A 230,686-nucleotide genomic window follows, 5' to 3' on the forward strand; every position below is an offset into this window, starting at 1 on the left:
CAGGCGGCTGGATTCGAGGACATTGGCCTTGTCCACCGAGCACAGCTTCTTACCGCGCAGGCGCGCCATGTCGAAGCCGACACGGGCGATGCGGCGGATCTCGCCTTCGCTGTACGGCAGGGTATCGAAGGCCTGGCGTTCGCCGTTCTCCAGCACCCGGGTCTCGCGCGGCGAGCCGAAGTAGATGCCGCCGGTCAGCTCGCGGACGATGAGAATGTCAAGGCCGGAGACCACTTCCGGCTTGAGGGTCGAGGCCTCGGCCAGCTGCGGGTAGAGGATCGCCGGACGCAGGTTGCCGAACAGACCCAGGGCGGAACGGATCTTCAGCAGACCGCGCTCGGGGCGGATGTCACGCTCGAGCTTGTCCCACTTGGGGCCACCCACGGCGCCCAGCAGCACGGCAGCGGCGGCGCGGGCGCGCTCCAGGGTCTCATCGGCCAGGGGGACGCCGTAGCGATCGATGGCCGCGCCGCCCAGGTCGTCGTGGACCAGCTCGAAGCCCAACTCATGATCGCGGTTGACCGTTTCCAGCACCTTGACCGCTTCGGCCATGATTTCCGGACCGATGCCGTCGCCCGGCAGGATGAGGATCTGCTTGCTCATTGTCTTTTCCTGTCTCACATCAGATGGGCTGGGCCCAGAGAACCATGACGTCGACGCTGAAGGAGCCGTCGCGGTCGATTTCGAAATATTGGCGCACTTCCTGGCCGATCTTGCTCTGCAGGCTGCGGATGGCCTGGCACTGCGGCTCGGGGGTACGCATGCGCTCGGTCCAGCTGGCGAAGTCCAGGCGCAGGCGCTGGCGGCGGCAGCGGGTCACGCCCAGGCGCGCCATGTCCAGCAGGCGATGCCACTCGGCGAAGGAGTAGTCACGCACGTGACTGATGTCGCGCAGGATCTCCACCGTCTGCAGATAGGTATCCAGGCGCGGGTTGGCCGGCGAGATCACGTCGATGATGGCCATCTCGCCGCCATGCCGCAGCACCCGGCGCACTTCGCGCAGGGCGGCGCCGATGTCGCGCCAATGGTGCGCCGAATAGCGGCTGAAGACGAAGTCGAAGCTGGCATCGCCGAAGGGCAGATGCTCAGCCATGCCGGGTTGGACGCTGATGTTGTCCAGGCCCTGCTCGGCCGCGGTGCGCTTGACCACCGACAGCATTTCCTCGGCCAGATCCAGGGCGACCACCTGCCCGGCCACCGGCGCCACGTTGTAGCTCACGTGACCGCCACCGCACCCGAGATCCAGCACCTTGGCGCCTTCTCGCTGCGCTACGGCGTCGCGCAACTCGGCGAGTTCGGCGCCCTGGGCATGGACGGCGCTGGTCAGGTAGGCCTCGGCGGTGGCGCCGAATTGCTGCTGTACGTGTTGCTCGTGTTCACCGCTCATGGAGCCTCCGGAAAGAGCGCCGACCCCGAGGGCCGGCGACTGGGTTCAGGCGCTGGGGAACATCCAGGGACTGCTCTGGCGATAGCGGGCTTCGAAACTCCCGATGGCGTCGGCATCCTGCAGGGTCAGGCCGATGTCGTCCAGGCCGTTGAGCAGGCAGTGCTTGCGGAAAGCATCGATCTCGAAGGGCAGCGCCACACCATCGGGGCGGCGCACGGTCTGGCTTTCGAGATCGACCACCAGCTGGTAGCCCTCATGGGCTTCGACCTGGCGGAACAACTCGTCCACCTCGGCGTCGGGGAGGATGATCGGCAAGAGGCCGTTCTTGAAGCTGTTGTTGAAGAAGATGTCGGCGAAGCTCGGCGCGATCACCGAGCGGAAGCCGTAGCCATCCAGCGCCCAGGGCGCGTGCTCGCGACTGGAACCGCAACCGAAGTTCTCCCGTGCCAGCAGGATGCTGGCGCCCTGGTAGCGTGGCTGGTTGAGCACGAAGTCAGGGTTGAGCGGGCGCTTGCTGTTGTCCTGGCCGGGCTGGCCGACGTCCAGGTAACGCCACTCGTCGAACAGGTTCGGGCCGAAGCCGGTGCGCTTGATCGACTTCAGGAATTGCTTGGGAATGATCTGGTCGGTGTCGACGTTGGCGCGATCCAGGGGAGCGACCAAACCGGTGTGCTGGGTAAAGGCTTGCATGGTCAGGCTCCTCAGGCGTTGGCGAAGTCGCGGACGTCGACGAAACGACCGGCGATGGCAGCGGCGGCGGCCATGGCCGGGCTCACCAGGTGGGTACGGCCACCGGCGCCTTGCCGGCCTTCGAAGTTGCGGTTGGAGGTGGAGGCGCAGTGCTCGCCACTCTCCAGGCGGTCGGCGTTCATCGCCAGGCACATGGAGCAGCCCGGCTCGCGCCACTCGAAGCCGGCTTCGATGAACACCTTGTCCAGGCCTTCGCGCTCGGCCTGGGCCTTGACCAGACCGGAGCCCGGCACCACCAGCGCCTGCTTGAGGGTCGCCGCGACCTTGCGGCCCTTGGCCACGGCGGCTGCGGCGCGCAGGTCCTCAATACGGGAATTGGTGCAGGAGCCGATGAAGACGCGATCCAGCACGATGTCGGTGATCGGCTGGTTGGCCTTGAGCCCCATGTATTTCAGGGCGCGTTCGATGGAACCGCGCTTGACCGGATCGGCTTCGCGGGTCGGATCCGGCACCTGCTGGTCGACGGCCAGGACCATCTCGGGCGAGGTGCCCCAGCTGACCTGCGGCTTGATCTGGGTGGCGTCGAGCTCGACCACGGTATCGAAGTGGGCATCGGCATCGGATACCAGGCCACGCCACTCGGCCACGGCGGCTTCCCAGACGGCACCAGTGGGCGCGAAGGGACGACCCTCGACGTAGTCGATGGTGGTCTGGTCCACCGCCACCATGCCAACCCGGGCACCGGCCTCGATGGACATGTTGCAGATGGTCATGCGGCCTTCCATGGACAGGGCGCGGATGGCGCTGCCGGCGAATTCGATGGCATGGCCGTTACCGCCGGCGGTGCCGATCTTGCCGATGACGGCGAGGACGATGTCCTTGGCGGTGACGCCGAAGGGCAAGTCGCCTTCCACCTTTACCAGCATGTTCTTCATCTTCTTGGCTACCAGGCACTGGGTGGCGAGCACGTGCTCGACCTCGGAGGTGCCGATGCCATGGGCCAGGGCGCCGAAGGCGCCATTGGTGGAGGTGTGGGAGTCACCGCAGACCACGGTCATGCCGGGCAGCACGGCGCCCTGCTCCGGGCCGATCACGTGGACGATGCCTTGGCGGACGTCGTTCATCTTGAATTGGGTGACGCCGAAGTCGTCGCAGTTCTCGTCCAGGGTGCGGACCTGGATGCGCGAGATCTCGTCCTTGATGGAGTCGAGGCCTTCCTTGCGATCGGGAGTCGTCGGCACGTTGTGGTCGGGGGTCGCCAGGTTGGCGTCCAGACGCCAGGGCTTGCGGCCGGCCAGACGCAGGCCTTCGAAAGCCTGGGGCGAGGTCACTTCGTGGATGATGTGGCGGTCGATGTAGAGCAGCGCGGAACCGTCGTCGCGCTGCTTGACCAGGTGCATATCCCAGAGTTTGTCGTAGAGCGTCTTGCCAGCCATGGGTGGATTCCTCATCAGGCGTGGAACGGCACGGGCCTTTGCATGCCCTTGGTGCTTGTGGGGTCAAAGATACCGCGCTAGGCTCGCATGAAACAAATTCATCTTTTTCATGAAGCGCATAACCAACAGGAATTCGAAGTCGTGGACCTCGCCAATCTCAATGCCTTCGTGGCCGTCGCGGAACTGGGCGGCTTTTCCGACGCCGGCGAGCGTCTGCACCTGACCCAACCTGCGGTCAGCAAACGCATCGCCGCGCTGGAGCAGCAACTGGGGCTGCGATTGTTCGACCGCATCGGGCGCGAGGTCAGCCTGACCGAGGCCGGACGCGCCCTGCTCCCCCGCGCCTATCAGATTCTAGGCGTGATCGATGACACCCGACGCGCTCTGACCAATCTCAATGGTGCCATCGGCGGCCGGCTGACGCTGGCGACCAGTCACCACATCGGCCTGCACCGGCTGCCGCCGATCCTTAGACGGTTCACTCGGGAGTATCCCGAGGTCGCCCTGGATATCCGCTTTCTCGATTCGGAAGCGGCCTACGACGAGATCCTGCATGGGCGGGTGGAGCTGGCCATCATCACCCTGGCGCCCCAGACCGCGGCGCCGATCAAGGCGGTGCCGGTGTGGAACGATCCCCTGGATTTCGTGGCGGCGCCCGAGCATGCGCTGGCAAACCAGAAGGAGGTCAGCCTGGCCGATGTGGCGCGGCACCCGGCGGTGTTTCCCGGCGGCAATACCTTTACCCGCCTGATCGTCCATGGTCTGTTCGATGCCCAGGGACTGACACCCAACATCGCCATGAGCACCAACTACCTGGAGACGATCAAGATGCTGGTCTCCATTGGCCTGGCCTGGAGCGTCCTGCCGCGTACCCTGCTGGACGATCAGGTCCGCCGGCTGCCGCTACCGGGGATTCAGCTGGAGCGGCGGCTGGGCTACATCCTGCATACCGAGCGTACCCATTCGAATGCGGCTCAGGCGTTCATGGGGTTGCTGGATGAGGTGGAGCGGGCGTAGCGAGAGCTGTTCGATGTCCGGTTAACCGTAGCGTGGAGAACGGCGCAGCCTTTTCCACCCGGGTGTTCGTTGGCAAGTAGCGCCCTCACCCCAACCCTCTCCCATGGGGAGAAGGGGCCTAGCCGAGCAGGCGTTCAGCTCCATCAGGCGTAGGTTGGGCTGAGACGGCTTTATCGTTGAAGCACAACAGCAGGGAACTGGCTTGGCATTGTTGGGCTTCGCTGCGCTCAGCCCAACCTACGGAAAGTGCCAACCAGGACGCTCGGTGTTCTGTGGCAAGGAGCGCCCTCACCCCAACCCTCTCCCATGGGGAGAGGGGGCCTAGCCGAGCAGGCGTTCAGCTCCATCAGGCGTAGGTTGGGCTGAGACGGCTTTATCGTTGAAGCCCAACAGGGGGAGCTGGATTGGCATTGTTGGGCTTTGCTGCGCTCAGCCCAACCTACGGGAAGTGCCGACCACGGCGCTCGGTGTTAGGTGGCGAGGAGCGCCCTTACCCAACCTTCTCCCGCGGGGAGAGGGGGCTGGCCGAGTGGGCGCTCGACTCCATCAGGTGTAGGCGCGCTGAGACGGCTTTATCGTCGAAGCCCAACAATGCGGCGGTGACATGGCCAACGTTGGACTTCGCTGCACTCAGCCCAACCTACAATACGACTCCGAGCGAAGAGCGCTCAGCCCTTTTTGAGCTTCTTCAGGCGCTTCTTCGACTTGTCGATGACTTCCTTGCGCTCCTTGTCCTTCAGCTCTTTCCATCCCTTGATCTCTGAGCGTTTGCGGCCACATCCCTGGCAGACGTCGTCTTTGATCTTGCACTGGCTGATGCAGGGACTTTCGACCTTACCCACGGCAACCTCGGAAATGAAAAAGGCCCTGCAGTATAACCACTGCAGGGCCCTGTCCAGCGCCATCGGGCAGGATGGCGGGCTATGGGAGCGATTTAGAAAACCGCTTGAACCTTCAGGCCACCCACCACGGCATTGTCGACCTCACGCACACCACCCGGATTCTTGATGTACTGGAGGTTGGGGCGCACGGTGAGCCAGTTGGTCACGTGCACGCCATAGTAGATCTCGGCGTCGTACTCGTTGTGCTGCAGCGGCGTGAAGGCCGGATCGTTGTAGTCGGTGGCACCGGCGGCCTGGTTGAGGGCGCGCTGGTTGTCGCGGAAGTCACCGTTGGTGGTGATGCGTGCGACGCCGAAGCCGATGTCATCCTTGGGACGGCCATCGAAGGGGCCCTTGTAGACCAGGCCGGCCTGGACGTAGCTGCTGACCTTGTTGACGTCCTTGGCATGGGCGGTGAAGTTGGCGAACACCGACAGGCCACGGCTCGGGTCATCATTGTGAGCGGTGATCTGCTGACGGGCGACGACCCAGTAGCCGTGCTTGCTGGAGTGCTCCTTGTAGTCCAGACCGGTAAGGGCCGCGGAGTTGCCGTTGACGTCCTCGTAGACGTCGTTGGCATCGGCGGTGCTGTAGTAGTAGCCGACGCGGTATTCGCCCGGCAGGCCGTTGACCTTGGGCGACCAGACCATTTCCACCGGCAGGACCGCACCCTTGGTGCCGCTGCCGTTGAGCTTGAAGCCGTTGCCGGTTTCCAGCAGCGACGGATTCTGCTCGTAGGCACCGACCTGGACGAACAGCTCGGGGGTCAGGTTGTACTTGACGCGCAGGGCCCACTGGCTGACGGGCCAGTTGTACCAGACGCCTTCCCAGTTGCCGACCTGGGAGCCGCAGAACGCCAGGTTCTGGAAGTCGCACTCGAAGGAGTTGAAGTCCTCGCCTTCACCGAAGCGACCGGCCTTGATGTCCAGGCGACCGTCGAAGAAGCCCTTGGACAGCCACAGCTGGGTCAGACGCCAGGTCTGGCCACGGCCATAGACTTCCTGTACCGAGGAGTAGCCGCCCACGCGCGGATCGGTGATGCGGTCGTCGGTGAGGTTGCGGCCGTCACGGGAGGTGATGGCCAGCTTGAACACCGAGTTTTCCCAGCCGGCGATCTTGTTCATGTCGCCCCACAGGCCGAACATGTACTGCGAGCTCCAGCGCCCGGTGCGATCGTCGTCGTAGCCGCCACGCAGGTTGGTCGCGCCTTCGCCCACGTATTCGAGCTTGATGTCCCAGCCCTTGTCGCGCAGGTCCTTGCGCACGCCACCCCAGTCACCGGTCATGGTGTTGCCCAGGGGCTCGAAGGCGGCCTCGGTGTTGTTGACGCCGCTGAAGTTGCCACCCGGATTGGCCTGGGGGGCCGCCTGGACACCGGCGGAGACCGCCAGGGCGAGCAGCGACACCAGGGGCAGTGCGAGCCCCGAACGATTCTTGTGATTCTGACTATTCATTACTGAGATCCCTTTTTATTGAAGTGATGACACCCAGGGCCCGAAACCCGCGTCTCTAATACTTACGGCAGGACGTTGAGGACTTCGTAACAGGCACCCATGGTGTGGTAGTCGACCTTGCCGGCCGGACTCTTGTCGTCGGAGTACTTGTGGTTCCGACGGTCGAGCAGGCGCCACCACGCGCCGTGCTCGTGATCGATGAAATGCGTCCAGCTGTAGCGCCAGAGCGCCTCATAGTGTTCCCAATAGCGGGCCTCGCCACTGCGCTCCGCCAGCAGCGCCGCGGCGGCCAGGGCCTCGGCCTGCACCCAGAAATACTTGTCCGGATCGCAGGGCGAACCATCCGGGGCGAAGCCGTAGTAGAGGCCGCCGTGCTCGCCATCCCAGCTCAGGCGCCAGGACACGTCGAACAGCTCTCTCGCACGCGGCAGCAGCCAGGGCTGGGGGCGATGGCGTTCAAGGATCAGCAGCAGCTTGGCCCATTCGATCTGGTGCCCGGGCTGGAAGCCCCAGGGCCGGAACAGATTCGCCGGATCGTCGCGGTTGTAGTCCCAGTCGATGGACCAGTCGCTGTGGTAGTGCTCCCAGATCAGGCCGCCGGGGACCTGGTCGGCTACGCCGCCCTGCCCCTTGGTCAAGGCCGCTTGACGTTGGGTCATGTTGCGGGCCAGCGTCTCGGCGCGATCCAGATAGCGCGTCTCGCCGCTGGCTTCGAAGGCGGCCAGCAGGGCTTCGCAGGCGTGCATGTTGGCGTTCTGGCCGCGATAGGATGAAACGGTCTGCCAGTCGGCGCTGATCTCGTCGACGTAGAGGCCGTCGGCTTCACGCCAGAAATGGGTTTCCAGGGATTCCCAGGCTTCGCTCAGCCAGCCACGGGCTTCCTCGATTCCGGCGAGCAGGCCATGGGCATAGGCCAGCACCACGAAGGCCAGGCCATAGCAATGGTTGGTACCATCCACCACGGTGTCGCCGTCGAGCAGCCAGGCATAGCCCCCATTGGCCTGGCGATGCCGCTCGCGCAGGTACCTCAGGCCGTGACGGGTCGCGTCCAGATAGGCCGGGTCGCCGAAGTGTCGATAGGCCATGGCGAAATCGAAGACGAAACGGGTGCTGGAGACCAGGTGACGGGTCTGGCGGTCATAGACCGTCCCGTCGTCCTTGAAGAAATGATAGAAGCCGCCTTGCGGATCAACACAGCGGGGATGGTAGAACGCCAGGGTCTGGCGTACGTGCTCCAGCAGGGTGTCGCGACGACGAAAATCGGGGAAGTCCATCGGGTTTCCTTGGCGGCTATTATTGTTGTGGGAAAACGTCTCAGTGGGGACTCACCTGCAGCAGCGCTTCCACGTCGGCGCGAGTCGGCGCATAGGCGCCGGCGTGACGGCAGGACACCGAGGCACTGGCGGCGGCAAATCTCAGGCGCTGCTGCAGATCGGTCAGGCCCAGCAGGCCCGAGGCCAGCCAGCCGGCCATGCAGGCGTCACCGGCACCCACGGTGTCGGCCACGTCCACGGCGATGGCGGCCTGCTGCCACTCGCCTTCCGGCGTATAGAGCACCAGACCGTGCTCGCCGCGGGTGAAAAGAATACGGGCGTGGGGATTGAGGGTGCGCAACTCGTCCAGCGCGGCACGCTCGTCCAGCCCGGGGTAGATCTGGCGGATGTCTTCGTCGGACAGCTTGATGTCGTCGGCTAGGCGCACCAGTTCGGGGAAGGTCTGCTGGCGATAGCGGTCACCCATCAGGTTGCGCCAGTTGGGGTCGTAGCTCAGGCGCTTGCCGGCGGCTTTGGCGTTGCGCGCCAGGTCCAGCAAGGTGTCGGCCAGCGGATAGCGAGCCAGGCTGATGCAGCTGAAATGGCAGACTTCGGCAGCGTCGAGCCAGCCTTCAGGCAGCAGCGCCGGATCGAACTGCAGATCGGCTTCGCCCGCGAAGAAATAGCGCGGTGGGCGGCTCGACGGCACGATGGCCACCAGGGGATCGGCGGCGACGCGCTGCAGGAAGCGGGTATCAAGGCCGGCGGTTTCCGATTGCCAGGCGATCTCGTCACCCAGGCCGTCCTGACTGATGGCGCCGCCGAAGGCGCTGTCCACACCCAGCCGGGCCAGGCCGCGCGCCACGTTCCAGGGGGCGCCACCCGGGTAACCCCGCCATTCGCCAGGATTGCCCTGGACGATGTCGGTGAGGGCTTCGCCAAAGACCACGACTCGGGGTAGTGCCATTCCTGTTCTCCTGTCTGTCACGGCAGCCGGGGGTCAATCCCGGGCCTCTGGTAAGGCCGCAACCCGACCTCAGGCGCGGCGGCGGGCGGACCTTACCATTGCTGTAACGTTTCAGCCATGAGCTAGGTTCAAGAAAGTCGGCGACCGCTGGCCGGATCGAACAGTACCGCCCGTCGCGGATCGATCCGCCACAAGACCTGATCGCCCGCCCGAGGCGCCTCACCCGGGGCGACCCGGCAGCACACCTTGGTGCCGTTCCACTCGGCATATAGCAGGGTATCCGGACCTGTGGGCTCGACCACCTGGACGCGTGTCAGGATGCCTGGGACGGCGCTATCCGCCGGATGCGCCGACTGGATCTGCTCCGGACGCACCCCAAGGATAGCCTCTCTGCCGGCCAGCGCCGGATCCAGTTCCGGCAACTCCACCTGGCTGTCGCCGGTGTCGCCGGTGACTCGCGCGACTACCCTGCCCTCACGGGCTTCGAGACGCACCGGCACGAAGTTCATCGGCGGTGAGCCGATGAAGCTGGCGACGAAGAGGTTGGCCGGATCGTTGTAGATCTCTTCAGGGGTGCCGAACTGCTGCACCTCGCCATCCTTCATCACCGCGACCCGATCTCCCAGGGTCATGGCTTCGATCTGGTCATGGGTGACGTAGACGGTAGTGGTCTGCAGGCGCTGGTGCATCAGCTTGATCTCGGTACGCATCTCCACCCGTAGCTTGGCGTCGAGGTTGGACAGCGGCTCGTCGAACAGATAGAGCTTGGGCCGGCGCGCCAGGGCGCGGCCCATGGCCACCCGCTGCTGCTGGCCACCGGAGAGTTGTGCCGGCTTGCGTTCGAGCAGGTGCTCGATCTGCAGCAGTTTGGCCACTCGCGCCACCTCGGCGTCGATCTGCTCCTTGGGCGTCTTGCGGATCTTCAGGCCGAAGGCGATGTTCTCGCGCACGGTCATGGTCGGATAGAGGGCGTAGGACTGGAACACCATGGCGATGTCCCGGTCCTTGGGCTCGACCTGGGTGACATCCTCGCCATCCAGGCAGATGGCGCCACTGCTGATGTCCTCGAGGCCGGCGATCGCGTTCATGAGGGTGGACTTACCGCAGCCGGAGGGCCCGACCAGGATGAGGAACTGACCGGTATCGATGCGGATATCGATGCCCTTGAGGGCTTCCTGGGCGGCGTTGCCGTAGGTCTTGCGTACGCTTTTGAGTTCGAGAGCTGCCATGGTGGCCTTCCTTATCCTTTGACCACGCCCGAGGTCAGGCCCCGGACGAAATACTTGCCAGCGAAGATGTAGACCAGCAGGGTCGGAAGCGCGGCGATCATGGCGGCGGCCATGTCGACGTTGTATTCCTTGGCACCGGTGCTGGTGTTGACCAGGTTGTTCAAGGCCACGGTGATGGGCTGTGACGAGCCGCTGGCGAACACCACGCCAAACAGGAAGTCGTTCCACACCTGGGTGAACTGCCAGATCAGGCTGACCATGACGATGGGCGTGGACAGCGGCAGCAGGATCTTGAAGAAGATGGTGAAGAAGCCGGCCCCATCCAGCCGCGCCGCCTTGATCAGGGCGTCGGGAATGCCCACGTAGTAGTTGCGGAAGAACAGCGTGGTGAAGGCCAGGCCGTAGATCACGTGCACCAGCACCAGGCCGGCGGTGGTGTTGGCCAGGCCTAGCTGGCCGAGGGTGAAGGACATCGGCAGCAGGATCACCTGGAAGGGAATGAAGCAGCCGAACAGCAACAGGCTGAACAGCAGGTTCGAGCCACGGAACTGCCACTTCGACAGGGCGTAGCCGTTGAGCGCGCCGATGAAGGTGGAGATGAGCACCGCTGGGACGGTGATCATGAAGGAGTTCCAGAAGTAGCTGTGCACCACGTCCCAGGCCTTGAGCCAGCCGATCACCGTCCAGTCCAGAGGCAGGCTCAGCAGGTTGCCGGTACGGACATCGTCCGGGGTCTTGAAGCTGGTCAGCAGCATCACCAGCAGCGGCACCAGATAGACCGCGCAGGCGATGATCAGGGTGGCGTGGATGGCTACGCGATTGACGTTCAGAGCCTTAGCCATTTCGCTTGCTCCGCAATTCCGAGTAGAGGTAGGGCACCAGCACCGCCAGCACCGCGCCAAGCATCAGCACCGCACTGGCCGAACCCAGGCCCATCTGGCCGCGGGTGAAGGTGTGCTGGTACATGAATACCGCCGGCAGGTCCGAGGCATAGCCGGGGCCGCCCGCGGTCATGGCCATGACCAGGTCGAAGCTCTTGATGGCGATGTGGGCGAGGATCATCACCGCACTGAAGAACACCGGCCGCAGGCTCGGCAGGACGATGCGCAGGTAGATGGTGGGCAGCCCTGCCCCGTCGACCTGGGCGGCGCGCAGGATGGAGGAATCCACACCACGCAGACCAGCGAGAAACATCGCCATGACGAAACCCGAGGCCTGCCAGAGGGCAGCGATCAGCAGGCAGTAGATGACCCGGTCGGGGTCCACCAGCCAGTCGAAGCGAAAGCCTTCCCAGCCCCAGTCGCGCAGTAGCTTGTCCAAGCCCATGCCGGGGTTGAGCAGCCATTTCCAGGCGGTACCGGTGACGATCATCGACAGCGCCATGGGGTAGAGATAGATGGTGCGGATGAAGCCTTCGCGGCGGATGCGCTGGTCCAGCAGGATGGCGAAGAAGACGCCGATGGCCAGGCTCAACAGGATGAACAGGCCGCCAAAGATCGCCAGGTTCTTGCAGGCCACCAGCCAGCGGTCGTTCTCCAGCAGCCGCGCGTATTGGGCGAAACCGGCGAAATTGTAGCTGGGCAGGAAGCGCGAATTGGTAAAGGAGATCACCGCCGTCCACAGCATGTAGCCATAGAGGCAGACGACCATGGCGATGGCCGTGGGCGCCAGCACCAGCTTGGGCAGCAGGCGCTGCAGCCGGTCCGGACGCCGGGTGACTGCCGTCGCGGGAAGAGTTTCGGTAAGAGCCATGGAGGCATTCTCGGGGGTGGTATTATCTTGGCGTCAGGCAGTTAGATGATCGCGGCCATGGGCCGCTCCTACAGCCGATGGTTGGCCTGTAGGAGCGGCCTACGGCCGCGATAAACAATCCTCAGCGATGGCTGTTTGCGCTTACTTCGCGGCCTGGATGGCGGCGACCAGTTGCTCGGTGGCCTTCTTCGGATCGGCGTTGGCGTCGTTGAAGAAGTTGGTCACCACGTCGAAGATCGCGCCCTGCACGTAGCTGGTGTTGGCCATGCTGTGCGCCATGCTCGGCTCGGCCTTGCCATCGGCGTTGGCCGCCTGGAAGTCCTTGGCGGACTGCTGGGCGCAGCTGTCGAACTTGGACAGGTCGATGTCGTTACGCACCGGGATGGAGCCCTTGTTGAGGTTGAAGACCTCCTGGAAGGGCTTGTCGATGACGGTGCGCACCAGATCGTCCTGGGCCTTCTGGTTGTCCTTGTTCTTGATCTTGAACATGGCCAGGGAGTCGATGTTGTAGATGAAGTCGCCCTGGGTGCCTGGCATGACCACGCATTCGTAGTCGACGCCCGGCTTCTTGCCAGCAGCGGTGAATTCCGCCTTGGCCCAGTCGCCCATGATCTGCATGCCTGCCTTGCCCTCGATGACCATGGCGGTGGCCAGGTTCCAGTCGCGACCGGCGGCGTTGGGATCGACGTAGCCCTTGATGCGCTTGAAGGTCTTGAAGACCTCGACCATCTTGTCGCTGCGGATGGTGTCGGCATCGGTCTGCACGAAGACCTTGTCGTAGCCTTCCGGGCCCATGATGGCCATGACCAGGGATTCGAAGATGGTGCCGTCCTGCCAGTTCTGGCCACCGTGGGCCAGGGGTACGACGCCAGCGGCCTTCAGTTTGTCGGCGGCTTCGAAGAATTCGTCCAGGGTGGTGGGGACCTTGGCGCCGGCCTTCTTGAAAACGGCGGGGTTGATCCACAGCCAGTTGATGCGGTGGATGCCGGCCGGCACGGCGACGTACTCGCCGTCATGCTGCATGGTCTGGGCCACGCGCTTGGGCAGGATGGTGTCCCAGTTACCCTGTTTGGCGATGTCGCTGATGTTGGCCAGGAAGCCCATGCTGGCCCATTCCTGGATGTCGGGGCCTTTCAGCTGGGCAGCGGACGGCGGGTTGCCGGATACGGCGCGGGTCTTGAGCACGGTCATGGCGGCTTCACCAGCGCCACCGGCCACGGCGAAGTCCTTCCAGGTATCGCCCTGCTTCTGCATCAGCTGCTTGAGGACATCGACAGCGCGAGCCTCGCCACCGGAGGTCCACCAGTGCAGCACCTCGACCTCACCGGCATGGGCGGTCAGGGGGGCGACGACGGCGGCGCAGGAAAGGGAAACGGCGAGAGCGAGACGATTCAACGCATTCATGAGGGGTCGTTCCTTGTTGTTTTTTTATTGGAGCTGGGCCGAGTCTAGTCAGACGACTGCGGCCGTGGGTAACGAAGGGAAGGAGTTTTGTCACGGACTGGTGACATAGCGGCCGACCAGTGTCTAGCGTGGTGTTTTAGAGTTCGAGCAAGAATTGGCAGGTGATTCTTTTGCTCAGGCCAGGCGCCGCGACGAGTCCTAACAGCGCCATGGCAAGTAGTGGCAACGCCACCTGGGCAAAAAAAGCGCCACCAGATTGTGCGGTCGGCTTCTGGACCACCACACTAGCTACGAGGTAGCGTCAGGGTCACCCGCAGACCACCCTCGCGGCGATTGCGCAGCTCTACCTCGCCGCCATGGGCGTGGGCCAGATTGCGGGCGATGCCCAGGCCGAGGCCGTAACCATGGCGATCGGTAGCCAGTCTTACATGGGGCTGAAAGACCTGCTCCAGCTCCTGCTCCGGCACGCCAGGCCCCTCGTCGTCGACATGCAGGACGAAGACATGGCCGTCGTCTTCCACCTGCAGGTGGGCGCGATGGCCATACTTGAGGGCATTGTCCAGCAGGTTGCCGATGCAGCGCTTGAGCGCCAGGGGCTTGCCCAACAGAGTGCCCTGGGCCTCACCGGTGAGACGGACCCGCGGCGGCTGCTCCTGGGTGAAGGGCTCCACCAGTTGCAGCAGCAGTGCCTGGAGATCGACCGGCTCCAGATTCTCGTGGATGTCGGTGTCCTTGACGCACTGCAGGGCGCCCTTGACCAGCAGGTCCAGCTCATCCAGGTCACGCACCAGCTTGGCTTGCATCACCTCGTCGTCCACCAACTCGGCACGTAGCCGCAGCCGCGTGATAGGGGTGCGCAGGTCGTGAGAGATGGCGCTGAACAGCTGGGCGCGCTCGTCCAGGTAGCGGGCGATGCGTTCACGCATGGCATTGAAGGCGCGGGTGACCTCGCGGATCTCCTGGGCGCCCTCTTCCCGCACCGGCGGCGTATGGACCTCCAGCGACAGCTCCCGTGCGGCGCGCGACAGGCGTTTGAGCGGGCGACTCTGCCAGCGGATCAGCAGGCCGATGAACAGCAGCAGGAAGGCGCTGCTGAAGACCATGAACAGCAGCTGCTGCAGGGGCAGCCAGGATTCGTCCAGGCTGTAGTAAGGCGCCGGCATCAGGGTCGCCAGGTACACCCACTCCCCTTCACCGATGCGGATCTGGGTCACCAGCACCGGTGGCTCCAGCGGTTCCAGGCTTAGCGCATAGTGCGCCCAGGAGCGCGGCAGGTCGTCGAGCGCCACCGCGCCGTTGAACAGGCGCAGCTGTTGCGGGCCGATGAATTCCACGTACATGGGCATAGTGGCGCCCAGGCGCTCACGCAGCACCGTTTCGACCTCCTGCAGCACCGCGCGACGCCCCGGGGTCGCCGGCAACGCCTGCATGGTCAGCGGCTTTTCGTTCAGGGAGACGAAGAAGCGCGTGCCGCCCATGTTGCGCAGTTGTTCCAGCACCAGCGGGCGATAGGCCGGTGGCAGCAGACTGAAATAGCGCACGCTGGCGGCGATGGAGTAGCCCAGGCTGCGAGCGGCGGTCTGCAGGCCCTGGTTGCGATCGCTGCGCAGGGCGGCCGACCAGAACAATGCCGAGGCGCCCTGGGCCAGGAGTACGGCCAGCAGGGTCAGGAGCAGCATGCGCGCCAGCAGGGAACGTGGCACCAACCGAGTGAGTGAACCGCTACACCGCATCGGCGACCAGCCCGCTGACCTCGGCGGCGAGCAAATACCCGGAACCCCGCACGGTGCGGATCAGCCGCGGCGACTTGCCGGTATCCCGCAGACGCTGGCGCAGGCGACTCACCGCCATGTCGACGATGCGCTCCAGCGGCAGCACCTCGCGCCCACGGGTGGCATTGGCGATGGTGTCGCGGTCGAGGATCTGCTGGGGATGATCGAGAAACAGCTTGAGCAGGGTGAAATCGGCGCCGGACAGGATGACCTCCTCGCCGTCGCGGTGAAACAGCCGATGGCTGACCGGATCCAGGCGCCAGTCGTCGAAGGTCAGCAGACCCGTAGCCACCGGACGCGTTTCGCCAAAGCCGGCGCGGCGCAGCAGCGCCTTGATGCGCGCCAGCAGTTCGCGAGGGCTGAAGGGCTTGCCCAGGTAGTCGTCGGCGCCCAGTTCCAGGCCGATGACCCGGTCGGCTTCATCGGAGCTGGCGGTGAGCATGATGATGGGCACCTGGCGGCAGCTCGATTGCTCGCGCATCCAGCGGCAGAGGGCGAAGCCGTCTTCGCCGGGAAGCATGACGTCGAGGATCAGCAGGTCGGGGACGAAGTCACCCAGCGCCCGGCGCAGCTCCCGGCCGTCGCCAACGGTACGCACCAGATAGCCGGCACGGGTGAGATAGGTGTCGAGAAGCTCACGGATTTCCCCGTCGTCGTCGACGATCAGGAGAGATTTGCCCAGGGTGGACATGGCGATGTTCGCTCTTGTTGTTCTGGCCAGAGGCCAGCTACCGGTAGTGCCGGCAGCATACCGGGGCCGGGCGACCTTGAGTAGTCGCCTGACCCCGGGGTGGATCAGGCCTGCCGCGCTTCGGCGATGGTCTGATCCAGGGCGACGCCGGCACCGAACAGTCCCGGATATTCGGCTGTCACCAGCCAGGCCGGGATGTCCTTGAGGTAGGCACTGCTAGTCTTGCCCTTGTCAGCGAAGGCATGGGCGAAGGCCCCGCTCTGGAAGCGCTCGACGAAGCGCGGCAGGATGCCACCGGCGATATAGACGCCACCCAGGGCGCCCAGGGTCAGGGCCGCGTTTCCGGCCACCCGTGCCAGCCAGATGAAGAACTGCTCCAGTACGGCGTCGGCATAGGGATCACCCTTGAGCGCCAGCTCGCAGATGTCCGCCGCGCTGTGCAGGGCGGCGGTACGGCCGTCCAGCTCGCAGCTTGCATGATAGAGGTTGACCAGGCCGCTGCCGGACACCACGCGCTCAGCGGAGACGTGATTGCCGAACTGGCGCTTGAGGATCTTCCAGATATCGAATTCACGCTGGGTGTTGATCGGCAGATCGACGTGACCGCCCTCGCTCGGCAGCACGATCCAGCGATCCTTGCCACTGGGCACCAGGCTGGCGAGACCCAGGCCGGTGCCGGGACCGATCACCAGGCGCGGACGGGTCGGCAAGGCGATGCCGTCACGGACCTGTACGGAGTCAGCCGGATCCAGGCGGGCGATGGCCCAGGCCATGGACGTGAAGTCGTTGATCAACAGCAGATGGGTCAGACCCAGCTCGCGGCAGAACTGCTCGCGCTTGATCACCCAGTGATTGTTGGTGAAGCGGAAGTCACCCTCGCCGACCGGGCCCGCGCAGGCGAGGCACACGGCGGTGATGTCATCCAGCGCCACGCCGGTCTGCGCCAGGTACTTGCGTACCGCGTCTTCCGGACAGGCGTAATCCGCACAGGCGAAGACCTCGATGGCCTCCAGGCGACCGTCGCGCCACAGGGCGAAGCGGGCATTGGTGCCCCCGATGTCGCCAACCAAAGCCAAACTCATTTCAGCGCCTCCAGGCTGGAAGTGAATGCACTGGCACCCGATTCAGCCGTGCTCATGGCGCCGCGCATGAAGGCGAACAACTCACGACCACAGCCTACCCCGGTGCCCTGGGGCGCTTCGACCGCCTGACGGGCCATCCATTCGTCCGCCGGGACCAGAATCTTCAGTTCCCCGGTACGCCCATCGACACGGATGAGATCACCGTCACAGACCTTGGCCAGCGGACCGCCATCGATGGCTTCCGGACAGACGTGAATCGCCGCCGGAACCTTGCCCGAGGCGCCGGACATGCGGCCGTCGGTGACCAGAGCCACCTTGTAACCACGGTCCTGCAACACACCAAGATAGGGAGTGAGCTTGTGCAGCTCGGGCATGCCCAGGGCCTTGGGTCCCTGGAAGCGTACCACCGCGACGAAATCCTGCTCCAGTTGGCCGGCCTTGAAGGCCTCTGCCAATTCGCTCTGGTCGTGGAAGACGCGCGCCGGCGCTTCCACCAGCTGGTGCTTGGGCGCCACGGCCGACACCTTCATCACCCCGCGGCCGAGGTTGCCCTGCATGACGCGCAGGCCACCCTCTTCGTTGAACGGCCGACTGGCCGGACGCAGGATGTCTTCGTCCAGGCTCTCGGCGCGCCCGGTGCGCCACTCCAGCTTGCCCTCCACCAGGAAGGGCTCCTGCAGGTAGCGCGACAAGCCGCGGCCCATGATGGTGTTGACGTCTTCATGCAGCAGCCCGGCTTCGAGCAGGGTGTGCACCATGAAGTTGACGCCACCCGCGGCATGGAAATGGTTCACATCGGCCTTGCCGTTGGGATAGACCTGCGCCAGGGTCGGGGTGACCGCCGAGATCTCGGCCATGTCGTCCCAGGTCAGCTGGATGCCGGCGGCCTGGGCGATGGCCGGGATGTGCAGGGTATGGTTGGTCGAGCCACCGGTGGCGCTCAGGGCGACCACGGAGTTGACGATGGACTTCTCATCGACGATCTCGCCCAGCGGCATGAAGTTGCCGCCCTGGTGAGTGATGCGGGTCACCTGGCGCGCCGCCTCGCGGGTGAGTTCGTCACGCAGCGGGGTGTAGGGGTTGACGAAGGAAGAACCCGGCAGGTGCAGGCCCATCACTTCCATCACCACTTGATTGGTGTTGGCGGTGCCATAGAAGGTGCAGGTACCGGGGCTGTGGTAGGACTTCATCTCCGATTCCAGCAGCTCTTCGCGGGTGGCCTTGCCCTCGGCGAAGGCCTGGCGCACGCGTGCCTTCTCCTTGTTGGAGATGCCCGACGGCATGGGGCCGCCCGGCACGAAGATCATCGGCAGATGGCCGAAGCGCAGCGCGCCGATCATCAGGCCGGGGATGATCTTGTCGCAGATGCCCAGCAGCAGCGCCGCGTCGAACATGTTGTGCGACAGGGCCACCGCAGTGGACATGGCGATGACTTCACGACTCGCCAGGCTCAGCTCCATGCCGGCCTCGCCCTGGGTCACGCCGTCGCACATGGCCGGCACGCCACCGGCGAACTGACCGACGGAGCCGATCTCGCGCAGGGCCTGTTTGATCAGCTCCGGGTAGTGCTCGTAGGGCTGATGAGCCGACAACATGTCGTTGTAGCTGGAAACGATGGCGACGTTGGCCTGGTCCATCAAACGGAGGCGCTGCTTATCCGTCGAGGATCCACACCCGGCGACGCCATGGGCGAAATTGGCGCATTGCAGCTTGCCGCGCTGCGGACCGTCGCTGGCGGCGGCCCGGATCATGGCGAGGTAACGCTCACGGGTCGGACGACTGCGTTCCACCAACCGCTGTGTGACTTCGAGGACGCGAGGATGCATGGTTTCGATTCTCCACCGGGCTAAATTTGTTGTTATTTAAAACATTCACAGCCAAATTGGCGCTATTATTCCGCTTAGCACGCGTCATGTGTAATGTTTTTTACAACAAAACCCAGCTATCGCGAGGTTTCTCTCAATGAGTATTCGTATTGCCATCAATGGTTTTGGACGCATCGGCCGCAACGTGCTGCGGGCGCTGTATACCGAAGGCTATCGCCAGGACCTGGAGGTCGTTGCGATCAACGACCTGGGCGACGCCGCCATCAATGCGCATCTCCTACAGTATGACAGCGTTCATGACCGCTTCCCTGCCGAGGTGTCCGTCGAGGGCGACAAGCTAGTGGTCAATGGCGATCGCATCGCCGTGACGGCCATCCGCAACCCGGCCGAGCTGCCGTGGAAGGACCTGAAGGTCGACGTGGTGTTCGAGTGCACCGGTCTCTTCACCAGCCGCGACAAGGCCGCCGCCCATCTGGAAGCAGGCGCCTCCAAGGTGATCATCTCGGCACCGGGCAAAGAGGTGGACGCCACCATCGTCTATGGCGTCAACGACAACATCCTGCGTCAGTCGCACCAGATCATTTCCAACGCCTCCTGCACCACCAACTGCCTGGCGCCCGTCGCCCAGGTGCTGCAGCGCGAGTTGGGCATCGAGAATGGTCTGATGACCACCATCCATGCCTACACCAACGACCAGAACCTGTCGGACGTCTACCATTCCGACCCCTTCCGGGCGCGTTCGGCCACCCAGTCGATGATTCCGACCAAGACCGGTGCCGCCGAGGCTGTGGGCCTGGTATTGCCGGAGCTGCAAGGCAAGTTTAGCGGCATGGCGGTGCGCGTACCGACCATCAACGTGTCGCTGGTCGATTTGACCATCCTGACCGCCAAGGAAACCGACGCCAAGACCATCAACGCCTTCATGAAGGCGGCGGCCGAAGCTTCGCCGGTGCTGGGCTACAACGACAAGCCGCTGGTCTCCATCGACTTCAACCACAACCGCCTGTCGTCGATCTTCGACGCCAACCACACCAAGGTGAGCGGCAAGCTGGTGAAGATCATGGCCTGGTACGACAACGAGTGGGGCTTTTCCAACCGTATGCTCGATACCTGCAAGGCGCTGGTCAACGCACCGGCCTGAGGTCTGTAGGACCTGATGGAAAAAAGCGCCTTCGGGCGCTTTTTTCGTTTTCAGTTGTGGCAAGGTCGGTCCACAGATGTGGCGGCTCCTTCGGGGAGTTCCGAAGATAAGGGCAACTGTCTTTATCGCGGCCATGGGCCGCTCCTACAGAAGATCCGGCTGCTGTAGGAGCGGTGGCTACGGCGCAACGCCATGCCCGCGATACGCATCAGATAACTGGAAAACCGTAGCGTGGAAAACGGCGCAGCCTTTTCCGCCTGGGCATTCACCCTGAGCGTGCCCTCACCCCGGCCCTCTCCCCGAGGGAGAGGGGGTTATTCGAGCGAGGGGTGATCTTCCGCAGTCAGGGGAGCACCGTAGCGTGGAAAACGGCGCAGCCTTTTCCGCTTGGCATTCATCGTGAAGCGTGCCCTCATCCCAACCCTCTCCCTGAGGGAGAGGGAGCTGTTCGAGCGAGGGCGTCCTTCCGCGGAAAGGGGCAGTTCAGCGCGTAGGTCGGGTTTAGCAACGCGAAGCCCAACAGGCCTGACTCAACCCTCATCCTCCTCGTCCGCCGCCTGGCGCAGGTCGTCGAAATCGGTCTTGAGACCGGTTTCCATGGCGTCCAGCTCGGTAAGCAGGGTGCGAAAGCTGGTGCGCTCGGGAATCACCAGGCTGTCCTCTTCTTCCTCCGGCTCCCCTACCCCCAGCGCCGCCAGGCTCAGCTCGGGGTCTTCCAGCACCGAGGCCGGCTCGGGTTCCAGCTGGCGGACCTCGGCCAGGGGCGGCAGCTGATCGAGGCTGCGCAGGTCGAAGTAGTCGAGAAAGGTCCTGGTGGTGGCGAACATGGCCGGGCGGCCGGGCACGTCGCGATAGCCCACCACACGGATCCAGTCGCGCTCCAGCAGCGTCTTGACGATCTGGCTGTTGACCGCCACGCCGCGCACTTCCTCGATCTCGCCGCGGGTGATGGGTTGGCGATAGGCGATCAGCGCCAGGGTCTCCAGCATGGCGCGGGAATAGCGCGGCGGGCGCTCCTCCCAGAGGCGTCCGACCCAGAGCGCGTACTTCTCGCGCACCTGCAGGCGGTAGCCGGAGGCCACTTCCTTGAGTTCGAAGCCGCGCTTGCGACAGGAGCCGCCGAGCACGGCGAGGCCGGCGCGCAGATGCGCGGGCTCGGGACGTTCGTACTCTTCGAAGAGTTCGGCCAGGCGCTCCAGGGTCAGGGGTCGGCCGGCAGCGAGCAGGATGGCTTCCAGCAGGGGCGCCAGTTGCTTGGGATCGGTGTAGTTCATGGGCGGCGATGATAAGGCCGGGCGCGGGTCACGCCAAATCCATCCTGCCACCGGATGGCGAGATCCGTGGGGTCCTTGACCTTGTCGCCTACATGGACGCCAAGGCATGCTTGCCAAATCGCTACGGAGAGCCATCCATGCCGCTGATCGCTGCGCTGCTCTACCCCGACGTCATGAGCCTGGACGTCACCGGCCCGCTGCAGGTATTTGCCTCGGCCAACCTGGAACGGGAACGCCAGGGCCTGCCCGCCTACTATCAGCTGCGCCTGCTGGGCGCTGCCGAGGGCTTGGTGAGGACGTCGGCCGGCATCGGCATCCAGGCCGAACAGGGCTGGTATGACCTAGAGGTGAGCGAGGTGGATACCCTGCTGATCCCCGGTGGCATAGGCATCGAGGCGCTGCGTCTGGATGCCGGCCTGCAGGCCTGGCTGCGCGACCTGGAACCCCGGGTGCGGCGTCTTGGCTCGGTATGCTCTGGCGCCCTGCTGCTGGCTACTGCGGGGCTGCTGGACGGCCGCCGTGCCACCACCCACTGGGCCTATGTCGACGAGCTCGCGGCCTTTCCTGCCATCGAGGTCCAGGGCGACCGGTTGCACACCTATGACCCGCTGGGGCGTGATGGCGACCCCCATGTCTTCACCTCGGCGGGCGTCACCGCCGGCATCGACCTGGCCCTGGCGCTAGTGGAAGCCGATCTCGGGCGTCCCCTGGCCCTGGCAGTGGCGCGCCGGTTGGTGATGTTTCTGCGGCGCCCCGGCGGCCAGGCGCAATTCAGTGCCTGCCTGGCGCCCGATCCGGGGCGGACGCCGCGCCTGGCGGCCCTGCTCGACTGGATTCCTGGGCACCTGGGTGAAGACCTCGGGCTGGAACGCCTGGCCGAACGCGCCCATATGGCGCCCCGCACCCTGTCGCGGCTGTTCAGTCGCGAGGTGGGCATGGGCCCGGGCCGCTATGTCGAGCAGGTCCGGCTGGAGACCGCGCGAGTACTGCTGCAGGACGGCCAGGCCTCCATCGCCACGGTCTCGCGCCTGTGTGGCTTCGGCCATCCGGAAAATCTCCGGCGCACCTTTCACAAACACCTGGCGGTCAGCCCCCAGCACTACGCGGCGCGCTTCGGCGCCTGAACCGGGAGAGACAGCCATGCTGGAAATGCGGACGTCATGTGAACACTGCGCCAAGGCCCTGTCGATGGAAAGCGAGGGCGCGGTGATCTGCTCCTATGAATGCACCTTTTGCGTGGCGTGCGCGACTGGACCGCTGCAGGAGCAGTGTCCGAATTGTCGCGGGGAGTTGGTCAGGCGTCCGCGGCGGAGAGCGAAAGAAGCTCAAGACACCTGACAGCAAGGCAAGGCGCGGCCATGGCCAGGGTGATCCGCCGATGCGGCCACCCTGATGCAGACTCTGATCGCGGCCATGGGCCGCTCCTACAGATACACCTCTGCTGTAGGAGCGGCCCATGGCCGCGATCGCATCAACGCGAATCGTCGCGCCTTACCGCAACAACCCCTCCTCCGCCCGGATCGGCTCGGGGGTGGGCTCGCCCAGCAGATCCAGCACGGCGATTTCCAGACCACGACTCAAGGCGTCCAGCGGCAAATGGTTGGGCTGGGTGCCGAAAGGGTCGGCGATCTGGTCGCCCAGGGCGTCCAGGCCGAAGAAGGTATAGGCCAGCACCAGCACCGCCAGGGGCGTGAACCAGCCCAGGCTGTCCACCAGGCAGAACGGCAGCAGGAAACAATAGACGTGCACCACCCGGTGCAGCATCAGGATGTAGGGATAAGGAATGGGTGTCTGGCGGATGCGCTCGCAGCCGCTGAGCACCGTGGTCAGCCGGTCCAGCTGGTTATCGACGTTGGCGATCAGAGGGTCACCGAGCCCTTCCTGTCGCGCGCGGGCAACCAGCGTCGTGCCAAGTCGGCGGATCAGCGCACTGGGTCGGTGAGGGGCCGCGAGCAGGGTTTGCTCCCCCGCCAGCAAGCGCTGCAGATCGGCAGACGGTGCTTCCCGGCGCAGGTGATCACGCAGCGCATAACCGAAGGCCAACAGTGGAGCCAGCAGCTGGCGGCGCTCGGCCGCGTTCAGGCCGGGTAGCAGGGTTTCGACCTGGCGCGCCAGATTGCGTCCGGCGATCAGCAGCTCTCCCCACAGGCCGCGCGCCTCCCAGAAGCGCTGGTAGGCCGTGGTGTTGCGAAAGCCGAGGAAGATCGCCAGGGTCAGACCCCAGAGGGTCAGCGGCGTGGTGGTCAGGCCGAAGTCGAAGCGGAGGATGACGCCATGGCTGAGGGTCACCGCCAGGCTCAGCAGCACCACGTAGAGGAGCTTGCGCCAGATGGCCTGGACGATGGACCCGCGTACCGTGAACAGCAGTTCGCGCAGCGAGGGATTCTGGGGACGGGTGATCACCGGCGAGGCCGTGGCAGTCTGAGATGAATCAGCGCCACCCGCTCATCGGCGACCGAACGTCGCTCTTCGATGGCATAGGGGGTGAAGCCCAAGGTTTGGTAGAGCAGTAGCCCCGCCACGTTTGCGTTGAAACAGGAAAGGACCACTTCACGAGCGCCGTGCGTCTCGAACGCGCGCTCTATCATCATTTTCAGCAGGTAACGTCCGACCCCTTGCCCCCGGTAGGCGGGATCAACGACGGCATGGCCAATCGCATACACCTCATCCGCCCACCTGCAGAAGTTGGAAAATCCCACCACTCGCCCACCCGCCACCACGACGCGGCTGTCGCGACGCTCCGCGATGGCGGTCTGCAACTGAACCGGGGTGAGCGGGAAGTGGGCACGGGGAAACCAGAACATCAGCTCCGTGGGGTTTTTGGAAAATTCGCATAGGGCGGGCAGGTCACTGTCCTGGACCGGCCGATGGCTTAGCTGCAAGGTGATGTCCTCGGGTCGATGGCTAGACGATCTTGCCCAGCTTTTTTGGCTTAGCTACCAAACACTATCCCGACCAGTGTCCCACCGGCCAGCAGCCACAGCGGATGCCAGCGGGTAAATAGCGACCCCAGAGCACCCGCCGCCAGGATCAGCACCCACAGCGGCGTAGTGGCCACGCTCACGCCCACCAGCCAGGCACTGGCGGCTACCAGGCCGACGGTGACCGGCACCAGTCCGGCCTGCAGATGGCGACGCCAGGGGCGGTCGGCGAAGCGCTGCCAGAGGTGCAGCACGCCCAACGTCAGCAGCGAGGACGGCACGAACTTGGCCAGGGAGGTCACCAGCAGACCTGGCCAGCCGGCTACGTGCCAGCCGATCAGCGGCACGATCATCAGGTTGGGACCGGGCGCCGCCTGGGCCAGGGCAAACAGGGCGGCAAAGTCGGCGGCGCTCATCCAGCCGTGCACCGTCACCACCTGGCGCTGCATCTCCGGCAACACCGAGTTGCCACCGCCGAAGGCCAGCAGCGAGAGCTGGGTAAAGATCAACGCCAGCGCCAGCAGGGTCGCGCTCATAGGCCCTGCCGATAGCTGAGCAGGACGCTGATCGGGGTGAGCACCAGCATGGTCCAGAGCAGCGGCAACTTGAGTAGCGCCAGGGCGAGGAAGGCCAGGCAGGCGATGCCCAGGGCCAGCCAGCGACCGCGCAAGGGTTGAATGAGCTTGACCGCCATGGCTACCAGCAGGCCGGCGGCCGCGGCCGCGAGACCGGCGAAGGCGCGGCCCACCAGGGGGTCGTCATGGTAGCGGTCGTAGAGCACGCCCAGGCCGACCACCACCAGCGTCGGCCCCACCAGCAACCCGGCGGCAGCGGCCAGGGCGCCGCTCCAGCCGGCGAATCTCATGCCCACCGCCACCGAAAGGTTGATGATGTTACCGCCTGGCAGGAACTGGCAGAGGCCGAGCAATTCGGTGAACTCCTCCCCCGACAGCCAGCGCCGCTTCTCCACCAGGTAGCGCCGCGCCAGCGGCAGCACCCCACCGAAGGCCGTGATGCCCAGGCCGAAGAAGCCGAGGAAGAGATCGCGGCGCCGCGGCCGGTTCGAGGTGGAGACGTCATGCATGGGCAGGTGTTCGTCAGATCCAGAGTGACAACAATAGCGTACCCGCAAGGCCGGTGACGGAAACCAGGGTCTGCAGCACCGACCAGACCCACAGCGTCTGCTTGAGCTCCAGACCGAAGTATTCACGCACCATCCAGAAACCGGCATCGTTGACGTGGCAGAAGAACACCGAGCCGGCGCCGATGGCCAGGGCGATCAGCGAGGCCTGGGGACCGGCGAGCCCTGCCACTACCGGCGCCAGGATACCGGCCGTGGTGGTGGTGGCGACCGTTGCCGAGCCGGTCGCCTGGCGCAGGGCCACGGCGATCAGCCAGGCGAGCAGGATGTAGGGCAGATGGGCGCCCTCGGCCACCTTGGCCACCGTATGGCTGACGCCGGCGTCGAGCAGGGTCTGCTTGAGGCCGCCGCCGGCGCCGATGGTGAGCAGCAAGGCCGCGATGGGCGCCAGGCTCTTGCGCAGTACCCCGCCGACCCGCTCGCGGGGCATGCCGCTGCCCCAACCGAGCAGCACGGTGGCGGCCAGTACCGCGAGACCGAGGGCGATCAAGGGTTCGCCGAGAAACTTCAGGCCTTCCGCCAGACCGCTGTGCGGGTCGAGGGCGACCTTGGCGAAGGTACTGCCCAGCATCAGCAGCACTGGCAGCAGGATCACCAGCAGTGACAGACCAAAGCCCGGCTGGTGCGCGCTCTGGTCACGGGCGCTGAATAGCTCGCCCAGCGCGGCTGGCGGTTCGATCACCATGCGTCGCGACAGCCAGCCGCCATACAGCGGCCCGGCCAGGATCACCGCCGGGATGGCGATCACCAGCCCCAGCAGCATGGTCAGGCCGAGATCCGCATGCAGCGCCCCCACCGCGATCAGCGGACCGGGGTGCGGCGGCAACAGAGCATGCAGGGTGGTCATGCCCGCCAGCGCCGGAATGGCGATGCGCAACAGCGGCTGGCTTGAGCGCTGCGCCATGACGAAGATGATGGGCACCATCAGCACCAGGCCGACTTCGAAGAACAGCGGCAAGCCGATCACCATGGCCACCAGGGCCATCACCCAGGGCAGGCTGCGGCCCTTGCCCAGCCCCAGCAGGGTGCTGGCGATGCGATCGGCGGCGCCCGATTCGGCCATCACGGCACCCAGCATCGAGCCCAGGGCGATGATGATACCGGCCTCGCCCAGGATGCTGCCCGCGCCCTTGCTGAAGGCCTTGGTGACGGCCTCGGCCGGCAGCCCAGCGCCCAGGCCGGCGATGAAGGTGCCGATGAGAATGGACAGAAAGGGCGGCAGCCGGGTGACGGCGATGAGGAGGACAATGGCCAGGATGGCGGCCAGGCAACAGAAGATCAGCCGGGTGTCATGGGCGACCCAGGCGAGCGCAGCAGGATCCACATCAAGCTCCTTGTAACTTATTGTTTCAAGCCCACCATACCTGAAGGTCCCTCGCCAGTACGACAGGAATCGAACGATGGCGGCCCGGGGACCGGTCGCTTATTGCACTTAGTCAGCGAACCTCGGCCGTTTCGGACGATCCTATTAGCGGTCGGTCATGACCGATTCCCTTACCCTTTGCTTGCAGGCGGTTGGCATGAACGAAACCTCTACTCTCTGGCAGCAGACCCTCGCCCAATTCCGCGACGGTACCGGCTCTACCCTGCCAACCCCTGGTAGCGGCGCGGTGGCCGGTGTGGCGGCGTCCCTGGGTGTGGCGCTGATTCTCAAGGGCCTCAAGCTCAGCCAGCAGCGCCAGCCCGTGACCCGCCATGCCGAATTGATCGCCCTGGGCGAGCGGCTGCAGGAAGCCCTGAGCACCTGCGCCGACGCCGATGTCCAGGCCTTCGCCAACTACCTGGAAGCCGATCGCCAGGCCAGCGGTGCCACCGAAGAAGGCGAGCGCCGCAAGCAGGCGCTCAACCTGGCAGCGGCCAATGCCGTGCAGATTCCCATCGCTACCGCCCAGTTGTGCCTGGAAGCGCTGGACCTCGCGGTCACTGCCACGCCCCTCACCATCGAACCGCTGCGCAGCGATGCCCTGGCCGGTGGCCGGTTGCTGCACGGCGCCCTCGGTGCGGTGTTGACCACCGTCGATGCCGATCGCAATGGGCTGAAATCCGGTGACGCCCGCGAAGCCGCCCGGCAGATGCGCGACAAACTCCAGCAACAGGCTGACCAGCGCCTCGCTCAGCTGCGCGCCACTCCCGTTCCCCAGACCATGGGCTGAGGCAGGTGCTAGCTCGACTGGGCTGGGTCCTGCGCGGCCTGCAGCGCCGCCTGTGGTTTCGCGCCACGCTCTTCTCGGTCGCCGGCGTGGCGACCGCCCTCCTCGCCCTGCTGCTGCGCGACCACATTCCGGCCGGCCTGCCGACCAAGGTCGGTGCCGATGCCGTCGACAAGATCCTCACCATCATCGCCAGCAGCATGCTAGCGGTGACCACCTTCTCGCTGAGCACCATGGTGACGGCCTACAACGCCGCCGCCAGCAGCGTGACGCCCCGCGCCTATCCACTGCTGCTCGAAGACAGCACCACGCAAAACGCCCTGGCTACCTTTCTCGGTTCCTTCCTGTTCAGCCTGGTGGGCATCATCGCCCTGAGTACCGGGCTCTATGGCGACAACGGCCGCGTGGTGCTTTTCACCGTGACCCTGGTGGTGATCCTGCTGATCGTCTTCACGCTCCTGCGCTGGATCGATCATCTCTCGCGGCTGGGCCAGCTGGATGCCACCAGCGACAGTATCGAAGCCGCCGCCCAGCACAGCCTGAAGCGCTGGCTGGCGAATCCCTATCTCGGCGGGCGTGCGGCGCCGGTCGACGAACCGCCGCCCGGCCGACCGGTAATGGCCGATCGCACGGGTTACTTGCAACGGGTGGACATGTCTCTGCTGGCCGACCTCTGCGGCAAGAAGGGCCGCCTGCGCCTGGCCGCCCTGCCAGGCGCCTTTCTCGATCCGGCGCAGCCGCTGCTCTGGATCGAAGGCCTGCCGCCCGACAAGGACGACCAGCTACGGACGGCCTTCAGCCTGGATGCGCGGCGTGTACATGACCAGGATCCGCGCTTCGGGCTCACGGTCCTGGGCGAGATCGCCACCGGGGCCCTGGTGCCGTCGCGCAGCGACTCGGGTACCGCCATCGCCATCCTGGGCCGTGCCCAACGGTTGCTGACCGAACTCACCGTCGCCCGCGACCCGGTCGAGCCTCGCTATCCGCAGATCGAGGTGCCGGAACTGTCGCTGGACGACCTGTTCGACGATTTCTTCCTGCCCGTGGGCCGCGACGCCGCACCCCTGGTGGAAGTGGGCATGCGCCTGCAGAAGTCACTCGCCCGCCTGGCGGTTCAGGGCGATGCGCGCATCAGGCGCGAGTGCCTGCGGCATTCCCGCCTGGCCCTCTCCCGGGCGGAGGCCAGTCTCGGCCAGGCCGAGGACCGCGTCGTCCTCCAGCAGCTTGCGGCGGACGTCGAGCGCCTGTGCACCCCGCGATAGCCAGGCGGCGCTAGCGCGACCAGGCCGGATCGGTGGTGAAGGCGATGGTCAGCCAGCGATCCGGGCCTTCGCCACCGATGGCCTCGCCAATCTGGTCACGGATGGCGTCCCACTCGTCCAGGGTCTTGGCCGGCCAGCCAACCGGCACGATGAAGTACAGCTCGATCTGCCGCGCCCGTCCGACCTTGGCCACATAGGCACGGTAGTCGAGGAAACCGAACTGCGCGACCATCCCGCGAGCCACCTCATCGACCTGCTGCTTGAGCTGCGGCGGAGTCACCATGAGGATCTCGGCAAAGGCCTGCCAGACGGTCTTGAAGGGAACGGGGATGATCAGCACGCAGATGATCGACAGCACCATGGGGTCGATATAGGGCGTGATCCAGGCATAGGCCGTCCCCTGGGCCAGGGCGCCAACCAGGAAGGCCAGCACCAGCGCCGCGGAGATACTGCCCGACATGATCCAGCTCTTGATGTCGAGCTTGAGGAAGTCGGACTGGATCTGCCGATTCATACGCAGCTCAACCGCCGCCACGCCGTAGCAGACCAGCGCGGCCACCAGCGCATAGAGCAGTGCCACGCCGAATTCCAGCTCCTTGCCGCCACTCATCAGGCTGATGATCGAATTGACCAGCGCATAGCAGGCGACGATGCACAGCACGCTGCCGTTCAGGGCCAGCACCATGGGCTCCAGGTGCCAGAAGCCCATGTTGAAACGCTCGGCGAGCTTGCGATCACCCTCCAGCTCCAGGCCGTGTCGATGGATGAGCATGGCCACCAGCAGGGCCATGCCGCTCATGAGCGCATCGATCAGCGAGTAGAAGCCATCGAAGACGATGGCGTAGGAGCCGGAATGCACCCCGAAGGCGATGCCCACCAGCGCGACGAGCACCGTGGCGAAGATGGAGCAGCGCAGGACCGTCCGCTCGTTGTATAGGCGTTGCAGCATCATTGACTCCAAGGAAAGGGATCGGCCCGGCAGTGGCGAACCCCGGCAATCCTCCCATGATAGAGCTCGACCGGCCGCCCCGCATGGGCGGTCCGGCAAGGCGTCCATGCGTGTACGCAATCAGAACCCCGCAAGCTTCGGGTGTACACTGCACCGGTGCTTTTTTCTTCCGGGATGGCTGTCAGCAGCCGTTCCCGTATAGCGGAATCCTCAACGGCGACCCCACCATGATCGAAGTTACCGAACGCTCCATCGCCGAGTTGCGTCGCGCACTCGAAACCGGCCAGACCACTGCGGTGCAGCTGGTCGAGGCCTACCTGGCCCGTATCGATGCCTACGACCCCCCCACCAGCGCCACCGCGCTCAATGCCGTGGTGGTGCGCAATCCCGACGCCCTGGCCGAAGCCGCCGAGTCCGACCGCCGCCGCGCCCGGGGTGAGACCCTGGGGCCGCTGGATGGCATCCCCTACACCGCCAAGGACAGCTATCTGGTGAAGGGGCTGACCGCCGCCTCCGGCAGTCCGGCGTTCAAGGAGCTGGTCGCCCAGCGCGACGCCTTCACCATCGAACGGCTGCGCGCCGCTGGCGCCATCTGCCTGGGCAAGACCAACATGCCGCCCATGGCCAACGGCGGCATGCAGCGTGGCGTCTACGGGCGCGCCGAAAGCCCCTACAACGCCGGCTACCTCACCGCGCCGTTCGCCTCCGGCTCGTCCAACGGCGCCGGTACCGCCACCGCGGCCAGCTTCGCCGCCTTCGGCCTGGCCGAGGAAACCTGGTCCAGCGGACGCGGGCCAGCCTCCAACAATGGTCTCTGCGCCTACACCCCCTCGCGCGGGGTCATCTCGGTGCGCGGCAACTGGCCGCTGACGCCGACCATGGACGTGGTGGTGCCCTATGCCCGCACCATGGCCGATCTGCTGGAAGTGCTCGACGTGGTGGTGGCGGACGATCCCGATACCTCCGGCGACCTCTGGCGCCTGCAGCCCTGGGTGCCACTGCCCAAGGCCTCGGAGGTCCGCCCGGCCCGCTATGGCGACCTCGCCGTCGATGCGAGCGCCCTGGCCGGCAAACGCCTTGGCGTGCCGCGCATGTTCATCAACCGTGATCCGGACGCCGGCACCAGCGAGAATCCAGGCATCGGCGGCCCAACCGGTCAGCGCATCCATACCCGCGATTCGGTCATCGCGCTCTGGGAACAGGCGCGCGCGGTCCTGGAAGCGGCCGGGGCCACGGTGGTCGAGGTGGATTTCCCCCTGGTCTCCAACTGCGAAGGCGACCGTCCCGGCGCGCCGACGGTGTTCAACCGCGGCATCGTCTCCCAGGCGTTTCTCCATGATGAACTCTGGGATCTCTCCGCCTGGGGGTTCGACACCTTCCTGCGCGACAACAACGATCCCAACCTGAACCGGCTGGTGGACGTCGAAGGCGAGCTGATCTTCCCTCACGAACCCGGCACCCTGCCCAATCGCGAGGGCGACCTGGCCGCCGGGATGGCCGAGTACGTGCGCATGGCCGAGCGGGGTCTGAAAGCCTGGGACGAGATCGGCACCCTTGCCGACGGCCTGCGCGGCCTGGAACACACGCGCAGGATCGACCTGGAGGACTGGTTGCAGGCCCAGGGCCTGGACGCCGTGCTCTTCCCCACCGTGGCCGACGTGGCGCCCGCCGATGCCGAGATCAATCCCGTCTCCGCCGACATCGCCTGGAGCAACGGCGTCTGGGTCGCCAATGGCAACCTCGCCATTCGCCACCTGGGCGTACCGACCGTCACCGTGCCCATGGGCGTGATGAGCGACATCGGCATGCCGGTGGGCCTGACCTTTGCCGGGCGGGCCTATGACGACTCGAATCTCCTCAGGCTCGCCGTCGCCTACGAGGCCACCGGTTCGAAGCGAGTGGTGCCGCCACGGACGCCGCCGCTGGTGGGATAAGGGGGCGGGTGTCGACTCTCCCAGGGGCGACACGAGGCATCGATGACATTGACCAGGAGCGCCTAAGCCAGTCGACCAGAGGCATCCGCCTGATCCGCAACGGCCATCAGGCGTCTGGTCGAGCTATTGCGGTCGAGCGCGCGTTGCCATCCCATAGCGTCATCACCTGGGCGATGGCGCCCTCGATGACGGCCAACGCCACCCCATCCCGCGCCATGGGTGAGATGCCCAGAAGCAAGCCTTCGAACACTGTCGCCAGGGCGCGAGCGTCGGTGCCTTCCGCGAGGTCGCCACGGGCGATACCGCGGCTGACGCACGCTAACAGGCCCGTGCGGATCCGGGCGCGGGCTTCGCGCAGCGGCAGTGGAATGCTGGAGTCTTCTTCCGCATAGGAGCCCAGGGTGCCGAGCGCCACCAGGCAGCCCTTGGGCAACTGCTCGTCACACTGCATCCGCGCGGAACGCCCGAGGGCCGAGGCGATCGCCTCCCGGGGCGCCAGGGCCTCGTCGAACAGGGGATCGTTCACCCGGCCATGGGTTTCCATGTAGCGGGCGACCACCTCCTTGAACAGCGCCTCTTTCGAACCGAAGGCGGCGTAGAAGCTGGGCGCCGTGATACCGCCTCCAATCGCCGCCTTCAGCCGATTCAGCGAGGTGGCCTCATAGCCGTAGCGCCAGAACAGCAGCATGGCCTCGTCAATGGCCTGAGTACGATCGAACGACCGCGGACGTCCCAGTTCAGCCATAGCGAATCTCCTCTCTTGTTTGCTTTATATACTAACCGATACAAAAATCATTGACCACGCGAAGCCGCGGCTGCTTAGATATGTACCGACCGATACATATCTAAGGAATCTTTCCGTGACCTCGACACCCGATCCCGAACGCCTACCCGTGGCGGCGCTACTGGCGCTGGCGATGACCGGTTTCATCTGCATCATGACCGAGACCCTGCCCGCTGGGCTGCTCCCCGAGGTAGCCCAGGGGCTCGGGGTATCGAACGCCCTGGCCGGACAATCGGTGACCGCCTATGCCGCCGGCTCGCTGGTGGCCGCGATTCCCCTCACAATGGCGACGGCTCACTGGCGGCGACGGCACGTGCTGCTCGCCACCATCCTGGGATTCCTGCTGTTCAATACCCTCACCGCGCTCTCGACCCACTATCTCCTGACATTGGTCGCGCGCTTCGCGGCGGGGGCCGCGGCCGGGCTCGCCTGGAGCCTGCTGGCCGGCTATGCCCGGCGCATGGTGGCGCCGCGCTTGCAGGGAAAGGCGATGGCCATGGCGATGATCGGCACGCCCATTGCCCTGTCCCTGGGCGTCCCCCTGGGCACCTGGCTGGGCGGTCTGCTGGGATGGCGACTGGCTTTCGCCACCATGTCCGCACTCACGCTGGGCCTGATCGTCTGGGTCGTGGCGAAGGTGCCCGACTATCCCGGGCAAACGGAAGGCCAGCGGCTACCGCTTCGCCAAGTGCTCGCCACGCCCGGTATCCGCGCCATTCTCGCCGTGGTCTTTACCTGGATGCTGGCCCACAACGTTCTCTACACCTACATCGCCCCCTTCGTCGCCCAGGCGGGGCTCGGTGACCGAGTCGATCTGGTACTGCTGACGTTTGGTGCTGCCTCGCTGCTCGGCATCTGGATCACCGGTCGCATCGTCGATCACAGTCTGCGTCGGGCCGTCCTGATCAGTCTGGCCACCTTCGCCTCGATCGCCGTGATCCTTGGCCTGAGCCACGACTCCGCGACGGCGCAGTACCTGGGTATCTTCGTCTGGGGCCTGACGTTTGGCGGCGCCGCCACCCTGCTACAGACCGCCCTGGCCGACACGGCGGGCGCAGGCGCGGACGCGGCGCTGGCGATGAACGTGGTGACCTGGAACAGTGCCATCGCCGGTGCCGGCGTTCTGGGCGGCGTGCTGCTGGAAACGGCGGGCCCACAGGCCCTGATCTGGGCCGTGCTGGTGCTGTCGCTGGCCGCCCTCGCCATCGCGACGGCGGCGCGTCACCACGGCTTTCCCGCTGGTGCACGCGCGACCGGCGCGCCGGTTCTGGGCCACTAGCCACCCTTCCCCGCCGCAAGAGGCAGTAGCGTCCAACCTGACAATTCCGTCTGCTGAATAGGAACGTCGCGGACGGGAGGCAGCAGGCCCGGCTCAGCCCTGATGCGGCAGCGCTTCCAGCGTGGCGCCCTGAAAGAACGCCGGGGCGCGCCAGCGGGTGAACAGCATCAGCACCAGGCCCAGCAGCAGGATCACCACGGCGATGATGAACACCAGACCGATACCGCCCAGGTGCGAGCCGCTACCGAAGTCCGGTGACAGGCTGGCGACAGCGGTCTGCCAGAAGATCACCGAGAGGATGAGCGCGCCGAGCAGCGGGCACAGGCCGCGCAGCAAGGCGTGGCGCAGACTTCCGAACAGACTGCGGCGGAAGTACCAGACGCAGGCATAGGCCGTCAGCGAGTAGTAGAAGCAGATCATCATGCCCAGGGCGGTGATGGTGTCTGCCAGGACGTTGTCGCTGAGGGTGCGCATCACCACATAGAAGGTGGCGGTGGCGATGCCGGCGGCGATGGTGGCGTAGCGCGGCGTACGCGAGCGCGGGCAGATGTGGGCGAAGCGGCGCGAGACCGCACCGTAGTGCCCCATCGCCAACAGGGTGCGAGCTGGCGAGATGAAGGTGGATTGCAGGGAGGCCGCGGTGCTGGCCAGCACGGCGATGGACATCAGGATCGCCAGCGGTCCCATCACCGGTCCGGCCAGATGGGCAAAGACGTTTTCCTGGATCTCCGGATTGCCCAATCCCAGACCCGAATCGCTGATACCGGCGAACTGTAGGGTCGCCGCCGCAGTGAACAGGTACAGCATCAGGATCAGCAGCACCGTGACGGTCGCTGCGCGCCCCGGCACCTTCTGGCTGCCCACGGATTCTTCGCTCACCGTCAGGCAGACATCCCAGCCCCAGAAGATGAAGATCGACAGCGACAGGCCCGCGGCGAAGGCGGAAAAGGACTCGACGTTGAAGGGGTTGAACCATTCGGGGTGGAAGACTACCGGCGTTACCTGCGGCGCGGCGTTGAAGGCCGCCAGCGAAAAGCCGACCAGCACTAGCAGTTGCAGGGCGACCAGACCGTACTGGATGCTCATGGTCATGCCGATGCCACGGCAGCTGATCCAGACCGCGATGGCGATGAACACGCAGCAGGTGACGATGTTCACCAGCAGGTTCTGCGACAGCGCGGCCAGCTCCGCCCGGCCACTGAGCTGGGCGAGGAAAAGATAGAAGAAGTCCACCGCCACCCCGGCGAGATTGGAGAGGACGATGGTGGTGGCCGTCACCAGCCCCCAGCCGCCGATCCAGCCGATCATGGGGCCGAAGGCGCGGGTCGACCAGGTGAAGGAGGTGCCGCTGTCCGGGTCGACGGCATTCAGTTCGCGGTATCCCAGGGCCACCAGCAGCATCGGCAGGAAGCCGACGATAAAGACCGCGGGCAGATAGACACCCACTTCGCGCACGGTCGGCCCCAGGGCCCCGGTCAGGGTGTAGACGGGGGCGATGGTGGAAATGCCCAGTACCACGCAGGCGAGCAGGCCCAGGGACCCCGCCGCCAGACCCTTGGCGGAGGGGTCGGCCAGGGCTTCCGGTCCGGTGTTGCCCGGGGCGCCTGCAGGTGCGCCCTTGCTCTGTTCAGTCATGCGTCTCTGCCCTGCTGTTGGAATTGTTATTCAGAGTCCGGCGTGCGCGGCAAGGTGCCTAACGCGACGCGGCATGGCGCTGGCAGGCGTCGCGGAACGCGTCCAGCAGCGTCAGGGATTCGGGGTTCTCGCGGAAATTCCACTCGGGATGCCACTGCACCCCGACGACGAAGCCGGGGGCGTCCGCCAGCGACACACCCTCCACCAGACCATCCGGCGCCCGGGCCTCGACGCGCAGCCCACTGGCCAGCCGATCGAGGCCCTGGCTGTGCAGCGAATTCACCTGGAAGCTCGCCGGCAGCCCCAGGCGTTCGAACACCCCGCCCGGCGGCACCTGGACCGGATGCTTGGATGCGTATTGCTCGGCCAGCAACTCGCTCTGGGGCTCACGGTGATCGTCATGGCCGGGCAACTCCTGCACGCGTTGATGCAGGCTGCCGCCGAGGGCCACGTTGAGCTCCTGAAAGCCCCGGCAGATGCAGAACACCGGAATGCCGCGATCGATGGCCAGCCGCAGCAGCGGCAGGGTATAGGCGTCCCGGGAGGCATCGTGGTGGGTGCCGGCCAGACTGGCGGGCCCGTGGTAGTGATGGGGCTCGACATTCGACGGCGAGCCGGTGAACAGCAGGCCGTCCAGGTGCTCCAGCAGCGCCTGCGGATCGCTCGGCACGCTGCGCGCCGGCAGTACCACCGGCAGCCCGGCGTGGCCTGCCGCCTCGACGTACTTGTCGCCGACGGTATGGGAATCGTATTTGCCGAGCGTCTGCCGGCAAGCCGTCACGCCGATCAGGGGCATAGTGGACATGGCTATTCTCCAGAGTGCCCGCCTGGATCAGGCGGGCGGACAGGGTCAGATACCGAGGCGATCGCGCAACTGGTAGTAGGTCGCGCCTAGCGCGGTGAAGGGCACGCGCAGCAGCTGCCCGCCCGGGAAGGGATAGTGCGGCAGGCCGGCGAAGGCATCGAAGCGCTCCGCCTGCCCGCGCAGGGCTTCAGCCAGCACCTTGCCCGCCAGGTGGGTATAGGTGACGCCGTGGCCACTGCAGCCCTGGGAGTAGTAAATGTTGTCGCCGAGGCGGCCGACCTGCGGTAGCCGCGACAGCGTCAGCAGGAAGTTGCCGGTCCAGGTGAAGTCGATCTTGACGTCCTTGAGCTGCGGGAAGGTCTGCAGCATCTTTGGCCGGATGATGGCCTCGATATCCGCCGGATCCCGCGCGCCATAGACCACACCGCCGCCATAGATCAGCCGCCGATCGGCGCTCAGGCGGAAGTAGTCGAGCAGGTAGTTGCAGTCCTCCACGCAGTAATCCTGGGGCAACAAGCTGCGCGCCAGCTCCTCGGACAGCGGCTCGGTGGCGAGCACCTGGGTACCGCAGGGCATGGACTTGGCGGCCAGTTCCGGCACCAGCCCGCCCAGGTAGGCGTTGCCGGCCACCACCACGAAGCGCGCCTTCACCTGACCCTGGGCGGTATGCACCACGGGGTTGGCGCCGCGGTCGATACGGATGGCCGCACTCTGCTCATAGAGTTTGCCGCCCAGAGAGGCCACTGCCGCCGCCTCGCCCAGGGCCAGGTTGAGCGGGTGGATGTGACCGCCGCTCATGTCCAGCATGCCGCCGATATAGCGATCGGTGCCGACCACCTCGCGAATGCCACGCGCGTCGAGCAGCTCCAGCTGGGTATGGCCATAGCGCTCCCAGAGCTTTTTCTGGGCTTCCAGATGGCCCAGCTGCTTGCCCGTCAGTGCGGCGAACACACCGCCATCCTTGAGATCGCACTGGATGTTGTAGCGGGCGATACGGTCGCGAATGATCCGTCCGCCCTCGAAGGCCATCTCCCCCAGCAGTTGCGCCTGCTTGGCGGGCAACTGTCGCTCGATGGCATCGATGTCGCGGCTGTAGCTGTTGACGATCTGGCCGCCGTTGCGCCCGGAGGCGCCGAAGCCGACCCGTGCCGCTTCCAGCACCGTCACGCTGAAGCCGTGCTCCAGCAGGAAAAGCGCGGTGGAAAGCCCGGTGTAACCGGCGCCGATGATGCAGACGTCGCTTTCGACACTGCCTTCGAGCCTGGGATAGGGAGCCGGCTGATTGCTGGAGGCTGCGTAGTAGCTACCGACGTGTTGTTGCATGGTGTGATTCCTCTGCCTGCGCCCGACGTCGTCGCCTGGGTCGCCGCGCCTGTTCAGAGCTTGATCCAGGTCGCCTTGAGTTCGGTGTATTTGTCGAAGGCATGGAGCGACTTGTCGCGACCATTGCCAGACTGCTTGAAGCCGCCGAAAGGCGCCGTCATGTCGCCGCCATCATACTGGTTGACCCAGACGCTGCCGGCGCGCAAGGCCCTCGCCACGCGGTGGGCACGGGAGATGTCGCGCGTCCAGACGGCAGCGGCCAGGCCATAGGGGGTATCGTTGGCGATGCGCACCGCTTCTTCTTCGCTGTCGAATTCGATCACGGCGAGCACCGGGCCAAAGATTTCCTCCCGGGCGATACGCATGGCGTTGTCCACGCCCTCGAAAATGGTCGGGGTCACGTAGCTGCCGCCGGTCTCCGCCAGGGCCTGGCCGCCACCGCTTACCAGTCGGGCGCCCTCGGCGCGGCCCGCCTCGATGAAGCCCAGCACGGTACGCAGATGGCCTGCGTCCACCAGGGCACCGACGCGGGTGTTGGGGTCCAGCGCATGGCCAGGCGCCCAGCCCCGCAGGGCTTCCACCACCATCTCCAGGAAGCGCTCCTTGATCGAGCGCTCGACCAGCAGTCGGGAGCCAGCCACGCAGACCTCACCCTGGTTGAAGGCGATGGCCGCCGCGGCCGCTTCGGCGGCGGCGGCCAGATCCGGGGCATCGGCGAAGACGAGGTTGGGACTCTTGCCGCCCGCCTCCAGCCACACCCGCTTCATGTTCGACTCCCCCGCATAGACCAGCAGCTGCTTGGCGATACGGGTGGAGCCGGTAAAGACCAGGGTGTCGACGTCCGGGTGCAGCGCCAGTGCCTGGCCGACGGTATGACCGTAGCCGGGCAGCACGTTGAACACCCCTGCGGGGATGCCCGCCTCCAGCGACAGACCGGCGATGCGGATGGCGGTCAGCGGCGACTTCTCGGACGGCTTGAGGATCACCGAGTTGCCGGTGGCGAGCGCCGGACCCAGCTTCCAGCAGGCCATCATCAGGGGAAAATTCCAAGGCACGATGGCGGCCACCACACCCACGGGTTCGCGGGTCACCAGGCCGAGCTGATCGCGCGGAGTCGGCGCCACCTCGTCATAGACCTTGTCGATGGCCTCGGCGCTCCAGCGGATGGCATTGGCCGCCGCCGGAACATCGATACCCAGGGAATCGCTGATGGGCTTGCCCATGTCCAGGGTTTCCAGCAGCGCCAGTTCCTCGGCGTGCGCCAGCAACAGATCGGCGAAGGCGATGAGTACCCGCTTGCGCTGCGCCGGTGCCTGGTGCGCCCAGTCGCCTCGGGCGAAGCTGGCCCGCGCCGCCTGTACAGCGGCCTCGGCATCCTCGGCCATGCAACTGGCCACCTGGGCCAGATGGCGACCATCCACGGGGCTCGAATCCTCGAAGGTCGCGCCACCCAGGGCATCGCGGTAGGTCCCGTCGATGAAGGCACGGGACTCGACGGTCAACCCCTGGTAGCGCTGCTCCCAGTCCTGCTGCGTCAGCATTGTCATGGTCACGCTCCTCAGACGGTATGCAGATACCAGTTGTATTCGAGATCGGAAATGGTGGTTTCGAACTCCTCCAGCTCGGCTTCCTTGCAGGCGACGAAGATGTCGATGTACTCGGGGCTGATGTACTGGTTCATCACCGCGCTGTCGTCCAGGCAGCGCAGGGCGTCGCGCAGGTTGTTGGGCAGGCTCTGTTCGAGCTGTTCGTAGGAATTGCCGCTGACGGGCGCGCAGGGTTCCAGGTGCTGGGTCATGCCGTGATGAATGCCGGCGAGGATCGAGGCCATCATCAGATAGGGATTGGCGTCGGCACCGGCGACCCGGTGTTCGATGCGGATCGCCTCGCTGCTGCCAGTGGGCACGCGTACCGCCACGGTACGGTTATCCAGGCCCCAGCTCGGCGCGTTAGGCACATAGAACTGGGCGCCGAAGCGGCGATAGGAATTGACGTTCGGGCAAAGGAAGGCCATCGACGCCGGCAGGGTTTCGAGGATGCCGGCGATGGCGTGACGCAGCGGCGCGTGGTGCTCCGGATCGTCGGTGGCGAAGATGTTCTGCCCGGTCTGCTTGTCCAGCAGCGAGATGTGCACGTGCAGGCCGTTGCCGGCCTGACCGGGATAGGGCTTGGCCATGAAGGTGGAATCCATCTCATGGTCATAGGCGATGTTCTTGATCAGGCGCTTGAGCAACACCGCGTAGTCGCAGGCCTTGATGGCGTCCTCGACGTGATGCAGGTTGACCTCGAATTGCGCCGGCGCGGATTCCTTGACGATGGCATCCGCCGGCAGCCCCTGCTCCTTGGCACCTTCGAGCATGTCCTGCAGACAATCCACGTATTCGTCCAGGTCGTCGATCAGATAGACCTGGGTGGAGACCGGCCGCTTGCCGGAGATCGGCGAGCGCGGCGGCTGTGGCCGGCCGTTCACGTTCTCCTGGTCGATCAGGTAGAACTCCAGTTCGAAGGCGGCGCAAATGGTCAGGCCCAGGTCATCGAATTTCTTCACCACCCGCCGCAGCACTTCGCGCGGATCGGCGAAGAACGGCGAGCCGTCCTGTTCGTGCATGGTCATCAGCAGCTGCGCGGTCGGGCGCTTCTGCCAGGGCTCGTAGCTCAGGGTGCCGGGGATGGGAAAGCAGGTGCGGTCGGCATCGCCGATGTGCAGCCCCAGGCCGGTGCTTTCCACCGTGGAGCCGTTGATGTCCAGGGCGAACAGCGAGGCCGGCAGGTTGATGCCGCGCTCATAGACCTTGGACAGACTGGCCCGCTCGACACGCTTACCCCGGATGACGCCGTTCATGTCGGTGATCAACAGATCGACGTACTGGATCTCGGGGTGCTCCTTGAGAAAGCCGTTGGCTTCGGTGAGCTGGACGACGCGGGGGGATATCGAATTCATGAGGGGCATCCTTGACGCTGGCCCGCTTCGTTGTGCTTGCTCGTGCGGGTCTGGCAGCGTGGCTGTGGGTGGTGGTTGCTGCAGGCGCCGACCCTGTCTGCCAAGGTCCGCCCTTCCACCTGATTGCCCTTGCGGGCTGGGCCAGTATAAATTGGCATAAGCGCAACCCATATCGGCGAATCGGCAAAGGAACAATGCACCGATGCAATATCAGATAGGCCATGCCGATCTCAAGCTGATTCTCGCCCTGGTGCGCGGCAGGACCCTGGCCAGAGCGGCAGAGCAGTTGCAGGTGGACGTCTCCACGGTGTTTCGCGCCATCCGCAAGCTCGAAGCCAATCTCCAGGTCGCGCTGTTCGACAAGAACCGTCGTGGCTACACCCCCACCCAGAGCGCCAAGGCCCTCGCCGAACAGGCCGAGCGCGCCGAACAGGCGCTCGACGCGGCGCGGATCGCCCTGGCCCAGGGTGAGAACGTCATCAGTGGTACCGTGCGCCTGACCTGCACCGATGCGGTGCTGCGCAGCCTGCTCCTGCCGGGGCTCGCCGAACTCATGCCACGCTATCCCGCGGTCGCCCTGGAAGTCGCCACCTCCAACACCTTCGCCAGCCTGAGCAGACGGGATGCGGACATCGCCCTCCGGTTGTCGAACGCGCCGCCTGAGCACCTGATCGGGCGGCGCCTCGGTCGCAGCTCCTATTTCGTCTGTGGGCATGAGCGCTATCGCGCCGGCTATGGCCGGGCCGCCACCGAACTGCCCTGGATCAACCCCGATGACTCCCTGGCCGATCATGTATCGGTCACCTGGCTGCGCCAGGCCTATCCCAGTCTCACGCCCCGCTATCGCTGCAGCAGCATGTCTTCGGTGGGCAGCCTGGTCGGCGCCGGGCTCGGCGTGGGTGCCCTCCCCGACTTCATGATCAGCAGCCTGGACGGCGTCGAGCGCCTGAGCGCCGCGCTCGACAACTGCGACACCGACATCTGGCTGCTGACCCGCCCGGACAACCTGTCGCTGCGCTCGGTGCAGATCCTCTTCGACCAGCTGGCAGAGCTGCTCAGGGCGCGGATAGAGGCGGCCTGCCACACCTGAATCTCGACCGGTCGCAGCCCTGACTGTCGTTGCAAGGGCGCAACGCCGATCCGGCCTGCCGGTCAGGCGCACATCGAGGTCGCTCGCGAGTCCGCAACGGGAGATCCGTGTTCAGACCGCGAGGGCGACCGGCAACAGGACCGCCGTGGCTATTCCCAGGAGAATCATGCCGAGTGCCGAAAAGGCGGCCGTTTCCTGGCCTTCGCGCAGTGCATGCGCCGTGCCTATGGCGTGTCCGTTCATGCCCAGGGTCAGGCCTCGGGCCGCTGGATCTTCAACCTTGAACAACTTGAGCAGCGGCAGGGCCAGCGTCGTGCTGATGACGCCGGTCAGCATGACGATCACGGCGGTCAAGGACACCAGTCCGCCAAAATGTCCGGACAGGGGCAAGGCGATAGGCATGGTCACCGATTTCGGCGCCAGGCTCATCACCAGGGTCGGGGACAAACCGAACAGCCAACCCAAGGCCAGGGTCAAGGTCACCCCCACGACGCCACCCACGGACAGCGTGATCAAAAGCGGCCCGGATAGGGAGATCACGCGCTGGATATTCCGGTAGAGGGGCACGGCCAGCCCTACGGTCGTAGGCCCCAGCAATAGCGAAAGCGTGCCACTCGCGCTGCGATAGTGCTCATAGGGCACGCTGGCGGCCCAGAGCAGGCTCGCGACGAGCGCCGTGGTGATCAGCACCGGTTGCAGCATCACCAGACGCAGGCGCTGCTGCAGCAGCAACGCTACCTGGTAGGCAGCAAGCGTCACGGACAACGCCAGTAACGGCGCCAGATAGGGATCAGCCATCGGTCTTTCTTCTTATCAGGTATTGCAGCAGCAAGCTGCACAGCGGAACAGTCACCACCAGGGACAGCGCGATCACCAGCAGCAGACGCAGCCAGACCGTCAATTCCAGCGTATCGACATCGATGATTCCAACAGCCGGCACCACGAGCATCAACGGAAGGTAGCGAAGCAGACTGCCAGCCATGGCATCCACCCCTTCGGGCACTCTTCGCAGCAGCAATAACATGCCGAACAGAATGAATATCCCGATGACACTGGCCGGGATGCCACTCACATAGCCGGCAATACAGGACCCCAACAGGTAGCAGCCTGCAAGTACCAGCATGCCCGTTATGTTCATGCCCCCTCCTCGTTGTTGTTCGTTTTACCGTGGCACCACAGCGTACTGGATTTCAGTTGACTGACTACAGGCTTCCGCAATGAGGCGTGTCCTGGGCAGCCGCTGCCTGAAGATCGAGATCGCTACTGATATGGTTTTTTTAGGCCTGCCTGCTCCGAATGCTCCATTCGGAGCGGTGCTACCCTTCGCGTCGATAAAGGCAACGTCCATGTCTTCCAGCGACTTGGCATGTGACGAGCGAAGGCCGCCGCTCGGCGTGGCGCCAGGTACTGGCGGCGGCGAGACCGGAAATCTCATTGATCAGGTAATGGATAACGATGTTCGAACACCTGACCGAGTACCAGGGCGATCCCATCCTCTCCCTGATCAGGACCTACCAGCAGGACCGCCGACCTGAGAAGGTGAATCTGAGTGTCGGGGTCTACACGGACGCATCCGGGCAGTTACCGGTCTTGCGGGCCGTGGCGGCAGCCGACCAGCATCTGCGAAAAACAGCGCTGGCCCCGTCGATGTACCTGCCCATGGAGGGCCACGAAGGTTTTCGACTGAATGCTCAGCGCCTGCAGTTCGGCGATGCCAGCCCGGCACTGGCGGATGGCCGCGTGGCTACCATCCAGACCGTCGGCGGATCGGGCGCGCTCAAGATAGGCGCGGACTTCCTGCGGCGGTGGTTTCCGGGGTCCGGCGTCTGGGTGAGCGATCCCACCTGGGACAATCACGTCGCCCTCTTCGAAGGCGCTGGCTTCGCGGTCAGCAGATACCCCTATTACTGCCCGTCCTCCGCCGAGCTTGCCTTCCAGGACATGCTCGACACCCTCAGCGGTCTCGCTGCCAGGAGCATCATCCTGCTCCACCCCTGCTGCCACAATCCCACGGGCCTGGATCTCACCACCGCCCAATGGCGGAAGGTCATCCAGGTGCTGGCCGAGCGCGAGCTCATCGCCTTCGTCGACTGCGCCTATCAGGGTTTCGGCACTGGGCTGGAAGAAGATGCCTTCGTCATCAGGGAAATGGAGCGCGCGGGCCTGACCTTTCTCGTGAGCTATTCCTGCTCGAAAAACTTTTCGCTGTACGGCGAGCGGGTCGGCACCCTGTCCGTGGTCTGCGCCTCGGCGGGAATGGCAGCCCGGGCGCTGGGCCAGCTGCAAGCCACGGTGAGACGAAACTACTCGAGCCCCCCGCAGCATGGCGCGCAACTGGTGGACCTGGTGTTGGGCAGCGAGCTCGCCGATCTCTGGCGAGCCGACGTGGATGACATGCGCCAGCGCACCTCCGCCATGCGCGAGCTGCTCGCGACCGCCCTCGGTCACGCGGACCGGTCACTCGGTGAGCGGATTCGTAGCCACCGCGGGCTATTTTCCTATACAGGTCTGGGCAGGACCGAGGTGCAACGCCTGCGGCAGGATTTCGGCATCTATCTGGTCGATAATGGCCGGCTTTGTGTGGCGGGGTTGACCGCCGAACGGGTTGATCATGTCGCCTCGGCTATCGCGGAGGTGCTGCGGCATCCGGAGTGATCCCGCCTAGGCATGGCGAGCCCTGCGGACGGCCTTCACTGCTCCGGTCGGCCCAGGACTGTTCCGCGACGGCGCCCGCCTTCGCTCACGCCTGCTGCTGGCAAGCGCCCAATGGGTGGAGAGCTGCGCTCACCTACATACACCGGTGCTCCCCCGCACCTTCAGTTCGAAGGGCAACACCACCTCTCGCGCAGCCGGCGTACCCCCGTTGAGCACCTCCAGCAGCATGGCCACCGCGCGCTGGCCGAAGGCCTCCGCCGGCTGGGCAATGGTGGTCAGTGGCGGCTCGGTGTAGGCAGCGAAGGCGATGTCATCGAACCCCGCCAGGGAGATGTCTTCCGGGACACGCACCCCGGAGCGCCGCAGGATCTGCAGCGCTCCGATCGCCATCTCGTCGCTGCAACAGAACAGCGCGGTCGGGCGCTCGGGTAGCGTCAGCAGTGCCTTGGCCGCGGCGGCGCCAGCGGCCAGGGTGAAGTCGCCTTCGTGCAGCAGACCAGGATCCAGGGCAATGCCCGCCTGCGTCAGCGCCTCCTGGTAGCCGGCCAGCCGTTCCAGGGTCAGCGGGCTGTCTTCCGGCCCCTTGATCAGGGCAATGCGCCTGTGTCCGAGCGCCAGCAGATGCTCGGTCAGGCAGCGCGCGGCGGCGCGATTGTCCAGCCGGACCTTGGGCCAGGTGTGCTCGGCGAGCACTTCGCAGGCATTCACTACCGGCGGTATGTCGCCCTGGCCGGCAAAGGGATCGAAAGCGCGGAGCTGGATCACCCCATCGGCCTGACGTGCATAGACCAGTTCGGCGTATTCGCGCTCGCGGCGTTCGTCGCCAGCGGTATCGCACAGCAGCACCCGATAACCGGCCGCCTGCGCCGCCTGCTGGATGCCGGCGATGACCCGGGCGAAGAAGCTGTTGGCGATCAGCGGAACTAGCACCACCAGGTTGCCGGTGCGACGGGAGCGAAACTGCACGGCCATCCCGTTGGGCCGATAGTTGGCAGCGGCCACGGCGGCCTGCACGCGCTCGCGGGTAGCAGGCGCCACGACGTCGGGATTCTTCAGGGTGCGCGACACGGTCGCCACTGATACCCCGGCCAATTCGGCAACCCGGCGAATATTGGACATGCAGCCTCGGTAAGCGATGGAAAGGTTGCCACTGTGCGCAAAGGCAATCCGCCAGGCAAGCCATACGCCTGAGCGGCACTTGACTAAATCTGCCAACGGCCGCCAAATGCCGAAAAAATGTAACCGGTTACACCTAGTGCGATAGCAGCCAGAGGATCAGGGGATGCAGGCTCATAACAGCCACAGGATTCGCTACGGCATGATCGGCGGCGGCCAGGGCGCTTTCATTGGCGCCGCCCATCGTCGCGCGGCGGCGCTGGATGGCACGCTGGAGCTGGTCTGCGGCACCTTCAGCCGCGATGCCGGCAACAATGGCGCCTCGGGTCGCGAGCTGGGCCTGGCACCTGAGCGGGTCTATGCGTCCTGGGAGGCGCTGTTGGCTGGAGAACGCCAGCTGCCAGCCGAGCAGCGCGTCGAGTTGCTGGTGATCGTCACGCCCAACGACCTGCACGTCCCCATCGCCGAGGCCGCCCTGGCCGCGGGCTTCCACGTCTTTTCCGAAAAGCCCGCCGGCACCTCGCTGGCGCAGGTGCAGCACCTGGCGGAGACCCTGGCCGCGCTCCCCCTGCGCTACGCCCTGGCCCACACCTATTTGGGCTATCCCCTGGTATGGGAAGCCCGCGAGCGGGTCGCCCGCGGCGAGCTGGGCGCCCTGCGCAAGATCCATGTGGAATATCCGCAGGGCTGGCTCGCCCAGGACCTTGCCGCCACCGGCAACAAGCAGGCGACCTGGCGCGACGATCCGGCCGCGTCCGGCCCGGGCGGTTGCCTGGGCGACATCGGCACCCACGCCTTCAGTCTCGCCGAGTTCATCAGCGGCCAGCGCATCTCCCGGCTCAGCGCCCACCTGCGCAGCCACCTGCCCGGCCGGCGCCTGGACGACGATGTCATGGTGCTGTTCGAGACCACCGAGGGTGCCAGCGGCAGTCTGCTGGCCAGCCAGGTCTGTGTAGGCGAGGAAAACGGCCTGCGCATCCGGCTCTATGGTGAGCAGGGCAGCCTGGAATGGCATCAGCAGGAGCCCAACAGCCTCCTACAGCGCAGTCTCGACCAGCCGCCCCGCACGCTGCGCGCGGGTCTCGGCCAGCCCTGGCTGAGCGCCAGTGCCCAGCAGCGGCTGCGGTTGCCGGCCGGCCATCCGGAGGGGTACCTGGAAGCCCTGGCCAATCTCTACCGCGACCTGGCCGCCGCCATCCGCGATCCGGCTGATCCCGCCGCGGGACTGCCCGGCATCACCACCGGCTGGCGCGGCCTGGCCTTTATCGAAACCGCCTTGGCCAGCCATCAGCGCCAGGGTGCCTGGACGCCACTACCGACCCTAGGAGCCTGACCATGGCCGTTACCTCTCGCCCAGGGCTCAAGGGCCCGGCAATCTTTCTCGCCCAGTTCCTCGATGACCAGCCGCCCTTCGACACCCTGCCCCATCTCGCGCGCTGGGCGGCGGACCTGGGCTACCGGGGCATCCAGCTGCCGACGCTGGGCCATCAATGCCCGAACCTCGAACGCGCGGCCGCCAGCCAGGACTACTGCGACGAGCTACTTGGCCAGTGCGCCGCGGCAGGCGTGGCTATCAGCGAGCTGTCCACCCATTTGCAGGGGCAGCTGGTGGCGGTGCATCCGGCGTTCAACGAGGCTTTCGACGGCTTCGCCCCGCCGGCCCTGCGCGGCCGGCCGGATGAACGCCAGGCCTGGGCGGTCAAGCAGCTCAAGCTGGCCGCAAAGGCCAGCCGGCGACTCGGCCTCAAGGCCGTGGCGACCTTTTCCGGTGCCCTGCTCTGGCCCTATGTCTATCCCTGGCCTCAGCGTCCGGCCGGTCTGGTGGACGAAGGCTTCGCCGAGCTGGCACAGCGCTGGCGGCCGATCCTGGACGTCTACGGCGAAGAAGGCGTGGACCTGTGCTTCGAACTGCATCCGGGCGAGGACCTGCACGACGGCGCCACCTTCGAGCGCTTTCTGGCGGCGGTCGACGACCATCCCCGGGCGCGAATCCTCTATGACCCCAGCCACCTGTTGCTGCAGCAGCTGGACTACCTGGGGTTCATCGACCGTTATCACGCGCGCATCGGCATGTTCCACGTCAAGGACGCGGAATTCCGTCCCGACGCCCGCAGCGGAGTCTATGGCGGCTACCAGGACTGGGCCGAGCGCCCGGGTCGCTTCCGCTCCCTGGGGGATGGCCAGATCGATTTCGGCGCCATCTTCAGCAAGCTCACCCAGTACGGGTTCGACGGCTGGGCGGTGCTGGAGTGGGAGTGCTGCCTGAAGGATGCGGCCCAGGGCGCTGCCGAAGGCGCACCCTTCATCGAGCGTCATCTGATCCAGCCGGCCACCCGCGCCTTCGACGACTTCGCCGGCAGCGACGCCGATCCGGCGCGCAATCGGCGGATGCTTGGCCTGCAGTAGCAGCCCCACCTCGTTTTTTCGTCACATAACCCACAACAAGGAATCGACGATGAACGCACTTTCGCTACGCCTGAGCACCCTGATGTTCCTGCAGTTCTTTATCTGGGGCAGCTGGTTCGTCACCCTCGCCACCTTTCTTGGCAACACCCTCGGCGCCAATGGCGGCCAGATCGGCCAGGCCTTCGCCACCCAGTCGTGGGGGGCGATCCTGGCGCCCTTCGTGGTGGGCCTGATCGCCGATCGCTATTTCAATGCCGAGCGCATCCTCGGCCTGCTGCACCTGGTCGGTGCGGTCCTGCTCTACCAGCTCTATACGGCCGCCGACTTCGCCACCTTCTATCCGCTGGTGCTGGCCTACATGCTCTGCTACATGCCGACCCTGGCACTGGCCAACTCGGTGGCCTTCCGTCATCTGGCCGATCCGGCCCGCCAGTTCGCCAAGATTCGCGTCTGGGGCACCCTGGGCTGGATCGCCGCGGGGTTGGCCATCAGTTTCGTCTTCGCCTGGGACAGCCGCACCGGCATCGCCGCCGGTGCCCTGCGCAACACCTTCCTGCTCGGTGCTGGCGCCTCCCTCATCCTCGGGCTCTACAGCTTCAGCCTGCCGCGGACCGCCCCGCTGCCGTCCGCCAGCCAGGGCCTGGGCGCAGCGCTCGGCCTGGACGCCCTGCGCCTGCTCAAGGACCGCAGCTTCGCCGTCTTCTTTGCCGCCTCGGTGCTGATCTGTATCCCGCTGGCCTTCTATTACCAGAACGCCAACCTCTTCCTGGCCGAACTGGGGGTCGCCAATCCCACCGGCATGATGACCCTGGGCCAGGTGTCCGAGGTCGGCTTCATGCTGCTGCTGCCGCTGTTCATCCGCCGCTTCGGCCTCAAGCGGACCCTGCTGGTGGGGATGCTCGCCTGGGCCGTACGCTATGGCTGCTTCGCCCTAGGCGCCCAGGGTGACGCCCTCGCCTACCTGCTGCTGGGCATCGCCCTGCACGGCGTCTGCTACGACTTCTTCTTCGTCTCCGGCCAGATCTACACCGATGCCAAGGCCGGCGAGGCGAACAAGAGCGCCGCCCAGGGCCTGATCACCCTGGCCACCTATGGCGTGGGCATGCTGGTCGGCTTCTGGGTCGCCGGGATGGTCTCGGATCACTATGCCAGCGGCACCGGCCATGACTGGCAAGGCATCTGGCTGTTCCCGGCGGTGTTCTCCCTGGGTGTATTGCTGGCCTTTCTGGTCACCTTCCGCGACGCCCGCCCGGGGCGCGCCGCGGCGGCTGCGCCGGTGCGCTAGGACATCTCGGTCGGTGGCCCGGCCTGAATAACGCGGGCCACCCAAAGCGCCTTTCTCCAGACACTTCAGATGGACCAGACGCTACGCCTGCTGGTCTACCCTTTCCGTCTCCCTCCCGCGCCAGTCCCTCCACCAAGCCGCGCCGTCCTGAACGCCTGGTCCATCCGTCACCCATCGCCTGCCCTGCGCAACAAGGCTTTCACCAACCAAGCCGTAATCTGGCAAGACCAATTTGAAAAAATCCAATTGGTCTTGCCAGATATCCGAACGGGGGTGTAGCTTCCCTGCCATGGATCTCACATAGGGCAACGACCCTAAAACAACAACAAGAGAGAGCACCATGCTGGATACCCCATCGCCCCGCGGCGAAGGTGGCGGCCCCGTACCGCCCGCGCCCTCGCCCTGCCTGACGCTCGAAAACATTTCCAAGCGCTTTCCCGGCGTCGTGGCCCTCGACGACGTCAGCCTCAGCCTCTACCCGGGCGAAGTCCACGCCATCTGCGGCGAGAACGGCGCCGGCAAGTCCACCCTGATGAAGATCGTCAGCGGCCAGCAGCCGCCGGACGAGGGTCGGATCCGCTACCTCGGCGAAGAGCGGCACTTCAAGTCCGTGTCGGAAGCGGAGCATGTCGGCATCGCCATCATTCACCAGGAACTCAACCTGGTGCCCCACCTCACGGTGGCGGAAAACATCTTCCTGGCCCGCGAGCCGGTGCGCTTCGGTCTGATCGACAGACGCAAGATGCAGGCGGACACCGAAGCCTGCCTAGCGCGCCTGGGCGTGGCCATCAGCCCCCGCGCCCCGGTGGCCAAGCTGTCGGTGGCCCAGCAGCAGATGGTGGAGATCGCCAAGGCGCTGTCCTTGGACGCCCGGGTGCTCATCCTCGACGAACCGACCTCCTCGCTGACCGAAAGCGAGACCCAGGCGCTGTTCAAGGTCATCCAGGACCTCAAGGCGCGCGGCGTCGGCATGCTCTACATCTCCCACCGGCTGGACGAGATGCGCCACATCGTCGACCGGGTGACCATACTGCGCGACGGCCGCTACGTCTCCACCCAGCGCTTTGCCGACACCAGTGTCGACGCCATCGTGGCGGGCATGGTCGGGCGCTCCCTCGACGAGAAATTCCCGCCGCGCACCTCGGTGCCTACCGGCGAGGTACTGCTGCGGGCGCAAGGCCTGACCCGCAAGGGGGTCTTCCAGGACATCAGCTTCGAATTGCGCCGCGGCGAGATCCTCGGCTTCGCCGGTCTCATGGGCGCCGGGCGCACCGAGATCGCCCGGGCGATCTTTGGCGCCGACCGGCTGGATGCCGGCGAGGTGGAGATCAACGGCCGCGCGGTCACTATCCGCACGCCGCGCGACGGCATCGATGAAGGCATCGCCTACCTGTCCGAAGACCGCAAGAAGGACGGCCTGGCGGTCAAGATGACCCTGGCGCACAACCTGACCCTGGCCAATCTGGATGCTCTCTGCGGGCCGCTGGGCTTCATCCGCTTCGGCGAGGAGGCGCGGGTCGCCCAGGACTACGTGCGGCGGCTGGACATTCGCACGCCCTCGATCGACAAGGTCACCCGCTACCTCTCGGGCGGCAACCAGCAAAAGATCATCATCGGCAAATGGCTGTTCCGGGATGCCAGGATCATGTTCTTCGACGAGCCCACCCGGGGCATCGACGTCGGCGCCAAGTACGCCATCTACGAAATGATGGACCAGCTGGCCGCCCAGGGTATTGGCGTCGTCCTGATCAGTTCGGAGCTGCCCGAACTGCTGGGCATGAGTGATCGGATCCTGGTCTTCCACGAAGGCCGCCTGACCGGTGACGTCGAGACCCGGGCCACGTCCCAGGACCAGATCATGCACTACGCCTCTGGCTGCACGTCGCACTGACGGCAGGTCGCCCACGCGTGTCGAGCGAGACAAAGAAATGACCGAAAAACAAAAAGAATTTCTGCAGAAGTTTGGCGCCCTGGTCAGCCTGCTGGCCCTGATCGCGGTGTTTTCCTCCATGAGCAGTGCCTTCCTCACCATGGGCAACGGCATGAGCGTGGCCTTGCAAGTCACCTCCATCGCCTTTCTCGGCCTCGGTGCGACGGCGGTGATCATCACCGGCGGCATCGACCTCTCGGTGGGCTCGGTGCTGGCCCTGGCCGGCGTGGCCAACGCCATGGCAGTCAAGGCCGGCGCGTCCATCGAGGTGGGCATCCTGGTCGGTCTGATCGTCGGCGGGATCTGCGGCGCGATCAACGGTCTGTTCGTGACCCTGGTCAAGCTGCCGCCCTTCATCGCCACCCTGGGCATGATGCTGGTGGCCCGCGGCCTGGCGCTGCGACTGACCGATGCCCAGCCCATTTCCGGACTCGGCGCGGCCTTTGGCGTGCTCGGCAACGGCACCCTGGGCCGCATCGAGCGCATCGGCGACGACGGCTTTCCCAACGTGATCTTTCCGGGCATCCCCTACCCGGTGATCATCATGATCGTCCTGGCCATCGCCCTGTGGCTGGTGCTCAGCCGTACCCGCCTGGGCCGCCACATCTATGCCGTGGGCTCGAACGCCGAAGCGGCCCGGCTCTCCGGGGTCAAGGTGCGCGCGGTCACGCTCTTCACCTATGTGCTGTCCGGCGTGCTGGCCGGCCTGACCGGCGCGGTGCTGATGTCGCGCCTGGTCACCGCCCAGCCGAACGAAGGGGTGATGTACGAACTGGACGCCATCGCCAGCGCGGTGATCGGCGGCACCTCCCTCTCCGGTGGCATCGGCAGCGTGTCGGGCACCCTGATCGGCGCCTTCACCATCGGCGTGCTGCGCAACGGCCTCAACATGCTCGGCGTCTCCAGTTTCACCCAGCAGATCATCATCGGCCTGGTGATCCTGCTGACCGTCTGTATCGACCAGCTCCGCAACCGCAAGAAGTGAACCCTCGATAACAACAACAAGGAACGACCGATGAAAAACTTCAAGAAAGTGGTCCTGGGTGTCGCCCTCTCCGCCGCGACCTCCCTGGCGCTGGCCGGTAACGGCGAGATCGCCGTCATCGTCAAGAGTGCCAACTCCAATTACTGGCAGAACGTGCAGAAGGGCGTGCAGGAAACGGCCAAGCAGCACACCAGCTACAAGGTCACCTTCCAGGGACCGGCCTCGGAATCGGCGATCGCCGACGAGGTGAACATGGTGGTCAATGCCGTCAACCGCGGCGTCTCGGGCATCGTGCTGGCGCCGTCCGACCCGGACGCCCTGGTCCCGGCCATCAAGCAGGCCTGGGAAGCCCATATCCCGGTGGTGCTGATCGACTCCTCGGTGGCGGAAAGCGGCGCGCCCTACTACCAGTCCTTTCTCTCCACCGACAACAACAAGGCCGGCGAGCTTTCCGCCCAGCGCATGATCGAGAAGGTCGGCAAGACCGGCAAGATCGCCATCATGTCCTATGTGCCGGGCACCGGCTCGGAAGTGGGCCGGGTCGGCGGCTTCCGCAAATACCTGGAGCAGCATTCGCAGCTGACCGTGGTGGGCCCCTTCTATTCCCAGTCGCAGATGGCCAACGCCCTCAACCAGACCACCGACGTCCTGGCCTCCAATCCCGACCTCAAGGGCATCTACGGCGCCAACGAACCCACCGCGGTTGGCATGGCGCGGGCCATCGCCCAGTCCGGCAAGGCCGGCAAGCTGCAGGCCATCGGCTTCGACGGCAACGAGGACCTGCAGGGCTTCGTGCGCGACGGCACCCTGGACGCCATCGTGGTGCAGAGTTCCTATCGCATGGGCCTGGAATCGGTCGCCACGGTGATCAAGGTGATCGAGAAGCAGAAGGTGCCCAAGTTCATCGACACCGGCGTCCTGCTCATCGACAAGGCCAACCTGGATAGCGCCGACGCCCGCAACGTGCTGTATTGAACGGAGGCCTGGCGATGAACCTCTCTGAGCGGCGACACCTGGCCGGAAGCCCCCTGACGCTCCCGGTACTCGGGCTCGGCTGTTCCCAGCTGGGCGGGCTGCACCAGGAGATGCCGGCGCAGCAGGCCGTCGATACCTTGGCGAACGCCTGGCAGCAGGGTATCCGCTACTTCGATACGGCGCCCTTCTACGGCCATGGCCGCTCGGAGCATCGCCTCGGGACCGTTCTCGACGAACAGGAGCGCGATGAGTTCGTGCTCAGCAGCAAGGTGGGCCGGCTGCTCGCCCCCAACGGCAGCGAGCGCGCGAACGACGACGGCTGGGCCCGTCCATTGCCCTTCAAGCCGGTCTACGACTACAGCTACGACGCCATCCTGAGATCCCATGAAGACAGCCTGCAGCGGCTGGGGCTGTCACGCATCGACATCCTCTATGTGCACGACATCGGTCGCCGCACCCATGGCGAGCGCCATGACCTGCACTGGCAGGCCCTGACCCAGGGCGGGGGTTTTCGGGCACTGGAGCAGTTGCGCAGCAGTGGCCAGGTCCGGGCGATCGGACTGGGCGTAAACGAATGGGAAATCGTCGTCGAAAGCATGGGTGAATGCCAGCTGGACTGTACCCTGCTGGCGGGCCGCTACACCCTGCTGGAGCAGCAGAGCCTGCGCCCACTGCTCGACCGCTGCGTTGCCGGCGGCAATGCCATCGTCGCCGGTGGCGTCTTCAATTCTGGGATTCTCGCCGGTGGCCAGCATTTCGACTATGGCGTCGCGCCGGCGGCGGTGGTGGCCAAGGTCGGAGCGTTGCAGGAGGTCTGCACCGAATTCGCGATACCCCTAGCAGCGGCGGCCCTGCAGTTTCCGCTGGCGCACCCAGCGGTGGTGTCCTGCGTCATCGGCGCCCGCAGCGCCGAGCAGGTCAGCACCAACGTTGCCTGGCTGCAGACGCCGATCCCGGTGGCTTTCTGGAACACCCTCAAGCAACGCGGCTTGCTGGACGATGCTGCCCCCGTGCTAGGAAACCCGGCATGAGACTGCCCTGCCAGGTTTATCTCCCGGTCGGCGCCACCGCCGTCCTCTACCGACGAAGCCGACCGCTCGCGGTCATTCCCGGCGAAAGCATCGCCACGAATCCAACGTGCATCCCGAGCGATGCGGAGTTTCATCATGCTGACCGTCATCTGTGAAAAACCCGGCCTGCTGGTCTCCCGCGATACTCCCAAGCCCGCGCGTGGCAAAGGCGAAACCCTGATCCGCATCCGGCGGGTCGGCGTCTGCGGGACCGACCTGCACATCTACGAAGGTAACCAGCCCTATCTGGAATACCCGCGGGTGATGGGCCACGAGATTTCCGGCATCGTCGAGGAAACCGACGACAGCGGGCGCCTGCAGGCGGGGGATATTGTCTATGTGGTGCCCTACCTGTCCTGCGGCCAGTGCATCGCCTGCCGCCAGGGCAAGACCAACTGCTGCACCAGGATCGCGGTCCTGGGCGTGCATCGTGACGGCGCCTTGACCGAGTACCTCAGTCTGCCCGACCGCTTCGTCTTCAAGGCCGAGGGCCTCACCCTCGACCAGGCGGCGATGGTGGAATTTCTCGCCATCGGCGCCCATGCCGTGCGCCGTTCGGGGCTGGGCCAGGCCCAGCGCGTGCTGGTGGTGGGCGCCGGCCCCATCGGCATGGCGGCGGCGATCTTCGCCGGCATCGCCGGGGCCCAGGTCACCGTCCTCGACACCCGCACCGATCGCCTGGAATTCTGTCGCCAGCACCTGCAGGTCGCGGCCACGGTGACCGTCGGTGACGGCGACAAGGACGAACTGGCGCGGCTGACCGATGGCGACTTCTTCGACGTGGTGTTCGACGCCACCGGCAACGCCCGCGCCATCGAGCGCGGTTTCGAATTCGTCGCCCATGCCGGCAGCTATGTGCTGATCTCGGTGGTCAAGGACCACATCCGCTTCGCCGATCCCGAGTTCCACAAGCGCGAGACCACCCTGCTGGGCAGTCGCAACGCCACCGCCGAGGATTTCCAGCACGTCGAGCGCTGCCTGCGCGAGGGACTGATCCCGGACGCGGCACTCAACACCCATCGCCTGCAACTGGCCGAGCTGCCCACCCGTTTCGCGGAGCTGCTGGACCCGGCCCGTGGCGTCGTCAAAGCCATCGTCGAAATCTGAACGGGTCTGATCGGCCGCCACCGGCCGAGGAGCGAGAACATGACACGCTACTGTCTGCTGCTGGACCTGCGGGACGACCCCGCGCTCATCGCCGAATACGAACGCCAGCACGCGGCGGTCTGGCCCGAGGTCATCGCCCATCTGCGCGAGGCCGGCGTCGTCAACATGACCATCTGGCGCCTCGGTTGCCGCCTGACCATGCTGCTCGAAGCCGGGCCGGACTTCTCCTTTGCGCGGATGCAGGCGCTGGAGCAGCGCAATCCCAGGATCCAGGAATGGGAAACCCTGATGGCGCGCTATCAGCTGTCCTCACCCGAGGCGGGATCGGAGAAGTGGCAGCTGGCGACGCCGCTGTTCGAGCTGGCCGCCCTGCCCTGAGCCGCTGGCGCCGAACCGGGTAGCCCATGAGATACTGAAGCCCTTGAAGATGCAGGTTTCATCAATGACGCTGCCCACTGCCACCACCGAAAGAAAGCTCTACCAGAAGATCGCGGATCGCCTGCGCCAGCACATCCGCGAGGGCGCCATCGAAGCCGGTACCCGTCTGCCGCCGGAGCGCGATCTGGCCCAGCTGCTGGGCGTCTCCCGGCCATCGCTGCGCGAAGCCCTGATCGCCCTGGAAATCGAAGGCAACATCGAGGTCCGCCAGGGCTCCGGGATCTATGTGAACGCGGCCCTGCTGAACACCGGAGCACGTACCTCCACCCTCGGCGAGAGTCCTTCGGAGCTGATGCACGCCCGGGCCATGATCGAGGGCGCGACCATCGTGCTGGCCTGTTCCCTGGGCGGCAAGGCCGATTACCGCTACCTGGCGAAGTGCATCCAGAACATGAGCGACAAGATCGCCCAGGGACTTTCGCCCATGGAGGACGATCGCAAGTTCCACTGCCGCCTGGCCCGGATGAGCGGCAACTCCACGCTGGTACGCATCATCACCTCGCTGTTCGACGAGCGCCATAGCCCCCTCTCCACCCACGTCGCCGAGCAGACCGAAAGCCAGAAGACCTGGGGCGTCGCCGTGGCCGAACACGAAGCCATCCTGCGCGCGGTGGAAGCCCGCGACCTGATCGGTGCCCAGACCGCCATGCGCCACCACCTGCTCTGTTCGGAAGCGCGCTGGCTCGAGGGCTTCGCCTCCAGCGAGGATTGAGGACGGCAGCGTCGCACCCGTGACCGGCGGATCTGCCGTCTGAGCCAACTCTTGACGATGAGAGAAAACCGGTTCTTTTCAGCAGGCGCCGCGCCAGCCTTTTCGCCGGCCATCGTCCGCTGATACTCAGCGCGGATCGCTACCCCCGCATCCAGCAAGACTTGGCAAGGACCTCGACCCGGCCATCAGCGGCTGAGCAATGACACCCTTTTCGCCCCTCAGGGCCATACTCAAAAAGTATTCACCCACGACTTTTCATATATTTTTAATCTTTCAGCAAAGTCCTTAAGGTTCCCGTCGTGAGCGGCTATCGCCTCACGATGAAACGCGCCCAATAACAATAATGCGTCAAGGAACCCACCATGCGCCTGTCACCGCTAGCACTCGGGGTTGGTACCGCCGCCCTCGCCTCCTTCCTTCCCCTCGATGCCTCCGCCGAGCTGTTCGCCGACAGCAAGGCCGACCTAGAGCTGCGCAACTTCTACTTCAACGGCGACTATCGCCAATCCGGCGCTCGGCAATCCAAGCGGGAGGAATGGGCCCAGGGCTTCATTCTCAACTACGAATCCGGCTTCACCGAGGGCCCGGTAGGCTTCGGTATCGACGCCCTGGGCATGCTCGGCCTCAAGCTGGATTCGGGGCCGGACCGGCAGAACACCGGTCTGCTGCCGGTGGGCGATGAGCGAGCACCCGACGACTACAGCAAGCTCGGGCTGACCGGCAAGGTCCGGGTGTCCAAGAGCACCCTGAAGGTCGGCACCCTGATTCCCCGGCTGCAAACCATCCGCAGCAGCAATTCGCGCCTGCTGCCGCAGACCTTCCAGGGCGCCCAGCTGGTGTCCAAGGAACTGGACAACCTCACCTTCAACGCCGGGCGCCTGACCCAGAACCGGGTCCGCAACGACAGCGCGAACGAGGACATGACCGTGTCGGGCAGCGGCATTCGCGGCGGCCGACCGAGTGACCAGTTCGACTTCGCCGGGCTGAGCTACAAATGGACCAAGCAGCTCACCACCGTCTACGACTACGGTCATCTCGACCAGAACTATGAACAGCATATGTTCAACGTGCTGCACGTCCTGCCGCTCGGCAAGAACCAGTCGCTGGAGACGGATCTGCGCTATGCCCGCTCGCGCAAGGACGGCGGCACCAACGTCGACAACGATGCCTATGGAGCCAAGTTCACCTACAACCTCGGCCATCATGCCTTCGGCGCCGCCTACCAGCAGATGCACGGCGAGACCGGCTTTCCCCATCTCAACGGCACCGATTCGTACCTGGTCAACTACGTGATGCTGTCGCCGGACTTCGCCAATCCGGGCGAGCGCTCCTGGCAGGTGCGCTACGACTACGACTTCGCGGCCTGGGGCCTTCCGGGACTCGCCTTCATGACCCGCTATCTCAAGGGCGACCATTTCGACGGACCCGGCGGGATCGCCGGCAAGGAGTGGGAGCGCGATACCGAGCTGGAATACACCGTCCAGACGGGCGCCCTGAAGAACGTCAAGGTGCGCTGGCGCAACGGCAGCTACCGCAGCCGCAACGATACCGACCTCGACCAGAACCGCCTGATCCTCAGCTACACCCTGCCCCTGCTCTGACGCCACGGCCGGCTACGCCTCCGCACCGGCCCCGATCCCGCCCCGAAAGGACCATCGCCCATGCTCGCTACCCCGCGTTTACTGCCGCTTGCCCTGTTCATCGCCCTGGCCGCCGGGACTCCGGCGCTGGCCGCCAACACCGCCGACGCGCCCTGCAAGACCACCGCCGAGTGCAAGGCCGAGGTCGCCAGGATCGGCGGCACCGTCACCCACAGCGGCGCCCGCGTTGGAGGCGTCGAAGACCAGTTCGACGGACTGAACCGCATCAACAAGGCGTCCATCGTGATGCTGACCGAGGAAGGCATCGTCACCCCGGAGATGGGACGCAAGATCGCCGGCGGGGTCGAATTCGCCATCGACCAGGGCGCTCGGCCGGACGGCAAGCGACCCAGCGACGTGCTCCAGCTGGAAAAGATCATGACCGACAAGATCGGTCCGGAAGCCTCGCTGATCCACTCGGGCCGCAGTCGCCAGGACATCTATGCCACCTACCGCCTGGCGTCTCTGCGTAGCCAGGTGCTGGCCTACAGCGACGCCGTGAACGCGACCCGCCAGCGCCTGCTGACCCTCGCCGCCGCCAACGTCGATACCCTGGTGCCGGCCTATACCAACGGCGTCCAGGCGATGCCGATCTCCTACGCCCACTATCTGCTCGCCTACGCCGATTCCTTCGCCCGCGACGCCCAGCGCATCGCCCAGCTCTATCAGCGCCTCAACCTCAGCCCGATGGGTACCGCCGTACTGGCCAACTCCGCCTACCCGCTCAATCGCGAGCGCCTCGCCAGCCTGCTCGGCTTCGATGGCGTGCGCCAGAACTCGCTGGATTCCAGCCAGGTCTCCACCTACGACATCCCCATCGAAGCCGCCGATATCGCCGCTTCCTCGGCGATCCGTCTCGGCGCGATGATCGGTGACATCCACACCCAGTACCACCAGATCCGCCCCTGGCTACTGTTGGAGGAAGGCTCCACCTACACCAGCAGCGCCATGCCGCAGAAACGCAATCCGGGGCTGTTGATGCGCACCCGGGAAGCCGCCTCGGACACCATCGGCCTGGCGCAGACCATCACCCTGCGCGCGCACAACGTGACCACCGGGATGACGGACTACAAGTTCGCCTTCGATGACCTGAATTTCTATGATTCGGCCATCGGCATGTTCACCAGCATGGACCGCGTGCTCGACGCCCTGAAGGTCAATCCGCAGCGCGCCCTGGAAGAACTCGAGAACGAATGGACCACCTCGATGGAGTTGGCCGATACCCTGGAGCGGGCGCACAAGGTGCCCTTCCGCATCGGTCACAGCTTCGCCTCGCTGATCGTCACGGAAGCCCGCAACGAAGGCTACACACCCAAGACCTTTCCCTTCGCCAAGGCCCGGCAGCTCTACACCCAGGCTGCCGAGAAGTACCAGTGGAAGGAGACCAGCCTGCCGCTGCAGGAAGCCGAATTCCGCAACGCGCTCTCTCCGACCAACATGGTCAAGACGCGGGTCGGTACCGGTGGTCCGCAACCGGCCGAGGTGCAACGTATGCTCGGCGAGGCGAAGCAGGCCCTGCAGGCCGATGTCGACTGGACCAAGGCCCGGCGTCAGCGGTTGGCCGAGGCCGATACCGCCCTCGACCAGGCCTTCGGCAAGCTGCTGAAGAACTGATCGACTCGCCCGGCTCAGGAGGCGAGCGCGGCCGTCAGTCGTGGCCGGTCCAGCGTCCCCTGCCAGCGCGCCAGCGCCAGGCAGGCGACGCAGTTACCCAGCACATTGGTGAGCGACCGGCATTTCATCAGTCGCTCGACGCCCAGCAACAGGCCGACCGCCTCCACTGGCACGAAGTGCAAGATCGACAGGGTCGCAGCCAAGGTCAGAAAAGCCGAACCGGCGACACTGGTCGAACCCAGGGTGGTGATCAAACCGACGACGATGAAAATCGCCAGTTGCGCGGCTGACAGCTCCACGCCAGCGAACTGGGTCAGGAACAGCAGTGCCACCGCGATATACAGATTCGAGCCCGCCAGGTTGAAGGTGTAGCCGGTGGTGAGCGACAGCCGCACCAGCTCCGTCGGACACCCGGCGCGTTCGAGGCGACCGATCAGCAACGGCAAGGCCGCGACCGAGGAGCCGGTGACCGCCACCAGCAGCAACTCGCGCCTCAACCAGACGATCAGGCGCAGCAGCGAAAAGCCACAGAGCCGCGCCACCAGCCCCAGCACGCCGCAGATGAAACACAGGGCGGCGAGATAGACCGCGACCAGGAACTTCAGGAGGGGCCACAGGGAAGCGCCGCCATAACGTGAGACGGTGAAGGCCATGGCACCAAAGGCGGCGAGGGGCGCCAGGCGGAGAAACAGGCGCAGCAGCCGCAACTGTAGCGCCAAGGCCTGTTCGATCCCGGCAAGCCACGGCATACCCCGCTCGCCCAGGCCGCGCAGCACCAGCCCCAGGGCGATGGCCAGGCACAGCATGGGCAGCATGGCGCTCTGGGTAAAGGCGCCCACCAGGGTGCCTGGCAGGCTGTCGAGCAGACTCGGCAAGGGCGTGGCGGCACTCGGCAGCAGCGGGTCCGCGGGTTCCGCGCCGTTCCAGTCGATGGGTACGGGGCCTAGCCCGGTGGCGGTACCCGGGTGGATCAGCAGGCCAACCAGTACGCCGACCAGCAGGGACAGCAACGACATGAGCTGGAAATAGAGAACCATGCGCGCCGCCATGGCGCCGGCACCCCGCCCCAACCGCGCGATGGCCGCGACGATGAGCGCGAACATGAGCAGGGGAATCACCAGGCCCAGGGTGCGCAGGAACAGATCGCTCAACGGCTTCATGGCAGCGCCCAGGTCAGGACGCCAGAGTCCGAGCAGCAAACCGCAGGCAAGGGCCACGCCTATCTGCACACTGCCATTGCGAGCGATCCGCGCGATCATCCGGACTCCTGCCGTTGTTATTATTGTGCGGGTGGCGCCAGACACCGTGCGCCCCATCCTAACCGATCGGTCACCCTGGCCGGCGTCAACGAGGTCCTGCGAGCGAATGGAATTGCGGCATTTGCGTTACTTCGTCACGGTAGCCGAGGAGCAGCATTTCACCCGGGCCGCCGCGCGGCTGAACATGCAGCAGCCTCCACTCAGCCAGCAGATCCGGGCCCTGGAAGACGAGCTGGGCTTCGCCCTCTTCCTGCGTCACCCCAAGGGCGTTGCCCTGACCGCCGGGGGCGCCGCCTTCCTGCTGGAGGCCCGCGACATCCTCGCCCGGGTGGGCCAGGGCGCTCACCGCGCGGCACGCGTCGCGCGCGGCATCGACGGCACCCTGGCCCTCGGCTTCACCAGTTCGGCGGCCGCCCATGCCCTTATTCCCCGCATCATCCGCGCCTACCGAGAGAGTTACCCGGATGTGGAGATCGCCATCGCCGAAGACAACGCCCAGGGCCTTACCCAGCGGGTAGCCGAGGGCCGGTTGGATATCGGCATCCTGCGCGCCCCCGTCAGCGCGCCGGAGGGTGTCACCTATCACCGGCTGCTCAACGAGGCGATGCTGTTGGCCTTGCCGAGCAATCACCGACTCATCGCCGGGATCGGCGAAGAGGCCCTGGAAAGCCTGGAGCGCCGGGGACTGCCACTGGCGACCCTGGCCGACGAACATTTCATCCTGGTGCGCAAACCGGGCGCGCCGGGCATGTATGCCAACCTGCTGGACGCCTGCCGCCATGCCGGCTTCGAGCCCTGGGTCGCCTTCGAAGTCGACCGCATGCTCACCAACCTCAGCCTGGTGGCCGCCGGCGCCGGTCTCTCGGCGGTCCCGGCCTCCATGACCGAGTTGCACAGATCCAGCATCTTCTACTGCCCCATCCTGGACGCCCGCCCCCGGCTGGCCGCCCCGATCACCCTGGCCTGCCGCGCCTTCAACCCTTCGCCCGCCCTGCAGAACTTCATCGCCCTGGCCCGGCAACTGGCCGGCAGGCCGCAGCGGCGGGATCGGGGCTGAGGGAGTACGTCCACCCCCTTGGATATTCCGCGCTCAAGCAGGAGGGGGCTATCTGGCTAACGTGCCCTAAAAGGCCGGCCACAGCATTAAGGTGGCCCGTTCCCCCGCCAGGTGCGCTCAGCGGACCAGGAGGCGGATCGCCTTCTCGATCCGGTCCGCCGCCTGAGCCTGTAGCAACTGGGGGTCATCACCCAGCAGCGCCCGCAGCTGATGCGGGGCAAACACCAGATCGATGAACGCCTCCAGCAGGTGATCGACGTCGTCCGGCCGATCCGGGCCCGCTTCGATCGCCTGCCGCACACGCAGGCGCCCGGCTTCCCAGCCGATGCGGGTCGCCTCGGCCGCGACCGCCGGGAAACGATCGGCCGTCGCGATGACCAAACGCATCATGGCCAGGGTTTCCGACCGTGAGGCGTGCTCCAGCATGTCCTTACCGGCCAGCCGCAACCGCTCTGCCAGGGGCAGGCCCGTGGGTAGGGGCTCGATCTGCGGCAGCGTTCCGGAGTGGCGGCGGATCACGGCCTCGAACAACTGATCCTTGTTGGCATAGCGTGCATAGAGGCTGGCCTTGCCCGCCCCCGCGAGCCGCGCGACCGCCTCGCAAGAGGTACCGGCAAAGCCCTGCGCCAGGAACAGCTCGAACGCGGCGTCCAGCAATCGGCGATCGACATCGCCTGCCTCTTCCCGACGGGGTCGCCCGCCTCGTGGTTTGGTCATCTCGCTCATGGCCGAACCTTAAGCGGATTGACAGTGGCTGTAAACTGAACGATAACGTTCAGTTATGCGACTGCGCCCTTCACTGCGAGGCTCTCCATGACCGATCTCATCCAGCCCTTTCCTATCCAGGTGCCCCAAGCCCAGCTCGACGACCTGCTCGAAAGACTCCAACGGACCCGCTGGCCGGACCGCGAGACCGCCCCCGATGGGAGCCAGGGACCGCAACTGGAGCGTCTGAAGGCCCTGGTGGAGCGCTGGATCAGTGGCTATGACTGGCGAGCGGCTGAGGCCCTGATGAACAGCTGGGGCAGTAGCCGCACCGAAATCGACGGGCTCGGCATTCATTTCCTGCATGTTCGCTCTCCCGAGCCGCAGGCCACACCGCTGCTGCTCACCCACGGCTGGCCAGGTTCAGTGCTGGAGTTTCGTGAGGTGATAGGCCCGCTCACCAACCCGGTCGCCCATGGGGGCGATGCGGGCGACGCCTTCCACCTGGTGATTCCCTCCCTGCCCGGCTTTGGCTTCTCGGACCAGCCGCGCGAATCCGGATGGGGAGTTGGCCACGCCGCCATGGCCTGGATCGAGCTCATGCGCCGGCTTGGCTACGGCGATCACTGGCTGGCGCAGGGTGGCGACTGGGGCGCTGCGGTGACAACGGCCCTGGCGCACCTGCGCCCAGCGGGCCTGGCAGGCGTGCATCTGAACATGGTGATGTTCCAGCCCACCGACCAGGAAGTGGCCGAGGCTACGCCGGACGAGCAACGGATGCTCGCGGATGCCACCCGCTACGAGCGCGAATACTCGGGCTACATGAAAGTACAGGCGACCCGGCCGCAGTCGGTCGCCTTTGCCTTGGCCGACTCACCCGTGGGGCTCGCGGCCTGGATCTACGCCCTGTTCCAGGATGTATCGCACACCGCGGGCGAGCCCGAGCGCGTGCTGGCGCTGGATCATCTGCTCGACGACATCATGCTCTATTGGCTGCCCAATGCCGGTGCCAGTTCGGCGCGTTTCTACTGGGAAGCGATGCGCGAGATGGCGAATGGCATGCCCACCGCCCCGCTACCCCTACCCGCTGGCGTCAGCATCTTTCCCGGCGAGCAGCTGCGCCTGTCCCGCCGCTGGGCAGAGCGGCGCTTCGCCGATCTGCGGTTCTTCGCGGAAGCCGATCAGGGTGGGCACTTCGCGGCGATGGAAAATCCGCAAGCATTCGTGGCTCATCTCCGAGCGACCTTTCGGGCATTAGGCTGAGCCCGCACTCTTCCATTGATTGCCGGTAGGAGATTTCGGGCTGCGTCGCTATCTACGCTTTACGCACTGACAGGCTAGGTGCCCTTGTAGCCAAGGGCGCTTTGCTAAGGCTTTTTCTGGACGCATGAAATCAGCACACCCGCGCTCAGAATCATCAACATTCCACCCCAGGTAAGGAGATCTGGGATCTCGTGGAACAACACATATCCCCATAGGCAGGCGAAGATAAGGTAGGCGTAGTCGAAGGTACCGACCAGCGCCGCAGGGGCGATTTGATAAGCCCTGGCGGTGGCCGCATTGATGAAGACCAACGCCATGGCATAGCAGACGATGAAGGCCATCTCCTGCCGACCAAGTGGCTGCCAGGGAGACAATAGGAAATTGGCTCGAGCAGCTACCGTGTTACTGACCATGAGCGAGGTAAGGCCCCCCAAGCAGGCAGCCACCAAAAAGGCGATATTCAATCCCAGCGCCAATACCAAAGGGTGCTCGTTGCGACAGTGCCGCCGCGTGATCACCATCGCGCCCGCATAGAAGACCGCGCCGATGACCGGCAGCAGCGTGGCAGGAGTAAAGGCATCCGTACCTGGACGTAGCACCAGGGCCACGCCAGCAAAGCCGATGCCCACCGCAGACCAACCCAGTCTGGGCAAGGACTCACCGCCATAGCGGGTCGCTAAAAGCGCGATGAAAATGGGTGTCGTATAGATAGCGACGGCGGCAACCGACAGGGAAATGAAGGGAAGCGCGGAGTAGTAGCTGATCCACATCAGCAAGAGCAGGATACTTCTAACCATCACCCAGCGAATCGAGCCTATTTCGAGGCGACCTGCCTGGAAGCGGCTGATCACCCAGAGGCCAAGGGCCGGCACCGAAAGACAGGACACCGAGAGAAACAGCTGCCAAAGCGGTAGTCGCGCACTGAAGTATTTGACCAACGCATCCGCCAGGGACAGGACAAACACCGCTGTGACGATCAAGCTGATTCCCTGGCGGAGGCGATCGTTGCCTACATCCTTTTGCGTCATCCGTAACACCTCCCTCTGAGGCTGTGCTGCTATGAGCCAGCGTTTGCCAGGGATGCGCCGACTGTGATCACCATCAGTGGCGCACTATGAAAGTCGTTCCCCTTGCCATCGTCAATGTCACCGCAAGCTAATTCCTTCCAGCGCCAGTGTATCCCTAGGGTGCCACGTCATGTCGGGGATGGGTGGCGAAGCGGTAGATGACACGAGCGCTAGGCATTGCGCGCCATGACCGCATAGAGTCCCTCCTGCCTCACCAACTCGTCGTGGGTACCCTGCTCCACCAGCCGCCCCGCCTGAATGACGAGAATCTGATCGGCCTGCCTGACGGTGCTCAGGCGATGCGCGATGGAGATCAAGGTCCGCTGGCCCTGCAGCGAAGCCAGGGCGCTGGCCATCGCGGCCTGCGTCTTGGCGTCCAGGGCGCTGGTCGCTTCATCGAGGAGGATGATCGGCGGATCGCGCAGCAGCATGCGCGCCAGCGACAGGCGTTGGCGCTCGCCGCCGGACAGCTGATAACCCCGGTCACCGACGCCCGCCTGCAACCCGTCGGCAAGCCCACGCACCGTCGCATCCAACTGCGCCCGTTCCAGTGCCCACCACAACTCCTCCTCGCTCGCCTCGGGCTTGGCGAAGCGCAGATTGGCCTCGATGCTGGCATTGAGCAGGAAGGTATCCTGGGTCACGATGCCTACCAGGTTGGCCAGGCTTTCGAAGCTCAGCGCGCGGACATCGATACCGTCATAGGTGATACGACCGTGATCGACGTCGTACAGCCGCGCGATAAGGTAGGACACCGTGGTCTTGCCAGAGCCGGTCGGGCCGACCAGTGCCGTGTGCTTGCCGGCCGGTATCTCGAGCGTCAGATCCTTGAGCACGACCCGGTCGCCATAGGCGAAGCTGACGTCCTCGAAGCGGATGCCCTGCGTGAAGTCCTGGCGCGCCAGGCTCACCGGCGATGCAGCCTCGGTGACTGTCGCCGGCGTATCCAGGTAGCTGAACACACGCGCCAACAAGGCACGGCCCTTGGCGAACTCGATGCGGGTTTCGAATATCTCGATCAGCGGCCAGAGCAGCTGTTCCTGCAGGGCGATGAAGGCCACCAGGGTCCCGATGGATACCTCCAGGCCCAGGCCGATGAACAGGCCGCCGCCCATGAACGTCAGCGCGGGCAGGATATCGAGCGCCAGGAAGACGAGCGCGAACTCCCACTGTCCCGCGGTGCTGGCCTGGGTCTCCAGGCGGGCGAGCGTTGCCGAATCCCGCTGAAAACGGTGCACGAGGTAGTGCACGCGACCCATGGTGCGCGACAGGATGATGCCTCCGGCCGACAGGGACTCGGCGATATTGGCCGACAGGTCCGCCACCTGCTCCTGTTGCTGGTAGGTCACGCGCTCCCGTAACTGCGCGACGCGTCCATTGATCCAGACCAGCAGCGGAATGACCGCCAGCGAGGCACAGGCCAGTCGCCAATCCAGCAGCAGCATCGCTACCAGGGTTGCAGCCACCACGCTCAGGTGCTTGGCGAGATCCGTGGCGGAGTTGGTCAACAGGGCCTGCAGACCGGCGATGTCACTGGACAGGCGCGCCTGGACTTCGCCCGCGCGGGTACCGGAGAAAAAGCTCAGCGATAGGCTCTGCAGGTGCTGGTAGAGGCGTGTCCGCAGCGCGTGCATGATGCTTTGGCCGACCCGGATCGAGACGTAGGTCTGCGTCAGGTTGGCGATGGCGTTGAACAGCGCGACCCCGACCAGGCCGCCCGCCAGATAGCCCAGGAGCCTGAGGTCTTTCGCTGGCAAGGCATCGTCGACGATGCTGCGTATCAGGAACGGACTGACGACGCCGGTCATCCCGGCGACCGCGATCAGCAGCACCACCAGGATGATCGCGGCCCGATGGGGAACAAGTAGCGTGAAGACCCGGGCGGCGGAGACGTGACGCTCGGCGAGGTCGCCATAGTGGTCAGGGGTCGCGGGATCGTCATGCGGCTGAGCGGAAGAACGGAAACTGGACATGTCACTGATTCAGGAAGGTGAAGAAAAGCGCGGACCGCTGTCCGCCGCGTAACGCGCAGCAGCGCGCGATGGTGTTTCAACGTCAGCCAGGAGGTGGTCGGGCAGCAGGATGGCGAACCGCGCCCCGCCCTTTTCGCTCTGGGCCAGGGTGAGCCGTCCTCCCTGCTTCTCTATCGCCCGACGACTGATCGACAGACCCAGGCCGAAGCCTCCCGTGGTCCGATCCCGACTGCGATCCAGCCGATAGAAGGGCTCGAATACCCGCTCCCGTTCGCCCGCCGGAATGCCTTCGCCGTCGTCCTCGACCAGGATCAGCAAACCTTCGGACTCGCGGCGAACGGTCAGCCATACCTGCTGCTGGCAATACCTCAGGGCGTTGCCGACCAGATTCTGCAATGCCCGGGCAGTGAGCCGTGGCGCCAGGACCACCCGTTCCGGCGCCTGGTCGACACTCAGGCTCAAGGTGACGCCCCGCCTTTCCTGTTCCTCGTTGAAATCCGCCAGGACGCTGTCCAGAAACTCGTCGAGCCTGAGCAACTGGCGCTCGGGAGCCTCATGGCTGGCGTGCAGGCGGGCGTAGGAAAGCAGCTCGTTGACCAGCGCATCCAGCTCGCGCACATGGCGAATCTGCTGTTCGAGCCGGCGCTGCGTCTCGGCAGGGAGCGGATCGGCTTGCAGCAGAGCCAGGCCGAATTCCAGGCGCGAGAGTGGCGTCCGCAGTTCGTGGGAGACGGCATTGAGCAGGTCACGCTGCTGCACGATCAGGGTTTCGAGGTCCTGCGCCATGTCATCGAACGCCCGGGCGAGCTGGCCGATGTCCGAGCGCGGCGAAATGGCGGTACGTTCCTGCAGATGCCCCTTGCCCAGGCGGGCCGCGGTACGCCTGAGCCGTTCCAGATCTCGCCAGTGGGGCCGCAACCAGAAGTACAGGCAGACCAGCAGCGCCGCGCCAATTAGGGCATTCATCGCCCAATAAGTCAGCGCTATGTCGGTGGGCGCCTCGGGAAAGGCTACCCAGAGCACCTGCCCGCCAGGCAGCGGTACCAGGGCGATGCTGGGATCACCGTCGTCGCCAAGGCGCACCCGCCGTTCGCCCTTCGCCAAGCCGTGGCGCTCGCTGCGGGTCAACCGGGGATCGGTTTGCAGCCCCAACTGCAAGGCGAGAGGCGCAATCTCGGTATTCAGATCGGCCAGCAGCGTGGGCCACCGGGAAAGCGGCGCTTCTACAAAGGTGCGCTCGACCAGCTTCAGCGGGCCATTCATCTGCTCCAGGCTGTATCGGCTATAGCGATCGCTGAACATCTGTACCAGCGCCTCGGGCACCAGATAGCTGGCGGCGCCATAGGTCGCCAACAGAACGAGATAGAGCCGGATCAGGATCTTGAGCATCTAACCTTCTCCACCCGGCTGGGCAGGCAACCCTGCCGGCCGTCCAGACCCGGCAACAGGGTATCGAGCCCCTCTTGCTGCGGCCCCAGGCACAACATCTCGATCAGGTCCTGTTCAACACGCCCGATGATGGTCACGGCGTAGTCCTGCCGCGCCAGGCAGGGGGCGCTGGGGCCGACCAGGGCAGTGTCGTCTTCGGCGATAAGCAAGGGCATCACAAGGGGGCATCCCGGCAATAAAGCGCGGAGCATAACGGAGCGCCGAGCGCTCAAGCCCAGGCCTTAACACTCTTTCACAAGAGACCTACAGACCTTTACAAGGCGGTCCACGGGAGCCGCCTACCATGGCGTTCTCCACGAGGATGACCCATGTTTCGCCATCAGCACCCAGGCTTGCGCCCACCCTTGAATCAGGGGCCCGCGGCCCTCGATACCACCCTTGTCCCAGTCGCTCTGCCCCTGCCTACTCGTGCGGCACGCGCGGCCTGGAAGCGGTGCCAGCATGGCTAAGAGCATCGCCCTGGCCTTGGGTGTCCTGCTTGCCGGCTGCTCCCTGGCACCGCCCCACGAACGGCCGCCAGCGCCCATACCGGCGCGCTATCCGCTGGCCAGCGACACCGCTGGTATCCCCACTGACCGTCAGCGGCTATTCGCGGACCCGCATCTGCGTGCCTTGCTGGACCAAGCCCTGAATGGCAACCGCGACCTGCGCCTGGTCGTGCTGGATATCCAGCAGGCGCGGGCCCGTTATCGCATCAGCCGCGCCGACCTCATGCTGGAAGTTAGCGCCACTGCCAGTCGGACGCGGGAGCGTACGCAGAGCCAAGGCTCCCGATCCGACGAGGAGAAATCCGCCCTCCAGACCGGTAATCGATACAGCGTCGGTCTCGGAACCAGTGCCTACGAAATAGACCTGTTTGGCAGGCTGGGAAACCTGCGGGATGCGGCGCTGGACGAATACCTTGCCCAAGACGAGACACGCCGTGCCGTGGAGCTGTCGCTGACCGCGGAGGTAGCGACGGCCTATCTGAACCAGTGCGCCCTGGAAGAGCGGCTGAGCGTGAGCCGTAGCACCCTGGAAGGTCGCCGACGCGGACTCGCCCTCATCGAGCAGCGGCATGCCGCCGGACTGGGTTCGGCGCTGGATCTGGCGCAGGCGCAAAGCAGCGTCGAGCTGGCTGAAGCCGACCTTGCCGCGCTGGAGCGCAACCGGGCCCAGGCAGACAACACCCTACGCCTGCTGCTAGGCGGAGATCCGCCCGCTGATCTGCCGGCACCCCTGCCGCTCGCCCGTCAGGGTCTCGACCAGCCGATACCTGTCGGCCTGCCCTCCGATCTGCTGGAGCGCCGCCCCGATATCCGCGCGGCCGAGTATCGCCTGCGCGCCGCCAACGCCAACATCGGTGCAGCGCGGGCGGCCTTCTTTCCCCGCATCACCTTGACGACCAATGCGGGCTACCTGAGCTCCGACCTGGACGGCCTGTTCAGCGTGGGCAATAAGGTCTGGAGTTTCGTACCCCAGCTTCAGGTACCGCTGTTCGACGGAGGGCGTAACCGCGCCAACCTGAAGCTGGCAGAGGTGCGGCGAGACCAGGATGTCGCGCGCTACGAAAAGAGTATCCAGGTCGCCTTTCGCGAGGTGGCCGATCAGCTCGTCGCCAATGGTCCCCTGACGCGCCAGCTCGCCGCCCAGCGACGCCTGCGCGAGGCGACCGCACGCAGCCTGGCGCTTGCCACCGACCGCTATCGCCAGGGATTGGACAGCTACCTGAACCTGCTAGACAGCCAGCGCAGCCTATATCAGGCCGACAACGCCCTCATCGAGACCAGGCTGCAGCTGATGGTCTCCCAGGTCGAACTGTTCCGCGCGCTGGGTGGCGAGTGGAGCCCCGAGTCGTGAGGCGGACTGGCCAACGTCCAGAAACCAGGTAATTCGGAATCATGTGCGCCATATCGATTTAACAATCATTTACAGCCGCACAGAGAGTTTTACACGGCTTACTTTCTCGATAGTTACTCTTGGTCCAACGCTAATTCGCCAAGCAGTATGTTTGCAAAAGAGGAGCTCAGGGTGAGGCACTTGGTAAAAAGCATCGGCTTAATCTCCATGATAGCAGGCGTCACGGCAGTACTTTTCGGCTGGCTTATTGACCCCACCATATCCTTGAACAACGGAATAAAGTTGGTCTCGATAAAGCGAGAGTTCCTGCAAACCGACTTCTTCCTCTGGGGCGCCATACTGTTTGCCGCAGGGTTCAATGGCTATTCGCTGCATACCGATCTCTGACCCCGGCCTGGTCCCTGCCGCGAACGCCGACCGTTCAGCCGACGTTCGTTGCCGTGCTGCCAGGCACGCGGCCAATCGCACAGGGGCAGCCATCTGCCGCCTTGGACGCAGCCTTCACCTCTTCGCTCACCACTCGGATGCTACGAGCCTTGCCTATGCGCGTGTTCGGCCTTGCGACGGCTCTCCTGCTGACCTGCCTATCGGCGGCACTGTGCCTGGTCGATCTCGATGCGCCTGACCTGATACGGATCGCCGTCTATCGCGGACCTGCCGCCTGTGAGGGCTGCGCCGAAGCGGTGAAAGGTGCCCTAGAAAGACGTGGTCCGGCTTATAAGGTCGATTTCCTGGGGCCAACTGAGCGCCTGGATGTTTCCATTGCAAACCTGGCGCGCTATGAGGCCTATGTTCAGCCAGGTGGCGGTCAGGATATACCGGCGGCCCTGCACAGTTTGGGCAAGGACAGAATCGAGGCCATACGCGCCTATGTCGCAAGTGGCGGTCAATACCTGGGGATCTGCATGGGCGCCTATCTGGCCGACGCCGCCAATCTTAGCTTGATTGATCAGGAACTGGATTCGGAGGTCGGTCGTCCAGGCTTTCCGATCACCTCCCTTGAAGACAGCGTGGTGCGGGTGCGATGGGGTGGTAAGAAGAATCGGCTGTTTTTCCAGGATGGCCCTTATCTGCCACAAACGCCCGGCACTGGTTTTCGCGTGATAGGCGTCTATGGCAACGGCGATATCGCCGCTGCGCGCTATCGCTTCGGAGCCGGCGTCGTGGTCTTGAGCGGCCCCCATCCCGAGGCGGATGAATCCTGGTTTCAAGACGCCGACTTACCCGAGAAGGTGAGGCCCCGGCGTGATCCCTTCAAGGTCCTGCTCGACGCCCTCGACCTGTGACTCGCCTCAAGCGCCCTCCTCTCAGGGCAACGGCCGGATCGACGACAGTTGCCTTTTCGACCTCCTGGCTGCAGGGTGATCCGCCCCTCTCGACCGGTACCCGTACGTTGACCATTACCCTCAAGATCGCCGCCGCCATCCTCCTGAATCACCGCCAGCAGATGCTGTTGGTGCGCAAGCGCGGCACCACGGCCTTCATGCAACCCGGAGGCAAGGTGGATCAGGGTGAGCTCCCGTTGGCGGCCCTGATCCGCGAGCTGGAAGAAGAGCTCGGCCTGGTCATCACCGCGGACGCTGCAACCTTTCTCGGCAGCTACCAGGCACCCGCCGCCAACGAACCCGGCTTCATCGTCAATTGCGCCCTGTATCAGGTGGCGATGAAGCCGGACGACCGCGCGATTCCTGCCGCCGAAATCGAGGAGGCACTGTGGGCGTCGGTGCTGGAGCCCTGTGATCTGGCGCTGGCCCCCCTCACCCGCGAGGTGATCTTTCCTCTGCTCAGGCAGCAGCTGTTGTCCCGGTAGCGCCTCAGTGCGCCCGCTGGCCGCCCACCCCGGCCTCTGGCAAGGGCTGCCAGCCCCCCGCCGTGCGTTGCTCCAGGCAGGCCGGCGCTCCATCGAGACGCAGCAGGTACAACCAGCCATTGCGCACCAGATCCCGGACCACCGCGTGCGCCGCGATCACCTGGTCGATCATCGCACGGGGCGCCTCGATCACCACGTGCAGGCGTAGCGGGCGATGCACCCACTGCTGGCCATCGTGCAACGACTGACGGGCCAGACCGATACGCAGGTCGCCGCCGTTGCCCTCGAACACCCCGATATGGCCGCCGACCACGTTGTGCAGCAGCTTGTTGCCGCTGCCAAAGCGCAGGTTGTCGGTGGTCGAGGTGAAGTACTGCAGGTTGATCCAGTGCGCCACCACCATGGGCGCCGTCATGATCAGCTCCAGTACCCGGCCGTCCCCATCCTGCCGCCAGTCGTAGTCATGCAGGAAGGCACGCCCCTGCAGGTCCACGCCGCGGGTGCGGGCACGCGGCGCGGCGATGAAGGCGGCATTGCCGGCCAGGCCCCATTCGGGCCGGGTTTGCGCCCAGTCACGGGCACGCCGCCGCAGCCGCCCGAGCAGCTTGTCCGGCTGCTCACGCAGCGGCGCCAGGCCCAGGGCGGCGGCCCGCTGACGACGCACCTCACGGCTGGCAACGTCCAGCGCCGCTCGCAGACGCTGCCAGCCGGGCTGCAGGGCGGCGGGCAATTCCTCGTGGGCGAAGACCTGCACCTCGTCGGTGGTGGTGTTGTGCAGGCCAGCAAGGACCTGGCAGTGCGGCGGCAGGTCGAGCCCACGTGCGCGCAGTCCCGCGCGGACCTCGCTGTCGTTGAGCAGGCGTGCCAGCAGACGGGCATTGACCTCGCCGCGCTGACCACAGCAGGCGCCGCAGTCGAGGCCGGCCGCCTGGGGATTGTTCGCGCTCTGGCTGCCGTGTCCGAGCAGTACCAGCAGCGCCGGCATGGGCCCGCTGAGTCCCATGCCCTTGAGGATACGTGCGGCCAGATCGACCTGCTGTTGCATCGCCATGGCAGGCAGCTGGGGGTGCAGGCGTTGCCATTCGCCGCGGCGCCAGGCGATGCGCTCTGGTTGCGGCACACCCTCACTCACCCCATAGGTCCGTCCCAGCAAGGCGCCGGCGTAGCCCAGGCCAATACTCTCGACCAGGGTGAAGGTGGAAGCCGGCAACCGCTCGAACAGGCGCCAACCGCCCTGGCGCGCCAGACGATCCTGACGCACCGCCGCCAGTTGCCGATCCTGGACGGCATCGCCACTGCTCTCGCTGACCTGCAGCTGCGGGGCGAGCAGGCCCGGCAACTGCGGGCGCGTGGCGCTGGTGCCCAGGGGGGTGTAGGCGATGGGCAAGCCGAAGAAACCGGCGAAGCCGCCCGTCTCGAGTTCAGGGCACGCCTGCTCCAGGGCGCGCCTCAGCGGTTCGGAACGCACGTCGATGCAAAAGAACAGCTTGGCCAGCGGTGCCTGGGGCAAGGCTGCCGGGGCGCTCTGGCACAGGGCCTGTTGCAATTGCTCCTGCCAGGCCAGCTCATCGGCGCGCTGCCACAGCTGCAGCGCCTGCCAGTTGGCCGATGGGGGTTGCTGCAGCCGCGCCTGCCAGGCCGAGCGCCAAATTTGCCAGCGGCTATCAGCGTCGCGCCGACGATCATCCACCAGGCATTCCCAGGCGGCGCGGATGGCCAGCAAGTCGAGCAAAGTCTGGTCATCCCCACCCTCCAGCCTGGCCTGCCAGCGCCGGTAAGCGCACCAGGACGCCCAACCCAGGCTACGCAGCAACAGGCAATCGAACCAGGGCGCCCAGTCTTCCGCCGCCAAGCCCAGTCGCTGCACCGCCGCTTCCAGGACCGCCCGGGGCTCGGCGGGCAACTCGGCGATGCGCTGGTGCAGATCGCGACAGGCGCTGAGGACGGTCAGGCCGCGGTCGGCCAGCAAGCTGGCGTGCCAGGCCTGATAGAGTCCGGTACTGTTTGCGGGACGCCAGTCCGCTTGCTCGTGATCGAACCAGGCCGCGCAGCTCTGGCCAATCTGTTGGGTGATCAGGGTCGGCCAACCCGGGAGCGAACTGCGTGGCTCGGCGAGATCCTCCAGGAGCGGCAATCCCGGACAGGCCTCTGCGGAGGCATCCAGGGCCTCCAGCAGCCGTGCCGGCTTGCAGGACTCGCCCTGTTCGGCCAATGCCTGTTGCAGATGGCGTTCGGCGATACGGCCGTCTTGCCAGGCCTGGCGATAGTCGGCGGCGCTCAGGGTGAGGCGGCTACCGGCGCGCTGCCAGAGTTGTGCGGCAACGGTCTGCCAGGCCTGATCGCGACGTTCCCATAGCGGGCTGACCGCAATCATTCGGTCCAGCGGCCAGGTCGGCGCAATGCGCGCGCAGGCCTGCCGCGCCACTTCGTGCAGGGCCTGGTATTCGAGGTCGGGCGTGGGTTCGAAGGCAGTCATGGGCGGGCTCCGGAGGGTGCCATAACGGGCTGCGGCGTGCGCGCCGGCCACAGGCGGAAGGTCAGACGGGTGACGTGTTCATCCAGGTAGAAGCCGGCGAAGGCCAGCGGATAGAGTCGCCGGGCCAGGGCGCCATGGGGATGGGCCAGAAGCAGGCCTTGCAGCAGGTAGAGGCCGAGCAGCAACCCCATCGCCAAGCCACTCAATGGCAGCGGTGCCTCGGCAAGGCGCTGGTCGAGCAGCCAGCCGGCCACCTGGTGCCAGAGCAGGTAGGCGCCCAGCAGTAGGCTGAACATGAGCAGCCCATGAACCCGCTGTCCGCGACCCAGGCACCAGGGCGCCAGGCCGATGGCCAGGATCGTCAGGGCCACCCAGGGCAGCGCAAGGTCCGGCAGCAGCCAGGCCCAGAGTCCCTTGACCCCTATCAGGGCCAGGGCCGCCAGCAGCAGCGCACGCACCAGGCCGCCCAAGTCGGGGACCGGCGTTGGCGGCTGCAGCGCCCGTTGCCGCGCGTGCGCCACCGTATCCCCGGCCGCCAGGAAGGCATGCGCCTTGTACAGCGAGTGGGCCAGCAGGTGCACCAGGGCCAGCTCGTACAGTCCCAGCCCACATTCCAGCAGCATCAGCCCCATTTGCGCGCAGGTCGACCAGGCGAGGCGGACCTTGATGCTGATCCGCGTCATCATCACCAGCGCCGCGAGGACCGCCGTCAGTCCCCCCACCAGCACCAGCAGGCTCTGCGCCGGCACGGCGACGGAAAACAGCGGCGCGAAGCGCAGCAGCAGGAAGCCACCCAGGTTGACCACCCCGGCATGCAGCAAGGCCGATACCGGCGTCGGGGCTTCCATCACCTGGATCAGCCAGCCATGCACCGGCAACTGGGCCGACTTGAGGATCACTGCCAGGGCCAGCAGCAGCGCCGCCGCCTGCAGTTCCCAGCCGAGCTGACCGCTGGCCTGCACCTGGGCGGTCACGGCAGCGAGGATCTTCGTGATCTGGCTGTCACCGCTCGCCTGTACCAACAGCAGGGTCGCCAGCAGCAGGCAGACATCGGCCAGGCGGCTGGCGAGAAATTTCTTGTGGGCGGCCACCACGGCCTGAGGGCGGTCGGGGTAGAAGGTGAGCAACTGATGCAGGCACAGACTGGACAGGATCCAGGCACCGACCAGCAGGTACAGATTGGCGCTGGTCACTACCGTAGCCACCGCCGCGAGGGTGGCAAGCAGCGCAAGCACATACCGCCTTTGCCCCGGCTCCCCCTCCAGATAGCGCTGGGAATACTCGATGATCACCAGCGCCAGCAGACCGATCAGCCCCGCCATCGCCAGGCCGAGGCGGTCGTGGTGCTGCCCGGCGAACACGGCCTGCAGCCAGGCGGCGAGGATCAGGATAAAGCCCAGATAACCAGCCACCCGGGCGGGCCACCAGAAGCGGCGAGGTGAAGTGACCAGCGCCACCGGCAACAGCGCCAGGGCATAGACCCAGGGCACTAGCGGCGCCACGGAAAACAGCAGGCTAGACATCGTGCACACTCCTTGAACACCAGAGGCCACTAGTGTCGGGATGTGTACGAATTATTTAAAATAGATTGATAAGAACCTAACGTTCATTTTTGAAGAACCATCCATGCGCCGACTTAATTTCCATCACCTGCACTACTTCTGGGCCGTGGCCAAGGAAGGCAACCTCACCCGCGCCGCCGAGGCGCTGCACGTTTCCCAGTCCGCGCTTTCCACCCAGATCCGCGTGCTGGAGGGCCAGCTCGGCCATCCCCTGTTCCTCCGCTCCGGACGCAGCCTGCGGCTGACCGAAGCCGGGCAACTGGTGCTGGACTATGCCGAAACCATCTTCGCCCTGGGCAGCGAATTGCAGAACACCCTGCAGAACGCTCAGGAGGCGAACCAGACGCTGCGCATCGGCTCCGTCGCGACCCTGTCGCGCAACTTCCAGGAAAACCTGCTGCGCCCCTTTCTCGGCCGTGAGGATCTGGTGCTCACCCTGGAATCTGGCGGTGTGGACGCGCTGCTGGAACGCCTGGCCCTGCACAAGCTGGACGTGGTGCTGACCAACCAGGCGGTCAGCGCCGACAGCCAGCGCACCTGGCAATGTCGCCTGCTGCATCGCCAGCCAGTGTGCCTGATCGGCCCGCCTCGCCAGGACAGCCGCCCCTTCGACGTGCACCGCGACCTGCAACAGGCGCGGCTGATCGTGCCTGGTCGCAGCAGTGACGTGCGCAGCCAGTTCGAGGTCTATTGCAGCGGCCAGGGGCTGAGCCCGCTGATCTGCGCCGAGGTCGACGACATGGCCATGCTGCGCCTGCTCGCCCGCGACTCCGGCGACATGGCGCTGCTGCCCGCCGTGGTGGTCCAGGACGAACTGCGCAGCGGTGCGCTGCAGCTATACGCCGAATTGCCGGAGATCGCCGAGTGCTTTTATGCGGTGACGCTGCAGCGGCAGTTCAGGCTGAGCATTCTGGATGAACTGCTTGGGCAGACGCCGGGACAGGGTGTGGCCTCAGCGCTTTGAGTAGCCGCCGTTCAGGCGGTACTTCTAGGCTTACCCAGGCGACCGCCTATCACGAGCTGCGGATGGCAAAGCTGCGAAGCGGGGCACGCCCTTCCCCATCCGCCTAGCCGCTGCAGTGCGAGCCCTGTTGTGCCACACCTCATCGAAGAAAAGCGCTAGATCCCTGCAAAGCAAAAGCCAGAACGGCTTGGTCGTGCCTGCGATATCAGCATAGCCACCCCACACGATGGCAATGCTGAATACATCGGCGGGCCGAGCTTCGGCACGTGGTGCAAGGCCGGCCACGAGCCAAGCAAGGACACCGTTCGCCCAGCGCTATGCTGAGTGACTGCCTACTTTACCACCCCATTCACCTTGAACAGCCAGTCGAAGGCCTGGTCAAGGGTAGGCGAAGCCGTTTCGAGAGGTTCCTTCGCCAGCTGGTCGGAGGTACGCGCGAATACCTCCCTGACCCCCGGCAACACCGCGACCGGCATCTCGGCCACCCGCAGTTGGCGCTCCGCCTCTTCGACTTCCTTGAGACGACGCGGAGCATGCACGACATGCGTTCTGATCAGGGCGCCGAGAAAGTCTCTGAGCGACGCCTGGTCGATGTCGCTCAAGGCATCGTGGAGCTGTTCCGTGATGCCCTGCTTTTCCGCCGCCATGAAGCACTCGATGGTCAGGGCCTCCAGCCCCTTGGTGAAGACGCTGCGCAGGATCTTCAAGGCGGCGGCATCGCCTGCAGCGCCCCCCTCGACCGGCTTGAGCGGTGCGCCGGCTTCGGCGAAAAGGGCAACCGCGCGCTCCAGGCCGACGCCCGCGCCCAGCAGGTTGGTCCTAGCCTGCGTCAGCGCGATGGCACCCAGGATCGCCACGTCCACGTAGGGTATCGCGCGCTCGGCCGCGATGGCCGCAGCCTGCCTGATCTGCTGCGGATCCGCGGTGGTCATGTCGATGAACAGCGCACCCGCCTGCATAGGGGCGAGCGCCTGTTCGGCGACCTGAAGCGAGACGGTACCGAAGACGCAAGAGACGACGATGTCGCAGTCAGGTACCGCGTCCTCTATCGAGGTGAAGAGGGCCAGGCCATGCTCTTTGGCAAAATCCTGGGCTCTGGGTGACGGCTTGAGATCACACAATATGAGCTCGTGACCCGCTGCCACCCAAGGGTTCGCATAGGTGAGGCCCACTTCGCCTGCGCCGATAATCGCTATCTTCATTTGCTATTCCGTAATCAATGGGCCGCGTAGGCGCCCCGGTAGGTTCCAGCGGCAATTTGCGCCAGCATGTCCGCTTCCTTGCGTTCGGTCGCCAGGCACCGATCGAGCAGCTCAGCGGCCTGGGCGATGGGAAAGGCGACGATGCCGTCATGGTCGCCCACGACGAGGTCACCCGGGGACACGATCATGTCGCCAATGCTCACCGGCACGTTGATCTCGCCAGGGCCGTTCTTGTAGGGGCCACGGTGGTAGCCGCCGCGGGCGAAGATGGGAAAGCTGCCTTTGCTGATCGTCGCCAGGTCGCGAATCGCTCCGTCGACCACCACTCCCGCGGCACCGCGCTTTTCCGCGATAGCCGCCATGATGTCTCCCATCAGGGCGCGACTCAGGTCTCCACCGCCATCGACCACCAGCACCTGACCAGGCACGAGGAGCTCCAGCGCCTGGTGGATGGCGCGGTTGTCGCCGGCGGGTACTTTGACGGTGAGTGCAAGCCCGGCCATGGTGCCTTCGATACGGTGGAAGGGCCGCAACGGGGCGCCAGGAAGCCGATCGAGACAATCGCTGATGATCGAGGTGGAGGTGCGGGCGAAGGCTTCGACCAGCGCGGTTGGACTGGAAGCGATGACGGTCATGGGGGCTCCTCTTGTTGGATTACGTCGAGGATAGGCCTGTGGCCAAATAGAAAAAGCGATATTAAGGTATGGTCATTCATGCCTGGAAGGAATGCTAATGGTCACGCTTCGGCAATTGCTGGCGCTGCACTGGATCGAACGGCTGGGTACGTTCGAAAGGGCCGCCGAGCACCTCAACACAACCCAGTCGGCCATCTCGAAACGGGTGCAGGAGCTGGAGTCCTCCACCGGCCTGCAGCTGTTCGATCGCTCGCAGCGGGGTGCCCGTTTCACCGCCGAGGGTGAAGAGCTTCTGGTCATTGCCCGGGAGATGCTCGACCTGAGCGAGCGCATCAGCTCGCTCAAGGACGGCAAGCACGTCACCACGCGCCGGCTGCGGCTCGGCGTCACGGAGCTCACCGCCTGGACCTGGCTACCTCGGCTGGTCACGCGCCTGGTCGAGGATTTTCCCGGGCTTACCGTGGAGCCCGAGGTCGACATGAGTCGCAACCTCCATGAACGCCTGATGGACGACCTGGTCGACCTTATCGTGATCCCGGATACCTTCACGGCACCCGAGGTCACCAGCGTGCCGCTGGCGACGGTGGAGAATGCCTGGATGGCGGCGCCGGGGCTGGTCCGCAGTTCGGGGGTGGTGAGCCTGGCAGAACTGGCCAGGTATCCCATGCTGATGCAGGGCAAGAAGTCTGGATCGGGGCTATTCGTGAATCGCTGGCTGCATGCACGGGGCATCGAGCTGCCCAGGATTCTCTCCTCCGACAGCCTCACCGCCATGCTTGGACTGGCCTCGGCGGGCCTGGGCGTCACCTATCTGCCGCGCGAGTGCTTCCGGCCGCTGGTCGACGAAGGAAAACTCGCCATCGTCGAGACCGATCCCGAACTGCCTCCGGTCCCCTACATGGCGATGTATCGCAATGATCGGCCTTCGACCTTCGTGGCCGAGATCGCGACCTTGGCTACGCAGCTCTGCGACTTCACCAAACAGTTGCAGCGTTAGCCCCGGACCGCCTGGCGGCCCTGCCGTCACGGGAACGGCAGCGTGGTCGGTGGGCCCGATCACGCCGCGGACGCAACCCTGGCACTCCAGGCCCTTTCGGCTAGGCAGCAGCGGCTTCGGCAGGCGCGGTAGCCGGCTCGGAAATGGTCAGCACGAAGGCCAGGGCCGCCAGGGAGCAGACACCGAGGAAGATGAACACCGCCGTCCAGCTATAGCTGTCCAACAGAAAACCGGTGATCAGCGGCGCCATGGCCCCGCCCGCCTGGCCGGCGCTGTTGACGACCGACGCGGCGACCGGATAGGTCTTGCGAGTCGTCAGGCTCATCGAATAGACCGAAAACGACGAGTAGCCGATGTTGAGCAGAAAGCCGGTACCGAAGAGCAACAGACTGACCGCGAGCAGGCCGTTGGGCGCATAGACCAGGGCGATCATCATCAGGCAGGTGGCGACCGCGCTGATCATCATCGTGGGTTTGCGGCGGCGGTCCAGGATCCGGTCCGATAGCCAGCCGCCGACGATGTTGCCCAGCACGCCACCGACAAAGGGCAGCGCAGCGACGAAACCCACCTGCATCAGCTCGAAGTGCTTTACCTCGCCCAGGTATTTGGGAAGCCAGGCCAGCAGCACGTTCACCACACCGGTCATGAGCAGATAGCCCAAACCGCAGCCCCACACGTTCCAGGATCTGAAGACGGACCGGGACGTCTCCAGGGTGGGCGTACGCTCATAACGCAGAACCCGGTCGAAGGTGCCGAAGTCCTTGTGTGTGCGGACCGCCCCATTCTGCGTGGTCGTCTGATCCTCGATATGTTCAGCCTCGGCGTCGCTCACCCGCTTGCAGGTCCGTGGATCGTTCGGGACCAGCCACCACCACAACAGCGCCAGCAGTACCCCAGGAACGGCGAAGGCGATGAACATGGTCCGCCAGCCATCCAGCAGGATCAGCGCAGCGCCTACCGGCGGCGCAATGACCGCCCCCATCTTCGCTGCAGACAAAAAGGCTCCGGTAGCCATGCCCTTCTCCCGCGGCGGAAACCAGCGATTGATGGTACTCAGCATGGAGAGCGGCAAGGCAGCCTCCGCCACGCCCAGGGCGGAGCGATAGAGCTTGAGCATGCCGATGCTGTGGGAGGTACCTATCAACAGCGTGACGACTGAGGTGAGCCCAATCGCGGCGGGAGCAACTACACGCACGCTGACTTTGCTGAGCAGAAAGCCGGCGGGTATCTGGCCAAGGGAATAGAACAGGAAGAAAGCGCTGACCAGCAGGCCTACCTCGGCATTGGTCGCACCGAACTCCTTCTGGATATAGGGCAACGCGATGCCGATATTGGCCCGATCGGCCGCCGCGAGCATGTACACGACCACGATGACCGCCAGCACCACCCAGCGATAGCGGGTCATGGACGCGGTCTTCCCAACCGCCCGCTCCGCTGTGCCAGGCGCTGCCTTCGAAGCCAAAGATTCGCTCATGGGTCCTCCAGTTTTTTATGCTTATCAGGAATAGAGGACGTTGTACGGCGGTCTTGCAGGTGAAAAAAGCGATAAATAGGCACATAGAACCATTCCTCTATGGAATGGTTACGGCGCAGGCTGGGCTAGTCGTCAGTACCGAAATAACGCGGAGGCACCACCTTTACCGGCGAACACCTCAAGGTCCCGGGATCAACCACCCAGCACCCCAGAGGTGCCCTCCTCCCCCTCGCCCGCTACAATGCGCGCCTTGTCGTGCCACGCCTGATCGAGAAGACCCGCCATGTCCCTGCCCAAGCACCATCTGGAATTGCTCAGCCCTGCCCGCGATGTCGGTATCGCACGGGAGGCCATCCTGCATGGGGCCGATGCCATCTACATCGGCGGGCCGAGCTTTGGTGCACGGCACAATGCCTGCAACGAGGTCAGCGAGATCGCCGCGCTGGTGGAGTTCGCCCGGCGCTATCACGCGCGGGTGTTCACCACCATCAACACCATCCTGCATGACGACGAGCTGGAGCCGGCCCGCAAGCTGATCCACCAGCTGTACGACGCGGGGGTGGATGCGCTGATCGTGCAGGACCTGGGCGTGCTGGAGCTGGACATCCCGCCGATCGAGCTGCATGCCAGTACCCAGACCGACATCCGCACCCTGGCACGGGCCAGGTTTCTCGACCAGGCCGGCTTCTCCCAGCTGGTACTGGCGCGCGAGCTGAATCTGCAGGAGATCTCGGCCATCGCCGCCGAGACCGACGCCGCCATCGAATTCTTCATCCATGGCGCCCTGTGCGTGGCCTTCTCCGGCCAGTGCAACATCTCCCACGCCCAAACCGGGCGCAGCGCCAACCGTGGCGACTGCTCCCAGGCCTGCCGCCTGCCCTACACGCTCAAGGATGACCAGGGCCGGGTAGTGGCCTTCGAGAAGCACCTGCTGTCGATGAAGGACAACAACCAGAGCGCAAACCTGCGCGCCCTGGTAGAGGCTGGCGTGCGCTCCTTCAAGATCGAGGGGCGCTACAAGGACATGGGCTACGTGAAGAACATCACCGCCTACTACCGGCAGCTGCTCGACGAGATCCTCGAAGACCGCACCGACCTGGCCCGCGCCTCCAGCGGCCGCACCGCGCACTTCTTCGTGCCCGATCCGGACAAGACCTTCCACCGCGGCAGCACCGACTACTTCGTCACCGACCGCAAGGTGGACATCGGCGCCTTCGACTCGCCGACCTTTACCGGTCTGCCGGTGGGTCAGGTGGAGAAGGTCAACAAGCGCGACTTCATTGCCGTGACCGAGGAGCCCCTGTCCAACGGCGACGGCCTCAATGTGCTGGTCAAGCGCGAGGTGGTGGGCTTTCGCGCCAATGTCGCAGAGCTGAAGAGCGAATTCGAGGAAGACGGTGCGAAGCGCTACCGCTATCGCGTCGAACCCAACGAGATGCCGGAAGGGCTGTATCGCCTGCGCCCGAATCACCCGCTGTCGCGCAACCTGGATCACAACTGGCAGCAGGCCCTGCTCAAGACCAGCGCCGAGCGCCGCATCGGTGTGCGCTGGCAGGTCGAGCTGCGCGAGCAACGGCTGCAGCTGACCGCCACCAGCGAGGAAGGCGTCAGCGCCACAGTCGCCCTGGACGGCCCCTTCGGCGTGGCCAACAAGCCGGAACAGGCGCTGGACGGCCTGCGCGATCTGCTGACCCAGCTGGGTACCACCGAGTACCACGCCCTGGACGTGACGCTGGATGCACCCCAGGCCTTTTTCGTACCCAATTCGCAACTCAAGGCGCTGCGCCGCGAGGCCATCGAACAGCTGACCGCCGCGCGCGTCGCCGCCCATCCGCGTGGACGTCGCAAGGCCGAGACCAGCCCGCCGCCGGTGTACCCCGAGTCGCACCTGTCGTTTCTCTACAACGTCTACAACCAGAAGGCCCGCGACTTCTACCACCGCCATGGCGTGCAACTGATCGACGCGGCCTACGAGGCCCACGAGGAGCCTGGCGAGGTGCCGGTGATGATCACCAAGCACTGCCTGCGCTTCTCCTTCAACCTCTGCCCCAAGCAGGCCAAGGGCGTCACTGGCGTGCGCACCAAGGTCGCGCCGATGCAGCTGGTCCACGGTGATGAGGTGCTGACCCTGAAGTTCGACTGCAAGCCCTGCGAGATGCACGTGGTGGGCAAGATGAAGGGCCATATCCTCGACCTGCCGCTGCCCGGCAGCCAGGCCGCCGCCAAAGCGGTCGCCAGCATCAGTCCGGAAGACCTGCTCAAGACCATCCGCCACAAGCCGACCGGCTATAGCCACTGATGCCTCGCGGGCTTACCAGGATCTGATCCGGACTGTCCCCCACGTCAGCTGATCGATTCGGGAGCCCGCCTGGTCGCCATGACCTTGGCAGGCTGGCGAAACCTCCGCTGCCCTACTTACCTTCTCGCTATCGGCGCACGGCCATCCCGGCCGGCGCTGCTGTGCGCTCATCACCCTGCGCTCGAGCGTCGGACCGCCCTATCGAGGGTGGACGACCCCTTCTATTCAGCCAGTCCGCACCCCCGCCAGAACGCCCAGGCCAAAGGCGCTCACTATTGATCGCGGCTGCTTTGCCACTGGTTGCATGCGCCAAAAAGCGAAAAAAAATGGCACGGCACCGGCTCAATGGACTCAAACCCGGCTGATGCGATCCGCAGGTTCCTGATAGAACGGCGAACTGGCGGACTGCGTCCTGTGTTCCAGTTGGCCAAGAGAGCGCTGGATAAAACGAGTCGCGACAACGCCTGACCGGGCTGGTCGTGATTATTTTTAAATCAGCTAGAAGACCCCTGCTTTATGGATCTAGGATTTTTCAACGTCATGCTATCGACCAGTCTGCTCGGCATCTCGCTGGCCAACTGGTTCGCCATGCTGTGCACCATCCTGCTCAGCTTCACCCTCGCCCGAACCGTCATCGGCTTCGTCCTGAGAAACCTGCGGTCCCGCGCAGAGAAACCGGGTGCCCATGTCAGCCATATCGCCATTCAGGTCTTGTCCAGCACCAGCAATACGCTGTTGCTGCTGGCCGCCATTCTGATCGGCGTAGGGATACTGGACTTGCCCGAACGCTGGCTGACCCGGGTCAGCAGCCTCTGGTTCGTGGTGGCGGCGCTGCAGGTCGGGCTATGGGCCAACCGGGCGGTGGCCCTGGCGGTACACCACTACTTCGTCAAGCATAGCCAGGCGGACGTCTACCAGGGCAGCGCCCTGGCCACCTTGTCGCTCTGGGGGGCCAAGATGTTGCTCTGGGCCGTGGTCGGCCTGGCCATGCTGTCCAACCTCGGGGTGAACATCACTGCCTTCGTCGCCAGCCTTGGCGTCGGCGGCATCGCCATCGCCCTGGCCGTGCAGAACATCCTGGGCGATGTGTTCGCATCCCTCTCCATTGCGGTGGACAAACCCTTCGAGGTCGGTGACTTCATCGTCGTGGGCTCCCTGGCGGGCACGGTCGAACACGTAGGCCTCAAGACCACCCGGATCAGAAGCCTGGGCGGCGAGCAGATCGTCATGGCGAACGCCGAGATGATCGGCAGCACCATCCAGAATTACAAGAAGCTGCAAGAGCGCCGTATCGTCTTCAAGTTCGGACTGACCTACGCCTCCCAGCCAAACCAGATCAAGCAGGTCACCACGGCCCTGAAGGAGATCATTCAACGGCAGGACAAGACGCGCTTCGACCGCGCCCACTTGCTGACCTTTGGTGACAGTTCGCTGGAATTCGAAGTCGTCTACATCGTGCTGGATGCCAGCTACAACGTGTACATGGATATCCAGCAGGCGATCAATATCGAGATGATGGAAGCCTTCGCCAAGATCGGCGTGCGTTTCGCCCTCTCCAGCCGAAGCCTCTATGTCGAAACCCTGCCCGCGGACTTTCCGCTGGAAAAGGATCGGCAGGATGACACTCAGCGGGATGCCTGGACGCAACACGGCATCCAATAGATCCCCCTCGGAGACGGCCCATGCTGGAACTGGCAGCGATCATTCTTTTCATAACGGCGGTTCTGGCTTTTCTGAACCGTCGTTATGTCGGGCTTCCCTCAGCGATCGGCGTGATGGCCATCGCCCTGGCGCTTTCCCTCGGGTGCATCGGGCTGGACTGGCTCGGGTTTCCTCTGGTCCGCGACTACGAGCAGAACCTGCTGAGCTCCATCGACTTTTCCGAACTGCTGATGCAGGGGATGCTGTCGGTGTTGCTCTTCGCCGGGGCCCTGCATATCGATCTGAGCGAGCTCAGAGCCTTTCGCTGGCAGCTGTCGCTGCTGGCGGTCGTGGGCACGACCGTATCCACCCTGGTGGTCGGATTTGCGCTGTTCTATCTGTTGTCCTTTACCCACGTCTCGCTCTCGCTGATCCACTGCCTGATCTTCGGTGCGCTGATTTCACCGACGGACCCCATCGCCGTCATGGGCATCCTCAAGACGGCCGGAGCGCCCAAGAACACCGAACTGGTCATCGCGGGCGAGTCGCTGTTCAACGATGGCGTGGGTGTGGTGCTCTTTTCGGTGCTCCTGGCGACGTTGGTCAACGACGAACCCATCACCGTGACCAGCACCCTGGAAATCTTCGCCCACGAAGCGGGTGGTGGCATCCTGCTGGGGCTGGTCGTGGGCTATCTGGCCTTTGTCATGCTGCGCAGCATCGACAGCTATCCGGAAGAGATCCTGATCACCCTGGCGACGGTCCTGGGCGGCTACACCCTGGCCAACCGCCTGGGCGTATCCGGTCCGCTGGCAATGGTGGTCGCCGGCTTGATCATCGGCAACCATGGCCGGGCGCTGGCGATGTCGGACACCACACGCAAACGGATCGACGCCTTTTGGGAAGCCCTGGATGAGATCCTCAATGCCGTGCTGTTCGTGCTGATCGGACTGGAAATCATCCTGATCGACCTGGCCCCTCCGCTGCTGCTGGGCGGGGTTATGGTCGCGGTGCTGACGCTACTGGCGCGCCTGGTCACGGTGGGAATCCCCGTGGGGCTGCTGGGCAGGAAATTTCGGCTGGTCCCCGGCTCCTGGCGGATTCTGACCTGGGGTGGCCTGCGCGGTGGGATCTCGGTAGCGCTGGCCCTTTCCCTGCCCATCGGCGGCGAGCGCGACGTAATCCTCACCCTGACGTACGTGGTGGTGATCTGCTCGATATTGGGTCAGGGCCTGACCATCGGCAAGGTTGCGAAAACGGTATGCAATCCTGCCGCAACCCCATCGCAGGAGCGGCACTGACCCACTGCGGAGCACCGTATCCAGCCGCTGGCGGCTCGATACGGGAAAAGACGAGTCGACCCATGCTCACCGGACACCAATTCAGCATGGGTCGCCCGCTACGTCTTCACGCGGCCTGCGGCGCCTGTCGAGCCAGGCCGTTGTAGGCGTCGAGCATGCGTTCGCACCAGGCCGTGAGGGGATCGTCCTGGGCCAATAGCGATTGGGTGCTGACGACCCGGGCCCACTGGAAGGCACCGAATACGATGTGATCGGCGTAGGCCGGCGCGTCACCCGCCAAATAATCCTGTTGGGCCAGGGTGCTACGCAACGGCTTCAGGATCGCCCGAAAGGCCTGCAGCGATGCCTCGCGCTGGCTAGCCAGCTCATCCAGGGATACCCCAAACGCCGCTTCGCGGGTCTGCTTGAAATAGTCCTTGTCGGCTTCGTCCAGCACGGCATGGACATCAGGCAGGATCAACCGGGCGAGTGCCGGATGCACGCTGTCCGCCACCCATTGACTGACGAAACGCGTCAGCGCCTTGAGCGAAGCGTCGCCCAGCAGCGAGGGCCGATCAGGGTACTGGTGATCCAGATACTCGGCGATGGCCCAGCTGTCGCTCACGCAGTGCTCGCCGTCGACCAGCACAGGCACCTTGCCCTGCCCGGAGAAGGCAATGGCCTCCTTCTCGTGGAAGCGCCAGGCGACGGTTTCGACCGGTAGGCCCTTGTGAGCCAGCGCCAGGCGCACGCGCCAGCAATAGGGGCTGAAGCGGCAGCTGTCGTCGGCACCAGCCAATTCGTACAGGCGTAGCGGAGTGGTCATTGGGGGTTCTCTCGTTAGTCGGTCAATGGGCGTGTTCCAGGCGATAGCCGTTGTACGCCGGGTCTCTTGAGACAGCGACAACGGTCCATCAGCACCGAATCGACTGCCTTTCTTCAGCTCGCATTGACCTAGCATCAGCTGAAGGCGCTACCCGCTTCCTATCGAATGGTAACTTTGCTGACGAACGAAGCCGGCCAGGCGGATGAGGCAGGAGCGTGTCCTCCGCCGGGCGAAGGCCCCATGGACATCGGCTACAGTTCACCAAGAACCTTTATCCGCTGCGAAAGCCGTGGGCTAGCGCAAACCACCTAGAGCAAGGAGCCGGGCATGGCGCAGAACGACGACAACCAGGACTACATCTCCACGATCCAGGCATTGGAAAGCCTCTATGGCCAGGTCGCGACACCGTCGATTCTCAAGGAAGTCGATCATATCCACCCGGTCTATCGCCCCTTCATAGAGGCAGCATCTTTCGTCATCCTGGCGTCTTCAGGGCCCGAGGGACTCGATGCCTCGCCACGAGGCGACGCACCGGGTTTCGTCCATGTCCACGATTCGAAAACCCTTTACCTGCCAGATCGCCGTGGCAACAACCGCCTGGATACGCTGCGCAATATTCTTCAGGATCCTCAGGTAGCCCTGCTGTTCCTCATTCCCGGCATCGGCGAAACCCTGCGCATCAACGGCACCGCCCGGATAGCGGTCGATCCGGCGCTGCTGGCGCGTTTCGAGGTCAACGGCCAGCGTCCCCGCACCGTTCTGGAAGTCACGGTCTCCAGCGTCTACTTCCAATGCAGCCGCGCGGTCATCAGGGCCGGCCTGTGGGATGCGTCCAAACACCTGGCGCGCAGTGCGCTGCCTACTCCTGGCGCGATTCTAAAAAGCCTCTGCCCCGAGAAGGTGGATGGAGACGCCTACGATCAAGCCCTGCCACAGCGTATCGCCAGTACGCTCTACTAGTGCGTGCTGGTAGACCAGGTCTGTTTGCCACCGCCCTCTCAGCTCACGCGCCGAGTGCCCTCGTCTCCCTGCGACAACCCTCAAGGACCTCACCATGAACTTCACGGATATCCTCGTCCCCACCTACGTGAGCATGCTCCAGGCCTTGTCGGCCTGGCTCGACAAGGCGGAGGTCCAGCGGCCGGACGGCGCCGCCGAAGCCTTGTTGGTCGCACGACTGGCGCCCGATATGTTTCCCCTGGCGACTCAGATTCGCTTCGCCTGCGTCCAGGCCCAGGAAGGCCTGTTGCGCCTATACGGCCAGAGCTTTCCACCCGAGCTGAAAGTTCTGCTCGACGAGGGACGCAATGGGGCGGAACAGCCGGGTACGCTCGCCCAGGCACAGACCCGAATCCAGGAAACCCTGGACAGGGTAAAAACCATTCCGGCCGACGGGTTTCCCCTCACGGAAGGAGCGGCCGTCGCGCACGAACTACCCCAGGGGCTGGTGTTCGATTTCACCGCCGAACAGTTCGTCCGTGACTGGGCGCTGCCGCAGTTCTACTTTCATGTGATGACCGCCTACGCCATCCTGCGGGCCCAGGGTGTGGAGCTGGGCAAGGCCGACTATGTGGCCCATGTGCTGCCCTGCCTACGCTCCGGTGCGCCGTCTGCCTGAGGGCTAGTGGTAAGGCGCCTTGGATGGGGGCGATCAGGACAGGCGTCATTGCTCCGCAATCGCACTGCGCGCCAGGCGCGGGTTATGTAATGACGGATACTTTCCCCATTCTACCGACCCGGTATAGGCTGAGTACCGCGACGCCCGCCCTCAGCCAAGTCAATTGGGCGACAGCAGCGTTAGGGGAACGCCTGGGGTCATCCTCGCGAGGCTTGAAGCGGCTTGATCAATCGAACAAGGACTCGCTAACTGAGCTAGCCTTTTATAAAGCTATTCTTTTCATGGATCCCAGCGACGATAGTTGTTGTGCGGCACAGGCCAGCACCCAGAAAGGGTCTTCTATTGCCGACTGTACAAAACATGTACAAGCACCAGCTCGTCGTACAACGCGGAAACAGCAGCCGACATGGCGGTCCCTGTCTAACGACGTCCTACGATAGCCAGGTCCATCCTTGAATCGCCTTGTCCTTATTGCTGAAGATGAAAGGCTACTTGCTGAGATGCTCCGAGATATCTTCGAAGAGCATGAATGCGAAGTATTGGTCTTTAGTACCGCTGATGACGCCTGTCGCTATCTGGAACAGAATCATCCGCCATTGGACCTGCTGTTCACCGATGTAAGGATGCCAGGCTCGAAGACCGGATTTGATCTGGCGCTCAGTGCGCGGCGGCTCCAACCGACGCTACCCATCGTCGTCTCATCCGGGTACTTCGATGGCCCTGCCCAGCACCTCTCCGAGATGACCTTGCTGCCAAAACCGTGGAATCTGGAGCGACTATTGACCGTCTGCTCGTTGAAGCGCAGCTAGCTCGATACTTGCCGGAAAGTTGAGCGGCACCAGTTTTCTATTATAATCCGCGACGTTGAAAAGTCCTTATAGTGCATTCGACCGCTAGAGTCGCCATCCGCCACGCGGCTCTCCACGACGCCACTCTTCGATCTACCAAACCCTTTCTACAGGAGATTACCCTTACTATATAGTTATCGGGATAACTGGAATGGCAACAACCAATTGCGCGTTAAATATATGCGCGACGGCCTAGCTAATAACCCGAACCACTCATCTCCATGGCTTAGCGCCACTATAAATTTCTACACGACCCATCCGAAAGCCTGACTAATGGCGTCACTACTCCCTCTTAGTTGCGGGCTGGACTTTACCGTCCGCCCTTTTTAGCAGGAGCTTCACATGTTCAAGAATTTCAGGATCGGCACCCGCCTTATCGTGTCCTTTATTGCCGTCGCAGCCATCAGCCTGGTGGTTGGGGTCGCGGGTCTGAACAACAGCAGCCAGATCAATGATCTGGCAACTCAACTCTATGAAAACGAACTGCTGGGGTTGTCATACATCAAGGACGCCAACCTGAATCTTATTTTCATTGGTCGTGCGCGCAGTAACTACCTGTTGGCAGCCAGCGACGAGGACCGGAGTCGCGCCCAGGCGGAAGTCAAACAAGGCCTCGCCAACGTAAGGGAAAATCTGGCCAAAGCCCGCCCTCTGTTCAACAGCGAAGCGTCGGCGAACAACTTCCGGCAAATCGACGACCTGCTCACCAGCTATACCACCCAATTGGATCAGGCCATGACGCTCGCTCGTGACCGTGCGTTGCGCGAGGCAGATCCGGTACTGGACAACCAACTCGCCAGTGTCCGTCGCTATGGTGATCAGGTTGGCGCGCTGATGGCCGAGCTGTCCAAGCGTAAAGAGCAGAATGCCAGCGACGCCAACGACCTCACCGACCAGCTCTATGAACACAGCCGGGTGATGCTGATCGGTATCATCTCCGTGGGTGTGGCCTTCGGCATCCTGCTGGGCTTCTTGATGAGTCGCAGCATCACCCGCCCCCTGCGGGCCGCCGTCGAGATTGCCGATCGCCTGGCCGCTGGCGACCTCACCCAGCGCATCGAGGCCGAAGGTCGCGACGAGACGGCCGCTCTGCTACGCGCCATGGACGGCATGAACCAGCGGCTGTCGCAGATCATCAGTGACGTGCGCAGCGCGTCCGATGGACTGGCCAGCGCCTCGGAAGAAATATCGGCCACCGCTCAGAGCATCAGCCAGGCCAGCACCGAGCAGGCGGCATCGGTCGAGGAAACCAGCGCCAGCGTCGAGCAGATGTCGGCCTCCATCGCGCAGAATACCGAAAACGCCAAGGTCACCGACGGCATGGCCGGCAAGGCGAACCGCGAGGCCAGCGAAGGGGGGCAAGCGGTGAAAGATACCTTGATTGCCATGAAGACCATCGCGACCAAGATCAGCATCATCGACGACATCGCCTACCAGACCAATCTGCTAGCCCTTAACGCCGCCATTGAGGCAGCCCGTGCCGGCGAGCACGGCAAGGGCTTTGCAGTGGTCGCCTCCGAGGTACGCAAGCTGGCCGAACGCAGTCAGGTGGCGGCCCAGGAGATCAGCAACGTCGCCCAAGGCAGCGTGGCCCTGGCCGAGCGAGCCGGCGCCCTGCTGGACGAGATGGTGCCGTCCATCAGCAAGACCTCCGACCTGGTCCAGGAGATTACCGCAGCGTCTGAAGAGCAGACGTCCGGTGTCGAACAGATCAATGGCGCCATGTTGCAATTGAGCCAGGTCACCCAACAGAACGCCTCGGCCTCCGAAGAATTGGCCGCCACGGCAGAAGAGATGAGCAGTCAGGCCGAACAGCTTCAGCAACTGATGGAGTTCTTTACCCTGAACGGCGCCGCGGGAGACCAAGAGGCGCCACGCTCTACCGCCAAGCGTTCAGACCCAGGCCTGGCCAAGCGTACGTCGGCGTTGATCGGTACCCAGCGTCACGGACCCCATGGTGGAGCGCCGGCTGGCTTCGCTCGTTTCGAAGAGACTGCCTGACCGGTTGATGGCTTCTGAGCGCAGCCAATGGGCTCTGGTGCCGGCTGATAGCCGGCACCTAGCGTCTCGCTAACGCCGCTTTCAATCGAACGGGATGGCCGCGTATCGAGGCGACGCCACAGCACGTGAATACCCGCCCGCCTCAACTTTTCACTCGTTCAGGCGAAGAAACTGCTTCAGTCTCAGCACGATGCATTCGACGTTTTCCTTCGTGGAGAAACCCACTCGCGGCCAGTCGTATCGGCTATCGCGCGCCGTGGCCTGGCCATTCATGGCCTTCAGCTCCGCAAAGAACTTCTTGCTTTCAGCAATGCCCCTCCCCGCCCTGCGCGCATGGGATTCGACGTCAAAAGCAATTTCGCCAAGATTGCCATCGGCTGCTCCAGCGCCTGGCCGGTACAAGAAGATCTGGCCCTTCTCGACTTTCACGCACCTGAAGCCACTGCCACTCTCCATCTCGTAGAGGGCCCCATAGATATCGGTCAACAGGCGCCTAGCCGTCTCGAACACATATGCATCCATCTATCCTGCTCCCTGTTTTTCAAGCGAACGACGGCCGCCACAACTGCCTGGATACAGTTGATTGAAAAACCTTAGCAGCAGGTAAGGAATTAATTCCTGACGGACATATCCCCTCACAGTTGTCAGGGATGCTGCACAAAACGCGCGACAGGTACGTCGTAGCGCCCCAATCGCCAGGTGGCGAGGTGCTACAAAGACCCGCTAACGCCTGGACCCTTGAAGATGGCAACGAACGACGGCAGACAGCGGATACGCCTAGCCAACGATTTCCGCGCGATAAGCGGCAAATGACCCTGACCAAATGGCCAGAAGCGCACCTACCCCTGCTTACGGTCGCGGTTACCCCCGTGGCGAACAGGCGTTTCCGCGGACCTTCGAACAGATTGAAAAGCGCGCGCTGGCGCCTGGACGGCTCAGCCCTTGAAGCCCTTGCCGACCAGATAGACCTCACGCGAGCGGGGACGCGAGGCTTCGGGCTTGCGGATCGAGACCTTCTCGAAGGAGGTACGCACATCCTTGAGGAATTCGTCGGAGCCCTCACCCTGGAAGACCTTGACCACATAGTTGCCGCCGGGCTTGAGCACCTGGCGCACCATGTCGAGGGTCAGCTCCACCAGGTACATCGCCGCCGCCTGGTCGGCCGCCGCGACACCGCTGATGTTGGGCGCGATGTCGGAGACGATCAGATCGGGCTGTCGGCCTTCGAGCATGCCGAGGATCTTCTGGAAGACGGCGTCCTCGGTGAAGTCACCCTGGACGAAGTCGACGTTATCGAGTGCGCCCATCGGCAGGATGTCGGTCGCCACCACCCGGCCCTTCTCGCCGACGATGCCACCGGCCACCTGCGACCAGCCACCAGGGGCCGAGCCCAGGTCCATGACCAGCATGCCGGGGCGGATCAGCTTGTCCTTCTCGTTGAGCTCGATCAGCTTGTAGCTGGAGCGTGAACGCAGGCCGTCTTTCTGAGCGCGCTTTACGAAGGGATCGTTGACGTGTTCGTCCAGCCAGCGACGGCTGCTTTTGGATCGTTTCATGTTGGAGCTACCACGGGAAATCGGGTGAGAAGCGGACGCACGCCAAACCTGGCCGGCCGCAAAGAGGCGGCGATTATAAGCCGATAACGCCCTGGCACGAATCAGGGATCGCCGTGGCGACCGCTAGACCGCCGAATCGAGCGCCCATCGTCCTGGCCTGACAGCGCCGATACCGCCGGGTACAATCGCCGCCCTACCCCTCCTCCTCCCTTCCTTTGCCGGAGTCACCGGCCAGGACTATTGTCATGATTCGCATCAACGAACTGTCGCTGCCGCTTGATCACACCCCCGACGAACTGCGCCAGGCCATCCTTGGCCGCCTGAACCTGCGCGACGCCGATCTCCTGAATTTCACCGTGTTCAAGCGCAGCTACGATGCGCGCAAGAAGAACAGCGTCATCCTGTTCATCTACATCATTGACCTAGAGGTAAGGGACGAGGCAGCGGTGCTGGCGCGCTTCGCCAATGACCTGCACGTACGTCCCGCCCCGGACACCGGCTATTACCCGGTCGGCGAGGCGCCGGCGAACCTGACCGAGCGCCCGCTGGTGGTGGGTTTCGGCCCCTGCGGGCTGTTCGCTGCCCTGCTGCTGGCCCAGATGGGCTTCAAGCCCATCGTGCTCGAACGCGGCAAGGATGTGCGCAGCCGCACCAAGGACACCTGGGCGCTGTGGCGCAAGAAGGTCCTGACGCCCGAGTCCAACGTGCAGTTCGGTGAAGGCGGTGCTGGCCTGTTTTCCGATGGCAAGCTCTATAGCCAGATCAAGGATCCCAAGTTCTACGCCCGCAAGGTGATGCACGAGTTCGTCCGCGCTGGCGCGCCTGAGGAAATCCTCTATGTCAGCAAACCGCACATCGGCACCTTCCGCCTCACTGGGGTGGTGGCAGCCATGCGCGAGGAAATCATCGCGCTCGGCGGCGAAGTCCGCTTCGAGAGCAAGGTGACGGATCTGGTGATCAACGATGGCCAGCTCGAAGGCGTGGTGCTCGCCAATGGCGAGACCCTGCACAGCCGCCATGTGGTCCTCGCCCTGGGCCACAGCTCCCGCGACACCTTCCGCATGCTGCACCGCCAGGGCGTATATATCGAAGCCAAGCCCTTCGCTGTCGGCTTCCGCATCGAACACCCCCAGGGCATGATCGATCAGGCCCGCCTGGGCAAGTACGCCGGCCACCCGGAACTGGGCGCCGCCGACTACAAGCTGGTGCACCACGCCAAGAATGGCCGCGCCGTGTACAGCTTCTGCATGTGCCCGGGCGGTACCGTGGTGGCCGCCACCTCCGAGCCGGGCCGGGTCGTGACCAACGGCATGAGCCAGTACTCGCGCAACGAGCGCAATGCCAACTCCGGCATCGTGGTGGGCATCAATCCCGAGCAGGATTTCCCCGGCGATCCGCTGGCGGGCGTCGAGCTGCAGGAGCGACTGGAGTCGCGCGCCTACGAGCTGGGCGGTAGCGACTATTCCGCACCCGGCCAACTGGTTGGAGACTTCATTCGCGGCGTGCCCTCCACCGAATTCGGTGAAGTGGAACCTTCCTACAAGCCCGGCGTACGCCTGGGCGACCTAGCGCCGTCGCTGCCCGCCTACGCCATCGAGGCCATCCGCGAAGCGCTGCCCGCCTTCGGCAAGCAGATCCGCGGCTTCGACCGCCATGACGCCATCCTGACCGGCATCGAAACCCGCACCTCCTCGCCGGTGCGCATCACCCGTGACAACGACAGCCTGCAAAGCCTGAACCTTCGCGGCCTCTATCCGGCCGGTGAAGGCGCCGGTTATGCCGGCGGCATCCTGTCGGCGGGCGTGGATGGCATCAAGGTGGCCGAGGCCCTGGCCAAGTCGATGCTTGCGGATGCCGACGAGCAGCATGCCCCGCTGGCCCGAGCCGCTGGCTGATGAAGCTCGACGACCTCAAGAAACTCCACCAGAAGAAGTACCGCGCCGAATTCGGCCACTTCCTGGTGGAGGGCGAACATCTGGCACTCGAACTACAGAAGGCCGCGCTGCAGAATCCCCAGCTGCAACGTGCCGAACTCTATGTGACGGGTGCCTACGAACACTGGCGGAGTCCGTTCCGGACGCACCTGATCAGCGACCGGCAGATGGGGCAGCTCGCCGACACCAAGACCCCGCAAGGGATCCTGGCAGTGGTGCCAATGCCCGTGCCTCTGACCAGCGCGCCGGCAATCGCCGAAGGCGAACGCGCGGTCTATCTGCACGAGATCCAGGACCCGGGCAACCTGGGCACCATCCTGCGTACCCTGGCCTGGTTCGGTGGCTTTCGCTGCCTGCTGAGCCCCGGCAGCGTCGACCCCTACAACCCCAAGGTCGTCCGCGCCAGCATGGGCGCCATCTTCCATACGCCGCTGGAGCTCGACGTCGAACTCGACGGCTTGCAGGAACGCTTCCCTCGCCTCGCCTGCTTGGACATGCACGGCGAGCCCGTGCAGTCGGCCCAGTTCAAGGCCTTCGACTGTTACCTGTTCGGCAACGAAGCCCGCGGCGTTCCTCGTGAACAACTCACCGCCCTGAACGCTCAGCCCTTCACCATCGGCGGCTCGGGAGCCATCGAGTCCCTGAATCTGGCGGCGACGGTGAACATGTGCGCCTATGAGTTGAGCCGGTAGCGTCCGGCCACCATTCCTAGTCGCGTGGTGCCCTTTGAGCGTCGGAAGACCAGCCAGAAGACCCTCGGGCCCAGTGACGGACACACCCTTGTTACACAGGACGCCGCCTGGCGGCCCGAGCGATCTGATTAGCGTCCGCCAGCTGCTCGACCTTCCAGCGGGTATCGATCAACCTGTGCGTCGGCTCGCTCGGCAGGATGCCTTCGGCGGATTACCGCCTGCCGCCCGAACATCCCTATCCAGCCGCTCTGGATGATTGCCTTACGGCCTATCGGCATGCGCTGGGCCAGTACTCACCCGCCAATATTGTCCTCATCGGCCGCTCGGCGGATGGCAATCTTGCCCTGGCGATGCTCTTGCGCGGCCGCGATGAAGGGTTGCCGATGCCGGCCGGACTGGTGCCGCTGTCGCCGGAAGTCGACCTGACCGAATTGGGAGACCGCCTCCACACCAACCGCCATGTGGATGTGATGCTTCCCTTCCCCCTCATGCCAATCAATCGGCTCTATGCCAGCGATGCGGATCTCGGCCACCCCTGTTTATCCCCTCTGTTCGGCCAGCTCAAGGGATTACCGCCTACCTTCCTACAGACGGGTACCCGCGACCTCTTCCTGGCCAATGCGGCGCACCTGCATCGCCGGTTACGCCAGGCGAAGATTCCGGTCGACCTCTACGTGGGCGAAGGCAGGTCCCATGGGGGCTCCCTGGGGGAACGGTAGAGGATAAGGAACTCGCACAGGAGACGCGTGACATCGTCGAGACCTGTTGGCAACGCTAGATGCCGCCATGTATGCGGCCTCTGGATTCATACCCCGGGCGCTCAACGGCACGCGCGCTTGCCACCTACTTGGGTAGCATCGCGTAAGCGCTTCGAACGCCTGGTCTTTGTGGGCGGGGTCCTTGGTAGAGCCGAAGATCTCGTTGCCAAGCCGAGCGTTCTCAGCCAGCGGTGCTCCTGCGCGAGTTCTGGCTCATGGATAGGACCTTCGGTGCCATCAAGCTGAACAGTCCCGTGCACACCCGGTCCGTATGGGAACAACCACCGGGAGAATCGACGATGACGACAGCCAGCAATCTGTTGTGGGGCGCTGTGGCGATTGGCGTGGTGACTGGCATGCGCAGCATGTTGGCGCCGACCATGGTCAGCCAGGCGTTGGCCGAGCGTGCGGGCATAGCAGACGCCGGCGAACCCGCGCGCACCCTCGCGTCGCACCGCGTACGACGCTACGTGATGCCCCTGGCCGCCGGGGAGCTATTGGGCGACAAGATGCCCTTCGCGCCAGACCGTACCATCGTGCCATCGATGCTGGTTCGTGCCGTATCGGGTGGTGTCAGCGCGGCAGCACTGGCAGGTGCGCGGCGGCAACCGATAATGCTGCCGGCACTGATCGGGGCGACCGCCGCCTGTATCGCCGCCAAGGTTGCGATCGATCTGCGCAAGCGCTACGGCACCAACGCCTGGCTCAATGCGGGTCTTGGCGTGGCCGAGGATTGCATGGCCGTATCGCTGGGCAATGCCGGGTTGCGTCGAGCACTACAGGATTGCTAGGCCGAAGGTTGCACGCTGCTCGCAATCCGCACTTCGGTCCGGTCTGTCCAGTACGACGTAGGCGGCCAGACAGGACCTGTCAATTCATCGGTATCGCTTTCACTGCATAGCGTCCCGTGGTGAAGAGACCTGGCTCTTCTGCTCGAATGGCGACGAGCCAGCGTCCCTTGAAAGCTGGGCAATCACACCTTGGTCAAATGTTATGGGGTACGAAGACGCTCATCCGCCAGCATCGGTACCTGGCGGGAGCTGGAAAGTACGCGCCCATTCGAGCAGATCATTTTCTTCATCGGTACGATCGTCTGCACCAGATTCCTCAAGCACGGCCACTAGCCGATTCATGAAGGCTCGATCAGCGCGAGCCTGATCGATGATCCTGTTCAGGTTCAATTGACCGAGCCGCTGGAGAGGAGCCTGAAATTCATTGTCTTCCATGCGAGGACGTCTGTTCCTAGAAGCACGGCTGCCGATTGCCGACTGGCCTATTGCCATCATCTACCAGGAAAGTAGCCGGCCGGAATTGGTTATCGCAAAAAGTGTCGAGAATGATGACTGAACCGCAGTCGGTAGCTGGCTTGGGGCTGTTGCCCTAGGCATTGCATAGCTGTTCGTCAATGGCAGGCGAATCCTAGCTCGCCTGCCCCGTTCTTCCCGCTAGCGTCGCTCAGACGCCTGGCAGGCCAAGATCCCTGGCCCGTCACGCAGGCACCGCACGCATGCCCTCGAACATCAGGCGCGTGGTGTTGCGGACGTTGGCGGCATGCCCTTGCCGATCCATCTGGTCACTGGCCGTCAGGCGAAGCAGCTGCAGATGGGAGTAGTCGTTGAGCAGGAAGGCGGCCAATTCCACATCCAGGTCGGCGCGCAGCTTGCCGGCGGCCTGCAATTCGCGCAGCACGTTGGCGATCTCGCCCTGTAGCCCCCTATTCATCTGCCGGTAGGCCTCGGGCAGACCACTGTTGCCACCTACCAGCACCAGTGGCAGCAGCTCACGCCAGAGCGCGGCGGGCAGCACCTCGAGGGCATAGCTGACGAGAAGGTGTTCGAGGTGGCAGAGCGCATCGACGGGATCATCGAATTCGCGGATGCGCTTGCGCACATCGATCAGGGCGCGGCGATCGGACTCCTTGATCATCTCCAGGATGATCTCGTGCTTGCTGCCGAAATACTTGAACACCGTAGGTGCCGAGACACCGGCATCACGAGCGATCTGCTCGACGGTGGTCTCGCGAAAACCCTGGCGTTGAAACAGTGCCACCGCCGCTGCCGAGATGGCGCTTCGGCGTAATGCCTTCTGACGTTCGCGTAAGCCGCTCACCGTCGCTCCTGATTTCTGGGATAGCGGAAAGCATAGCTGCCCCGGTTTGGTCGAGAAAATATTTTATTGACTAAAGAAATTAACAGGGTTAATTATTTTCCCGTACCTGCTCGACGCAGGGCAACTGCCAGGATGAGTCTGATGAACCAGATCCTCGACCGCTCCCTGGTTTCCCGAAATCGGGAAGTCAGCGAGATGTACGACCAACAAGAACAAGAGCCCGTACTGATGCAGGGTTTCCCTGCCGAGCCGGAACAGCGCGTGACCTGGGCCAACTGGATGTCGCCGCCGTTCAATCGCTGGGGCTTCCGCAACCTGGCGCGCCTGCGCCCCACCATCGACGTCGCCGCCGGCCCACGCCCCGACGCGGTGCTGGCCTATGCGCCGGTAGCCCTGGAAGGTCTGACGTTCGAGAGTTCTTGCGGCCGCAGCGTTACCGCCCTCGACCATCTGCTGGCCAGCAAGACCGACGGCTTCCTGGTGCTGCACAAGGGGCGCGTGGTGTACGAGCGCTACTTCAATGGCCAGGTCGCCACTGACCGTCACATCATGTTCTCGGTCACCAAGTCGCTGATCGGCGTACTCGGTGAACAGCTGGTCCACCAGGGCGTCCTCGATCCCCAGGCGCAAACCCGGCACTATGTGCCGGAGCTGGCTGGCAGTGCCTTCGGCGACGCCACCGTGCGTCAGCTGTTCGACATGGCTGTGGGCGTTCATTACACCGAGCTGTACGACGATCCGACGTCGGAAAGCTCCCAATACGGCTACGCCTGCGGCTTCAAGCCGGCACCCCCCGAGTACGCCCAGTACGAATCCCTGTACCAGTACCTGCCGGCGCTGCGTAAACGCTGCGAACATGGCGGGCTGTTCCATTACGTGACGGCCACCACCGAGGTGCTGGCCTGGGTGATGGAGCGCGCCAGCGGCGTGAGCTGCGCCGAGCAGTTGCAGGCGATCTGGCAGCAGCTGGGCTGCGAGCGCGACGGCCATTTCATGGCCGACCCCTGGGGCCGCAGCGTCGCCGGCGCCGGTTTCAACGCCACCCTGCGCGACATGGGTCGCTTCGGCCTGATGCTCGCCAACGGCGGCCTGGTCGAGGGCCAGCAGGTCATCGCCCAGGCGGTGATCGACGCCATCGCAGGCGGCTCGGACCCTGCCATCTACGCCGTGCACAAGGACTTCTCCGAGTGGACGCCGGGCGCGTCCTACCGCAGCCAGTGGTACGTCTTCAACGACCACAGCCCGGCCATCATGGCCAGCGGCATCCACGGCCAGTACCTGTTCGTCGACTTCACCTCGGACGTGGTGATCGTCAAGCAATCGTCGCTGCCCGATGCGGTCACCGAACTGGATATCGACACCGTGCGCCTGCTGCGGGCCATCGCTGCCCAGTTGCACGGCTGACCGACACTACAAGATCCAGGAGCGCCGGCTCGCCAGCGCTCCTACCTGCTGCGTCAGGTATCAGGTGGCCGCCTTGGCGCCCTTCACTGCCCTGTAATAAAAAAAATTAGACAGGAGCTTCATATGTACGGACTCAAGCGCTGTTTCCGCGCGCTATTCGCGCTCGGCGTTCCGCTGGCCAGCCAGCCGGCTCTGGCGGGCTATCCGTTCCAGTACGAGAACCTCACAGGCGAGGTCAACCTGACGGTTGGCGGCGCCTCCATCACCACCCGCGGCGTCAACTTCGGCACCGGCCGCGTTGACGTGCGCAGCGGCGAGAACGACGGCAGCAAGATTGGCTGGCAGGAGTTCTACGTCAAACCCGGCGTTACCCTCGATTACTCGCTCAGCGATACCGTCCGGCTGCTCGCGGGTGGTTCGGTGGTCGCCGCCACCACCTTCGGTGATGGCGATGCCGGCGGCTTCACCCGCAGCTCCGACGGCCGCGTGGCACCTGAAGAACTCTATGCCGGGGTGCAAGCGGGTGACTGGACGCTCACCGTTGGTCGCCAGAACTACCTCATCGGCACCGGGTTCATCGTCATGGACGGCAACCTCGATCTGTTCGGCGATGGCGCCTATTGGCTCGGCCCGCGTACCGCCTTCAGGGACTCGGCGATCCTGGCATGGAATCCTGGACCGATCCAGGCACAGGCCTTCACCCTGCGCACCGACGACCACTACGGCGATTTCCGCCTGAGTGGCGTCAACCTGGACTACGACCTCGACGGCCAGGTAACGCTCGGTGCCATGGCCATGACCGTCGACACCCTGGCCAGCAGGAGCAGTACCGCCGTGCGCCGCGATGGCATGCAGGTCTACAACCTGCGCGCCCTGCGCGGCCACCTGCCGGGCGTGCCGAACCTGACCTTGAATGGCGAATACGCTGTGCAGCGCGGCGGCGACGGCCCCTTCACCTACGACGCCAACGCCTGGTACGCCCAGGCCGACTACCAGTTCCAGGACCTGCCGCTCACCCCCACGCTGGGCTACCGCTACGCCGTGTTTTCCGGCGACGACAACCCTACCGACAACCGCCAGAAGGCCTGGGACCCGCTCAGCAAGGGCTTCACGGACTGGAGCAACTGGCTGGTCGGTGACGTGGTGGGCAACTACCTGCTGTTCAACAGCAACGAGCGCGTCCAGCAATTCTCGATCAAGAACCGCCTGACCGACACCTTCACGCTGGGCGCCATTCACTATCAGTTCTGGCTCGACGAGAAGAACTTTCGCGGCGCCGCGGTGAGCGACCGACGCTTCGCCGACGAGACCGTGGTGTACCTGGACTGGACGCCGAACAAGCACTTCTACAGTTCGCTCTCGTACAACTGGGTGCAGGCCAAGTCCGCCGCCAAGCAGGCGTTCGGCGATAACGACCGCTTCAGCGCCCTCGAGCTGTATTTCACCTATCGCTATTGAACCCGAGTCACAGACGCCCCTCGGGGGCACAGGAGTGCGTGATGACAACGACGACGCAAACCGGACTCGGCGTGCCGACTCTGGAATGGGTAATGAGCATCCATGTCGCCATCGCCGTCGGCGATGGACTGGGCGCCTGCACGGATGGCCAGCGCCGCAACTACCGGATACTGGGTGGGCATTTCGAAGGCCTGAACGTTCGTGGCGAGGTGGTCGCCGGCGGCGCCGACTTTTATCTGCAGCGCAGCGATGGCGTGGGTGAGCTGGACGCGCGCTACAGCCTGCTCAGCGACCGAGGCGAGTGGATCAACATTCACAATACCGGCCTGATCGTGCTCAGCGACCAGGGACGAGAGCTGGAGGCTCAGGGCATCTGGCCCATCGCCGAAGAGGAATACCGCTGCCACTGCTCTCCACGCTTCCAGGTGGCGCGCGGGCGGCTCGACTGGCTGACCCGCAGCGTGCTGATAGGCAAGGTGAGCTATCCCGCCGCCGACCAGGTCGCCATTCACTGCTATCGACTCGCCTGACCGGCCTCCCCTATCCCCAGGCATGCTTTCCACTGAAGCGGCCGCCACCCCGTGGCCAGGCCGGCAGGTATCGATCATGACCCTCGCCAAGCAAACCGTCGTGCGCGCCGCGTGCATCCTCATCGCCGCGGCCTCCATTCTCGTCATAGGCGTGCAGCCGATCTTCATCGGGCTGCTGACCGAGCGCCTGACCCTAAGCCTGGCCCATCAAAGCTGGACCATGTCCGTCGAAATGTGCGGTTCCATCGTCGGTACGCTGTTGTACCTGCCGATGATCCGCTACCTCGGGCCACGCGCCATCGCCCTCAGCAGTGCGCTGTTGCTGCTGTTCGCCAACGCCGCCACCGCCAGCATCACCGCGCTCGATCCGCTCCTGGTGCTGCGCTGCCTGTCGGGCCTCTGCTCCGGCGTGCTCTATTCCTATGCCATCTACTGGCTGGGCAGCATGAGTGGGCAGGACAGGTCCTTCGGCATCCTGCTGTTCGTGCAGACCGCGCTTTTTTCCAGCAGCGCGGTGATCATGCCGATGATCGCCGAATGGCGGGGCTTCGCGGGGGCGATCTACTACCTGTCGGGCTGGTTCGGGCTGGTCTGCCTGCTGTGCTTCTGCCTGCCGGTCAAGCAGAGCGCGGATCAGCAGCACCGCTCCAGCGAGCCACTGCTGTCCGGGCTGACCCTGGTCGGCGTCTGCTCCCTGCTTGGCATGCTGTTCCTGCAGCTGTCGATCTATTCGCTGTGGGGCTTCGTCGAAGGCATCGCCAGCGATGCTGGCGTGGCGCCGGTGGAGATCGGCTGGGCGATCAGCATCGGGCTGCTGGGCGGCCTGCCCGGAGCGGCCCTGCCCAGCGTGGCAGGCCGGCACCTGGGCCGGGTACCGATGATCCTCACGGGCTCCCTGGCCGTGCTCGGCGCCATCTACCTGCTGGCGGCCCGTATCCACACGGCGTCGGACCTGATGATCGCGGTATTCCTGATGAACTTCGGCTGGAACCTGGCGCTGTCCTACTACATGTCTTCGGTGGTGACCCATGATCCGACCGGTCGCCTGACCAAGCTGGTCGGCGTGGTCCAAGTGGCCTCGGCCGCCGCGGCGCCGACCCTGCTGAGCCTGTTCATCGAAGGCAACGACCGGCGCAGCATCTTCGTCCTCTCCTCGGGCGCCATCCTGATCGGCTGCGTCCTGATGGTCGTCATGCTGTCGTTCGGGCGCCGCAAAGTGCCTGGCAAGGCCCTGGACTACTCGGCCTGATCCTGGAAACTGAACGAGCGGGACGGCGGTGGGCCCTGTCCAGGCTCCCCTGCCGTCCTGCGCAGCAAGGGGGTGCCCGGTCAGGGATAGCGCTCCTGCCTGGATCGAGCGCCTTGCCTTCCCACCGTGATGCCCATCTACGGTCACTTACCGCCAGCTCTCGACCTGATCGAACGGAAGCCTCTAACGCCGCTGTCATATGCCGCGGGTTAGCTCGCTGTCCGCTTGCTTGACGCTGGCTTTGGGCGGACAAACCGTCTATCAGCCAAGGTCCTTCTGCGTTAAGGATTATTGCACCACCTAATCCGTGGAGGCATAGTGGCCATACGCCACCTTCCAAACCCAGATCTCGAGTGCGTGCATGTCCAGTGACAACGACATCCAAGTCCGCGAAGCCTTGCTGGCCCTGCATCGTCAGCTCCAGGAAAACGTCGCCCAGCTAGGTAGCATCGATTGCGAGGATTCAGGCGCCCGCGCCATGATCGACGCGATCAACGCCCTCAATGAACTCGCAGCGACGCTGGTGGTAGAAGCGTCCCTGCTCGTTCCCTTACCCGCGCTCTGAGCAGGCTCGACCAACAGGTACCTGGGACCACGTCTGAATGACTGGCTGGCATCGCCCCCCGCCCTCTCTGTCCCTGATTTCGTATGCCCTTATGTCGAACCTTGCGCTTACGGGAGGGATTCGCTGGCGATGTACGGCAGGCCTGCACGCGCGAAAACGGCCGCGAGAATGCACCAGCGCAAGACCGTGATAGGAACTCTCATTAGACATCGCGATCATAGTTAGCATGAGTGCTCCAACCCTCATTAACTTTAGCCCCGCCTTACCGCGGGGCTTTTTTTGTCTAGCGAAAGCGCACGATGACGGTTGTAGGGCGCCACCTCTGAGGTGCTGACACAGCGGTCAGCCCCCTTCCTCACCACGAGAACCTTGCCATGCGCCCTCTGTTGCTACCCCTGCTGCTAGCGCCCGCGATTCTGTTTGGCACTCCCGCGTTCGGCCAACAGGCGTTGGAAACGGATAGCGACTACCTTCAGCAGCGCGCCGCCTCTCTGAATGAGCGCATAGATACTGCCGTGAAGGAGCGCCAAGTCTCCAAGCCAGAGGCAGCGAAGCTGCATTTGGCCGTGGGGCAGGTGCAGACCCTGGCGGGGCATCTGCAAACGCGCAACGGAACCATCAGCCGGCCGGATGCGGACGCGATGAACCAGAAGCTCACTGACGTCGAAAGGATCCTCACCCACCAGCCTTGATGGGCAAGGCGATCGCCGACCGTCACTCAAGACGCGCACGCCTGCCTGGCGCAGCGGCGTTGCGAACGGCGGGCTGGGCAGCGAGATCGAACCCGCACCTGAAGCCAAAGGAGCGCCCGTTGCTCGATTCGACAAGGATCTAGCTGACTACGCCCGCCGTGCTCCGGGCAAAAGCTATACAATTCGGCGCCCTATTCGACCTGTGAAGATTCATGCGCCTTTTGCTCTCGCTGCTCCTCGCCGCTCCGCTGCTGGTTACTTCCGCTTACGCCGCGCCGCCTGACACCTTCGTTGAAGCCAAGGTGATCGCCAAACAGAAAGTCTATTTCGACCAGAACACGAGCGCCCAGGGTGATCTGTACTGCGGTTGCAAATGGGAGTGGGTAGGCAAGTCCGGCGGCCGGCTCGATGCCTCGTCGTGCGGCTTCCAGGCCCGCAAGCAGGAAACCCGCGGCGAGCGTACCGAGTGGGAGCACATCGTGCCGGCCTGGACCTTCGGCCATCAGCGCCAGTGCTGGCAAAACGGCGGACGTGAACACTGTGTCGCCGACGATCCCGTGTTCCGCGCCATGGAGGCTGATCTTTTCAACCTCTACCCCGCCGTGGGCGAGGTGAATGGCGACCGGGCCAACTTCAACTACGGCATGGCTCAGGGCGTACCGTCGCAATATGGCCAGTGCTCGACCAAGGTCGATTTCCAGGGGCGCACCACTGAGCCCCGCGATGACGTCAAGGGCCTGGTGGCCCGAGTCACCTTCTACATGTTCGATCGATACGCGCTGAACATGTCCCGTCAGCAGCAGCAACTGCTCATGGCCTGGGACAAGCAGCATCCGGTGACCGCCTGGGAACGCGAACGCGATCAGCGGATCGCCGCCGTGATGGGTTATGGCAACCCGTTCGTGTCCGGTGAGCGCCATTGGACGCTGGGCTACAAGCCGGTCGGTGACGGCATCGTCAGCCCCCTGCCGGCCCCGAAGACGGCGCCGGTTGCGCCAATGAAGAGCGCCAGCCCCGTGAAGGCTGGCCAGGGCGTGATCATCGGCAACCGTAACAGCCATGTCTATCACCTGCCCGAAGGCTGCCCCAGCTACACCCAGGTATCGCCCAAGAACCAGGTCAGCTTCGCTTCCGAAGCCGAGGCAAAGGCGGCAGGATTCACCAAGGCCGGCAATTGCGCGCCTTGAGCTGAAGAGCGCATCCGGACAGCAACCAGCCGCCTTGCACCAGGCGACGGCGTGGTCCTGCTGTCTGGTATCCGGGCGCTCCTGTTTCAGGACCAAGGCGCTGTCCGCGAGCTTCCGTCCAGAAACGGCCACCGCGGCCCACCCAGCACCACCACGGCTCACCGATAGCCATCATCGACTGGGTTTTCCCTGGCTGATGGCCCCTCGACTCGGTAACCTAGCGGTGCACTGTTCATGGATTCTTTCCCCTACATTCCCCAGACATAGGGAAGGCAATGTTCGAGCTGGACAACGTCGGCTTTTCGCTCAACGGTCGTGCGCTTCTGCATCCGGTGACCCTGCAACTGCCTCGCGGCCGGATCATCGGCTTGATCGGACACAACGGCTCGGGAAAGTCGACGCTACTCAAGCTGCTGGCGCGCCAGCTCGTACCCTCCAGCGGGTCGCTGACCTTTGATGGCGAAGCCCTGGCGACCTGGAAAACCCAGCGCTATGCGCAGCAGGTGGCCTATCTGCCGCAACAGTTGCCAGCGGCCGAGGGCATGACCGTCCAGGAACTCGTCGGCATGGGTCGCTATCCCTGGCACGGCGCCCTGGGTCGCTATGATCGCCAGGATAGGGAACACGTCGAGCGGGCGCTGCGGCTCACGGGCACTGACCGCTTCGCCCAGCAACTGGTCGACACCCTGTCCGGGGGCGAGCGTCAGCGGGTCTGGCTGGCTATGCTGCTGGCGCAGAACACCCGCTACCTGCTGCTCGACGAACCCACCTCTGCGCTGGACATCGCCCACCAGGTCGAGGTGCTGCAGCAGATCCAGACGCTGGGTCGACAGCTGGACCTCGGCATCATCCTGGTGCTACACGAGATCAACATGGCGGCCCGCTATTGCGATCACCTGATCGCCCTGCGGGCGGGCCGGGTACTGGTGGAAGGCAGCCCCACCGAGCTGATGAACGGCTCGACGCTACAGGCCATCTATGGCATTCCCATGGACGTCCTCCCGCACCCCCACGATGGCACACCGCTCGGTTTCCACTGCTAGCCCGCGGCCGTGGGCTGCGGGTCCTTCAGGAGCGGGCAGTTGCTGCAGAGTTCTTCTTCCGGCAAGCGGTAGCGGATGCAGCACACTCGCCGCTGCCGCCACTGCCAGGAAGTTCCCTCGACGCCACCCGCCAGGGGTAGCTCCACATAGATCACCGGCTTGAATAGCGGATTGCGCCCGCCCTGAGCGTCGCACGGCTGCTCGAGCCAGTGCTCGAAGGGTGGCAGCGATCCGGGCTGAGGCCGGACCTTGCGCAATTCGCCAGCGAACCATTCCAGATAATTGCCCGCATTGCTCCAGAGCACCTTGGGCGACAACCTGATCTGCGCGCAGGCCCCTTCGATGAAGGGACGCAGATTCTCCCGCACCAGCGGTTCCAGGAGGTCCGAGTGGTCGTCCGCAAAGGCTTCACCGCCATGGGGCAGCACGAAGGCCGCTGGGAGCCGGGCCTCGTTCAACACCAGCCCCAGTTGGTCGACAGCGATCGGAAGCCGCCAGCGCAGCAGCAGCGAGGCCGCCACCACCGGCGGAATCAACCGGGAAAAGTAGTACTTGGACCAGACCGAGAGAAGCGCGCGGCGATCCAGCCCCGGATCGCCGCCATAGCCCTCCAGCAGCTCTGGCAGCCCTTCTTCCAGCAACCGGCCAAGCGGCATCACCGCCGCCTCCTCCGCGTGCAGCCGCAGCACCGAAGCGAACGGCTGGAGGGGGCCGGTGAACAGGGGTGCCAGCGCAGGAATCATCAGCCGGGCGATCCGGCAGCAAGAAGAGCGGAATTCATCGGGTCACCTCAGGTCGTTGTCCCGTACGGGCCCAGTGCAGCGGCGGTGCCTCTCTCATGCCAACACGCAACGGTCGAAGAAACGTTCGCGCTCCAGCAGCATGAGCGCGGCGCGCTTGTGAGGAAAGTCAAAGTCCTTCTGCCGGTAGAACCCCTGGCGCTGCAGGTAGCCGATCATGCGCTCGTTATCGGCGCGAGGCTCGGAGACGATACGGCGGGTGCGTGGCTCGTCCAGCAGCAGATAGTGCACCAGCGCTGGCAGCCAGCACGCCACCCGCTGCGGGCCCCGCAGACGCTCCTCTCCTACCAGCATATGGATGCCGCGATCATAGTCGTCGACCGCGTAGAAAGGGGCGATACGATCCTCGGCCGCCCAGTAGGCTTCGAAATAGGCGAAGGGCTCGTCATCCAGGCTACCGACCAGGGTCAATACATGAGGGTCGGCGGCCTGTCGCTGCAGATAGGCACGGTGCTGGTCGAGGCTGCCCTCCTCCTCCCAGAAGGTCGCCACGCGCGGCTGGTTCTGCCAGCGATGGAACAGCGGCAGATCGGCCTCCAGGGCCAAGGCGCGCAGGCTGATCCAGGCGCCGAGCCGATGATCGTAGCGACGATAGACGTCCCCCTCCGGCTTGGGCGGACGGCAGGGGTGACGGCGCTGGCCGGTCAATTGCGCCAAGGCGGGATAGCCTGCGCTGCTCACCGGGCCCAACCAGGGCTGGGGTCGTTGCCAAAACTGGGCGCGCCAGCTGCGTAGGCCGCCCTCGATGCCCTGGGTCAGCAGCCCCTGGCGCAGCGCCTCAGGTAGCGCCGGCAAGCCTTCCCAGAGCAGCGCCGGCGCCTCGGGCTCACGCAGCAGCAAGGCCAGGGCGAGCGCCGCCAGACGCTCGGTGGTCAGGTCAGAGCAGCCACCCGAGACCTGCACCCTCAGCCCCTCGGGCGTGGCGTGCTGGCGACAGCGCAACCAGAGTTCATCACCCACTCGCCAGAGGCTCTCACCATCGAGCTCTTCGTGCACCAGGCGCAGGCCACCCGGCAGTTGGACGACAGACGTCATATTGGGATCTCCCGGGGCAAAGGGTCTTCATGGCGGCCTTCGGTCATGGCCACCACCACCTTGCGCGGCCCCTTGAACGGGGCGCGGCCGTGGGCGGTGAGCATGTTGTCCAGCAGCAGGATGTCGCCGGTGCTCCAGGGAAAGAGGATGCGACTCTCGTCGAGCACACCGCGAATCTCGTCCAGCGCGCTGTCCTCCAGCGGCGTGCCATCGCCGTAGAAGACATTGCGTGGCAGGTCATCCTCACCGACCGTCTCGAGCAGCACCTCACACATCTCCGGCTCCAGTGCCGAGACATGGAACAGATGCGCCTGATTGAACCAGACCCAGTCGCCGGTACGCGGGTGCTGGGCCACTCCCTGGCAGAGCTGGCGGGTCCGCAGTTCGCCGTCCGCCTTCCATTCGCACGCGATACCTCGAGCGGCGCAGAAACGCTCCACCGCCACGCGATCATCGGTGTCGAACACCTGCTGCCAGGCCACGTCCAGACCATTGCCATAGTTACGTATATAGCTCAGCCGCTTTTCGGCAAACCGCCGACGCAAGGCCGGATCGATGCGGGCGAACACCTGACGACTGTCGGCGATGGGCGTCTCTCCCCCCTCCTCCGCGGCCTGGGCGCAATAGAACCAGATGCGCATGGGCCAATCGCAGGTGTAGGCCTGCTCGTTATGCAGTGGAATCCACTGACGCGCCGGATATTCGGTGGAGGTGTAGACGCCATCGGCCGTCACCCGGCTGCGCGGCGTGGAGCCGAACTCGTAGTTCAGCAACGGGTGGCCGAAGCGAGTCGCGAAGGCCTGGAAGCCGGCGACGTCTGGATTGGCGAAACCGTGCAGGAGAATCCCACCGGCCGTTTCCAGATGCTGCTCGACCAGCGCGTGCAGCGAGGCGAAGACATCCTCCAGCCCGCAGCCGGGTGCGCGCGGAGACAGGCGCAGTGGCAGACCAGGCTCCAGCTGCAGGAGATCCGCAGGTACCGTCGTCATTGAGGCCTCCGGTCTAGTTGGCCATGGCCTGGCGCAGGCTCAGGGGACGCATGTCGGTCCAGACCTGCTCGATATGGGCCAGACAGGTGGCCTTGTCGCCGCTGAACCCGATGGCGGTCCAACCGGCCGGCAGGGCCTTGTAGTCCGGCCAGATCGAATACTGCTCCTCGGCATTGATGACGACCTGGAACTGAGTGGTGTCGCTGTCGAAACTCATGGCAAACCTCCTGCAGAGCGACCGCCTTGTGCGGCTTTCCTTCTAGAGGACGAACGAGGTGCCCTGCTGTTCAGCACCTTCATGGCGCCGCTGGCAGTCCACGCAAGGCGGCGGCAACCTGGCGCGCCAGCAGCGCCACGCTGGCCGGCCCGCCAAAGGTCCAATAGGGGCTGGGCAGGCTGGCGTATCGACCGCTGCGTGCCAGCGGCATGGCCCGCCAGAGGTCCGAGCGAAAGAAGGGATGCCCGGTCTGCTCGCCGACGAACAGGGCCGTGAGATCCGGTACCGCGGCGATCTCCTGTACGTCATGGTAGCGGTGCAGCACCCGCTCGGAAGCCAGGGGCCAGGGGTCGCGTCCTCCCAGGCGGCGGACCAGGGCATTGATCAGTACCCGCCGGTTGAGGGCGATGAATACCCCCTGCTGTGGCAAGGGAAAGAGCACGGCCAAAGGTCGACCGACGACACCTGCCGCCTGCGCGGCGGCCTCGGCATCGGCCATGGCGCTGGCGGCCTGGAGATTCACCGTGGCCGCCGCCGGCTTCCGTCCAAGCCGCTCACCCAGGTCGGCGAGCAGCGCGCTGGCGCGAGCCACGGCGTCATCATCCCCCGTCTCCAGCCCATATCGATAGAGCAGCGTCGGCGCCAGGCTTTGCAACCGGCGGAACAGCCCCAGATGCAGATAGCCGGAGCCCAGGATCAGCTGCGGACGCAGTCGGGCGATGGCTTCCAGATCCGGCTGCTGAACGCTGCCCAGTGGCTGGCTGGCTTTCAGCAGATCGGTACCGAGCCCAACGTAACGTCGGTAGCCTTCCAGGTTGGCCACCCCGACCGGGGCCAGGCCCAGGGAGGTCACCAGTTCGGTCGCCACGTCATCGAGGGTGACGATACGCAGCGGCTGCTCGGGCAATGCCGCTGACTGGCGCGCCACCAGGTCTGGGTTGGCGGCTGCCATACCGGAAACGCCGAGCAGGATCAGCAGCAGGCCAAACAACAGAGGGACACTCATCTCAGGACCGCCGATAGCTGCGGGCCAGCAGCAGTAGAAAGGCCGGGGCCCCGAGCGCCGCCGTGGCGATGCCCAGGGGGATATCCAGCGGTGCCAGGGCCCAGCGCGCCAGGAGATCGGCCAGGACCAGCAGGCAGGCGCCCAGCAGTGGCGCCACCAGCAGGCGTTGATGGGCGCGATGCAGGCCGAGCAGCCGGACCCCATGGGGCACCAGCAGCCCGACGAAGGCGACCGGGCCCACCACCGCCACCGCGGCCGCGATCAACACGCTCGCCAGGGCTACCAGCAGGAGCCGGCGGCTGGCCACGGACAGGCCCAGCCCCGTCGCCACGCCTTCATCCAGCCCCAGCAGATCCAACCAGCGCGAGGTCAGGCCGGCGGCGCCCAGGCCGAGCACCAGCCAGGGCCACAGCATCCCGACATCCTCCCAGGTCCGACCGTAGCTGCTGCCAACCAGCCAGGTCAGAGCCTGGGCCACATTGCTCGCATACTGGGCGATCAGCACACTGGACAGTGCCAGAACCAGCCCGCTGATGGCGAAGCCGGTCAGCACCAGGCGCAAGGGCTCCAGCCCGCGCCTCAGGTTGGCGCCTATCACCCAGGCCAGGGCGAGCCCGGCACCCAGCCACGCCAGCGGAAAGCGCCACTCGGCCGCCAGATCCGGCGCCAGGACGATGGCGCCCAGCACGGCCAGTCCAGCGCTCTGGCTGACTCCGAGGATCTCCGGTCCGGCCAGCGGATTGCGGGTCACCGCCTGCAGCAGCAGCCCACTGGTGGCCAGCAGGGCACCGGCGCCGGCATCCACCAGCAGCCGCGGCAAACGCAGATCCAGCAGCACCCAGGCCGTGGGCGCACCGCCGAGCAACGCCTGGAAGAACGCCCAGGCGCCCGTGCCACCACCGAGGCCTGCCAGGCCCAGGCCCAGCAGCAGCACCAGCAGCCCGCCGGCAAGGGGCATGGCCGCGCCACGGCGCGCAGGCATCTCGCCCCCGCTCAGGCCCACGGCGCTACGGGGCCCGACACTGAGGCGGCGCAGTAACAGCAGCAGGCAGAGCGAACCCAACAGGGCCGAGAGCACTCCCAGGGGCAGGCTGATCCAGCCGGCCATCAGGCGTACCAACAGGTCGGCGGCCAGGGTCAGCACGGCGCCCCAGAGCCCGGATAGGGCGACCAGGTGGGAGGGTCTGTTGACCCCCAGGCCGAGGCGCAGCAGATTGGGCGCGATCAGACCGATGAAGCCCAGAGGGCCGGCCAACTGGATGGATAGCGCCGTCAGGACACTGGCCAACAGCAGGCTGATGGCCTTCACCCCGGCAGGTGGCAGGCCCAGGCCGCGCATCTGGTTATCTCCCAGCCGCGACAGGTCCAGTGGCCGCCGTAGCAGCCAGACGCTCAGCAACGCCAGCGGCAACAAGGACGCGGCCAGCGCCAGGTGGCCCCACCCCAACTGGCGCAGGGAACCGGTATTCCACAGCGACAGGACCAGGGCGGCGCGATCATTGAGGCTGAGGAACAGCGTGATGGCAGCAGCGAAGGCCTGGGCGATGGCCACACCGGCCAGTGTCAGGCGCAGGGGCGTGGTGTGCCAGCCGCCGGCCATGGCGAAGGTGAACACCCCTGCCAGCAAGCCGCAGACGAATACCAGCGGCAGGCCGAGGAAGGCCGGCAGCAGCAGACTCAGGATAAGACCCAGCTGGGCCCCGGCGGTGATGCCGAGCAGATCGGGGGACGCCAGCGGATTGCGGGTCACTACCTGCATGAGTGCCCCGGCGATCCCCAGACTGGCTCCTACCACCAGACCGGCCACGGCACGCGGCAGTTGCAGCCACCAGAGCGCCAGCCCTGCCCAGGACGGCGAGCTCGACCAGGGCGCCGCCCAGGCCTCGGCACCTGGCCAACCCGAGGCGAACAGTGCCTGCCAAAGAAAAAGGCCGAGCAGCAACAGGCTACCTAGCCCAAGGGAAAGAGGCCAGGCGGGCGACCTGGAGAGGAAGCGCCTTGAAAACCGCGACATGGAGACTTCGCTTGAGCAACGCGGGCGCAGCCTTGCGGCTCCGCCCGTAACGGGACAGTGGATCCCACGCCGGGTGTGGCGTGGGACTCGACCTTACCAGCGATAGGCAACAGTGCCGATGACGCTGCGTTCATCGCCCCAGTAGCAACGACCGGCGTCGTTGCAGCCCGAGACATACTCCTTGTCGAACAGGTTCTTGGCGTTGACGTCCAGCGACCAGTGGCGACCGAAGTCATAGCCGATGCCCGCGTCCACCAGGGTGACGTCGCCGGTGTCCAGCTTGCCGTAGGTAGTGGTGTAGGAGGACACGCTGTCGATGTAACGAACCCCGCCCGACAAACGCAGGCCGCTCAGGGCACCGTCCTTGAACCTATAGGTCAGCCAGCTGGAGGCGAAGTTGCGGGGTACCCCGCTCATCTGGCGATCCTCGAACCGCGAGCCGGGAGCGTCCTTGGTGATGCGCGCGTCGGTGTAGGTGTAGGCCGTCACCCAGTTGAGGTTGTCGGTGAGGTTGCTGTTGACCTCCAGCTCGAAGCCTTTGGAGCGGCTGGCCCCGACCTGGCGCGGCAGGTTGTTCTCGGTGATGACGTCGTTGTCCTTGCGCAGGTCGAACGCCGACGCCGTGACGCTGGTGTTCCAGCCCTTGGGTTCGTACTTCAGCCCTACTTCGTATTGCTCGCTGGTGATGGGGCTGAACGCCGGGCCGTTCACCGGTGGCTGCTGCACCGGTACGAAGCCGCGCGCATAGCTGACATAGGGCGACAGGCCATTGTCGAACTGGTACATCAGCCCGGTCTGCCAGGTGAACTTGTGGTTCCAGTCGCTCTCGTCCTGGGCCGCCGCGGCGAAGGTGCGGCGGTTGCGGTACTCGCTCTGGGCCCAGTCCATGCGTCCGCCCAGCAGGAAGATCCAGTTGTCGTACTTGGTCTGCAGCTGGCTGTAGGTGCCGTACAGGTTTTGGGTCAGCAGGCTGTCGGCAACGGAGAGCGGCGTCGCCGGGTCACCGGCATAGGCCGGGTTGAAGACATCGACGAGAATCGGCGCCCGGGGATCGTTGGCGTTCCAGTCCTGACTGAAGGACGTACGGTCGTATCCCGCGCCCAACAACAGGGTGTGGTGGAAGTCGCCGGTATCGAACTTGCCTTCGAGCTGGTTATCCAGCGAATAGACCATTGACTTGTTCTGGCGATCGTACGCCGACACCGCGACGGTGGTGCCGAACCCGCCCTGATTCAGGGCCCCCGGCCAGATCTCATGCCGGTCGATGCGCGACTGCAGGTAGCGGGAATTCTGGCGGAAGGTCCAGACCTCGTTGAACTGGTGAGAGAACTCGTAGCCCAGGCTCCAGGTCTCGCGCTCGAACTTGTCCCAGTCGGGGTTGCCGAGCATGGCGTGCCGGCTGATCTTGCCGTTGGGGTTGTCGAGCAGGGTGCCAGCGGCCGGATAGCCCAGCTCGATGGCCGTGCGATCGCGCTGATAGCTGGACAGCAGCGTCAGGGCGGTGCTGTCGCTCAGGTTGAAGGTGATCGAAGGCGCAATGTAGAAGCGGTCATCGGGTACATGGTCCACCTGGGTGTCGGACTTGCGCCCCAGCATGACCACCCGCCCAAGCACACTGCCGTCATCGGTGAGCGGTCCGGAGACGTCCAGTCCGAGCTGGCGCCGATTGTTACTGCCATAGCTTGCCTGTACTTCGCTACGCGAATCAGCCGTCGGCCGCTTGCTGACCAGGTTGACCAGGCCACCGGGAGCGTTCTCGCCATAGAGGATGGAGCTCGGACCGCGGAACACCTCGACCCGCTCCAGCCCATAGGGCTCCGAGGTAGTGTCGTAGCGGTTGCCCTGCACTCTCAGGCCGTCGCGATAAAGCCCATAGCCGTAGTCGGTCGCATTGAAGCCGCGGATGAAGAAGTAGTCGCCGGCCAGACCGTCGCCCACCGCGAAGGGCGGCGCGAAGATGCCTGGCGTATAGCCCAGGATGTCGGTGAGGGTTTGCGCCTGCTGGTCCTTGATGCGCTGCTGGGTGACCACCGACACCGAACGCGGGGTCTCCGCGAGCGGCGTGCTGGTCTTGCTGGCGGCCATGCTGTTGTTGGCCTTGTAGCCCACGTCCGGGCCGACCGCCGAGGGCTCGGCCTCCGCGGTGATGGTCGTCGGTGCGATGGCGGCAGGCGTTTCTTTCGCCTGGGCCACCGCCTGGGTCTGCCAGGCAACGGCTGCCGCCAGCAGAGTGATATGGATTCCGTGAGCTACGACGTTGTTCATGGCTGCCAGCTGTCCTTGAAATGATCCGTAAAACCGCGTGCCAGGCACGCTTCCCCCTAAACCGCCCAGTACTCTATTACATGGCAATGAGATATCAAATAATAATCGTTACTATTTACGCGACAGGGGATTCTCGGGTGCCATCCCTGGCCCGATGGCGCGCCTACGAGGCCGCCATCACCGTGCGCAGGGCGGTAGCCAGACAGTCGGCGATCTGATCCACCTGCGCTGGCTGCACGATGAGCGGCGGCAGGAAGCGCAGCACGGCGCCATGGCGGCCGCCCACTTCGATGATCAGGCCACGCCTCAGGCATTCCTGTTGCAGGCGAGCCGCCAGGACACCGTCGGCCAGGGGATGCCCCTGACGGTCGGTCGGGCCATCGGGGCTTACCACTTCCACTCCCAGCATCAGTCCCTGACCGCGCACGTCGCCCAGCTGGGGATAGTCGCGCTGAAGAGCCCTTAGATGGCCAGCGAGCCGTTCCCCCATGGCCGCCGCATGCACTTCCAGCCGCTCTTCACGCACCAGCCGCAAGGTAGCGGTCCCGGCGGCCATGGCCAGCTGATTACCACGGAAGGTACCGGCATGAGCGCCGGGCGCCCAACGATCCAGTGACTCGTGGTAAACCACGACCGCCAGTGGCTGGCTGCCACCGATGGCCTTGGACAGGACCAGGACATCAGGCTCGATATCCGCATGCTCGAAGGCGAAACGCCGGCCGCTACGGGCGATGCCGGACTGAATCTCGTCCAGCACCAGGGGGACGCCAGCCTCCCGGGTGATCCGCCGGACCTCGCGCAACCAGGTGACGGACGCCGGATTGACCCCGCCCTCCCCCTGGATCGGCTCGACGATCAATGCCGCGGGCGGCAGTACCCCACTCTCAGGGTCATTCAGCATGGTTTCCAGGTAGTTCAGCGCCGCCCGCTCGCCCAGTTCGCCGCCCAGGCCGAAGGGGCACCGATAGGCATGCGGAAAGGGCAGGAACTGCACGCCGCCGTTCATACCGTCCAGGTGGCGCTTGGGACCATGGCTGCCCATCAGCCCCAGGGCGCCCTGGGTCATGCCATGGTAGGCCCCGTGACAGGCCAGCAGCTGACGGCGGCCGGTGGCGGTACGGACCAGTTTGATGGCGGCCTCCACCGCATCGGTACCGGCCGGGCCGCAGAACTGGATTCGGGCGCTGCGAGCGAAGCCCTGGGGCAACAGCGCATACAGCTCGCGGATGAAATCGTCCTTGGCCTCGGTCATCAGATCGAGGGTGTGCAAGGGGCGCTCACCGTCCAGCAGGCCACGCATGGCGTCCAGCACCACCGGGTGGTTGTGGCCTAGGGCCAGGGTACCGGCGCCGGCCAGGCAGTCGATGAACCAGCGCCCTTCGCTGTCCTGCACATGGATGCCTTCGGCCCGACGCAACTCCAGGGGCAGCCGCCGGGGATAGCTACGCGCATTGGACTCCAGGGCAGCCTGACGCTCCAGCCGCGGGGTGCCGGTGAAGCGGTAGTCGGCATCGGCGGGAACGCGCTGCAGGCGATGATTAACGGACATGATCGTATTCCTCGAAGCCCGATGTGCGGGCGCTGTGGGCGGATGGAGAACTCAGGCGTTCGGCGACTTCGGCCAGCAGGCGCGGATCGCGGACGATGCCCAGGTGATCGGCATCGATCCAACGGGACTGCGCCAGCGGACGTCCCAGTCCCCGCTCCAGCAGGGCGTGGCCGTTATGGTTGTTTTCCGGTGAGCGACTGGCCCACCAGGCATGGACCGGGGCCCGCAGCGGCTTCAGCTGCGGATGCCGACGAGCCAGGCCGTGCAGATGGGCCTCGACGGCCAGCAATTGCGCCCAGGCGCCACCTTCCTCGTGCGCCCCCTCCCCGGCGACGGGGACGGACCGCCGAGCCAGTCCCGCCCCCGGCACATAGCCGTCGATCAGGCCAACGAAGGCCACCGTCTTGCCCAGGCGCTCGAGCAGACTCGCCATTTCCAGCACCAGGGCGCCACCCAGGGACCAGCCCAGCAGCCGATAGGCCCCGCTAGGCTGAGTGTCCAAGAGCACCCGGACATAGTCCCGCGCCAGCTGCGCCAGGTCGGTATCCCGCCAGTTGGGGTCGAGAATCTGGCGATTCTGCAATCCCCAGGCGTCCCAGGCGCCAGCCAGATGCTGCGCCAGGGGGTAATAGCCCACGACCGTTCCACTGACCGGATGCGGACAGAACAGCGGCGGCCGACCCGTTGCACCTGGCGTCAGGTGCACCCGGGGATCAGCGCCTTGGGTAGCGCCACCGGGCGCCGGCACCCTGGTGTCTGCCACGAGCGTGGCCAATGCCCTGACGAAGGCCGCGAGCAGGCGTTCCACCGTGGCCGCCGCATAGCGCTCACCACTGTAGCGGCAGCTCAGCCCCAGCCGGCCGTCATAGACCTGGGCATTGATCTCCAACTCCCGCACCAGGGGGGTGGCGGGATCGACCAGCGCCCCGGAGGATTCCCGGGCCGACACGAAACGCCCGTTACCCAAGGCGCCGTCGAGTTGCCCCAGGTAGTTGAAGGCCAGGGGCGGCTCTGGTTGGTCGACCAGTGCCGCGGCCTTGGCGAGATAACGCAACGCGCCATAGTCGAGGCCGCGCGGGCCAGCGGTGGCGAGCTGGGCACGCAAGCCCTGCAGAGTGGCGCGCGGATCTTCGCCGCAGGCCAGGCATAGCGGATACAGGCTGGTGAACCAGCCCAGGGTGCGGCCCGGATCGAGATCGGCGAACAGGGCCTCTCGGCCGTGCCCCTCCAGGGCGATGACATGGCCGTCCCGACCGCTCCAGTCGCGTACGGCTTCCGCCAGCGCTGCCAGCAGCACCTCGTCGAGTCGAGCGCCCAGCGCGGTCGGCGCCTCACGCAGCAGCCAACGGGTCCGCTCGGGATCCAGCTGCACCTCCGCCGTATGGACCTTGCCCTGGGTGGCTTCGCCCGCGGGGTAGTCCACTGGCCAATCCGATCGGGGCACCAGAGCCTGCCAGTGCGCAAGTCCTGCCTGGGTCTGCGGCTGTATCGCCCAGTGTGCCAGGCGTTCGGCCCAGGCCTGGTAGGTCGGGGGCCGGGGCTCGTCGAGCAGCGACGCTTCGCGACCCAAGGCCGAATAGATGCGTCCCAGGTCGTCGAGCAGCAGCCGCCAGGAGACGCCGTCCATGATCAGGTGGTGAGCGCAGATGAAGAGACGCTGCCCCCCTTCCGGATAGTTCGCCAGGACCAGGCGCAGCAAGCCGCCGCGCTCCAACTCGAAACTCCGCTGGGTACGGGCACAGAGCGCCTCGAGTGCGACCGCATCGGCAACCTCAACCTCCTGCAGCAGGTGTTCGACGTGGATGTCGTCACGATATCCGGCCTGCCAGCCTGCAGCGGTCTGGCGGAAGGCCAGGCGCAGCACGTCATGCCGTTGCAGCAGCGTGGCGACGGTGGCGGTGAAGCGCGCCGACTCCAGGGGCTCGCGCACCTCCAACAGCAGCGCCTGGTTCCAGTGCGCCGGGTTGGGCAAAGGCTGCGCGAAAAAATGAGCCTGGATGGGCGTCAGGCGCTGGGTGCCCTGAGCCGGCTCCCAGCGGGGTTGCGCCGCGAGCGGTTCGAGGCAGAGGGCCAGTTCGGCGAGGCGCGGACGGCGGAAGACGTCCTTGGGCCCCAGTTGCCAGCCCTTGCGCTGCAGACGACTGATCAGAGCCAGGGACTGAATGGAGTCACCGCCCAACTCGAAGAAGCCGGACAGGCGCCCGATACGCTCGACACCCAACAGCTCGCGCCAGAGTTCGGCCAGCAGTTCCTCTCGCGTCCCCTGAGGGGCTTCTTCGAGAAGGTGGCTGACCCGCTGCGGTGCAGGCAGCGCCTGGCGATCGAGTTTGCCGTTGGGCAACTGCGGCAGGCGCTCCAGCAACACCAGGTGCTGGGGCACCAAGTGGCCGGGCAGTTGCTGACGTAGCAGCTCCAGCAACGCCATCTCCTGCAAGGCGCCGCCGCCGACATAGCCCACCAGCCGGTCGCCGGCCGGGGTCTCGCGGACCATGACCAGCGCCTCGCGCACGCCTGGGCACGCCTTCAGCGCTGCCTCGATCTCGCCAGTCTCGATACGGAAGCCGCGCAGCTTGATCTGCTGGTCGGCGCGGCCGAGGTATTCCAGCAATCCCTCGGCATTGAGCCGCACCCGATCACCCGTGCGATAGAGCCGTTCGCCAGCGCGGAAGGGATTGGGCACGAAGCGTTGCGCCGTCTCGGCGGGACGCTCCAGGTAGCCACGAGCCAGGGCACCGCCCAGGTACAGCTCGCCTTCCACTCCTACCGGCAGCAGGTTGAGGTCCTGGTCCAGCACATAGCCCTGGCGCTCGCCTACCAGGTTGCCGATGGGGGCGTAGGCACTGGTGAAATCCGCGGTGGCTGCAGGGGCGCGCCACAGGGTCGGGGTGATGACGGTTTCGGTCGGCCCGTAGCCGTTGATGACCCAGTCGGGCTGGAGATGCTCCACCACCTCGCGCAGCAGGCCGCGGTCATAGGCCTCGCCTGCGAAGCAGTAGGTCTTCACCCCCGGGCCGCGGCCCTGCACCCGCCCCCAGTCGGCCAGCTGGCGCAGATAGCTCGGTGGGAAGGCGACGACGGTAATGCCCTGCTCTTCCAGCGCCTGCCAGGTCTCCTGCACGCTCCACAGCGCCTGGTCGCGGATCACGACACGGGCGCCCTGGCTCAGCGGCGTCAGCCAGCGCTCCTGGGCACCGTCGAAGCTGATGGACAGGAAGTGCAGCTCACGGTCCTGCGCGGTGAGTTCGTAGCGTTGCGCGATGCCTTGGCAGTGAAGCGCCAAGGGCCCATGGGCCACGGCCACGCCCTTGGGCCGACCGGTCGACCCGGAGGTATAGATAACATAGGCCAGTTGCTCGGGATGCAGGACCACGTCTGGCGCGCTGTCGGGCAAATCCGTGAGATCCAGGCGGTCCAGAACAACTCGCTCGACGTCAGCGACCTGGGGCAACCGTTCGAGCAGTTCGTGCTGGGTCAGCACCAGCCTGGCGCCGCTGTCTTCCAGCATCAGCGCCAGGCGCTCGGCGGGATAGTCCGGATCCAGCGGCAGATAGGCACCACCGGCCTTGAGTACCGCCAACAGAGCGACGAACAGTTCGATGCCCCGCTCGCAGGCCACGCCCACGCGGGTTTCAGCGGAAACGCCCTGCCCGTGCAGCCAATGCGCCAGGCGATTGGAGCGTGCTTCCAGGGTGGCGAAGTCCAGCCGCAGCTGGCCGTGCACCAGGGCGATGGCCCGGGGCTGGCGGCGGGCCTGTTCGGCGATCAAAGCGGGCAGCAGCGGCCTATCCGCGCTGGCCTGCGCCGGCGAATTCCAGCGTTGCCAGGTGGCCAGGCCCTCGGCATCGAGCAACGGCAGATCACCCAGGGGTGTGTCCGGCTGGCGAACCAGACCGTCGAGCAGGGTCAGCCAGGTGCGCAGGAAACGCTGGGCGGTCGCCCGTTCGAAGAGGTCGCTGGCGAAGTCCAGGTAGCCGGAAATACGGCCGTCGGCCTCGTCGAAGGTGCCCAGCGACAGGTCGAAATGCACCTGGTCGCCTGCACCGTCAAGGGCTTCGGCCTTGAGGCCGGGCAGCCGAGCCAGCGCTTGTTCGCCACGAGCCTGGTGATTGAAGGTCAATTGGAACAGGGGATTGTGGCTCAGGTGCCGCTCGGGCTGCAGCGCCTCGACCAGTTGCTCGAAGGGCAACTCCTGATGGCTCTGGGCGTCCAGCAGGCGGGCACGTACCTGGGCGGCCAGGGCACTGGCCGGCATCCGCCCGGCGAGTTCGCCGCGCAGGACCAGGGTATTGACGAAGCAGCCGACCAGGGCCTCGGTCTCCGCCCGAACTCGACCCGCCACCGGCACGCCGATGCGCAGGTCGGTCTGGCCGCTGAGGCGGAACAGCAGGGTCTGCCAACTGGCCAGCAACAGCATGGCTGGAGTGACGGCCAGTGCCTGGGCGGTGCTGCGCAGGCGCTGGGATGTGGCAGCATCCAGGGTGAAGGTTTCGCGTCCTCCCAGCCCATTGCGCTGAGCCGGGCGCGGACGGTCAGCCGGCAGCTCCAGTAGCGGATGCTCGGTGCCAAGCTGCTCGCGCCACCAGGCCAGTTGGCGCTCACCCTCCCCGGCCGCCAGGCGCTCGCGCTGCCAGGCGGCGTAGTCGGCATAGTCCAGCGGCAGGGGTTGCGGCGACACGCTCTCGTCGCCCAGGGCTTGGCGATAGAAGCTGACCAGGTCTTCCAACAGCAACCGCATCGACCAGCCATCCGCCAGCAGGTGGTGCAGACATAGCAGGAGCAGATGTTCGTCCTGTGCCAGGCGTACCAGGGCCAGGCGCCAGGGCGGCGAGGCCTCCAGGTCGAAAGGCCGGGCCATGAAGGCGCGGCGATAGCTGTCAGCCGCTCCACGATCCAGCGTCACCACGTCGAGTTCAGGCGCGAAGCTGGCCAGGATGCGCTGCTCCGGGCCAGCTTCGCCATGACCGAAGGTGGTACGCAGGCTGGCATGACGCTGGGTGAGCTGCCGGAAGGCACAGCGCAGCGCCGCTTCATCGAGTCGACCCTGCAGGCGCAGCCCCCCTGGCAGGTGATAGGCCGCACTCTCCGGATCGAGCTGGGCAAGAAACCACAGGCGCTGCTGGGCAAAAGATTGCGGTGCTCGCGCGGGCGTACCAGGCCAGTCCCGCCGCTGCAGCGGCGCATCGTCCGCCTGGATCCTGTCATCCAGACGCTCAGCGAACGCCGCCAGGGTGGCGGATTCGAACAGCAGCCGGACCGGTACCTCCCAGCGATGCTCGCGGCGCAGCCGGGCCACGACTTGCAGGGCGAGCAACGAATGCCCGCCGAGAGCGAAGAAGTCATCGTCACGCCCGACCCGCTCCACCTGCAACAACTCGGCCCAGAGCGTGGCCAGCTCGGTTTCGATCCCCGGCTCCGGCGCACGGTAGGTCTGCTGAATGACGTCCGGTTCCGGCAGCGCCTGGCGATCCAGCTTGCCGTTGGGCGTCAGCGGTAGCCGGTCGAGCGCCACCAGATGACTGGGCACCATGAAGTCCGGCAGCCGGGCCAGCAGGGCCTGGCGCACCACCGCCTCGTCCAGATTCGGCGTCACCAGGTAGCCCACGAGTCGTGGCCCGATGGCGCTCTGACGTAGCAGCACCACGGCCTCGCTGACGCCGGCCAGCTCGCGCAGTGCGGCTTCGATCTCGCCGAGTTCCAGGCGCAGGCCGCGCAGCTTGACCTGGTGGTCCAGCCGGCCCAGGTAGTCCAGGGCGCCGTCGTCGCGCCAGCGTGCCAGATCGCCGCTGCGGTACAGCCGGCCACCCGGGGTGAAGGGATCGGGGACGAAGCGCTCAGCGGTCAGGCCCGGGCGGCCCAGGTAGCCACGGGCCAGGCCGACGCCGCCGATGTACAGCTCGCCGGCCACGCCGATGGGTTGCGGATTGAGGCGCTCGTCGAGGATGTGGATCTGCAGGTTGGCGATGGGGCGCCCGATGGGTACCGCCAGGCGATCTGACTCTTGGCAGGTCCAATGGGTAACGTCGATGGCCGCCTCGGTGGGGCCATAGAGGTTGTAGAGCGCGACCCGGGGCAGGCGCTGGCGAACGGCCTGGGCCAGCTCCGCCGGCAGGGCCTCGCCGCTGCAGACGATGCGCGTCAGGCTCGCGCAGCCGGAGAGATCGCCCTGGGCCAGGAAGGCGGCCAGCATGGAGGGCACGAAGTGCAGCGTGGTGATGCCTTCGCGGGCGATCAGGGCGCTCAGCGCCGCCGGATCACGATGCTCGCCCGGGCGGGCCAGCACCAGCCGGGCACCAGCCTGCAGCGGCCAGAAGAATTCCCAGACCGAGACGTCGAAGCTGAAGGGCGTCTTCTGCAGGACATGGTCGCGCGCATCCAACCCATAGGCGGCCTGCATCCACTGCAGGCGGTTGTACAACGCCGCCTGGGTGTTGCCGGCACCCTTGGGTCGGCCGGTGGAACCCGAGGTGTAGATCAGATAGGCCAGTTGCTCGGGATGGACCTGGAGTTCGGGCGCGGTGGCCGGCTCGGCGGACAGGTCCAGCCGCTCCAGGTCCAGCACATCCAGCCCGATATCACTGGGCAGCACGGCCAAGGCCGGGCCATGGCTCAGTAACAGACTGGCCCCGCAATCCTCCAGCATGAAGGCCAGGCGTTCGGCCGGATAATCCGGGTCCAGCGGCACATAGGCCGCGCCGGCCTTGAGCACTCCGTAGAGGGCGATCACCATCTCCACCGAGCGCTGCATGGCGACCCCGACCCGGCTTTCGCGCCCGATACCACGGCGGCGCAGGTGATGGGCCAGGCGATTGGCGGCCTGCTCCAGCTCCAGGTAGCTCAGGCGGCGCTCGTCCAAGCACAGGGCCTCGCGCGCGGGATGCCTGGCGACCTGTTCGAGGAAGCCACCCAGCACCCCGGCGGGCGGCAGCGGTGCATAGGTTTCCGCAGTGGCATTCCAGCCGGCCAGCCGCGCGGGTTCGTCGGGCAACAGTAGCGACGCCTCGGCCAGCGGCTGGTGCGGGGCATCGAGCAGACTCTGCAGCAGCACCAGGAAGCGTGCGTGCAACTGCTCGATGCGCGCCGGTTCGAAGAGGTCGAGGGCGAAGGTCCAGCTACCGCCGAGCTGGCCGTCCGGGTCTTCCCAGGTGGCCAGGGCCAGGTCGAACTGGGCCTGGGTGGTCGGCGTTTCAAGGATGACCGCCTGCAGGCCCGGCAAGCCGGCCAGGGCGCGGTGATCGCGCACCTGATGGTCATAGCTGACCTGGAACAGCGGATGCTGGCTGAGGCTCCGCTCCGGGTGCAGGTGCTCAACCAGGTGCTCGAAGGGCAGGTCCTGGTGAGCCTGAGCTTCGAGCAGGGTCTCGCGGACCTGCTGCACCAGGTGCGCGAAATCCACTGGGGTAGCGAGGTCCAGGCGCAGTACCTGGGTGTTGACGAAGCAGCCGATGAGGTCATGCACCTCGGCACGCGTCCGCCCCGCCACCGGTACACCAATGCGCAGGTCACGCTGACCGCTGAGACGACCCAGGAGCGCTCCATAGACCGACAGCAGCAGCATGAAGGGCGTGACACCCTGGGCACGAGCGGCCTGGCGCAGCGCCTCGGCCTGTTGAGCGCAAAGCCGGAAATCCAGGCGTTGCCCGGCACCGCTGCGCCGCGCAGGACGTGGCCGGTCAGCAGGCAGGTCCAGGGTAGGCGCCTCGCTGCCCAACTGCGCGCGCCAATACGCCAGTTGCCGTTCTCCTTTTCCCGCGCTCAGTTGTTCGCGCTGCCAGCGCGCATAGTCGGGGTACTGCACCGGTAGCCCCGGCAGGTCAGGTACCGCGCCGCTGAGCGCGGCCCGATAGAGTTCGGCAAAGTCACGCAGCAGCACGCCAACCGACCAACCGTCCGAGATGGCATGGTGCAGGCACAGCAGCAGACGGTGCCGCCGCTCCTCCAGGCGTACCACGGCCAGCCGCCAGGGCGGACTGCTGGCGAGCGCGAAGGGACGAGCGATAAAGGCCTGCAACAGGCGAGTGAAGGCCGCTTCCTGATTGGTACCTGTGTCGAGTACCAAGCGCTCCACGGCCACGGGTGCCGGCGGCAAGATGCGCTGGCGGGGTGGATCACCCGGCAGCAACAGGCTGCGCAGACTGGCATGCCGCGCCGCCAGGGCGGTAAAGGCCGCCCCCAGGGCCTGCTCATCCAGGGCGCCCTGTAACTCCACGACACCCGGCAGGTGATAGGCCGCACTCTCGGGCTCGAGCTGCGCCAGGAACCACAGCCGTTGCTGGGCATAGGATTGCGGCGCCTCGTCCCGCGCCAGGGCCTGGAGTTCCGGCTCCGGGCGTTCGGGCGCCAGGGCGGCGATCCGCTCGGCCTGTTCGGCCAGCTGCGGCGCTTCGAACACCAGGCGCAGCGGCACCTCCCGGCCTTCCTCCTGGCGTAGACGGGAGATGAGCTGCGTCGCCAGCAGGGAATGGCCGCCCAGAGCGAAGAAGTTGTCCTGGCGACCGACCCGCTCGATTTGAAGCAGGGCTTGCCACAACTCGGCCAGGCGCTGCTCCAGGGCCGTGGCCGGTGCTTCGTAGTTGTTGTCCGCCGTGACTTCCGGCGCGGGCAGCGCCCGGCGATCCAGCTTGCCGTTGGGCAGCTGCGGCAGGCGCTCCAGCAGCACCAGGTGCTGGGGCACCAAGTGGCCGGGCAGTTGCTGACGCAGCAGCTCCAGCAACGCCATCTCCTGCAAGGCGCCGCCGCCGACATAGCCCACCAGCCGGTCGCCGGCCGGGGTCTCGCGCACCATGACCAGCGCCTCGCGCACGCCCGGGCACGCCTTCAGCGCTGCCTCGATCTCGCCGGTTTCGATACGGAAGCCGCGCAGCTTGATCTGCTGGTCGGCGCGGCCGAGGTATTCCAGTAGTCCCTCGGCATTGAGTCGCACCCGATCACCCGTGCGATAGAGCCGTTCGCCAGCGCGGAAGGGATTGGGCACGAAACGCTGCGCCGTTTCGGCGGGACGCTCCAGGTAGCCACGAGCCAGGGCACCGCCCAGGTACAGTTCGCCTTCCACTCCTACCGGCAGCAGGTTGAGGTCCTGGTCCAGCACATAGCCCTGGCGCTCGCCTACCAGGTCGCCGATGGGGGCGTAGGCACTGGTGAAATCCGCGGTGGCTGCAGGGGCGCGCCACAGGGTCGGGGTGATGACGGTTTCGGTCGGCCCGTAGCCGTTGATGACCCAGTCGGGCTGGAGATGCTCCACCACCTCGCGCAGCAGGCCGCGGTCATAGGCCTCGCCTGCGAAGCAGTAGGTCTTCACCCCCGGGCCGCGGCCCTGCACCCGCCCCCAGTCGGCCAGCTGGCGCAGATAGCTCGGTGGGAAGGCGACGACGGTAATGCCCTGCTCTTCCAGCGCCTGCCAGGTCTCCTGCACGCTCCACAGCGCCTGGTCGCGGATCACGACACGGGCGCCCTGGCTCAGCGGCGTCAGCCAGCGCTCCTGGGCACCGTCGAAGCTGATGGACAGGAAGTGCAGCTCACGGTCCTGGGCGGTGAGTTCGTAGCGTTGCGCGATGCCTTGGCAGTGAAGCGCCAAGGGCCCGTGGGCCACGGCCACGCCCTTGGGCCGACCGGTCGACCCGGAGGTATAGATGACATAGGCCAGTTGCTCGGGATGCAGGACCACGTCTGGCGCGCTGTCGGGCAAATCCGTGAGATCCAGGCGGTCCAGAACAACTCGTTCGACACCAGCGACCTGGGGCAACCGGTCGAGCAGTTCGTGCTGGGTCAGCACCAGCCTGGCGCCGCTGTCTTCCAGCATCAGCGCCAGGCGCTCGGCGGGATAGTCCGGATCCAGTGGCAGATAGGCACCACCAGCCTTGAGTACCGCCAACAGAGCGACGAACAGTTCGATGCCCCGCTCGCAGGCCACGCCCACGCGGGTTTCAGCGGAAACGCCCTGCCCGTGCAGCCAATGCGCCAGGCGATTGGAGCGTGCTTCCAGGGTGGCGAAGTCCAGCCGCAGCTGGCCGTGCACCAGGGCGATGGCCCGGGGCTGGCGGCGGGCCTGTTCGGCGATCAAGGCAGGCAGCAGCGGCCTACCCGCGCTGGCCTGCGCTGGCGAATTCCAGCGTTGCCAGGTGGCCAGGCCCTCGGCATCGAGCAGCGGCAGATCACCCAGGGGTGTGTCCGGCTGGCGAACCAGACCGTCGAGCAATTGCCCCAGGTGCGCGGCCATCCGCTGCACCTGAGCGGGCGTGAAACAGGCACGTTGATAATGCAGTTGCAGTTCCAGTCGGTCCCCAGCCATGACGGCGATACTCAGCGGATAGTGAGTTCGTTCGCTGACCGTGACCGCACCGATGGTCGGCGCCGCCGACGTGGCACCGCGCAGGGCTGCGTCCACCGGATAGTTTTCGAAGACCAATAGCGTATCGAACAGTGCCTGGCCCGGATGCCCCGCTAGGCGCTGCACCTCGAAGAGCGGCGTGTGCTCGTGTTCGCGCAAGGCCAGGTTGTGAGCCTGCAAGGCGGGCAGCCATTGGGCGGCGGTAAGCTCCGGTCCGGGCGCCTGGACCACCGGCAGGGTATTGATGAACAACCCCAGCAGGCGATCGCTACCGGCGACGTCGGCCGGTCGACCGGCGACGGTGGCGCCAAAGGCTATCCGGCGCTGGCCGGTATAGCGCTGCAGCAGCAGGGTCCAGGCTGCCTGCACCAAGGTATTGAGGGTGACCCGCAGCCGCCGCGCGGCGGCGTCGAGGGCGAGACGATCGAGCACCAGATGCTGCTCGCCACTGCGCGTGTCGTCGTTCGTCGCCGGACGTCCAAGGCTATCGACCAGTCGGGTCGGCGAGGCGAAATCAGCCAATTGCGCCTGCCAGAAGACGCTGCTATGCGCAGCATCGCGGCTGGACAGCCAGTCCAGGTAGTCGCGGTACCGCCCAGGCGCTGGCAGTGCCGCGCCGCGGGTCGCCTGGAGGATTTCCGCGAGCAGCGCGGCGCTGCTCCAGCCATCGAGCAGGATATGGTGCAACGTCCAGGTCAGCTGCCAGCGCTTATCGGTGAGCCGGATGAGCAGCAGGCGCATCAGCGGCGGCTTGGTCAGGTCGAAGGGACGCTCACGCTCCTCCCGCTGTGATTCGGCGAGGGCAGCGGGGGCAACCGACTGATCGCGCCAGTCCTGCTCACGGACGGCGAGCTCAACCTGACGCCAGATGGCCTGTACCGCCCGTCCCTCTCCGGCCAGGCGCAGGAAGGCTGCCCGCAGCCCGGCGTGCCGGCGAAGGGCCTGTTGCCAGGCGTCGAGGAACGCCGCTCGCGGAAGGTCGTCGAGCTCGACGCTGACCTGGTTGACATAGAGGTCTCCAACGCCGCCCAGTTCGGTATGGAACAACAGGCCTTGCTGCATGGGCGTGAGAGGTTGCAGGTCCTCTATTTCGGCCAGCGGCAGCGCATCGAGTTGCGCCTGGGTCAACGTCAGGCGCGGAAAGTCAGCAGGCGTCGCACCACTGGCTTGGCGGCACAGCGTCAGGACATCATCGAGCGCCGTGGCGAAGGCGTCCAACAGCGCCTGGATACGCGCCGGAGCGTGGCGTTGGCCACTGTAGGTGCAGGTGAAATGCAGCTCGCCACCTTGTACAGCGCCTTCCAGCGCCAGCTCGGCCTCAAGGGGCGTACGAGGATCACGCGCGCGCCCGGTGGCCTCGTCCGCGAGGCGGAAGCCGCCCAGCTCGGTGTCGAGTTGACCCAGGTAGTTGAACAGCAGGGAGCCGGTGGTTTCCGGTAATGCCTGCTCCCCGCGAGCCAGTAGCAGGCCGTAACCGAGCCCGCCGCGCGGAATACGGCGCAGGCTTTCCTTGACCGTCTTGAGGCTGCTGGCCAGGTCCGCCTGATCGCTCAGCCGGACCGGATAGAGGCTGGTGAACCAGCCCAGGGTGCGGCTCAGGTCGAGCCCGGGAAACAGGTCTTCCCGGCCATGGCCTTCCAGGAGCAGCCGCGCCTCGGCCTCCCCGCCCCAGGCATGGAGCGCTCGGACCAGGGCGGTGAGCAGCAGGTCGTTGACCTGGGTGCGAAAGGCCGCCGGCGCCTGGGTCAGCAGTTCGCGGGTGCGCGCGGCATCCAGCCGCAGGCTCAGGTGCTGGGCATCGGCTTCCCAGGCGCGCCCGGCTGGATGGTCGCACGGCAAGGCGGGCGCCTGCGGCAACTGTTGCCAGTAGGCACGCTCGCTGTCCAGTTCCAGGCCTTGCAGCGCCTGGACCCAGCTGGCGTAGGGAAGCACGGGGGGTAGCCCGAGGTCGGGGTCGGCATAGAGCCGGTCCAGATCGTCCAGCAGGATGCGCCAGGACACCCCATCCACCGCCAGGTGATGGATCACCAGCAGCAGACGCTGACCACCCTCGGCGAGGTCGGCGAGCACGGCGCGCAGCAGGGGGCCCGCGTCTAGGCTCAGACTGGCCTGGGCCTCGTCGGCCAGGGCTGGCAGCTCGGCGCGGGTCACGGACGAATGCCAAAGCAGGTCGGCGTTTTCGCGGGCGCGATAGCGCTGCTGCCAACGGCCTTCGGATCGGGTGAAGCTTAGGCGCAGGGCGCCGTGGGTGGCCACCAGTCGCCCCAAGGCTCGGCGCAGCTGTTCAGGCTCCAATCGCGTCTGCGGCTCCAGTAGCAGGGACTGGTTCCAGTGTTCAGGACGCAGTAGTTCGCGAGCGAAAAAGGCATGTTGGATGGGCGCCAGGGCAAAGGGTTCGGTCGGCTCCGCGGCGATCTCAGCGGGCGCCTCCAGGCGTTGCACCACAGGGGCCAGCTCGGCGAGGGTCTGACGTTCGAACAGATGCCGCGGACTGAAGACCAAGCCTAGGCGACGAGCCCGGGCGATGATCTGCAGGCTGAGGATGGAATCGCCTCCCAGGGCGAAAAAATTGTCGTCGCGCCCGATCCGCCCCACCTGCAACAACTCGGCCCAGAGCGTGGCCAGCTCGGTTTCGATCCCCGGCTCCGGCGCACGGTAGGCCTGCTGAATGACGTCCGGTTCCGGCAGCGCCTGGCGATCCAGTTTGCCGTTGGGCGTCAGCGGTAGCCGGTCGAGCGCCACCAGATGGCTGGGCACCATGAAGTCCGGCAGCCGGGCCAGCAGGGCCTGGCGCACCACCGCCTCGTCCAGATTCGGCGTCACCAGGTAGCCCACGAGTCGTGGACCGATGGCGCTCTGACGTAGCAGCACCACGGCTTCGCTGACGCCGGCCAGCTCGCGCAATGCGGCTTCGATCTCGCCGAGTTCCAGGCGCAGGCCGCGCAGCTTGACCTGGTGGTCCAGTCGGCCCAGGTAGTCCAGCGCGCCGTCGTCGCGCCAACGTGCCAGATCGCCGCTGCGGTACAGCCGGCCACCCGGGGTGAAGGGATCGGGAACGAAGCGTTCAGCGGTCAGGCCCGGACGGCCCAGGTAGCCGCGGGCCAGGCCGACGCCGCCGATGTACAGCTCGCCGGCCACGCCGATGGGTTGTGGATTGAGGCGCTCGTCGAGGATGTGGATCTGCAGGTTGGCGATGGGGCGCCCGATGGGTACTGCCAGGCGATCTGACTCTTGGCAGGTCCAATGGGTGACGTCGATGGCCGCTTCCGTAGGGCCATAGAGGTTGTAGAGCGCGACACGAGGCAGGCGCTGGCGAACGGCCTGGGCCAGCTCCGCCGGTAGAGCCTCGCCGCTGCAGACGATGCGGGTCAAGCTCGCGCAGCCGGAGAGATCGTCCTGGGCCAGGAAGGCGGCCAACATGGAGGGCACGAAGTGCAGCGTGGTGATGCCTTCGCGGGCGATCAGGGCGCTCAGCGCCACCGGATCACGATGCTCGCCCGGACGCGCCAGCACCAGCCGGGCACCGGCCTGCAGCGGCCAGAAGAATTCCCAGACCGAGACGTCGAAGCTGAAGGGCGTCTTCTGCAGGACATGGTCGCGCGCATCCAACCCATAGGCGGCCTGCATCCACTGCAGGCGGTTGTACAACGCCGCCTGGGTGTTGCCGGCACCCTTGGGTCGGCCGGTGGAACCCGAGGTGTAGATCAGATAGGCCAGTTGCTCGGGATGGACCTCCAGGGCTGGCGCAGTGGCCGGTTCGGCGGACAGGTCCAGCCGCTCCAGGTCCAGCACATCCAGCCCGATATCACTGGGCAGCACGGCCAAGGCCGGGCCATGGCTCAGTAACAGACTGGCCCCGCAATCCTCCAGCATGAAGGCCAGGCGTTCGGCCGGATAATCCGGGTCCAGCGGCACATAGGCCGCGCCGGCCTTGAGCACTCCGTAGAGGGCGATCACCATCTCCACCGAGCGCTGCATGGCGACCCCGACCCGGCTTTCGCGCCCGATACCACGGCGGCGCAGGTGATGGGCCAGGCGATTGGCGGCCTGCTCCAGCTCCAGGTAGCTCAGGCGGCGCTCGTCCAAGCACAGGGCCTCGCGCGCGGGATGCCTGGCGACCTGTTCGAGGAAGCCACCCAGCACCCCGGCGGGCGGCAGCGGTGCATAGGTTTCCGCAGTGGCATTCCAGCCGGCCAGCCGCGCGGGTTCGTCGGGCAACAGTAGCGGCGCCTCGGCCAGCGGCTGTTGCGGGGCATCGAGCAAGCCCTGCAAGAGCACCAGGAAGCGTGCGTGCAACTGCTCGATGCGCGCCGGTTCGAAGAGGTCGCTGGAGTAATTCCAGTTGCCACCGAGGCTGCCGTCAGCCAGTTCCCAGGTATGCAGCGCCAGGTCGAACTGGGCGCTGCCGCTGTCCAGCGGCAGCAGCTCGGCGCGCAGATCAGGCCCCAATTGCAGGGCGTCGAGCTGACGCGGCTGGTGGTTGTAGAGCACCTGGAACAGGGGGTGATGGCTGAGGGTACGCGCTGGGGCCAGGGCATCGACCAGTTGCTCGAACGGCAGGTCTTGATGGGCCTGGGCCTCGCGCACCCGCTCCCGCGTCTGGGTCAACAGCGTCAGGAAATCCGCCTCGGCTCCCAACTCCAGACGCAGAACCTGGGTATTGACGAAACAGCCGATGACACCCTCGACCTCACTGCGCTGGCGGCCGGCAATGGGCACGCCAATGCGCAGGTCGCGCTGGCCGGACAATCGGCTCAGCAGGGTTGCATAGGCCGTCAGCAGCACCGTGAACAGCGTGGTGCGCTGGGCGCGCGCCAAGGCCCCGAGCCGGTGGGCCTGGGGCGCCGGAAGTTGGAAGGCCAACCGCCCTCCCCGGTGGCTGGGCGCCACCGGCCGCGGCCGATCACCGGGCAGTTCCAGCACGGGGTGCTCGGTACCCAGGCGCTCACGCCAGAACGCCAGCTGGCGTTCGCCCTCTCCGGCCTCGAGGCAGGCACGCTGCCAGCGCGCGTGGTCAGCGTAGCTGACATCCAGTACCGGAAGCGCTGCCTGGCGTCCTTCCAGGGCAGCGCGATAGAGGATGGCGAAATCATCCAACAGCACCTGGATCGACCAGCCATCGGCGATGGCATGGTGCAGGCAAAGCAGCAGATGGGCCGCCCCCCCGTCCACGCCCTGCGCCAGGGCGAGGCGCCACAGCGGGCCCCGCTCCAGATCGAAGGGGCGATTGGCGAAGGTGCGGGCCACGGCGGGCAAGGCCTCCGCAGCGATCTCGCCCAGGGTTTCCAACGGTACCTTGGAGGCCTCGCTCACCCGTTGCAAGGGCGTACGGGCTGGCCCGTCCTCCAGTGTGGTGCGCAGGCTGGGATGACGCGCCATCAGGGACGCGAATGCCTCACGCAGGGCAGTCTCGTCCAGCCGACCCTGCAGGCGCAGCGCCCCGGGCAGATAATAAGCCGCATTGCCCGGCTGCAAACGCTCGAGAAACCAGAGCCGTTGCTGGGCATAGGAGGTCTCGGCGCATTCGCCAGCCGCGCCGCCGGGAATCGGCAGCGCGCCGGCATCCAGGCCCTGGTCGCGCAGTTTGGCGAGAAAGGTTCGGCGCTGGGTCGGTGGCAGCGCAAGGAAACGGTTGGCCAGGGCCAGGGCTTTGTCATGCAACATCAGGGGGTTTCCTCCAACTCGTCCAGTAGCGCGTCCAGCGCCTCGAGGCGATCATCGTCCAGCGTCTGCTCACGCAAGGTGTCTATGAGTTCGGCCTGGGCCGTTAGCGTCGTGGCGGTAAAGGCGGCAGCCAGGGGCACGCGCACGCCGAGCCGTTCGTGAACACGCGAGAGCAAGCGCGTGGCGAGCAGGGAGTGGCCACCCAAGGCGAAGAAGTCGGCTTCCCGGCCCACCTCCGGGACCTGCAGCAACTCCTGCCACAACTCGGCCAACTGTCGTTCGGTAGCGCCTTGGGGCGGTTGCTGGGACTCGGCGGGCAGCTCGGGTACGGGCAGAGCTCGGCGGTCGAGCTTGCCATTGGCATTGCGCGGCAGGCGCTCCAGCCACAGCGACTGGGTCGGCACCATGAACAGCGGCAGCCGCTGCGTCAGGCACGCACGCAGTGCATCAAGATCAGGGCGTTCACTACCCTGGGGCTCCAGATAGGCCACCAGCTGAATGCCCTGGGGGGTGGGCTGAGCGGCAACCGCGGCGTCGCGGATACCGGGCTGGGCACGCAACAGGGTCTCGATCTCGCCCGGCTCCAGCCGCTGACCGCGCACCTTGATCTGGAAGTCGGTCCGGCCGACGTACTCCAGTTCACCTCGCGCACTCCAGCGCACCAGATCGCCGCTGCGGTAGAGCCGCTCACCGGCGGTGAAGGGACTGGGCACGAAGCGCTCGGCAGTCAGCCCCGGGCGGCCCAGGTAGCCGCGGCCGACCCCCGTGCCGCCGATGTACAGCTCGCCTGTCCCACCCTGGGGTACCAGGCGCAGGCGCTCGTCGAGCACGAACAAGCGGGTATTGTCGGTCGGCGTGCCGATGGGGATGTCACGCTGAGGCACCCGAAGTCGCTGCAAGGCGACGTCGTCGGCGCATTCGGCCGGGCCATAGGCGTTGACCAAGGGAATCTGGGGATAGCGTTGCAGCCAGCGCCCCGCCAGATCAGGCGCCAGCGCCTCGCCGGTGGGCAGCAGCCAGCGCAATGCCGGTAACGGTTGGTGCGGCAGGTCCAGCAACGCGGCGATCACTGCCGGCACGCACTCCAGCACGCTCACCCCGCCCCGCGTCACCCGCGCCAGCAGCTGTGCAGGATCCTGTACCTCCGCCTCGGCCACGATCTCCACCCGGCCACCGAACAGCGGCGCGGTGAGAAATTGCCAGACCGAGACATCGAAGCCGGTCGCGGCGGTTTGGGCGATGACGTCCTCCTCTCCCAGCTGGAGATAGGGCAGCTTGCTCAGCTGATTGTTAAGCATGCCCTGCTGGGTGACCATGACGCCCTTGGGTTCGCCGGTGGAACCCGAGGTGAAGATGACATAGGCCAGTTGGTCGGGACGGGCGCGCACGCCAGGGCCACCCACGGGGTGCCGCGCCAGCAACTCTTCGAGAATCAGCAGTCTGGGTTGGCGTTCACACAGCGCCAGGACGGCCTCGGCGGTTGCCCGCTCCGCTCGGGGTACCACGAGCACCGGCGTGGCGCTGCTGTCCAGCAGCCGGGCACTGCGCGCCTGGGGATGACGCTCGTCCAGCGCGAGGTAGGCGGCACCTGCCTTGAAGACACCCACCATGAGGGTCAGAAGCGCCACTCCTCGCGGCGCACAGAGCGCCACGATCTGGTCCGGCCCTATCCCCTCGGCCGCCAGGGCCCTGCCCAGGCGGCCGGCCCGCTCGTCCAGCTCGCCATAGGACAGGGTCTCCTCCCCACAGCGCGCCACGAGGCGTTGCGGATGATGGGCGGCGCGCGCTTCGAATCGTTCGATCCACGACAGCTGATACCAGTGCGGCTGCACCGCGCCCCGCCCCCAGGCCAGTAGCTGTTCGTACTCACTGGCGGCCAGGGGATCCAGTTCGTCCAGCGGACGTTCCGGCGCCTCGATCAAGGCACCCAGCAGCCGCTCGAATTGGCCCAGCAGAGTGCGCATGTCCGCGGCGGCGAACAGCCCGGTGTCGAAGGTGAGCTGCAGGCGTAATTCGCGGCCTGGCAACAGGACGACCGTCAGGGGGTAGTTGGTATGGGTGCGATTGGCGAGCGGGGTGATGCCGAACTCGGCAACGGCCTCCTCCACCGCGCCCCCCAGTGGCACGTTTTCGAACACGAACAGGGACTCGAACAGCGGTTCGCCGGGCGGTATCGCGGCCAGACGCTGCAGCTCGGCCAGCGGGAGATGCTCATGCTGGCGCAGTTCGACATTGCGCGCCTGCAGGCGGCGCAGCAGCTCCAGTGCGGTCACCTCGGCGGTCGGCCGGGCCACGCGCAGTGGCAGGGTATTGATGAACAGGCCGAGGGCTTCTTCGATCCCATCCAGCTCCGGCGGACGGCCGGCGACGGTCACGCCGAAGACCACCTCGTCGCAGCCGGCGTGGCGCATCAGCACCAGCGCCCAGGCCGCCTGGACAAAGGTGTTGGCGGTCAACTGGTGACGTCGCGCCTGGGTGGCCAGGGCGTGAGTCGCCTCGGCAGACAGCGCCACCGCCTCGTCGCGCATCTCACCCGACGCGGTACCGGGCCGTCGATAGGGAAGCGGCGTGGCGGCCGTCACCCCAGCCAGCTCGGCCTGCCACCAGGCGCGACCCGCGGCGGCATCCTGGGCCTGGAGCCAGGCGAGAAAGTCGGCATAGGGTCGGGCGGGTGGCAGGGTCAGTGCGGTTCCAGCCAACGCAGCGCGATAGCGGGCGAAGAATTCCCCCAGCATCAGGCCGCGACACCAGGCGTCGATCAGCACATGGTGATGCGTCTGCACCAGCTGATGGTCATTCGGCCCAAAGGTCACCAGGCGCAAACGCAGCAGTGGCGGCCGCGCGAAGTCGAAGCCTTCGCGGCGCTCTTCGGCAAGCAGCGCCTCCAGCGCGGCCAGGCCCTCCTCCCGTGGCCGATCGCTGAAGTCCAGGAAACTGACCGGCGACGGCACCTGTCGGTGCACCACCTGCCGCCATTCACCATCCTGCTCTTGAAAGCCGGTGCGCAGCGCCGGATGCCGTGCCACCACCGCGTCCCAGGCCAGACGGAAGGCCTCGGCCGCCAGGGGTTGGCGCAGCGCGTAGCGATCCTGCATCAGGTAGATGCCGCTGCCCGGCTCCAGCAGGCTGTGCATCAGGATGCCTTCCTGCATGGGCGCCAGGGGTAGCACGGCTTCCAGAGCGGGCTCCGGGACGTTGCCGGTTTCGGTGGCGAGCAGCGCCTCCAGAGCCGTCGTGAAACCCTCATGCAGACGCGCGATGGCGCTGGCCTCGAAGCGCGCCGTGCTGTAGCGCCAGTCCAGCCGCAGCTGGCCGTCGTATACCCGGGCATCCAGTACCAGGGCGCTGGTCAGGGGGCCATCGGGGTCGCGACTGCTGCGTAGCTCCAGCTGGCGCAGCGGAAAACCGGCAACCGTCGGCCGCTCGAAGCGCCCAAGGTAGTTGAAGGTCAGGCCTTCCCGGGTATCCGCCAGGCAGGTATCGGCCAGGTAGCGCAACAGTCCGTAACCCAGGCCACGCTCAGGCACCTCGGCGAGGGTCCGGCGCACCCGCGCCAGCGTGCCGGTCGGGGTCGCCTCCGCCCCCAGCACCAAGGGATAGAGACAGGTGAACCAGCCCAGGGTACGACTCAGGTCCAGTTGCCCATGGAGATCCTCGCGGCCGTGCCCTTCCAGGGCGATACGGGTCGCCGCGCGCCCCGTCCAGTGCCGCAGGGCGTCGGCCAAGGCTGCCAGCAACACGGCTTCGGTGCCGGATACCGCGAGGAGCCGGTCGGTGAGGTCCACCGAGAGTCGCTGCGCCAGGGTGCCGCTATCCCGTACCCGGCAGGTGCCCTGCGGATGGCTGCAGGGCAAGGTCTCGGGTACCGCCGCGACCGCTTCCCAGTAACCGCGCTGGCGTTGCAGTCCAGCATCGGCGGCGCGGTGCGCCATCTGGTGAGCCCAGGCGCTCCAGTCGCTGCTCGCCTCGCCCAAGTCGGGGGGCGTACCGCCTGCCAATTGCTGATAGGCCAACGCCAACTCGTCCAGCAGGATGCGCCAGGAGACGCCGTCCACGGCCAGATGGTGGATGACCAGCAGCAGCCGGGGATGCCGCTCCGGCCCCTCGGCCAGCACCGCGCGCAGCAGCGGTCCACGGGCGAGGTCCAGGCTACGTTCCGCCTCCTCGAACAGAGGTGCCAACTCGGTTTCAGTGGCTACCTGGCAGGTCCAGAGCAGCCGCTGCGCGTCTTCCACGGGTCGCACCCGCTGACGCCAGCCGCCCTGCTCGGTTGGTTCGAAGGCCAGGCGCAGACTGCTGTGGCGAGCGACCAGCGCCGCCAACGCCTGGCGCAACACCTCGGCTTCGAGTGGGGCGGCCAGTTCCATGACCACGGACTGGTTCCAGTGCGCACGCTGGCGGACCGGCTCGCTGAAGAACCGCGCCTGGATGGGGGTCAAGGGCAGATCGCCCATCGGATCTTTTATCGCGGGGGGTGTTACCGGGGCGCCTGCGGGCGCCGCCACCTCGGCCAGGGCCGCGATGGTCTGATGCTCGAACAGCTGCTTGGGCGTGAGCTTGAGCCCCTGGCGACGGGCCCGGGCGATGATCTGCAGACTGAGGATGGAGTCGCCGCCCAGGGCGAAGAAGTTGTCATGCCGCCCGACGCGGTCCACCTTGAGTGCGTCGCTCCAGAGCGTCGCCAGCGCGGCCTCGACCTCTCCCTGGGGTTCGGCAAAGGCGGCCTGACGTGCTTCGGGCTGCGGCAACCGCGCGCGGTCGAGCTTGCCATTGGCGGTGAGTGGGAAGGCCGCGAGCACCAGGACCTGGGCAGGCACCAGCGCCTCGGGCAGCTGCCGGGCGAGGATTTCCCGCAGGCGTTCGCCCTTGGTATCGCCCGTCACATAGGCCACCAGTTGCCCTCGGCCATCCAGCTGGACGTGGGCCGCGGTGATGCCCGGTTGTGCCAGCAGGGCCGCGACGATCTCGCCAGGCGCCACACGATAGCCCCGCACTTTGAGCTGGTCATCGCTACGGCCCAGGAATTCCAGGCGGCCGTCCGCCGCCAGGCGTACCCGGTCACCGGTGCGGTAGAGCCGTTCACCTGGCGCCCAGGGATCTGGCAGGAAAACCGCCGCGGTATCGCCGGGCCGCCCCTGATAGCCCCGCGCCAACCCCGGCCCGCCCAGGTACAGCTCGCCGGCCGCGCCGGCGGGTAGCGCGTTGAGATCGGCGTCCAGCACCCGAGCGCGCAGATTGGGCAGCGGCGTGCCCAGAGCGATGCCGGTAGCCGGATCATCAAGGGCTGCGGTCAGGGCGCCCACGGTGCTTTCCGTGGGCCCATAGTGATTGAACAGCCGGCAGCCCGGCTTGAGTTGACGGACCTGAGCAGCAAGCTGTGCCGGCAAGGCCTCTCCGCCCAGCACCAGGGCGGCGTGCGGCAGGAGCCGCGCCGGCTCGGCGGCTTGCAGCAAGGCGGCCAGCTGGGTAGGGACGATCTTGAGCACCGCCACCGGGTGGTCGGCGAAATACCCGGCGCAGCGATCGGCATCCCGCACCACCTCGTCATCCACCAGGTGCAGGGTGCCGCCCGTGGCCAAGGCGCCGAACAACACCGTGTGGCCGAGATCGGCGGCCACCGTCGAGACCAGGGCGAAGCTGGCCTGCGGTGGCAGTGCCAGGCGCTGCAGCACGCCCTGCACGTAGTTGGCGATGGCGCCATGGGAGACCACTACCCCCTTCGGTCGGCCCGTGGTCCCGGAGGTGTAGATCAGGTAGGCCGCCTGGGCAGGCCGGACGACGACGTCCAGCGCATCCGCCGGCAGCCGTCGCCAGTCCGCGGCGGCATCCAAGGCGAGCGAGGGAGGGCCTTCGGGCTGGGGCGCGCCTAGCAGCAGCCGAGCACCACTGTCGGCCACGACCTGGGCCTTGCGCGCCTCGGGCCATTTGGGATCAAGAAAGACACAGGCCCCGCCAGCCTTGAGAATGCCCAGCAGACCCACGACGAAACTGGCCTGCCGCGGCTGACAGAGGGCGACCCGCACCTCGGCGCCCACCCCCTGGGCACGCAGCGCCCGGGCCAGGCGATTGCTGTCGGCATCCAGTTGCGCATGACTCAGGCTGGCATCGGCCGCCATCACCGCGGCCCCTGGTCCGGCCTGGCGCAGGCCCGCACGCCATAGCGCCAGCAGATCCGCCGCTGGAAAGGCCTGGCGCTCACCTTCAAGCCCCACGGCCTCGGCGGCCAGGCGATAGCGCGCCAGCGGTTGCTCGGCATCGGCTACCACCTGTTGGGCCAGTTGGGCGAAGTCGGCTGCCAGCGCGGCGATGCGCGAGGCGTCGAAGAGATCGCAGGCGTAGGTAAAGACCGCTTCGATACCGGAGGGGACGTCGGTGATGTCCAGCCCCAGGTCGAAGTGCGCCGCGCCATCGTCGAGCTGCCGCGCCGACAGGGTCACACCACCCAGATCCAGGCCCTGGGGCAGCGGAAACTGCTGCGTGAATTTGACCTGGCACAGTGGATTCCAACCCAGGTGGCGTTCCGGCGCCAGGGCCTCCACCAGCAGATCGAAGGGCAGGTCCTGGTGCGCCTGGGCTTCCAGGGCGCGCGTCCTGACCTGGGCCAGCAGTGCCTTGAATGACTGGGTACCGTCGAGGTGGCAGCGCAGCACCTGGGTGTTGACAAAGAAGCCGATCAACCGCTCGGTTTCTCGCCGCGTGCGCCCGGCCACGGGTACGCCCACGCATAGGTCATGGCTGCCGCTATGACGCTGCAACAGCAGCTGAAACAGCGCCAGGCCGACCATGAACAGGGTTGCCCCCTGGCGCTGGGCCAGCTCGCGCAGGCCTTGGCTGGCCGTCTCGCTCAGGCTGAAGGCAAAGCGCGCACCGCGCCCGCTTTGCCGAGGTGGGCGGGGTCGGTCACAGGCTAAATCCAGCCGTGCCGGGGCATCGGCCAGTTGCGCACGCCAATACGCCAGTTGCCGCTCGCGCGCGGCACCGGTCAGCTGGTGGCGCTGCCAGCGGGCGAAGTCGGCATAGGTGATGGAGAGGGGCGCAAGCGCAGGCGCCTGGCCCTCCTCCGTCTGGTACAGGACGGCAAAGTCTTCCAGCAGGACTTGGATCGACCAGCCGTCGGCAATGATGTGGTGCAGCACCAGCACCAGTCGATGATCGTCGGCCCCATGCCGGACCAGCGCCATGCGCCACAAGGGGCCTTCCCGCAGATCCAGCGGGCGACGCACCAGGCTACGGACCAGTTCGGCCTGGGTTGCGTCGCGATCCAGCGCCCGGCTCAGGTCATGATGCTCGACCGCGCCCTGGGCCAGCGCCTCGATGCGTTGCTCGGGAACCTCACCGTCGCCCGCGTCGAAGCGGGTACGCAGCGCGGCGTGACGCTGCACCAGCGTCTCCAGCGCCCGCTCCAGCCGCGCCACGTCCAGGGTGCCGGCAAGGTGGATTTCCCCGGCCAGATGATAGGTAGCCTTGCCTGGTTCCAACTGATCGAGAAACCACAGCCGTTGTTGGGCAAAGGACTGGGGCGCTCGCTCATCGCCTTGGGCGAGCGGTCCTTCCGGCTGGGCCTCGCGCGGCAGCGCGGCCACCTGCGCCGAAAAGGCCGCCAGCGTCGGATGCGCGAACAGCAGTGCGGGATCGACCGCCACACCCAGCGTGTCACGCAAACGGGCCTGCACCTGGACCACGGCCACCGAATCGCCACCCTGGGCGAAGAAGTGGGCGTCCGCGGCCAGCTCGGCGCGGTTGAGTACCTCAGCCCAGGCCGTCCTCACCGCCGGCAGCACGGTTTGGGCCGCAGGCTCGGGTTGCTGCCGGGCTAAGCGGCCATCACGCCACTCGGCGAAGCTATCCAGGGTGCCGGTCAGCCAGCCAGCCCGGCAGGCTGAGCGTTGCAGCTTGCCGCTGGTGGTTCTGGGCAGTGTGCCCGGTTCGAGCAGGGCGATGGCGCTGGGAGCGACCTGGAAGGCCTGAGTCAGGGCTTCCACCAGGGCTGTGCAAATGCGTTCGGCCGGTACCAGCCGGCGCACGTTGCGACTGATCTCCAGCGCCAGCCCTATCCCCTCGCGCCCCGCCTCGCCCTCCAGCGCGAAAGCCGCCACCCGGCCCCGCCGCAGGTAATCGGCCACCTGCTCTTCCAGCAGCAGCTCCACATCCTGCGGATAGAGATTATGGCCGTTGAGGATGATGAGATCTTTCAGCCGCCCGGCGATATAGAGCCCTTGCTCGGCCGCAATGCCCAGGTCCCCGGTACGCAGCCAACGCCTGCCGTCGCGCTCCACGAACGCCGCGGCCGTGGCGGACGGATTGTTCCAGTAACCCTGGGCCAGGCTGGGCCCGGCAACCCACACTTCCCCGGCACGGTTCTCGCCCAGCGGTTCCAGCGTCTGCGGGTCGACGATGCTCAGCGCGTGCTCCGCATCGCACCAGCCACAACCGGCCAGGCGACCCTGCTGCAGCGCGACCTCCGCACCTGCGGCGCCCAGGGCCTCACCCGCGAAGCGACGGATGCGGAAATCATCCACGGGCTCATGGGCGCAGACATAGAGGGTCGCCTCGGCCAGGCCATAGGCTGGGGTCAGCGCCTGACGGCGGAAGCCCGCGGCGGCGAAGCGCTCGCAGAAGGCATCCAGGGTATCCACGCGGATGGGCTCGGAGCCGGAAAAGGCCATGCTCCAGCGACTCAGGTCGAGTTCCGCCAGGGCGCTATCGCTGACCCGCTCCACGCACAGGCGGTAGGCGAAGTCCGGCCCGCCGCTGATGGTGCCGCCGTATTGGCTGATCGCCTGCAGCCAGCGCGCCGGCCGGGTAAGAAAGTGGTTGGGCGACATCAGCGTCAGGGTGCCGCCGTGAAAGATCGGTAGCAGCAGCCCAAGCATCAGGCCCATGTCATGGTAGAGCGGCAGCCAGCTCACCCAGCCTTCGTCACGCCCGGTGAGAAACCCCCGCTGCATGGCCTTTTCGTTGGCGATCAGATTGGCGTGACTGACCATCACCCCCTTGGGCGCGGACGTCGAACCCGAGGTGTACTGCAGAAAGGCAAGCGCCGCGGGATCCACGACCTGGGGGCGATAGGCCAGCGCCCAAGTGGCATCGATGTCTTCGACCGCCAGGCACAGGGCACCTTCGGGCAGCGCCTGGCGCAGCGTCTCGGCATGGGCGGCGAGGCAGGCTCGTTCGCCGAGCACTACCCGTGGCTTGGCATCGTCGAGCATGCCGCGCAGTCGCTCGATGTGCATCTGGCGATTGTTTTCCGGCGGGAAGGCCGGCACGGCGATGACGCCGGCATAGAGGCAGGCGAAGAACGCCGCCGCGTAGTCCGGTCCACTGGGCAGCAGCAACACACAGCGCTCGCCGCGCGCCTCCCCCAGGCGTTCCTGCAGGCAGCCGGCGAGGCTCAGCGCCCGGTTGCGCAGCTGGGCATAGGACAGCAGCTGGGGCGTCTCGTCATTGGTCAGGTGGCGCAGCAATAGCTGGTCCGGCTGGCGCTCGGCGTAGAAATCAAGGACGTCGACGAAATGCTCGGCTTGATCCGCTCTGGAGGTCATGGCTTCACCTGCGAAAAAGAAAGTGCCGGACGCCGCCAGGCAGCGCCCCGAGAAGAGAGAGGTGGCTGGTGGTTCAGGCGGAACGCATGGCCATTGGTGTCGCGCTGGACAGGGCCATGGCCTTGACGAGCTCTTCGGAGCGAATCGCCAATACCGACAGCAAGGTGTCGGAGAGACCGTGGCTCACCTCGCAGCCACCTTGCAGGAACACCTGCACGGCGCCGCCCGCGGCCAGCGGCAACCGGTAGTGACGGTCAGGATCGCCGTCCTCGAGGTGCTCGCGAAGGCCGGCCAGCAGATGCTGGTGATAGTCACGGCGATATCCCGTGGCCAGGATCACCACATCGAAGCTCAGGGTCTGGCGCATGCCATCAACTCGCCCTTCCAGTTCCACCTCCACCCCCTGGTCGAGGGGCCGGCAGGCCTCCACGGAGCGCTCGCAAAGCAGACGGTGACGCTCATGGCCACGCAGCTTCTGCAGGTAGAACAACTGGTAGAGGTTCTCGATCAGCTCCAGGTCCACTACCGAATAGTTGGTATTGCGGTACTCGGCGGACAGCCGCTCACGCCGCTCCGGTGACTGCGCATAGATCCGGTCGGTAAAGGACGGGTTGAAGATCTCGTTGACGAAGGGGCTGTCGTCGGATGGCTTGAGCGCCCCGCCCCGCAGGATCAACGACGCCTCGACCTGCGGAAACCGTTGCGTCAGGTCTTGAAAGATTTCGGCGGCGCTCTGGCCACCACCGATCACCGCCACTCGGCGTGGCTGCAGCGGATCGGCCAGCAGCGTCTCGATGCGACCGCGATAGGCCGAGGAATGCAGGACCCGCGGATCGTTCAGCGTGGCGAACGCCGCCGGTAGCTGCGGTGTGCCTCCGATGCCGAGGATCAGGTTGCGGCCCAGGCGGCGTTGCAGCCTGCCCTGCTGGTCACGGGACACCACCTGAACGGCGGCCAGGATACCTTCGCGATACCAGGGCTCCACCGCCACCACCTCCTCGCCATAGTGCACCTGCTCGGCAAAGGCCGCGGCTGCCCAGCCCAGGTAGTCGTTGTATTCCTCGCGGCTGGGAAAGAAGGTCTTGAGGTTGATGAAATCCTCCAGCCGGCCGCGCTCCTTCAGGTAGTTGACGAAGGTGAAGCGGCTGGCGGGATTGCGCAGGGTCGCCAGGTCCTTGAGAAAGGAAATCTGCATCGTGGCGCCGTCGAGGAGCATGCCTTCGTGCCAGCTGAACGCCGGCTTGCGCTCGATGAAGCACCCCTGGGGTTGGCGTCCGCACGCCTGCTCGTCCGCGGCGATGGCCAGTGCCAGGTTGGAGGGCCCGAAGCCGATGCCGATATAGTCGTGGACCTGTTCCATGCGAACCTCTCGTCGATAACCGGGTGGGATCGCCAACCGCCCAAAGCACGATTGACAATCATTCTCACCTCATCGACGAATGGCCTGCTCGCTTGTTCAGGCCTTTTTTGCCAATCGATCCCCGGATCGGTACCCGTTCACAACCGCTAGCCAGGGCGGCCGGCGATCTCGCGCAAGGCATCGCGACTGGCCCGCTCGCGCTGTACGCCCACCAGCTCCACCAGGCGACCGCTCTCCATCTTCAATAGGCGATCAGCCTGATCGAAATAGGCGTCGTCATGGGTGATGGCGAATACCGTCAGCCCCGCGGCCTTCATCTGCGGCAACAACTCCCGGTAGAACAGCTGGCGAAACAGCGGATCCTGGTCAGCGGCCCACTCATCCAGCAGGACGATGCTGCGCCCCTCCAGCATCGCCAGCAGCAGGGCCAGCCGCTTGCGCTGTCCCTGGGACAGGCGGGTGTCCACCAGCCGCCCTTCCGCCACCCGGACCTTCCGCCCCAGGTGCAAGCGCCGGAGCCATGCCTCTACCTCGGTCCCAGCCGCCGTCGCCCCCGCAGGGCCCAGCAGGCGGTCGAACAGGTGGAAATCGGTGAAGACGGAGGCGAACATTTGCCGGTAGGCGGTCCAATCAGCGACTTCCACGCTCTTGCCATCGACTGCCAGCGAACCCTGTTGCGGGCGGTACAGACCGGTCAGCAAGCGCGCCAGGGTCGACTTGCCACTGCCGTTGCCGCCCATGAGGAACACCGTTTCCCCGCGTCTGAGTGTGAGATCCAGCGGGCCCACGTCGAAGCCTTGTTCATCATCCTGGGGCGGATAGCGATACTCGACGCCCCGCAACTCCAGGTGCTCCCAGTCCGTGGCGAAGGGCTGCGTCGGCTCGACGGAGCCGGTCGCGACCGGGGCCAGGGTCAGGGCCTCCACCCGCTCCAGCGCCACCCGTCCGGCCATCAGCGGCGGTAGCGCGGCCACGGCCATCACCAGTGGCGTACGCAGAAAGAGGATGGTCAGGGCATAGGTGGCCGCTACCTCACTGCTGGCCCAGCCCAGCCCGTTGGCCAGGTAGAACGCCAGACCGATGGTACCCAGGACCATGGTGTTGGCCCAGTTGCTGGCCATGGCGTTGTACCGATCCGCCAGGGTGACGTGATCGCGGTAGGCACCGGCGTTGGCCTGGAAATCCTCTTCGAAGAAGCGCTGCGCGCGCGCGCGGTTCAACGCCAGTTCCTTGCGCCCCTCGATCAGCGCCTGGTAGTCCTCATAGAGGCGATTCTCGGCATCGCGCAGTAGGTGCAGGTGACGGTTGAGCCGGGACACGAGCAGCCAGCCCAGGCCCAGGGTCACCGTCATCCAGGCGAGCGTCACGAGAAACAGCGACCAGGACAGCCACGCCAGATAGAGGAAAGCCGCCAGGCTCAACACCGCGCCGTAGAGCAGCCCCGGCAGTTGCACGAAGGCCAGGGTCAGGTTGCGCAGGTCACTGGACAGACTGGCCAGGATGGCGGGCCCGCCGACCGTTTCAAGCCGCTCTATGTCGGTATCCAGCACCCGCTTCACCACCTGCCGCCGCAGATCGTAGACAAAGCTGTGGCCCAAGGCGGTAAGCGCCACCTGGGCACCGGCCGCCAGGATCAGCAACAGCAGGAGCAGCCCGAGAAACTGCAGCAGCGCCTCGGTCAAGGCGGGCTGGGGCGTGACCAGTCGCCAGTTGATGAAGGCGATCACCCCGACGCTGAGCAAGGCACCTCCCAGGCTGAGTAATAGCACCAAGATCGTCGCCAGGGGCCGATAGCGCAGGATGAGGCGAATGAGCGTCATGCACGACCTCGCGTGGGACAGTTGCGGGCAGCACAGCTGCCGGTCAGGGAATTGCGACAGTGCAGGGTGGCGTCCTGCAGAAGAAAATTGACCAGCGCGGGGGAGGCACCGATACGCCGGGCGACGTCCCTTTGGGTCAGGCCCTCGACCCGGCAGAGCGTGATCACGTCCTGGGTGCGCGCCGGCAGCTGGCGCAAGGCGCGCACCACCAGCCCGATTTCTTCCCGGGCCTGAACGACTCGCTCGGCGGAGTGATCGCTGGCCACGCCTTCATCCTGCTCGTCGGGGCTGACGAACCAGCGCTCCTCGAGCTTCTTGCGGCGGAGCTGGTCCACGGCCAGATTCTGGACAACCCGATACAGATAGCGTGACGGCTCCACGACAGCTTGGGAGTCTCGGCGCTCCCAGACCTTGAGAAAGGCCTCCTGCACCACGTCCTCGGCCCGCTTTCGACACCCGAGTAATCGCGTTGCCGTATTGAGGAGTCCGTAATGATGATGATCGAATAGCCGTCCCAGAGCTGAAGCACGATCAGCCGCCCTCTCCTCCGCCGGCTTCACCGGGGAGGCCAAGGCGGCCGACTGCGTGAGCGCGTCGAGAGAGGGCCGGGGCTGGCAGGAGGGCTGAGACGGCGCGAGAGGCGATAGCATTTCTGCATCCGGTAGCAAAGGAATGCTGACTCTAATTGATAAGCATTCTCACAACAACGGACAAACTTAACGTTTCTGGAAAGCGCGCAGCCTGGAGGATCGTGCGATGCGAGAATCCCCCCAGCAGGTCCGTGCCAGGCAGGTTCAGGAGGTATCCGAGCAGCCCGCCTATGGCTGGGGCTGGTCGCCCAGGCGGCAATACCCGCTCGTCACGGGCCACGGCCAGGGAGCGAGTCACGTCATGATCCACCCGACCACAGCGCCCCCTCCCCGCTCCGCACTAGCCAAAATTGGCACCTTTGCCGCTAAACCCTGCCTTGAGGTACGAAACTTGTAGTCCCTCGCCTACCGGCCCTTTGCTACCCAAAAGGTTTCCTAAATGCACCAAGACGGCTCCGTTGCGTTACCGCCGCGCGTCCGGCATCGGTATACCGGTGACATCGACGAGCATGCGCTCTGCGTCGAGGGCTGGCACATGCAATACGATCAGCTGTCGTCGGGTCGTTTTCAGGGCGAGCTCAGCGACCTCTGGCTGGACGACCTCAGCCTGCTGCGGGATCGCTCCAACCAGGCCATGCTCAAGAGCGGCGAGGCCCAGGGGGACACCCTGACCTTCAGCCTGCCCATGCGGGACGCGGGCGCCCTGCACTGCGGCGGCCATACCCTGCACGAGGCCCAGCTGCTGGTGGCGCGTGGCGACAATCTGCCGGAGCTGCGTACTCCGGCCAATCTCGATCTGCTCTGCATCAATCTGCAGGAAGCCGAGATGGCGCGCCTGCTGGCCTGCCAGCACAGCGCGCTCGACGTGCGCGACCTGTCCGGCTGCTATCGCCTCCCTACCGGCTGTGCCCATGGGGAGCTGGCCGCCCTGGCTCATGAACTCTTCGCCCCGGAAGCGGAGATCCAGACCTGGCTGGTTCACCCGCGTGCCCGCGCCGCCCTGCGCGACACCGTGCTGATGCACCTGCTCGATCTGCTCGACACCAGCGAACCCCACGAGCTGGCGCCCAGCGCGCGATTGCGCATGGTGCGGCGGGCGCGGGAATACGCCCTGGCCCATCCTGACCAGCCGCCCAGCATCCTGGAGCTGTGCAATCGCGTCGGCGCCAGCCGCCGCAAGCTGCAGTACTGCTTCCAGGAGACCCTGGGCATCAACCCGGTCGCCTACCTGCGCACCCTGCGCCTCAATGCGGCGCACCGCGCCCTGCGCCGGGGCGAAGGCGAATCGGTGCAGGACGTCGCCGCCCAGTGGGGCTTCTGCCACCTCAGCCGCTTCGCCCGCGACTACCAGGCGCTGTTCGGGCAACTGCCCTCCGCCACCCTCAAGGAAGCAGCCCAGCGCCTGCCGCGCAGAAATGCTGAATCTGGCTAACGGCGGGTAACGGCTTTCCCTCAGGCTCGACTGGCCAATAAGAAGAGGGAACTCCATGAACGTTACCCGTCCGTTTCACGTCCTCGCCGTCGGCCTCGCCGCCCTGGGGATGACCGCAGCAAGCCTTGCCACCGAGAACGGCTCCCCCACCACCGCCTTCGGTGTCTACAACTTCGGCGCCGGCTTTACCCCGCCGCCCACGCCCCATGGCACCCTTGGCCTGCGTGCCAACTACTACCGGGCGACGTCCATCCGCGACAGTCATGGCCGCGACAACGGCAACGACTTTTCCATCGATGTCCTGTCCCTGGGCCTGGCCTACCTGAAGATGACCGATACCCGGGTGCTCGGCGCCCGCTACGGCTTCGGCGGGGTGGCGCCCTTCTTCAAGATGGACGCGGACCTCACCATCAAGGCCAATGGCGTCCCGGTGTTTTCCGACAGCGCCGACCTCTTCCGCCAGGCCGATTTCCAGGTGATTCCACTGATCCTGCAGTGGGAGCCCTCGCGCAACCTGGGGGTGAACTTCTGGTTCCAGGTGCAGGCGCCCACCGGTGACTATGACAAGAATCGGTTGGTCAATCCGGGCACCAACCACTGGACCATCTCGCCGATGCTCAACCTGAGCTACATCACCGATTCGGGCTTCGAGGTGTCGTCCAGCTTCCAGGCCGATTTCAACAGCCGCAACCACGCCACCGACTACCGCAGCGGCACGGAATACCGCCACGAATTCGCCGTGGGTCAGCACTTCGGCCCCTGGACCGCGGGCCTGGGCGGCTACTACTACCGCCAGCTCAGCGACGACGACGCCCCCGGCCTCAGCCGCGGCAATCGTGCCCGGGTACTGGCGCTGGGCCCGGCGCTGAGCTTCTTCAAGCCTGGCCTGCCGCCGGTCTGGGTGCACCTCTACAAGGACATCGACGCCCGCAACCGCGCCGAGGGCTACACCCTCGCCGTGCGGCTCTCCCACAGCTTCTGAGGAATCGCGCATGACACTCACAGCCTCCTCCAGCCCCACGGCCGGCCGGCGCCAGGGCGCCGTGCTCCTGCTCGGCAGTAGCCTGACCATCATGGGTTCGGTGATGGTCGCCCCGATCATTCCCAAGCTGGGCGCCGAATTCGGCCCCATCGAACCCCGCGCCGATCTGCTGATCCCCCTGGCGATGACCGGTCCCGCCCTGGCCATCGCGCTCTTCGCGCCCCTGGCCGGCTGGCTGGCCGACCGCCTGGGTCGCAAGCGCCTGCTGATCCTGGCGACGTTCTGCTACGCCCTGCTCGGCATGCTGCCGGCGCTGCTGCAGTCGCTACCGGCCATTACCCTCACCCGCCTGGTCTTCGGCCTGGCCGAGGCGGCGGTGATGACCTGTTGCGTGACCCTGATCGCCGACTACTGGCAGGGCAGCAAGCGCCTGGCCTACGTCAACGGCCAGGTCATTGCCATCAGCCTGGTGGGCTCGCTGTTCTATGTGGTCGGCGGCGCCCTGGGCGAGCACTCCTGGCGTACGCCCTTCTACCTCTATCTGCTGCCGCTGCTGCTGGTGCCCTTCATGCTGCGACTGCTGTGGGAACCGGTCCGCGCCAAGGTCTCCATCGGCGCCGACGAAGGCCCCCAGCACAGTGCGCCGCTGCCCCTGATCGTCAATTACCTGCTGGTCTTCGCCGGCATGGTGCTCAGCGTGGTGGTGCCCATCCAGAGTCCGCTGCTGCTGGTGCAGCTGGGCATCACCTCCAGCACCCTGATCGGCGCCTCGGCGGGCCTGGGGCTGCTGGCGACCCTGGGCGGGCCGTTGCTGTGGCCGCTGCTGCGTCGCTGGTGGGGCCTGGCTGGCTGCAACGCCGTGCTGCTAGCCAGCATGGGCATTGGCCTCTGGCTGCTGGTGAACGCCCGCAGCTATGAAGCCGTGCTGGTGGCGGTGACGGTGCATGGTCTCGGCGTCGGCATGCTGGTGCCCAACACCATGGCACCGGTGATGGGCGCCCTGAGCGCCCGGGCGCGGGGTCGTGGCATGGGTGGCTACACCGGCTGCCTCTACCTGGGCCAGTTCGCCAGCCCCCTGGTGGTCGCCGTGATCCTGCCCTTTGCCGGCGATCTGCACCTGGCCATCCGCGCCCTGGCCAGCGCCGCCCTGGTCGCCGCACTCGCCTGGGCCGCCGTCGGCCTGCTGCGGCGCAAGGCCGCCCTGCCGACCCCGTCGCGCTCTTCCTGAATTCTGCTCGAGGATCTCCCATGCATAGCCTGCAACCCCTGCTGGACACCCAAGATGGCCACGGCCTGGCAACGCTGTTGCGACAAAAAGAAATCACTGCCAGCGAATTGCTCGAAGCCGTCATCGACCGCCTGGACACCGTGGAGCCCGACCTCAATGCCGTGAGCGAACGGCTATACGACCAGGCCCGTGCAGCCGCCAAGGTACCGCTCGACCTGTCAGCGCCCTTCGCCGGGGTACCGACCCTGGTCAAAGACCTCTTCACCCCGCTGGCCGGTGCCCGCATGACCAATGGCTCCCTGGCCCTGGGCGAAGCCCGACCGGATTTCGACTGCGAACTGGTGACCCGCCTGCGCCAGGCCGGTTGCCTGTTCGTCGGCACCACCACCTCACCGGAATTCGGCACCTCCTACAGCACCGAGTCCCGCCGCTTTGGCGCCACCGCCAATCCCTGGAATCGCGTCCACAGTGCCGGGGGATCGAGTGGCGGCGCGGCAGCCCTGGTCGCCGCGCGGGTGGTGCCCTTCGCCCATGGCAACGACGGCGGTGGCTCGCTGCGGGTGCCGGCGTCCTGCTGCGGGATCTTCGGCCTCAAGCCCAGCCGTGGTCGGATGCCTTCCGGGCCCATGGTCGGTGAAGGCTGGGCCGGTATGGGCACACCCCATGCCATGAGCCTGTCGGTGCGCGACAACGCCTTGCTGCTGGATGCCACCGCCGGTGCCGATCTCGGCGCGCCCTATGCCGCACCGGCCCACGACGTCCCCTTCGCCAGCCTGCTGGAGCGCGATCCGCGCCCCCTGCGCATCGCCCTGGTCGAGCATCTGGCGCCCTGGCCCAGCGGACCCGACGCCCTGGACGCGGTGCGCCACACCGCCCGGCTGTGCGAAAGCCTCGGCCACCACGTCGAGCCCGCGACCCTGCCAGTGGATCTGCCAGGCTTTCTCGACCAGGTCTTCGACATCATCGGCCCCAGCACCCGCCACTACCTGCAGGTCCTTGGCGCCCTGCGCGGCGCCCCGGTCAGCGACGAGGAGCTGGATGCCCGCACGCGGGTGATCCTGCGCGAGCGGGGCGATATCCCGGCCCATCGCTATGCCGCCGCGGTGGAGGGCCTGCATGCCCTGGGCCGGACCCTGGCGCGCTTTCTCACCGACTACGATGTGATCCTCACCCCCACCCTGACCCGCGAACCGCCACGCCTGGGCGAGCTGGACGGCGGGCACGAGGAACGCCCGCTGGCCGAGGCCATCGCCGCCTTCCACAGCTATTCCCCCTTCACCGCTCTGTTCAACGCCAGCGGCCAGCCGGCAATGTCGGTACCCCTGTGGTGGACCGCCAATGGCCTGCCCCTGGGCAGCCATTTCGCCGCTCGCTTTGGCGAGGAAGGTACCCTGCTGGCCCTGGCCGCCCAGCTGGAGCGCGCCCAGCCCTGGGCCGGACGGCGGCCGCCGCTGTGTGGAATCCTGCGACCGGCTTGAGGCTTGGGAGCGGCAGGACAGACGTACAGCGGAGTGCATAAGAAGCGGGCGATGGGCATCACATTGCAGCGATAATCCTATCGCCCGCTTCGCTTGGCGGGTCGTTATACTGGCCGGGCACGGCGCGCGACGGACGCTTCCAGTGCTCGGCCTAAAGGCGCCCGCCTGTCGCTCGCCATTTTCCCTGCTGTCTGGGCGGGGCAACGTACGAGTGGCCCGATGAGCTCCCTGACCTCGACCCCAATTCCTTCGTACGTCCTCGCCGACGACCTTGATCTCGTCGCCGAGATCGCCGCTGTACCCAGGATTCTGGCAGCGATATGCCAGCTGACCGGCATGGGCTTCGCGGCCGTCGCCCGGGTGACCGATGACCGCTGGATCGCCTGCAGCACCCTCGACCACATCAATTTCGGTCTCGCGCCTGGCGGGGAGCTGGTGGTCAAGTCGACGATCTGCGATGAGATCCGCGACCACCGCCAGCTCGTGGTGATCGATGACGTGCAGCAGGATGCGCTTTACCGCGACCACCACACGCCCCGGCAGTATGGTTTCCGCAGCTACATTTCCGTCCCCATCGTGCTGGACGACGGTTCCTTCTTCGGCACCCTGTGCGCCATAGACCCCGAACCCGCCCGACCGAGTCGCCCCGAAGTCCTCACGAGCTTCGAGCTGTTCGCCAGCATGATCGCGCTGGAGATCGCGGCGCAGCGGCGCTTCGTCGCGGCGCGCAACGTGCTGCACAGCGAGGCCTTCTCCCGCAGTCTGCTCAAGGCCAGCCTGGACTGCGTGAAGGTGCTGTCCACCGATGGCCACATCGAATTCGTCAACGCCCAGGGCCTGGAACTCATCCAGCTCCACACCGAGGATCAGGTCCTGGGGCAGGAATATGCCGCGCTATGGCCGGAAGACGAACGTTGGAAGATCCGCAAGGCCGTCGAACAGGCCGGCCAGGGGCAGGCGACCCGGGTCGAGGGCTTCTGCCCGACCTCCCAGGGGGAGCCGCGCTGGTGGGAGGTGTCCTGCTCGCCCTTCGAGGTGGCGGGCACCCGGCACCCCAAGATCGTCTGCATCTCGCGCGACATCAGCAGGCGTGTCCTTGCGGATCAGGCGCTCCAGGCCCGGGCCGAGGCCATCTCCGCCCTCAATGACGACCTGGAACGCCAGGTTTCGGCGCGCACCGCCGAGCGTGATCAGATCTGGAGGTGCTCCAACGATCCCCTCTGCGTGGCGAGCCTCGACGGCTTCTTCCTCAGCCTCAACCCGGCCTGGGTAGTGACCCTGGACTGGACGATCAGCGAACTCAAGGCCCAGCCGCTGATGGCCCTCGTCCACACCGACGACCTGACGGCCACCCGCCAGGCGTTCTGGAAGCTGCAGCAGGGGACGCCGCTGGTCAGCTTCGAGAACCGTTATCGCCATCGCGACGGCTCCTACCGCTGGCTGTCCTGGAATGCCGTGCGCAGCGATGACCTCATCTACGCTACGGTGCGCGACGTGTCCCACCAACGGCAGCAGGCGCTGGACCTGGCGACGGCCGAGGATGCCCTGCGGCAATCGCAGAAGATGGAGGCCATCGGTCAGCTCACCGGTGGGGTGGCCCATGACTTCAACAACCTGCTGACCGTCATCAAGTCGTCCTGCGACCTGCTCAAGCGACCCAACCTGAGCGAGGAGCGACGCGACCGCTACATCGGTGCGATTTCCACCACCATCGACCGGGCGGCGAAGTTGACGGGTCAGTTGCTGGCTTTCGCCCGGCGCCAGGCGCTCACCCCCGAGGTATTTTCGGCAAGCTCGAACGTCCAGGCCCTGAACGACATGCTGGGGACGTTGCTGGGCTCGCGGATCAGCGTCGCGCTCGACCTGCCCGATCATCCCTGCCTGGTCTACGCCGATCCCGGCCAGTTCGATACCGCCCTGGTGAACATGGTGGTCAATGCCCGCGACGCCATGGACGGCGCGGGCCAGCTGACCATAGCCGTCACGACGGTCGAGGCAATTCCGGAGAGCCCCTCACACGCCGCCCTGGCGATTCCAGCGATAGTCATCTCGATCACCGACACCGGCAGCGGCATCGCCCGAGAGCACCTCGCACAGATCTTCGAACCCTTCTTCACCACCAAGCGGGTCGGTCAGGGCACGGGGCTGGGCCTGAGTCAGGTGTTTGGCTTCATCAAGCAATCCGGCGGCGAAATCCGGGTAGCGAGCGAAGTCGGCCGCGGCACCACCTTTCAGCTCTACCTGCCGCGGGCGACCAGTGCGGTGCAGCCCCTGGCGGCGAACGAAACCCTGGCCGTGGCCGATGGACGAGGCACCTCGGTCCTGGTGGTGGAAGACAATCCCGACGTCGGCACCTTCGCGGCAGACTCGTTGCGGGATCTGGGCTATCACCCCGTCCTGGCCCCCAACGCCGAGGCGGCCCTGATCCTGCTCGCGGAAAGGCCAGAGCACTACGACGTGGTCTTTTCGGATGTGGTCATGCCTGGCATGGGCGGCCTCGCCCTCGCCATCGAAATCAGACGGCTGTATCGCAGCCTGCCCATTCTGCTGACCTCCGGCTACAGCCATGTCCTGGCAACCAACGGCGCCCAGGGGTTCGAGCTGATCCACAAGCCCTATTCGGTGGAAGAGCTGTCGCGCCGCCTGCAGAAGATTCTGGAGGACGCCGCGGCTCACCGTTGACCCGCGCAAGGCAGACCTCGCCGCCGCACCCGGTGTCGTCTGCGGCGGATGCGGCATGGCGGGGTTCCTTGCCTTTCCTGTCCGGTCAGCTCCGGCGACCGGGTAGCGACCGGTGGCGCGACGGCGGCCATCCACCCGGCTCGACCGATCGGGTAACATGCGCCGCCGCGGGCCAGTGACCCGCTGTCAGTAGGCGAGGAGTTCAGCGTGTTCGATACCCAGGTCATCATCATCGGTGCCGGCGCCGCAGGTTTGATGTGCGCCCTGAGCGCCGCCGCGCGCGGCCGCCGGGTGCTGGTAATCGACCATGCCAACAAGGCCGGCAAGAAGATCCTCATGTCCGGCGGTGGCCGCTGCAACTTCACCAATCTCTATTGCGAGCCCGCCAACTTCCTCTCGCAGAATGCGCATTTCTGCAAATCGGCGCTGGCCCGCTTCACCCAATGGGACTTCATCGCCCTGGTGGCCAAGCATGGGGTGCCCTATCACGAGAAGAAGCTCGGCCAGCTGTTCTGCGACAACAAGGCCAGCGACATCCTTGCCCTGCTGCTGGACGAGTGCGAACAGGGCGGCGTCGATATCCGCCTCGATACCTCGGTGCAGGAGATCGCCCGCCTCGACCCGGGTGGCTACCAGCTGCAGACCAGCCTGGGCCCGGTGCGCGGCGAGTCCCTGGTGATCGCCACCGGCGGCCTGTCGATCCCGACCCTGGGCGCTACCGGCTTCGGCTATCAGGTCGCCCGCCAGTTCGGCCATCAGCTCCTGCCCACCCGGGCCGGCCTGGTGCCCTTCACCGTCACCGATCCCCAGCTGAAGGAGTTCTGCAGCGCCCTGTCCGGCACGGCGGTGGAAGACTGCCGGATCAGCTGCAACGGCCAGAGCTTCGTCGAGAATCTGCTGTTCACCCATCGCGGCCTCAGCGGTCCGGCGATCCTGCAGATCTCTTCCTACTGGCAACCGGGCGATACGCTCAGCATCGACCTGCTGCCTCATCTCGACCTGGTGCAGTGGCTCGCCGAGCAGCGCCAGGCGCGCCCCAACAGCGAACTCAAGACGCTGCTGGGCGAGCTGTTCACCAAGAAGATGGCCACCCTGCTCGCCGACAGCTGGTTCCAGTCCAGGCCGCTCAAGCAGTACACCCCCGAAGAACTCAAGGCCATCGCCGCGCGGTTGCACGACTGGCGACTGGTCCCGGCGGGCACCGAGGGCTATCGCACCGCCGAGGTCACCCTGGGCGGCGTCGACACCCGCGAGGTCTCGTCCAAGACCCTGGAGTCGCTCAAGTCACCTGGCCTGTACTTCATCGGTGAGGTGCTGGATGTCACCGGCCACCTGGGCGGCTTCAACTTCCAGTGGGCCTGGGCCTCGGGTTACGCGGCGGCGCAATACGTCTAACCCAGGGATCACCACCAAGGTGCTTTGCCTGCGCTGGGCACACCGCCGCGCCGAACGTTCCGCCGTCTATGCAAGGACTCAGGCAGCCGAAGACGGCCAGGTATGACTCGCGATGCGCAGGAAATTACCGCCCAGGATGGCATCGATATCGACGTCGCCGTAACCCCTGCCGGCCAACTGCTGCCTGAGCTCGGGTAGCGCCTCCGGTTGCAGCTGGGTATGGCCGTGAGGCTGTCCATAATGGCGCGCCGGCCACCAGTCTTCCACGTCGACTCCCGCGGGAAGGTCATGGTCGTCAGGACACAACTCGGTATCGAGCCCGATGCCGATATGACGGGTCCCGACCCGTTCCGCCAGGTAGTCGATCTGGCGGATATAGCTGGTCACTGATGCCTCGGGATCACCCAGAAAGATGCCCAGTCCCGTCAGGCCGATCACACCATCCTGTTCGGCACAGGCCTGGATCTGCCGGTCGCTCACCGTCCGGGGATGATCGTGGAGCGCCTTGATGTTGGTATGGGAGAAGACCACCGGTTGCGTCGAGACCGCCATGATTTCGAGGCTGGCACGCTCGCTCGCGTGGGCACAGTCGAGGGTGATGCCGGCTGCATTGCCGGCCGCCACCACCGCTCGGCCCAGCGCCGTCAGGCCGCCACCCTCGCCATGGCAACCGCCAGCGCAGGCGTTGTCGCGGTTATAGGCGAGCAGCATCTGGCGCACCCCAAGAGAGGCGTATAGACCCACCATCGCCGGGTCGTCGAGCAGCATGGTCGAGCCTTCCAGATCGAAGGAAATGGCCAGCTTGCCTTGCTCGCGCGCACGGTGGAGGTCGGCCACCTCGCCGGCGAGACAGAAGTGCGCGTCATGCCGAGCGAGCCAGGCGCGGAAGCCGGCGAGGGTTTGCAGCACCGTCGTGAACGGCGTCATGTCCATGCCGACGTTGATCGACACGTGATGGAAGCCGGCGTCGCGATAGCGACCCAAGGCAGACATGTCCTGCCCCGGCACAAGGGGCAGGCAGGCATGGGCGTCCCAGCGTAGCGGCAGAGGTCGTTCGCGCCTGGGCGCCATCGTCTCCAAGGTCTTCTCCCCTCTCCACGTCTCCGGAGAGGCTCACCATAGCACGCAGACTCAAAGGACGGCCTGGCGACGGAGATCCCGTCGCCAGGTCGGCCCGACTTCGCGTCGGCGACGGCCTAGCCGAGGCTGACGCCCCGCAGCAGCGCCGGATCCACGCTTCGGGCCCGGTAGCGGACCGAGGCCTGACCATAGGCCTTGGGATCGAGCACCTGGTCCCAGCGGCTGGCGGCTACCTGTTGGACCGGTGCGACCTCGGCTTGCGCGACCTTGGGCTGCGGCACGGCCTGGCTGCGTCTTTCGTTGATCTCGGCGGCCATGGCGGTATAGCTGGCGGTGCTGAGCAGGGCGAGTGCGGCCATCTTGTTGAAGACGTTCATGGGGGATTCTCCTGTCTTGAACATGGGGGCTGGCGTCACCGCGCAAAGGCGGTCCGGCGTCAGTCACGGTGCTACCTTGCGCCCTGGCGTCTTAACGCTGTCTTAACCCCTCTGAACCCGACCTGAACGGCTGCGACAACCTGCCCCAGGCGATGGCCACTGGCCAATTGATCTGGATCAGTTTTGCCCAGGGCCAGCAGGCGCATCCTGCATGCAGCCGCCACTCCGCCCTGGAGGGGCGCCACGGCTCGCGAGGTCGCCATGAACGGACGCCTGGTCAAAGAACTCTTGGTCATCCTGCTGATCAAGCTGGCGCTGCTGATGGTGATCAAGAGCCTCTGGTTCAGCGCCCCCACGGTTCCGCCCGACGCCACCCAGGCGGTCAGCGCCCACCTGCTGGACTAGTACCCCTTCCTTTAGCTTGAGGAGATTGCCGGGATGATCTCGGAATCCGTCGTGGACCTGTCACGCCTGCAATTCGGCATGACCGCGCTGTATCACTTCATCTTCGTGCCCCTGACCCTGGGGCTGGTGGTGATCCTGGGAATCATGGAATCGGTCTATGTGATGACCGGCCGCCAGGTCTACAAGGACATGACCAAGTTCTGGGGCAAGCTGTTCGGCATCAACTTCGCCCTGGGCGTCACCACCGGCCTGACCATGGAGTTCCAGTTCGGCACCAACTGGGCCTACTACTCACACTATGTCGGCGACATCTTCGGCGCGCCCCTGGCCATCGAGGGCCTGATGGCCTTCTTCCTCGAATCCACCCTTATCGGGCTGTTCTTCTTTGGCTGGGATCGCCTGTCCAAGGGCCAGCACCTGCTGGTGACCTGGCTGGTGGCGCTGGGCTCGAACCTCTCCGCCCTGTGGATCCTGGTGGCCAACGGCTGGATGCAGAACCCGGTCGGCGCCGAGTTCAACTACGTGACCATGCGCATGGAGCTGGCCGACTTCGGTGCCCTGCTGCTCAACCCCGTGGCCCAGGTGAAGTTCGTCCACACCGTGGCCTCGGGCTACGTCACCGGCGCCATCTTCGTGCTGGCGATCTCCAGCTACTACCTGCTCAAGGGTCGCGACATCGGCTTCGCCCGGCGCTCCTTCGCCGTGGCCGCCGCCTTCGGTACCGCCGCGGTCATCTCGGTGATCGTGCTGGGTGACGAATCCGGCTATCGCGTGGGCGAGGTCCAGAAGGTCAAGCTGGCCGCCATCGAAGCCGAGTGGAACACCGAGGAAGCCCCGGCCTCCTTCACCCTGTTCGGCATCCCCAATCAACAGGAGATGCGCACCGACTACGCGGTGAAGATCCCCTACCTGATGGGTCTGATCGCCACCCGCTCCACCACCGAACAGGTCACCGGCATCAAGGATCTGGTCAGCCAATACGAGGCCCGCGTCCGCAACGGCGCCCAGGCTTACGCCCTGCTGGAGCGACTGCGCGCCGGCGACGATTCCGCCGCCACCCGCGCCGCCTTCGACGCCCACAAGCAGGACCTGGGCTATGGCCTGCTGTTGAAGAAGTACGTCAACGATCCCGCCACGGCCACCCCCGAGCAGGTCCGCCAGGCCGCGCGGGACACCATTCCTGGCGTCGCCAGCCTGTTCTGGACCTTCCGCATCATGGTCGCCAGTGGCGTGCTGATGCTGGCGCTGTTCATCTGCGCCTTCTGGGCCTCGACCCGGCGCAACGAGCTCAAGAAGCCCTGGCTGCTGAAGTGGGCCCTGTTCAGCCTGCCGCTGCCCTGGATCGCCACCCAGACCGGCTGGTGGGTGGCCGAGCACGGCCGCCAGCCCTGGACCATCAGCGAGGTCCTGCCCACCCACCTGTCGGCCTCGACCCTGGCTCCGGCCGATCTGTGGGGCTCCATCGGCGCCCTGGTGACCTTCTACACCCTGCTCCTGATCGTGGAGATGTACCTGATGATCCGCTTCGCCCGCCTCGGCCCGAGCAGCCTGCACACCGGCCGCTACTTCCACGAACGGGCTGCCCAGGTCGGCGACGCCCTGCGCCAGGCCGCCACCGCCAAGCCCGTCGCACCGGCCAACGCCTGAGGAGACTGCCATGTTCGACTACGAAGTGCTCAAGCTCACCTGGTGGGTGCTGATCGGCGTCCTGCTGATCGGCTTTGCCCTCACCGACGGCTTCGACATGGGCGCCATGATCCTGATGCCCCTGATCGGCAAGACCGACAAGGAACGCCGCGCCGCCATCAACAGTATCGCGCCGCACTGGGACGGCAACCAGGTCTGGTTCATCACCGCCGGTGGCGCCCTCTTCGCTGCCTGGCCGATGGTCTATGCCACCGCCTTCTCCGGGCTCTATTGGGCACTGCTGCTGGTGCTCTTCGCCCTGTTCCTGCGTCCGGTGGGCTTCGACTACCGCAGCAAGCTGGACAACACCCGCTGGCGCAACGCCTGGGACTGGGGCCTGTTCACCGGCAGCCTGGTACCGGCCCTGGTGTTTGGCGTGGCCTTCGGCAATCTCTTCCAGGGCGTGCCCTTCCAACTCGACGACACCCTGAGATCCACCTACAGCGGCAGCTTTTTCGCCCTGCTCAACCCCTTCGCCCTGCTCAGCGGCGCGGTCAGCCTGGCCATGCTCTGCGCCCATGGCGGCAGCTGGCTGATGCTGCGTACCCACCACGCCCTGGGCGAGCGCGCCCGACGTGCCACCGGCCTGTGCGCCCTGCTCCACCTCGTCACCTTCGGTCTGGCCGGTGTCTGGCTGGCCTACGGCTTCGACGGCTACGTGCTGGTCAGCCAGGGCGATCCGGGCAGTGCCTTGAATCCGCTGCACAAGGTGGTGACCGCCGGCAATCCGGGCTGGTTGGCCAACTACCATACCCAGCCGCTGACCCTGCTCGCCCCGGTGCTGGCCGCGCTCGGCAGCGTCCTGGCCCTGCTCGGCAGCAGCTGGCGGCAGGCCGGCCTGGCCTTCACCGGTACGTCCCTGGCCATCGTCGGCACCCTCGCCACCGCCGGCTGCGCGCTGCTTCCCTTCGTGCTGCCGTCGAGCCTGGACCCGGCTTCCAGCCTGACCATCTGGGACGCCGTCTCCAGCCATAAGACGCTGGGCATCATGTTCGTCGCCGCGGCCATTTTCGTGCCACTCATCCTGGCCTACACCCTGTGGAGCTACGTGCGCATGTGGGGCAAGGTCGACGACCGCTTCATCGACGCCAACCCCCACGGCCTCTACTGATCACCGATCTCAAGGAGACTCCTTCATGTGGTACTTCACCTGGATCCTCGGTGTCCTGCTCGCCGCGAGCTTCGGCATCATCAACGCCCTCTGGCTGGAAAGCACCCGGGAGCTCGATGTCCATGACGATGCCGAGTGCTGAGGCCCTGCCCCGCGTCCACCCACTAGGACGGACGCTGTCCCTGCTGCTGGCGGCGCCCCTGGCGCTGCTGCTGATGATTCACCCGGGCTTGATGCTCGATGCCAGCGGGCATTACAGCCATCCGCTGCTGATGGGGGTGATGCTGGGTGTCTCCGCCGGCCTGGTCCATGGCGTCGGTTTCGTACCGCGGCTCTGGCTGTGGCGCCTGGTGTTCGGGCCGCTGGTGGGCTGGCCGTTGCTGGGGCTGGGTTACGCGCTGCTCATCAGAGCGCAGCTCGGCTGACGGAGCCTGACAAAAGCGCCCAGACTTCCCGGGCGCTTTTCTGGCTACCCGCGCCCTGCCGGGATCCACTCCTCCCCGCCCGTCGTTCAAGCCTTTAATAAGCTGACCATAAAGCTTCACCTCTAGCTGCCGACATAACCGGAATCGACCCCGCCTTCGCTGGCTCATTGCCTTGCCGCCGGCGCGCCAGCTGACCGCATCAGAGAATTCACCCATGCTCAGGAATGCCCCCCTCAGTACCAAACTCCTGCTGATCCTGCTCCTGCCCCTGGCCGGCTTCCTGGTGATCTCGGGTCTCTACACCGCCGATCGCTACGAAACGCTCAAGAACATGGAGCACACCGTGACCGCCAGTGCCACGGCCGAGCGCGTCAGTGCCTTGGTCACCAGCCTGCAGCGCGAGCGCGGTGCCAGCGGCGTGTTCCTCGGCAGTGGCGGCAAGTCGATGCAGGACAAGCTCAAGACCTTCCGCGAAGACAGCGATAAGGCCCAGAAGGACCTAAGTGCGTTGGCCACCGGTAACGACGCCGCCATCCAGACCGCCATGCGCGCCCTGGACAGCCTGCGTGACCTGCGCAGCAAGGTCGATGGCCTGGCGCTCAACAGCACCCAATCCGGCACGGCCTACACCGACCTGATCAAGGCGCTGATCGGCTACACCCATGCCCTCGAAGCGGGTGTCGATGATCCTGAGATCCTGCGCGCTCTGGGCGCCCTCAATCTCTTCGTCGAGATGAAGGAACGCGCGGGCCGCGAGCGCGTACTGCTGGGCCTGGCCTTCAACCAGAATCGCTTCGATGCCGGCCTGCTGTCGCGCTTCGCCCGCAACCTGGGCGAATTCTCCGCCTACGCCGACGCCTTCCAGCGCAAGGCTACGCCTGAATTCATCCGTCAGCTCGACGACACCTTCAAGCAGCCCAGCGCCATGGAAGTCAGCCGCCTGCAACAGCTGGCCTTCACCGTCCCCCTCGGCGATGCCCTGGGCGTCAAGCCGGAGGACTGGTTCAACCTGGCCACCCAGCGTATCGACCTGATGGGCAAGGTGGAGGCGGACCTGGGTGCCAGTGTCGGCGCCCAGGCCGAACAGGCCCGTGCCAAGGCCAGCCGGGATCTCTGGATCACCCTCGGCCTAGTACTGCTGGTCCTGGTAGCCGTCTCGGCGCTGGCCTGGGTGATCATCCGCAACATCAAGCAGGCGGTCGAGCAGGTCAACGGCACCCTCACCCGCCTGGCCACCCGCGACCTCACCGCCCGCTGCGCCTACCAGGGCAAGGACGAGTTCGGCACCATCACCGGTAATCTCAACCTGATGAGCCAGGAGCTGGGTCAGGTGATCCAGGAGATCGGCGCCGCCACCGTACAGGTCGCCACCGCCGCCGAAGAAGCCTCGGCGGTCGCCATCCAGACCAGCCAGAACGTCGCCCAGCAGCGCCTGGGCACCGATCAGGTCGCCACCGCCATCGCCGAGATGAGCGCCACGGTCAAGGACGTCGCCCGCAGCACCACCGAAGCCGCCGAAGGCTCGCGGCAGGTCGAGGCCAACACTAGCCAGGGTCGTCGTGAATTGCAGGCCACCATCGGCCTGGTGCAGGGCCTGTCGGTACAGGCCGAGCGGACCTCGGAGATCATCGCCGAGCTCAAACAGGAAAGCGACGCCATCTCCTCGGTGCTGGACGTGATCCGCGGCATCGCCGAGCAGACCAACCTACTGGCCCTCAACGCCGCCATCGAGGCCGCGCGCGCCGGCGAAGCCGGTCGTGGCTTCGCCGTGGTGGCCGACGAGGTACGCTCCCTGGCGCAGAAGACCCAGCAATCTACCGGCAGCATCCAGCAGATGATCAGCCATCTGCAGAGCGGCTCCGACCGTGCCACCCAGGCCATGCAGGAGACCCTCAGCCAGGTGCAGACCGGTGCCAGCAACGTGGTCCGCGCCGGCGAGCTGCTCGGCGAGATCGCCGAGGGCGTCACCCTCATCAACGACCGCAACATCCAGGTCGCTTCGGCCGCCGAACAGCAGAGCCAAGTCGCCGAAGAGATCAGCCGCAACGTCAACGACATCAACGATCTGGTGATCCAGGTCAGCGCTGGCGCCGAGCAGACCGCCGTCACCAGTCGAGAACTGGCGCGCCTGGCCGAGCAGCAGCAAGGCCTGGTGGGGCGCTTCCGGGTGGCGTGATCCACGGGCCGGAAACAGTCGCATGCGGCTTGCCATCCGCCTCTGTACGGTTGGAAAGCCGTCACTCTGGATGGCAACGCCGGCGATCGCTCCACTAGACTAGGGAGGGTTGTCACGTCTCAGGACCTGGCAGCGGGAACCGGCCAACCGAGGACCGGCCGCCAGACTATCTGGGAATGCCATGGACGCCTTCGCTCTCTATCTGCTGCTGAGCAGTCTCACCATCGCTAGCCCCGGTCCGGGCGTCCTGCTGACTATCAACAACGCCTTGCTCCTGCAGCTGCGGGGCGCCCTGCCGGGGATCCTCGGCGTGGTACTGGGCATGCTGGTGGTGGCCAGCCTGGCCAGCACCGCGCTCGGCGCCCTGGTCAGCGCCTCGCCCCGGGCGTTGCTGGGCCTGCAGCTGATCGGTGCCCTCTACCTGGGGTGGCTGGGCGTGAGTCGACTGCGCGCCCCTTCGCCCCAGGGCCAGGCCCCCGATCATGCTCAGCGAACAGCCAGCGCGGGAAGACGCCTCCTGCAAGGGCTGCTGGTGTCCATCACCAATCCCAAGCTTATCGTCTTCTTCATGGCGCTCTTTCCGCCCTTCATCCAGACCAGTCGGCCCGTGCTGCCGCAGATGTTGCTGCTGGTGACGACCTTCTGCGTCCTGAGCCTCGTCATTCATTGCAGCTATGCGAGCATCGCGACGGCGCTGAGTACCCGCTTGAGCACAGGCACCAGGCTTGCGCGCCTGAACCAGATCGCTGGCGCGATCTTTCTGTTGTTCGCGATACTGCTGCTGGGCGCGAGCCTGGGCTCACTCCTCAGCGAACATGGCGCGCGGGCCTGAGGGTGACTCGTCCGTCCCTTGCAACTGTCCTCTCCTGAGCGCCGCGAAACGCGCCTGGGACAGCGGCCGCTGCAGGTGAAAGCCCTGGGCCTGATCACACTTGAGATCGGCGATGCGCGCCAGCTGGCCCGCGGTCTCGATGCCCTCCGCCACCACCGTGAGCGAGAGCGCCCGTCCCATGCTGACGATGGCCTCGACGATGGCCGCGTTGCTTTCGCTCACCTCGATGTTGGAGACGAAGCTGCGGTCGATCTTCAGGCAATCGAAGGGATAGGTACGCAGATAGCTCAGCGAGGAATAGCCGGTACCGAAGTCGTCCATCGACAGCCGCACGCCCAGATCCTTGAGTTTCTTCATCAACTCCAGCGCGCCGTCGGCATCATCCAGCAGCACGTTCTCGGTCAGCTCCAGCTCGACCCGCTCGGGTGCTATGCCGGTGCATTCGAGGACCGTGCGGATCCGCGCCACCAGGTCGTCGCGTTGGAACTCCAGCGGCGACAGGTTGATGGACACGATCAAGTCCGGCGCCCAGGCCACCGCCTGGCTGCAGGCTTCCCGCAGGACCCAGTCGCTAAGGCCCAGGATCAGACCGGTCTCCTCCGCCACCCCGATGAACTGCGCCGGTGCCAACCGACCCCGGGTCGGATGGTTCCAGCGCACCAGGGCCTCGGCGCCTAGCAACCGCTGGCTGCTGGCATCGAAGCGCGGCTGGAAATCCAGCTCGAATTCCAGCCGCTGCAAGCCCTGGCGCAACTCGGTTTCCAGCTGGCGCCGCTCCAGGATGCGCTGGTTCATGCTGGGCTCATAGAACCTCAGGGTATTGCGCCCCGCCGCCTTGGCTTCGTACAGGGCGATGTCCGCGTAGCGCAGCAGATCCTCGGCGCTGTGGCCGTCCTGGGGTGCTGTGGCGATGCCGATGCTCGCGCCGATGTTGATGTCATGTTCGTCGATACGGATGGTACGGCCGATGCCGTCCAGGATCCGGCCACAGAGCACGCTGACCTGCTCGGCGCTCTGGCAGCCATTCACGGCGATCACGAATTCGTCGCCCCCGATGCGGGCGACCAGATCATCCTCACGCACACTGGCGCGCAATTCCCGGGAGACCTGGCAGAGCACCTTGTCACCGGCCCCGTGGCCGAGGGAATCGTTGACCGGCTTGAAGCGGTCCAGGTCGAGGGTCAGCAGATGCAGCGGCTGGCTGGCGTTGACGCCCTCGGCGAAGCGCTGCGCCAGGTAGCGGTGCAGCTGGTGTCGGTTGGCCAGTCCGGTGAGGGCGTCGTGCTGGCTGATGTGTTCGATACGCGCCTTGGCCTCGATCTCCTCGGTGACGTCGCACACGGTGCCGCGAAAGCCCGCCAGCAAACCACCGGTAACGATGGCCTGAGCCGAGAGCTGGCAGAATCTCAGCTTGCCCTGGGCGTCATGCATCTCGCACCGCAGGGGCCGACGCACGCGACCGGCCGCCAAGGGGGTCCTGGCCACCTCGTCGACCTGGCTTGGCGAATAGTCGAGCAATTCGTGCAGGGGGCGTCCCAGCCAGTCCTCGCGGCTGAAGCCGGTGACGGCGACGAAACGCTCGGAGAGATAGACCAGCTGCTGCTCGGCGTCGGCCTCCCAGATCCAGTCGGACGAGGCCTCGGAGACCGTCCGAAAGCGTTGCTCACTGTGCCTCAGGGCATCCTCGGCCAAGTCGGTCTGGCGGGCGGCCAGGGCGATCCGGCGGCGCAGGTACCAGACCAGCAGCAAGGCCAGGCCGCACATCAGCGCCAGCAGCGGCAGGAACTGCGCCAGCAGCCGATGGCCCATGCCATGGACGGTCCAGTTGAAGGTCACCGCGATCCCGGGATCGGACCTCACCACCAGCGTTGGCCGCTGTCCGATGGTGGGCACCTCACCCGGCTGTGCGGTCAGCCCGTGCAATTCAAAGGCCTGCCCGAGTTGCGCGAGCTTGTCCGGCGTCAGGATGTCGACGAACACCATGTAGGACAGCCGCTTGAAGTCCTGGTAGGTGGCATCCGGGCGGATGACCGCGACCATGACACTGGCTGGCTTGCCGTCGACCTGGAAATAGCCCTGGGCATAGCCATCCTTGGACGAGCGCTCGCGGGCCAGTGCCAGCAGCCTGGCCTGATCATCACCCAGCCAGGTCTCCAGCTGCATCTTGCTCCGTCCGCCGCCGACCACCGCATAGCGTGTGATGCCGTTGGGCGCCAGGATGAAAGCGCCATTCACGCCATAGTCGCTGTAGAGCGAGGGTCCGACGTTGTCTTCTTCATAGGCCCAGTTCACGTCGACCTTGCTGCTGGTCCGTGCATAGGCCTCCATCCAGAACGAATAGTCAGTCAAGACCCGACCGAGTTTGTCCTGGCGCGTTTCCAGCGCCCGCTGGGCGTCCGCCTCGCTGTGCTCGCGCTGCTGCGCGTCGATGCGCGCGCACAGGTCGAACAGCATCCACCCCGCCAGGGTAAAGATGAGCGTGACAAGCGCGAAGAAACCAAGGGAAGCCTGACGGGCGACACGGTTGAGTTGGGTAGGCAAGGCAGTGACCTGTCGGAGCGGGTTGGTCGAGGGTACCGACGGCTGACGGCCTGGCCGTAATCGTCTGCCTATATATCGGCAACGGCGGCAATGGCTTGAAGCCGTCCCCTGAAGATTCTGCAAAGGGCCGGCTCAGACGGGCTCGTTTTGCACCGTCACTGGGCAACCGCCTTCCCCGTGCGCCGGGACGGCGCAGCCACACCCTTACCGCTTGCTCAAAAACGACAGGGGTGGTCCGCTCGCCCGGACGATTGTTGACCTAATGGTCAGCTTTACCCACCATCGAATTATCCGAACCCAGGTGGAGAGCGGCCGTGATCAGGTTTCTGCTGGACCAGGAGCTGCGCGTCGAAGAGCAGCTCGACCCCAACCTCACCGTGCTCCAATACCTGCGCGAGCGCTGCGGCAAGACCGGCACCAAGGAAGGCTGCGCCTCGGGCGACTGTGGTGCCTGCACCGTGGTGCTGGCCGAACCCGACGGTGAGCGGTTGCGCTATCGCACGGTCAACAGTTGCCTGACCTTTGTCGCGGCGCTGGACGGCCGGCAACTGATCAGTGTGGAGGACCTGAAGCACCAGGGTCGCCTGCATCAGGTGCAACAGGCCATGGTCGACTGCCACGGGTCCCAGTGCGGCTACTGCACCCCGGGCTTCGTCATGTCGCTGTTTGCCTTGCAGAAAAACGTGGAATCAGCGGACAGCGCCGCCACCCACGAAGCCCTGGCCGGCAATCTCTGCCGCTGCACCGGCTACCGACCGATCCTGGCCGCCGCCGAACAGGCCTGCACCCAGCGCCAGCCGGACCAGTTCGATGCCCGGGAGCAGCAGACCCTGGCGCGCTTCAAGGCCCTCGCCCCGGTAGCCGAGACCCGGCTCGACGGTGCCGGGCGGCGCTGCCACAGCCCCACGACCCTGAGCGAACTGGCGCGCCTCTACCAGGCCCATCCCGAGGCGCGACTGCTGGCCGGCGGCACCGATCTCGCGCTCGAAGTGACTCAGCAGCATCGCCGCCTGGAGACCCTGATCTACCTGGGTAATCTCCCCGAACTGCGCGGCGTGACCGTTCGCGCGGACAGCATCGAGATCGGCGCGGCCACCCCGCTCGCCGATTGCGCCGCCGCCCTGGCCGCCGACTACCCGGACTTCGGCATCCTGCTGCAGCGCTTCGCCTCCTTGCAGATCCGCAACCAGGGCACCCTGGGCGGCAACATCGGCAATGCCTCGCCCATTGGCGACAGCCCGCCGCTGCTGCTGGCACTAGGGGCACGCCTGCTGCTGCGCCGGGGCGAACGGCTGCGCGAATTGCCCCTGGACGATTTCTTTCTGGACTACCGCAAGACCGCCCTGGAGCCGGGCGAATTCATCCAGGCGGTGCGGGTGCCGCGCGCCCATGAGGGGCTGGTCTTCCGCGCCTTCAAGGTGTCCAAGCGCCTTGACGACGACATCTCCGCGGTCTGCGCCGCCTTCGCGCTGGAACTGGAGCAGGATCGCATCGCCGCCGTGCGCATCGCCTACGGCGGCATGGCGGCCACGCCCAAGCGAGCCAGTCACTGTGAGCAGGCCCTGCTGGGCGAGCCGTGGACCAGCGACAGCGTCGAGCGCGCCGTCCAGGCCCTGGCGGAGGACTTCGCGCCGCTGTCTGATTTCCGTGCCAGCCGCGAATACCGCCTGCTGACGGCGCAGAATCTGCTGCGCAAATGTCATCTGGAGACCACCCAGCCCGCGCTCGCTACGAGGGTTACCGCCCATGTCTAGCACCCTCCCCGTCCGTACCCCCGAGGAAATGGCCGCCGCCTTCGCTGCCGGCCTGGCCACCGGCGTCGGCAAGCCGCTCAAGCACGAGAGTGCCGACAAGCATGTCAGCGGCGAAGCCGTCTACATCGACGATCGCCTGGAATTCCCCAACCAGCTGCACGTCTATGCGCGGATGAGCGAGCACGCCCACGCGCGCATCCTGCGTATCGATCTCGCACCCTGTTACCAGATCCCCGGGGTGGCCCTGGCCATCACCGCCGCCGACGTGCCCGGCCAACTGGACATCGGCGCCGTGCTGCCGGGCGATCCGCTGCTGGCCGATGGCGAGGTGCAGTACCTGGGCCAGCCGGTACTGGCGGTGGCCGCCACCAGCCTGGACGCCGCCCGCCGCGCCGCTCAGGCCGCCCTCATCGAATACGAGCCGCTGGAAGCCATCCTCGACGTCAGGGAGGCGCTGAGGCGCGAGCACTTCATCTCGCCCAGCCACAGTCATAAGCTCGGCGATGCCGCCGCCGCGCTCGCCGCCGCGCCCCATCGTCTGCAGGGCGAGCTGGCCATCGGCGGTCAGGAGCACTTCTACCTGGAAACCCAGGTGGCCTCGGTGCTACCCACCGAAGACGGCGGCATGCTGGTCTATTCCTCCACCCAGAATCCCACCGAGGTACAGAAGCAGGTGGCCGAGGTGCTGGGCGTCTCCATGAACAGGGTCACCGTCGACATGAGACGCATGGGCGGCGGCTTTGGCGGTAAGGAGAGCCAGGCCGGAATGCCTGCGGCGCTCTGCGCGGTATTTGCCCGTCTTACCGGGCGCCCGGTGAAGATGCGCCTGCCGCGCTTTGAAGACATGCATATGACCGGCAAGCGCCACCCCTTCCATGTCGAATACGACGTTGGCTTCGATGACGACGGGCGCCTGCTGGGCATCCGCTTCGAGCTGGCGGGCAACTGCGGGTATTCGCCGGATCTGTCCAACGCCATCATCGATCGCGCCATGTTCCATGCCGACAATGCCTATTTCCTCGGCAACGCCCAGATCACCGGCCACCGCTGCAAGACCCACCTGGCGTCCAACACCGCCTACCGCGGCTTCGGCGGCCCCCAGGGCATGCTGGCCATCGAGAACGTCATGGACGCCATCGCCCGCCACCGTGGCCTGGATCCGCTGGAGGTGCGGCGGCGCAACTACTACGGCAAGGAGACGCGCCATGTCACCCACTACCACCAGGTGGTGGAAGACAATCTGCTCGAAGAGATGACCGCGGACCTGGCGGCCAGTAGCGACTACCAGGCTCGACGCGAAGCCATCCAGGCCTTCAACCGGGCCAACCCGGTGCTGAAGAAGGGCCTGGCGCTGACCCCGGTCAAGTTCGGCATCTCCTTCACCTCCTCCTTCCTCAACCAGGGCGGTGCCCTGGTCAACGTCTACACCGATGGCAGCATCCACCTGAACCACGGTGGCACCGAGATGGGCCAGGGCCTGAACACCAAGGTCGCCCAGGTGGTGGCCGAGGTCTTCCAGGTCGACATCGGTCGCATCCAGATCACCGCCACCAATACCGACAAGGTACCCAACACCTCGCCCACGGCGGCTTCCAGCGGTACCGACCTCAACGGCAAGGCCGCCCAGAACGCGGCCCAGACCATCAAGGACCGGCTGATCGATTTCGCCAGCCGGCACTTCCACGTCGACTCTGAAGAGGTGGAATTCCGCAACGGCCACGTCAGGGTCCGCGAGCGGCTGCTGAGCTTCGAGGAGCTGATCCAACTGGCCTACGTCGGCCAGGTATCGCTTTCCAGTACTGGCTACTACCGCACGCCCAAGATCCACTACGACCGCGACCAGGCCCGTGGCCGGCCCTTCTACTACTATGCGTTCGGCGCCGCCTGCTCCGAGGTGCTGATCGACACCCTCACCGGTGAATACCGGCTGCTGCGCACCGATATCCTCCACGACGTCGGCGCGTCCCTGAATCCGGCCATCGACATTGGCCAGGTGGAAGGCGGTTTCGTCCAGGGCCTGGGCTGGCTGACCATGGAAGAACTGGTGTGGAACGACGCCGGCAAGCTGCTCACCGCTGGCCCGTCCACCTACAAGATCCCGGCGGTGAGCGACGTACCGCCCGACCTTCGGGTGCGGCTGGTGGAGAATCGCAAGAATCCCGAGGCGACGGTGTTCCATTCCAAGGCCGTGGGCGAGCCACCCTTCATGCTCGGCATCTCGGTGTGGTGCGCCCTGCAGGATGCCGTGGCCAGCGTGGCCGACTATCGCTTCCATCCGGCACTGGACGCCCCGGCTACCCCCGAACGGGTACTTTGGGGCGTGGAGCGGATGCGGCGCCTGGCCGCCGAAGCCCAGACAGCCTCGGCCATCACCACGGAGGAACCGGCATGAACACGAGACGTGGCTGGTTGGCCATCCTGGCCGACTTCGAGGCGCGAGGCGAACCCTGCGTACTGGTCACCGTGGCCGATGAGCAGGGCTCCACGCCGCGCGACGCCGGGACCAAGATGCTGGTGGGCCGGGAGGAACAGCACCTGACCATCGGCGGCGGCCACCTGGAATACCGAGCGGTGGAGATCGCCCGGGAGATGCTCGCCGCCGGTACCCGCCAGCCGCACCTGGAGCGGTTCTCCCTGGCCGCCAGTCTCGGCCAGTGCTGCGGTGGCGTCACCACCCTGCTGTTCGAACCCCAGCTGGCCCAGGATGTACCGGTGATCGTCTTTGGTGCGGGCCATGTCGCCCGCGCCCTGGTGCCCCTGCTGGCCGGCCTGCCCTGCGCCGTGCGCTGGGTCGATTCACGGGCCCAGGAGTTTCCCGCCGTGCTCCCCGCCGGCGTGGAGAAGATCCTGACCGACGAGCCACTCGACGAGATCGCGCGGATGCCGGCGGGTGCCTACTACATCGTCATGACCCATAATCACCCCCTGGACCTGGAGTTGACCGACGCCATCCTCGCTCGCGGCGACCATGGCTACTTCGGGCTGATCGGCTCCCGGACCAAGTGGGCCAAGTTCCGCCACCGCCTCGCGGCCCGCGGCCACGGCGCCGAACACCTCGCCACGGTGCGCTGCCCGCTGGGCCTGCCCGAGGTCAAGGGCAAGCTGCCGCTGGAGATCGCCATCGCCGTGGCCGGCGAGGTCATCACCCACTACGGGCGCCCGACACAACAGGCAGATCAGCCGCTGCGGCTGGTCACCGCCACCCCAAGCTAGTCGTTTACCTATCCGAGATCGCCATGACTGCCATCGCCCACCGCGCCGCCCTGCTCCACAGCCTCGCCGACCCGGCCGAGGTCGGGCTGGACGCCTCCTACGAATATCACGCCGACGGCCTGCTGCTGGTCGCAGACGGCCGTATCCAGGCCATGGGCCCGGCTGCCGAGCTGCTGCCCACCCTGCCCGCCGGTACCCCGGTGATCGAGCACCCCCACGCCCTCATCACCCCCGGCTTCATCGACACCCATATCCACTATCCGCAGACCGGGATGATCGCCAGCTACGCCGAGCAGCTGCTGGACTGGCTGGACACCTACACCTTCCCCACCGAGGGCGCCTTCGCCGATCCGGCCAAGGCTGCCGAGGTGGCCCAGGTCTTCGTTGGGGAGCTGCTGCGCAATGGCACCACCACCGCCCTGGTGTTCGGCAGCGTCCATCCGCAGTCGGTGGACGCCTTCTTCCAGGTCGCCGAGCACCTCGATCTGCGCATGATCGCCGGCAAGGTGCTGATGGACCGTAACGCCCCGGACTACCTGCAGGACACGGCCGAGTCCGCCTACAGGGATAGCAAGGCGCTGATCGAGCGCTGGCACGGCAAGGGTCGGCTGCACTATGCGGTTACCCCGCGCTTCGCGCCGACCAGCACCCCGGAACAACTCGAAGCAGCCGGACGCCTGTTGGCCGAGCACCCGGACGTCTACCTGCATACCCATCTCTCCGAGAACCTCAAGGAGATCGACTGGGTGAAGGCGCTGTTTCCGGAGCGCAGCAACTACCTGGATGTCTACGACCACTTCCAGCTGCTCGGCCCGCGCTCGGTGTTCGCCCATGGCATCCACCTCTGCGATGCCGAATGCCAGCGCCTGCACGAGACCGGTTCGGCCGTGGCCCACTGCCCTACCTCCAACCTCTTCCTCGGCAGCGGCCTGTTCGATCTCGAGCGGATGGAAGCCTTCAAGGTCAATGTCGGCCTGGGTACCGACGTCGGCGCCGGCACCAGCTTCTCGCTGCTGCAGACCCTCGGCGAGGCCTACAAGGTGCAACAGCTGCGCGGCCATCGCCTGCACCCCTTCAAGTCGCTGTACCTGGCCACCCTCGGCGGCGCCCGCGCCCTGCGCCTGGACGACCGCATCGGCAGCCTGGCCCCCGGCCACGACGCCGACTTCGTGGTGCTCGATCTCAAGGCCACCCCACTGCTGAACTACCGCCTGCAGCAGTCCAAGAGCCTGGAGGAAACCCTGTTCGTCCTCACCACCCTTGGCGACGACCGCGTGGTACGGGAAACCCATGCCGCGGGTCGCCGGGTACACAGTCGCGACGCCTGACCCTGTTGGGCTTCGGCGATGGCGCCGCCTCAGCCCAGCCTACCCATCGACGTAGGTTGGGCTGAGCACAGCGAAGCCCAACAAACTGCCCTCATCCGAGACGCACAAAAAAGCCGCCCCGAGGGGCGGCTTTCGCGTTCAGCCTGAGCCGACTCAGCTGGTGCGATAGCGCTCCAGCCAGTGGGCGTAGGGCGCCGGCAGCACCCAGGACGGCTTGTCGACGCCCAGGGCCTTGGCCGCATAGTAGGGCCAGTGCGGATCGGCCAGGTGGGCGCGGCCCACCATGACCAGATCCAGCTGCCCGTCGGCCACTACCTGGTTGGCCAGCACCGGGGTATCGATGTTCCAGGCCGAGGCCACTTTCAGGCCGGTGGCCTTGCGTACCTGCTCGGTGATGGGCGCCAGCAGACCCGAGCTCCAGGGAATGTTGGCGGTTGGGGTGGAGAAACCGATGCTGACGCTCAGCAGGTCGAGACCTTCGCGCTTGAAGCCCTGGGCCAGCTCGATGGATTCAGCCAGGGTTTCTTCATCGCGGCCGTCGTATTCGATCACGCCGAAACGAGCGGTCAACGGCAAATGCTCCGGCCAGACCTTGCGCACCTCAGCCAGGGTTTCCAGCAGGAAGCGGCTACGGCCGGCCAGATCGCCACCGTACTGGTCGTCGCGCTGGTTGGAGTGCACCGAGAAGAAGCTCTGCGCCAGGTAGCCGTGGGCGAAGTGCAATTCCAGCCACTCGAAGCCGGCTTCATAGGCACGCTTGGCGGCGTCAACGAAGTCCTGGCGAACCCGGGCGATGTCCTCGAGGGTCATGGCCTTGGGTACCTTGGGCAGGTTGGCGCCAAAGGCCACGGCCGACGGGGCGATGGTGTCCCAGCCACGGGCATCGTCGGCGGCGATGTGATCGTCACCTTCCCAGGGGCGGTTGGCACTGGCCTTGCGACCGGCATGGGCGATCTGGATACCGGGCACCGAACCGGCGGCCTTGATCGCCTGCACCACCGGCACGAAGGCCTGGGCATGGGCGTCGGACCAGATACCGGCGCAGCCGGGGGTGATGCGGCCTTCCGGCGATACAGCGGTGGCCTCGACGATGACCACGCCGGCACCGCCGCGCGCCAGGCCGGCATAGTGCACCTGGTGCCAGTCGTTGATCACGCCGTCGACGGCGCTGTATTGGCACATGGGCGGGATGGCGATGCGATTACGCAGCGTCACGTCCTTGAGGGTAAAGGGTTGGAACAATGCGGACATCTGAGCGGTCTCCCATGAGGTAGCAGCTGGTTCGTTATTTCGATATTAATCGAACATAACATAATCGCCAACCCCCGGTGTATGATTAGCTCATGCGCCCTTTCAAACATCCCAGTCCTGACGAATTCTCCCTTGAGCGCCTGTTCCATGCGCTCAGCGATCCAGTACGCCTGGATATCGTCCGCTATCTCGCGCGGGTAGCCGAAGCCACCTGCGGCGAACTGGACGGTGGCCGCCCCAAGTCCAGCATGTCGCACCACTTCCGCGTCTTGCGCGACGCCGGGTTGGTGCATACCCGCAATGCCGGCACCACGCACATGAACCAGCTACGCCGTGAGGACCTGGATCAGCGCTTTCCCGGCCTGATGGCAGCCATCCTGGCGCAGTCATCCGATCCGGTCGGCAAGGCCGACTGAAACGGCGCTATCCCTTGCCTTGAGTCTCTTCGCCTATCACGGGCGGATCATGCGCATCCTCCAGGTTGACCCGAGCAGATTGCGCGGTCGCTCGCTCAGCCACCGTGTCCCCTGATGCTGGTCATCGGCTGCTGACTCGCCCCGGCCGACGCCAGGGAACTCTCCCTCCCCTTCCCGGCTCTTCCGGGTATGAAGGTTGCACAAGACGTTGGCAGCACAGCCGCTGGATGCTGTCGGGAGGTGGGTGATGGGCAGGCATTGGGGATTGGCGACCGCGCTCGCAGGGGTCGCCGCACTGTTCGCACTCGTACCCAGCCCTGAGCCCGTGGCCGAAGCCCGGGGCATCCAGCGCGTCATCGCCTTTGGCGACAGCCTCATGGACTGCGGCACCTTCGGCCACATCTATGCCACCAACCCTGGCCGCACCTATCCCCAGGAAATCGCCGATGCCTATGGTATCGACCTGAGCCCCAATCGCCAGGTGGAAGGTTATGGCCATGAAGGCCCGACCTATCCCGATGGGCTCTGCTACGCCGAAGGCGGCGCCGTGACCGGCAGCTTCACCGAACCAGGCTTCGACCATAATGAGGCGCCACTGGCCTTCTCCCAGCAGATCCGCAACTTCGAGCTGCAACACGGCCGCTTCGGCCAGCAGGATCTGGTCCTGGTGCAGATCGGCGGCAACGACATCATCGGCCCCTTCTATGACAAGAGACTCAAGGCCGCGCTGATGGCCGATGCCCCCTTACCCCAGGACGTGCGCGAGCAGATCGAGGGCCGGATCCGCCATACCGCGCTGAACGAGGTCAAGCTGCTGCGCTATCTGCTGGGCCTGGGTGCCCAACGCCTGGTGGTACTCAACAACACCGACTATGGCAAGGCGCCCTATCTCGAACCCTGGACGCCCGCCCTGGCCGAGCGCAATCACGAGCTGGTGCGACTCTACAACGAGACCCTGCAGGCCAATCTGCCAGCCGGTGACCGGCTACTGCTGGTGGACGCCTATCGGGTGATGGAAGAAGTCTTCGCCCACTACGGCAACTATGGCTTTACCCATGCCGAAGGCGATGCCTGCCTGCCCGGCCGGGAATTCTGCGACCCGGACAGCTACGTCGAGCCCGGCGCCGACCAGGCCTATATCTTTGGCGCTCGCGGTCATTTCGCCAGCCGCACCCATAGCATGCTGGCCCAGGTGGTACTGGAACGCATCGCCCAGACCTGGCCCGACAGCGCCGTGCCGGACAAGCCACTGCTGGCCAACGCCCACCTGCCGAACGCTCCGACCGTCCACTAGCGCAGCGCCCTGTCCTGGTGCCGGCGCTCGCCGAATCGCACCGTGGCAGAGCAGGGAAAACTAGCTGCCGCGATAGGTCGAGTAACCGTAGGGCGAGACGAGCAGAGGCACATGGTAGTGCGAGGCCGCATCGGCGATGCCAAAACGCAGCACCACCGTATCGAGAAAGGCGGGCTCATCGAGCAGCACGCCCCGTTGCCGGTAGTAGTCGCCCACGTCGAATTCCAGCTCATAGCACCCGGCCGTGAAGGCCGCCCCCTGCAATAGCGGCCCGTCGCCACGGCCATCGGCGTTGGTGCACAGCTCGCCCAGGACCTCCCGCATACCGGCCTGCAACCGGTACAGGCGTATGGCGATACCGGCGCCAGGACAGCCGCCGGTAGTGTCCAGGACATGGGTCGTCAGGTATCCATTAGCGGACGAAGCGGGCATCGGTGGACTCCTGCAAGGGGGATGTTCCAGCCTAGCAGTTTTCCGCCCATCGATTGTATACAGCGCTGGCACCAGAGCTTTGCCAACGGTATCGCGCCTTTCCAGGGCGTCCGGAGTCTTCAGACCGGTCAGACCAGTTAGGCAGGATTCTTGCTGGGACTCGGCAAAGGCCTCCAAACATTGTATACAAAACATCTCGACTGCCAGGATGCCCCTTCCATGACCTATCCCCGTGATCTGATCGGCTATGGCGCTCAGCCGCCCCACCCCCGCTGGCCAGGTGATGCCCGCATCGCCCTGTCCTTCGTGCTGAACTACGAAGAAGGCGGCGAACGCAACATCCTGCACGGCGACAAGGAATCCGAAGCCTTCCTGTCCGAGATGGTCGCCGCCCAGCCCCTGCCAGGGGTGCGCAACATGTCGATGGAGTCCCTCTACGAATACGGCAGTCGCGCGGGCGTCTGGCGCATTCTGGAGCTGTTCGCCAAGCATCAGGTACCGCTGACCGTCTTTGCCGTGGCCATGGCCGCCGAGCGCCATCCCGAGGTCATCCGCGCCATGGTGCAGGCCGGCCACGAGATCTGCAGCCACGGCTACCGCTGGATCGACTACCAGTACATGGACGAAGCCGAGGAGCGCGCCCATCTGCAGCGCGCCATCGAGATCCTTACCGAACTCACCGGCGAGCGTCCGCTGGGCTGGTACACCGGGCGCACCGGGCCCAACACCCGACGCCTGGTGATGGAGGAAGGCGGCTTTCTCTACGACAGCGACACCTACGACGACGACCTGCCCTACTGGGAACCCACGGCCCCGGCCGGCAAGCCACACCTGGTGATCCCCTACACCCTGGACACCAACGACATGAGATTCACCCAGGTCCAGGGCTTCCACACCGCCGAGCAATTCTTCCAGTACCTCAAGGACGCCTTCGACACCCTCTACGAGGAAGGCGCCACCGCGCCCAAGATGCTTTCCATCGGCCTGCACTGCCGGCTGATCGGCCGCCCCGGCCGCCTGGTGGGCCTGAAGCGCTTCCTGGAATACGCCCAGAGCCACGAGCGGGTCTGGTTCGCCCGCCGCGTGGACATCGCCCGTCACTGGCACAAGGAGCATCCACCGGCATGAGCGCCTTCCAGACCGTCACGCCCAGCCAGTTGGATCGTGCTGCCTTCGTGGCGGCCTTCGGCGGCGTCTACGAGCACTCCGCCTGGGTCGCCGAGCGTGCCTTCGATGAGGGCACGCCGCTGCCGGACACCATCGAAGCCCTGCACCAGCGCCTCGCCGCGCAGGTCGCCCAGGCCAGCCAGGCCGAGCAACTGGCGCTGATCCAGGCCCACCCTGACCTCGCCGGTCGTGCCGCCCTGGCCGGGGAGCTGACCGCGGCCAGCAGTGGCGAACAGGCCGGCGCTGGCCTGGACCAGTGCAGCCCCGACGAGCTGACGCGCTTCACTCGCTACAACAAGGCCTACCGCGCCAAGTTCAGCTTCCCCTTCATCATGGCGGTGAAGGGCAGCAACCGGCACCTGATCCTGGCGGCCTTCGAAGAACGCCTGCCCAACACCCCGGAGCAGGAATTCCAGCGCGCCCTGGCCGAGATCGACCGCATCGCCCTCTTCCGCTTGCAGACCCTCTGACCCCTTCCGCACAAGAGTCCGCCCATGAAACGCACCTACGCCGCGCCCTTCGAAAAGTACCTCAATCTCGCCGATGCTCGCCTCGGAACCCAGGTCATCAGCGTCACCGATGACTGGTTCGCCGCCGCCGACCGCATGCTCCAGCCCCACGAGCCGGAGTGGAAGGAAGGCGTCTACGACGACAACGGCAAGTGGATGGATGGCTGGGAATCACGGCGCAAGCGTTTCGAAGGCTACGACCACGCGGTGATCCGGTTGGGCGTGCCCGGTTCGATCAAGGGCGTCGACATCGATACCCGCTGGTTCACCGGCAACTATCCGCCCTCCGCCTCCCTGGAAGCCTGCTTCTGTGCCGAGGGCGACCCGGCCGCCGACGCCGCCTGGACCGAGGTGCTGCCGGCCGTGGAACTGCAGGGCAACAGCCATCACTATCACGTCATCGGTGACGACCGCCCCTGGACCCACCTGCGGCTGAACATCTATCCCGACGGTGGCGTCGCCCGCCTGCGGGTCTACGGCATTCCCCATCGCGACTGGTCGGCCCAGGCGGAAGACGAGGTGCTGGATCTGGCCGCCGCCCTCAATGGCGGTCGCGCCCTGGCCTGCAACGACGAACACTATGGCCGCATGAGCAACATCCTCAATCCGGGCCGCGCCGACAGCATGGCCGATGGCTGGGAAACCGCCCGCCGCCGCACCCCCGGCAACGACTGGGTGATCATCGCCCTGGGCCATGCCGGCATCGTCGAAGAGATCCTGGTGGATACCCTGCACTTCAAGGGCAACTACCCGGACAGCTGCCAGATCCAGGGCGCCTACGTACGCGGCGGCACCGATGGCCAGATCGAAACCCAGAGCCTCTACTGGAAGGAACTGCTGCCACCGCAGAAGCTGCAGATGCACCAGGAGCACAGCTTCCGTGAGCAGATCCGTGACCTTGGCCCCATCACCCACGTGCGGTTGAACATCTTCCCGGATGGCGGCGTCAGCCGACTGCGGCTGTTCGGCAAGGTGGCGCGGGGCCAGGCATGAACCGGCAACTGCGCATCGAGCCCTTGACCGCCGAGGGCTTCGCACCCTTCGGCGAGGTCATCGAGACGGCAGGCCGGGACTGGTTTCCCATCAACAATGGCTCGACCCAGAGATACCACGCCCTGGCGCGGGTCGAGACAGGACCAGCGGACGGTGCGGCGATCATCAGCATCTTTCGCGCCCGGCGCCTGGACTATCCGCTGACCATCGCCATGCTCGAACGCCATCCCCACGGCAGCCAGGCCTTCGTCCCGCTACGCGGCGAACCCTTTCTGGTGGTGGTGGCGCCGCCGGCGGGAGCCCCGGATGCCGGCGCCATCCGCGTCTTTCGCACCGATGGCCGCCAGGGCATCAACTACCACGCCGGGGTCTGGCACCACCCGGTGCTGGCCCTGCGCGACGAGGACGAATTCCTTATCGTCGATCGCGCCGGTACCCTGCCCAACTGCGACGAGTTCTTCTTCGCCGCAGGTGAATGCCCGACCCTGGCGCTCTAGGGCGCAGCCGGTGCGCGCCTGAGTTGCTTGCGCAGCAGGCGCGCACTGTCCAGGCAGACCCAGGCCACCGCCAGCCAGATGGGACCATAGGTCCAGATGGCGCCCTCCGGCAACTGCTCACCGAGCACATAGAGGGCGACGAAGACCAGCAGCGCCGGCTCCACGTAACTGAGGATACCGAACAGACTCAGTGGCAGCATGCGGCTGGAGGCCAGCATGGCGGCGAAGGCGATGGCGCTGAGCAGGCCCAGCCCCGGCAGCAGTGCCCACAGCCAGGGTGTCTGCTGCAGGATCAGGCTGGGCGAAAACCAGTGCAGCGCGAGCAGCGCGAAGGGCAGCAGGCAGCACATCTCCAGCACGAAGCCGGACAGCGCATCCACCGCCATCCAGCGGCGCAGGACGAAATACGGCGGATAGCCCACCACCGGCAACAGGCTGACCCAGGACAGCGCCCCGGTCACCCAGACCTCGTTGATCACCCCCAGCAGCGCACAACCCACCGCCAGGCGCTGCAGCGGTCTCAGGCGCTCGCCGTAGACCAGCCGCCCGGTCAGTACGATGGCCAGGGGCAGCAGGAAATAGCCCAGCGACATGGCCATGGCTTCGCCGTTCATGGTCGCCCAGACGAACACCCACCACTGGATGCCCATCAACAGCGCCGCCGCCGGGATGGCCAGGCACAGCCGGGGCTCGCGCACCAGCCGCTTGAGCGTAGCCAGCAAGGCCTTGCCCTCACGCAGGACCACCACCAGCAGGAGCACCATCGGCAGCGACCAGACCACCCGCAGGGCCACCACCTGCAGGCCGTCCAGCGGAGCCAGCCAGACGAAGTACACCGGCATCAGTGCGAACAGCACCGAAGACAGCACCGAGAGGCCCAGCCCCTTGCCCGACAGCACATTCATGACTGACGCCCCTGACGGTTGATGAACAGCGAGAGCAGGATGATGCCGCCGCCCAGCAACAGCCTAGGCAGATCGGCCGGATGCTGCCAGATCAGCAGGCTGACCAGCAGACCGGCCGGCACATGCGCCTCGTTCATGATCGCCAGGGTGCCGCCATTGACGCGGAGCGAGCCCAGCGTCCACCAGTAGAGGCCAAGTGCCGTGGCGAACACGCCCATCCAGACCAGCACGCCCCATTGCAGACCGGTGCTGGGCAGGCGCGCCGAATTGCCGAACAGCAGAAAGGACAGCGCCGCGACCAGCAAGGCACCGAGAAAGAACAGGCCGAAGTAGCGATGCAAGGCGCCCTGCCCGGCATAGGCGTGCCCCAGGTGCTTGCACAGCACCTGGCCGGCGGCGAAGGTCAGGTTGGCCACCTGCAACAGCAGGAAGCCCAGCAGATAGTCGCCGGCCAGTGGCTGGAAGCGAATCAGGGCAGCGCCCCCGACCGCCACCACGGCGGCCAGCAGCGACCAGGGGCGCAAGCGGCGCTGCCAGGCATCGTCCAGCAGGGTCACATAGATGGGCGTGAGCACCGTGAACAGCAAGACCTCCGGGACCGTCAGGACGGCGAAGCTGCGATACAGGCACAGATAGGTAATGCCGAACTGCAGGGCACCAGCAGCCATCAGCCCCAGGGCGAAGCGTCCAGGGACCCCGCGCCAGCGGGTGAAGGGCAGGAACAGCACGAAGGCGATGGCAACACGGGCCAGCACGGCGAAGTCGCTGTCGACCCGACCGGCGAGATACTCGCCGATCAGGCTGAAGGAAAACGCCCAGATGAGGGTGACGAGCAGGAGATAAGGCATGGCGACGACGCACGAAAAAGGTGCGCGACCTTAACGTGCCCGCCGCCGGAGGGAAACCCCTCGCTGGCAGCCGCTCAACGCGTGGCGTTCAGGCCCGAGGGATCGCCGCCGGAAAGGCCTGCGACCGACTGGTTGGCTTGCAGCACATTGTCGGCACCGGAGACCAGGGTCTTTGGCTCACCCACGCCCGCGGCCCGGGACCAGTACACCTGCTGGTTGGAACCACCCACGGCGATGTCGGCCTGGCTGAGCAGGGTCAGGCGCGCCTTGGCGCCGTAGCCATAGGCATCGACCTTGGCCAGGCCGTCACTGCCGCGCACATTGGCCTGCACCTGCTGGTAGCCACCGCCAATGCTCAGGCTGGCCACCGCGCCCTTGACCGTGGTGACGCTGCCCAGCCCATGGATGGCCAGGGCCTGGGCGCTGTCGAGCACCAGCCGATGATGACTGCCGTAGACGGTCACCGTGCCGCACTGGCCTTTCAACGTCAGGGTATTGCCTTCGCCGGACAGAGACACGTCCCGGCCTTCGCAGTCGAGGGTGCGACTGATGTTCATGCCGTCGATATCGAGGGGCGCACTGGCCGTGGATACCGGCTCCTCGGCATGGACCAGCAGCGGAGCGACGAGCAGACAGCAACCCAGCAACGCCTTGAATGACGACATGGAGACTCCTTGTCTTGCCTAGAGTGGGAAACTCATCGGCAAGCTTGGAGCGTGACGCCGGCAGGACATTTGCTCCTGAGTCTCGCTTTTTTTCATCCCGTGATGGACACCGCGTTTTCCCATTGCCCCCTCAGGCACTACCATGCGCCCTTTCGTGGCTCCAGAGCGCTCGATGAAGACTCCTCGCGTTTCCCTCGATCAGTGGCGGACCCTGCAGGCGGTGGTGGACCACGGCGGCTATGCCCAGGCCGCCGAGGTGCTGCACCGCTCCCAGTCGTCGATCAGCTATACCGTCGCCCGCATGCAGGAGCAGCTCGGCGTGCCGCTGCTGCGCCTGGAGGGCCGTCGCGCCGTGTTGACCGACGCCGGCGCCGTGCTGCTGCGCCGTTCGCGCCGGCTGGTGCAGCAGGCCAGCCAGCTGGAAGAGCTGGCCTACCACATGGAACAGGGATGGGAGTCCGAGGTGCGCCTGGTGGTGGACGCCGCCTATCCGACTCGCTCGCTGTTGCTGTGCCTGCGCGAATTCATGCCGCAGAGTCGCGGCTGCCGGGTGCGTCTGCGCGAAGAGGTCCTGTCCGGGGTGGAAGAAGCCCTGCTCGATGGCTCGGCGGACCTGGCGATCACCGGCCTGGTGATCGCGGCCCACCTGGGCGCCTCCCTGGGCAATGTCGAGTTCGTCGCGGTCGCCCATCCCGAGCATCCGCTTCATCAATTGCAGCGCACCCTGGTGACCGCTGATCTGGAAGAGCAGCTGCAGATCGTCATTCGTGACAGCGGTCGCGCCCAGCCGCGCGATGCCGGCTGGCTGGCCGCCGAGCAGCGCTGGACGGTAGGCAGCATCAGCACCGCGGCCACCTTCCTGCGTGACGGCCTGGGCTTCGCCTGGCTGCCACGGGATGCCATCCAGACCGACCTCGACGCCGGGCTGCTCAAGCCGCTGCCGCTGGAACAGGGCGCGCACCGCTTCCATCCCTTCCAGCTCTACAAGACCCGCCAGCACGAGCTGGGCCCGGCCTCGCAGATCCTCATGAACCTCCTGCGCAAGCACGCTCTCCCACGCTGACCGTGGCGGGGGGCCAGCCGGGTTGCTATCGTTCGCCAGTCGTCTCCGCCACTCAAGGATCCATCATGTTCAAAGCCCTGCTTGCCGCCTGCGCCCTGTTCGTCGCCTCCACCGCCTGGGCCGCGGACAATCCGCACGTGCTCATCAGCACCAACAAGGGTGACATCGAGGTCGAGCTGGATGCGGCCAAGGCACCGGTCAGTACCGAGAACTTCCTCGCCTATGTCGACAGCGGCTTCTACAAGGGCACCCTGTTTCACCGCGTGATCCCCGGCTTCATGATCCAGGGCGGCGGCTACACCCGCGACATGCAGGAAAAGCGCACCAAGGCACCGATCAAGAACGAAGCCGACAATGGCCTGAAGAACCTGCGCGGCACCCTGGCCATGGCACGTACTTCGGACGTCAACTCCGCCACCAGTCAGTTCTTCATCAACGTCGAGAACAATGCCTTCCTCGACCACGGCTCGCGAGACTTCGGCTACGCGGTATTCGGCAAGGTCGTGCGTGGCATGGAAGTCGTTGACCAGATCGCCGGGGTCCAGACCACCCGCCAGGGCATGCTGCGCGACATTCCTCGTGAACCGGTCATGATTCTCGCTGCCAAACGGCTGTAAGCCGAACCGTCCGACTGGATGATCTGTGCCGATCATCCAGTCCCAACGGCGAGGTCCCCCTTTCGGCGACGCGACACGCTGTCTCCCCTCTACAAGGACCCCGCATGATCTTTCGCCGCTTCGAACGCATCATCGATGCGTTTCGGGATGCTCCCGATGAAATGCCGCCCGCTCGGGTCGGTGCCTTCTACCTGCATTTCCTCAAGCAAGCCTGGCCCGCCTTCGCCCTGCTGCTGGTGGTCGGCCTGATCGGCGCCCTGGTCGAGGTCGCCCTCTTCAACTTCATCGGCCAGATCGTCGACCTGGCGGGCAGCGCGCCCAACAGCACCGTGTTCTTCCAGGAGCATGGCGGCACCCTGATCTGGATGGCCGTGGTCACCCTGGTCATCCGCCCGCTGTTCATCAGCCTGCACGACCTGCTGGTGCACCAAACCATCACCCCCAGCCTCACCACTCTGATCCGCTGGCAGAACCATCGCTATGTGCTCAAGCAGAGCCTGGGCTTCTTCCACAGCGACTTCGCCGGACGCATCTCCAACCGCATCATGCAGACCGGCGTCTCCCTGCGCGATTCGGCGGTGCAGGCGGTGGACGCCATCTGGCACGTGCTGATCTTCGCCGTCACCTCGCTGATCCTGTTCGCCCAGGCCGATGTCTGGCTGATGGTGCCCCTGATCCTGTGGATCATCGGCTACGTCATCGCCCTCTGGTATTTCGTGCCCCAGACCAAGGAGCGCTCGGCCATCGCCTCGGAATCCCGCTCGCAGCTTTCCGGGCGCATCGTCGACGGCTACACCAACATCTCCACCCTCAAGCTCTTTTCCCATTCGGCCCAGGAGGAGCAATACGCCCGCCAGGCCATGGAAGAGCAGACCGAGAAAGCCGAGAGCGCCGCCCGCCTGATCACCGCCATGGGCGTGACCATCGCCATCCTCAGCGGCTTCCTCATCGCTGGCACCACGGGCCTGGCCCTCTGGCTCTGGCACCAGGGCGTCATCAGCGTCGGCGCCATCGCCCTGGCCACCGGTCTGGTGATCCGGATCAACAGCATGTCCGGCTGGATCATGTGGGTGGTCAACGGCATCTTCGAGAACATCGGCATGGTGCAGGACGGCATGAGCACCATCGCCAAGCCGCGCCAGGTCGGCGACGCCCCGGACGCCAAGCCGCTGCAGGTGACCCGTGGCGCGGTGCTGTTCGAGGACATCGCCTTCCACTACGGCAAGGGGGCGGGCATCATCGAAGGCCTGACCCTGGACGTAGCTCCCGGCGAGAAGATCGGTTTGGTCGGCCCCTCCGGGGCGGGCAAGTCGACGCTGATCAACATCCTGCTACGGCTCTATGACCTGGAAGGCGGTCGTATCCTGGTCGATGGTCAGGACGTCGCCCACGTCACCCAGGAAAGCCTGAGATGCCAGATCGGCGTGGTCACCCAGGATACCTCGCTGCTGCATCGCTCGATCCGCGAGAATCTGCTCTACGGTCGCCCCGAGGCCACCGATGAGGAACTGCACGCCGCGCTGCGCAAGGCCAAGGCCGATGACTTTATCGCGCGCATCACCGATGCCCATGGCCGCACCGGGCTGGATGCCCAGGTGGGTGAACGCGGGGTCAAGCTCTCCGGCGGTCAACGCCAGCGCATCGCCATCGCCCGCACCCTGCTCAAGGACGCACCCATCCTGCTGCTGGACGAAGCTACCTCCGCCCTCGACTCCGAGGTGGAGGCCGCGATCCAGGAGAGCCTGGAAACCCTGATGGAAGGCAAGACGGTGATCGCCATCGCCCACCGGTTGTCGACCATCTCGCGTATGGACCGCCTGGTGGTCATGGAACGTGGTCAGATCGTCGAGATGGGTTCCCATGACGAGCTGATCGCCTACAACGGTCTCTATGCCCGCCTATGGCGCCATCAGACCGGTGGCTTCGTCGGTCACGGCGTACCGGGCAGGCAGCGGGTGCGCAGCAGCTCAAGCTGATACTCTTGGTCCAGGCCGGGATAGAAGCCCTGGACCTTCTGGAAGCCACCCAGCCAGCTGCGCCGCTCCACCACGCACTCGAACACCGGGCAGGCCGCCTGCCCGGCCTGCCCGCAGTCACGGTAGTAGGTCAGCTGCTGGCTCTTCTGTGCCGTACCCTTGAAAGTACCCGGACGATCCTGCAGCAGATAGAAGTCGATTTCCGCGGCGCTGCGATGATTCTCCCACTGGAACGCCAGAGTACTAGGATAGAAAAGCACCAGCAGGGAGGCCAGCAGCACCCAGAGAATGGCCGCGGTCAGCGGCAAGGGCAATCGCGAGCGAAAGCGGCGTCCGCCGCGAATGATCAGCGCGGTGACCACCGTGACCAGGGCCAGGGCGATGCACAGCGACGGCAAGCCTGTGATGACCTGGCCGGCCACACCGATATCCAGGCCGCTGGGCGATGGCACCGTCCGATAGCCGATCTCCAGCCGCTCCCAGCCCACCCGATTACCGATCAGACCGGCAAGACCGAAGGCGACGGCCAGGCCCACCAGGGCCCAGAAGGTACGAGGATTGGTACTGCGCATGGGCAATCGTCCAGACAAAGACCGGGAGACTGCCTAAGCCCGCCGGCGAAGGCAAATCAGAATTCTGCCCTGCTCCTGTGCTCTATTGAAGGCATCCGCCTGAGGAACCCGTCCATGTCCATCGATCTTGACCGTGCTACCCACATCGTTGAAAAAGCCTTTTTGCCGCTGCGCGGCGACGTCCGCGAAGATCCCAGCGACGCCAGCTTTGCCCTGACCGTGACCGACGGCAGCCAGGTACTGGCCTCGATCGCCCACGTCGCGCGCAGTCAATACAGCCACGCCGGACACCTCGCGGCGCTGATCGAACAGACCCGCCTGGAACTGGCACGCGACGGCCACGCCCTCGAACCCTGGTCGATGCCGGGCTAGCAGCCGATCACCGCCGGTGACCGCGAGGTTCGGCAAGGCCGTGTCGAGCTGATAGACTGCCGCCCCGCAGCCGCCACACACCGTGGCCCAACGCGAGTGGTTATCGTGGAAATTTTCAAAGAATTCGTTTTCGAAGCCGCACACTTCCTGCCCAACGTTCCGCCGGGCCACAAGTGCGGGCGTCTCCATGGGCATTCCTTCAAGGTAGGCCTGCATATCGAGGGCGCCGTCGACCCTCATACCGGCTGGGTACGGGATTTCGCCGATATAAAGGCCGCCTTCAAACCCCTGTACGAGCGTCTCGACCACCATTATCTGAATGACATCCCGGGTCTTGAGAACCCCACCAGCGAAGTCCTCGCGCGCTGGATCTGGCAACAGCTCAAGCCGCTCCTGCCCGAGCTCAGCCAGGTTCGCGTCCATGAGACCTGTACCTGTGGCTGCATCTACCGCGGCGACTAATTCGCCTCTCCCATTCAAGGCGGCGATGGTGGCAGTCATTTTTCTGCCATAATTCGCGCCTGCCAACTGTCGACGTATCCCCATGTTCGAACTTTTCAGCGGACTCCACGCCTGGGTCGCCATCAGCCTCGTCTTGGCCCTGGCCTTTGTGCTGGCCTTTGAATTCATCAATGGCTTCCACGACACCGCCAATGCCGTCGCCACGGTGATCTATACCAAGGCGATGCCACCGCACCTCGCAGTGCTCTTCTCCGGCATCTTCAACTTCCTCGGCGTGCTGCTCGGTGGCGTTGGCGTTGCCTATGCCATCGTCCACCTCTTGCCGGTGGAACTGCTGATCAACGTCAACACCGGCCACGGGCTGGCCATGGTGTTCTCCCTGCTCGCCGCGGCCATCACCTGGAACCTGGGCACTTGGTACTTCGGCATCCCCGCCTCCAGTTCCCATACGCTGATCGGTTCCATCCTCGGCGTCGGCGTGACCAACGCCCTGCTGACCGGCATTCCGATGAGCGAAGGCGTCAATTGGCAGAAGGCGATCGACATCGGCCTGTCGCTGATCTTCTCGCCACTGGCCGGCTTTGCCGTCGCCGGCCTGCTGCTGCTCGCCCTCAAGCGCTGGCGGCCGCTGTCCAAGATGCACAAGACCCCCGAGCAGCGCCGTGAGGTGGACGCCAAGAAGCATCCGCCCTTCTGGAATCGTCTGATGCTGGTTCTCTCGGCCATGGGCATGAGCTTCGTGCATGGCTCCAACGACGGCCAGAAAGGCATTGGCCTGATCATGCTGGTGCTGATCGGCATCGTCCCGGCCAAGTTCGTCCTGGACCTGGACAGCACGACCTACCAGATCGAGCGCACCCGCGACGCCGCCATCCACCTGGGCCAGTTCTACGAGCGCCAGGGCGACAACCTGAAGGACTTCCTCGCCGAAGTGCCCGGCAATCGCGACCTGCCCCAGGAATTCCGCTGCGCCCCGCACATGACCCTGCCCACCCTGCAGGCCCTGCTGGCCGACCTGGAAGGCATCACCGACTACCGCGCCATGAGTGACGATCATCGCCAGCAGGTGCGTCGCTACCTGCTGTGCCTGGACGACACCGCCAAGAAAGTCAGCAAGCTGCCGGTACTGACCGCGCGCGACCGTGACGATCTCAGCCGGCTGCGCAAGGACCTCACCAGCACCACCGAATACGCGCCCTTCTGGGTCATCATCGCCGTCGCCCTGGCCCTGGGCATCGGCACCATGGTCGGCTGGCGTCGCGTGGTACTCACCGTGGGCGAGAAGATTGGCCGCCAGGGCATGACCTATGCGCAGGGCGTCAGCGCCCAGGTGACGGCCGTGGCCGCCATCGGCATGGCCAACGTCTTCGCCCTGCCCGTCTCCACGACCCACGTGCTGTCTTCGGGCGTAGCGGGCACCATGGTCGCCAACCGCAGCGGCCTGCAAGGCAGTACGGTGCGCAACATCCTCATGGCCTGGGTACTCACCCTGCCCGCCTCCATGGCCCTTTCCGCCGGCCTGTTCTGGCTGGCCCACCTGTTCCTGTAATCCCTGCCACCCGGGCGATGCTCAGACGTCGCCCGGGCAGGCCCCTCGTCGGGAAAGCCTGAACAGGATAGCTATTGACGTGTCTAGTGAAATGTGTCCAGCAGCGACACTTTTTCCGAGACAGCCGTACGGTGAACGTCAATGACTCCTGCGACCTATATCCTTCTTCTTGTACTTGGCTGGATGGCCCTGTCGCTAGCCATACTCTGGGCAATGCTACGTCTGGCACGCCGCGCTCGCCCTTTGGCGACGCCTTCGACCAGATTGCTACCCAGGGCGACGCCGGCCTCCCCCGTGAGCACGCGCAAACACCTGGCGTGCTGATCGGCCGGACGTGACGAGGCCACCTCGACACTCAGGGAGCGCGCGGAAGAAAAAGAGAGGATTCTTATCGTTATTTGAAGAGACGTGATTCGAGCGAATCAGGTGAGCAGGGTATTTTCCTGAGCGCTGCGGCTCATCTGCTCGAGGATCTGGTCTTGCTGCTGCGGGGTCAGGGTGTCCCAGCAGTGGTGCTTGATGAACAGCCCGGCGCCAAAGGCGACGTACAGCGACAGGGCGACGATGACGAGCGTTTCCAGCCCGACGATGGCCCAGGACCGACTCTTGGACGCATTGTCCTTGGTTTTCATAACGACCTCGTGAAATTTAGAGGGGCAATAGTTTAGTCCCTTAAGCAAGTCCCGTGCAGGGCCAGTCGTCGATTGGTCAACTCCATTGACCTGACTTCGGTACCCAGAGGCTTCTCATCTAGAGGCCTACCCAGGCCGCCAGCACCGCGCCATCGCCAACCTGCGGCGGCACGAATGCACGCCTGGCGCCGCGCTGGTATACTTCCGCGACTGACGGGTCGCTGCGGACCCTGCCGGTTCCGCTGGCTGTATCGGCCGATCCCGCAATTTCCGCAGCGACGCTTTGTCGCATCGCACGTCCATCGCCGTCGCGCATGTCGCGCGGCCCGATAACGCCTTCTTGGGGCGTCTATCGACTCAAGGGTCGATCCTCGCTCGCCCGGCTTCGCGCCACAGCTGTGATAAAGAGGAGTTAAAGCAAGACATGTCCACCACGTCGAAGATCATCTACACCCTGACCGACGAAGCGCCCGCCCTGGCGACCTATTCGCTGCTCCCCATCGTCGAGGCCATCACCGCCTCTTCCGGCGTCGCCCTCGAAACCCGTGACATTTCCCTTGCCGGCCGCATCATCGCCCTCTTCCCCGAGTACCTGAAGGAAGAGCAGCGTATTTCCGACCACCTCGCCGAACTCGGCGAACTGGCCACCACTCCCGAAGCCAACATCATCAAGCTGCCCAACATCAGCGCCTCGGTTCCCCAGCTCAAGGCCGCGATCAAGGAACTGCAGGGTCAGGGCTATGCCCTGCCGGACTACCCGGACGAGCCCAAGGACGACAAGGAAAAGGACGTCAAGGCGCGCTACGACAAGGTCAAGGGCAGCGCCGTGAACCCGGTCCTGCGCGAAGGCAACTCCGACCGCCGCGCCCCGCTGTCGGTCAAGAACTACGCCCGCAAGCATCCCCATCGCATGGGTGCCTGGAGCGCCGACTCCAAGTCCCACGTCGCCCACATGGACGCCCATGACTTCTATGGCAGCGAGCGCTCGGCCACCGTCGAGAACGCCGGCAGCCTGAAGATCGAACTGATCGGCAAGGACGGCAGCAGCAAGGTCCTGAAAGAGAAGACCGCGGTCAAGGCCGGCGAGATCGTCGATGCCTCGACCATGAGCCGCAAGGCCCTGCAGAGCTTCATCGCCGCCCAGATCGAAGACGCCAAGGCCAAGGGCGTGCTGTTCTCCGTGCACCTGAAGGCCACCATGATGAAGGTCTCCGACCCCATCATGTTCGGCATCATCGTCGGCGAGTTCTACAAGGACGTGCTGGCCAAGCACGAAACCGCCCTGAAGGAAGCCGGCTTCGACCGCAACAACGGCATCGGCGACCTCTATGCCCGCCTGTCCAGCCTGCCGGAAGCCACCCAGGCCGCCATCAAGGCCGACTTCGACGCCCAGTACGCCGAGCGCCCGGCGCTGGCCATGGTCAACTCCGACAAGGGCATCACCAACCTGCATGTGCCGAGCGACGTCATCGTCGACGCCTCCATGCCGGCCATGATCCGTGACTCCGGCAAGATGTGGAACGCCGAAGGCAACCTACAGGACACCAAGGCCATCATCCCCGACCGCTGCTATGCCGGCGTCTACCAGGTGGTGATCGAGGACTGCAAGAAGAACGGCGCCTTCAATCCCAGCACCATGGGCAGCGTACCCAACGTTGGCCTGATGGCGCAGAAGGCCGAGGAATACGGTTCCCACGACAAGACCTTCCAGATCCCCACCGACGGTACCGTGCGCGTGACCGACGACCAAGGCAAGGTGGTCTTCGAGCACCCGGTCGAGACCGGTGACATCTGGCGCATGTGCCAGACCAAGGACGCGCCGATCCAGGACTGGGTCAAGCTCGCCGTCAACCGTGCCCGCGCCAGCGGCACCCCAGCGATCTTCTGGCTGGACCAGAACCGCGCCCACGACGCCCAGGTCATCGCCAAGGTCGAGCGCTACCTCAAGGACCATGACACCAACGGCCTGGACATCCGCGTCCTGTCGCCCGAGGAAGCCACTCGCGTGTCCCTGGAGCGCATCCGCAAGGGCGAGGACACCATCTCGGTGACCGGCAACGTCCTGCGCGACTACCTGACCGACCTCTTCCCCATCATGGAACTGGGTACCAGCGCCAAGATGCTGTCCATCGTCCCGCTGATGAACGGCGGCGGTCTGTTCGAAACCGGTGCCGGTGGCTCCGCGCCCAAGCACGTCCAGCAGTTGGTGCAGGAAAACCATCTGCGCTGGGACTCCCTGGGCGAGTTCCTGGCCCTGGCCGAATCCCTGAACCACCTGGGTGAGACCACCGGTAACGCCAAGGCCAAGATCCTGGCCAAGACTCTGGACCAGGCCAACGGCAAGTTCCTCGACAGCAACAAGTCGCCGTCGCGCAAGACGGGTGAACTGGATAACCGTGGCAGCCACTTCTATCTGGCACTGTACTGGATCCAGGCCCTGGCCGAGCAGAGCGAAGACGCCCAGCTCAAGGCCCAGTTCGAACCGGTGGCCAAGTCGCTGAGCGCCGATGAGGCCAAGGTGGTCGCCGAGCTGAACGGCGTCCAGGGCCAGGCGGTGGACATCGGTGGCTACTACCACCCTGACCAGGCCAAGACCAGCCAGGCGATGCGTCCGAGCGCTACGCTCAATGCCGCCCTGGCCCAGCTCAAGGGCTGAGATCAGCTCCTGCGTTGACCGCGAACCCCGGCCCCGGCCGGGGTTCGCTGCATTTGGGACCGACAAAGCTTAAGGCGTATACTGCGCGATTACCGATAGCGGAGTCCGAGATGGATTGGCACGCCCACGTCACCGTGGCCACCGTAGTGGAAGACGCCGGCCGCTTCCTGCTGGTCGAGGAAGAGAAACAGGGCCGCCTGGTGCTCAACCAGCCGGCCGGGCACCTGGAGCCGGGCGAGAGCCTGATCGAGGCGGCACGCCGCGAGACCCTGGAAGAAACCGCCTGGCAGGTGGAGATCCAGGGCGTGATCGGCATCGGCCTCTATGTCGCGCCGGGCAATGGCGTCACCTACTACCGCACCGCCTTTCATGCCCGGCCCTTGGTCCATGAAAGCGAGCGCGCCCTGGACGCCGACATCACCCGTGCGGTCTGGCTGACGCTCGACGAGATCCGCGCCGAGCGGGCTCGGCTACGCAGCCCCCTGGTACTCGATGCCATCGAAAAGTACCTGGATGGACACCGCTATCCCCTGTCGATGATCGTAGATATGAGAGGTTTTTGAAGTGAACGGCACCCGCGTCATCGTCGGCATGTCCGGCGGAGTGGATTCCTCGGTCTCCGCCCTCTTGCTCAAGGAGCAGGGCTATCAGGTCGAGGGCCTGTTCATGAAGAACTGGGACGAGGATGACGGTACCGAGTACTGTACCGCCAAGGAGGACTTGGCCGACGCCCAGGCGGTCTGCGACCGCATCGGCATCACCCTGCACACGGCCAACTTCGCCGCGGAGTACTGGGACCATGTCTTCGAGCACTTCCTCGCCGAATACAAGGCTGGCCGCACGCCCAATCCGGACATCCTCTGCAACCGCGAGATCAAGTTCAAGGCCTTCCTCGACTATGCCCTGGCCCTGGGCGCCGACCTGATCGCCACCGGCCATTATGTGCGCCGTCGCGATGTCGACGGCCAGACCTTGCTCCTCAAGGGCCTGGATGCCAACAAGGACCAGAGCTACTTCCTCCACGCCGTGGGTGGTGAGCAGCTGGCCCGCACCCTCTTCCCGGTGGGCGAACTGGAAAAGCCCGAAGTCCGCGCCATCGCCGAACTGCACGGCCTGGCCACCGCGCGCAAGAAGGACTCCACCGGCATCTGCTTTATCGGCGAACGCCGCTTCAGCGACTTCCTCAAGCAATACCTGCCGGCCCAGCCAGGTGACATCGAGACCACCACCGGCGAGGTCATCGGTCGCCACCACGGCCTGATGTACCACACCATTGGCCAGCGCCAGGGCCTGGGCATTGGCGGCATGAAGGATGCCGGTGACGATCCCTGGTACGTACTGAGCAAGGACCTGACCCGCAACGTCCTGATCGTTGGCCAGGGCAATGCCCACCCCTGGCTGTTCGCCGAGTCCCTGACCGTCAGCGAGATGTTCTGGGTCAACGACCTGGACCTCACCCAGCCGCGCCGTCTCACCGCCAAGGTCCGCTATCGCCAGCAGGATCAGCCCTGCCAGATCGAACGCCAGGGCGCCGGCTACCGGGTGGTCTTCGACGAACCCCAGCGCGCCGTGACCCCGGGTCAGTCGGTGGTCTTCTATGATGGCGACGTCTGCCTGGGCGGCGGCGTGATCGAGCACTACCAACCCGCCTGCGCCGAGGCGCCCGCCGCATGAACCGTACCCAGGAACAACTCATCGCCCTGGGCGGCGTCTTCCAGGCCGCCCTGCTGGTGGACCAGCTGGCGCGTACCGGCCAGGTAGCGGAAGAACCTCTGGCCTGCCTGCTCGGTAGCCTGCTGGTGCGCGATCCGGGCAGCACCCTGGAGGTCTATGGCGGCAGCGTCGCGCCGCTGCGCGAGGGCCTCGGCGCCCTGTCCAGCACCCTGGAGCGCAATCCCAACAGCCTGCAGCGCGAACCCTTGCGTTATGCCCTGGCGATGACCGCCCTGGAGCGCAAGCTGGAGAAGCGTGGCGACCTGCTCGACCTCATCGGTCGCCGCCTCACCCAGATCCAGTCCCAGGTCGAGCACTTCGGCGTGGCCCACGAGAACGTCATCGCCGCCTGCGGTGGCCTCTACGAGGACACCCTGAGCACCTTCAAGCAGCGCATCCAGGTGCACGGCGAAATGCGCTACCTGCAGCAGTCCGCCACCGCCTCGCGGGTGCGCGCCCTGCTGCTGGCCGGCATTCGCTCCGCACGCCTCTGGCGGCAGCTCGGCGGCCACCGCTGGCAGCTGGTGCTCAATCGTCGCAAGCTGCTCGACAACCTCTACCCCTTGCGCAACGTCTGATCCCAGGCCGGCGGCGGTACTACAGCGCCGGCCTTTGCGTGTAGAATTCCGCCCCTTTCTCCCCCGCTACCAAGAGAATGCCCATGCAGCTCTCCTCGCTCACCGCCGTATCGCCCATCGACGGCCGTTACGCCGGCAAGACCGCCGCCCTGCGCTCCATCTTCAGCGAATTCGGCCTGATCCGTTTCCGCGCCCAGGTCGAGGTCCGCTGGCTGCAGCGCCTGGCCGCCCACGCGGGCATTCCCGAGGTCGCACCCTTCTCCGCCGAGGCCAATGCCCTGCTGGACAAGCTGGCCACCGAGTTCAGCGTCGAGCAGGCCCAGCGGGTCAAGGACATCGAGCGCACCACCAATCACGACGTCAAGGCCATCGAGTACCTGCTCAAGGAAGAGGTCGCCGACCTGCCGGAACTGGCTGCGGTGAGCGAATTCATCCACTTCGCCTGCACCTCCGAGGACATCAACAACCTGTCCCACGCCCTGATGCTGCGCGAAGGCCGTGACCAGGTGCTGCTGCCACTGATGCGCCAGATCGCCGGCGAGATCCGCGTGCTGGCCCATCGCTTCGCCGACGTGCCCATGCTGTCGCGGACCCACGGTCAGCCCGCCTCCCCCACCAGCCTGGGCAAGGAACTGGCCAACGTGGTCTATCGCCTGGAGCGCCAGATCGAGCAGATCGCCGCCATCCGCCCGCTGGGCAAGATCAACGGCGCCGTGGGCAACTACAACGCTCACCTGTCCGCCTACCCGGACGTCGATTGGGAAGCCAATGCGCGTACCTTCATCGAAGACGACCTCGGCCTGACCCTGAATCCCTACACCACCCAGATCGAGCCGCATGACTACATCGCCGAGCTGTTCGATGCCATCGCCCGCTTCAACACCATCCTGATCGACTTCGATCGGGACATCTGGGGCTACATCTCCCTCGGCTACTTCAAGCAGAAGACCGTGGCCGGCGAGATCGGCTCCTCGACCATGCCGCACAAGGTCAACCCCATCGACTTCGAGAACTCCGAAGGCAACCTGGGCATCGCCAACGCCATCCTCCAGCACCTCGCCAGCAAGCTGCCGATCTCCCGCTGGCAGCGCGACCTGACCGACTCCACGGTGCTGCGCAACCTGGGCACCGGCCTGGCCCACGGCGTAATCGCCTACGAAGCCACCCTCAAGGGCATCGGCAAGCTGGAACTCAACGCCGCGCGGATCGCCGAAGACCTGGACGCCTGCTGGGAAGTCCTGGCCGAGCCGGTGCAGACCGTGATGCGCCGCTATGGCGTGGCCAACCCCTACGAGAAGCTCAAGGAATTGACCCGCGGCAAGGGCATCAGCGCCAGCGCCCTGCAGGACTTCATCGACGGCCTGGAGATCCCCGAGGCCGCCAAGGCCGAACTGCGCCAGCTGACCCCGGCCGGCTATATCGGCAACGCTGCCGAACAGGCCCGTCGGGTCTGAAGATCATCCTTTTTCTACGCCCGGCCTCGCCGGGCGTTTTTCATTGCGCGAGGTGTGCATGAACCCGGATCAACCCCTGCAACTGCTCGGCGGCCTGACCGCCCGTGAATTCCTCCGCGATTACTGGCAGCAGAAACCCCTGCTGATCCGCCAGGCCCTCCCGAACTTCCAGAATCCCCTGGAGCCCGACGAACTGGCCGGCCTGTCTCTGGAAGAGGAAATCGAATCCCGCCTGATCATCGGCCAGGACCAGACCTGGGAGCTGCGCCGCGGCCCGCTCCCGGAAGACACTTTCGCCGGCCTGCCCGAGCGGGACTGGACCCTGCTGGTGCAATCGGTCGACCAGTTCGTGCCCGAGGTGGCCGAGGTGCTGGAATCCTTCCGCTTCCTGCCCAACTGGCGCGTCGACGACGTCATGGTCAGCTATGCCGCCCCCGGTGGCGGTGTCGGCCCCCACTACGATCACTACGACGTCTTCCTGCTGCAGGGCCATGGCCGCCGCCGCTGGCGCATCGGCCAGCAATGCACCGCCGACAGCCCGCTGATCGACGGCCTGGAGCTGAAGATCCTCGCTGATTTCCAGCAGACCGACGAATGGGTCCTGGAACCGGGTGACATGCTCTACCTGCCGCCGGGCCTGGCCCATGACGGCATCGCCGAAGACGAGTGCATGACCTACTCCATCGGCTTCCGCGCGCCCAGTGCCGGCGAAGTGCTCACCCACTTCACCGACTTCCTCGCCCAGTTCATCCCCGAGGACGAGCGCTACAGCGACGCCGGTTGCGCGCCGGCCAGCGAGCATCCGGCGGAGATCCCGCCCGAGGCCATCAAGCGCCTGCGCGGCCTGATGGAGCGCCATCTGAGTGACGATCGCCTGCTGCTGGCCTGGTTCGGCCAGCACATGACCGAGCCGCGCTACCCGGAGCGGGTCGCCGGGGAAAACCTCAGCGCCAAGCAGCTGCGCAAGGAACTCGACGAAGGCGCACTGCTGATGCGCAACCCCAGTGGCCGCATCGCCTGGAGCCGCCTGGAAGACGAGGTGATGGTCTTTGCCAGCGGCCAGAGCCGCCTGCTGCCCATGCGGCTGCAACCGCTGCTCGACCTGCTATGCTCGGCGGACGTCTTGCACGAGGCCAATCTCGCGCCCTGGCTGCAGGACGACGATGCCATGCGCCTGATCCGCGAACTGCTCCAGCAGGGCAGCCTGATCTTCGCCGGAGAAGACGACGACGAGTGATAGGGAGCCGCCGTGGACGAGTCCTTTGCCGATCTGACCCTGGGCGCCCTGCCCGAACCCCAGCTCGGCCAGGACCTCGCCCTGCGCCTCGAAGGCCTGGACGCCCTGAGTGAGCACGGTGTCCGCCTCATCGCTCAAGCCAGCCGCCAGTTGTGTATCCAGACCCCTGACCTGGAAGCGCCCCTCTACGACATTCTGGACGTCGAGGCGGCGATCAAGCGCCTGCTGCTGGGCAATCCGCGACATCAGGTACGTATCCTGATCAACGACAGCGCCCTCGCCGTGCGCCAGGGCCATCGCCTCATCGCCCTGGCGCAGCGCCTGACCAGTAACCTGCTGATCCGGCGACCACCAGCCGACCAACAACCGGAAGGCGCCTGCCTGATCGTCGACGACCAGGCCCTGCTGCGCCGATCGGGCAACGCCCCCAATGGCTTCGTCCGTTATGGCGACCGTGCGGCGGTCAAGGTCCAGCAACAGCGTTTCGATCGCCTCTGGGCCATCAGCCAGCCGGATCAGGAACTACGGAGGATGGTGCTGTGAGACGATTGCTTGGGCTGCTGCTACTGCTGACCGCCACCGCCTGGGCCACCCCCAGAACCGAAGTCATCCCGCTGCAGTACCGCACGGCCGGGGACCTCCTGCCCACCCTGCAATCCGTGCTCGGCGGCGAAGGCAAGGTCAACGTCTACGGCAACCAGCTGATCGTCAACGCCGAGCCGGCCAAGCTGACCGAGATCAAGAATCTGTTGACCCAGCTGGACACCCAGCCGCGGCGCCTGCTTATCACCCTGGCGACACGCGCAGGCAGTTCAGGGGCCAGCCAGGATTATTCCGCAGGCGGCAACGTGCGTTCACCCCAGGTGCGCATCATCGAGGACAGCACCGATCGGCACGAGGATGGTGCCCAGCGCGTTCAGGTCACCGAGGGCTACCCTGCCTTCATTCGCTTCGGCGAAGACGTCCCCGTGACCACCTACCAGACCTCGCCCTATGGCCAGAGCTCTGCCCAGACCGACTATCGCCGCCTCGAACGCGGTTTTCAGGTCACCGCCCGTCTGAGCGGCAATCTGGTGCATCTGGACATAAACAGCGTCGACGACCGCGCGGCTGCCCACCATCCGGGCACGTTACAGACCCAGGGCGCCGCGACCCGCATCAGTGGCCCCCTGGGGCAGTGGCTTGACCTGGGAGGATTTCGTCAACAGATCGAAGGCGACCAGAGGGGCCTCACCCGCTACTACTCGACCGAGGGTCGTGACGATCGTCAGTTGAGCATTCGCGCCGATCTCATCGACTGACCAACCGGCGAACGGGAGAACTCTCGCGGCGCCTGGCAATCTAGGTTTCACTAGACAATGAAAAGTTATTTGAGAATAATTCTTATATTCATTCTCAAATAACTTTGAAGTTCTGTTTAGTTTGATTCAAAGCAGTCCAATAGAATCTTTTTAAGCCAATAAATTTACAGAATGAATCGATAGAGCATAAAATCTGTCTGTCTTGCGACACCGTGTCGCACTGATAGCGCCTGATACCCATAATTAAGGATTCAAAGCATGTCTGAGCCGATCAGCCTACTGACCCACAACTGGAGCTTCGCGGTATTCCTCCTGGGCGTGGTCGGTCTGATCGCCTTCATGCTTGGAGTCTCGAGCCTCCTCGGCAGCAAAGCCGTAGGTCGTAGCAAGAACGATCCCTTCGAGTCCGGCATCGTCCCCACCGGGGGTGCCCGTCTCCGTCTCTCTGCCAAGTTCTACCTGGTCGCGATGCTCTTCGTGATCTTCGATGTCGAAGCCCTCTTTCTCTTCGCCTGGTCGGTCTCCATCCGTGAATCGGGATGGGCCGGCTTCGTGGAAGCCTCCATTTTCATAGCAATTCTGTTGGCGGGTCTTGTCTACCTGTGGCGAATCGGAGCGCTCGACTGGGCGCCTGCGAGCCGTCGTGAGCGACAGGCGAAGTCGAAACAATGAGGCTTTGGCAATGCAATACAATCTCACCCGGATCGATCCCGATGCGGCAGTAGACCGCTATCCGGCCGGCCAACGGGAAACCGTTGCCGACCCTATGGAAAGTCAGGTCAACCGCAGTATCTTCATGGGCAAACTCGAAGATGTCCTGCGGGGCGCAGTCAATTGGGGACGCAAGAATTCTCTCTGGCCGTACAACTTCGGCCTGTCCTGCTGCTACGTGGAAATGACCACTGCCTTCACGGCGCCCCATGACATCGCTCGCTTCGGCGCCGAAGTCATCCGGGCATCGCCGCGTCAGGCGGACTTCATGGTCATCGCCGGCACCCCCTTCATGAAGATGGCTCCGGTCATCCAGCGCCTGTACGAGCAGATGCTGGAACCCAAGTGGGTTATCTCCATGGGTGCCTGCGCCAACTCCGGCGGTATGTACGACATCTACTCGGTCGTTCAGGGCGTGGACAAGTTCCTGCCCGTCGACGTCTATGTGCCCGGCTGCCCGCCTCGCCCCGAGGCCTTCCTGCAGGGTCTGATGCTCCTGCAGGACTCCATCGGTGAAGAGCGCCGCCCCCTTTCCTGGGTGGTGGGCGATCAGGGCATCTACCGCGCCGAAATGCCTTCGCAGCGCGAGCAGAACCGCGAGCGCCGCATCCAGGTCACCAACCTGCGCAGCCCAGACGAAGTGTAAGTCCCCTCCGGGACTTGCATGCTGACGACGATCGATAGCGACGGAACATCATGACCGCAGACACCGCTCTGTCCGCCTCTGCGCTCGCCCCTGCCGGCGATGCGTCGGTGGTTGGCGAACTCCAGGGCCAATTCGGCGCAGACGCCCTGACCCTGCAAGACACCCGTACCGGCATGCCGGTGATCTGGGTGGCGCGCGAAAAAATCATCGAAGTGTTGCGCTTCCTGCGCAACCTGCCCCGCCCCTACGTCATGCTCTATGACCTGCATGGCGTGGACGAGCGCCTGCGGACTCACCGCCGCGGCTTGCCCAACGCGGACTTCACCGTTTTCTACCACCTGCTGTCCATCGACCGTAACAGCGATGTGATGCTCAAGGTGGCGCTTTCGGCGAACGACCTCCGCCTGCCGACCGCGACCGGCATCTTCCCCAATGCCAACTGGTACGAGCGGGAAGTGCTCGACATGTACGGCATCCACTTCGATGGCCACCCGCTGCCCAAGCGCATGCTGATGGCCGACAACTGGCAGGGGCACCCGCTGCGCAAGGACTATCCCGCGCGGGCCACCGAGTTCGATCCCTATGCGCTGAACGCCGCCAAACAGGATCTCGAACAGGAAACCCTGAGATTCAAGCCAGAAGAGTGGGGCATGAAGGAACATGCGGAAAATTCCGACTTCATGTTCCTCAACCTGGGCCCGAACCACCCCTCGGCCCACGGTGCCTTCCGCATCATCCTGCAGCTGGACGGCGAAGAGATCGTCGACTGCGTGCCCGAGATCGGCTATCACCACCGTGGCGCCGAGAAGATGGCCGAGCGCCAGTCCTGGCACAGCTACATCCCCTACACCGACCGGATCGACTACCTCGGTGGGGTGATGAACAACTTGCCCTACGTCCTTTCGGTAGAGAAGCTCGCCGGCATCAAGGTGCCCGCGCGGGTCGACTTCATCCGCGTGATGATGGCCGAGTTCTTCCGCATCAACAGCCACCTACTGTACCTGGGTACCTACATCCAGGACGTCGGCGCCATGACCCCGGTGTTCTTTACCTTCACCGACCGTCAGCGTGCCTACAAGGTCATCGAGGCCATCACCGGCTTCCGCATGCACCCGGCCTGGTTCCGTATCGGCGGCGTCGCCCACGACCTGCCTCGTGGTTGGGACAAGCTGGTCCGCGAATTCCTCGACTGGATGCCCAAGCGCCTGGACGAGTACGAGAAGGCCGCGATGAAGAACAGCATCCTCATCGGCCGGACCAAGAACGTTGCCGTCTATAACACCAAGGAAGCCCTGGAGTGGGGTGTCACAGGTCCCAACCTGCGCGCCACGGGTCTCGATTTCGACCTGCGCAAGGCTCGCCCCTATTCCGGCTACGAGAACTTCGAATTCGAAGTGCCCATCGCCCACAACGGCGACTGCTACGACCGCGGCATGCTGCGCGTCGAGGAGATGCGCCAGAGCCTGCGCATCATCGAGCAGTGCCTGCAGCACATGCCCGAAGGCCCGTACAAGGCGGATCACCCGCTCACTACGCCGCCGCCCAAGGAGCGCACCCTGCAGCACATCGAGACCCTGATCACCCACTTCCTGCAAGTGTCCTGGGGTCCGGTGATGCCGGCGGGCGAAGCCTTCCAGATGATCGAGGCGACCAAGGGCGCCAACAGCTACTACCTGACGAGCGATGGCAGCACCATGAGCTACCGCACCCGCATCCGGACGCCGAGCTTCCCGCATCTGCAGCAGATCCCGGCCGTCATCCGCGGCAGCATGGTGTCCGACCTGATTGCCTACCTGGGCAGTATCGACTTCGTCATGGCCGACGTGGACCGCTGAGCATGAGCACCGAAACCCTGATCCAAACCGACCGTTTCGTCCTGAGCGACTCCGAGCGCTCGGCCATCGAGCATGAAATGCATCACTACGAGGACCCGCGCGCGGCGTCCATCGAAGCCCTGAAGATCGTGCAGAAGGAACGCGGCTGGGTGCCGGACGGTGCCATCTACGCCATCGGCGAGGTGCTGGGCATCCCGGCCAGCGATGTCGAGGGCGTGGCGACCTTCTACAGCCAGATCTTTCGCGTGCCGGTCGGTCGCCACATCATCCGTGTGTGCGACAGCATGACCTGCTACATCGGCGGCCACGAATCCGTGGTGGGCGAGATCCAGCGCCAGCTGGGCATCGGCCTGGGCCAGACCACCACCGACAGCCGCTTCACCCTGCTGCCGGTCTGCTGCCTGGGCAATTGCGACAAGGCCCCGGCGCTGATGATCGACGACGATACCCATGGCGATGTCCAACCTGCGGGCGTGGCCAAACTGCTGGAGGGATACGCATGAGACTGACCTCCTTCGGGCCTGCCAACAGCATTGCCCGTACCCCCGAGACCCATCCCCTGACCTGGCGCCTGCGTGAAGACGGCGCCCCGGTCTGGCTGGAGGAATACCAGGCGAAGGACGGCTACGCCGCGGCGCGCAAGGCGCTGACCGAGCTGGCGCCGGATGCCATCGTCCAGGAAGTCAAGGACTCCGGCCTCAAGGGCCGCGGCGGTGCGGGCTTCCCTACCGGCGTGAAGTGGGGCCTGATGCCCAAGGACGAATCCCTCGATATCCGCTACCTGCTGTGCAACGCGGACGAGATGGAGCCCAATACCTGGAAGGACCGCCTGCTCATGGAGCAGCTGCCGCACCTGCTGGTGGAAGGCATGCTGATCAGCGCCCGGGCGCTCAAGGCCTATCGCGGTTACATCTTCCTGCGTGGCGAGTACGTCGACGCCGCTGCCAACCTGCGGCGCGCGGTGGAAGAAGCCAAGGCAGCTGGCCTGCTCGGCAAGAACATCCTCGGTAGCGGCTTCGATTTCGAACTGTTCGTCCACACCGGCGCCGGTCGCTACATCTGTGGCGAAGAGACCGCCTTGATCAATTCCCTGGAAGGCCGCCGCGCCAACCCGCGCTCCAAGCCGCCCTTCCCCGCCGCCGTCGGCGTCTGGGGCAAGCCCACCTGCGTCAACAACGTCGAGACCCTGTGCAACGTGCCGGGCATCGTCGCCGGTGGCGTGGACTGGTACAAGAGCCTGGCCCGCGCCGGTAGCGAAGACATGGGCACCAAGCTCATGGGCTTCTCCGGCAAGGTGAAGAATCCCGGCGTCTGGGAACTGCCCTTCGGCGTTACCGCCCAGGAACTGTTCGAGGACTATGCCGGCGGCATGCGCGATGGCTTCACGCTTAAGTGCTGGCAGCCTGGTGGCGCCGGTACCGGCTTCCTGCTGCCCGAGCACCTCTCGGCACAGATGTACGCCGGTGGCATCGCCAAGGTAGGCACCCGTATGGGTACCGGTCTGGCCCTCGCGGTCGACGACAGCGTCAACATGGTCTCGCTACTGCGCAACATGGAAGAGTTCTTCGCCCGTGAATCCTGCGGCTGGTGCACGCCCTGCCGCGATGGCCTGCCCTGGAGCGTCAAGCTCCTGCGCAGTCTGGAGAAAGGCGAAGGCCAGCAGGGCGACCTCGATACCCTGCTGCAGCTGGTCAACTTCCTCGGCCCAGGCAAGACCTTCTGTGCCCACGCACCGGGCGCTGTCGAGCCCCTGGGTAGTGCCATCAAGTATTTCCGCGAGGAGTTCGAGGCCGGTGTGCGCAAGACGCCCAGCGAACCTCGTCCGACTGCTTCCGCGACCGTGATCTGAAGTTTGGCCCCTCCTGGGGGCCGAACCTATCGCTTTCTGGCCGGGCCCGACCCGGCCGGCGCTGCCACTGGCGACCGCCAGGGCGGCGCGAACGTTTTCCCATTAGCCAGACCCGCCCTGCGCGGGTGAGAAGAAAACCCTATGGCCACTATCCATGTAGACGGCAAGACGTACGAGGTCGACGGGGCGGACAACCTCCTCGAAGCCTGCCTGTCCCTGGGGCTCGACATCCCCTATTTCTGCTGGCATCCGGCGCTGGGCAGCGTCGGCGCCTGCCGCCAGTGCGCGGTGAAGCAGTTCGCCGACGAGAATGACACCCGCGGGCGCCTGGTCATGTCCTGCATGACCCCGTCCAGCGACAAGACCTACATCTCCATCGAAGACGCCGAAGCCAAGGAATTCCGCAGCTCCGTCATCGAATGGCTGATGACCAACCATCCCCACGACTGTCCGGTCTGCGAAGAAGGCGGCCATTGCCACCTGCAGGACATGACGGTGATGACCGGTCACAACAAGCGTCGTTATCGCTTCACCAAGCGTACCCACCAGAATCAGGACCTCGGCCCGTTCGTCGCTCACGAGATGAACCGCTGCATCGCCTGCTATCGCTGCGTGCGCTACTACAAGGACTACGCCGGCGGTACCGACCTGGGCGTCTACGGTGCCCACGACAACGTCTATTTCGGCCGCGTCGAGGACGGTGCCCTGGAGAGCGAATTCTCCGGCAACCTGACCGAGGTCTGCCCCACCGGGGTGTTCACTGACAAGACCCACTCCGAGCGCTACAACCGCAAGTGGGACATGCAGTTCGCCCCGAGCATCTGCCATGGCTGCTCCTCGGGCTGCAACATCAGCCCCGGCGAGCGCTATGGCGAACTGCGCCGCATCGAGAACCGCTTCAACGGTTCGGTGAACCAGTATTTCCTCTGCGACCGTGGCCGCTTCGGCTATGGCTATGTCAATCGCAAGGATCGTCCACGCCAGGCGTTGCTGAAAGACGGCAGCCTGGAGACCGGCATCGACGCCGCCCTGGATCGCGCCGCCCTGCTGCTGCGCGGCAAGAAGGTGATCGGCATCGGTTCGCCGCGTGCCAGCCTGGAAAGCAACCACGCCCTGCGCGAGTTGGTCGGCGCCGACAACTTCTCCAGCGGCATGAGCGCCCGTGACCTGGCCAACGTGCGCCTGGTGCTGCAGGTGCTCAAGGACAGCCCCCTGCCCGTCCCCACCCTGCGCGCCATGGAGAAGCACGATGCCGTCTTCGTGCTTGGCGAAGATCTGACCCAGACCGCGGCCCGTCTGGCGCTGTCCCTGCGGCAGTCGGTCAAGGGCAAGCCCGAGGCCATGGCCGCGGCGCAGAAGATCCAGCCCTGGCTGAATGCCGCCGTGCAGAACATCGGCCAGAGCGAGCGCAATCCGCTGTTCATCGCCAGCGTCGCCGCCACCCGCCTGGACGACGTCGCCGACGCCCGCCTGCATGGTTCGCCGCTGGAACTGGCCCGCTTCGGCCATGCCGTGGCCCATGCCATCGACGCCAGCGCCCCGGCCGTCGACGGCCTGAGCGACGAAGTCGCCGAACAGGCGCGCCTGTTGGCCGAAACCCTGCTGGCGGCCGAACGCCCGCTGGTGGTGTCCGGTACCTCCCTGGGTGAACCGGCGCTGATCGAGGCCGCCGCCAACCTGGCCAAGGCCCTGGCCGCCAAGGGCAAGGCCGGCTCCCTGAGTCTGGTGGTGCCCGAAGCCAACAGCCTGGGCTTGGCGCTCTACGGCGGCGAGTCCGTCGAAGACGCCTTCGCCGCCCTGGAAAACGGCCAGGCCGACGCCCTGGTGGTGCTGGAGAACGACCTCTATCGCCGCGCGCCTGCCGAGCAGGTGGATCAGGCCCTGGCCCGCGCCCAGGTGCTGGTGGTGCTGGATCACCAGCGTACCGCCACCGCCCAGCGCGCCGATCTGGTGCTGCCGGCGGCCAGCTTCGCCGAAGGCGACGGTACCCTGGTCAGCCAGGAAGGTCGCGCCCAGCGCTTCTTCCAGGTCTATGAGCCGAGCTACTACGACCCCTCCAGCCTGATCCGCGAGGGCTGGCGCTGGCTGCACGCCCTGCGCAACACCCTGGACAACCGTCCGGTGGACTGGACCCAGCTGGACCACGTCACCGACGCCGTGGCCACCGCTGCGCCGCAGCTGGACGGTATCCGCGATGCTGCGCCCAACGCCAGCTTCCGGGTGAAGGGTCTCAAGCTCGCCCGCGAACCGCATCGCTACAGCGGCCGCACCTCCATGCGCGCCAACCTCAGCGTGCACGAGCCGCGTGCGCCTCAGGATGCCGACACCGCCTTCGCCTTCTCCATGGAAGGCTATGCCGGCAGCGTCGAACCGCGTCAGCAGATTCCCTTCGCCTGGTCCCCGGGCTGGAACTCGCCCCAGGCCTGGAACAAGTTCCAGGACGAGGTGGGTGGTCACCTTCGCGCCGGCGATCCGGGGGTGCGTCTGATCGAGTCCCAGGGCGATCGCCTGAGCTGGTTCGCCGTGCCGACCGCTGCCGTACGCAGTGCCGAGTCCGGCTTCCAGGCCGTGCCGCTGTACCACCTGTTCGGTAGCGAAGAGACCTCTTCCCGTGCCGAACCGGTACGCGAGCGCATCCCGGCCGCCTATGTGGCGCTGGCCAAGGCTGATGCCGACCGCCTGGGCGTCAACGAAGGCGCCCTGCTGCGCCTGCAGGTCGCTGGTCAGGAATTGCGCCTGCCGCTGCAGATCAAGCCCGAGCTGTCGGCGGGCCTGGTCGGTCTGCCCGCCGGCTTCGAAGGGATTCCGGTGGACTTCGCCGGCCTCACCGTGGAAGGACTGCAGGAGGCCGCGGCATGACCTGGCTCACCCCCACCCTCATCGCCGTCGTCATCGGCATCGTCAAGGCCATCGTCATCCTGCTGGCGGTGGTCATCTGCGGTGCGCTGCTGAGCTTCGTCGAGCGCCGTCTGCTGGGTCTCTGGCAGGACCGCCACGGTCCCAACCGGGTCGGCCCCTTCGGCGCCTTCCAGCTGGGCGCCGACATGTTGAAGATGTTCTTCAAGGAGGACTGGACGCCCCCGTTCGCCGACAAGATGATCTTCAGCCTGGCGCCGGTGATCGCCATGGGCTCGCTGCTGGTGGCCTTCTCGGTCATCCCGATCACCCCCACCTGGGGCGTGGCGGACCTGAACGTCGGCCTGCTGTTCTTCTTCGCCATGGCGGGCGTCAACGTCTATGCGGTGCTCTTCGCCGGCTGGGCGAGCAACAACAAGTTCTCCCTGCTGGGCGCCATGCGCGCCTCGGCCCAGACCCTCTCCTACGAGGTGTTCATGGGTCTGTCGGTGATGGGCATCGTGGCGGTGACCGGCTCCTTCAACATGAGGGATATCGTCGAGGCGCAGCATCAGGGCTGGTGGTTCATCATTCCCCAGTTCTTCGGCTTCTGCACCTTCTTCATCGCCGGTATCGCCGTGACCCACCGCCATCCCTTTGATCAGCCGGAAGCCGAGCAGGAGCTCGCGGACGGTTACCACATCGAATACGCGGGCATGAAGTGGGGCATGTTCTTCGTCGGCGAGTACATCGGCATCGTGCTGATCTCGGCGCTGCTGGTGACCCTGTTCTTTGGCGGCTGGCACGGTCCCTTCCTGGACACCCTGCCCTGGCTGTCCTTTGTCTGGTTCGCCCTGAAGACCGCCTTCTTCATCATGATCTTCATCCTGCTGCGCGCGTCCATTCCGCGTCCGCGCTACGACCAGGTAATGGCCTTCAGCTGGAAGTTCTGCCTGCCCCTGACCCTGATCAACCTGCTGGTGACCGGCGCCGTGGTGCTTTACACCGCCACGCCGGCCATCGGCCAGTGAGGTATCCGTCATGATCAAGGAAATCCTGCACGTCCTGCATGGCACCTACACCCAGTTGCGCAGCATCGTAATGGTCTTCGGCCACGCCTTCCGCAAGCGCGACACTCTGCAATACCCCGAGGAACCCGTGTACCTGCCGCCGCGCTATCGCGGCCGCATCGTGCTCACCCGTGACCCCGATGGCCAGGAGCGCTGCGTGGCGTGCAACCTGTGCGCCGTGGCCTGCCCGGTCGGCTGCATCTCGCTGCAGAAGACCGAAGCCGAAGACGGTCGCTGGTACCCGGAGTTCTTCCGCATCAACTTCTCGCGCTGCATCTTCTGCGGCATGTGCGAGGAGGCCTGCCCCACTACCGCCATCCAGCTGACCCCGGACTTCGAGATGTCCGAGTTCAAGCGCCAGGAGCTGGTGTATGAGAAGCAGGACCTGCTGATCTCGGGTCCGGGCAAGTATCCGGAGTACAACTTCTACCGCGTGGCCGGCATGGCCATCGCGGGCAAGCCCAAGGGTGCCGCGCAGAGCGAGGCAGAGCCGATCAACGTGAAGAGCCTGCTGCCCTAAGGAGCTGTCGTGGAATTTGCCTTCTATTTCTCTGCCGGGGTGGCCGTCCTGGCCACCTTCCGGGTGATCACCAATACCAATCCGGTGCATGCCCTGCTGTACCTGATCATCTCGCTGCTGGCCGTGTCCATGGTGTTCTTCGCCCTGGGGGCGCCCTTCGCCGGCGCCCTGGAGATCATCGTCTACGCGGGCGCCATCATGGTGCTGTTCGTCTTCGTGGTGATGATGCTCAACCTCGGGCCGGTCATCTCCGATCAGGAACGCAAGTGGCTGACCCCCAAGGTCTGGATCGGTCCTTCGATCCTTGCCGGTGCACTGCTGGTGGAGCTGCTGGTGGTGCTGTCGCGCACCCCGGGCGGCGCCGCCATTGGCCACACCTCGGTAGATGCCAAGGCCGTGGGCGTCAGCCTGTTCGGGCCCTATCTGCTGGCGGTCGAACTGGCCTCCATGCTGCTCTTGGGTGCCCTGGTCGCGGCCTATCACCTGGGTCGCAGCGACGTCAAAGACGGGATCGGCGAGTGAGTCGCCAAGGACTGGAGAACAGCCAATGAACGCCATACCTCTGGAACACGGACTGGCCCTTGCCGGCGCCCTGTTCGCCCTTGGCCTGGTGGGCCTGATGGTCCGCCGCAATATCCTCTTCGTGCTCATGAGTCTGGAAATCATGATGAACGCCGCCGCCCTGGCCTTCGTGGTCGCGGGTAGCCGTTGGGGCGCTCCCGACGGCCAGGTGATGTTCATCCTGGTGCTGAGCCTGGCCGCCGCCGAGGCCAGTATCGGCCTGGCGATCCTGCTGCAGCTCTATCGCCGCTTCCACACCCTCGACGTCGATGCCGCCAGCGAGATGCACGGATGAACCTGCTACCCCTCACCTTCGCCTTTCCCCTGGTCGGCTACTTCCTGCTGGCCTTCTCCCGCGGTCGGCTGTCGGAGAATCTCTCCGCGCTGATCGGCGTGGGTTCGGTGGGCCTGGCGGCGCTGGTCGCCGCCTGGGTCGGCTGGAACTTCCATGTCGCGCCGCCCGCCGACGGCCACCTGACCCTCGTCCTCTGGCAGTGGATGAACGTGGAGGGCTTCGCGCCCAACATGGCTCTCTATCTGGACGGCCTGTCGCTGACCATGCTTGGCGTGGTCACCGGCGTCGGCTTCCTGATCCACCTGTTCGCCTCGTGGTACATGCGTGGTGAAGAGGGCTACTCGCGCTTCTTCGCCTACACCAACCTGTTCATCTTCAGCATGTTGCTGCTGGTCCTCGGCGACAACCTGCTGCTGCTGTACTTCGGTTGGGAAGGCGTGGGCCTGTGCAGCTACCTGCTGATCGGCTTCTACTACAGCGAGCGCGCAAACGGCAACGCCGCGCTGAAGGCCTTCATCGTCACCCGCGTCGGCGACGTCTTCATGGCCTTTGGTCTGTTCATCCTGTTCATGACCCTGGGCACCCTGGACATCCAGGAGCTGCTGCAGAAGGCGCCCGACGTCTTCGCCAGCGGTGATCCACTGATCGTGCTGGCCACCCTGGCCCTGCTTGGCGGCGCCGTCGGCAAGTCGGCCCAGCTGCCGCTGCAGACCTGGCTGGCGGACGCCATGGCCGGTCCCACCCCGGTCTCCGCACTGATCCACGCCGCGACCATGGTGACCGCGGGCGTCTACCTGATCGCCCGGACCCACGGCCTGTTCCTGCTGGCGCCGGAGATCCTCAACCTGGTCGGTATCGTCGGTGCCGTGACCCTGGTACTAGCAGGCTTCGCCGCCCTGGTGCAGACCGACATCAAGCGCATCCTGGCCTACTCCACCATGAGCCAGATCGGCTACATGTTCCTGGCCCTGGGCGTGGGTGCCTGGCAACCGGCGATCTTCCACCTGATGATCCACGCCTTCTTCAAGGCGCTGCTGTTCCTCGCCTCGGGCTCGGTGATCCTGGCCTGCCACCACGAGCAGAACATCTTCAAGATGGGCGGCCTGTGGAAGAAGATCCCCCTGGCCTATGCCAGCTTCGTGGTGGGTGGCTCGGCGCTGGCGGCACTGCCGCTGGTGACCGCCGGCTTCTACTCCAAGGACGAGATCCTCTGGGAAGCCCTCGCCAGCGGTCATACCTACCTGCTCTATGCAGGCCTGGCCGGTGCCTTCCTGACTTCGATCTACACCTTCCGCCTGATCTTCATCACCTTCCATGGCGAGGCGCATACCGAGGCCCATGCCGGCCACGGCATCGCCCACAACCTGCCGCTGGCGGTACTGCTGGTGCTCTCGACCTTCGTCGGCGCGCTGATCGTGCCACCCCTGGCAGGCGTGCTGCCGGAATCGATCGGGCATGCCGGTGGTGAAGCCAAGCATTCCCTGGAGATCACCTCGGGAGCCATCGCCATCGCCGGTATCCTGCTGGCCGCCCTGCTCTTCCTTGGCAAGCGTTCCTTCGTGACCGCCCTGGCCAAGAGCGCGCCGGGTCGCTTCTTCGGGACCTGGTGGTATCACGCCTGGGGCTTCGACTGGCTGTACGACCTGATCTTCGTCAAGCCGTACCTGCTGCTGGCCCGCCTGCTGCGCCGTGACCCCTTCGACCAGGCCATCGGCCTGATCCCGATGGTGGCTCGCGGTGGCAACCTGGCACTGAGCATCACCGAGAACGGCCGTCTGCGCTGGTACGCGGCTTCCATCGTGGGAGGCGCCGTGCTGTTGCTCGGCGCGCTGCTGCTGGCCTGACCCCCTGACTAAGGATAAGTACACGTCATGCTTCTGCCCTGGCTAATCCTGATCCCCTTCATCGGCGGCCTGCTCTGTTTCCTCACGGAAAAGACCGGCCCGCTGGTGCCCCGCTGGATCGCCCTGTTCACCATGCTGCTGGAGCTGGTACTCGGCCTGTGGCTGTGGGCCCACGGCGACTACAGCCTGGCTCCCGCCCCTGGCGCCGAAACCGCCTGGACCGCGGAATTCCAGATGAGCTGGATTCCGCGCTTCGGCATCAGCCTGCACTTCGGTCTCGATGGCCTGTCGCTGCTGATGATCCTGCTCACCGGCCTGCTCGGTGTGCTGGCGGTAACCTGCTCCTGGCGTGAAGTGCAGCGCCACGTCGGCTTCTTCCACCTCAACCTGCTGTGGATCATCGGCGGCGTGGTGGGGGTGTTCCTGGCGCTGGACCTGTTCCTGTTCTTCTTCTTCTGGGAGATGATGCTGGTGCCGATGTACTTCCTGATCGCGCTGTGGGGCCATAGCTCCGCGGACGGCAAGAAGAGCCGCATCACCGCCGCCACCAAGTTCTTCATCTTCACCCAGGCCAGCGGTCTGATCATGCTGGTGGCGATCGTTGCCCTGGTACTGGTGAACTACGGTGCCACCGGCGTCCTGACCTTCGACTACGAAGACCTGCTGCAACTGCAGCTGGATCCCAAGCTGGAATACCTGCTGATGCTGGGCTTCTTCATCGCCTTCGCGGTGAAGCTGCCGGTGGTGCCGCTGCACTCCTGGCTGCCCGATGCCCACGCCCAGGCGCCGACCGCCGGTTCCGTCGACCTGGCCGGTATCCTGCTCAAGACCGCCGCCTATGGCCTGTTGCGCTTCGCCATCCCGCTGTTCCCCAACGCCTCGGCGGAATTCGCGCCGATCGCCATGTGGCTGGGCATCATTGGCATCTTCTACGGCGCCATCCTGTCGTTCGCCCAGACCGACATCAAGCGCCTGGTGGCCTACTCCAGCGTCTCGCACATGGGCTTCGTGCTGATCGGCATCTACTCCGGCAGCCCCCAGGCGCTGCAGGGCGTGGTGGTACAGATGATCGCCCACGGCCTCTCCGCCGCCGGTCTGTTCATCCTCTGCGGCCAGCTCTACGAGCGCATGCATACCCGTGACATGCGCGAGATGGGTGGTCTCTGGGCACGCCTGCCCTACCTGCCGGCCCTGAGTCTGTTCTTCGCCTCGGCATCCCTGGGCCTGCCAGGCACCGGCAACTTCGTCGGTGAATTCCTGATCCTGCTGGGCGCCTTCCCGGTCGTGCCGATGATCACCGTCATCGCCACCTTCGGCCTGGTGTTCGCCTCGGTCTATTCGCTGATCATGATCCACCGCGCCTACTTCGGTCCGGCCAAGGCCGAAGGCGCGCTACCGGGTCTGAACGCACGGGAACTGTCGATGCTGCTATTGCTTGGCGTGCTGCTGGTGCTGCTCGGCGTCTACCCGCAGCCGGTGCTGGATACCTCGGCCGCGAGCATGGCCGGTGTTCAGCAGTGGCTCGGCGAAGCCTTCTCCTCTCTCGTTTCCGCCCGGTAAGAGCGCCATGACCTTTACCTACGAACACTTCACCGCCCTCCTGCCGATCATCATCACCGGCCTCACCGCCGTGGTGGTGATGCTGGGCATCGCCTGGCGGCGGGATCACACCATCATTCCCACCCTGGGCGTGATCGGTCTCAACCTGGCCCTGCTGTCCTGCATCCCGGCCCTCGGCGTCGGCGCCATCGACGTCACCCCGCTGCTGCGCATCGACGGCTTCAGCTGCTTCTACATGGCACTGATCCTGATCGCCACCCTGGCCTGCATGACCCTGTCGCATGCCTACATGGAAGGCTATCCGGGCAACCGTGAAGAGCTGTACCTGCTGCTGCTGATCTCCGCCACCGGTGGTCTGGTGCTGGTGGCGGCGCAAAACGTCGCTGGCCTGTTCATCGGCCTGGAACTGCTGTCGGTGCCGGTCTACGGCCTGGTGGCCTACAGCTACTTCAACCGCCGCTCCCTGGAAGCCGGCATGAAGTACCTGGTGCTGTCCGCCGCCGGCTCGGCCATCCTGCTGTTCGGCATGGCCCTGCTCTATGCCCAGTCCGGTAGCCTGAACTTCGCCGATATCGGCATGCAGATGGACGCCCCGGCCAGCACCGGCCTGCTGATGGAAATCGGCCTCGGCATGCTGATCGTCGGCCTCGGCTTCAAGCTGTCCCTGGTGCCCTTCCACCTGTGGACCCCGGACGTGTACGAAGGCTCGCCGGCTCCGGTTGGCGCCTTCCTGGCCACCGCCAGCAAGGTCGCTGTCTTCGCCGTGCTGGTGCGGGTGTTCCAGACCATGCCCATGGCCAGCGATGACGGCTGGCTGCACGATGCCATCGCCTTCATCGCCATCGCCTCCATGCTGGTGGGCAACCTGCTGGCGCTGATGCAGAGCAACCTCAAGCGCCTGCTGGGTTACTCCTCCATCTCCCACTTCGGCTACCTGCTGGTGGCGGTGGCGTCGGGCGAAGGCCTGTCGATGGAAGCCGTGGCGGTCTATCTGGTGACCTATGTCTTCACCAGCCTGGGTGCCTTCGGCGTGATTACCCTGATGTCCAGCCCGAGCAACGGCCAGCGTGATGCCGATGCGCTGTTCGAGTACCGCGGCCTGTTCTGGCGCCGCCCGTACCTGACCGCAGCGCTGACGGTGATGATGCTGTCCCTGGCCGGCATTCCGCTCACCGCCGGTTTCATCGGCAAGTTCTACGTCATCACCGTGGGCGTGGAAGCGGGCATGTGGTGGCAGACCGCGGCCATCGTGCTGGGCAGCGCCATCGGCCTGTTCTACTACCTGCGCGTGATGGTCACCCTGTACCTGACCGAGCAGGGCCTGCAGCGCCATGACGCGCCGATGAATTGGGGGCAACGCGCCGGTGGCGTGATGCTGATCGCCATTTCCATCGCCACCTTCGTCCTGGGCGTCTATCCGCAGCCGCTGCTGCAACTGGCGCAGCTGACGGTGTTCTGATCCCAGGCACCGCCCACGATCCCCGCTTCGGCGGGGATCGTCGTTTCTAGCACCGGTGAAACAGCGGCCCTTGGCAGGGTCGCATCGCGACCGCTACCCTCGACCCCTACTCCGCTTTCCTCTGCCCTTTTCTGGAGCCCCCTTTCTCCCATGCCTGCGTTGAAACCCCTCGCCCTGACCATCGGCCTGCTGCTCGGCAGCCAGGCTTTCGCTGCTCCTGTCTTCGACGTCACCGAACTGGGTGACCCGGCCACCGCCTGTAGCGACCTCGACACCTTCGTCAACCAGAAATGGGTCTCGGCCAATCCCATCCCGCCGGACAAGTCGCGCTGGGGTTCCTTCATGGCCCTGGGCGAAAAATCGCTCAACGACCAGCACGCCATCCTGCAGCGCGCAGCCCGCACGGCGGATCGCGCGGAACAGGGTTCGGTAGAACAGAAGGTCGGTTGGCTGTATCGCTCGGGCATGGACGAAGCCGCCATCGAGCGCGCCGGCTATCAGCCGATCCAGGCGCAGCTGGCCGCCATCGACCGGCTGCGCACCTCGGCCGATGTGGTGGCCTATCTCCAGAAGAGCTTTGCCCGAGGCGACATGCAGGTGTTCTCCTTCGGCTCCGGTGCCGACTACCAGAACGCCAAGCAGCAGATCGCCTATGCCTACCAGGGTGGCCTGGGCCTGCCGACACCCGATTACTACACCGAGGCCGACTACGCCAAGCTACGCCAGGCCTACCTGGGTCATCTCGCACGGCTGCTGACCCTGACCGGCGTACCCAAAGCCCAGGCGGCCGCCCAGGCCGAGCTGGTGCTGGCCTTCGAAAGTCGCCTGGCACGTGCCTCGGTCAAGCCGGTGGATCTGCGCAATCCGGAAAACCAGTATCACTACCTGAGCTTCGCCGAAGCCAACAAGGTCACGCCGCACTTCGACTGGCAGGCTTTCTTCGCCAGCCAGGGCGTCACCGGCCAGCAGGGCTTTTCCTTATCCCAGCCCGGCTTCTTCGCCGAGTTCGACCGCATGCTGGCCGAGACGCCCATCGAACAGTGGCAGGCCTATCTGCGGGCCCACGTGATCGATGACGCCGCGCCGCTGCTGTCCAAGCCCTTCCAGCAGGAGAGCTTCGAATTCAACCAGAAGACTCTGAGCGGCCAGCAGCAACAGAGCGAGCGCTGGAAGCGGGTGCTGAGCGCGGTCAATGGCGCCATGGGCGAAGGGCTCGGCCAGCTCTATGTGCAGGAGCACTTCTCGCCCCAGGCCAAGGCGCGGGCCCAGGAACTGGTGGACAACGTGATGCTGGCGCTTCGCGCCCGCATCGAGAAGCTCGACTGGATGAGCCCGGAGACCAAGCAGAAGGCCCTGGCCAAGTGGGACAGCTTCCTGCCCAAGATCGGCTACCCCGAGCGCTGGCGGGACTGGAGCGGCCTGACGCTCAAGCCGCAGGGCTTCTACGCCAACCTGGAAGCCGCCTCACGCTTCAACTATCGCCATGATCTGGACAAGATCGGCAAGCCCACCGATCGCCAGGAATGGGGCATGTACCCGCAGACGGTGAATGCCTACTACAGCCCCACCGACAACACCATCAACTTCCCGGCCGCCATCCTGCAGCCACCGTTTTTCTATGCCGACGGCGACGATGCCATCAACTATGGCGGCATCGGCGCGGTGATCGGCCACGAGGCCAGCCATGGCTTCGACGACCAGGGCAGCAAGTTCGACGGCGCGGGCAACCAGGTGGACTGGTGGACCCCGGCCGATCGCAAGGCCTTCGAGGCCCGTACCGGCAAGCTGGTGGAGCAGTTCGACAACTACCATCCGCTGCCCGACCATCCTGAGCTGCACGTCAACGGCAAGCTCACCCTGGGCGAGAACATCGGCGACCTCGGCGGCATCAACGCGGCCTATGACGCCCTGCAACTGGCCCTGGCCAAGAAGCCGGAAGAAGCCAATCGCAAGATCGATGGCTACACCCAAGAGCAGCGCTTCTTCCTCAACTGGGCACGGGTCTGGCGGGGCTCGATCCGTGAAGAACAGGCGCGCCTGTTCCTCAACACCGATCCCCATGCCCCCATGAAATTCCGCGCCATCGGGGCGCCCTCCAACATGCCGTCGTTCGCGAAGGCGTTCAGCTGCAAGGCGGGTGATGCCATGGTCCGGCCGGACGAGAAACGCGTGGAAATCTGGTAGTGCTCCAGGGGCGTCAGGCAGTCGGGTATCGCTTTTGCATTGCCCGTCACCTCTCCCCTCCGGCGCTCCGTCCATGCCCCTAGAACTCGCCTTCGCCGAAGCCACTGCGACCGGTCCACGCAAGGAAAACCAGGACGCCTTGCGCAGTGTCCAGCCCAGCGCGGCGCTGGCAGCCACCAAGGGGCACCTGTTCGCCCTGGCCGATGGTGTCAGCGGTTGTCCGGATGGTGGACTCGCCGCGCGTGCCACCCTGCAGGCGCTGGCCCAGGACTATTATTCCACCCCGGAAACCTGGCCGGTGGCCCAGGCCCTGGAGCGGTTGCTGCTGGCGCAGAATCGCTGGCTGCAGGCCGCCGGCAGTGGCCAACCGCTGCTGACCACCCTGACGGCCCTGGTGATCCGCGGACGGCGCTATACCCTGGCCCATGTCGGTGATTGCCGCGCCTATCGTTGGCATCAGGGCCGACTCGGTTGTCTCACCGTCGACCACGTTTGGCAGCAGGCCGGTATGCAGCACGTCCTGACCCGCGCCCTGGGCCTGGAAAGCCATCTGGTAGTGGATTTTCGCGAAGGCGAACTGGAAACCGGCGAGACGCTATTGCTGGTCAGCGACGGCGTCTGGGCGGCGCTGGGCGAAGACAGCATGAGGCGTATTCTCGTCGACGGCGTGACCGATCTGGATGCCACCGCCCAGGCGCTGGTGGCCGGGGCGCTGCACGCCGGCGGCCAGGACAATGCCAGCGCCCTGCTGGTAAGGGTCGACCGCCTACCCGACATCTCCCTGGCCGATACCCTGGCCAACGCCGACACCTGGCCACCGCTGCCCGCCTTGAAGCCCGGCCAGGCCTTCGAAGGCTGGACAGTGGTCGAGCGCTTGGCGGAGTCGCGGCAATCGCTGCTCTATCGCGTCCACGACGAGCGTGGCCGCCCCTGGCTACTCAAGACCCTGCCCGCGGCGCTGCAATTCGACACCCTGGCCGGTCATGCCCTGCTCATGGAGGAATGGTTCCTACGCCGCGTCGCCGGCCGTGCCTTCGTCGAGGTACACCCCTTGCCCAGGCGGGCGCATCTCTACTTCGTTCAGCGTGAGTACCCAGGGCGGACGCTGGCGCAGCAGCTAACCAGCGAAGGGCCCCTGGCGCTGGCCGACTGGCTGGACGTGGCGTCGCGCCTGTTGCGCGCCCTCGGCCAGCTGCACAGACGCAACATCCTCCATCGCGACATCAAGCCGGACAACCTGCATCGCGGCCTGGACGGCGAATTGCGCCTGCTGGACTTCGGTCTGGCCTACTGTCCGCAGTTGTCCGAGGATCTGCAGGACAGCCCGGGCACCCCCAGCTATCGCGCGCCAGAGTCCTTCGAAGGCGCCGAGCCGAGTCCGGCCCAGGATCTCTACGCGGCCGGGGTGACCCTCTACCAGCTGCTGACGGGTGGCTATCCCTACGGCGAGGTGGAACCCTTCCAGCGCCCACGCTTCGGCGCGCCCGCCAGCGTGCTACGGCGGCGTCCGGATGCGCCGGCCTGGCTCGAAGACTGGCTGCAACGCGCCGTGGCAGTGGATCCCGATGAGCGCTTCGAGACCGCCGAAGAAGCGCTGCTGCTATTGGAACAGGGCGAACGCCAACCTCTGGCCCGACCCCTGCCGCTGCTGCAGCGCGATCCCCTGCGCACCTGGCAGATCGTGGCGGCCTGTTCGCTGACGCTGAATCTGCTGCTGATACTGCTCTGGCTCTATCGACATTGAACGACCCAAGGCATGCCCTCTTTTGCAGCACACTGCGCACAAAGGAGGCAGCCGGGTGAGATTTTTTCGCCGCCAACCGCCAGAATGGACGGATCTGGGCCTTGGCATGAAGCCTGCAAACCTACCCATTACATAGGTCTTTCTTCAACGGCGAGGAAAGACCCTCCGGACAAAGGCGTCCCAGCTGCTTGCAGCGGGACGCCTTTTTTTTGCGTTACAGTCTCCACCCTGGATACGAGAGGTCACTACATGAGCGGGAAAGTCTGGTTGATCGGTGCCGGCCCTGGCGATCCCGAGTTGCTGACGCTCAAGGCCGTGCGCGCCCTGGGCGAGGCCGAGGTGGTGATGATCGACGACCTGGTCAACCCGGCGGTGCTCGAACACTGCCCGACCGCCCGGGTGATCCGCGTCGGCAAGCGCGGTGGTTGTCGCTCCACGCCCCAGGCCTTCATCCACCGGCTGATGCTGCGCTATGCCCGCCAGGGCCGTTGCGTGGCCCGGCTCAAGGGCGGCGATCCCTGCATCTTCGGTCGCGCCGGCGAGGAAGCCGAATGGCTGGCCGCCCGCGGTGTCGGCAGCGAGATCGTCAACGGCATCACTGCCGGCCTGGCCGGTGCCACCGCCTGCGGCATCTCCCTGACCTTGAGGGGCGTGGCCCGCGGCGTGACCCTGGTCACCGCCCACACCCAGGACGACACGGCGCCCAACTGGGCCGCCCTGGCAGCTACCGGTACCACCCTGGTGGTCTACATGGGCGTGGCCCGGCTCAGCGAGATTCAGCAAGGCCTGCTGGACGGCGGCTTGCCATTGGCTACGCCGGTAGCCATGATCGAGAACGCCTCCCTGCCCAGCCAGCGCGAATGCCGCTCGACCCTGCAGGAGCTGCAGGTGGACGCCGCGCTCTTCCAGTTGAAGAGCCCGGCGATCCTGGTGATCGGCGAGGTGGTGGGCCAGGCGGCTCTGCAGCAGGCCTTGAGCTACGCCGCCCAGGCCTGAGCGGCGAACTCCAGAGCCCAGCCGCCGTTCCTATGGGTAATCCCCTAGCAGAGCGGCGCCCATGGACCTCGTCATCGCCCGCCCGGACGGTCTCTATTGCCCGCCTGGCGACTTCTACATCGATCCCTGGCATCCGGTGGAGCGCTCGGTCATCACCCATGGCCACGGCGACCACGCCCGGGTGGGCAATGGTCACTACCTGGCCACCTCGGGCAGCGCTGGCATCCTACGCGCGCGATTGGGCGCCGATATCAACCTCCAGACCCTGGAATACGGCGAGGTCATCGACCACCACGGGGTCAAGCTGAGCTTTCATCCCGCCGGCCATGTACTGGGCTCGGCCCAGGTGCGCCTGGAATACCGGGGCGAGGTCTGGGTGGCCTCGGGCGACTACAAGGTCGAGCCCGACGGTACCTGCACCCCCTTCGAGCCGGTGCGCTGCCATACCTTCATCACCGAATCCACCTTCGGCCTGCCGATCTATCGCTGGCGGCCCCAGGCGGAGATCTTCGCCGAGGTCAACGCCTGGTGGCGCACCAACCAGGCCCAGGGGCTGGCCAGCGTGCTCTACAGCTATGCCTTCGGCAAGGCGCAACGCCTCCTGCACGGGCTCGATCCGGAGATCGGCCCGATCCTCGCCCATGGCGCGGTGGAGCCGCTCAACCGGGTCTATCGCGAAGCCGGCATCCGCATCCCGGAAACCCACTATGCCGGCGACTTCAAGAAGAGCGATCCCTTGCTGCGCCAGGCGCTGATCATCGCCCCGCCCTCGGCTGGCGGCAGTACCTGGATTCGCCGTTTCGGCGAGCACAGCGATGCCTTCGCCAGCGGCTGGATGATGCTGCGCGGCACCCGCCGCCGGCGTGGGGTGGATCGCGGCTTCGTGCTCTCCGACCATGCCGACTGGCCGGGCCTGCTGTGGGCCATCGAGCAGACCGGCGCCGAACGAGTGATGGTCACCCACGGCTCGGTGGCCACCCTGGTGCGCTATCTGCGTGACCAGGGCCTGGATGCTCAGGGCTTCACCACCGAATACGGTGAGGAAGACGATACCCCCTTCGCCACGGAGACCCAGGCATGAAGGCCTTCGCCGAGCTCTATGGCCGTCTCGACGCCACGACGTCCAGCAACGCCAAGCTGGCCGCCCTGGTGGACTACTTCGGCAGCGCCCCGGCCGCCGATGCCGCCTGGGCGGTGTACTTCCTCGCCGGCGGCCGCCCCCGGCGCCTGGTGCCGACCCGGCAGCTGCGTGAGCTGACCATGGCCCTCTCCGGCCTGCCCGAGTGGCTGTTCGAGGAGAGCTACCAGGCGGTAGGCGACCTGGCCGAAACCATGGCGCTGCTGATTCCCACCGCCGATGCCGCCAACGCGGAAGGCCTGGCCTTCTGGCTGGAAGAATACCTGCTGCCCCTGCGCGGCCTGTCGCCGGAGGAGCTGGCCGAGCGTCTGCCGCCGCTCTGGGACCAGCTGGATCGCCAGAGCCTGATGGTCTGCATCAAGCTGATCACCGGTGAATTCCGCGTCGGCGTTTCCAAGCTGCTGGTGACCCGCGCGCTGGCCACCCTGGCGGACCTGGATCCCAAGCGGGTCGCCCAGCGCCTGGTGGGTTATACCGACCTTTCCCACCGCCCCACCGCCGAGGGCTATGCGCGCCTGGTCGCCCCGGAAAGTCCGGACGAACACGCCCAGCGCGGTGGCCAACCCTACCCCTTCTTTCTCGCCCATGCTCTGCAACTGCCGGTGGAGCAATTCGAGGCGCAATTGGGTCCGGCCGAAGACTGGCAGGTGGAATGGAAGTGGGACGGCATCCGCGCCCAGCTGGTCAAGCGTGACGGCCGGCTGTGGATCTGGTCGCGGGGCGAGGACCTGGTCACCGATCGCTTTCCCGAACTGCATCCCCTCGTGGAATCGCTGCCCGATGGCACCGTGATCGATGGCGAGATCGTGGTCTGGAAGGAAGACGCCGCCCCCGACACCCTGCTCAGCAGCGAGGAAGTCAGCGAGCACCAGGACGCCCGCGATCCAGCCGCGCCCATCCCCTTCGGCGTGCAGCCCTTCGCCCTGCTGCAGCAGCGCATCGGCCGCAAGACCCTGGGCAAGAAGATCCTGGAGGACGTACCGGTCATCCTGCTCGCCTACGACCTGCTCGAATGGCAGGGTCATGACCTGCGCAGCCAACCGCAACGGCAGCGTCGCGCCGAGCTGGAACGGGTGGTAGCGCACTGTGCCAGTCCGCTGTTGCGTCCCTCACCGCTGCTGCACGGCAAAGACTGGCAGGATCTCGCCCGCCAGCGCGAGGCCTCTCGCACCCTGGGCGTGGAAGGCATGATGCTCAAGGCACAGGACTCGCTCTATGGCGTTGGCCGTACCAAGGACATGGGCACCTGGTGGAAATGGAAGGTCGATCCCTTCTCGGTGGACGCTGTGCTTATCTATGCCCAGCGTGGCCATGGACGCCGCGCCAGTCTCTATTCCGACTACACCTTCGCTGTCTGGGACGGTCCGCCGGAGAGTTCCGAACGCACCCTGGTGCCCTTCGCCAAGGCCTACTCCGGTCTCACGGACGAGGAGATGCGCAAGGTGGATGCCATCGTCCGGCGCACCACGGTGGAGAAGTTCGGGCCGGTACGCAGCGTCGAGCCGACCCTGGTGTTCGAGCTGGGCTTCGAAGGGATTGCCCTGTCCAAGCGCCACAAGAGTGGTGTCGCCGTGCGCTTTCCGCGGATGCTGCGCTGGCGCCATGACAAGCCGGTGGCCGAAGCCGATACCCTCGACATCCTGCAGAATCTCCTGGCCTGAGCCATGGCAGGCCAGTCACCCCCTCCTGTTGCCGATGGCGCCATAGGCGCGCCTCAGGAGCCCCGCTGGGCCCTGGCGCTGGCCTGTCTGCCGGCGCTGGCGGTGATCCTGCTCACCGGATGGTGGACCGGTGCCTGGCTACCCTGCGTGGTGGCCCTCGGTGGCGCCTACACGGTCGGCTTCGGCGCCTACAAGAGCTTTGCCGCCGAACCCCTGGCGCCCATGCTGGTGGCTGCCCTGGGCATGGCCTGTTCGGCGGTGGTCGGCTCGTTGCTCGGTCATCAGCTACCGGCGCTGGTGCTCGTCGGCGCCCTTTGGGCAGCCTGCTGCGCCTGGCTGTTCGCCGTCGGCAACGGCCCCTGGTGGATCACCCAGCAATGGACCGTGGCCCTGCTGGTGGCCGGTGGCTTTCCAGGCGACCTGCAGCAGGCGGTCTGGCGCGGCGGCCTGGTGCTCGCCGGCGGCCTGCTGCAACTGGCGCTCTTCGCCCTCCTGCAAAAGGCACTCTACCGCTCCCAATGGCGCCTGCGTACCGGCTCGCTCAGGACCCACCTGCGCGAGGTGGTGGTGCTATTCGAGGACAGATTCCGCCTTGGCCGCTATGGCTTCTATGCCGCCGCCGTGGTCGCCCTTTGCCAGATCCTGACCGGCCTGCTCGATTATGGTCATGGCTACTGGGCCCCCATGACCGCCCTGCTGGTGCTCAAGCCACGGCTGGGCGACACCTGGCGCCGTGGGCTGGGTCGACTGGGCGGCACCCTGGCCGGCTGCCTGCTGGCGGGCGCGGTGGTCTGGCTCGACAACACGCCCCTCGTCCTGGCTGGTGCCTGCCTGCTGTGCGCGGCGGGCGCCTATCTGCTGCAGGACGGACGCTATTCATGGCAGACCCTGTTCATCACCGGCACCACGGTGCTGATGGTCGCCTTGGCGGGTGCTCCCGAAGCCAGCATCGCCCTGGAACGCCTGGGCAGTACTCTGCTCGGAGGCGGCGTGGCCCTGCTCTTTCTTGCCCTGGAAGCCGGCGTCGAGCGTGCGCTTGCACGGCTTCAACGTGATCGGCGGGTGCGCCAGGCGAATACCGCCAAGCCGACCAGGGCGCCCAGGTAGCTGCCATCGTGCATCCAGGCCGCCAGCAGGAAACCTCGGCTATGCCGCACGCAAGCGGGTACCTGCTGCATACGACCCAGGTCCAGGGCGACCCAGCCCAGGGCCCGGCCTAGCAAGGCGAAGGCCAGGGCGCCAAGCAAGACAGCGCCGATCCCGCGCCAGAGACCTCGATCAGCGGCAGCACGCCGGTGGGTCAGCCAGAGCAGAACCAGCCCCAAGGGCAGTCCTGCGGCCGCCCCGGCCAGCACCCCGACCTGCGCGGCCCGCCAACGTGGCGCCACCTCCGAATCGAGCAGGCCGAACTGGGGGAATTTCAGACAGCTGAAGTATTCCGGACCTATGCCATAGCTGAGCTGGTCATGCAGCGCGCCATAGAGTGCGGCCAAGGCTACCAAGGCCAGCAGGCGCGCCAGTTGCCGGACCAGCCCCGGGGCGGTCATCTAGCCCAGCTCCTTATGGAAGCTGTGCAGCCCAGTCCCCAGAGGTCGCGGCAGATAGCCGCAGTGCCGGTAGCCGCAGCGCTCATAGAAGGCAGCCGCCTGCGCAGTGCGCAGATAGGCCACCCGGGCACCTTGGGCGCGGGCATGGTCTTCCGCCTGTTGCAGCAACCGCCTGCCCAGGCCTCGCTGACGATAGGCCTCGTCCACCCAGAGCACCTCGATCTCCAGGCCCTGCCAGAACACCCGGCCGAGCACGCCCGCGATGACGCGATTGGCCTCTGTGATTACAAGCTGCAGGGGAAGATCGGCTGATTCGTCCGCCAACAGCGGATGCTGGGCGCTGACGAAGGCCTGAAAACCCTGAGCGACCGCCGCGACCTGGGCAGTCGTCGCCACCTGGATCGCGCCGGAAGCCACCCCGTTTTGCCCCTTGGTCATCCGGTCTTCCTCCCGTTTCCTTTGCACACAGCCGCAGTGGATGATTGCTACCTAACGGAGACGGCCTCTATTGCAACGGGCTCTTCTGCTACCTTTCTGCCCACCTTTGGCGCAGCCGTGTCTTTTTAGACCCAAAGCGGTGCACTCGTCCGCCCCAGGCAGGAAAGCCGCGCCGTTCCGGTGCATAATGCGCGCCGCTCGATGCGGCTGGCTGCTACAGGATGTAAACAACGCGGCAACCGCGTATAGATTTGGGACGATCTTCGCCGACTGGTAAGCTTATTGCTCCCGCGAGGGCACGGACGTCGTAATGGCGCCATGATTTCATCCACATTCGCTCTAGGATCCGACATGAAAAAAAGCTGGCTGACTCTCTCTGCGCTCGCCCTGTGTCTGGCCGCCGGTTCGGCGATGGCCAAGGAATGGAAAGAGATCCGCTTCGGTGTGGACACCACCTACCCACCGTTCGAATCCCAGGCCGCCGATGGCAGCTTCGTCGGCTTCGACATCGAGCTGGGCAACGCCATCTGCGAAAAGCTGGCGGTGAAGTGCAAGTGGGTGGTGAGTGACTTCGACGGCCTGATCCCTGGCCTGCGCGCGCGCAAGTTCGATGGCATCCTGTCCTCGCTGACCAAGACCCCGGCGCGTGCCGAGCAAATCGACTTCTCCGACCTGCTGTGGTCGGGCCCCTCCTCCATGGTCGTCAAGGAAGGTTCCAACCTGCAGGCCACCGCGGAAAGCCTGAAGGGCAAGACCGTGGGCGTGCAGCAGGGCACCATCCAGGAGACCTTCGCCAAGCAGAAGCTGGCGCCCAATGGCGTCAACGTGCAGAGCTACCAGAACCAGGATCAGGTCTACGCCGACCTGGTGTCGGGCCGTATCGACGTCGCTATGCAGGACATGCTGCAGGCCGAAGGTGGCTTCATGAAATCGCCCCAGGGCAAGGGCTACGTCAACACCGCCATCCACGACGAGCTGCTGCCGGCCGATACCGCCGTCGGTATCCGCAAGGGCAACGACGAGTTCAAGACCTTCGTCAACAAGGGCATCGCGGCCATCCACGCCGACGGTACCTACGACAAGATCCAGAAGAAGTACTTTGGCGACCTGAACCTCTACGATCCCAAGTAAGGTCGGTTCGGCAGACGCCCCTGGTGCCACCGGGGGCGTTTTACGTATGACCGCCGGCGCTCGCCGCGCCCGCGGACTCACCAGGCGATTCCCCCAAGACGCATGCAGCAGAATTCCTTCGACTCCTTCTTGCAGTCCATCGGACTGGGCACGCTCAGCCTGCATGGCTACGGCCCGCTGATCCTGGAAGGCACCCTGACGACCCTCAAGCTCGCCGGCTTCGCGCTGGTAGTGGCGGTCATCCTCGGCCTGCTCGGCGCCTCGGCCAAGCTGTCGCGCTTCACGCCCCTGCGCTTCATCGCGCAGAGCTACACGACCCTGATCCGCGGTGTACCGGACCTGGTGCTGATGCTGCTGATCTTCTACAGCCTGCAGAACTGGCTGGGCGCTCTCACCGACTACATGGGCTGGGACTACATCGACATCGATCCCATGGCCGCCGGTATCGCCACCCTCGGTTTCATCTACGGCGCCTACTTCACCGAGACCTTTCGCGGCGCCATCCTCGCCGTGCCGCGCGGCCAGGGCGAGGCCGCCCTGGCCTACGGCCTGAACCGCTGGCAGACCTTCACCCTGATCACCTTCCCGCAGATGATGAGATTCGCCCTGCCCGGCATCGGCAACAACTGGCAGGTACTGCTCAAGGCCACCGCGCTGGTCTCCATCATCGGCCTGGCGGACCTGGTGCGTGCCTCCCAGGAAGCCGGTAAGGGGACCTTCAAGCTGTTCTACTTCCTGATCGTCGCCGGCGTCATCTACCTGCTCATCACCGCCGTGACCAATGCCATCCTCGGTGCCCTGGAACGGCGCTATCACGTCGGCGTGCGGGAGGCTAAGCGATGATCGAACTCCTGCAGCAATACTGGAAACCCCTGCTGTGGACCGATGGCTACCACATCACCGGCCTGGCCATGACCCTCTGGCTGCTGGTGGCCTCGGTGGTGATCGGCTTCCTGGTCTCGGTGCCCTTGTCGGTGGCGCGGGTATCCGAACGGCGCTGGCTGCGCTGGCCCATCGGCTTCTACACCTATGTCTTCCGCGGCACCCCGCTCTATCTGCAGTTGCTGATCTGCTACACCGGCATCTACAGCCTGGGTTTCGTGCGCGACCAGCCACTGCTCGGCAGTTTCTTCCGTGACGGCCTGAACTGCACCATCCTGGCCTTCGCCCTGAACACCTGCGCCTACACCACCGAGATCTTTGCCGGGGCCATCCGCAACACCCCCCACGGCGAAGTCGAGGCGGCCAAGGCCTACGGCCTGGACGGCTGGCGGCTGTACGTGCACGTGATCCTGCCCTCGGCGCTGCGCCGGTCGCTGCCCTTCTACAGCAACGAAGTCATCATGATGCTGCACTCCACCACCCTGGCCTTCACCGCCACGGTGCCGGATCTGCTCAAGATCGCCCGCGACGCCAACACCGCGACCTTCCTGACCTTCCAGGCCTTTGGCCTGGCCGCGTTGATGTACCTGGCGGTGTCCTTCATCCTGATCGGCCTGTTCCGCCTCGCGGAACGCCGCTGGCTGGCCTTCCTCGGCCCGACCCACTGACCCAAGCGGCCGCGTCCTGCGCGGCCCCGGAGTAGTCATGCGCCATCTCACCCATCAGCTGGTCGCCCCGGTTCCGGGCACCGAGCGCAGCATTCACAGCTTCCACTTCGGCCCCACTGACAGTGGCCGCAAGGTCTATATCCAAGCTTCGCTGCATGCCGACGAATTGCCCGGCATGCTGACTGCCTGGCACCTCAAGCAGCGCCTCAAGGCGCTCGACGCCGCGGGCGAGCTGCTGGCGGAAGTGGTGCTGGTGCCCGTGGCCAACCCCATCGGCCAGGACCAGCAGGTGGCCGACGTCCACCTGGGTCGCTACGAGCTGGAGACCGGCCAGAACTTCAACCGCCGGTTTCGCGACATGACCGCCCAGGTCGAAGCCGCCGTCGCCGAGCGCCTGGGTGACGACATCGCCACCAACCAGGCCCTGGTGCGCGAGGCCTTCCGCACGGCCCTGGCCGCGGAAACCGCTACCACCCAGCTCGACAGCCAACGCCTGACCCTGCAGCGCCTGGCCTGCGACGCCGAGGTGGTGCTCGACCTGCACTGTGACTTCGACGCCGTGGCCCACCTCTACACCACGCCGGAAGCCTGGCCCCAGGTGGAGCCGCTGGCACGCTATTTCGGCTCGCAGGCCAGCCTGCTCGCCACCGACTCGGGCGGCCAGTCCTTTGACGAATGCTTCACCCTGCTCTGGTGGAACCTCAACCAGCGCTTCGGCGAGCGCCTGCCGATGGGCAGCCTGTCGGTGACCCTGGAGCTGCGCGGTCAGCTGGACGTGCGCGATGAGCTCGCCGGTCCGGATGCCGATGCCATCATCCATTACCTGCGTCATCAGGGCTTCGTGAGCGGCCAGGCGGCTCCCCTGCCGCCGCTGCTGGAGCCTGCCACGCCGCTGGCGGCCGTCGAGCCCGTGGCAACCTCCCAGGGTGGCGTGCTGGTACTCAAGGCCCAGGTGGGCGAGCGCATAGAGGTGGGCCAGGTGCTGGCGCAGGTCATCGACCCCATCAGTGATCGCGTGGAGGAGGTACGCAGTGCGGTCGCCGGTATCCTCTATGCGCGCTCCAATCGCCGCATGGCCACGGCCGGCATGGTGATCGCCCATGTGGCGGGCACCGAGGCCTATCGCAGCGGCTACCTGCTCTCGCCGTGACCCCTATTCCTTTTCAGCTGTGGAATCCCTATCCATGTACAAACTGACCGTCGAAGGCCTGCACAAGCGTTACGGCGACCACGAAGTGCTCAAGGGCGTCTCGCTCAAGGCCAAGACCGGCGATGTGGTCAGCCTGATCGGCGCCAGCGGCTCCGGCAAGAGCACCTTCCTGCGCTGCATCAACTTCCTCGAGCAGCCCAACGCCGTGACCATGACCCTGGACGGCGAGACCATCCGCATGGCCGATGACCATGGCGCGGTGCGGGTGGCCGATGCGGCTCAGCTGCAGAATCTGCGTACCCGCCTGGCCATGGTCTTCCAGCACTTCAATCTCTGGAGCCACTTGAGCGTGCTGGACAACATCACCCTGGCGCCACGCAAGGCTCTGGGTGTCGGCAAGGCGGAAGCCGAAGACCGCGCACGCAAGTACCTGGAGAAGGTCGGTCTGGCAGCAAGGGTCGCCGATCAGTACCCGGCGTTCCTGTCCGGTGGCCAGCAGCAACGGGTCGCCATCGCCCGTGCCCTGGCGATGGAGCCGGAGATCATGCTGTTCGACGAGCCCACTTCCGCGCTCGATCCGGAGCTGGTCGGCGAAGTGCTCAAGGTCATCCGCGCTCTCGCGGAAGAAGGTCGCACCATGCTCATGGTGACCCACGAGATGGCCTTTGCCCGGGAGGTATCGTCTCAGGTGCTGTTTCTGCACCAGGGTGTGGTGGAAGAAGAAGGTCCGCCGAGCGATGTGCTGGTCAATCCGCGCAGTGAGCGGCTACGACAATTCCTCAGCGGCAATCTCAAGTGACCTCAGGTCCCTGTCGAGGGGCCGCCGCGCGAACCTGGCGCCCTTGGGCTTTCAGGTCCGCGCCCGATCACGCTTGAACGCGTCGCTCAGCGACGCTGTTGCTCGTGGCGACGCTGAGCCGCCAACCGCTCGCGCTCCTGGCTGCGAATCGGGATGGCCTTTACCAGGCCGAAACGGGCAAACAGGTCCAGCACCAAGGCTTGTATACGGTCGTTCATGAAAACTCCTCGAGCCAGTGCTCTATCAGGGACAGCCACGTCGGGACGGGCCTTGCTGCCCGTCACCTAAGATATTGAGTCTTCCGCTGCCGATTCAATCCACCAGGCCGCGGTTGTTCGTCGTAATGGCCCTACGCTTTGTCAAAAAGTATGTCCTCAGGCCTGGCAGCCAGGATTTCATCCGCACCACCCTGCCAGTTGGTGTGTCGATGATTATTGTTGGAACCCATATCAAATTCGCCTGTCTGGTTACTCTTGGCGAGTTCAATGGATGATCCGGAAACTGACGAATGGTGAAAAAAACCCAGCTTCGTTGGTTATCATCCAATGGCGATAACGGGTTAGCCGTGGTTTCTCATCTAATAACAACGATGCCATCAAGGTGGTTGCACCCTGGTGTTCTCCCTGCTTGTTGTTATCCCCATCACATCTCCATCAATTGCGCTATCGGCACAGCAGGAGTGCTTACATGACCAGATCCTTACCTCTACTCCTCATCCTCGGACTCCTGACGAGCCCGGCGATGGCTGCCAGCTGGGGCATGCAGCGTGAAGTGGGGGATTTCGATCTGAAGATGAGCACGGCGCCCTCACGCAGCATGGCCCAAGGCCTGGTCGCCCCTAACTCCGCCGGCATGGGTGGTGGCTTCGATCTCACCCACGACAGCGGCCTGTACTTCGGCCAGTGGACGACCAACAACGCCTCGTCCGCCGAAGCGCCGCTGCTGGAGATGGACACCTACGCCGGCTACAAGCATCGCTTCGCCCCCGGCTATGGCTACGAACTGGGTGTGATCAACTACAGCAACCTGATCCAGAACGTCGATCCCAGCCGCGAGCTCTATTCCGGCATGACCGTCTACGGCAAGCGCCTGGGCGCGGCCTTCGCCAACGATCCGGGCCGCCACAACGCCTCGGTCTATGCCGACCTGGGTACCCTGCCCCTGATCAAGACCGGCGTATCGCTCAAGTACACCAATTACGTGCTGGATGTGCCCTCTACTCTCGACAGCGGTGGCATGGTGCGCAGCTTCAACGACTGGTCGGTGAATCTGAGCCGCAAGTGGGTGAACACCCTGTTCAACCTGACCTATAGCGGTACCAGCCTGAGAGGCGCCGACTGCTCGGTGTATTCGGGCCACAACACCTACTGCGACAGTGCCCTCATGCTCAAGGCCTCGCACCCCTTCTTCTAAACGCCACGGCTGTCCGCTACTGCCGCAACAGACTGCGCCCAAGCCCCACCTGGGGACGCTCCCGCCCCAGTTGCTGCAGAGCCTGACGCGCCCGCACCTGCTCCCCGGCCTCCAGCTCGACCAGCCAATTGACCTTCGCCCCTACCCGGGTGGCGATGGGTACGCCATCGCGATAGAGCAGGCGATTGCCAGCCACGGCAGGCACCTTGGCGCCCGGCAGCAGGGTGCCGACCAGATTGAGCGGATCGAGCGCCGACACGCATACCCATAGATCCTCCGGCGGGCGCTGGCGCCATTCCCGCAAGGGTGCGATGGCCGCCGGATCGGCGAACTGCTCGCCGGACAGGCCGGCGATGAAGCGACCGCCCCGGATCTCGCCACGGGCTTCCAGACGATGGCAGGCGCGCAAAAGATCGCGCCAGGGGGGCAACACCTCGCTCTCACGCTGCAGCAGCTGCCAGCAGAGCACGCCATAGCGGCGCAGCAACAGCCAGACCAACCGCTCCAGCAGGGCATCCGGCAACCGCTCCTCGGTAGGGCCCTCGGCCAGTCGCAAGGCCGCCCAGCGCCCGGCGTCGTCCATGCCGCCATAGAGAGGCATTCGCCCGCGGCGCAGACCGGTGCGGCTGCCGCGCTTGGCTGCTGGTAGCAACAGGGCGCGCAGACCGGCGAAGCTGTCGGCGTTGACCGCGCCCATACCAACCAGCTCGCCCAGGGCCGTTTCCAGCTCGCTGCGCAAGAGGCGCGCCTCGCCGAGCAGCTCATCGAAGAAGGAGGCACCGCGACGCGTGAGCACCTCCAGCACCCGCTGCCCCTTGGGCGACAGGGCCTCGGCCAGCGGGGGCGTGGTGAGGCTGTTCCAGTCGGCGAGATGACGTCGGGGCAGCAGGACGATGGGTGAGCCCTTGACCGGGCCGCCGCCACCGCGTCCGGGTTGCGGCAGGCGCAGCCAGACGACCCGGCCAGCGCGGCAGAGATCATCGAGGTGGGTAAACTGGTAATCCGGTAGACGACTGGGAAGGACCTCCCCTTCCCAGCCCGCGGCGGCGACCTCGAAGCCTTCCAGCAGGCCGATGACCTGTTCCAGGCCTTCTCCGCCCCTCAGGGTCGCCAGACCGGCCAGATGGTGATGCTCCAGCAGGAACCTCAGGTAGTCGGCCAGCGCCACCGGCTCGATGGCCTTGCGCAGGCGTCCCAGGGTATAGCGATGGATGCGCGCCAGCAGGTGGCGCTCGCACCACTCCACCGCGCCGTCCGCCTCGGTAAAGCGCCCCTGCAAGACGTAGCCTTCGCTCTGCAGCACCAGCAGCGCCGGGGTGAGGCGCTCTGGCGGCAGGCCGAGGCTCGCGGCCAACGGACGCTGGTCCACCGGCCCAAGGGCGGTGAGGCGTGCGCGCAAGAGCTCCACCAGTGCCGTTTCAGGATCCGCAGGCGCCTTGAATCCGGGCGGCGGGCTGAGCGGCGGCTCCGTGGAGGCCTCGGGAAACAGCACCTGAAAGAGCGGCAGGCGCTCGGCCGCGATCCACAGGGTCGCCTCCGGCAGCCGCAGGCAACCGGCTCGGCCGGCCTTGACCAGCTGGCGGACCTGGGACTGGTGCCGCGTCAGCTCGGCCTCGGTGAGAAAGCCCACACCCAGCAGGGCTTCGTGCAGATCATCCGCCGTCTCCAGGCGTGGCCAGGCTTCGTCGCGCACCAGGGCGATGGCGGCGGGATCCAGGGCGCCCAGCTCGTCGGGATCGGCGCCGCCGAAGCGACGATTCTGCACCGCCAGCGTCCGCCGCTCCTCGACCGGGGCGTCGTCCAGATAGGCATAGGGCTTGGCCGTGAGTACTTCGGCAGCCAGCGGCGACGGCCCGGGCAGATCGCGGGTCAGCAGGGTCAATTGCCCACCGGTGATGCGCGCCAGCAGGGCCAGCCAGCCGCGGCTGTCGAGGGATTCGTGCAGGCAGTCATCCAGGGTCTGGCGGACCAGTGGATGGTCTGGCACCTGACGCTCGCCCACGAGATTCTCCAGACAGGCGACCTGGTCGGGAAAGACCGTGGCTAGGAGGTCTTCGCTGCGCATGCGTTGCACCTGGGTAGCCACCTTGCGCCCGGCACTGAAGCGCGGCAGCGCCAGCGCCGTGGTGGCGTTCCAGCGCCAGCGCACGGCGAACAGTGGCGCATCGAGCAGGGCCTGGACCAGCACGGTCTCGGCGGTGGCCGGATGCAGGTAGCGCCAGACCTCGTCGAGCACGAAGCTGTGGCTCGTCGCCAGCGAGAGGATCAGGGCGTTCTCCGTGGCTGCTGCTTGCAGCTCCACATTGAAGTTGCGGCAGAATCTCTTGCGCAGGGCCAGGCCCCAGGCGCGGTTGATGCGGCTGCCAAAGGGGGCATGGATGATCAGCTGCATGCCGCCGGCCTGGTCGAAGAAGCGCTCCATCACTAGCGTCTGCTGCGTCGGTAGCGCACCCAGCGCCTGCCGGG

General features: G+C 65.6%; 185 protein-coding genes (2 of these 185 cut by a window edge). 110 read left to right on the forward strand and 75 right to left on the reverse strand.

Annotated elements, in window-relative coordinates; translation table 11 throughout:
- The 4 genes in view from leuB to leuC are tightly spaced (at most 45 nt apart) and all read right to left on the reverse strand, a layout consistent with a single transcriptional unit that may run on beyond the window.
- Positions 1-603, reverse strand: the 5' portion of a protein-coding gene (leuB, locus tag APT59_RS12725) for a 3-isopropylmalate dehydrogenase (RefSeq protein WP_059315183.1). Its footprint begins 480 nt before the window's first position; the window shows 603 of its 1,083 coding nt (coding positions 1-603); its start codon is at positions 601-603; the stop codon falls past the left edge of the window.
- 19 nt (positions 604-622) lie between these two features.
- Entirely contained in the window at positions 623-1,387 is a 765-nt protein-coding gene (locus tag APT59_RS12730; RefSeq protein WP_059315184.1) for a class I SAM-dependent methyltransferase, read from the reverse strand.
- A 45-nt stretch (positions 1,388-1,432) separates the two neighbouring features.
- On the reverse strand, positions 1,433-2,077 hold the full coding sequence (gene leuD, locus APT59_RS12735; protein WP_059315185.1) for a 3-isopropylmalate dehydratase small subunit: 645 nt from the start codon (positions 2,075-2,077) through the stop codon (positions 1,433-1,435).
- 11 nt (positions 2,078-2,088) lie between these two features.
- Entirely contained in the window at positions 2,089-3,513 is a 1,425-nt protein-coding gene (gene leuC, locus APT59_RS12740; protein ID WP_059315186.1) for a 3-isopropylmalate dehydratase large subunit, read from the reverse strand.
- Between the two features lie 141 nt (positions 3,514-3,654).
- On the opposite strand from leuC, the gene APT59_RS12745 reads away from it, so the two are divergent.
- A complete protein-coding gene (locus APT59_RS12745; RefSeq protein ID WP_059315187.1) occupies positions 3,655-4,530 on the forward strand; it encodes a LysR family transcriptional regulator in 876 nt (291 codons plus the stop codon).
- 668 nt (positions 4,531-5,198) lie between these two features.
- Here APT59_RS12745 and APT59_RS12750 read toward each other — a convergent pair.
- The 12 genes from APT59_RS12750 to edd form a co-directional block, all read right to left on the reverse strand.
- The gene (locus tag APT59_RS12750; RefSeq protein WP_082696425.1) at positions 5,199-5,372 is read right to left on the reverse strand and encodes a DUF1289 domain-containing protein; all 174 of its coding nucleotides are present in this window, start codon (positions 5,370-5,372) and stop codon (positions 5,199-5,201) included.
- A 92-nt stretch (positions 5,373-5,464) separates the two neighbouring features.
- Positions 5,465-6,865, reverse strand: coding sequence for a carbohydrate porin (locus tag APT59_RS12755; RefSeq protein ID WP_059315189.1), 1,401 nt, complete (start codon positions 6,863-6,865; stop codon positions 5,465-5,467).
- Between the two features lie 62 nt (positions 6,866-6,927).
- Entirely contained in the window at positions 6,928-8,139 is a 1,212-nt protein-coding gene (locus APT59_RS12760) for an AGE family epimerase/isomerase (protein WP_059315190.1), read from the reverse strand.
- Between the two features lie 40 nt (positions 8,140-8,179).
- Complete coding sequence (locus tag APT59_RS12765; RefSeq protein ID WP_059315191.1) at positions 8,180-9,085, reverse strand: carbohydrate kinase family protein; 906 nt, start codon at positions 9,083-9,085, stop codon at positions 8,180-8,182.
- Between the two features lie 128 nt (positions 9,086-9,213).
- Positions 9,214-10,314 (reverse strand): ABC transporter ATP-binding protein, encoded by a 1,101-nt coding sequence (locus APT59_RS12770; RefSeq protein ID WP_059315192.1) that lies wholly within the window; start codon positions 10,312-10,314, stop codon positions 9,214-9,216.
- Between the two features lie 11 nt (positions 10,315-10,325).
- Positions 10,326-11,156 (reverse strand): carbohydrate ABC transporter permease, encoded by an 831-nt coding sequence (locus tag APT59_RS12775; protein ID WP_058772994.1) that lies wholly within the window; start codon positions 11,154-11,156, stop codon positions 10,326-10,328.
- Positions 11,149-12,066 carry a carbohydrate ABC transporter permease gene (locus APT59_RS12780; RefSeq protein WP_059315193.1) on the reverse strand — a complete coding sequence of 306 codons (918 nt, stop codon included), beginning with the start codon at positions 12,064-12,066 and terminating at the stop codon, positions 11,149-11,151. The genes APT59_RS12775 and APT59_RS12780 overlap by 8 nt, the downstream gene beginning before the upstream one ends.
- Before the next feature lie 141 nt (positions 12,067-12,207).
- Entirely contained in the window at positions 12,208-13,470 is a 1,263-nt protein-coding gene (locus APT59_RS12785; RefSeq protein WP_059315194.1) for an ABC transporter substrate-binding protein, read from the reverse strand.
- A 284-nt stretch (positions 13,471-13,754) separates the two neighbouring features.
- The gene (locus APT59_RS12790; RefSeq protein WP_059315195.1) at positions 13,755-15,203 is read right to left on the reverse strand and encodes an ATP-binding protein; all 1,449 of its coding nucleotides are present in this window, start codon (positions 15,201-15,203) and stop codon (positions 13,755-13,757) included.
- Positions 15,193-15,933: a response regulator gene (locus APT59_RS12795; protein WP_059315196.1), complete on the reverse strand. Its 741-nt coding sequence runs from the start codon at positions 15,931-15,933 to the stop codon at positions 15,193-15,195. The genes APT59_RS12790 and APT59_RS12795 overlap by 11 nt, the downstream gene beginning before the upstream one ends.
- A gap of 104 nt (positions 15,934-16,037) precedes the next feature.
- Entirely contained in the window at positions 16,038-17,015 is a 978-nt protein-coding gene (locus tag APT59_RS12800) for a glucokinase (protein ID WP_007158679.1), read from the reverse strand.
- Positions 17,012-18,841, reverse strand: coding sequence for a phosphogluconate dehydratase (edd, locus tag APT59_RS12805; RefSeq protein ID WP_059315197.1), 1,830 nt, complete (start codon positions 18,839-18,841; stop codon positions 17,012-17,014). Before edd ends, APT59_RS12800 begins: the two co-directional genes overlap by 4 nt.
- Before the next feature lie 136 nt (positions 18,842-18,977).
- Here edd and gap point away from each other — a divergent pair, with 136 nt between their 5' ends.
- Positions 18,978-19,982, forward strand: coding sequence for a type I glyceraldehyde-3-phosphate dehydrogenase (gene gap / locus APT59_RS12810; protein WP_059315198.1), 1,005 nt, complete (start codon positions 18,978-18,980; stop codon positions 19,980-19,982).
- A gap of 530 nt (positions 19,983-20,512) precedes the next feature.
- On the opposite strand, the gene scpB is transcribed toward gap, so the two are convergent.
- Positions 20,513-21,256: an SMC-Scp complex subunit ScpB gene (scpB, locus tag APT59_RS12815; protein WP_059315199.1), complete on the reverse strand. Its 744-nt coding sequence runs from the start codon at positions 21,254-21,256 to the stop codon at positions 20,513-20,515.
- A 137-nt stretch (positions 21,257-21,393) separates the two neighbouring features.
- Here scpB and APT59_RS12820 point away from each other — a divergent pair, with 137 nt between their 5' ends.
- Together APT59_RS12820 and APT59_RS22205 are read left to right on the forward strand one after the other, a co-directional pair.
- The gene (locus APT59_RS12820; RefSeq protein ID WP_059315200.1) at positions 21,394-22,380 is read left to right on the forward strand and encodes a GlxA family transcriptional regulator; all 987 of its coding nucleotides are present in this window, start codon (positions 21,394-21,396) and stop codon (positions 22,378-22,380) included.
- Between the two features lie 64 nt (positions 22,381-22,444).
- Positions 22,445-22,594, forward strand: coding sequence for a DUF1272 domain-containing protein (locus tag APT59_RS22205; RefSeq protein ID WP_237140614.1), 150 nt, complete (start codon positions 22,445-22,447; stop codon positions 22,592-22,594).
- Positions 22,595-22,747: 153 nt separating this feature from the next.
- On the opposite strand, the gene APT59_RS12825 is transcribed toward APT59_RS22205, so the two are convergent.
- The 5 genes from APT59_RS12825 to APT59_RS12845 are packed head-to-tail and all read right to left on the reverse strand — an operon-like array spanning position 22,748 to position 26,642.
- Positions 22,748-23,659, reverse strand: coding sequence for a bestrophin family protein (locus APT59_RS12825; protein WP_059315201.1), 912 nt, complete (start codon positions 23,657-23,659; stop codon positions 22,748-22,750).
- Positions 23,656-24,138 (reverse strand): GNAT family N-acetyltransferase, encoded by a 483-nt coding sequence (locus APT59_RS12830; RefSeq protein WP_059315202.1) that lies wholly within the window; start codon positions 24,136-24,138, stop codon positions 23,656-23,658. The genes APT59_RS12825 and APT59_RS12830 overlap by 4 nt, the downstream gene beginning before the upstream one ends.
- Positions 24,139-24,188: 50 nt before the next feature.
- Positions 24,189-24,713, reverse strand: a complete 525-nt coding sequence (locus APT59_RS12835) for a chromate transporter (RefSeq protein ID WP_059315203.1) — start codon at positions 24,711-24,713, stop codon at positions 24,189-24,191.
- Positions 24,710-25,261, reverse strand: coding sequence for a chromate transporter (locus APT59_RS12840; protein ID WP_059315204.1), 552 nt, complete (start codon positions 25,259-25,261; stop codon positions 24,710-24,712). The genes APT59_RS12835 and APT59_RS12840 overlap by 4 nt, the downstream gene beginning before the upstream one ends.
- 13 nt (positions 25,262-25,274) lie before the next feature.
- Positions 25,275-26,642 (reverse strand): gluconate:H+ symporter, encoded by a 1,368-nt coding sequence (locus APT59_RS12845; RefSeq protein WP_059315205.1) that lies wholly within the window; start codon positions 26,640-26,642, stop codon positions 25,275-25,277.
- A gap of 196 nt (positions 26,643-26,838) precedes the next feature.
- Here APT59_RS12845 and APT59_RS12850 point away from each other — a divergent pair, with 196 nt between their 5' ends.
- Both APT59_RS12850 and APT59_RS12855 read left to right on the forward strand, forming a co-directional pair.
- Positions 26,839-27,471 carry a cyclodeaminase/cyclohydrolase family protein gene (locus tag APT59_RS12850; protein WP_059315206.1) on the forward strand — a complete coding sequence of 211 codons (633 nt, stop codon included), beginning with the start codon at positions 26,839-26,841 and terminating at the stop codon, positions 27,469-27,471.
- Positions 27,472-27,476: 5 nt separating this feature from the next.
- Positions 27,477-28,730: a DUF2254 domain-containing protein gene (locus APT59_RS12855; protein ID WP_059315207.1), complete on the forward strand. Its 1,254-nt coding sequence runs from the start codon at positions 27,477-27,479 to the stop codon at positions 28,728-28,730.
- Between the two features lie 10 nt (positions 28,731-28,740).
- On the opposite strand, the gene APT59_RS12860 is transcribed toward APT59_RS12855, so the two are convergent.
- Positions 28,741-29,679 carry a cation diffusion facilitator family transporter gene (locus APT59_RS12860; RefSeq protein WP_059315208.1) on the reverse strand — a complete coding sequence of 313 codons (939 nt, stop codon included), beginning with the start codon at positions 29,677-29,679 and terminating at the stop codon, positions 28,741-28,743.
- Between the two features lie 227 nt (positions 29,680-29,906).
- Between APT59_RS12860 and APT59_RS12865 the strand changes: the two genes are divergently transcribed.
- Positions 29,907-31,613 carry an amidase gene (locus APT59_RS12865; protein WP_059315209.1) on the forward strand — a complete coding sequence of 569 codons (1,707 nt, stop codon included), beginning with the start codon at positions 29,907-29,909 and terminating at the stop codon, positions 31,611-31,613.
- A 106-nt stretch (positions 31,614-31,719) separates the two neighbouring features.
- Here the strand turns inward: APT59_RS12865 and APT59_RS12870 are convergent, their stop codons facing one another.
- The gene (locus APT59_RS12870; RefSeq protein WP_059315210.1) at positions 31,720-32,358 is read right to left on the reverse strand and encodes a TetR/AcrR family transcriptional regulator; all 639 of its coding nucleotides are present in this window, start codon (positions 32,356-32,358) and stop codon (positions 31,720-31,722) included.
- A 172-nt stretch (positions 32,359-32,530) separates the two neighbouring features.
- Here APT59_RS12870 and APT59_RS12875 point away from each other — a divergent pair, with 172 nt between their 5' ends.
- Positions 32,531-33,676 (forward strand): MFS transporter, encoded by a 1,146-nt coding sequence (locus APT59_RS12875; RefSeq protein WP_059316896.1) that lies wholly within the window; start codon positions 32,531-32,533, stop codon positions 33,674-33,676.
- A 93-nt stretch (positions 33,677-33,769) separates the two neighbouring features.
- On the opposite strand, the gene APT59_RS12880 is transcribed toward APT59_RS12875, so the two are convergent.
- The 5 genes from APT59_RS12880 to APT59_RS12900 are packed head-to-tail and all read right to left on the reverse strand — an operon-like array spanning position 33,770 to position 40,380.
- On the reverse strand, positions 33,770-35,311 hold the full coding sequence (locus APT59_RS12880) for an APC family permease (RefSeq protein ID WP_059315211.1): 1,542 nt from the start codon (positions 35,309-35,311) through the stop codon (positions 33,770-33,772).
- 58 nt (positions 35,312-35,369) lie between these two features.
- The gene (locus tag APT59_RS12885) at positions 35,370-36,116 is read right to left on the reverse strand and encodes a gamma-glutamyl-gamma-aminobutyrate hydrolase family protein (protein WP_059315212.1); all 747 of its coding nucleotides are present in this window, start codon (positions 36,114-36,116) and stop codon (positions 35,370-35,372) included.
- Positions 36,117-36,161: 45 nt separating this feature from the next.
- A complete protein-coding gene (locus APT59_RS12890; RefSeq protein WP_059315213.1) occupies positions 36,162-37,439 on the reverse strand; it encodes an NAD(P)/FAD-dependent oxidoreductase in 1,278 nt (425 codons plus the stop codon).
- 53 nt (positions 37,440-37,492) lie between these two features.
- Entirely contained in the window at positions 37,493-38,986 is a 1,494-nt protein-coding gene (locus APT59_RS12895) for an aldehyde dehydrogenase (RefSeq protein WP_059315214.1), read from the reverse strand.
- A gap of 11 nt (positions 38,987-38,997) precedes the next feature.
- The gene (locus APT59_RS12900; protein ID WP_059315215.1) at positions 38,998-40,380 is read right to left on the reverse strand and encodes a glutamine synthetase family protein; all 1,383 of its coding nucleotides are present in this window, start codon (positions 40,378-40,380) and stop codon (positions 38,998-39,000) included.
- A 202-nt stretch (positions 40,381-40,582) separates the two neighbouring features.
- Here APT59_RS12900 and APT59_RS12905 point away from each other — a divergent pair, with 202 nt between their 5' ends.
- Entirely contained in the window at positions 40,583-41,470 is an 888-nt protein-coding gene (locus APT59_RS12905; RefSeq protein ID WP_059315216.1) for a LysR family transcriptional regulator, read from the forward strand.
- A gap of 111 nt (positions 41,471-41,581) precedes the next feature.
- Here the strand turns inward: APT59_RS12905 and APT59_RS12910 are convergent, their stop codons facing one another.
- Both APT59_RS12910 and APT59_RS12915 read right to left on the reverse strand, forming a co-directional pair.
- Positions 41,582-42,268, reverse strand: coding sequence for an LrgB family protein (locus APT59_RS12910; RefSeq protein WP_059315217.1), 687 nt, complete (start codon positions 42,266-42,268; stop codon positions 41,582-41,584).
- On the reverse strand, positions 42,261-42,608 hold the full coding sequence (locus tag APT59_RS12915) for a CidA/LrgA family protein (RefSeq protein WP_059315218.1): 348 nt from the start codon (positions 42,606-42,608) through the stop codon (positions 42,261-42,263). The genes APT59_RS12910 and APT59_RS12915 overlap by 8 nt, the downstream gene beginning before the upstream one ends.
- A 317-nt stretch (positions 42,609-42,925) precedes the next feature.
- On the opposite strand from APT59_RS12915, the gene APT59_RS12920 reads away from it, so the two are divergent.
- On the forward strand, positions 42,926-44,125 hold the full coding sequence (locus tag APT59_RS12920) for an aromatic amino acid transaminase (RefSeq protein WP_059315219.1): 1,200 nt from the start codon (positions 42,926-42,928) through the stop codon (positions 44,123-44,125).
- A gap of 129 nt (positions 44,126-44,254) precedes the next feature.
- On the opposite strand, the gene APT59_RS12925 is transcribed toward APT59_RS12920, so the two are convergent.
- Positions 44,255-45,244: a LacI family DNA-binding transcriptional regulator gene (locus tag APT59_RS12925; RefSeq protein ID WP_059315220.1), complete on the reverse strand. Its 990-nt coding sequence runs from the start codon at positions 45,242-45,244 to the stop codon at positions 44,255-44,257.
- Positions 45,245-45,407: 163 nt separating this feature from the next.
- Here APT59_RS12925 and APT59_RS12930 point away from each other — a divergent pair, with 163 nt between their 5' ends.
- The 12 genes from APT59_RS12930 (at position 45,408) to APT59_RS12985 (ending at position 59,403) form a co-directional block, all read left to right on the forward strand.
- Positions 45,408-46,574 carry a Gfo/Idh/MocA family protein gene (locus APT59_RS12930; protein WP_059315221.1) on the forward strand — a complete coding sequence of 389 codons (1,167 nt, stop codon included), beginning with the start codon at positions 45,408-45,410 and terminating at the stop codon, positions 46,572-46,574.
- A gap of 2 nt (positions 46,575-46,576) precedes the next feature.
- Complete coding sequence (locus APT59_RS12935) at positions 46,577-47,647, forward strand: sugar phosphate isomerase/epimerase family protein (RefSeq protein WP_059315222.1); 1,071 nt, start codon at positions 46,577-46,579, stop codon at positions 47,645-47,647.
- A 49-nt stretch (positions 47,648-47,696) separates the two neighbouring features.
- Positions 47,697-48,932, forward strand: coding sequence for a nucleoside permease (locus APT59_RS12940; RefSeq protein ID WP_059315223.1), 1,236 nt, complete (start codon positions 47,697-47,699; stop codon positions 48,930-48,932).
- 340 nt (positions 48,933-49,272) lie between these two features.
- Entirely contained in the window at positions 49,273-50,823 is a 1,551-nt protein-coding gene (locus APT59_RS12945) for a sugar ABC transporter ATP-binding protein (RefSeq protein WP_059315224.1), read from the forward strand.
- Between the two features lie 37 nt (positions 50,824-50,860).
- Positions 50,861-51,847: an ABC transporter permease gene (locus APT59_RS12950; protein WP_027602020.1), complete on the forward strand. Its 987-nt coding sequence runs from the start codon at positions 50,861-50,863 to the stop codon at positions 51,845-51,847.
- 30 nt (positions 51,848-51,877) lie between these two features.
- Entirely contained in the window at positions 51,878-52,822 is a 945-nt protein-coding gene (locus tag APT59_RS12955) for an ABC transporter substrate-binding protein (RefSeq protein ID WP_059315225.1), read from the forward strand.
- A gap of 14 nt (positions 52,823-52,836) precedes the next feature.
- Entirely contained in the window at positions 52,837-53,853 is a 1,017-nt protein-coding gene (locus APT59_RS12960; RefSeq protein WP_059315226.1) for an aldo/keto reductase, read from the forward strand.
- A gap of 135 nt (positions 53,854-53,988) precedes the next feature.
- Complete coding sequence (locus tag APT59_RS12965) at positions 53,989-54,999, forward strand: zinc-binding alcohol dehydrogenase family protein (protein WP_059315227.1); 1,011 nt, start codon at positions 53,989-53,991, stop codon at positions 54,997-54,999.
- 39 nt (positions 55,000-55,038) lie between these two features.
- Positions 55,039-55,377 carry an L-rhamnose mutarotase gene (locus APT59_RS12970; protein ID WP_059315228.1) on the forward strand — a complete coding sequence of 113 codons (339 nt, stop codon included), beginning with the start codon at positions 55,039-55,041 and terminating at the stop codon, positions 55,375-55,377.
- A 64-nt stretch (positions 55,378-55,441) separates the two neighbouring features.
- Positions 55,442-56,149, forward strand: a complete 708-nt coding sequence (locus APT59_RS12975; RefSeq protein WP_059315229.1) for a FadR/GntR family transcriptional regulator — start codon at positions 55,442-55,444, stop codon at positions 56,147-56,149.
- A 362-nt stretch (positions 56,150-56,511) separates the two neighbouring features.
- Positions 56,512-57,750 carry an OprD family porin gene (locus APT59_RS12980; protein WP_059315230.1) on the forward strand — a complete coding sequence of 413 codons (1,239 nt, stop codon included), beginning with the start codon at positions 56,512-56,514 and terminating at the stop codon, positions 57,748-57,750.
- A 60-nt stretch (positions 57,751-57,810) separates the two neighbouring features.
- The gene (locus APT59_RS12985) at positions 57,811-59,403 is read left to right on the forward strand and encodes an argininosuccinate lyase (RefSeq protein ID WP_059315231.1); all 1,593 of its coding nucleotides are present in this window, start codon (positions 57,811-57,813) and stop codon (positions 59,401-59,403) included.
- A 14-nt stretch (positions 59,404-59,417) separates the two neighbouring features.
- Here APT59_RS12985 and APT59_RS12990 read toward each other — a convergent pair whose 3' ends face one another.
- Positions 59,418-60,662: a cation:dicarboxylate symporter family transporter gene (locus tag APT59_RS12990; protein ID WP_059315232.1), complete on the reverse strand. Its 1,245-nt coding sequence runs from the start codon at positions 60,660-60,662 to the stop codon at positions 59,418-59,420.
- A gap of 106 nt (positions 60,663-60,768) precedes the next feature.
- Here APT59_RS12990 and APT59_RS12995 point away from each other — a divergent pair, with 106 nt between their 5' ends.
- Complete coding sequence (locus tag APT59_RS12995) at positions 60,769-61,719, forward strand: LysR family transcriptional regulator (RefSeq protein WP_059315233.1); 951 nt, start codon at positions 60,769-60,771, stop codon at positions 61,717-61,719.
- A gap of 117 nt (positions 61,720-61,836) precedes the next feature.
- Here the strand turns inward: APT59_RS12995 and APT59_RS13000 are convergent, their stop codons facing one another.
- Positions 61,837-62,445 carry a TetR/AcrR family transcriptional regulator gene (locus tag APT59_RS13000; RefSeq protein ID WP_059315234.1) on the reverse strand — a complete coding sequence of 203 codons (609 nt, stop codon included), beginning with the start codon at positions 62,443-62,445 and terminating at the stop codon, positions 61,837-61,839.
- An 87-nt stretch (positions 62,446-62,532) separates the two neighbouring features.
- On the opposite strand from APT59_RS13000, the gene APT59_RS13005 reads away from it, so the two are divergent.
- The gene (locus tag APT59_RS13005; RefSeq protein WP_059315235.1) at positions 62,533-63,687 is read left to right on the forward strand and encodes an epoxide hydrolase family protein; all 1,155 of its coding nucleotides are present in this window, start codon (positions 62,533-62,535) and stop codon (positions 63,685-63,687) included.
- Positions 63,688-63,791: 104 nt separating this feature from the next.
- Here the strand turns inward: APT59_RS13005 and APT59_RS13010 are convergent, their stop codons facing one another.
- From APT59_RS13010 to APT59_RS13025, 4 genes are all read right to left on the reverse strand, one after another.
- A complete protein-coding gene (locus tag APT59_RS13010; RefSeq protein ID WP_059315236.1) occupies positions 63,792-64,715 on the reverse strand; it encodes a DMT family transporter in 924 nt (307 codons plus the stop codon).
- Positions 64,716-64,924: 209 nt separating this feature from the next.
- The gene (locus tag APT59_RS13015; RefSeq protein ID WP_059315237.1) at positions 64,925-66,727 is read right to left on the reverse strand and encodes an ABC transporter ATP-binding protein; all 1,803 of its coding nucleotides are present in this window, start codon (positions 66,725-66,727) and stop codon (positions 64,925-64,927) included.
- 9 nt (positions 66,728-66,736) lie between these two features.
- Entirely contained in the window at positions 66,737-68,116 is a 1,380-nt protein-coding gene (locus tag APT59_RS13020) for an ATP-binding protein (protein ID WP_059315238.1), read from the reverse strand.
- Entirely contained in the window at positions 68,101-68,331 is a 231-nt protein-coding gene (locus tag APT59_RS13025; RefSeq protein WP_059315239.1) for a hypothetical protein, read from the reverse strand. Before APT59_RS13025 ends, APT59_RS13020 begins: the two co-directional genes overlap by 16 nt.
- A 286-nt stretch (positions 68,332-68,617) precedes the next feature.
- On the opposite strand from APT59_RS13025, the gene APT59_RS13030 reads away from it, so the two are divergent.
- The 3 genes from APT59_RS13030 (at position 68,618) to APT59_RS13045 (ending at position 71,825) form a co-directional block, all read left to right on the forward strand.
- Positions 68,618-70,015 (forward strand): efflux transporter outer membrane subunit, encoded by a 1,398-nt coding sequence (locus APT59_RS13030; RefSeq protein ID WP_059315240.1) that lies wholly within the window; start codon positions 68,618-68,620, stop codon positions 70,013-70,015.
- Between the two features lie 542 nt (positions 70,016-70,557).
- The gene (locus APT59_RS13040; RefSeq protein ID WP_059315242.1) at positions 70,558-71,301 is read left to right on the forward strand and encodes a BPL-N domain-containing protein; all 744 of its coding nucleotides are present in this window, start codon (positions 70,558-70,560) and stop codon (positions 71,299-71,301) included.
- A 107-nt stretch (positions 71,302-71,408) separates the two neighbouring features.
- The gene (locus APT59_RS13045) at positions 71,409-71,825 is read left to right on the forward strand and encodes an NUDIX hydrolase (RefSeq protein ID WP_082696351.1); all 417 of its coding nucleotides are present in this window, start codon (positions 71,409-71,411) and stop codon (positions 71,823-71,825) included.
- Between the two features lie 4 nt (positions 71,826-71,829).
- On the opposite strand, the gene APT59_RS13050 is transcribed toward APT59_RS13045, so the two are convergent.
- Positions 71,830-74,301, reverse strand: a complete 2,472-nt coding sequence (locus tag APT59_RS13050; protein ID WP_059315243.1) for a YbcC family protein — start codon at positions 74,299-74,301, stop codon at positions 71,830-71,832.
- Positions 74,298-75,824: an NADH-quinone oxidoreductase subunit L gene (locus APT59_RS13055; RefSeq protein ID WP_059315244.1), complete on the reverse strand. Its 1,527-nt coding sequence runs from the start codon at positions 75,822-75,824 to the stop codon at positions 74,298-74,300. Before APT59_RS13055 ends, APT59_RS13050 begins: the two co-directional genes overlap by 4 nt.
- 103 nt (positions 75,825-75,927) lie before the next feature.
- Between APT59_RS13055 and APT59_RS13060 the strand changes: the two genes are divergently transcribed.
- Positions 75,928-76,827 (forward strand): LysR family transcriptional regulator, encoded by a 900-nt coding sequence (locus tag APT59_RS13060; protein ID WP_059315245.1) that lies wholly within the window; start codon positions 75,928-75,930, stop codon positions 76,825-76,827.
- 332 nt (positions 76,828-77,159) lie between these two features.
- Here the strand turns inward: APT59_RS13060 and APT59_RS13065 are convergent, their stop codons facing one another.
- Positions 77,160-78,029, reverse strand: a complete 870-nt coding sequence (locus APT59_RS13065; protein ID WP_059315246.1) for an NAD(P)-binding domain-containing protein — start codon at positions 78,027-78,029, stop codon at positions 77,160-77,162.
- 14 nt (positions 78,030-78,043) lie between these two features.
- A complete protein-coding gene (locus APT59_RS13070; protein WP_059315247.1) occupies positions 78,044-78,664 on the reverse strand; it encodes an RraA family protein in 621 nt (206 codons plus the stop codon).
- Between the two features lie 97 nt (positions 78,665-78,761).
- Between APT59_RS13070 and APT59_RS13075 the strand changes: the two genes are divergently transcribed.
- Positions 78,762-79,661: a LysR family transcriptional regulator gene (locus APT59_RS13075; protein ID WP_059315248.1), complete on the forward strand. Its 900-nt coding sequence runs from the start codon at positions 78,762-78,764 to the stop codon at positions 79,659-79,661.
- A 100-nt stretch (positions 79,662-79,761) separates the two neighbouring features.
- Here APT59_RS13075 and APT59_RS13080 read toward each other — a convergent pair whose 3' ends face one another.
- A complete protein-coding gene (locus APT59_RS13080; RefSeq protein WP_156428957.1) occupies positions 79,762-81,066 on the reverse strand; it encodes an MFS transporter in 1,305 nt (434 codons plus the stop codon).
- 352 nt (positions 81,067-81,418) lie between these two features.
- Between APT59_RS13080 and APT59_RS13085 the strand changes: the two genes are divergently transcribed.
- The 3 genes from APT59_RS13085 to APT59_RS13095 all read left to right on the forward strand — a co-directional run bounded on the left by APT59_RS13085 (position 81,419) and on the right by APT59_RS13095 (position 86,376).
- Positions 81,419-83,434 (forward strand): peptidase U32 family protein, encoded by a 2,016-nt coding sequence (locus APT59_RS13085; RefSeq protein ID WP_059315250.1) that lies wholly within the window; start codon positions 81,419-81,421, stop codon positions 83,432-83,434.
- A 516-nt stretch (positions 83,435-83,950) separates the two neighbouring features.
- Positions 83,951-85,096, forward strand: coding sequence for a mechanosensitive ion channel family protein (locus APT59_RS13090; protein WP_059315251.1), 1,146 nt, complete (start codon positions 83,951-83,953; stop codon positions 85,094-85,096).
- A gap of 20 nt (positions 85,097-85,116) precedes the next feature.
- Complete coding sequence (locus tag APT59_RS13095; protein WP_059315252.1) at positions 85,117-86,376, forward strand: cation:proton antiporter; 1,260 nt, start codon at positions 85,117-85,119, stop codon at positions 86,374-86,376.
- 106 nt (positions 86,377-86,482) lie between these two features.
- On the opposite strand, the gene APT59_RS13100 is transcribed toward APT59_RS13095, so the two are convergent.
- Positions 86,483-87,181, reverse strand: a complete 699-nt coding sequence (locus tag APT59_RS13100; RefSeq protein WP_059315253.1) for a glutathione S-transferase family protein — start codon at positions 87,179-87,181, stop codon at positions 86,483-86,485.
- A 327-nt stretch (positions 87,182-87,508) separates the two neighbouring features.
- Here APT59_RS13100 and APT59_RS13105 point away from each other — a divergent pair, with 327 nt between their 5' ends.
- The 4 genes from APT59_RS13105 (at position 87,509) to APT59_RS13120 (ending at position 91,648) form a co-directional block, all read left to right on the forward strand.
- Positions 87,509-88,141, forward strand: a complete 633-nt coding sequence (locus APT59_RS13105) for a pyridoxamine 5'-phosphate oxidase family protein (protein ID WP_059315254.1) — start codon at positions 87,509-87,511, stop codon at positions 88,139-88,141.
- Between the two features lie 94 nt (positions 88,142-88,235).
- Positions 88,236-88,799 carry a DUF1993 domain-containing protein gene (locus APT59_RS13110; protein WP_059315255.1) on the forward strand — a complete coding sequence of 188 codons (564 nt, stop codon included), beginning with the start codon at positions 88,236-88,238 and terminating at the stop codon, positions 88,797-88,799.
- Between the two features lie 452 nt (positions 88,800-89,251).
- Positions 89,252-89,608, forward strand: a complete 357-nt coding sequence (locus tag APT59_RS13115; protein WP_059315256.1) for a response regulator — start codon at positions 89,252-89,254, stop codon at positions 89,606-89,608.
- 381 nt (positions 89,609-89,989) lie between these two features.
- On the forward strand, positions 89,990-91,648 hold the full coding sequence (locus tag APT59_RS13120) for a methyl-accepting chemotaxis protein (protein WP_059315257.1): 1,659 nt from the start codon (positions 89,990-89,992) through the stop codon (positions 91,646-91,648).
- A 150-nt stretch (positions 91,649-91,798) separates the two neighbouring features.
- Here APT59_RS13120 and APT59_RS13125 read toward each other — a convergent pair whose 3' ends face one another.
- Positions 91,799-92,170, reverse strand: a complete 372-nt coding sequence (locus APT59_RS13125; RefSeq protein WP_059315258.1) for a hypothetical protein — start codon at positions 92,168-92,170, stop codon at positions 91,799-91,801.
- A gap of 413 nt (positions 92,171-92,583) precedes the next feature.
- Entirely contained in the window at positions 92,584-93,204 is a 621-nt protein-coding gene (gene rlmE / locus APT59_RS13130) for a 23S rRNA (uridine(2552)-2'-O)-methyltransferase RlmE (protein WP_059315259.1), read from the reverse strand.
- Positions 93,205-93,449: 245 nt separating this feature from the next.
- Between rlmE and APT59_RS13135 the strand changes: the two genes are divergently transcribed.
- The 4 genes from APT59_RS13135 to APT59_RS13150 all read left to right on the forward strand — a co-directional run bounded on the left by APT59_RS13135 (position 93,450) and on the right by APT59_RS13150 (position 97,379).
- Positions 93,450-95,099 (forward strand): NAD(P)/FAD-dependent oxidoreductase, encoded by a 1,650-nt coding sequence (locus tag APT59_RS13135; RefSeq protein ID WP_059315260.1) that lies wholly within the window; start codon positions 93,450-93,452, stop codon positions 95,097-95,099.
- On the forward strand, positions 95,099-95,830 hold the full coding sequence (locus APT59_RS13140; protein ID WP_059315261.1) for a TrmH family RNA methyltransferase: 732 nt from the start codon (positions 95,099-95,101) through the stop codon (positions 95,828-95,830). The genes APT59_RS13135 and APT59_RS13140 overlap by 1 nt, the downstream gene beginning before the upstream one ends.
- A gap of 197 nt (positions 95,831-96,027) precedes the next feature.
- A complete protein-coding gene (locus APT59_RS13145; protein ID WP_059315262.1) occupies positions 96,028-96,549 on the forward strand; it encodes an alpha/beta hydrolase in 522 nt (173 codons plus the stop codon).
- A 338-nt stretch (positions 96,550-96,887) separates the two neighbouring features.
- Positions 96,888-97,379 (forward strand): hypothetical protein, encoded by a 492-nt coding sequence (locus APT59_RS13150; RefSeq protein ID WP_059316898.1) that lies wholly within the window; start codon positions 96,888-96,890, stop codon positions 97,377-97,379.
- Between the two features lie 219 nt (positions 97,380-97,598).
- On the opposite strand, the gene APT59_RS13155 is transcribed toward APT59_RS13150, so the two are convergent.
- Both APT59_RS13155 and APT59_RS13160 read right to left on the reverse strand, forming a co-directional pair.
- Positions 97,599-97,814, reverse strand: coding sequence for a hypothetical protein (locus APT59_RS13155; protein ID WP_059315263.1), 216 nt, complete (start codon positions 97,812-97,814; stop codon positions 97,599-97,601).
- Between the two features lie 262 nt (positions 97,815-98,076).
- Positions 98,077-98,697: a TetR/AcrR family transcriptional regulator gene (locus tag APT59_RS13160; protein ID WP_059315264.1), complete on the reverse strand. Its 621-nt coding sequence runs from the start codon at positions 98,695-98,697 to the stop codon at positions 98,077-98,079.
- 141 nt (positions 98,698-98,838) lie between these two features.
- On the opposite strand from APT59_RS13160, the gene APT59_RS13165 reads away from it, so the two are divergent.
- From APT59_RS13165 to APT59_RS13200, 8 genes are all read left to right on the forward strand, one after another.
- Positions 98,839-100,101, forward strand: a complete 1,263-nt coding sequence (locus tag APT59_RS13165) for a serine hydrolase domain-containing protein (protein ID WP_059315265.1) — start codon at positions 98,839-98,841, stop codon at positions 100,099-100,101.
- 123 nt (positions 100,102-100,224) lie between these two features.
- A complete protein-coding gene (locus APT59_RS13170; RefSeq protein ID WP_059315266.1) occupies positions 100,225-101,559 on the forward strand; it encodes an alginate export family protein in 1,335 nt (444 codons plus the stop codon).
- Positions 101,560-101,600: 41 nt separating this feature from the next.
- Entirely contained in the window at positions 101,601-102,089 is a 489-nt protein-coding gene (locus tag APT59_RS13175; RefSeq protein WP_059315267.1) for a DUF3237 domain-containing protein, read from the forward strand.
- Positions 102,090-102,165: 76 nt separating this feature from the next.
- Positions 102,166-103,338: an MFS transporter gene (locus APT59_RS13180; protein ID WP_059315268.1), complete on the forward strand. Its 1,173-nt coding sequence runs from the start codon at positions 102,166-102,168 to the stop codon at positions 103,336-103,338.
- A gap of 361 nt (positions 103,339-103,699) precedes the next feature.
- The gene (locus APT59_RS13185; protein ID WP_059315269.1) at positions 103,700-103,903 is read left to right on the forward strand and encodes a hypothetical protein; all 204 of its coding nucleotides are present in this window, start codon (positions 103,700-103,702) and stop codon (positions 103,901-103,903) included.
- Positions 103,904-104,277: 374 nt separating this feature from the next.
- Positions 104,278-104,595 (forward strand): hypothetical protein, encoded by a 318-nt coding sequence (locus tag APT59_RS13190; protein WP_059315270.1) that lies wholly within the window; start codon positions 104,278-104,280, stop codon positions 104,593-104,595.
- Positions 104,596-104,816: 221 nt separating this feature from the next.
- Positions 104,817-105,782, forward strand: a complete 966-nt coding sequence (locus APT59_RS13195) for an endonuclease (protein ID WP_059316899.1) — start codon at positions 104,817-104,819, stop codon at positions 105,780-105,782.
- 275 nt (positions 105,783-106,057) lie between these two features.
- The gene (locus tag APT59_RS13200; RefSeq protein WP_059315271.1) at positions 106,058-106,825 is read left to right on the forward strand and encodes an ATP-binding cassette domain-containing protein; all 768 of its coding nucleotides are present in this window, start codon (positions 106,058-106,060) and stop codon (positions 106,823-106,825) included.
- Here APT59_RS13200 and fhuF read toward each other — a convergent pair.
- The 13 genes from fhuF to APT59_RS13265 all read right to left on the reverse strand — a co-directional run bounded on the left by fhuF (position 106,822) and on the right by APT59_RS13265 (position 146,060).
- Positions 106,822-107,568, reverse strand: a complete 747-nt coding sequence (gene fhuF, locus APT59_RS13205) for a siderophore-iron reductase FhuF (protein WP_059315272.1) — start codon at positions 107,566-107,568, stop codon at positions 106,822-106,824. The genes APT59_RS13200 and fhuF overlap by 4 nt on opposite strands.
- A 93-nt stretch (positions 107,569-107,661) precedes the next feature.
- Positions 107,662-108,660, reverse strand: a complete 999-nt coding sequence (locus APT59_RS13210) for a GNAT family N-acetyltransferase (protein ID WP_059315273.1) — start codon at positions 108,658-108,660, stop codon at positions 107,662-107,664.
- Complete coding sequence (locus APT59_RS13215) at positions 108,657-109,649, reverse strand: TauD/TfdA family dioxygenase (RefSeq protein ID WP_059315274.1); 993 nt, start codon at positions 109,647-109,649, stop codon at positions 108,657-108,659. The genes APT59_RS13210 and APT59_RS13215 overlap by 4 nt, the downstream gene beginning before the upstream one ends.
- Before the next feature lie 13 nt (positions 109,650-109,662).
- The gene (locus APT59_RS13220; RefSeq protein WP_059315275.1) at positions 109,663-109,866 is read right to left on the reverse strand and encodes an MbtH family protein; all 204 of its coding nucleotides are present in this window, start codon (positions 109,864-109,866) and stop codon (positions 109,663-109,665) included.
- A 79-nt stretch (positions 109,867-109,945) separates the two neighbouring features.
- Entirely contained in the window at positions 109,946-110,872 is a 927-nt protein-coding gene (locus tag APT59_RS13225; protein ID WP_059315276.1) for an ABC transporter substrate-binding protein, read from the reverse strand.
- Position 110,873: 1 nt separating this feature from the next.
- The gene (locus APT59_RS13230) at positions 110,874-112,814 is read right to left on the reverse strand and encodes an iron ABC transporter permease (RefSeq protein ID WP_059315277.1); all 1,941 of its coding nucleotides are present in this window, start codon (positions 112,812-112,814) and stop codon (positions 110,874-110,876) included.
- Positions 112,815-112,979: 165 nt separating this feature from the next.
- Complete coding sequence (locus tag APT59_RS13235; protein ID WP_059315278.1) at positions 112,980-115,151, reverse strand: TonB-dependent siderophore receptor; 2,172 nt, start codon at positions 115,149-115,151, stop codon at positions 112,980-112,982.
- Positions 115,152-115,314: 163 nt separating this feature from the next.
- Entirely contained in the window at positions 115,315-116,700 is a 1,386-nt protein-coding gene (locus APT59_RS13240) for a diaminobutyrate--2-oxoglutarate transaminase (RefSeq protein WP_059315279.1), read from the reverse strand.
- Positions 116,690-132,688, reverse strand: coding sequence for a non-ribosomal peptide synthetase (locus tag APT59_RS13245; protein WP_059315280.1), 15,999 nt, complete (start codon positions 132,686-132,688; stop codon positions 116,690-116,692). Before APT59_RS13245 ends, APT59_RS13240 begins: the two co-directional genes overlap by 11 nt.
- On the reverse strand, positions 132,688-142,230 hold the full coding sequence (locus APT59_RS13250; RefSeq protein WP_059315281.1) for a non-ribosomal peptide synthetase: 9,543 nt from the start codon (positions 142,228-142,230) through the stop codon (positions 132,688-132,690). The genes APT59_RS13245 and APT59_RS13250 overlap by 1 nt, the downstream gene beginning before the upstream one ends.
- 73 nt (positions 142,231-142,303) lie before the next feature.
- Positions 142,304-143,590 (reverse strand): lysine N(6)-hydroxylase/L-ornithine N(5)-oxygenase family protein, encoded by a 1,287-nt coding sequence (locus APT59_RS13255; RefSeq protein WP_059315282.1) that lies wholly within the window; start codon positions 143,588-143,590, stop codon positions 142,304-142,306.
- A gap of 146 nt (positions 143,591-143,736) precedes the next feature.
- Entirely contained in the window at positions 143,737-145,410 is a 1,674-nt protein-coding gene (locus tag APT59_RS13260; RefSeq protein WP_059315283.1) for a multidrug ABC transporter permease/ATP-binding protein, read from the reverse strand.
- Positions 145,407-146,060, reverse strand: coding sequence for a sigma-70 family RNA polymerase sigma factor (locus APT59_RS13265; RefSeq protein ID WP_082696353.1), 654 nt, complete (start codon positions 146,058-146,060; stop codon positions 145,407-145,409). Before APT59_RS13265 ends, APT59_RS13260 begins: the two co-directional genes overlap by 4 nt.
- 379 nt (positions 146,061-146,439) lie before the next feature.
- On the opposite strand from APT59_RS13265, the gene APT59_RS13270 reads away from it, so the two are divergent.
- From APT59_RS13270 to APT59_RS13295, 6 genes are all read left to right on the forward strand, one after another.
- Complete coding sequence (locus APT59_RS13270; RefSeq protein WP_059315285.1) at positions 146,440-147,432, forward strand: helix-turn-helix domain-containing protein; 993 nt, start codon at positions 146,440-146,442, stop codon at positions 147,430-147,432.
- A 55-nt stretch (positions 147,433-147,487) separates the two neighbouring features.
- Entirely contained in the window at positions 147,488-148,414 is a 927-nt protein-coding gene (locus tag APT59_RS13275; RefSeq protein WP_059315286.1) for a SphA family protein, read from the forward strand.
- Between the two features lie 10 nt (positions 148,415-148,424).
- Positions 148,425-149,642: an MFS transporter gene (locus tag APT59_RS13280; RefSeq protein ID WP_059315287.1), complete on the forward strand. Its 1,218-nt coding sequence runs from the start codon at positions 148,425-148,427 to the stop codon at positions 149,640-149,642.
- 20 nt (positions 149,643-149,662) lie between these two features.
- Complete coding sequence (locus APT59_RS13285) at positions 149,663-151,120, forward strand: amidase (RefSeq protein ID WP_059315288.1); 1,458 nt, start codon at positions 149,663-149,665, stop codon at positions 151,118-151,120.
- A 219-nt stretch (positions 151,121-151,339) separates the two neighbouring features.
- On the forward strand, positions 151,340-153,802 hold the full coding sequence (locus APT59_RS13290) for a PAS domain S-box protein (protein WP_082696354.1): 2,463 nt from the start codon (positions 151,340-151,342) through the stop codon (positions 153,800-153,802).
- 255 nt (positions 153,803-154,057) lie between these two features.
- Positions 154,058-155,197 carry an NAD(P)/FAD-dependent oxidoreductase gene (locus APT59_RS13295; RefSeq protein WP_059316900.1) on the forward strand — a complete coding sequence of 380 codons (1,140 nt, stop codon included), beginning with the start codon at positions 154,058-154,060 and terminating at the stop codon, positions 155,195-155,197.
- A gap of 78 nt (positions 155,198-155,275) precedes the next feature.
- On the opposite strand, the gene APT59_RS13300 is transcribed toward APT59_RS13295, so the two are convergent.
- Positions 155,276-156,190: a membrane dipeptidase gene (locus tag APT59_RS13300; RefSeq protein WP_237140516.1), complete on the reverse strand. Its 915-nt coding sequence runs from the start codon at positions 156,188-156,190 to the stop codon at positions 155,276-155,278.
- 203 nt (positions 156,191-156,393) lie between these two features.
- Complete coding sequence (locus tag APT59_RS13305; protein ID WP_059315291.1) at positions 156,394-156,654, reverse strand: hypothetical protein; 261 nt, start codon at positions 156,652-156,654, stop codon at positions 156,394-156,396.
- 261 nt (positions 156,655-156,915) lie between these two features.
- Between APT59_RS13305 and cydP the strand changes: the two genes are divergently transcribed.
- The 7 genes from cydP to APT59_RS13335 all read left to right on the forward strand — a co-directional run bounded on the left by cydP (position 156,916) and on the right by APT59_RS13335 (position 163,289).
- Positions 156,916-157,059: a cytochrome oxidase putative small subunit CydP gene (cydP, locus tag APT59_RS22565; protein ID WP_017641416.1), complete on the forward strand. Its 144-nt coding sequence runs from the start codon at positions 156,916-156,918 to the stop codon at positions 157,057-157,059.
- A 33-nt stretch (positions 157,060-157,092) separates the two neighbouring features.
- Complete coding sequence (locus APT59_RS13310; RefSeq protein WP_059315292.1) at positions 157,093-158,706, forward strand: cytochrome ubiquinol oxidase subunit I; 1,614 nt, start codon at positions 157,093-157,095, stop codon at positions 158,704-158,706.
- Between the two features lie 10 nt (positions 158,707-158,716).
- The gene (gene cydB, locus APT59_RS13315; protein ID WP_059315293.1) at positions 158,717-159,856 is read left to right on the forward strand and encodes a cytochrome d ubiquinol oxidase subunit II; all 1,140 of its coding nucleotides are present in this window, start codon (positions 158,717-158,719) and stop codon (positions 159,854-159,856) included.
- 25 nt (positions 159,857-159,881) lie between these two features.
- Positions 159,882-159,998 (forward strand): cytochrome bd-I oxidase subunit CydX, encoded by a 117-nt coding sequence (gene cydX, locus APT59_RS13320; protein WP_007158843.1) that lies wholly within the window; start codon positions 159,882-159,884, stop codon positions 159,996-159,998.
- Entirely contained in the window at positions 159,985-160,281 is a 297-nt protein-coding gene (locus APT59_RS13325; RefSeq protein ID WP_059315294.1) for a cyd operon YbgE family protein, read from the forward strand. The genes cydX and APT59_RS13325 overlap by 14 nt, the downstream gene beginning before the upstream one ends.
- A gap of 214 nt (positions 160,282-160,495) precedes the next feature.
- Positions 160,496-162,457, forward strand: coding sequence for a methyl-accepting chemotaxis protein (locus APT59_RS13330; protein ID WP_059315295.1), 1,962 nt, complete (start codon positions 160,496-160,498; stop codon positions 162,455-162,457).
- Between the two features lie 181 nt (positions 162,458-162,638).
- Positions 162,639-163,289, forward strand: coding sequence for a LysE family translocator (locus APT59_RS13335; RefSeq protein WP_059315296.1), 651 nt, complete (start codon positions 162,639-162,641; stop codon positions 163,287-163,289).
- On the opposite strand, the gene APT59_RS13340 is transcribed toward APT59_RS13335, so the two are convergent.
- Positions 163,257-165,830: an EAL domain-containing protein gene (locus APT59_RS13340; RefSeq protein ID WP_059315297.1), complete on the reverse strand. Its 2,574-nt coding sequence runs from the start codon at positions 165,828-165,830 to the stop codon at positions 163,257-163,259. The two genes, APT59_RS13335 and APT59_RS13340, sit on opposite strands and share 33 nt — an antisense overlap.
- Positions 165,831-166,144: 314 nt before the next feature.
- Between APT59_RS13340 and xdhA the strand changes: the two genes are divergently transcribed.
- From xdhA to guaD, 4 genes are read left to right on the forward strand one after another with little or no spacing between them, the layout of a single operon-like run.
- Positions 166,145-167,584, forward strand: a complete 1,440-nt coding sequence (gene xdhA, locus APT59_RS13345) for a xanthine dehydrogenase small subunit (protein ID WP_059315298.1) — start codon at positions 166,145-166,147, stop codon at positions 167,582-167,584.
- Positions 167,577-169,976 (forward strand): xanthine dehydrogenase molybdopterin binding subunit, encoded by a 2,400-nt coding sequence (gene xdhB / locus APT59_RS13350; protein ID WP_059315299.1) that lies wholly within the window; start codon positions 167,577-167,579, stop codon positions 169,974-169,976. Before xdhA ends, xdhB begins: the two co-directional genes overlap by 8 nt.
- Positions 169,973-170,797: a xanthine dehydrogenase accessory protein XdhC gene (xdhC, locus tag APT59_RS13355; protein ID WP_059315300.1), complete on the forward strand. Its 825-nt coding sequence runs from the start codon at positions 169,973-169,975 to the stop codon at positions 170,795-170,797. Before xdhB ends, xdhC begins: the two co-directional genes overlap by 4 nt.
- Before the next feature lie 23 nt (positions 170,798-170,820).
- Complete coding sequence (gene guaD, locus APT59_RS13360) at positions 170,821-172,125, forward strand: guanine deaminase (RefSeq protein WP_420480491.1); 1,305 nt, start codon at positions 170,821-170,823, stop codon at positions 172,123-172,125.
- A 153-nt stretch (positions 172,126-172,278) separates the two neighbouring features.
- Here the strand turns inward: guaD and APT59_RS13365 are convergent, their stop codons facing one another.
- Positions 172,279-173,376 carry an NADH:flavin oxidoreductase/NADH oxidase gene (locus APT59_RS13365; protein WP_059315301.1) on the reverse strand — a complete coding sequence of 366 codons (1,098 nt, stop codon included), beginning with the start codon at positions 173,374-173,376 and terminating at the stop codon, positions 172,279-172,281.
- 92 nt (positions 173,377-173,468) lie between these two features.
- Between APT59_RS13365 and APT59_RS13370 the strand changes: the two genes are divergently transcribed.
- Together APT59_RS13370 and APT59_RS13375 are read left to right on the forward strand one after the other, a co-directional pair.
- On the forward strand, positions 173,469-173,792 hold the full coding sequence (locus tag APT59_RS13370; protein WP_059315302.1) for an ArsR/SmtB family transcription factor: 324 nt from the start codon (positions 173,469-173,471) through the stop codon (positions 173,790-173,792).
- Between the two features lie 265 nt (positions 173,793-174,057).
- A complete protein-coding gene (locus APT59_RS13375; RefSeq protein ID WP_174523138.1) occupies positions 174,058-175,086 on the forward strand; it encodes an SGNH/GDSL hydrolase family protein in 1,029 nt (342 codons plus the stop codon).
- Positions 175,087-175,146: 60 nt separating this feature from the next.
- Here the strand turns inward: APT59_RS13375 and uraH are convergent, their stop codons facing one another.
- Positions 175,147-175,518 carry a hydroxyisourate hydrolase gene (gene uraH / locus APT59_RS13380; RefSeq protein ID WP_059315304.1) on the reverse strand — a complete coding sequence of 124 codons (372 nt, stop codon included), beginning with the start codon at positions 175,516-175,518 and terminating at the stop codon, positions 175,147-175,149.
- A gap of 219 nt (positions 175,519-175,737) precedes the next feature.
- Here uraH and puuE point away from each other — a divergent pair, with 219 nt between their 5' ends.
- From puuE to APT59_RS13400, 4 genes are read left to right on the forward strand one after another with little or no spacing between them, the layout of a single operon-like run.
- Positions 175,738-176,646 (forward strand): allantoinase PuuE, encoded by a 909-nt coding sequence (puuE, locus tag APT59_RS13385; RefSeq protein ID WP_059315305.1) that lies wholly within the window; start codon positions 175,738-175,740, stop codon positions 176,644-176,646.
- Positions 176,643-177,155: a 2-oxo-4-hydroxy-4-carboxy-5-ureidoimidazoline decarboxylase gene (gene uraD / locus APT59_RS13390; RefSeq protein ID WP_059315306.1), complete on the forward strand. Its 513-nt coding sequence runs from the start codon at positions 176,643-176,645 to the stop codon at positions 177,153-177,155. Before puuE ends, uraD begins: the two co-directional genes overlap by 4 nt.
- Positions 177,156-177,179: 24 nt before the next feature.
- A complete protein-coding gene (gene alc, locus APT59_RS13395; protein WP_059315307.1) occupies positions 177,180-178,187 on the forward strand; it encodes an allantoicase in 1,008 nt (335 codons plus the stop codon).
- Positions 178,184-178,684, forward strand: coding sequence for an ureidoglycolate lyase (locus APT59_RS13400; protein WP_059315308.1), 501 nt, complete (start codon positions 178,184-178,186; stop codon positions 178,682-178,684). Before alc ends, APT59_RS13400 begins: the two co-directional genes overlap by 4 nt.
- On the opposite strand, the gene rarD is transcribed toward APT59_RS13400, so the two are convergent.
- From rarD to APT59_RS13415, 3 genes are all read right to left on the reverse strand, one after another.
- The gene (rarD, locus tag APT59_RS13405) at positions 178,681-179,589 is read right to left on the reverse strand and encodes an EamA family transporter RarD (RefSeq protein ID WP_059315309.1); all 909 of its coding nucleotides are present in this window, start codon (positions 179,587-179,589) and stop codon (positions 178,681-178,683) included. The two genes, APT59_RS13400 and rarD, sit on opposite strands and share 4 nt — an antisense overlap.
- A complete protein-coding gene (locus APT59_RS13410) occupies positions 179,586-180,437 on the reverse strand; it encodes an EamA family transporter (protein WP_059315310.1) in 852 nt (283 codons plus the stop codon). Before APT59_RS13410 ends, rarD begins: the two co-directional genes overlap by 4 nt.
- A gap of 74 nt (positions 180,438-180,511) precedes the next feature.
- Entirely contained in the window at positions 180,512-181,102 is a 591-nt protein-coding gene (locus APT59_RS13415; RefSeq protein WP_059315311.1) for a DUF3060 domain-containing protein, read from the reverse strand.
- Positions 181,103-181,274: 172 nt separating this feature from the next.
- Here APT59_RS13415 and APT59_RS13420 point away from each other — a divergent pair, with 172 nt between their 5' ends.
- The 3 genes from APT59_RS13420 to APT59_RS13430 all read left to right on the forward strand — a co-directional run bounded on the left by APT59_RS13420 (position 181,275) and on the right by APT59_RS13430 (position 184,758).
- Positions 181,275-182,165: a LysR family transcriptional regulator gene (locus tag APT59_RS13420; RefSeq protein ID WP_059315312.1), complete on the forward strand. Its 891-nt coding sequence runs from the start codon at positions 181,275-181,277 to the stop codon at positions 182,163-182,165.
- A 65-nt stretch (positions 182,166-182,230) separates the two neighbouring features.
- Positions 182,231-182,782 carry a peptidylprolyl isomerase gene (locus tag APT59_RS13425; RefSeq protein ID WP_059315313.1) on the forward strand — a complete coding sequence of 184 codons (552 nt, stop codon included), beginning with the start codon at positions 182,231-182,233 and terminating at the stop codon, positions 182,780-182,782.
- Between the two features lie 104 nt (positions 182,783-182,886).
- The gene (locus APT59_RS13430) at positions 182,887-184,758 is read left to right on the forward strand and encodes an ABC transporter ATP-binding protein (RefSeq protein ID WP_059315314.1); all 1,872 of its coding nucleotides are present in this window, start codon (positions 182,887-182,889) and stop codon (positions 184,756-184,758) included.
- On the opposite strand, the gene APT59_RS13435 is transcribed toward APT59_RS13430, so the two are convergent.
- Positions 184,713-185,330 (reverse strand): hypothetical protein, encoded by a 618-nt coding sequence (locus APT59_RS13435; RefSeq protein WP_059315315.1) that lies wholly within the window; start codon positions 185,328-185,330, stop codon positions 184,713-184,715. The two genes, APT59_RS13430 and APT59_RS13435, sit on opposite strands and share 46 nt — an antisense overlap.
- A gap of 114 nt (positions 185,331-185,444) precedes the next feature.
- Between APT59_RS13435 and APT59_RS13440 the strand changes: the two genes are divergently transcribed.
- From APT59_RS13440 to APT59_RS13450, 3 genes are all read left to right on the forward strand, one after another.
- Positions 185,445-185,702, forward strand: a complete 258-nt coding sequence (locus APT59_RS13440; RefSeq protein ID WP_059315316.1) for a hypothetical protein — start codon at positions 185,445-185,447, stop codon at positions 185,700-185,702.
- Positions 185,703-185,807: 105 nt separating this feature from the next.
- Positions 185,808-186,164 carry a 6-carboxytetrahydropterin synthase QueD gene (gene queD, locus APT59_RS13445; RefSeq protein ID WP_082696356.1) on the forward strand — a complete coding sequence of 119 codons (357 nt, stop codon included), beginning with the start codon at positions 185,808-185,810 and terminating at the stop codon, positions 186,162-186,164.
- A gap of 82 nt (positions 186,165-186,246) precedes the next feature.
- Positions 186,247-187,713 carry an inorganic phosphate transporter gene (locus APT59_RS13450; protein WP_059315318.1) on the forward strand — a complete coding sequence of 489 codons (1,467 nt, stop codon included), beginning with the start codon at positions 186,247-186,249 and terminating at the stop codon, positions 187,711-187,713.
- A 422-nt stretch (positions 187,714-188,135) separates the two neighbouring features.
- Here APT59_RS13450 and APT59_RS13455 read toward each other — a convergent pair whose 3' ends face one another.
- Positions 188,136-188,345, reverse strand: coding sequence for a hypothetical protein (locus APT59_RS13455; RefSeq protein WP_007158876.1), 210 nt, complete (start codon positions 188,343-188,345; stop codon positions 188,136-188,138).
- 424 nt (positions 188,346-188,769) lie between these two features.
- On the opposite strand from APT59_RS13455, the gene APT59_RS13460 reads away from it, so the two are divergent.
- The 27 genes from APT59_RS13460 to APT59_RS13590 all read left to right on the forward strand — a co-directional run bounded on the left by APT59_RS13460 (position 188,770) and on the right by APT59_RS13590 (position 221,299).
- Positions 188,770-191,001, forward strand: coding sequence for an NADP-dependent isocitrate dehydrogenase (locus APT59_RS13460; protein WP_059315319.1), 2,232 nt, complete (start codon positions 188,770-188,772; stop codon positions 190,999-191,001).
- Between the two features lie 110 nt (positions 191,002-191,111).
- Positions 191,112-191,564, forward strand: a complete 453-nt coding sequence (locus APT59_RS13465) for an NUDIX hydrolase (protein WP_059315320.1) — start codon at positions 191,112-191,114, stop codon at positions 191,562-191,564.
- 28 nt (positions 191,565-191,592) lie between these two features.
- Positions 191,593-192,675, forward strand: coding sequence for a tRNA 2-thiouridine(34) synthase MnmA (gene mnmA / locus APT59_RS13470; RefSeq protein WP_059316902.1), 1,083 nt, complete (start codon positions 191,593-191,595; stop codon positions 192,673-192,675).
- The gene (hflD, locus tag APT59_RS13475; RefSeq protein ID WP_059315321.1) at positions 192,672-193,292 is read left to right on the forward strand and encodes a high frequency lysogenization protein HflD; all 621 of its coding nucleotides are present in this window, start codon (positions 192,672-192,674) and stop codon (positions 193,290-193,292) included. The genes mnmA and hflD overlap by 4 nt, the downstream gene beginning before the upstream one ends.
- Positions 193,293-193,375: 83 nt before the next feature.
- Positions 193,376-194,746, forward strand: coding sequence for an adenylosuccinate lyase (gene purB, locus APT59_RS13480; protein WP_059315322.1), 1,371 nt, complete (start codon positions 193,376-193,378; stop codon positions 194,744-194,746).
- 58 nt (positions 194,747-194,804) lie between these two features.
- Entirely contained in the window at positions 194,805-195,983 is a 1,179-nt protein-coding gene (locus APT59_RS13485; protein ID WP_059315323.1) for a cupin domain-containing protein, read from the forward strand.
- A 12-nt stretch (positions 195,984-195,995) separates the two neighbouring features.
- Positions 195,996-196,526 (forward strand): hypothetical protein, encoded by a 531-nt coding sequence (locus APT59_RS13490; protein ID WP_059315324.1) that lies wholly within the window; start codon positions 195,996-195,998, stop codon positions 196,524-196,526.
- Positions 196,523-197,284, forward strand: a complete 762-nt coding sequence (locus APT59_RS13495; RefSeq protein ID WP_059315325.1) for a secretin N-terminal domain-containing protein — start codon at positions 196,523-196,525, stop codon at positions 197,282-197,284. The genes APT59_RS13490 and APT59_RS13495 overlap by 4 nt, the downstream gene beginning before the upstream one ends.
- Before the next feature lie 258 nt (positions 197,285-197,542).
- Complete coding sequence (locus APT59_RS13500; RefSeq protein WP_059315326.1) at positions 197,543-197,956, forward strand: NADH-quinone oxidoreductase subunit A; 414 nt, start codon at positions 197,543-197,545, stop codon at positions 197,954-197,956.
- 10 nt (positions 197,957-197,966) lie between these two features.
- Positions 197,967-198,641: a NuoB/complex I 20 kDa subunit family protein gene (locus APT59_RS13505; RefSeq protein ID WP_059315327.1), complete on the forward strand. Its 675-nt coding sequence runs from the start codon at positions 197,967-197,969 to the stop codon at positions 198,639-198,641.
- Positions 198,642-198,691: 50 nt separating this feature from the next.
- Positions 198,692-200,476 carry an NADH-quinone oxidoreductase subunit C/D gene (nuoC, locus tag APT59_RS13510; RefSeq protein WP_059315328.1) on the forward strand — a complete coding sequence of 595 codons (1,785 nt, stop codon included), beginning with the start codon at positions 198,692-198,694 and terminating at the stop codon, positions 200,474-200,476.
- 2 nt (positions 200,477-200,478) lie between these two features.
- Positions 200,479-200,979: an NADH-quinone oxidoreductase subunit NuoE gene (gene nuoE / locus APT59_RS13515; RefSeq protein WP_059315329.1), complete on the forward strand. Its 501-nt coding sequence runs from the start codon at positions 200,479-200,481 to the stop codon at positions 200,977-200,979.
- The gene (gene nuoF / locus APT59_RS13520) at positions 200,976-202,325 is read left to right on the forward strand and encodes an NADH-quinone oxidoreductase subunit NuoF (RefSeq protein WP_059315330.1); all 1,350 of its coding nucleotides are present in this window, start codon (positions 200,976-200,978) and stop codon (positions 202,323-202,325) included. The genes nuoE and nuoF overlap by 4 nt, the downstream gene beginning before the upstream one ends.
- Positions 202,326-202,466: 141 nt before the next feature.
- Positions 202,467-205,184: an NADH-quinone oxidoreductase subunit NuoG gene (gene nuoG, locus APT59_RS13525; RefSeq protein WP_059315331.1), complete on the forward strand. Its 2,718-nt coding sequence runs from the start codon at positions 202,467-202,469 to the stop codon at positions 205,182-205,184.
- A complete protein-coding gene (gene nuoH / locus APT59_RS13530) occupies positions 205,181-206,191 on the forward strand; it encodes an NADH-quinone oxidoreductase subunit NuoH (protein WP_059315332.1) in 1,011 nt (336 codons plus the stop codon). The genes nuoG and nuoH overlap by 4 nt, the downstream gene beginning before the upstream one ends.
- Before the next feature lie 10 nt (positions 206,192-206,201).
- Complete coding sequence (gene nuoI / locus APT59_RS13535; RefSeq protein ID WP_017642306.1) at positions 206,202-206,750, forward strand: NADH-quinone oxidoreductase subunit NuoI; 549 nt, start codon at positions 206,202-206,204, stop codon at positions 206,748-206,750.
- Positions 206,751-206,759: 9 nt separating this feature from the next.
- Positions 206,760-207,272 (forward strand): NADH-quinone oxidoreductase subunit J, encoded by a 513-nt coding sequence (nuoJ, locus tag APT59_RS13540; protein ID WP_059315333.1) that lies wholly within the window; start codon positions 206,760-206,762, stop codon positions 207,270-207,272.
- Positions 207,273-207,297: 25 nt separating this feature from the next.
- The gene (nuoK, locus tag APT59_RS13545) at positions 207,298-207,606 is read left to right on the forward strand and encodes an NADH-quinone oxidoreductase subunit NuoK (protein WP_007158894.1); all 309 of its coding nucleotides are present in this window, start codon (positions 207,298-207,300) and stop codon (positions 207,604-207,606) included.
- The gene (nuoL, locus tag APT59_RS13550) at positions 207,603-209,450 is read left to right on the forward strand and encodes an NADH-quinone oxidoreductase subunit L (protein WP_059315334.1); all 1,848 of its coding nucleotides are present in this window, start codon (positions 207,603-207,605) and stop codon (positions 209,448-209,450) included. The genes nuoK and nuoL overlap by 4 nt, the downstream gene beginning before the upstream one ends.
- A gap of 27 nt (positions 209,451-209,477) precedes the next feature.
- The gene (nuoM, locus tag APT59_RS13555) at positions 209,478-211,010 is read left to right on the forward strand and encodes an NADH-quinone oxidoreductase subunit M (protein WP_059315335.1); all 1,533 of its coding nucleotides are present in this window, start codon (positions 209,478-209,480) and stop codon (positions 211,008-211,010) included.
- A 7-nt stretch (positions 211,011-211,017) separates the two neighbouring features.
- On the forward strand, positions 211,018-212,469 hold the full coding sequence (gene nuoN, locus APT59_RS13560; RefSeq protein ID WP_059315336.1) for an NADH-quinone oxidoreductase subunit NuoN: 1,452 nt from the start codon (positions 211,018-211,020) through the stop codon (positions 212,467-212,469).
- Between the two features lie 150 nt (positions 212,470-212,619).
- Positions 212,620-214,653 carry a M13 family metallopeptidase gene (locus APT59_RS13565; protein WP_237140517.1) on the forward strand — a complete coding sequence of 678 codons (2,034 nt, stop codon included), beginning with the start codon at positions 212,620-212,622 and terminating at the stop codon, positions 214,651-214,653.
- Between the two features lie 73 nt (positions 214,654-214,726).
- On the forward strand, positions 214,727-216,397 hold the full coding sequence (locus tag APT59_RS13570; RefSeq protein ID WP_059315337.1) for a bifunctional protein-serine/threonine kinase/phosphatase: 1,671 nt from the start codon (positions 214,727-214,729) through the stop codon (positions 216,395-216,397).
- 249 nt (positions 216,398-216,646) lie between these two features.
- Positions 216,647-217,393, forward strand: coding sequence for a uroporphyrinogen-III C-methyltransferase (gene cobA / locus APT59_RS13575; RefSeq protein WP_059315338.1), 747 nt, complete (start codon positions 216,647-216,649; stop codon positions 217,391-217,393).
- Positions 217,394-217,454: 61 nt separating this feature from the next.
- Positions 217,455-218,474 carry a ligase-associated DNA damage response exonuclease gene (locus APT59_RS13580; protein ID WP_059315339.1) on the forward strand — a complete coding sequence of 340 codons (1,020 nt, stop codon included), beginning with the start codon at positions 217,455-217,457 and terminating at the stop codon, positions 218,472-218,474.
- Positions 218,471-220,192, forward strand: a complete 1,722-nt coding sequence (locus APT59_RS13585) for an ATP-dependent DNA ligase (protein ID WP_059315340.1) — start codon at positions 218,471-218,473, stop codon at positions 220,190-220,192. The genes APT59_RS13580 and APT59_RS13585 overlap by 4 nt, the downstream gene beginning before the upstream one ends.
- A gap of 3 nt (positions 220,193-220,195) precedes the next feature.
- Positions 220,196-221,299 carry an FUSC family protein gene (locus tag APT59_RS13590; protein WP_059315341.1) on the forward strand — a complete coding sequence of 368 codons (1,104 nt, stop codon included), beginning with the start codon at positions 220,196-220,198 and terminating at the stop codon, positions 221,297-221,299.
- On the opposite strand, the gene APT59_RS13595 is transcribed toward APT59_RS13590, so the two are convergent.
- Both APT59_RS13595 and APT59_RS13600 read right to left on the reverse strand, forming a co-directional pair.
- Entirely contained in the window at positions 221,239-221,739 is a 501-nt protein-coding gene (locus APT59_RS13595; RefSeq protein ID WP_059315342.1) for a hypothetical protein, read from the reverse strand. The genes APT59_RS13590 and APT59_RS13595 overlap by 61 nt on opposite strands.
- Positions 221,740-222,177 carry a GNAT family N-acetyltransferase gene (locus APT59_RS13600; RefSeq protein ID WP_059315343.1) on the reverse strand — a complete coding sequence of 146 codons (438 nt, stop codon included), beginning with the start codon at positions 222,175-222,177 and terminating at the stop codon, positions 221,740-221,742.
- Between the two features lie 351 nt (positions 222,178-222,528).
- On the opposite strand from APT59_RS13600, the gene APT59_RS13605 reads away from it, so the two are divergent.
- From APT59_RS13605 to APT59_RS13625, 5 genes are all read left to right on the forward strand, one after another.
- Positions 222,529-223,308 carry a transporter substrate-binding domain-containing protein gene (locus APT59_RS13605; RefSeq protein ID WP_059315344.1) on the forward strand — a complete coding sequence of 260 codons (780 nt, stop codon included), beginning with the start codon at positions 222,529-222,531 and terminating at the stop codon, positions 223,306-223,308.
- A 102-nt stretch (positions 223,309-223,410) separates the two neighbouring features.
- Positions 223,411-224,151 carry an ABC transporter permease gene (locus tag APT59_RS13610; protein ID WP_059315345.1) on the forward strand — a complete coding sequence of 247 codons (741 nt, stop codon included), beginning with the start codon at positions 223,411-223,413 and terminating at the stop codon, positions 224,149-224,151.
- On the forward strand, positions 224,148-224,858 hold the full coding sequence (locus tag APT59_RS13615) for an ABC transporter permease (protein WP_059315346.1): 711 nt from the start codon (positions 224,148-224,150) through the stop codon (positions 224,856-224,858). Before APT59_RS13610 ends, APT59_RS13615 begins: the two co-directional genes overlap by 4 nt.
- A 37-nt stretch (positions 224,859-224,895) precedes the next feature.
- Positions 224,896-226,008 carry a succinylglutamate desuccinylase/aspartoacylase family protein gene (locus tag APT59_RS13620; RefSeq protein ID WP_059315347.1) on the forward strand — a complete coding sequence of 371 codons (1,113 nt, stop codon included), beginning with the start codon at positions 224,896-224,898 and terminating at the stop codon, positions 226,006-226,008.
- A 34-nt stretch (positions 226,009-226,042) separates the two neighbouring features.
- Positions 226,043-226,807: an ABC transporter ATP-binding protein gene (locus tag APT59_RS13625; protein WP_059315348.1), complete on the forward strand. Its 765-nt coding sequence runs from the start codon at positions 226,043-226,045 to the stop codon at positions 226,805-226,807.
- Between the two features lie 86 nt (positions 226,808-226,893).
- Here the strand turns inward: APT59_RS13625 and APT59_RS22780 are convergent, their stop codons facing one another.
- Positions 226,894-227,025: a hypothetical protein gene (locus APT59_RS22780; protein WP_257721099.1), complete on the reverse strand. Its 132-nt coding sequence runs from the start codon at positions 227,023-227,025 to the stop codon at positions 226,894-226,896.
- Positions 227,026-227,494: 469 nt separating this feature from the next.
- Here APT59_RS22780 and APT59_RS13630 point away from each other — a divergent pair, with 469 nt between their 5' ends.
- Positions 227,495-228,220, forward strand: coding sequence for a TorF family putative porin (locus APT59_RS13630; protein WP_059315349.1), 726 nt, complete (start codon positions 227,495-227,497; stop codon positions 228,218-228,220).
- 16 nt (positions 228,221-228,236) lie between these two features.
- Here the strand turns inward: APT59_RS13630 and APT59_RS13635 are convergent, their stop codons facing one another.
- Positions 228,237-230,686, reverse strand: partial view of a DEAD/DEAH box helicase gene (locus tag APT59_RS13635; RefSeq protein WP_059315350.1) — the 3' portion only. 1,894 nt of this gene lie beyond the right edge of the window; only the last 2,450 of its 4,344 coding nucleotides appear in the window; the start codon falls outside the window, past its right edge — the gene reads right to left on this strand; it ends in the stop codon at positions 228,237-228,239.

Source organism: Pseudomonas oryzihabitans, from assembly GCF_001518815.1.
GTDB classification, from domain to species: domain Bacteria; phylum Pseudomonadota; class Gammaproteobacteria; order Pseudomonadales; family Pseudomonadaceae; genus Chryseomonas; species Chryseomonas oryzihabitans_E.

What these genes read in the sequence shown, in the direction of transcription:
- APT59_RS12730 (WP_059315184.1), bottom strand. Translation starts at nt 1,387, where the DNA reads ATGAGCGGTGAACACGAGCAACACGTACAGCAGCAATTCGGCGCCACC.
- leuD (WP_059315185.1), bottom strand. Translation starts at nt 2,077, where the DNA reads ATGCAAGCCTTTACCCAGCACACCGGTTTGGTCGCTCCCCTGGATCGC.
- leuC (WP_059315186.1), bottom strand. Translation starts at nt 3,513, where the DNA reads ATGGCTGGCAAGACGCTCTACGACAAACTCTGGGATATGCACCTGGTC.
- APT59_RS12755 (WP_059315189.1), bottom strand. Translation starts at nt 6,865, where the DNA reads ATGAATAGTCAGAATCACAAGAATCGTTCGGGGCTCGCACTGCCCCTG.
- APT59_RS12760 (WP_059315190.1), bottom strand. Translation starts at nt 8,139, where the DNA reads ATGGACTTCCCCGATTTTCGTCGTCGCGACACCCTGCTGGAGCACGTA.
- APT59_RS12765 (WP_059315191.1), bottom strand. Translation starts at nt 9,085, where the DNA reads ATGGCACTACCCCGAGTCGTGGTCTTTGGCGAAGCCCTCACCGACATC.
- APT59_RS12770 (WP_059315192.1), bottom strand. Translation starts at nt 10,314, where the DNA reads ATGGCAGCTCTCGAACTCAAAAGCGTACGCAAGACCTACGGCAACGCC.
- APT59_RS12775 (WP_058772994.1), bottom strand. Translation starts at nt 11,156, where the DNA reads ATGGCTAAGGCTCTGAACGTCAATCGCGTAGCCATCCACGCCACCCTG.
- APT59_RS12780 (WP_059315193.1), bottom strand. Translation starts at nt 12,066, where the DNA reads ATGGCTCTTACCGAAACTCTTCCCGCGACGGCAGTCACCCGGCGTCCG.
- APT59_RS12785 (WP_059315194.1), bottom strand. Translation starts at nt 13,470, where the DNA reads ATGAATGCGTTGAATCGTCTCGCTCTCGCCGTTTCCCTTTCCTGCGCC.
- APT59_RS12790 (WP_059315195.1), bottom strand. Translation starts at nt 15,203, where the DNA reads ATGCGGTGTAGCGGTTCACTCACTCGGTTGGTGCCACGTTCCCTGCTG.
- APT59_RS12795 (WP_059315196.1), bottom strand. Translation starts at nt 15,933, where the DNA reads ATGTCCACCCTGGGCAAATCTCTCCTGATCGTCGACGACGACGGGGAA.
- APT59_RS12800 (WP_007158679.1), bottom strand. Translation starts at nt 17,015, where the DNA reads ATGAGTTTGGCTTTGGTTGGCGACATCGGGGGCACCAATGCCCGCTTC.
- edd (WP_059315197.1), bottom strand. Translation starts at nt 18,841, where the DNA reads ATGCATCCTCGCGTCCTCGAAGTCACACAGCGGTTGGTGGAACGCAGT.
- gap (WP_059315198.1), top strand. Translation starts at nt 18,978, where the DNA reads ATGAGTATTCGTATTGCCATCAATGGTTTTGGACGCATCGGCCGCAAC.
- scpB (WP_059315199.1), bottom strand. Translation starts at nt 21,256, where the DNA reads ATGAACTACACCGATCCCAAGCAACTGGCGCCCCTGCTGGAAGCCATC.
- APT59_RS12820 (WP_059315200.1), top strand. Translation starts at nt 21,394, where the DNA reads ATGCCGCTGATCGCTGCGCTGCTCTACCCCGACGTCATGAGCCTGGAC.
- APT59_RS22205 (WP_237140614.1), top strand. Translation starts at nt 22,445, where the DNA reads ATGGAAAGCGAGGGCGCGGTGATCTGCTCCTATGAATGCACCTTTTGC.
- APT59_RS12835 (WP_059315203.1), bottom strand. Translation starts at nt 24,713, where the DNA reads ATGAGCGCGACCCTGCTGGCGCTGGCGTTGATCTTTACCCAGCTCTCG.
- APT59_RS12840 (WP_059315204.1), bottom strand. Translation starts at nt 25,261, where the DNA reads ATGCATGACGTCTCCACCTCGAACCGGCCGCGGCGCCGCGATCTCTTC.
- APT59_RS12850 (WP_059315206.1), top strand. Translation starts at nt 26,839, where the DNA reads ATGAACGAAACCTCTACTCTCTGGCAGCAGACCCTCGCCCAATTCCGC.
- APT59_RS12860 (WP_059315208.1), bottom strand. Translation starts at nt 29,679, where the DNA reads ATGCTGCAACGCCTATACAACGAGCGGACGGTCCTGCGCTGCTCCATC.
- APT59_RS12865 (WP_059315209.1), top strand. Translation starts at nt 29,907, where the DNA reads ATGATCGAAGTTACCGAACGCTCCATCGCCGAGTTGCGTCGCGCACTC.
- APT59_RS12870 (WP_059315210.1), bottom strand. Translation starts at nt 32,358, where the DNA reads ATGGCTGAACTGGGACGTCCGCGGTCGTTCGATCGTACTCAGGCCATT.
- APT59_RS12875 (WP_059316896.1), top strand. Translation starts at nt 32,531, where the DNA reads ATGACCGGTTTCATCTGCATCATGACCGAGACCCTGCCCGCTGGGCTG.
- APT59_RS12880 (WP_059315211.1), bottom strand. Translation starts at nt 35,311, where the DNA reads ATGACTGAACAGAGCAAGGGCGCACCTGCAGGCGCCCCGGGCAACACC.
- APT59_RS12885 (WP_059315212.1), bottom strand. Translation starts at nt 36,116, where the DNA reads ATGTCCACTATGCCCCTGATCGGCGTGACGGCTTGCCGGCAGACGCTC.
- APT59_RS12890 (WP_059315213.1), bottom strand. Translation starts at nt 37,439, where the DNA reads ATGCAACAACACGTCGGTAGCTACTACGCAGCCTCCAGCAATCAGCCG.
- APT59_RS12895 (WP_059315214.1), bottom strand. Translation starts at nt 38,986, where the DNA reads ATGACAATGCTGACGCAGCAGGACTGGGAGCAGCGCTACCAGGGGTTG.
- APT59_RS12900 (WP_059315215.1), bottom strand. Translation starts at nt 40,380, where the DNA reads ATGAATTCGATATCCCCCCGCGTCGTCCAGCTCACCGAAGCCAACGGC.
- APT59_RS12905 (WP_059315216.1), top strand. Translation starts at nt 40,583, where the DNA reads ATGCAATATCAGATAGGCCATGCCGATCTCAAGCTGATTCTCGCCCTG.
- APT59_RS12910 (WP_059315217.1), bottom strand. Translation starts at nt 42,268, where the DNA reads ATGGCTGATCCCTATCTGGCGCCGTTACTGGCGTTGTCCGTGACGCTT.
- APT59_RS12915 (WP_059315218.1), bottom strand. Translation starts at nt 42,608, where the DNA reads ATGAACATAACGGGCATGCTGGTACTTGCAGGCTGCTACCTGTTGGGG.
- APT59_RS12920 (WP_059315219.1), top strand. Translation starts at nt 42,926, where the DNA reads ATGTTCGAACACCTGACCGAGTACCAGGGCGATCCCATCCTCTCCCTG.
- APT59_RS12925 (WP_059315220.1), bottom strand. Translation starts at nt 45,244, where the DNA reads ATGTCCAATATTCGCCGGGTTGCCGAATTGGCCGGGGTATCAGTGGCG.
- APT59_RS12930 (WP_059315221.1), top strand. Translation starts at nt 45,408, where the DNA reads ATGCAGGCTCATAACAGCCACAGGATTCGCTACGGCATGATCGGCGGC.
- APT59_RS12935 (WP_059315222.1), top strand. Translation starts at nt 46,577, where the DNA reads ATGGCCGTTACCTCTCGCCCAGGGCTCAAGGGCCCGGCAATCTTTCTC.
- APT59_RS12940 (WP_059315223.1), top strand. Translation starts at nt 47,697, where the DNA reads ATGAACGCACTTTCGCTACGCCTGAGCACCCTGATGTTCCTGCAGTTC.
- APT59_RS12945 (WP_059315224.1), top strand. Translation starts at nt 49,273, where the DNA reads ATGCTGGATACCCCATCGCCCCGCGGCGAAGGTGGCGGCCCCGTACCG.
- APT59_RS12950 (WP_027602020.1), top strand. Translation starts at nt 50,861, where the DNA reads ATGACCGAAAAACAAAAAGAATTTCTGCAGAAGTTTGGCGCCCTGGTC.
- APT59_RS12955 (WP_059315225.1), top strand. Translation starts at nt 51,878, where the DNA reads ATGAAAAACTTCAAGAAAGTGGTCCTGGGTGTCGCCCTCTCCGCCGCG.
- APT59_RS12960 (WP_059315226.1), top strand. Translation starts at nt 52,837, where the DNA reads ATGAACCTCTCTGAGCGGCGACACCTGGCCGGAAGCCCCCTGACGCTC.
- APT59_RS12965 (WP_059315227.1), top strand. Translation starts at nt 53,989, where the DNA reads ATGCTGACCGTCATCTGTGAAAAACCCGGCCTGCTGGTCTCCCGCGAT.
- APT59_RS12970 (WP_059315228.1), top strand. Translation starts at nt 55,039, where the DNA reads ATGACACGCTACTGTCTGCTGCTGGACCTGCGGGACGACCCCGCGCTC.
- APT59_RS12975 (WP_059315229.1), top strand. Translation starts at nt 55,442, where the DNA reads ATGACGCTGCCCACTGCCACCACCGAAAGAAAGCTCTACCAGAAGATC.
- APT59_RS12980 (WP_059315230.1), top strand. Translation starts at nt 56,512, where the DNA reads ATGCGCCTGTCACCGCTAGCACTCGGGGTTGGTACCGCCGCCCTCGCC.
- APT59_RS12985 (WP_059315231.1), top strand. Translation starts at nt 57,811, where the DNA reads ATGCTCGCTACCCCGCGTTTACTGCCGCTTGCCCTGTTCATCGCCCTG.
- APT59_RS12990 (WP_059315232.1), bottom strand. Translation starts at nt 60,662, where the DNA reads ATGATCGCGCGGATCGCTCGCAATGGCAGTGTGCAGATAGGCGTGGCC.
- APT59_RS12995 (WP_059315233.1), top strand. Translation starts at nt 60,769, where the DNA reads ATGGAATTGCGGCATTTGCGTTACTTCGTCACGGTAGCCGAGGAGCAG.
- APT59_RS13000 (WP_059315234.1), bottom strand. Translation starts at nt 62,445, where the DNA reads ATGAGCGAGATGACCAAACCACGAGGCGGGCGACCCCGTCGGGAAGAG.
- APT59_RS13005 (WP_059315235.1), top strand. Translation starts at nt 62,533, where the DNA reads ATGACCGATCTCATCCAGCCCTTTCCTATCCAGGTGCCCCAAGCCCAG.
- APT59_RS13010 (WP_059315236.1), bottom strand. Translation starts at nt 64,715, where the DNA reads ATGACGCAAAAGGATGTAGGCAACGATCGCCTCCGCCAGGGAATCAGC.
- APT59_RS13015 (WP_059315237.1), bottom strand. Translation starts at nt 66,727, where the DNA reads ATGTCCAGTTTCCGTTCTTCCGCTCAGCCGCATGACGATCCCGCGACC.
- APT59_RS13020 (WP_059315238.1), bottom strand. Translation starts at nt 68,116, where the DNA reads ATGCTCAAGATCCTGATCCGGCTCTATCTCGTTCTGTTGGCGACCTAT.
- APT59_RS13025 (WP_059315239.1), bottom strand. Translation starts at nt 68,331, where the DNA reads ATGCCCTTGCTTATCGCCGAAGACGACACTGCCCTGGTCGGCCCCAGC.
- APT59_RS13030 (WP_059315240.1), top strand. Translation starts at nt 68,618, where the DNA reads ATGGCTAAGAGCATCGCCCTGGCCTTGGGTGTCCTGCTTGCCGGCTGC.
- APT59_RS13040 (WP_059315242.1), top strand. Translation starts at nt 70,558, where the DNA reads ATGCGCGTGTTCGGCCTTGCGACGGCTCTCCTGCTGACCTGCCTATCG.
- APT59_RS13050 (WP_059315243.1), bottom strand. Translation starts at nt 74,301, where the DNA reads ATGACTGCCTTCGAACCCACGCCCGACCTCGAATACCAGGCCCTGCAC.
- APT59_RS13055 (WP_059315244.1), bottom strand. Translation starts at nt 75,824, where the DNA reads ATGTCTAGCCTGCTGTTTTCCGTGGCGCCGCTAGTGCCCTGGGTCTAT.
- APT59_RS13060 (WP_059315245.1), top strand. Translation starts at nt 75,928, where the DNA reads ATGCGCCGACTTAATTTCCATCACCTGCACTACTTCTGGGCCGTGGCC.
- APT59_RS13065 (WP_059315246.1), bottom strand. Translation starts at nt 78,029, where the DNA reads ATGAAGATAGCGATTATCGGCGCAGGCGAAGTGGGCCTCACCTATGCG.
- APT59_RS13070 (WP_059315247.1), bottom strand. Translation starts at nt 78,664, where the DNA reads ATGACCGTCATCGCTTCCAGTCCAACCGCGCTGGTCGAAGCCTTCGCC.
- APT59_RS13075 (WP_059315248.1), top strand. Translation starts at nt 78,762, where the DNA reads ATGGTCACGCTTCGGCAATTGCTGGCGCTGCACTGGATCGAACGGCTG.
- APT59_RS13080 (WP_156428957.1), bottom strand. Translation starts at nt 81,066, where the DNA reads ATGACCCGCTATCGCTGGGTGGTGCTGGCGGTCATCGTGGTCGTGTAC.
- APT59_RS13085 (WP_059315250.1), top strand. Translation starts at nt 81,419, where the DNA reads ATGTCCCTGCCCAAGCACCATCTGGAATTGCTCAGCCCTGCCCGCGAT.
- APT59_RS13090 (WP_059315251.1), top strand. Translation starts at nt 83,951, where the DNA reads ATGGATCTAGGATTTTTCAACGTCATGCTATCGACCAGTCTGCTCGGC.
- APT59_RS13095 (WP_059315252.1), top strand. Translation starts at nt 85,117, where the DNA reads ATGCTGGAACTGGCAGCGATCATTCTTTTCATAACGGCGGTTCTGGCT.
- APT59_RS13100 (WP_059315253.1), bottom strand. Translation starts at nt 87,181, where the DNA reads ATGACCACTCCGCTACGCCTGTACGAATTGGCTGGTGCCGACGACAGC.
- APT59_RS13105 (WP_059315254.1), top strand. Translation starts at nt 87,509, where the DNA reads ATGGCGCAGAACGACGACAACCAGGACTACATCTCCACGATCCAGGCA.
- APT59_RS13110 (WP_059315255.1), top strand. Translation starts at nt 88,236, where the DNA reads ATGAACTTCACGGATATCCTCGTCCCCACCTACGTGAGCATGCTCCAG.
- APT59_RS13120 (WP_059315257.1), top strand. Translation starts at nt 89,990, where the DNA reads ATGTTCAAGAATTTCAGGATCGGCACCCGCCTTATCGTGTCCTTTATT.
- APT59_RS13125 (WP_059315258.1), bottom strand. Translation starts at nt 92,170, where the DNA reads ATGGATGCATATGTGTTCGAGACGGCTAGGCGCCTGTTGACCGATATC.
- rlmE (WP_059315259.1), bottom strand. Translation starts at nt 93,204, where the DNA reads ATGAAACGATCCAAAAGCAGCCGTCGCTGGCTGGACGAACACGTCAAC.
- APT59_RS13135 (WP_059315260.1), top strand. Translation starts at nt 93,450, where the DNA reads ATGATTCGCATCAACGAACTGTCGCTGCCGCTTGATCACACCCCCGAC.
- APT59_RS13140 (WP_059315261.1), top strand. Translation starts at nt 95,099, where the DNA reads ATGAAGCTCGACGACCTCAAGAAACTCCACCAGAAGAAGTACCGCGCC.
- APT59_RS13145 (WP_059315262.1), top strand. Translation starts at nt 96,028, where the DNA reads ATGCCTTCGGCGGATTACCGCCTGCCGCCCGAACATCCCTATCCAGCC.
- APT59_RS13150 (WP_059316898.1), top strand. Translation starts at nt 96,888, where the DNA reads ATGACGACAGCCAGCAATCTGTTGTGGGGCGCTGTGGCGATTGGCGTG.
- APT59_RS13155 (WP_059315263.1), bottom strand. Translation starts at nt 97,814, where the DNA reads ATGGAAGACAATGAATTTCAGGCTCCTCTCCAGCGGCTCGGTCAATTG.
- APT59_RS13165 (WP_059315265.1), top strand. Translation starts at nt 98,839, where the DNA reads ATGAACCAGATCCTCGACCGCTCCCTGGTTTCCCGAAATCGGGAAGTC.
- APT59_RS13170 (WP_059315266.1), top strand. Translation starts at nt 100,225, where the DNA reads ATGTACGGACTCAAGCGCTGTTTCCGCGCGCTATTCGCGCTCGGCGTT.
- APT59_RS13175 (WP_059315267.1), top strand. Translation starts at nt 101,601, where the DNA reads ATGACAACGACGACGCAAACCGGACTCGGCGTGCCGACTCTGGAATGG.
- APT59_RS13180 (WP_059315268.1), top strand. Translation starts at nt 102,166, where the DNA reads ATGACCCTCGCCAAGCAAACCGTCGTGCGCGCCGCGTGCATCCTCATC.
- APT59_RS13185 (WP_059315269.1), top strand. Translation starts at nt 103,700, where the DNA reads ATGTCCAGTGACAACGACATCCAAGTCCGCGAAGCCTTGCTGGCCCTG.
- APT59_RS13190 (WP_059315270.1), top strand. Translation starts at nt 104,278, where the DNA reads ATGCGCCCTCTGTTGCTACCCCTGCTGCTAGCGCCCGCGATTCTGTTT.
- APT59_RS13200 (WP_059315271.1), top strand. Translation starts at nt 106,058, where the DNA reads ATGTTCGAGCTGGACAACGTCGGCTTTTCGCTCAACGGTCGTGCGCTT.
- fhuF (WP_059315272.1), bottom strand. Translation starts at nt 107,568, where the DNA reads ATGATTCCTGCGCTGGCACCCCTGTTCACCGGCCCCCTCCAGCCGTTC.
- APT59_RS13210 (WP_059315273.1), bottom strand. Translation starts at nt 108,660, where the DNA reads ATGACGTCTGTCGTCCAACTGCCGGGTGGCCTGCGCCTGGTGCACGAA.
- APT59_RS13215 (WP_059315274.1), bottom strand. Translation starts at nt 109,649, where the DNA reads ATGACGACGGTACCTGCGGATCTCCTGCAGCTGGAGCCTGGTCTGCCA.
- APT59_RS13220 (WP_059315275.1), bottom strand. Translation starts at nt 109,866, where the DNA reads ATGAGTTTCGACAGCGACACCACTCAGTTCCAGGTCGTCATCAATGCC.
- APT59_RS13225 (WP_059315276.1), bottom strand. Translation starts at nt 110,872, where the DNA reads ATGAGTGTCCCTCTGTTGTTTGGCCTGCTGCTGATCCTGCTCGGCGTT.
- APT59_RS13235 (WP_059315278.1), bottom strand. Translation starts at nt 115,151, where the DNA reads ATGAACAACGTCGTAGCTCACGGAATCCATATCACTCTGCTGGCGGCA.
- APT59_RS13240 (WP_059315279.1), bottom strand. Translation starts at nt 116,700, where the DNA reads ATGTCCGTTAATCATCGCCTGCAGCGCGTTCCCGCCGATGCCGACTAC.
- APT59_RS13245 (WP_059315280.1), bottom strand. Translation starts at nt 132,688, where the DNA reads ATGTTGCATGACAAAGCCCTGGCCCTGGCCAACCGTTTCCTTGCGCTG.
- APT59_RS13250 (WP_059315281.1), bottom strand. Translation starts at nt 142,230, where the DNA reads ATGACCTCCAGAGCGGATCAAGCCGAGCATTTCGTCGACGTCCTTGAT.
- APT59_RS13255 (WP_059315282.1), bottom strand. Translation starts at nt 143,590, where the DNA reads ATGGAACAGGTCCACGACTATATCGGCATCGGCTTCGGGCCCTCCAAC.
- APT59_RS13260 (WP_059315283.1), bottom strand. Translation starts at nt 145,410, where the DNA reads ATGACGCTCATTCGCCTCATCCTGCGCTATCGGCCCCTGGCGACGATC.
- APT59_RS13265 (WP_082696353.1), bottom strand. Translation starts at nt 146,060, where the DNA reads ATGCTATCGCCTCTCGCGCCGTCTCAGCCCTCCTGCCAGCCCCGGCCC.
- APT59_RS13270 (WP_059315285.1), top strand. Translation starts at nt 146,440, where the DNA reads ATGCACCAAGACGGCTCCGTTGCGTTACCGCCGCGCGTCCGGCATCGG.
- APT59_RS13275 (WP_059315286.1), top strand. Translation starts at nt 147,488, where the DNA reads ATGAACGTTACCCGTCCGTTTCACGTCCTCGCCGTCGGCCTCGCCGCC.
- APT59_RS13280 (WP_059315287.1), top strand. Translation starts at nt 148,425, where the DNA reads ATGACACTCACAGCCTCCTCCAGCCCCACGGCCGGCCGGCGCCAGGGC.
- APT59_RS13285 (WP_059315288.1), top strand. Translation starts at nt 149,663, where the DNA reads ATGCATAGCCTGCAACCCCTGCTGGACACCCAAGATGGCCACGGCCTG.
- APT59_RS13290 (WP_082696354.1), top strand. Translation starts at nt 151,340, where the DNA reads ATGAGCTCCCTGACCTCGACCCCAATTCCTTCGTACGTCCTCGCCGAC.
- APT59_RS13295 (WP_059316900.1), top strand. Translation starts at nt 154,058, where the DNA reads ATGTGCGCCCTGAGCGCCGCCGCGCGCGGCCGCCGGGTGCTGGTAATC.
- APT59_RS13300 (WP_237140516.1), bottom strand. Translation starts at nt 156,190, where the DNA reads ATGTCTGCCTTGGGTCGCTATCGCGACGCCGGCTTCCATCACGTGTCG.
- APT59_RS13305 (WP_059315291.1), bottom strand. Translation starts at nt 156,654, where the DNA reads ATGAACGTCTTCAACAAGATGGCCGCACTCGCCCTGCTCAGCACCGCC.
- cydP (WP_017641416.1), top strand. Translation starts at nt 156,916, where the DNA reads ATGAACGGACGCCTGGTCAAAGAACTCTTGGTCATCCTGCTGATCAAG.
- APT59_RS13310 (WP_059315292.1), top strand. Translation starts at nt 157,093, where the DNA reads ATGATCTCGGAATCCGTCGTGGACCTGTCACGCCTGCAATTCGGCATG.
- cydB (WP_059315293.1), top strand. Translation starts at nt 158,717, where the DNA reads ATGTTCGACTACGAAGTGCTCAAGCTCACCTGGTGGGTGCTGATCGGC.
- cydX (WP_007158843.1), top strand. Translation starts at nt 159,882, where the DNA reads ATGTGGTACTTCACCTGGATCCTCGGTGTCCTGCTCGCCGCGAGCTTC.
- APT59_RS13325 (WP_059315294.1), top strand. Translation starts at nt 159,985, where the DNA reads ATGCCGAGTGCTGAGGCCCTGCCCCGCGTCCACCCACTAGGACGGACG.
- APT59_RS13330 (WP_059315295.1), top strand. Translation starts at nt 160,496, where the DNA reads ATGCTCAGGAATGCCCCCCTCAGTACCAAACTCCTGCTGATCCTGCTC.
- APT59_RS13335 (WP_059315296.1), top strand. Translation starts at nt 162,639, where the DNA reads ATGGACGCCTTCGCTCTCTATCTGCTGCTGAGCAGTCTCACCATCGCT.
- xdhB (WP_059315299.1), top strand. Translation starts at nt 167,577, where the DNA reads ATGTCTAGCACCCTCCCCGTCCGTACCCCCGAGGAAATGGCCGCCGCC.
- xdhC (WP_059315300.1), top strand. Translation starts at nt 169,973, where the DNA reads ATGAACACGAGACGTGGCTGGTTGGCCATCCTGGCCGACTTCGAGGCG.
- guaD (WP_420480491.1), top strand. Translation starts at nt 170,821, where the DNA reads ATGACTGCCATCGCCCACCGCGCCGCCCTGCTCCACAGCCTCGCCGAC.
- APT59_RS13365 (WP_059315301.1), bottom strand. Translation starts at nt 173,376, where the DNA reads ATGTCCGCATTGTTCCAACCCTTTACCCTCAAGGACGTGACGCTGCGT.
- APT59_RS13370 (WP_059315302.1), top strand. Translation starts at nt 173,469, where the DNA reads ATGCGCCCTTTCAAACATCCCAGTCCTGACGAATTCTCCCTTGAGCGC.
- uraH (WP_059315304.1), bottom strand. Translation starts at nt 175,518, where the DNA reads ATGCCCGCTTCGTCCGCTAATGGATACCTGACGACCCATGTCCTGGAC.
- puuE (WP_059315305.1), top strand. Translation starts at nt 175,738, where the DNA reads ATGACCTATCCCCGTGATCTGATCGGCTATGGCGCTCAGCCGCCCCAC.
- uraD (WP_059315306.1), top strand. Translation starts at nt 176,643, where the DNA reads ATGAGCGCCTTCCAGACCGTCACGCCCAGCCAGTTGGATCGTGCTGCC.
- alc (WP_059315307.1), top strand. Translation starts at nt 177,180, where the DNA reads ATGAAACGCACCTACGCCGCGCCCTTCGAAAAGTACCTCAATCTCGCC.
- APT59_RS13400 (WP_059315308.1), top strand. Translation starts at nt 178,184, where the DNA reads ATGAACCGGCAACTGCGCATCGAGCCCTTGACCGCCGAGGGCTTCGCA.
- rarD (WP_059315309.1), bottom strand. Translation starts at nt 179,589, where the DNA reads ATGAATGTGCTGTCGGGCAAGGGGCTGGGCCTCTCGGTGCTGTCTTCG.
- APT59_RS13410 (WP_059315310.1), bottom strand. Translation starts at nt 180,437, where the DNA reads ATGCCTTATCTCCTGCTCGTCACCCTCATCTGGGCGTTTTCCTTCAGC.
- APT59_RS13415 (WP_059315311.1), bottom strand. Translation starts at nt 181,102, where the DNA reads ATGTCGTCATTCAAGGCGTTGCTGGGTTGCTGTCTGCTCGTCGCTCCG.
- APT59_RS13420 (WP_059315312.1), top strand. Translation starts at nt 181,275, where the DNA reads ATGAAGACTCCTCGCGTTTCCCTCGATCAGTGGCGGACCCTGCAGGCG.
- APT59_RS13425 (WP_059315313.1), top strand. Translation starts at nt 182,231, where the DNA reads ATGTTCAAAGCCCTGCTTGCCGCCTGCGCCCTGTTCGTCGCCTCCACC.
- APT59_RS13430 (WP_059315314.1), top strand. Translation starts at nt 182,887, where the DNA reads ATGATCTTTCGCCGCTTCGAACGCATCATCGATGCGTTTCGGGATGCT.
- APT59_RS13435 (WP_059315315.1), bottom strand. Translation starts at nt 185,330, where the DNA reads ATGCGCAGTACCAATCCTCGTACCTTCTGGGCCCTGGTGGGCCTGGCC.
- APT59_RS13440 (WP_059315316.1), top strand. Translation starts at nt 185,445, where the DNA reads ATGTCCATCGATCTTGACCGTGCTACCCACATCGTTGAAAAAGCCTTT.
- APT59_RS13450 (WP_059315318.1), top strand. Translation starts at nt 186,247, where the DNA reads ATGTTCGAACTTTTCAGCGGACTCCACGCCTGGGTCGCCATCAGCCTC.
- APT59_RS13455 (WP_007158876.1), bottom strand. Translation starts at nt 188,345, where the DNA reads ATGAAAACCAAGGACAATGCGTCCAAGAGTCGGTCCTGGGCCATCGTC.
- APT59_RS13460 (WP_059315319.1), top strand. Translation starts at nt 188,770, where the DNA reads ATGTCCACCACGTCGAAGATCATCTACACCCTGACCGACGAAGCGCCC.
- APT59_RS13465 (WP_059315320.1), top strand. Translation starts at nt 191,112, where the DNA reads ATGGATTGGCACGCCCACGTCACCGTGGCCACCGTAGTGGAAGACGCC.
- mnmA (WP_059316902.1), top strand. Translation starts at nt 191,593, where the DNA reads ATGTCCGGCGGAGTGGATTCCTCGGTCTCCGCCCTCTTGCTCAAGGAG.
- hflD (WP_059315321.1), top strand. Translation starts at nt 192,672, where the DNA reads ATGAACCGTACCCAGGAACAACTCATCGCCCTGGGCGGCGTCTTCCAG.
- purB (WP_059315322.1), top strand. Translation starts at nt 193,376, where the DNA reads ATGCAGCTCTCCTCGCTCACCGCCGTATCGCCCATCGACGGCCGTTAC.
- APT59_RS13485 (WP_059315323.1), top strand. Translation starts at nt 194,805, where the DNA reads ATGAACCCGGATCAACCCCTGCAACTGCTCGGCGGCCTGACCGCCCGT.
- APT59_RS13500 (WP_059315326.1), top strand. Translation starts at nt 197,543, where the DNA reads ATGTCTGAGCCGATCAGCCTACTGACCCACAACTGGAGCTTCGCGGTA.
- APT59_RS13505 (WP_059315327.1), top strand. Translation starts at nt 197,967, where the DNA reads ATGCAATACAATCTCACCCGGATCGATCCCGATGCGGCAGTAGACCGC.
- nuoC (WP_059315328.1), top strand. Translation starts at nt 198,692, where the DNA reads ATGACCGCAGACACCGCTCTGTCCGCCTCTGCGCTCGCCCCTGCCGGC.
- nuoE (WP_059315329.1), top strand. Translation starts at nt 200,479, where the DNA reads ATGAGCACCGAAACCCTGATCCAAACCGACCGTTTCGTCCTGAGCGAC.
- nuoF (WP_059315330.1), top strand. Translation starts at nt 200,976, where the DNA reads ATGAGACTGACCTCCTTCGGGCCTGCCAACAGCATTGCCCGTACCCCC.
- nuoG (WP_059315331.1), top strand. Translation starts at nt 202,467, where the DNA reads ATGGCCACTATCCATGTAGACGGCAAGACGTACGAGGTCGACGGGGCG.
- nuoH (WP_059315332.1), top strand. Translation starts at nt 205,181, where the DNA reads ATGACCTGGCTCACCCCCACCCTCATCGCCGTCGTCATCGGCATCGTC.
- nuoI (WP_017642306.1), top strand. Translation starts at nt 206,202, where the DNA reads ATGATCAAGGAAATCCTGCACGTCCTGCATGGCACCTACACCCAGTTG.
- nuoK (WP_007158894.1), top strand. Translation starts at nt 207,298, where the DNA reads ATGAACGCCATACCTCTGGAACACGGACTGGCCCTTGCCGGCGCCCTG.
- nuoL (WP_059315334.1), top strand. Translation starts at nt 207,603, where the DNA reads ATGAACCTGCTACCCCTCACCTTCGCCTTTCCCCTGGTCGGCTACTTC.
- nuoM (WP_059315335.1), top strand. Translation starts at nt 209,478, where the DNA reads ATGCTTCTGCCCTGGCTAATCCTGATCCCCTTCATCGGCGGCCTGCTC.
- nuoN (WP_059315336.1), top strand. Translation starts at nt 211,018, where the DNA reads ATGACCTTTACCTACGAACACTTCACCGCCCTCCTGCCGATCATCATC.
- APT59_RS13565 (WP_237140517.1), top strand. Translation starts at nt 212,620, where the DNA reads ATGCCTGCGTTGAAACCCCTCGCCCTGACCATCGGCCTGCTGCTCGGC.
- APT59_RS13570 (WP_059315337.1), top strand. Translation starts at nt 214,727, where the DNA reads ATGCCCCTAGAACTCGCCTTCGCCGAAGCCACTGCGACCGGTCCACGC.
- cobA (WP_059315338.1), top strand. Translation starts at nt 216,647, where the DNA reads ATGAGCGGGAAAGTCTGGTTGATCGGTGCCGGCCCTGGCGATCCCGAG.
- APT59_RS13580 (WP_059315339.1), top strand. Translation starts at nt 217,455, where the DNA reads ATGGACCTCGTCATCGCCCGCCCGGACGGTCTCTATTGCCCGCCTGGC.
- APT59_RS13585 (WP_059315340.1), top strand. Translation starts at nt 218,471, where the DNA reads ATGAAGGCCTTCGCCGAGCTCTATGGCCGTCTCGACGCCACGACGTCC.
- APT59_RS13590 (WP_059315341.1), top strand. Translation starts at nt 220,196, where the DNA reads ATGGCAGGCCAGTCACCCCCTCCTGTTGCCGATGGCGCCATAGGCGCG.
- APT59_RS13595 (WP_059315342.1), bottom strand. Translation starts at nt 221,739, where the DNA reads ATGACCGCCCCGGGGCTGGTCCGGCAACTGGCGCGCCTGCTGGCCTTG.
- APT59_RS13600 (WP_059315343.1), bottom strand. Translation starts at nt 222,177, where the DNA reads ATGACCAAGGGGCAAAACGGGGTGGCTTCCGGCGCGATCCAGGTGGCG.
- APT59_RS13605 (WP_059315344.1), top strand. Translation starts at nt 222,529, where the DNA reads ATGAAAAAAAGCTGGCTGACTCTCTCTGCGCTCGCCCTGTGTCTGGCC.
- APT59_RS13610 (WP_059315345.1), top strand. Translation starts at nt 223,411, where the DNA reads ATGCAGCAGAATTCCTTCGACTCCTTCTTGCAGTCCATCGGACTGGGC.
- APT59_RS13615 (WP_059315346.1), top strand. Translation starts at nt 224,148, where the DNA reads ATGATCGAACTCCTGCAGCAATACTGGAAACCCCTGCTGTGGACCGAT.
- APT59_RS13620 (WP_059315347.1), top strand. Translation starts at nt 224,896, where the DNA reads ATGCGCCATCTCACCCATCAGCTGGTCGCCCCGGTTCCGGGCACCGAG.
- APT59_RS13625 (WP_059315348.1), top strand. Translation starts at nt 226,043, where the DNA reads ATGTACAAACTGACCGTCGAAGGCCTGCACAAGCGTTACGGCGACCAC.
- APT59_RS22780 (WP_257721099.1), bottom strand. Translation starts at nt 227,025, where the DNA reads ATGAACGACCGTATACAAGCCTTGGTGCTGGACCTGTTTGCCCGTTTC.
- APT59_RS13630 (WP_059315349.1), top strand. Translation starts at nt 227,495, where the DNA reads ATGACCAGATCCTTACCTCTACTCCTCATCCTCGGACTCCTGACGAGC.